At 63.1% G+C, this 226402-nt stretch carries 217 protein-coding genes, 2 tRNA genes and 11 pseudogenes (2 of these 230 only partly in view); 117 read left to right on the top strand and 113 right to left on the bottom strand.

Features of this window, described 5'->3' with window-relative positions; genetic code table 11:
- Both leuC and DEA8626_RS17260 read right to left on the bottom strand, forming a co-directional pair.
- Positions 1–412: the 5' end (the start) of a 3-isopropylmalate dehydratase large subunit gene (gene leuC / locus DEA8626_RS17270; protein ID WP_108854453.1), read on the bottom strand. The gene continues 992 nt to the left of window position 1, outside the view; only the first 412 of its 1404 coding nucleotides appear in the window; its start codon is at positions 410–412; the stop codon falls past the left edge of the window.
- 212 nt (positions 413–624) lie between these two features.
- Positions 625–1050, bottom strand: coding sequence for a lipocalin-like domain-containing protein (locus DEA8626_RS17260; RefSeq protein ID WP_108854451.1), 426 nt, complete (start codon positions 1048–1050; stop codon positions 625–627).
- A 146-nt stretch (positions 1051–1196) separates the two neighbouring features.
- Between DEA8626_RS17260 and DEA8626_RS17255 the strand changes: the two genes are divergently transcribed.
- From DEA8626_RS17255 to DEA8626_RS17220, 8 genes are all read left to right on the top strand, one after another.
- Positions 1197–2522 carry a mechanosensitive ion channel family protein gene (locus DEA8626_RS17255; RefSeq protein WP_108854450.1) on the top strand — a complete coding sequence of 442 codons (1326 nt, stop codon included), beginning with the start codon at positions 1197–1199 and terminating at the stop codon, positions 2520–2522.
- Between the two features lie 212 nt (positions 2523–2734).
- Positions 2735–3106 carry a ribosome silencing factor gene (rsfS, locus tag DEA8626_RS17250; protein ID WP_108854449.1) on the top strand — a complete coding sequence of 124 codons (372 nt, stop codon included), beginning with the start codon at positions 2735–2737 and terminating at the stop codon, positions 3104–3106.
- 9 nt (positions 3107–3115) lie between these two features.
- The gene (gene rlmH, locus DEA8626_RS17245) at positions 3116–3586 is read left to right on the top strand and encodes a 23S rRNA (pseudouridine(1915)-N(3))-methyltransferase RlmH (protein ID WP_108854448.1); all 471 of its coding nucleotides are present in this window, start codon (positions 3116–3118) and stop codon (positions 3584–3586) included.
- 23 nt (positions 3587–3609) lie between these two features.
- A complete protein-coding gene (locus tag DEA8626_RS17240; RefSeq protein ID WP_108854447.1) occupies positions 3610–3984 on the top strand; it encodes a GFA family protein in 375 nt (124 codons plus the stop codon).
- Between the two features lie 77 nt (positions 3985–4061).
- Positions 4062–5585, top strand: a complete 1524-nt coding sequence (gpmI, locus tag DEA8626_RS17235) for a 2,3-bisphosphoglycerate-independent phosphoglycerate mutase (protein WP_108854446.1) — start codon at positions 4062–4064, stop codon at positions 5583–5585.
- Complete coding sequence (locus DEA8626_RS17230; RefSeq protein ID WP_108854445.1) at positions 5582–6727, top strand: murein hydrolase activator EnvC family protein; 1146 nt, start codon at positions 5582–5584, stop codon at positions 6725–6727. The genes gpmI and DEA8626_RS17230 overlap by 4 nt, the downstream gene beginning before the upstream one ends.
- 3 nt (positions 6728–6730) lie before the next feature.
- Positions 6731–8071 carry a S41 family peptidase gene (locus tag DEA8626_RS17225; RefSeq protein WP_108854444.1) on the top strand — a complete coding sequence of 447 codons (1341 nt, stop codon included), beginning with the start codon at positions 6731–6733 and terminating at the stop codon, positions 8069–8071.
- Positions 8068–8571 (top strand): RNA pyrophosphohydrolase, encoded by a 504-nt coding sequence (locus tag DEA8626_RS17220; RefSeq protein WP_108854443.1) that lies wholly within the window; start codon positions 8068–8070, stop codon positions 8569–8571. The genes DEA8626_RS17225 and DEA8626_RS17220 overlap by 4 nt, the downstream gene beginning before the upstream one ends.
- A gap of 13 nt (positions 8572–8584) precedes the next feature.
- On the opposite strand, the gene DEA8626_RS17215 is transcribed toward DEA8626_RS17220, so the two are convergent.
- Positions 8585–9256: an SOS response-associated peptidase gene (locus tag DEA8626_RS17215; RefSeq protein ID WP_108854442.1), complete on the bottom strand. Its 672-nt coding sequence runs from the start codon at positions 9254–9256 to the stop codon at positions 8585–8587.
- A gap of 150 nt (positions 9257–9406) precedes the next feature.
- On the bottom strand, positions 9407–10201 hold the full coding sequence (locus DEA8626_RS17210) for a MurR/RpiR family transcriptional regulator (protein ID WP_245890900.1): 795 nt from the start codon (positions 10199–10201) through the stop codon (positions 9407–9409).
- A gap of 211 nt (positions 10202–10412) precedes the next feature.
- Here DEA8626_RS17210 and DEA8626_RS17205 point away from each other — a divergent pair, with 211 nt between their 5' ends.
- The 5 genes from DEA8626_RS17205 (at position 10413) to DEA8626_RS17185 (ending at position 16670) form a co-directional block, all read left to right on the top strand.
- On the top strand, positions 10413–11375 hold the full coding sequence (locus tag DEA8626_RS17205) for a TAXI family TRAP transporter solute-binding subunit (protein WP_108854440.1): 963 nt from the start codon (positions 10413–10415) through the stop codon (positions 11373–11375).
- A 115-nt stretch (positions 11376–11490) separates the two neighbouring features.
- Complete coding sequence (locus DEA8626_RS17200) at positions 11491–14124, top strand: TRAP transporter permease (protein ID WP_108854439.1); 2634 nt, start codon at positions 11491–11493, stop codon at positions 14122–14124.
- Between the two features lie 12 nt (positions 14125–14136).
- Positions 14137–14562 (top strand): universal stress protein, encoded by a 426-nt coding sequence (locus tag DEA8626_RS17195; protein ID WP_108854438.1) that lies wholly within the window; start codon positions 14137–14139, stop codon positions 14560–14562.
- Positions 14563–14565: 3 nt separating this feature from the next.
- The gene (locus DEA8626_RS17190) at positions 14566–15894 is read left to right on the top strand and encodes an aspartate aminotransferase family protein (RefSeq protein ID WP_108854437.1); all 1329 of its coding nucleotides are present in this window, start codon (positions 14566–14568) and stop codon (positions 15892–15894) included.
- Complete coding sequence (locus DEA8626_RS17185; RefSeq protein ID WP_108854436.1) at positions 15891–16670, top strand: beta-keto acid cleavage family enzyme; 780 nt, start codon at positions 15891–15893, stop codon at positions 16668–16670. The genes DEA8626_RS17190 and DEA8626_RS17185 overlap by 4 nt, the downstream gene beginning before the upstream one ends.
- A gap of 51 nt (positions 16671–16721) precedes the next feature.
- Here DEA8626_RS17185 and DEA8626_RS17180 read toward each other — a convergent pair whose 3' ends face one another.
- The 4 genes from DEA8626_RS17180 to DEA8626_RS17165 form a co-directional block, all read right to left on the bottom strand.
- On the bottom strand, positions 16722–16994 hold the full coding sequence (locus DEA8626_RS17180) for an NfeD family protein (RefSeq protein ID WP_108854435.1): 273 nt from the start codon (positions 16992–16994) through the stop codon (positions 16722–16724).
- Positions 16994–17887, bottom strand: coding sequence for an SPFH domain-containing protein (locus DEA8626_RS17175; protein WP_108854434.1), 894 nt, complete (start codon positions 17885–17887; stop codon positions 16994–16996). Before DEA8626_RS17175 ends, DEA8626_RS17180 begins: the two co-directional genes overlap by 1 nt.
- A 62-nt stretch (positions 17888–17949) precedes the next feature.
- Positions 17950–19584, bottom strand: a complete 1635-nt coding sequence (locus DEA8626_RS17170) for an ArnT family glycosyltransferase (RefSeq protein ID WP_108854433.1) — start codon at positions 19582–19584, stop codon at positions 17950–17952.
- A 31-nt stretch (positions 19585–19615) separates the two neighbouring features.
- On the bottom strand, positions 19616–20194 hold the full coding sequence (locus DEA8626_RS17165; RefSeq protein WP_108854432.1) for a phosphatase PAP2 family protein: 579 nt from the start codon (positions 20192–20194) through the stop codon (positions 19616–19618).
- 93 nt (positions 20195–20287) lie between these two features.
- On the opposite strand from DEA8626_RS17165, the gene DEA8626_RS17160 reads away from it, so the two are divergent.
- The 5 genes from DEA8626_RS17160 to DEA8626_RS17140 are packed head-to-tail and all read left to right on the top strand — an operon-like array spanning position 20288 to position 25481.
- Positions 20288–21541 (top strand): DNA polymerase IV, encoded by a 1254-nt coding sequence (locus DEA8626_RS17160; protein WP_108854431.1) that lies wholly within the window; start codon positions 20288–20290, stop codon positions 21539–21541.
- 56 nt (positions 21542–21597) lie between these two features.
- The gene (gene pcaD, locus DEA8626_RS17155; protein WP_108854430.1) at positions 21598–22386 is read left to right on the top strand and encodes a 3-oxoadipate enol-lactonase; all 789 of its coding nucleotides are present in this window, start codon (positions 21598–21600) and stop codon (positions 22384–22386) included.
- A 1-nt stretch (position 22387) separates the two neighbouring features.
- Positions 22388–23128, top strand: a complete 741-nt coding sequence (locus DEA8626_RS17150) for an alpha/beta fold hydrolase (RefSeq protein ID WP_108854429.1) — start codon at positions 22388–22390, stop codon at positions 23126–23128.
- A gap of 24 nt (positions 23129–23152) precedes the next feature.
- Positions 23153–24376: a TCR/Tet family MFS transporter gene (locus tag DEA8626_RS17145; protein ID WP_108854428.1), complete on the top strand. Its 1224-nt coding sequence runs from the start codon at positions 23153–23155 to the stop codon at positions 24374–24376.
- 19 nt (positions 24377–24395) lie between these two features.
- The gene (locus tag DEA8626_RS17140; protein ID WP_108854427.1) at positions 24396–25481 is read left to right on the top strand and encodes a Zn-dependent alcohol dehydrogenase; all 1086 of its coding nucleotides are present in this window, start codon (positions 24396–24398) and stop codon (positions 25479–25481) included.
- Here the strand turns inward: DEA8626_RS17140 and DEA8626_RS17135 are convergent.
- Positions 25478–25915 (bottom strand): GNAT family N-acetyltransferase, encoded by a 438-nt coding sequence (locus DEA8626_RS17135; protein ID WP_108854426.1) that lies wholly within the window; start codon positions 25913–25915, stop codon positions 25478–25480. The genes DEA8626_RS17140 and DEA8626_RS17135 overlap by 4 nt on opposite strands.
- Positions 25916–25974: 59 nt before the next feature.
- Between DEA8626_RS17135 and DEA8626_RS17130 the strand changes: the two genes are divergently transcribed.
- Positions 25975–27219: a mandelate racemase/muconate lactonizing enzyme family protein gene (locus tag DEA8626_RS17130; protein WP_108854425.1), complete on the top strand. Its 1245-nt coding sequence runs from the start codon at positions 25975–25977 to the stop codon at positions 27217–27219.
- 37 nt (positions 27220–27256) lie between these two features.
- Here the strand turns inward: DEA8626_RS17130 and DEA8626_RS21645 are convergent, their stop codons facing one another.
- Together DEA8626_RS21645 and DEA8626_RS17125 are read right to left on the bottom strand one after the other, a co-directional pair.
- Positions 27257–27385, bottom strand: a complete 129-nt coding sequence (locus DEA8626_RS21645; protein ID WP_281261504.1) for a hypothetical protein — start codon at positions 27383–27385, stop codon at positions 27257–27259.
- 210 nt (positions 27386–27595) lie between these two features.
- Positions 27596–28186 carry a TetR/AcrR family transcriptional regulator gene (locus DEA8626_RS17125; RefSeq protein WP_108854424.1) on the bottom strand — a complete coding sequence of 197 codons (591 nt, stop codon included), beginning with the start codon at positions 28184–28186 and terminating at the stop codon, positions 27596–27598.
- A gap of 114 nt (positions 28187–28300) precedes the next feature.
- On the opposite strand from DEA8626_RS17125, the gene DEA8626_RS17120 reads away from it, so the two are divergent.
- From DEA8626_RS17120 to DEA8626_RS17110, 3 genes are all read left to right on the top strand, one after another.
- On the top strand, positions 28301–28957 hold the full coding sequence (locus DEA8626_RS17120; RefSeq protein ID WP_108854423.1) for a glutathione S-transferase family protein: 657 nt from the start codon (positions 28301–28303) through the stop codon (positions 28955–28957).
- Between the two features lie 295 nt (positions 28958–29252).
- Positions 29253–29825 (top strand): exopolysaccharide biosynthesis protein, encoded by a 573-nt coding sequence (locus DEA8626_RS17115; RefSeq protein ID WP_181366504.1) that lies wholly within the window; start codon positions 29253–29255, stop codon positions 29823–29825.
- 467 nt (positions 29826–30292) lie between these two features.
- Positions 30293–31453, top strand: a complete 1161-nt coding sequence (locus DEA8626_RS17110) for a tyrosine-type recombinase/integrase (RefSeq protein WP_108854681.1) — start codon at positions 30293–30295, stop codon at positions 31451–31453.
- Between the two features lie 300 nt (positions 31454–31753).
- On the opposite strand, the gene DEA8626_RS17105 is transcribed toward DEA8626_RS17110, so the two are convergent.
- The gene (locus tag DEA8626_RS17105; protein WP_108854421.1) at positions 31754–32347 is read right to left on the bottom strand and encodes a helix-turn-helix domain-containing protein; all 594 of its coding nucleotides are present in this window, start codon (positions 32345–32347) and stop codon (positions 31754–31756) included.
- Between the two features lie 169 nt (positions 32348–32516).
- On the opposite strand from DEA8626_RS17105, the gene DEA8626_RS17100 reads away from it, so the two are divergent.
- The 4 genes from DEA8626_RS17100 to DEA8626_RS17085 all read left to right on the top strand — a co-directional run bounded on the left by DEA8626_RS17100 (position 32517) and on the right by DEA8626_RS17085 (position 35785).
- Complete coding sequence (locus DEA8626_RS17100; protein ID WP_108854420.1) at positions 32517–33011, top strand: fasciclin domain-containing protein; 495 nt, start codon at positions 32517–32519, stop codon at positions 33009–33011.
- 91 nt (positions 33012–33102) lie between these two features.
- Positions 33103–33363, top strand: coding sequence for a hypothetical protein (locus DEA8626_RS17095; protein WP_108854419.1), 261 nt, complete (start codon positions 33103–33105; stop codon positions 33361–33363).
- A gap of 230 nt (positions 33364–33593) precedes the next feature.
- Complete coding sequence (locus tag DEA8626_RS17090) at positions 33594–34259, top strand: SDR family NAD(P)-dependent oxidoreductase (RefSeq protein ID WP_108854679.1); 666 nt, start codon at positions 33594–33596, stop codon at positions 34257–34259.
- A complete protein-coding gene (locus DEA8626_RS17085) occupies positions 34256–35785 on the top strand; it encodes a cryptochrome/photolyase family protein (protein ID WP_108854680.1) in 1530 nt (509 codons plus the stop codon). Before DEA8626_RS17090 ends, DEA8626_RS17085 begins: the two co-directional genes overlap by 4 nt.
- A gap of 281 nt (positions 35786–36066) precedes the next feature.
- On the opposite strand, the gene DEA8626_RS17080 is transcribed toward DEA8626_RS17085, so the two are convergent.
- The 4 genes from DEA8626_RS17080 to DEA8626_RS17065 form a co-directional block, all read right to left on the bottom strand.
- Positions 36067–37101, bottom strand: a complete 1035-nt coding sequence (locus tag DEA8626_RS17080; protein ID WP_108854418.1) for a hypothetical protein — start codon at positions 37099–37101, stop codon at positions 36067–36069.
- A gap of 581 nt (positions 37102–37682) precedes the next feature.
- On the bottom strand, positions 37683–39863 hold the full coding sequence (locus tag DEA8626_RS17075) for an ATP-binding protein (protein WP_181366503.1): 2181 nt from the start codon (positions 39861–39863) through the stop codon (positions 37683–37685).
- Positions 39864–39901: 38 nt separating this feature from the next.
- Positions 39902–40651 (bottom strand): substrate-binding periplasmic protein, encoded by a 750-nt coding sequence (locus DEA8626_RS17070; protein ID WP_146188899.1) that lies wholly within the window; start codon positions 40649–40651, stop codon positions 39902–39904.
- On the bottom strand, positions 40652–41032 hold the full coding sequence (locus DEA8626_RS17065; RefSeq protein WP_108854415.1) for a response regulator: 381 nt from the start codon (positions 41030–41032) through the stop codon (positions 40652–40654). It abuts the gene before it with no gap.
- Between the two features lie 258 nt (positions 41033–41290).
- Between DEA8626_RS17065 and DEA8626_RS17060 the strand changes: the two are divergent.
- Both DEA8626_RS17060 and DEA8626_RS21775 read left to right on the top strand, forming a co-directional pair.
- Positions 41291–42480 (top strand): annotated as a pseudogene (locus DEA8626_RS17060) (IS3 family transposase).
- A 97-nt stretch (positions 42481–42577) separates the two neighbouring features.
- The gene (locus tag DEA8626_RS21775; protein ID WP_108854414.1) at positions 42578–43045 is read left to right on the top strand and encodes a MarR family transcriptional regulator; all 468 of its coding nucleotides are present in this window, start codon (positions 42578–42580) and stop codon (positions 43043–43045) included.
- A gap of 503 nt (positions 43046–43548) precedes the next feature.
- On the opposite strand, the gene DEA8626_RS20905 is transcribed toward DEA8626_RS21775, so the two are convergent.
- Positions 43549–43953 (bottom strand): hypothetical protein, encoded by a 405-nt coding sequence (locus tag DEA8626_RS20905; protein WP_146188898.1) that lies wholly within the window; start codon positions 43951–43953, stop codon positions 43549–43551.
- Between the two features lie 37 nt (positions 43954–43990).
- Positions 43991–44389: a response regulator gene (locus DEA8626_RS21770; RefSeq protein ID WP_108854413.1), complete on the bottom strand. Its 399-nt coding sequence runs from the start codon at positions 44387–44389 to the stop codon at positions 43991–43993.
- 701 nt (positions 44390–45090) lie between these two features.
- Here DEA8626_RS21770 and DEA8626_RS17045 point away from each other — a divergent pair.
- A complete protein-coding gene (locus DEA8626_RS17045) occupies positions 45091–45285 on the top strand; it encodes a hypothetical protein (protein WP_146188897.1) in 195 nt (64 codons plus the stop codon).
- 533 nt (positions 45286–45818) lie between these two features.
- On the opposite strand, the gene DEA8626_RS17040 is transcribed toward DEA8626_RS17045, so the two are convergent.
- From DEA8626_RS17040 to DEA8626_RS16985, 11 genes and pseudogenes are all read right to left on the bottom strand, one after another.
- Positions 45819–46930, bottom strand: a protein-coding gene (locus tag DEA8626_RS17040; protein ID WP_108854412.1) for an IS3 family transposase whose coding sequence is annotated in 2 segments (ribosomal slippage) — positions 45819–46675 and positions 46675–46930 — 1113 coding nt in all. Because the reading frame shifts where the segments join, the coding sequence is not laid out codon by codon here.
- 660 nt (positions 46931–47590) lie between these two features.
- A complete protein-coding gene (locus DEA8626_RS17035; protein ID WP_108854411.1) occupies positions 47591–48208 on the bottom strand; it encodes a tyrosine-type recombinase/integrase in 618 nt (205 codons plus the stop codon).
- Positions 48209–48508: 300 nt separating this feature from the next.
- Positions 48509–49492, bottom strand: coding sequence for a sulfotransferase family protein (locus tag DEA8626_RS17030; RefSeq protein WP_108854410.1), 984 nt, complete (start codon positions 49490–49492; stop codon positions 48509–48511).
- A 1051-nt stretch (positions 49493–50543) separates the two neighbouring features.
- Positions 50544–50813 (bottom strand): annotated as a pseudogene (locus DEA8626_RS17025) (integrase core domain-containing protein); the annotation flags it as partial.
- 39 nt (positions 50814–50852) lie between these two features.
- The gene (locus DEA8626_RS21145; protein WP_181366502.1) at positions 50853–51011 is read right to left on the bottom strand and encodes a hypothetical protein; all 159 of its coding nucleotides are present in this window, start codon (positions 51009–51011) and stop codon (positions 50853–50855) included.
- Between the two features lie 939 nt (positions 51012–51950).
- A complete protein-coding gene (locus DEA8626_RS17015) occupies positions 51951–52466 on the bottom strand; it encodes a helix-turn-helix domain-containing protein (RefSeq protein WP_181366501.1) in 516 nt (171 codons plus the stop codon).
- A 1-nt stretch (position 52467) separates the two neighbouring features.
- Positions 52468–52770: a winged helix domain-containing protein gene (locus DEA8626_RS21800; RefSeq protein WP_438502447.1), complete on the bottom strand. Its 303-nt coding sequence runs from the start codon at positions 52768–52770 to the stop codon at positions 52468–52470.
- A 368-nt stretch (positions 52771–53138) separates the two neighbouring features.
- Positions 53139–56081 carry a calcium-binding protein gene (locus tag DEA8626_RS17005; RefSeq protein ID WP_108854407.1) on the bottom strand — a complete coding sequence of 981 codons (2943 nt, stop codon included), beginning with the start codon at positions 56079–56081 and terminating at the stop codon, positions 53139–53141.
- A gap of 1283 nt (positions 56082–57364) precedes the next feature.
- Positions 57365–57586 (bottom strand): hypothetical protein, encoded by a 222-nt coding sequence (locus DEA8626_RS17000; protein WP_108854406.1) that lies wholly within the window; start codon positions 57584–57586, stop codon positions 57365–57367.
- A 193-nt stretch (positions 57587–57779) separates the two neighbouring features.
- Entirely contained in the window at positions 57780–58538 is a 759-nt protein-coding gene (locus DEA8626_RS16995; protein ID WP_108854405.1) for an IS5 family transposase, read from the bottom strand.
- 824 nt (positions 58539–59362) lie between these two features.
- The gene (locus tag DEA8626_RS16985) at positions 59363–60547 is read right to left on the bottom strand and encodes a Hint domain-containing protein (protein WP_108854403.1); all 1185 of its coding nucleotides are present in this window, start codon (positions 60545–60547) and stop codon (positions 59363–59365) included.
- Between the two features lie 701 nt (positions 60548–61248).
- Between DEA8626_RS16985 and DEA8626_RS16980 the strand changes: the two genes are divergently transcribed.
- From DEA8626_RS16980 to DEA8626_RS16970, 3 genes and pseudogenes are all read left to right on the top strand, one after another.
- The gene (locus DEA8626_RS16980; protein ID WP_146188897.1) at positions 61249–61443 is read left to right on the top strand and encodes a hypothetical protein; all 195 of its coding nucleotides are present in this window, start codon (positions 61249–61251) and stop codon (positions 61441–61443) included.
- A 625-nt stretch (positions 61444–62068) separates the two neighbouring features.
- A pseudogene (locus DEA8626_RS16975) lies at positions 62069–62207 on the top strand (IS5/IS1182 family transposase); the annotation flags it as partial.
- 3 nt (positions 62208–62210) lie between these two features.
- Positions 62211–62726 (top strand): annotated as a pseudogene (locus DEA8626_RS16970) (IS6 family transposase); the annotation flags it as partial.
- 250 nt (positions 62727–62976) lie between these two features.
- Here DEA8626_RS16970 and DEA8626_RS16965 read toward each other — a convergent pair.
- On the bottom strand, positions 62977–63984 hold the full coding sequence (locus tag DEA8626_RS16965; protein WP_108854401.1) for an IS110 family RNA-guided transposase: 1008 nt from the start codon (positions 63982–63984) through the stop codon (positions 62977–62979).
- 404 nt (positions 63985–64388) lie between these two features.
- On the opposite strand from DEA8626_RS16965, the gene DEA8626_RS16960 reads away from it, so the two are divergent.
- Genes DEA8626_RS16960 through DEA8626_RS16950 form a run of 3 tightly spaced genes read left to right on the top strand, consistent with a single transcriptional unit; the run spans position 64389 to position 66137 of the window.
- The gene (locus DEA8626_RS16960; protein ID WP_108854400.1) at positions 64389–64592 is read left to right on the top strand and encodes a helix-turn-helix domain-containing protein; all 204 of its coding nucleotides are present in this window, start codon (positions 64389–64391) and stop codon (positions 64590–64592) included.
- Positions 64592–65095 carry a helix-turn-helix domain-containing protein gene (locus DEA8626_RS16955; protein ID WP_108854399.1) on the top strand — a complete coding sequence of 168 codons (504 nt, stop codon included), beginning with the start codon at positions 64592–64594 and terminating at the stop codon, positions 65093–65095. Before DEA8626_RS16960 ends, DEA8626_RS16955 begins: the two co-directional genes overlap by 1 nt.
- A complete protein-coding gene (locus DEA8626_RS16950; RefSeq protein ID WP_108854398.1) occupies positions 65076–66137 on the top strand; it encodes a tyrosine-type recombinase/integrase in 1062 nt (353 codons plus the stop codon). Before DEA8626_RS16955 ends, DEA8626_RS16950 begins: the two co-directional genes overlap by 20 nt.
- 4 nt (positions 66138–66141) lie before the next feature.
- On the opposite strand, the gene DEA8626_RS16945 is transcribed toward DEA8626_RS16950, so the two are convergent.
- The 3 genes from DEA8626_RS16945 to DEA8626_RS16935 form a co-directional block, all read right to left on the bottom strand.
- Entirely contained in the window at positions 66142–68004 is a 1863-nt protein-coding gene (locus DEA8626_RS16945) for a 7-cyano-7-deazaguanine synthase (protein ID WP_108854397.1), read from the bottom strand.
- The gene (locus DEA8626_RS16940) at positions 67979–68758 is read right to left on the bottom strand and encodes a hypothetical protein (RefSeq protein ID WP_108854396.1); all 780 of its coding nucleotides are present in this window, start codon (positions 68756–68758) and stop codon (positions 67979–67981) included. Before DEA8626_RS16940 ends, DEA8626_RS16945 begins: the two co-directional genes overlap by 26 nt.
- Positions 68759–68894: 136 nt before the next feature.
- A tRNA-Arg gene (locus DEA8626_RS16935) sits at positions 68895–68971 on the bottom strand.
- A 124-nt stretch (positions 68972–69095) separates the two neighbouring features.
- Here DEA8626_RS16935 and DEA8626_RS16930 point away from each other — a divergent pair.
- Positions 69096–69764, top strand: coding sequence for a DNA-3-methyladenine glycosylase I (locus DEA8626_RS16930; protein ID WP_108854395.1), 669 nt, complete (start codon positions 69096–69098; stop codon positions 69762–69764).
- A gap of 6 nt (positions 69765–69770) precedes the next feature.
- Here the strand turns inward: DEA8626_RS16930 and DEA8626_RS16925 are convergent, their stop codons facing one another.
- From DEA8626_RS16925 to DEA8626_RS16915, 3 genes are read right to left on the bottom strand one after another with little or no spacing between them, the layout of a single operon-like run.
- On the bottom strand, positions 69771–70241 hold the full coding sequence (locus DEA8626_RS16925) for a GNAT family N-acetyltransferase (RefSeq protein ID WP_438502445.1): 471 nt from the start codon (positions 70239–70241) through the stop codon (positions 69771–69773).
- Positions 70238–71692 carry a hypothetical protein gene (locus tag DEA8626_RS21140; protein ID WP_181366500.1) on the bottom strand — a complete coding sequence of 485 codons (1455 nt, stop codon included), beginning with the start codon at positions 71690–71692 and terminating at the stop codon, positions 70238–70240. The genes DEA8626_RS16925 and DEA8626_RS21140 overlap by 4 nt, the downstream gene beginning before the upstream one ends.
- 48 nt (positions 71693–71740) lie before the next feature.
- Complete coding sequence (locus tag DEA8626_RS16915) at positions 71741–72052, bottom strand: ETC complex I subunit (RefSeq protein ID WP_108854394.1); 312 nt, start codon at positions 72050–72052, stop codon at positions 71741–71743.
- A gap of 254 nt (positions 72053–72306) precedes the next feature.
- Here DEA8626_RS16915 and DEA8626_RS16910 point away from each other — a divergent pair, with 254 nt between their 5' ends.
- From DEA8626_RS16910 to DEA8626_RS16895, 5 genes are all read left to right on the top strand, one after another.
- The gene (locus tag DEA8626_RS16910) at positions 72307–72654 is read left to right on the top strand and encodes a VOC family protein (protein ID WP_108854393.1); all 348 of its coding nucleotides are present in this window, start codon (positions 72307–72309) and stop codon (positions 72652–72654) included.
- 439 nt (positions 72655–73093) lie between these two features.
- On the top strand, positions 73094–75274 hold the full coding sequence (uvrB, locus tag DEA8626_RS16905) for an excinuclease ABC subunit UvrB (RefSeq protein ID WP_108854392.1): 2181 nt from the start codon (positions 73094–73096) through the stop codon (positions 75272–75274).
- Positions 75274–76251 (top strand): TIR domain-containing protein, encoded by a 978-nt coding sequence (locus DEA8626_RS20900; protein WP_146188896.1) that lies wholly within the window; start codon positions 75274–75276, stop codon positions 76249–76251. Before uvrB ends, DEA8626_RS20900 begins: the two co-directional genes overlap by 1 nt.
- Positions 76252–76354: 103 nt before the next feature.
- Entirely contained in the window at positions 76355–76591 is a 237-nt protein-coding gene (locus DEA8626_RS16900; protein ID WP_108854391.1) for an aspartate aminotransferase, read from the top strand.
- Between the two features lie 316 nt (positions 76592–76907).
- The gene (locus DEA8626_RS16895; RefSeq protein WP_108854390.1) at positions 76908–77210 is read left to right on the top strand and encodes a putative quinol monooxygenase; all 303 of its coding nucleotides are present in this window, start codon (positions 76908–76910) and stop codon (positions 77208–77210) included.
- A 296-nt stretch (positions 77211–77506) separates the two neighbouring features.
- Here DEA8626_RS16895 and DEA8626_RS20895 read toward each other — a convergent pair whose 3' ends face one another.
- A complete protein-coding gene (locus tag DEA8626_RS20895) occupies positions 77507–78067 on the bottom strand; it encodes a lysozyme (protein WP_146188895.1) in 561 nt (186 codons plus the stop codon).
- 96 nt (positions 78068–78163) lie between these two features.
- Positions 78164–78595: an excalibur calcium-binding domain-containing protein gene (locus DEA8626_RS16885; RefSeq protein ID WP_108854389.1), complete on the bottom strand. Its 432-nt coding sequence runs from the start codon at positions 78593–78595 to the stop codon at positions 78164–78166.
- Positions 78596–78880: 285 nt separating this feature from the next.
- On the opposite strand from DEA8626_RS16885, the gene DEA8626_RS16880 reads away from it, so the two are divergent.
- The 5 genes from DEA8626_RS16880 (at position 78881) to DEA8626_RS16860 (ending at position 81691) form a co-directional block, all read left to right on the top strand.
- Positions 78881–79138: a hypothetical protein gene (locus DEA8626_RS16880; RefSeq protein ID WP_108854388.1), complete on the top strand. Its 258-nt coding sequence runs from the start codon at positions 78881–78883 to the stop codon at positions 79136–79138.
- 222 nt (positions 79139–79360) lie between these two features.
- Positions 79361–79747, top strand: a complete 387-nt coding sequence (locus DEA8626_RS16875; protein ID WP_108854387.1) for an SPW repeat protein — start codon at positions 79361–79363, stop codon at positions 79745–79747.
- Between the two features lie 135 nt (positions 79748–79882).
- Positions 79883–80674 carry a DUF6782 family putative metallopeptidase gene (locus DEA8626_RS16870; protein WP_108854386.1) on the top strand — a complete coding sequence of 264 codons (792 nt, stop codon included), beginning with the start codon at positions 79883–79885 and terminating at the stop codon, positions 80672–80674.
- 106 nt (positions 80675–80780) lie between these two features.
- Positions 80781–81233 (top strand): formate/nitrite transporter family protein, encoded by a 453-nt coding sequence (locus DEA8626_RS16865; protein WP_108854385.1) that lies wholly within the window; start codon positions 80781–80783, stop codon positions 81231–81233.
- 116 nt (positions 81234–81349) lie between these two features.
- Positions 81350–81691: a hypothetical protein gene (locus DEA8626_RS16860; protein ID WP_108854384.1), complete on the top strand. Its 342-nt coding sequence runs from the start codon at positions 81350–81352 to the stop codon at positions 81689–81691.
- Positions 81692–81731: 40 nt separating this feature from the next.
- Here the strand turns inward: DEA8626_RS16860 and DEA8626_RS16855 are convergent, their stop codons facing one another.
- From DEA8626_RS16855 to DEA8626_RS16835, 5 genes are all read right to left on the bottom strand, one after another.
- Complete coding sequence (locus DEA8626_RS16855) at positions 81732–82040, bottom strand: TFIIB-type zinc ribbon-containing protein (RefSeq protein ID WP_108854383.1); 309 nt, start codon at positions 82038–82040, stop codon at positions 81732–81734.
- 146 nt (positions 82041–82186) lie between these two features.
- The gene (locus tag DEA8626_RS16850; RefSeq protein ID WP_108854382.1) at positions 82187–82504 is read right to left on the bottom strand and encodes an antibiotic biosynthesis monooxygenase family protein; all 318 of its coding nucleotides are present in this window, start codon (positions 82502–82504) and stop codon (positions 82187–82189) included.
- A gap of 94 nt (positions 82505–82598) precedes the next feature.
- On the bottom strand, positions 82599–83231 hold the full coding sequence (gene parA / locus DEA8626_RS16845; RefSeq protein WP_108854676.1) for a ParA family partition ATPase: 633 nt from the start codon (positions 83229–83231) through the stop codon (positions 82599–82601).
- 80 nt (positions 83232–83311) lie between these two features.
- Entirely contained in the window at positions 83312–84301 is a 990-nt protein-coding gene (locus tag DEA8626_RS16840) for an NAD(P)H-quinone oxidoreductase (protein WP_108854381.1), read from the bottom strand.
- Positions 84298–85002, bottom strand: coding sequence for a COQ9 family protein (locus tag DEA8626_RS16835; RefSeq protein ID WP_108854380.1), 705 nt, complete (start codon positions 85000–85002; stop codon positions 84298–84300). The genes DEA8626_RS16840 and DEA8626_RS16835 overlap by 4 nt, the downstream gene beginning before the upstream one ends.
- A 106-nt stretch (positions 85003–85108) precedes the next feature.
- On the opposite strand from DEA8626_RS16835, the gene rpsU reads away from it, so the two are divergent.
- Positions 85109–85315, top strand: coding sequence for a 30S ribosomal protein S21 (gene rpsU / locus DEA8626_RS16830; protein WP_108854379.1), 207 nt, complete (start codon positions 85109–85111; stop codon positions 85313–85315).
- Positions 85316–85399: 84 nt separating this feature from the next.
- On the opposite strand, the gene DEA8626_RS16825 is transcribed toward rpsU, so the two are convergent.
- Together DEA8626_RS16825 and DEA8626_RS16820 are read right to left on the bottom strand one after the other, a co-directional pair.
- On the bottom strand, positions 85400–86215 hold the full coding sequence (locus DEA8626_RS16825) for a DUF2182 domain-containing protein (RefSeq protein ID WP_108854378.1): 816 nt from the start codon (positions 86213–86215) through the stop codon (positions 85400–85402).
- 13 nt (positions 86216–86228) lie between these two features.
- Positions 86229–86876: a DUF1326 domain-containing protein gene (locus DEA8626_RS16820; protein WP_108854377.1), complete on the bottom strand. Its 648-nt coding sequence runs from the start codon at positions 86874–86876 to the stop codon at positions 86229–86231.
- Between the two features lie 158 nt (positions 86877–87034).
- On the opposite strand from DEA8626_RS16820, the gene DEA8626_RS16815 reads away from it, so the two are divergent.
- Positions 87035–87484, top strand: coding sequence for a lytic transglycosylase domain-containing protein (locus DEA8626_RS16815; protein WP_108854376.1), 450 nt, complete (start codon positions 87035–87037; stop codon positions 87482–87484).
- A gap of 4 nt (positions 87485–87488) precedes the next feature.
- Here the strand turns inward: DEA8626_RS16815 and DEA8626_RS16810 are convergent, their stop codons facing one another.
- Positions 87489–87947, bottom strand: a complete 459-nt coding sequence (locus DEA8626_RS16810; protein WP_108854375.1) for an Lrp/AsnC family transcriptional regulator — start codon at positions 87945–87947, stop codon at positions 87489–87491.
- A gap of 138 nt (positions 87948–88085) precedes the next feature.
- Here DEA8626_RS16810 and ald point away from each other — a divergent pair, with 138 nt between their 5' ends.
- Positions 88086–89204, top strand: a complete 1119-nt coding sequence (gene ald / locus DEA8626_RS16805) for an alanine dehydrogenase (protein WP_108854374.1) — start codon at positions 88086–88088, stop codon at positions 89202–89204.
- 69 nt (positions 89205–89273) lie between these two features.
- On the opposite strand, the gene mscL is transcribed toward ald, so the two are convergent.
- The gene (gene mscL / locus DEA8626_RS16800) at positions 89274–89666 is read right to left on the bottom strand and encodes a large-conductance mechanosensitive channel protein MscL (RefSeq protein WP_108854373.1); all 393 of its coding nucleotides are present in this window, start codon (positions 89664–89666) and stop codon (positions 89274–89276) included.
- Between the two features lie 151 nt (positions 89667–89817).
- Here mscL and DEA8626_RS16795 point away from each other — a divergent pair, with 151 nt between their 5' ends.
- Complete coding sequence (locus DEA8626_RS16795) at positions 89818–90516, top strand: glutathione S-transferase family protein (protein WP_108854372.1); 699 nt, start codon at positions 89818–89820, stop codon at positions 90514–90516.
- Between the two features lie 32 nt (positions 90517–90548).
- Here the strand turns inward: DEA8626_RS16795 and DEA8626_RS16790 are convergent, their stop codons facing one another.
- The 10 genes and pseudogenes from DEA8626_RS16790 to pyk form a co-directional block, all read right to left on the bottom strand.
- Positions 90549–91181 (bottom strand): phosphoribosyltransferase, encoded by a 633-nt coding sequence (locus tag DEA8626_RS16790; protein ID WP_108854371.1) that lies wholly within the window; start codon positions 91179–91181, stop codon positions 90549–90551.
- A gap of 69 nt (positions 91182–91250) precedes the next feature.
- Positions 91251–91700 (bottom strand): YtoQ family protein, encoded by a 450-nt coding sequence (locus DEA8626_RS21440; RefSeq protein WP_245890914.1) that lies wholly within the window; start codon positions 91698–91700, stop codon positions 91251–91253.
- A 57-nt stretch (positions 91701–91757) separates the two neighbouring features.
- Positions 91758–92162 (bottom strand): annotated as a pseudogene (locus DEA8626_RS21435) (GNAT family N-acetyltransferase); the annotation flags it as partial.
- Positions 92163–92165: 3 nt separating this feature from the next.
- Positions 92166–94583, bottom strand: a complete 2418-nt coding sequence (gene pheT, locus DEA8626_RS16780; RefSeq protein WP_108854369.1) for a phenylalanine--tRNA ligase subunit beta — start codon at positions 94581–94583, stop codon at positions 92166–92168.
- Positions 94580–95071 carry a hypothetical protein gene (locus DEA8626_RS16775; RefSeq protein ID WP_146188894.1) on the bottom strand — a complete coding sequence of 164 codons (492 nt, stop codon included), beginning with the start codon at positions 95069–95071 and terminating at the stop codon, positions 94580–94582. The genes pheT and DEA8626_RS16775 overlap by 4 nt, the downstream gene beginning before the upstream one ends.
- A gap of 38 nt (positions 95072–95109) precedes the next feature.
- Complete coding sequence (gene pheS / locus DEA8626_RS16770) at positions 95110–96183, bottom strand: phenylalanine--tRNA ligase subunit alpha (protein ID WP_438502446.1); 1074 nt, start codon at positions 96181–96183, stop codon at positions 95110–95112.
- A gap of 140 nt (positions 96184–96323) precedes the next feature.
- The gene (rplT, locus tag DEA8626_RS16765) at positions 96324–96686 is read right to left on the bottom strand and encodes a 50S ribosomal protein L20 (protein ID WP_108854366.1); all 363 of its coding nucleotides are present in this window, start codon (positions 96684–96686) and stop codon (positions 96324–96326) included.
- A 12-nt stretch (positions 96687–96698) separates the two neighbouring features.
- Entirely contained in the window at positions 96699–96899 is a 201-nt protein-coding gene (rpmI, locus tag DEA8626_RS16760) for a 50S ribosomal protein L35 (protein WP_108854365.1), read from the bottom strand.
- Positions 96900–97135: 236 nt separating this feature from the next.
- Entirely contained in the window at positions 97136–97360 is a 225-nt protein-coding gene (locus DEA8626_RS16755; RefSeq protein WP_108854364.1) for a hypothetical protein, read from the bottom strand.
- Positions 97361–97394: 34 nt separating this feature from the next.
- The gene (gene pyk / locus DEA8626_RS16750; RefSeq protein WP_108854363.1) at positions 97395–98843 is read right to left on the bottom strand and encodes a pyruvate kinase; all 1449 of its coding nucleotides are present in this window, start codon (positions 98841–98843) and stop codon (positions 97395–97397) included.
- Positions 98844–98976: 133 nt separating this feature from the next.
- Between pyk and DEA8626_RS16745 the strand changes: the two genes are divergently transcribed.
- The 4 genes from DEA8626_RS16745 to DEA8626_RS16730 all read left to right on the top strand — a co-directional run bounded on the left by DEA8626_RS16745 (position 98977) and on the right by DEA8626_RS16730 (position 101482).
- Entirely contained in the window at positions 98977–99720 is a 744-nt protein-coding gene (locus DEA8626_RS16745) for an N-formylglutamate amidohydrolase (protein ID WP_108854362.1), read from the top strand.
- Between the two features lie 16 nt (positions 99721–99736).
- Complete coding sequence (locus DEA8626_RS16740; RefSeq protein WP_108854361.1) at positions 99737–100057, top strand: DUF1244 domain-containing protein; 321 nt, start codon at positions 99737–99739, stop codon at positions 100055–100057.
- Between the two features lie 86 nt (positions 100058–100143).
- Complete coding sequence (locus DEA8626_RS16735) at positions 100144–100455, top strand: ArsR/SmtB family transcription factor (protein ID WP_108854360.1); 312 nt, start codon at positions 100144–100146, stop codon at positions 100453–100455.
- Positions 100448–101482: a permease gene (locus tag DEA8626_RS16730; RefSeq protein WP_108854359.1), complete on the top strand. Its 1035-nt coding sequence runs from the start codon at positions 100448–100450 to the stop codon at positions 101480–101482. The genes DEA8626_RS16735 and DEA8626_RS16730 overlap by 8 nt, the downstream gene beginning before the upstream one ends.
- Here DEA8626_RS16730 and DEA8626_RS16725 read toward each other — a convergent pair.
- A complete protein-coding gene (locus DEA8626_RS16725; protein WP_108854358.1) occupies positions 101453–102367 on the bottom strand; it encodes a LysR substrate-binding domain-containing protein in 915 nt (304 codons plus the stop codon). The genes DEA8626_RS16730 and DEA8626_RS16725 overlap by 30 nt on opposite strands.
- A 98-nt stretch (positions 102368–102465) precedes the next feature.
- Here DEA8626_RS16725 and DEA8626_RS16720 point away from each other — a divergent pair, with 98 nt between their 5' ends.
- Both DEA8626_RS16720 and trhA read left to right on the top strand, forming a co-directional pair.
- Positions 102466–103251 carry a HalD/BesD family halogenase gene (locus DEA8626_RS16720; RefSeq protein ID WP_108854357.1) on the top strand — a complete coding sequence of 262 codons (786 nt, stop codon included), beginning with the start codon at positions 102466–102468 and terminating at the stop codon, positions 103249–103251.
- Between the two features lie 224 nt (positions 103252–103475).
- Entirely contained in the window at positions 103476–104126 is a 651-nt protein-coding gene (trhA, locus tag DEA8626_RS16715) for a PAQR family membrane homeostasis protein TrhA (protein ID WP_108854356.1), read from the top strand.
- Positions 104127–104145: 19 nt separating this feature from the next.
- Here the strand turns inward: trhA and DEA8626_RS16710 are convergent, their stop codons facing one another.
- The 3 genes from DEA8626_RS16710 to DEA8626_RS16700 form a co-directional block, all read right to left on the bottom strand.
- Entirely contained in the window at positions 104146–105012 is an 867-nt protein-coding gene (locus tag DEA8626_RS16710) for a D-amino-acid transaminase (RefSeq protein ID WP_108854355.1), read from the bottom strand.
- A 65-nt stretch (positions 105013–105077) separates the two neighbouring features.
- Positions 105078–106043 (bottom strand): N-acetyl-D-Glu racemase DgcA, encoded by a 966-nt coding sequence (gene dgcA / locus DEA8626_RS16705; RefSeq protein WP_108854354.1) that lies wholly within the window; start codon positions 106041–106043, stop codon positions 105078–105080.
- Positions 106044–106086: 43 nt separating this feature from the next.
- Positions 106087–109542, bottom strand: coding sequence for a chromosome segregation SMC family protein (locus DEA8626_RS16700; RefSeq protein ID WP_108854353.1), 3456 nt, complete (start codon positions 109540–109542; stop codon positions 106087–106089).
- Between the two features lie 155 nt (positions 109543–109697).
- Here DEA8626_RS16700 and DEA8626_RS21725 point away from each other — a divergent pair, with 155 nt between their 5' ends.
- Positions 109698–110633: a GNAT family N-acetyltransferase gene (locus DEA8626_RS21725; protein WP_108854352.1), complete on the top strand. Its 936-nt coding sequence runs from the start codon at positions 109698–109700 to the stop codon at positions 110631–110633.
- A 104-nt stretch (positions 110634–110737) separates the two neighbouring features.
- Positions 110738–111295: an NADPH-dependent FMN reductase gene (locus tag DEA8626_RS16690; RefSeq protein ID WP_108854351.1), complete on the top strand. Its 558-nt coding sequence runs from the start codon at positions 110738–110740 to the stop codon at positions 111293–111295.
- Here DEA8626_RS16690 and DEA8626_RS16685 read toward each other — a convergent pair.
- Complete coding sequence (locus DEA8626_RS16685) at positions 111292–112335, bottom strand: NAD(P)/FAD-dependent oxidoreductase (protein WP_108854350.1); 1044 nt, start codon at positions 112333–112335, stop codon at positions 111292–111294. The genes DEA8626_RS16690 and DEA8626_RS16685 overlap by 4 nt on opposite strands.
- A gap of 45 nt (positions 112336–112380) precedes the next feature.
- Here DEA8626_RS16685 and mnmC2 point away from each other — a divergent pair, with 45 nt between their 5' ends.
- Together mnmC2 and DEA8626_RS16675 are read left to right on the top strand one after the other, a co-directional pair.
- The gene (gene mnmC2 / locus DEA8626_RS16680; RefSeq protein WP_108854349.1) at positions 112381–113067 is read left to right on the top strand and encodes a tRNA (5-methylaminomethyl-2-thiouridine)(34)-methyltransferase MnmC2; all 687 of its coding nucleotides are present in this window, start codon (positions 112381–112383) and stop codon (positions 113065–113067) included.
- The gene (locus DEA8626_RS16675) at positions 113064–113969 is read left to right on the top strand and encodes a DMT family transporter (protein WP_108854348.1); all 906 of its coding nucleotides are present in this window, start codon (positions 113064–113066) and stop codon (positions 113967–113969) included. Before mnmC2 ends, DEA8626_RS16675 begins: the two co-directional genes overlap by 4 nt.
- Here the strand turns inward: DEA8626_RS16675 and dapA are convergent.
- A complete protein-coding gene (gene dapA / locus DEA8626_RS16670; protein WP_108854347.1) occupies positions 113966–114841 on the bottom strand; it encodes a 4-hydroxy-tetrahydrodipicolinate synthase in 876 nt (291 codons plus the stop codon). The two genes, DEA8626_RS16675 and dapA, sit on opposite strands and share 4 nt — an antisense overlap.
- Positions 114842–114988: 147 nt before the next feature.
- Here dapA and DEA8626_RS16665 point away from each other — a divergent pair, with 147 nt between their 5' ends.
- Complete coding sequence (locus tag DEA8626_RS16665; protein ID WP_108854346.1) at positions 114989–116932, top strand: lytic transglycosylase domain-containing protein; 1944 nt, start codon at positions 114989–114991, stop codon at positions 116930–116932.
- Between the two features lie 13 nt (positions 116933–116945).
- On the opposite strand, the gene DEA8626_RS16660 is transcribed toward DEA8626_RS16665, so the two are convergent.
- The 5 genes from DEA8626_RS16660 to DEA8626_RS16640 form a co-directional block, all read right to left on the bottom strand.
- Positions 116946–117725, bottom strand: a complete 780-nt coding sequence (locus tag DEA8626_RS16660; protein WP_108854345.1) for a DUF2189 domain-containing protein — start codon at positions 117723–117725, stop codon at positions 116946–116948.
- A gap of 133 nt (positions 117726–117858) precedes the next feature.
- A complete protein-coding gene (prfB, locus tag DEA8626_RS16655) occupies positions 117859–118986 on the bottom strand; it encodes a peptide chain release factor 2 (protein WP_108854344.1) in 1128 nt (375 codons plus the stop codon).
- A gap of 124 nt (positions 118987–119110) precedes the next feature.
- On the bottom strand, positions 119111–121666 hold the full coding sequence (locus tag DEA8626_RS16650) for a penicillin-binding protein 1A (protein WP_108854343.1): 2556 nt from the start codon (positions 121664–121666) through the stop codon (positions 119111–119113).
- A 159-nt stretch (positions 121667–121825) separates the two neighbouring features.
- Positions 121826–122626, bottom strand: a complete 801-nt coding sequence (locus DEA8626_RS16645) for a leucine-rich repeat domain-containing protein (RefSeq protein WP_108854342.1) — start codon at positions 122624–122626, stop codon at positions 121826–121828.
- Positions 122627–122633: 7 nt separating this feature from the next.
- Positions 122634–124292: an NAD+ synthase gene (locus DEA8626_RS16640; RefSeq protein ID WP_108854341.1), complete on the bottom strand. Its 1659-nt coding sequence runs from the start codon at positions 124290–124292 to the stop codon at positions 122634–122636.
- A gap of 229 nt (positions 124293–124521) precedes the next feature.
- Here DEA8626_RS16640 and DEA8626_RS16635 point away from each other — a divergent pair, with 229 nt between their 5' ends.
- The 4 genes from DEA8626_RS16635 (at position 124522) to DEA8626_RS16620 (ending at position 127725) form a co-directional block, all read left to right on the top strand.
- Positions 124522–125982 (top strand): MORN repeat-containing protein, encoded by a 1461-nt coding sequence (locus tag DEA8626_RS16635; protein WP_438502444.1) that lies wholly within the window; start codon positions 124522–124524, stop codon positions 125980–125982.
- A gap of 90 nt (positions 125983–126072) precedes the next feature.
- Positions 126073–126417 (top strand): hypothetical protein, encoded by a 345-nt coding sequence (locus DEA8626_RS16630; protein ID WP_108854339.1) that lies wholly within the window; start codon positions 126073–126075, stop codon positions 126415–126417.
- Positions 126417–126719 carry a hypothetical protein gene (locus DEA8626_RS16625; protein ID WP_108854338.1) on the top strand — a complete coding sequence of 101 codons (303 nt, stop codon included), beginning with the start codon at positions 126417–126419 and terminating at the stop codon, positions 126717–126719. Before DEA8626_RS16630 ends, DEA8626_RS16625 begins: the two co-directional genes overlap by 1 nt.
- Before the next feature lie 4 nt (positions 126720–126723).
- Positions 126724–127725 (top strand): phage exclusion protein Lit family protein, encoded by a 1002-nt coding sequence (locus tag DEA8626_RS16620; RefSeq protein WP_108854337.1) that lies wholly within the window; start codon positions 126724–126726, stop codon positions 127723–127725.
- Between the two features lie 344 nt (positions 127726–128069).
- On the opposite strand, the gene DEA8626_RS16615 is transcribed toward DEA8626_RS16620, so the two are convergent.
- Entirely contained in the window at positions 128070–128714 is a 645-nt protein-coding gene (locus DEA8626_RS16615; protein ID WP_108854336.1) for an SDR family NAD(P)-dependent oxidoreductase, read from the bottom strand.
- 269 nt (positions 128715–128983) lie between these two features.
- Between DEA8626_RS16615 and DEA8626_RS16610 the strand changes: the two genes are divergently transcribed.
- The 7 genes from DEA8626_RS16610 (at position 128984) to DEA8626_RS16580 (ending at position 137261) form a co-directional block, all read left to right on the top strand.
- Positions 128984–130546 carry a 2-isopropylmalate synthase gene (locus DEA8626_RS16610; protein ID WP_108854335.1) on the top strand — a complete coding sequence of 521 codons (1563 nt, stop codon included), beginning with the start codon at positions 128984–128986 and terminating at the stop codon, positions 130544–130546.
- A gap of 181 nt (positions 130547–130727) precedes the next feature.
- A complete protein-coding gene (locus DEA8626_RS16605; protein ID WP_108854334.1) occupies positions 130728–131765 on the top strand; it encodes a rod shape-determining protein in 1038 nt (345 codons plus the stop codon).
- Positions 131766–131799: 34 nt separating this feature from the next.
- Positions 131800–132714, top strand: a complete 915-nt coding sequence (gene mreC / locus DEA8626_RS16600; RefSeq protein WP_108854333.1) for a rod shape-determining protein MreC — start codon at positions 131800–131802, stop codon at positions 132712–132714.
- Positions 132707–133246, top strand: coding sequence for a rod shape-determining protein MreD (locus DEA8626_RS16595; RefSeq protein WP_108854332.1), 540 nt, complete (start codon positions 132707–132709; stop codon positions 133244–133246). Before mreC ends, DEA8626_RS16595 begins: the two co-directional genes overlap by 8 nt.
- Entirely contained in the window at positions 133243–135186 is a 1944-nt protein-coding gene (gene mrdA / locus DEA8626_RS16590; protein ID WP_108854331.1) for a penicillin-binding protein 2, read from the top strand. Before DEA8626_RS16595 ends, mrdA begins: the two co-directional genes overlap by 4 nt.
- Entirely contained in the window at positions 135183–136322 is a 1140-nt protein-coding gene (gene rodA / locus DEA8626_RS16585; RefSeq protein WP_108854330.1) for a rod shape-determining protein RodA, read from the top strand. Before mrdA ends, rodA begins: the two co-directional genes overlap by 4 nt.
- Positions 136323–136325: 3 nt before the next feature.
- Positions 136326–137261 (top strand): 2-hydroxyacid dehydrogenase, encoded by a 936-nt coding sequence (locus tag DEA8626_RS16580; protein WP_108854675.1) that lies wholly within the window; start codon positions 136326–136328, stop codon positions 137259–137261.
- Between the two features lie 2 nt (positions 137262–137263).
- On the opposite strand, the gene DEA8626_RS16575 is transcribed toward DEA8626_RS16580, so the two are convergent.
- Positions 137264–138022 carry an SseB family protein gene (locus tag DEA8626_RS16575; protein WP_108854674.1) on the bottom strand — a complete coding sequence of 253 codons (759 nt, stop codon included), beginning with the start codon at positions 138020–138022 and terminating at the stop codon, positions 137264–137266.
- Between the two features lie 28 nt (positions 138023–138050).
- Positions 138051–138662, bottom strand: a complete 612-nt coding sequence (locus DEA8626_RS16570) for a uracil-DNA glycosylase family protein (RefSeq protein WP_108854329.1) — start codon at positions 138660–138662, stop codon at positions 138051–138053.
- A 116-nt stretch (positions 138663–138778) separates the two neighbouring features.
- Between DEA8626_RS16570 and DEA8626_RS16565 the strand changes: the two genes are divergently transcribed.
- The 5 genes from DEA8626_RS16565 to DEA8626_RS16545 all read left to right on the top strand — a co-directional run bounded on the left by DEA8626_RS16565 (position 138779) and on the right by DEA8626_RS16545 (position 143557).
- Positions 138779–140032 (top strand): Na+/H+ antiporter NhaA, encoded by a 1254-nt coding sequence (locus DEA8626_RS16565; protein WP_108854328.1) that lies wholly within the window; start codon positions 138779–138781, stop codon positions 140030–140032.
- Between the two features lie 155 nt (positions 140033–140187).
- Complete coding sequence (locus tag DEA8626_RS16560) at positions 140188–140847, top strand: ABC transporter ATP-binding protein (protein ID WP_108854327.1); 660 nt, start codon at positions 140188–140190, stop codon at positions 140845–140847.
- On the top strand, positions 140825–142417 hold the full coding sequence (locus tag DEA8626_RS16555; protein ID WP_108854326.1) for a KpsE/RkpR family capsule polysaccharide export protein: 1593 nt from the start codon (positions 140825–140827) through the stop codon (positions 142415–142417). Before DEA8626_RS16560 ends, DEA8626_RS16555 begins: the two co-directional genes overlap by 23 nt.
- A gap of 19 nt (positions 142418–142436) precedes the next feature.
- Entirely contained in the window at positions 142437–143270 is an 834-nt protein-coding gene (gene kdsA, locus DEA8626_RS16550) for a 3-deoxy-8-phosphooctulonate synthase (protein WP_108854673.1), read from the top strand.
- Positions 143271–143482: 212 nt separating this feature from the next.
- Positions 143483–143557 (top strand) — tRNA-Gln (locus tag DEA8626_RS16545).
- Between the two features lie 172 nt (positions 143558–143729).
- On the opposite strand, the gene DEA8626_RS16540 is transcribed toward DEA8626_RS16545, so the two are convergent.
- The gene (locus DEA8626_RS16540; protein WP_108854325.1) at positions 143730–145367 is read right to left on the bottom strand and encodes a recombinase family protein; all 1638 of its coding nucleotides are present in this window, start codon (positions 145365–145367) and stop codon (positions 143730–143732) included.
- Positions 145368–145642: 275 nt separating this feature from the next.
- A complete protein-coding gene (locus DEA8626_RS16535) occupies positions 145643–146344 on the bottom strand; it encodes a hypothetical protein (RefSeq protein WP_108854324.1) in 702 nt (233 codons plus the stop codon).
- Positions 146345–146510: 166 nt separating this feature from the next.
- Here DEA8626_RS16535 and DEA8626_RS21135 point away from each other — a divergent pair, with 166 nt between their 5' ends.
- The 14 genes from DEA8626_RS21135 to DEA8626_RS16470 are packed head-to-tail and all read left to right on the top strand — an operon-like array spanning position 146511 to position 158901.
- Positions 146511–147185 (top strand): carboxypeptidase-like regulatory domain-containing protein, encoded by a 675-nt coding sequence (locus DEA8626_RS21135; RefSeq protein ID WP_181366498.1) that lies wholly within the window; start codon positions 146511–146513, stop codon positions 147183–147185.
- 2 nt (positions 147186–147187) lie between these two features.
- Positions 147188–148333 (top strand): phage tail sheath family protein, encoded by a 1146-nt coding sequence (locus tag DEA8626_RS16525; protein WP_108854323.1) that lies wholly within the window; start codon positions 147188–147190, stop codon positions 148331–148333.
- A gap of 9 nt (positions 148334–148342) precedes the next feature.
- Positions 148343–148768, top strand: a complete 426-nt coding sequence (locus tag DEA8626_RS16520; RefSeq protein ID WP_108854322.1) for a phage tail protein — start codon at positions 148343–148345, stop codon at positions 148766–148768.
- Positions 148761–149564, top strand: a complete 804-nt coding sequence (locus tag DEA8626_RS16515; RefSeq protein ID WP_108854321.1) for a hypothetical protein — start codon at positions 148761–148763, stop codon at positions 149562–149564. Before DEA8626_RS16520 ends, DEA8626_RS16515 begins: the two co-directional genes overlap by 8 nt.
- Before the next feature lies 1 nt (position 149565).
- Positions 149566–150327 carry a CIS tube protein gene (locus DEA8626_RS16510; RefSeq protein WP_108854320.1) on the top strand — a complete coding sequence of 254 codons (762 nt, stop codon included), beginning with the start codon at positions 149566–149568 and terminating at the stop codon, positions 150325–150327.
- A complete protein-coding gene (locus tag DEA8626_RS16505) occupies positions 150324–151865 on the top strand; it encodes a contractile injection system protein, VgrG/Pvc8 family (protein WP_108854319.1) in 1542 nt (513 codons plus the stop codon). Before DEA8626_RS16510 ends, DEA8626_RS16505 begins: the two co-directional genes overlap by 4 nt.
- Positions 151862–152206 (top strand): hypothetical protein, encoded by a 345-nt coding sequence (locus DEA8626_RS16500; RefSeq protein WP_108854318.1) that lies wholly within the window; start codon positions 151862–151864, stop codon positions 152204–152206. Before DEA8626_RS16505 ends, DEA8626_RS16500 begins: the two co-directional genes overlap by 4 nt.
- Before the next feature lie 4 nt (positions 152207–152210).
- Complete coding sequence (locus DEA8626_RS16495; RefSeq protein WP_181366497.1) at positions 152211–152645, top strand: GPW/gp25 family protein; 435 nt, start codon at positions 152211–152213, stop codon at positions 152643–152645.
- Positions 152642–155227 (top strand): baseplate J/gp47 family protein, encoded by a 2586-nt coding sequence (locus tag DEA8626_RS21130; protein WP_181366496.1) that lies wholly within the window; start codon positions 152642–152644, stop codon positions 155225–155227. The genes DEA8626_RS16495 and DEA8626_RS21130 overlap by 4 nt, the downstream gene beginning before the upstream one ends.
- Positions 155214–155843 carry a phage tail protein gene (locus DEA8626_RS16490; protein ID WP_181366495.1) on the top strand — a complete coding sequence of 210 codons (630 nt, stop codon included), beginning with the start codon at positions 155214–155216 and terminating at the stop codon, positions 155841–155843. The genes DEA8626_RS21130 and DEA8626_RS16490 overlap by 14 nt, the downstream gene beginning before the upstream one ends.
- A 4-nt stretch (positions 155844–155847) precedes the next feature.
- The gene (locus tag DEA8626_RS16485) at positions 155848–156579 is read left to right on the top strand and encodes a hypothetical protein (RefSeq protein WP_146188893.1); all 732 of its coding nucleotides are present in this window, start codon (positions 155848–155850) and stop codon (positions 156577–156579) included.
- A 27-nt stretch (positions 156580–156606) separates the two neighbouring features.
- Entirely contained in the window at positions 156607–157389 is a 783-nt protein-coding gene (locus DEA8626_RS16480) for a hypothetical protein (RefSeq protein ID WP_108854315.1), read from the top strand.
- Positions 157382–158008, top strand: a complete 627-nt coding sequence (locus DEA8626_RS21125; RefSeq protein WP_181366494.1) for a hypothetical protein — start codon at positions 157382–157384, stop codon at positions 158006–158008. The genes DEA8626_RS16480 and DEA8626_RS21125 overlap by 8 nt, the downstream gene beginning before the upstream one ends.
- A complete protein-coding gene (locus DEA8626_RS16470) occupies positions 158005–158901 on the top strand; it encodes a mechanosensitive ion channel family protein (RefSeq protein WP_108854314.1) in 897 nt (298 codons plus the stop codon). Before DEA8626_RS21125 ends, DEA8626_RS16470 begins: the two co-directional genes overlap by 4 nt.
- Positions 158902–159451: 550 nt before the next feature.
- Here DEA8626_RS16470 and DEA8626_RS16465 read toward each other — a convergent pair.
- A pseudogene (locus DEA8626_RS16465) lies at positions 159452–160083 on the bottom strand (tyrosine-type recombinase/integrase).
- Positions 160084–160234: 151 nt separating this feature from the next.
- On the opposite strand from DEA8626_RS16465, the gene DEA8626_RS16460 reads away from it, so the two are divergent.
- Positions 160235–161197: an aminoglycoside phosphotransferase family protein gene (locus DEA8626_RS16460; RefSeq protein WP_108854313.1), complete on the top strand. Its 963-nt coding sequence runs from the start codon at positions 160235–160237 to the stop codon at positions 161195–161197.
- Positions 161198–161306: 109 nt separating this feature from the next.
- On the opposite strand, the gene DEA8626_RS16455 is transcribed toward DEA8626_RS16460, so the two are convergent.
- Positions 161307–161915 (bottom strand): TetR/AcrR family transcriptional regulator, encoded by a 609-nt coding sequence (locus tag DEA8626_RS16455; RefSeq protein WP_108854312.1) that lies wholly within the window; start codon positions 161913–161915, stop codon positions 161307–161309.
- Positions 161916–162161: 246 nt separating this feature from the next.
- Between DEA8626_RS16455 and DEA8626_RS16450 the strand changes: the two genes are divergently transcribed.
- Entirely contained in the window at positions 162162–162842 is a 681-nt protein-coding gene (locus DEA8626_RS16450) for a hypothetical protein (protein ID WP_181366493.1), read from the top strand.
- 286 nt (positions 162843–163128) lie between these two features.
- On the opposite strand, the gene DEA8626_RS16445 is transcribed toward DEA8626_RS16450, so the two are convergent.
- From DEA8626_RS16445 to DEA8626_RS16435, 5 genes and pseudogenes are all read right to left on the bottom strand, one after another.
- Positions 163129–163815 carry a DUF5681 domain-containing protein gene (locus tag DEA8626_RS16445; RefSeq protein WP_108854310.1) on the bottom strand — a complete coding sequence of 229 codons (687 nt, stop codon included), beginning with the start codon at positions 163813–163815 and terminating at the stop codon, positions 163129–163131.
- Positions 163816–163853: 38 nt separating this feature from the next.
- On the bottom strand, positions 163854–164153 hold the full coding sequence (locus DEA8626_RS21640) for a DNA methyltransferase (RefSeq protein ID WP_281261505.1): 300 nt from the start codon (positions 164151–164153) through the stop codon (positions 163854–163856).
- A 5-nt stretch (positions 164154–164158) separates the two neighbouring features.
- The gene (locus DEA8626_RS21635) at positions 164159–164896 is read right to left on the bottom strand and encodes a DNA methyltransferase (RefSeq protein WP_281261503.1); all 738 of its coding nucleotides are present in this window, start codon (positions 164894–164896) and stop codon (positions 164159–164161) included.
- 40 nt (positions 164897–164936) lie between these two features.
- Positions 164937–165173: pseudogene (locus DEA8626_RS21630) on the bottom strand (ParB/Srx family N-terminal domain-containing protein); the annotation flags it as partial.
- Between the two features lie 964 nt (positions 165174–166137).
- Entirely contained in the window at positions 166138–168399 is a 2262-nt protein-coding gene (locus DEA8626_RS16435; RefSeq protein ID WP_245890896.1) for a Hint domain-containing protein, read from the bottom strand.
- A 438-nt stretch (positions 168400–168837) separates the two neighbouring features.
- Here DEA8626_RS16435 and DEA8626_RS21410 point away from each other — a divergent pair.
- Positions 168838–169311: pseudogene (locus DEA8626_RS21410) on the top strand (transposase); the annotation flags it as partial.
- 123 nt (positions 169312–169434) lie between these two features.
- Here DEA8626_RS21410 and DEA8626_RS16430 read toward each other — a convergent pair.
- The 9 genes from DEA8626_RS16430 to DEA8626_RS16385 all read right to left on the bottom strand — a co-directional run bounded on the left by DEA8626_RS16430 (position 169435) and on the right by DEA8626_RS16385 (position 177827).
- The gene (locus DEA8626_RS16430) at positions 169435–170172 is read right to left on the bottom strand and encodes a proteasome-type protease (protein ID WP_181366492.1); all 738 of its coding nucleotides are present in this window, start codon (positions 170170–170172) and stop codon (positions 169435–169437) included.
- 10 nt (positions 170173–170182) lie between these two features.
- Positions 170183–170980: a transglutaminase family protein gene (locus tag DEA8626_RS16425; protein WP_108854308.1), complete on the bottom strand. Its 798-nt coding sequence runs from the start codon at positions 170978–170980 to the stop codon at positions 170183–170185.
- 3 nt (positions 170981–170983) lie between these two features.
- A complete protein-coding gene (locus DEA8626_RS16420) occupies positions 170984–171925 on the bottom strand; it encodes an alpha-E domain-containing protein (RefSeq protein WP_108854670.1) in 942 nt (313 codons plus the stop codon).
- 5 nt (positions 171926–171930) lie between these two features.
- Positions 171931–173355, bottom strand: a complete 1425-nt coding sequence (locus tag DEA8626_RS16415; RefSeq protein ID WP_108854307.1) for a circularly permuted type 2 ATP-grasp protein — start codon at positions 173353–173355, stop codon at positions 171931–171933.
- A gap of 371 nt (positions 173356–173726) precedes the next feature.
- The gene (locus DEA8626_RS16410; protein WP_108854306.1) at positions 173727–174452 is read right to left on the bottom strand and encodes an SDR family NAD(P)-dependent oxidoreductase; all 726 of its coding nucleotides are present in this window, start codon (positions 174450–174452) and stop codon (positions 173727–173729) included.
- Positions 174449–175774 (bottom strand): ANL family adenylate-forming protein, encoded by a 1326-nt coding sequence (locus DEA8626_RS16405; protein WP_108854305.1) that lies wholly within the window; start codon positions 175772–175774, stop codon positions 174449–174451. The genes DEA8626_RS16410 and DEA8626_RS16405 overlap by 4 nt, the downstream gene beginning before the upstream one ends.
- Positions 175771–176046, bottom strand: a complete 276-nt coding sequence (locus DEA8626_RS16400; RefSeq protein WP_219929215.1) for an acyl carrier protein — start codon at positions 176044–176046, stop codon at positions 175771–175773. The genes DEA8626_RS16405 and DEA8626_RS16400 overlap by 4 nt, the downstream gene beginning before the upstream one ends.
- Before the next feature lie 10 nt (positions 176047–176056).
- Complete coding sequence (locus DEA8626_RS16395) at positions 176057–176515, bottom strand: acyltransferase (RefSeq protein ID WP_108854304.1); 459 nt, start codon at positions 176513–176515, stop codon at positions 176057–176059.
- Between the two features lie 547 nt (positions 176516–177062).
- Complete coding sequence (locus DEA8626_RS16385; protein ID WP_181366491.1) at positions 177063–177827, bottom strand: sulfotransferase family 2 domain-containing protein; 765 nt, start codon at positions 177825–177827, stop codon at positions 177063–177065.
- A 201-nt stretch (positions 177828–178028) separates the two neighbouring features.
- Between DEA8626_RS16385 and DEA8626_RS16380 the strand changes: the two genes are divergently transcribed.
- The 6 genes and pseudogenes from DEA8626_RS16380 to DEA8626_RS21395 all read left to right on the top strand — a co-directional run bounded on the left by DEA8626_RS16380 (position 178029) and on the right by DEA8626_RS21395 (position 180089).
- Positions 178029–178736 (top strand): SGNH/GDSL hydrolase family protein, encoded by a 708-nt coding sequence (locus tag DEA8626_RS16380; RefSeq protein ID WP_108854301.1) that lies wholly within the window; start codon positions 178029–178031, stop codon positions 178734–178736.
- A 56-nt stretch (positions 178737–178792) separates the two neighbouring features.
- Positions 178793–178999: pseudogene (locus tag DEA8626_RS16375) on the top strand (5-deoxy-glucuronate isomerase); the annotation flags it as partial.
- Positions 178996–179128 (top strand): annotated as a pseudogene (locus DEA8626_RS21405) (class II fructose-bisphosphate aldolase); the annotation flags it as partial. The pseudogenes DEA8626_RS16375 and DEA8626_RS21405, both read left to right, overlap by 4 nt.
- A gap of 35 nt (positions 179129–179163) precedes the next feature.
- Positions 179164–179355: a hypothetical protein gene (locus DEA8626_RS16370; RefSeq protein WP_108854299.1), complete on the top strand. Its 192-nt coding sequence runs from the start codon at positions 179164–179166 to the stop codon at positions 179353–179355.
- 166 nt (positions 179356–179521) lie between these two features.
- The gene (locus DEA8626_RS21400) at positions 179522–179743 is read left to right on the top strand and encodes a hypothetical protein (RefSeq protein ID WP_245890895.1); all 222 of its coding nucleotides are present in this window, start codon (positions 179522–179524) and stop codon (positions 179741–179743) included.
- A gap of 85 nt (positions 179744–179828) precedes the next feature.
- On the top strand, positions 179829–180089 hold the full coding sequence (locus tag DEA8626_RS21395; RefSeq protein ID WP_245890894.1) for a hypothetical protein: 261 nt from the start codon (positions 179829–179831) through the stop codon (positions 180087–180089).
- 36 nt (positions 180090–180125) lie between these two features.
- Here DEA8626_RS21395 and xylB read toward each other — a convergent pair whose 3' ends face one another.
- The 10 genes and pseudogenes from xylB to DEA8626_RS16325 all read right to left on the bottom strand — a co-directional run bounded on the left by xylB (position 180126) and on the right by DEA8626_RS16325 (position 190691).
- Positions 180126–181634 (bottom strand): xylulokinase, encoded by a 1509-nt coding sequence (gene xylB / locus DEA8626_RS16360; RefSeq protein ID WP_181366490.1) that lies wholly within the window; start codon positions 181632–181634, stop codon positions 180126–180128.
- 151 nt (positions 181635–181785) lie between these two features.
- A pseudogene (locus tag DEA8626_RS21720) lies at positions 181786–182343 on the bottom strand (aminotransferase class III-fold pyridoxal phosphate-dependent enzyme).
- Positions 182344–182432: 89 nt separating this feature from the next.
- A complete protein-coding gene (locus DEA8626_RS21715) occupies positions 182433–182987 on the bottom strand; it encodes an aminotransferase class III-fold pyridoxal phosphate-dependent enzyme (RefSeq protein ID WP_306418116.1) in 555 nt (184 codons plus the stop codon).
- Entirely contained in the window at positions 182984–183157 is a 174-nt protein-coding gene (locus tag DEA8626_RS21710; protein ID WP_306418115.1) for a hypothetical protein, read from the bottom strand. The genes DEA8626_RS21715 and DEA8626_RS21710 overlap by 4 nt, the downstream gene beginning before the upstream one ends.
- Positions 183158–183164: 7 nt before the next feature.
- Complete coding sequence (locus tag DEA8626_RS16350; RefSeq protein WP_108854668.1) at positions 183165–184757, bottom strand: trimethylamine methyltransferase family protein; 1593 nt, start codon at positions 184755–184757, stop codon at positions 183165–183167.
- A gap of 15 nt (positions 184758–184772) precedes the next feature.
- Entirely contained in the window at positions 184773–186833 is a 2061-nt protein-coding gene (locus tag DEA8626_RS16345; RefSeq protein WP_108854297.1) for an FAD-dependent oxidoreductase, read from the bottom strand.
- A gap of 64 nt (positions 186834–186897) precedes the next feature.
- Positions 186898–187956: an ABC transporter substrate-binding protein gene (locus tag DEA8626_RS16340; protein WP_108854667.1), complete on the bottom strand. Its 1059-nt coding sequence runs from the start codon at positions 187954–187956 to the stop codon at positions 186898–186900.
- A 16-nt stretch (positions 187957–187972) separates the two neighbouring features.
- Positions 187973–189076: an ABC transporter ATP-binding protein gene (locus tag DEA8626_RS16335; protein WP_108854666.1), complete on the bottom strand. Its 1104-nt coding sequence runs from the start codon at positions 189074–189076 to the stop codon at positions 187973–187975.
- A 5-nt stretch (positions 189077–189081) separates the two neighbouring features.
- Entirely contained in the window at positions 189082–189867 is a 786-nt protein-coding gene (locus DEA8626_RS16330) for an ABC transporter permease (protein WP_108854296.1), read from the bottom strand.
- Positions 189864–190691: an ABC transporter permease gene (locus tag DEA8626_RS16325; protein ID WP_245890893.1), complete on the bottom strand. Its 828-nt coding sequence runs from the start codon at positions 190689–190691 to the stop codon at positions 189864–189866. The genes DEA8626_RS16330 and DEA8626_RS16325 overlap by 4 nt, the downstream gene beginning before the upstream one ends.
- Positions 190692–190866: 175 nt before the next feature.
- Here DEA8626_RS16325 and DEA8626_RS16320 point away from each other — a divergent pair, with 175 nt between their 5' ends.
- From DEA8626_RS16320 to DEA8626_RS16310, 3 genes are all read left to right on the top strand, one after another.
- Complete coding sequence (locus tag DEA8626_RS16320) at positions 190867–191511, top strand: TetR family transcriptional regulator C-terminal domain-containing protein (protein ID WP_108854294.1); 645 nt, start codon at positions 190867–190869, stop codon at positions 191509–191511.
- 426 nt (positions 191512–191937) lie between these two features.
- Positions 191938–193986: a coiled-coil domain-containing protein gene (locus tag DEA8626_RS16315; protein WP_108854293.1), complete on the top strand. Its 2049-nt coding sequence runs from the start codon at positions 191938–191940 to the stop codon at positions 193984–193986.
- A gap of 33 nt (positions 193987–194019) precedes the next feature.
- A complete protein-coding gene (locus DEA8626_RS16310; RefSeq protein WP_108854292.1) occupies positions 194020–195078 on the top strand; it encodes a TAXI family TRAP transporter solute-binding subunit in 1059 nt (352 codons plus the stop codon).
- A gap of 44 nt (positions 195079–195122) precedes the next feature.
- Here DEA8626_RS16310 and DEA8626_RS16305 read toward each other — a convergent pair whose 3' ends face one another.
- The 3 genes from DEA8626_RS16305 to DEA8626_RS16295 form a co-directional block, all read right to left on the bottom strand.
- Complete coding sequence (locus DEA8626_RS16305) at positions 195123–197141, bottom strand: AAA family ATPase (RefSeq protein WP_181366489.1); 2019 nt, start codon at positions 197139–197141, stop codon at positions 195123–195125.
- A 328-nt stretch (positions 197142–197469) separates the two neighbouring features.
- Positions 197470–197970 (bottom strand): hypothetical protein, encoded by a 501-nt coding sequence (locus DEA8626_RS16300; RefSeq protein ID WP_108854290.1) that lies wholly within the window; start codon positions 197968–197970, stop codon positions 197470–197472.
- Positions 197967–198638: a helix-turn-helix transcriptional regulator gene (locus tag DEA8626_RS16295; protein WP_181366488.1), complete on the bottom strand. Its 672-nt coding sequence runs from the start codon at positions 198636–198638 to the stop codon at positions 197967–197969. Before DEA8626_RS16295 ends, DEA8626_RS16300 begins: the two co-directional genes overlap by 4 nt.
- Positions 198639–199472: 834 nt before the next feature.
- Here DEA8626_RS16295 and DEA8626_RS16290 point away from each other — a divergent pair.
- The 4 genes from DEA8626_RS16290 to DEA8626_RS16275 all read left to right on the top strand — a co-directional run bounded on the left by DEA8626_RS16290 (position 199473) and on the right by DEA8626_RS16275 (position 207010).
- Positions 199473–201521, top strand: a complete 2049-nt coding sequence (locus DEA8626_RS16290; protein ID WP_108854288.1) for a hypothetical protein — start codon at positions 199473–199475, stop codon at positions 201519–201521.
- Between the two features lie 98 nt (positions 201522–201619).
- A complete protein-coding gene (locus DEA8626_RS16285; RefSeq protein WP_108854287.1) occupies positions 201620–203581 on the top strand; it encodes a hypothetical protein in 1962 nt (653 codons plus the stop codon).
- A 146-nt stretch (positions 203582–203727) separates the two neighbouring features.
- Positions 203728–205674 carry a type I secretion system permease/ATPase gene (locus DEA8626_RS16280; RefSeq protein ID WP_108854665.1) on the top strand — a complete coding sequence of 649 codons (1947 nt, stop codon included), beginning with the start codon at positions 203728–203730 and terminating at the stop codon, positions 205672–205674.
- A complete protein-coding gene (locus DEA8626_RS16275; protein ID WP_108854286.1) occupies positions 205667–207010 on the top strand; it encodes an HlyD family type I secretion periplasmic adaptor subunit in 1344 nt (447 codons plus the stop codon). Before DEA8626_RS16280 ends, DEA8626_RS16275 begins: the two co-directional genes overlap by 8 nt.
- 12 nt (positions 207011–207022) lie before the next feature.
- Here the strand turns inward: DEA8626_RS16275 and DEA8626_RS16270 are convergent, their stop codons facing one another.
- The 4 genes from DEA8626_RS16270 to DEA8626_RS16255 all read right to left on the bottom strand — a co-directional run bounded on the left by DEA8626_RS16270 (position 207023) and on the right by DEA8626_RS16255 (position 210778).
- Positions 207023–208405, bottom strand: a complete 1383-nt coding sequence (locus tag DEA8626_RS16270; protein WP_108854285.1) for an efflux transporter outer membrane subunit — start codon at positions 208403–208405, stop codon at positions 207023–207025.
- Positions 208406–208632: 227 nt separating this feature from the next.
- Positions 208633–209556 carry a flavin reductase family protein gene (locus DEA8626_RS16265; protein WP_108854284.1) on the bottom strand — a complete coding sequence of 308 codons (924 nt, stop codon included), beginning with the start codon at positions 209554–209556 and terminating at the stop codon, positions 208633–208635.
- Positions 209553–210386, bottom strand: a complete 834-nt coding sequence (locus tag DEA8626_RS16260; protein WP_108854283.1) for an alpha/beta fold hydrolase — start codon at positions 210384–210386, stop codon at positions 209553–209555. Before DEA8626_RS16260 ends, DEA8626_RS16265 begins: the two co-directional genes overlap by 4 nt.
- Complete coding sequence (locus DEA8626_RS16255; protein WP_108854282.1) at positions 210383–210778, bottom strand: RidA family protein; 396 nt, start codon at positions 210776–210778, stop codon at positions 210383–210385. The genes DEA8626_RS16260 and DEA8626_RS16255 overlap by 4 nt, the downstream gene beginning before the upstream one ends.
- Positions 210779–210915: 137 nt before the next feature.
- Between DEA8626_RS16255 and DEA8626_RS16250 the strand changes: the two genes are divergently transcribed.
- Entirely contained in the window at positions 210916–212397 is a 1482-nt protein-coding gene (locus tag DEA8626_RS16250; protein ID WP_108854281.1) for an aldehyde dehydrogenase, read from the top strand.
- Positions 212398–212528: 131 nt separating this feature from the next.
- On the top strand, positions 212529–213569 hold the full coding sequence (locus DEA8626_RS16245) for an LLM class flavin-dependent oxidoreductase (protein ID WP_108854280.1): 1041 nt from the start codon (positions 212529–212531) through the stop codon (positions 213567–213569).
- Positions 213570–213581: 12 nt separating this feature from the next.
- Here the strand turns inward: DEA8626_RS16245 and DEA8626_RS16240 are convergent, their stop codons facing one another.
- Together DEA8626_RS16240 and DEA8626_RS16235 are read right to left on the bottom strand one after the other, a co-directional pair.
- Positions 213582–214670, bottom strand: a complete 1089-nt coding sequence (locus tag DEA8626_RS16240; protein ID WP_245890892.1) for a GlxA family transcriptional regulator — start codon at positions 214668–214670, stop codon at positions 213582–213584.
- Between the two features lie 157 nt (positions 214671–214827).
- On the bottom strand, positions 214828–215487 hold the full coding sequence (locus DEA8626_RS16235; protein ID WP_108854278.1) for a GntR family transcriptional regulator: 660 nt from the start codon (positions 215485–215487) through the stop codon (positions 214828–214830).
- 144 nt (positions 215488–215631) lie between these two features.
- On the opposite strand from DEA8626_RS16235, the gene DEA8626_RS16230 reads away from it, so the two are divergent.
- The 6 genes from DEA8626_RS16230 (at position 215632) to DEA8626_RS16205 (ending at position 220536) form a co-directional block, all read left to right on the top strand.
- Positions 215632–215925: a ribbon-helix-helix domain-containing protein gene (locus tag DEA8626_RS16230; protein ID WP_108854277.1), complete on the top strand. Its 294-nt coding sequence runs from the start codon at positions 215632–215634 to the stop codon at positions 215923–215925.
- Positions 215926–216038: 113 nt separating this feature from the next.
- Positions 216039–216434: a VOC family protein gene (locus tag DEA8626_RS16225; protein WP_108854276.1), complete on the top strand. Its 396-nt coding sequence runs from the start codon at positions 216039–216041 to the stop codon at positions 216432–216434.
- A 60-nt stretch (positions 216435–216494) separates the two neighbouring features.
- On the top strand, positions 216495–217019 hold the full coding sequence (locus tag DEA8626_RS16220) for a Twin-arginine translocation pathway signal (RefSeq protein WP_108854275.1): 525 nt from the start codon (positions 216495–216497) through the stop codon (positions 217017–217019).
- Between the two features lie 22 nt (positions 217020–217041).
- Positions 217042–218613, top strand: a complete 1572-nt coding sequence (locus tag DEA8626_RS16215; RefSeq protein WP_108854274.1) for a GMC family oxidoreductase — start codon at positions 217042–217044, stop codon at positions 218611–218613.
- Positions 218614–218698: 85 nt separating this feature from the next.
- Positions 218699–219964 (top strand): PQQ-dependent sugar dehydrogenase, encoded by a 1266-nt coding sequence (locus DEA8626_RS16210; protein ID WP_108854273.1) that lies wholly within the window; start codon positions 218699–218701, stop codon positions 219962–219964.
- Positions 219961–220536 (top strand): c-type cytochrome, encoded by a 576-nt coding sequence (locus DEA8626_RS16205; RefSeq protein WP_108854272.1) that lies wholly within the window; start codon positions 219961–219963, stop codon positions 220534–220536. Before DEA8626_RS16210 ends, DEA8626_RS16205 begins: the two co-directional genes overlap by 4 nt.
- Positions 220537–220541: 5 nt before the next feature.
- Here the strand turns inward: DEA8626_RS16205 and DEA8626_RS16200 are convergent, their stop codons facing one another.
- Genes DEA8626_RS16200 through DEA8626_RS21120 form a run of 3 tightly spaced genes read right to left on the bottom strand, consistent with a single transcriptional unit; the run spans position 220542 to position 223061 of the window.
- Complete coding sequence (locus DEA8626_RS16200) at positions 220542–221891, bottom strand: sensor histidine kinase (RefSeq protein WP_108854271.1); 1350 nt, start codon at positions 221889–221891, stop codon at positions 220542–220544.
- Positions 221891–222550 carry a response regulator gene (locus tag DEA8626_RS16195; protein WP_108854270.1) on the bottom strand — a complete coding sequence of 220 codons (660 nt, stop codon included), beginning with the start codon at positions 222548–222550 and terminating at the stop codon, positions 221891–221893. Before DEA8626_RS16195 ends, DEA8626_RS16200 begins: the two co-directional genes overlap by 1 nt.
- A gap of 43 nt (positions 222551–222593) precedes the next feature.
- Positions 222594–223061 carry a PepSY domain-containing protein gene (locus DEA8626_RS21120; protein ID WP_181366487.1) on the bottom strand — a complete coding sequence of 156 codons (468 nt, stop codon included), beginning with the start codon at positions 223059–223061 and terminating at the stop codon, positions 222594–222596.
- Between the two features lie 241 nt (positions 223062–223302).
- On the opposite strand from DEA8626_RS21120, the gene DEA8626_RS16175 reads away from it, so the two are divergent.
- A complete protein-coding gene (locus DEA8626_RS16175; protein ID WP_181366486.1) occupies positions 223303–224310 on the top strand; it encodes a hypothetical protein in 1008 nt (335 codons plus the stop codon).
- 102 nt (positions 224311–224412) lie between these two features.
- Positions 224413–224682, top strand: a complete 270-nt coding sequence (locus tag DEA8626_RS16170; RefSeq protein ID WP_108854265.1) for a hypothetical protein — start codon at positions 224413–224415, stop codon at positions 224680–224682.
- Positions 224683–224874: 192 nt separating this feature from the next.
- Here the strand turns inward: DEA8626_RS16170 and DEA8626_RS16165 are convergent, their stop codons facing one another.
- Positions 224875–225633 carry a maleate cis-trans isomerase family protein gene (locus tag DEA8626_RS16165; protein ID WP_108854264.1) on the bottom strand — a complete coding sequence of 253 codons (759 nt, stop codon included), beginning with the start codon at positions 225631–225633 and terminating at the stop codon, positions 224875–224877.
- Between the two features lie 3 nt (positions 225634–225636).
- Positions 225637–226402 carry the 3' portion of a M24 family metallopeptidase gene (locus DEA8626_RS16160; protein WP_108854263.1) on the bottom strand. It continues 398 nt past the right edge of the window, so only the last 766 of its 1164 coding nucleotides appear in the window; its start codon lies off the right edge, out of view; the stop codon is at positions 225637–225639.

Below are 226402 nucleotides of genomic sequence, written 5' to 3'. Positions count from 1 at the left end.
CGCCGTGGGTCGCGGTGTGCGAGTCACCGCAAACGACTGTCATGCCTGGCAGCGTCCAGCCCTGTTCCGGTCCGACGATGTGGACGATGCCCTGCCGGATATCGTTAACCGGGTAGTAGTTGATGCCGAAATCCCTCGCGTTCTTGTCGAGCGCCTCGACTTGGATGCGGCTTTCCTCGTTCTCGATTCCCTTCTCGCGGTCGAGCGTCGTCGGCACGTTGTGGTCGGGCACCGCGATGGTCTTTTCCGGGGCGCGAACGCCGCGTCCAGCCATGCGCAGCCCTTCGAACGCCTGGGGCGACGTTACCTCGTGGACCAGGTGACGGTCGATATAGAGAAGGCAGGTCCCATCGTCCTGTTCGTCGACGACATGGGCGTCCCAGATCTTGTCATATAGGGTCTTGGGGGACATCGGTCCGCTCCCGTTGAGAATGGGTATGAAGCCAAAGACAGTCGCGCCACGCGCGGAATGTCAGGCGCGGGCGAGCACGCTGAGCGTCGCGCCGAAAAAACGCCAGGGCAGGCGCGCACGGTCATCCATGTCGAAAATGCGCTTCATCGGCTGTTGCAGATACACCGGCGCCCTGAGTCTCGCAAGTCCGTTCACGTGGCAAACGCACCAGTTCAGACCTTGCGGAACTCCATCCGGTAGACGACCTCCTCGCCGGTTGCGGGATCGGTGCCGGGCGCACCGCTGATCACCAGCCGGTCGCCGTCGAGCGTGAAGGGGCGCGACAGGTCGATCTCCCAGGCCGGATTCCACGCCGCCTCTACATGGTGCACCACACGGTCCGCCTCGAGCGTATAGGAGGCGACGTAGGCGAGCATGGTGTCGAAGAGCTCCGCTTTCTGCGGACCGCCCAAGCGTCCGTCGTCGACGCGGGGGCGCTTGCGCGCGAACACGGTCGCCATCATCCGGCCATCGGCGTGGTAGGCGATGTAGCCCACCGGGTCGGGACCGAGCGCGTCCGAGACCTCGCCGCTCGCGACGGAAGTTCGAGTCCACGATATCATGCGCCACGACCCAATCAGCGCGGTTTCGTCCGCCATTCCACTGCCCCCTTCTCCTCGCGTCCGGCGACGGCGCGCCCCGGCTCGGACGAGGCCGTCTGCAGAAAAGCATACCGGCCTCGCTGCGGCCTTGCCACTTAGCCAGCCTTGCTGGCACAAAGAGGCAGACGCGCGAACGAGGCTTCATGGAAAGCGAACTCCAGACCGTATTGAGTGCCCTGGAAGGGCTCTGGCGGACGATCCGGCTCAATCTCGGGCTCCTGACCCTGCCGGTTCAGCTCTACCAGGTCGCGGTCCTTCTCGGCTGCGCCGCGCTCGCCTGGCTGATCATGCGGTGGCTCGGCCCACGCTTCGAGGAGTGGATCAGGACGCTCTCCGGCCGGCCGAAATGGCAGCTCCGCTGGCTAGTCGTGCTGCGCAACCGCTTGTCGCTCGCCATCTTCGCGCTTCTCGCCTGGGCAGGGTCGGGCAGCTTCGCATATATGTTCACGTTTCCGTCCCGGCGCTACCTCCTGACGCTCGTCGCCACGATCGCGACCGCCTGGTTCTTCATCCGCCTCGCCGCGCAGCTCGTGAAGAACCGCTTCCTCAGGCGCATCGTGATCTGGGGCCTCACGATCTATGCGACGCTCTATTACATAGGCTATCTCGACGAGACGACGGCCTTCCTCGACGGCGTCGCGATAGAGTTCGGCGACTTCCGGCTGACGCTTCTGGCGATCCTCAAGGCGATCATCGTCACCGGGCTTCTCTTCTTCGGCGCGCGGCTGCTGTCGCAGACCGCGTCGCGCCGGATCAGCACGAACCAGGACATCAGCCCCTCGATGCGGGTGCTGACGGTCAAGTTCCTGCAGATCGTGCTTTATTCGGCTGCCTTCTTCATCGGGCTGAAGGCGGTGGGCTTCGACCTGACGGGGCTTGCGGTGCTCTCCGGCGCCATCGGCGTCGGCCTCGGCTTCGGCCTGCAGAAGGTCGTGTCGAACCTCGTCTCGGGAGTCATCATTCTCCTCGACAAGTCGATCAAGCCGGGCGACGTGATCTCGCTCGGCGATACGTTCGGCTGGATCGAGGCGCTGGGCGCCCGCTACGTCTCAGTCGTCACGCGGGACGGCAAGGAATATCTCATCCCGAACGAGGACCTGATCACCGGCCAGGTGGTGAACTGGTCGCACTCGAACGAATTCGTGCGGCTCGACATCTTCTTCGGCACCGCCTATGGCGACGATCCCCACAAGGTCAGGAAGATCGCGATCGAGGCGGCGCAGAGCGTCAACCGGGTCCTGAGCTTCAAGGCCCCGGTCTGCCACATCACCGGCTTCGGCGACAGTTCGGTCGACTACATCCTGCGCTTCTGGATCCGCGACCCGACCGAGGGGCTGACCAATATCCGCGGCAACGTCTATCTGGCGCTCTGGGACGCGTTCCAGGAACACGGGATCTCGATCCCCTTCCCGCAGCGCGAGGTCAAGATGCTTCCCGGCTCGGTTCTCGAGACGGCAAAGGGCGGGTAGGGCCGGGCGGCAAATCGCCGTGCCGGCCTCCCCGGCGGCAGGCGGAACGCCGCGAGCCGGCCCCATTTCCGCTACATTGAGATTTTACAATCGCGATGTTACCTTAAGGGTACGCCCGGCGCCGGGGTGAAGGTCGGCGCGCAACCCAGGAGGACAATGTCCTGTTTCACAACGCAAAGGCGGCCAATTCCCGGGCCGCAGGGCCGGTGCCGATGACGGCGAAGCCCGACCAGGTTTCCAGCGACGAGTTGCTCGCGCGGATCCTATCCTCTCTCGAAGACGACAAAGCCGAGGACGTGGTGGTTATTGACCTACGCGGGCGGTCGTCCGTCGCCGATCACATGGTGATCTGCTCGGGCCGCTCCTCACGCCAGGTCAGCGCGATCGCCGAAAAGCTGACCGAGCGGCTGAAGTCGGAGTTCGGGCGCATCTGCAAGATCGAGGGCAAGGACCAGGGCGACTGGGTCCTGATCGACGCCTCCGACGTGGTCGTCCATGTCTTCCGCCCGGAAGTGCGCGACTTCTACCAGCTCGAGAAGATGTGGCTGCCGTCGGGCGCGGGCGCGTCGGCCCGGACGGTCTGACACCCGCCGATGCGGGTGCATATCTGCGCGGTGGGCCGGCTGAGGGCCGGCCCGGAACGCGCGCTTATCGACGACTATCTCGCACGCTTCGACCGCACCGGCCGGGCCTTGGGGCTCGGCCCCGCAGCGGTGCACGAGGTCGAGGACAAGAAGGGTGGCGGCATTGAAGCGGAGGCCGCGCTTCTCACCCGCGCCCTGCCTTCGGGCGCGGTCACGCTCGCACTCGACGAACGCGGACGGATGATGTCCTCGCCGGACTTCGCCGCGCTGCTCGGTCGCTGGCGCGATGCCGGGCGGCAGGACGCGGCCTTCGTGATCGGTGGCGCGGACGGGCTCGCGCCCGCGCTTCGCGACGCGGCGGATCAGGCGGTCTCGCTCGGGCCGATGGTCTGGCCGCACATGCTCGTCCGTGTCATGCTCGCCGAGCAGCTCTACCGTGCTGCCTCGATCCTTGCCGGCGCGCCCTATCACCGGGCCTGACCGGCCCTCTGCGGGAGACCACGATGAGTGAACAGCACGAAGGTGGCTGCCTCTGCGGCGCGACACGCTATGTCTTCAGCGGCGCGCCGCGGTTCGCGATACGCTGCTATTGCCGCGACTGCCAGCGTGTCTCGGGCGGTGGGCATGCGCCGCAGATCGCGGTCGGGCGCGACGGGCTGACCGTGACGGGGGCGCTGAAGATCCATCGCCGGACGGCCGAATCCGGCAGCGACCTCGAATTCGGCTTCTGCGGCGAATGCGGCTCGCCCCTGACAAAATCCACCAGCCGCGCGCCCGAGATCGCCTTTCTCTATGTCGGCTCGCTCGACAACCCCGCGATCGTGGCCGAGTTCAAGCCGGTGTTCGAGGCCGCTCGCCAGCCATGGGACCAAGGGTAGATCCGCCTCCCCTGGCTTTGACTTTTCCTCGCCGGGAAGCTCGGCTACAAGCGCGCTGACCATTGCAAGGACTGAAGATGACCGCTCCCAAACCCGTCGTGCTGTGTATACTCGACGGCTGGGGCTTGCGCGCCGAAACCGAGGCGAACGCCGTCGCGCTAGCCGACACCCCGAACTTCGACCGGATCATGGCGACCTGCCCACATGCCCAGCTCGTCACGCACGGGCCGGATGTCGGGCTGCCCTCCGGCCAGATGGGCAATTCCGAGGTCGGGCACACCAATATCGGCGCGGGGCGCGTCGTGGCGATGGATCTCGGCCAGATCGACCTCGCGATTGAGGACAAGAGCTTCTTCTCGAACTGCGCGATCTCGGCCTTCATCCAGTCTCTGAAGGCGGACGGCGGAACCGCGCATCTGATGGGCGTGATCTCCGACGGTGGCGTGCATGGCCACATCGACCACGTGATCGCCGCCTGCGAGCTGATCGCGGGCGCGGGCGTGCCGGTCGCGCTGCACGCTGTAACGGACGGGCGCGACGTGCCGCCGAAATCGGCCGGCAGATTCATCGCGGACCTCGAAAAACGTCTGCCCGACGGCGCCCGCGTCGCCACTCTCAGCGGGCGTTACTTCGCAATGGATCGCGACAAGCGCTGGGACCGCGTGGAGCGTGCCTATGACGTGATCGTCGAGGCCAAGGGCGACAGCGCGGACAGCGCCTCCAACGCCATTGAAGCGGCCTACGAACGCGGCGAGACCGACGAGTTCATCCGGCCCACGGTGATCGGCGACTATTCGGGCGCTAAGGACGGCGACGGCTTCTTCTGCCTCAGCTTCCGCGCCGACCGCGCGCGGCAGATCCTGCTTGCGGTCGGCGAGGACGACTTCGACGGCTTCGACCGGGGCCAGCGCCCACACTGGGCTGCCCTTCTCGGCATGGTCGACTATTCCAAGACCCACGACGCCTTCATGGCGGCCGCGTATCCCAAACGCCCCGTCGTCAACACGCTGGGCGCCTGGGTCGCGGGCCACGGACTGAAGCAGTTCCGCCTCGCCGAGACGGAGAAATACCCCCATGTCACGTTCTTCCTGAATGGCGGTAAGGAGGTGCCGGCGGAAGGCGAGGACCGCCACATGGCCCCGTCACCCAAGGTCGCGACCTATGACCTTCAGCCGGAAATGTCGGCCCCCGAAGTGACCGACAAGCTCGTCGAAGCGATCGGCCGCGGCTACGACCTTATCGTTGTCAACTACGCCAATCCCGACATGGTCGGGCATACCGGCATCCTCGACGCCGCCATCGCGGCGGTCGAGGAAGTCGACCGCGGCCTCGGCCGGGCCGTGGCGGCGCTCGAAAAGGCCGGCGGCGCGATGATCGTGACCGCCGATCATGGCAACTGCGAAACCATGGTCGACCCTGAAACCGGCGGTCCGCACACGGCGCACACGACGAACCCCGTCCCGGTCGCGCTGGTGGGCGGGCCCAAGGGCGCGACTCTCAGGAACGGCCGCCTTGCCGATCTCGCGCCGACGCTGCTCGACCTCATGGGGCTCGACCTGCCGCCCGAGATGACGGGCCGCACGCTGATCGGGCAGGGATGAGACGGACCGCCCTTTGCCTCGCGCTTCTCTTCGCCCTTGCCGCCCCGGGGCGGACCCAGGACGCCGCCATCCCGGCAGCCGAGGACGCGGCGGCCGATCTGCGCGCGGCAATCGACGCGCTCAATGCCGCACGAGGGTCGCGCGACCGGGTGGCCGCGCTCACGCGCACAATCCAGGCTTACGAGGCGGGGCTCGCCGCGCTTCGCGACGCGCTCCGCCGCGCCTCGGTGCGCGAAAAGGAAATCCTTGCCACGCTCGAAGCGCGGCGCGGGCAGATCGGCCAGCTTCTCGCCGTCATGGCGGCGATGGAGCGCGACCCCGAGCCGCTTCTCCTCTTCCACCCCGACGGCGCGCTGGGCGCGGCGCGTTCGGGCATGATCCTCGGCTCGGTGACGCCTGCGCTTCAGGCCGAGGCCGCCGGGATCGGCGCGGCGCTGGAAGAGTTGCGACGGCTCCGCAAGCTTCAGACGGAAACCGCCGAGACGCTCGAAGCCGGGCTTGGCGCCGCGCAGGCGGCGCGCACCGCCTTGTCCCAGGCGATCCAGGACCGCACCGATCTGCCCCGGCGATTCCTCGAAGACCCCGAAGAGCTGACCCAGCTCGTGGCCAGCGCCGAAAGCCTCGACGCCTTCGCCGCCGGACTGTCGCGGATGGAGACCGACATCGGCGCACCGATGGATGATTTCGAGGGCGCGAAGGGCACGCTTCCGCTGCCGGTCCGCGGCACCGCCCTCAGGCGCGCGGGCGAAGCCGATGCCGCCGGCATCCGCCGACCCGGCATTATTCTGGCAACGCAGCCGGGCGCCTTGGTCACCGCACCCTGGCCTGCGACGATCCGCTACAGGGGTCCGCTTCTCGACTACGGAAATGTGATGATCGTAGAGCCTGCTTCGGGCTATCTTCTGGTCCTGGCGGGTCTTGGCACCGTGTTCGGCGAAACCGGCGACGTGCTCGAGGCCGGGGCGCCCGTCGGATTGATGGGTGGTGCGACCGAGGCAAAGGCCGCCTCGGCTGAGCCGATCGTCGCCGGCGCGGAGGAAACGGGTGTCGCAGGACGCACCGAAACACTCTATATGGAACTCAGACAGGGCAAGACGCCGGTCGATCCCGGCCCCTGGTTCGCAACGACAAAGGAAGACTGAGCGATGAGGAAATTCGTGATGGCGGCCATCGGCGGGTCGCTCGCGGGGCTGGTTCTGACGACACAGGTGGCGGGCCCGCTCGTCGCGCAGGAAACCGGCTCCAACAGCACCGTCTACGAGCAGCTCGATCTCTTCGGCGATATCTTCGAGCGCATCCGCGCGCAATATGTAGAGGAAGTCGATGAGGGCGAACTGATCGAGGCGGCCATCAACGGCATGTTGACTTCGCTCGATCCGCATTCGAGCTACCTCAGTCCCGAGGACTTCTCGGACATGCGCGTCCAGACGCGGGGCGAATTCGGCGGTCTCGGCATCGAGGTCACGCAGGAGGAAGGCTTCATCAAGGTCGTCTCGCCGATCGACGGCACGCCGGCCTTCGACGCGGGGATCCAGGCGGGCGACTTCATCACCCATGTGGACGGCGAAAGCGTCCTCGGCCTCACACTCGACGAGGCGGTAGACAAGATGCGCGGGCCGGTGGGCTCCGAGATCATCATCACCGTCGCGCGCGAAGGCGCCGATGAACCCTTCGACGTCTCGATCATCCGCGACACGATCAAGCTGACCGCCGCACGCGTCCGTCTCGAAGGCAATACCGTCGTGCTGCGCGTCACCACTTTCAACGACCAGACCTTCGACAACCTCGAAGACGGCCTGAACCAGACCGTCGAAGAGGCAGGTGGCATTGACAAGATAAACGGCTTCGTCCTTGACCTGAGGAACAATCCCGGCGGCCTCCTGACCCAGGCGATCGCCGTGTCGGACGCCTTCCTAGATAAGGGAGAGATCGTCTCGACCCGTGGCCGCAACCCGCAGGACAGCGAGCGCTTCAACGCCGCGCCCGGCGACCTGACCGAAGGCAAGCCCATCGTCGTGCTGATCAACGGCGGCTCGGCCTCGGCCTCCGAAATCGTCACCGGGGCGCTTCAGGACCACCGCCGCGCGATCGTGGTTGGCACGAAGAGCTTCGGCAAGGGTTCGGTCCAGACCGTAATCCCGCTCAGGGGCGAAGGCGCGATGCGACTCACGACGGCGCGCTACTACACGCCGTCCGGCCGCTCGATCCAGGCGTTGGGCATCGCGCCCGACATCGTGGTCGAGCAGCCGCAGCGCGCCGCCGCCGCCGAGGCGGAAGAGGAAGGCTCGATCACCGACCGCTCGCGCTCCGAGGCGGACCTGCGCGGCGCGATCTCGAACGACTCGATGACCGAGGACGAGATCCGCGTGTTCGAGGACGAGCAGAAGCGCGCCGAGGACGCCGCGAAGCTGCGCGAGGAAGACTACCAGCTCGCCTACGCGATTGACATCCTGAAGGGCCTTTCGGCCATCGCCGCCGCCGAATGACGAAGGCGAAGGAGGCCGCGAAGCCGAAGCCTGAGGATCTGCCCTACCGGCCCTGCGTCGGCGTCATGCTGATCGACGCGCAGGGCCGGATCTTCGCGGGCCGGCGCAACGACACCGAGGCACCGGCCTGGCAGATGCCGCAGGGCGGGATCGACAAGGGCGAGAAGCCGCGCCAGGCCGCCCTGCGGGAACTTCACGAGGAATCCGGCGTGACGGAGGACCTTGTTGAATTCGTCGCGAAATCGCCGGACTGGGTGACCTACGACCTGCCGCCCGAGCTTCTGGGCAAGGTTTGGGGCGGCAAGTATCGCGGCCAGAAGCAGCGCTGGTTCCTCTACCGCTTCCTCGGCCGCGACGACCATATCGACATCGCGACCGAGCACCCGGAATTCTCCGAATGGCGCTGGATCACCGCCGACGAGATGCTTCACGCTATCGTGCCCTTCAAGCGCGCGGTGTACGAGCAGGTCGTGGCCGCGTTCCGCCGCTACCTCGCCTGATGCGGCGAAGACGCTAGCCGACTGGTTCGATCAGTTGGGGGCCGTCATTCCTGACGGCGCCCACGTCCGGGCCGACTTCGTGCCAGGCAAGGCGCGTTTCCGGCAGTCGCACCACCTGCGCGATGTCGGCGCCGTCCAGCCAGTCAGCGATCGCATCCGGGTCGAGCATTACCGGCGCACGTGAGTGAATGTCGCGCAGCTTCCCGGCCGATTCCTCGGTGAGAATCGTGCAGGTCAGTCCCTCGTAGTCCGGCAGCTTCACCGAGGTCCAGAGACCGGCGAACACAAGCGCGGGCGCGTTGCCGCCGGCATGGATGAAATGCGGACGCTTGCCGTGGTCGCCCACCTGCCATTCGTAGTAGCCGGCGGCGGGCACGACACATCGGTTGCGCCGGTAGGCGTCGCGGAACGCCGGCACCTTCGCGACGGTTTCCGAGCGCGCGTTGAATGTGGCCGCCTTCAGCTCCTTGAGGCCTCCCCGGTGCCAATGCGGCACGAGCCACCAGCGCGCCATGTCCATGCGCAACTCGCCGTCGATGCGGCGGACGATCGGAATCATCGATGTCGGCGGCACGTTCCAGCTCTGCGGAATGTCGGGCTCGTATCCCTCGGGCTTGATCCCGTGTTCCAGCCAGTCGAACAGCTGCTGGCTCGTCAGCCCCGCATGGCTCATCCGTCCGCACATCGGCCCCTCGCCCCCCGTTACGGAAAGCCTATGCCATGAAGACGCGCCGAATCCAGCCCGCCGTGGAGGTTGGGCGAAAGCGGTGAGGCGTCGCGGTCGTGTCCGAATCGGCCCTCAGGCGCCGGACCTCCGCCTTGCTGCGACCGGCCTTCAGACCGGGACGTATCCGCCGAATCGCTGGATCCGTTCCTCGAAGCTCCTGACGTTGCTGACGGCGCGGTCGGACCGTGCGGCCATGCCGGCCAGAAGCATTTCGACCACGACGAAGGCCGAATTCAGCGAGGGAATGAATTGCGGGCCCGCCATGGGCAGCGGAACGACGTGCCACGCGCCCAGTGCGATGGGCGACCGGTGGCTGTCGGTCAGCGCCAGCACCCGGCCGCCGCAATCGCGCGCGATCTGGCAGGCGCGGACAACCTCGGTCGCGTAGTGCTCGAACGTGATCGCCACGACGATGTCGTCGGGCCCGGCGCGTGACAGCTGGTCCATGATCGCGCCCGGCTGGGCAGGGACGGTCACGAAATTGTCGAACGCCATACTGCCCACGTAGGACAGGTAATGCGCGACCGAATAGCAGCTGCGCACACCGATCGAATAGACGCGCCGAGCGGTCAGCAACGGCTCGATCAGCGATTCCAGAAGCCCCTGCATCTCGGGCGAAAAGACCGCCTCCGCGTTGGCGCGGTTCGCCGCGATGATCTCGCCGAACAGGTCGCTGCCGGCGCGATTGTGCAACGCCTCGGCGCGCGCCGCGTAGCCTATCGTCCGGTGACGGAACGCGGCCTGGATGTCGGCGCGGAAGGCGTCGTAGCCCTCATAGCCCAGTTCCTTGGCCAGCCGGATCACGGTGTTGGAGTTTACACCCGCCTTTTCGGCCAATCCGCGAATCGACGAGAACGCCACTTCGGCATAATGATCGAGCACCCACGACGCGAATCTCGCCACGACGGGCGTACCTTTCGCGGCGACCCTCGTCAGATTCGGTTTGAGTTTATCCAATGATTCTGATGACATATTCCAATGCCGACACGAGTTCCGCGGCACTCTAACATGACCCGCACCGGCATGATAAATCAATTGCTTTCTGATGTTGACATTTGTAATGCAAATGCATCATTCGTAAGATCAAACAAAATCAACAGGAGAGGAGATCACGATGAAACATGCTGCCTTCGGGGCATTTCTCGCCCTAGGACTGGCTGCGGCCCCCGCTATCGCCCAGGAAAGCTTCATCTCGATCGGCACCGGCGGCGTGACCGGCGTCTACTATCCGACCGGCGGCGCGATCTGCCGCATGATGTCGAAGACACGGTCGGAGCACGGCGTCCGCTGCGGCGTCGAATCGACCGGCGGCTCGGTCTACAACATCAACGCGATCCGCTCGGGCGAGCTCCAGTTCGGCGTCGCCCAGTCCGACTGGCAGTATCACGCCTTCAACGGCACTTCTGAATTCGAGGCAACCGGCGCGTTCGAGGACTTGCGCGCTGTCTTCTCGATCCATCCCGAACCCTTCACTGTCGTGGCCCGCGCCGATGCCGGCATCTCGAGCTTCGACGATCTGAAGGGCAAGCGGGTGAACGTGGGCAATCCCGGTTCGGGCCAGCGCGGCACGATGGAAGTGCTGATGGAGGCCAAGGGTTGGACCATGGACGACTTCGCGCTCGCCTCCGAGCTTCAGGCGGCCGAACAGTCCCAGGCGCTCTGCGACAACAACATCGACGCGATGATCTACACCGTCGGTCACCCGTCGGGGTCGATCCAGGAAGCCACGACGGCCTGCGACTCGGTGCTGGTGAACGTGACCGGCCCGGAAGTCGATCAACTCGTCGCCGACAATCCCTTCTACCGGGTCGCGACGATCCCGGGCGGCATGTACCGGGGCACGGACGAGGACGTTACGACCTTCGGCGTCGGAGCCACGCTCGTGACCTCCGCGCAGGTGCCCGATGACACGGTTTACGCGCTCGTCAAGGCAGTGTTCTCGGATATCGACCAGTTCCGCGGCCTGCACCCGGCCTTCGCCAATCTCGATCCGAAGGAAATGGCCAGCGACGGCCTCTCCGCGCCGCTCCATCCGGGCGCCGAGAAGTACTTCAAGGAAGCCGGCCTGATCGAATGATCGGCGGCGCCTGATCGCGACCGCGTTCACGGTCAGCGTAATCCGGGGCGCCGCATATCATGCGGCGCCCCTTTTTTGGCTGAAGCGAATGCTATCGGACGGATAGGGGGACGAAATGAGCGAGCAAGCCAACGACAAGACCGAAGGGCTCAGCGACGAGGACCTCCAGGATCTGGTCGCCTCGTCCGATACCGGGGGACGCGTTCCGACAAACCGCTCGGTGGCGCTTCTGATTTCCGGCATCGCGCTCGCCTGGTCGCTCTTCCAGCTCTGGATCGCGCAGCCGCAGCTCTGGTTCGGCCAGTACCTGCCCGTGATGAACTCCTCGCAGACCCGGCCAATGCACCTCGCCTTCGCGGTCGTCCTGGCCTATCTCGCCTATCCGGCATTCAAGAATTCCCCGCGCGACAGGATCCCGCTCGCTGATTGGGCGCTCGCGCTCATCGGCTTCCTTTGCGCCTTCTACGTCTTCGCCTTCTCGCGCGAACTCGCGTTGACCGCGCGGTCGGGCCTTCCGACGCAGTTCCAGGTCATCGTCGGCGCGGTCGGCATCGTCGTGCTTCTGGAGGCATCGCGCCGCGCGCTCGGCCCGGCGCTGACAATCGTCGGCTCTCTCTTCCTTCTCTACGCCTACATGGGCCAGGGCTGGCTGATCCCTGACATCATCGAACATAACGGGCTGTCGTTCACCGCCATCGTGAACGCCCAGTGGCTGGACACGACCGGCGTCTTCGGCATCCCCTTGGGCGTCTCGACCGCGTTCGTCTTCCTCTTCGTGCTCTTCGGCGCGATCCTCGACAAGGCGGGCGCCGGCAATTACTTCATCCAGCTCGCCTTCGCGGGCCTCGGCCACCTCCGCGGCGGCCCGGCCAAGGCGGCCGTCGTCGGCTCCGCCATGACAGGCCTCATCTCCGGCTCCTCCATCGCGAACGTTGTCACCACGGGCACATTCACCATCCCGCTGATGAAGCGCGTGGGCTTCTCGTCCGAAAAGGCCGGCGCGGTCGAGGTCGCCTCGTCCGTCAACGGCCAGATCATGCCGCCCGTGATGGGCGCCGCGGCCTTCCTCATGGTCGAGTTCGTCGGCATCTCCTACGTCGAGGTCATCAAGCACGCCTTCATTCCTGCGGTGATCTCCTACATCGCGCTCGTCTACATCGTGCATCTCGAGGCCTTGAAGAAGGACATGCCCGCGCTCGGCGAGGCAAAAAGCCTCGCGCAGATGTTCCTCAAGATCTTCATCGGCTTCGTCGTGGCCGGAGTCGGCTTTACCGCGCTCATTTACGGTATCCAGGGCCTGCGTGCTGCGGCCCCCGGCATCGCCGACTGGGTCGTGCTGGCCGCCATCGGTGCCGTCTACGTGCTGGCGCTTCGTGTCGCTGCCGGGCGCGAAGATCTCGCGCTCGACGATCCCAATGCCAAGGAGTTCCACCTGCCGACCGTCGCGCAGGTCTTCCCGACCGGGATTCATTTCCTCCTGCCGATCCTCGTCCTCATCTGGTTCCTGATGGTCGAGATGCAGTCACCCGCGAAATCCGCCTTCTACGCGGTCGCAGTGATGCTCCTGATCATCGTCACCCAGCGCCCGCTGAAGGCGATGTTCCGGAGCGAGAACTTGGGCTCAGCGACCCGCGCCGGCTTCGATGATCTGATCGAGGGACTGATCGCCGGCGCCCGCAACATGATCGGCATCGGCGTCGCCACCGCCGCCGCCGGCATCATCGTCGCGACCGTGACCAAGACGCCGATCGGCACCGAGCTTGCCGGGCTCGTCGAGGTTCTGTCGGGCGGCAACCTCTTCATCATGCTCCTCTTGATCGGGGTCTTCTCGCTGATCCTCGGCATGGGCCTGCCCACGACGGCGAACTACATCGTCGTGTCGTCACTGATGGCCTCGGTCGTCGTCACGCTCGGCGCGCAGGAAGGGCTGATCGTGCCCCTGATCGCGGCCCACCTCTTCGTCTTCTACTTCGGCATCATGGCCGACGTGACCCCGCCGGTGGGGCTGGCGAGCTTCGCCGCCGCCGCCGTGTCGGGCGGCGATCCGATCCGCACCGGCTTCACCGCCTTCTTCTACTCGATGCGGACCGTCGCCTTGCCGTTCCTCTTCATCTTCAACCCCGCGCTCATCCTCTACGGGATCGACCTCGGGACATGGGCGGGCATCCTGCAGGCGGCCTTCGTCTTCGTCACAGCCACCTTCGCGATGCTTCTCTTCGCCGCCGCGACGCAGGGCTATTTCCTTGCGCCCTCGCGGATGTGGGAAAGCGCCGCACTGCTGCTTGTCGCCTTAACGCTCTTCGTGCCGGGCTTCTGGTTGAACCGCGTGCAGCCGCCGTTCAACGAAAGCCCACCGACCGAGCTTGCGGCCTCCATGGACGCGGCCGCTCCTGGCGACCGGATACGCTTCGTCGTGTCCGGCCCCTCCTTCACCGATGGCGGCGTGACCCAGACCACGCTCGTCCACACCGTCGCCGAAGAAGACCCCGCAACGGGTCGCGCCGACGCGGCCGGTCTTTTCCTCCTGCCTGAGGGGGAAAAGCTCTACATGGACGAGCCGATGTTCGGCACGCCCTACCAGGAAAAGCTCTCGAGCTTCGACTTCTACGCCGAAGACCGGGTTGAGGTCGTGAGCGTCCTGTCGCCGGCCGAACGAATGCCGAAGCAGGTATTCTACATCCCCGCGCTTCTGCTTCTTGGGCTGGTGATCCTGCTCCAGCGCCGTCGCCAAACCAAACCGGCCTTCTGAGGAGGAACGATCATGGCAAGGAAAATCCTGCTCGCGGTCGACATCAACAACGAGGAAGCGAACAAGGCGCCTCTGGCTGCCGCGCTCGACCTCGCCCATGACGGTGGCGTCCTTCACGTTGTCTCGGTGCTGCCGGACTTCGGGTTCGCGCAAGTCTCGCAGTACTTCCCCGAGGGCTATGAACACAAGATGATCGACGAGTTCACGCATTCGCTCGCCGCCTGGGTGAAGTCCCATGTGCCCGAGGGGGTCGAGGCCCATCCCCATGTCGCGCACGGCACGATCTACGACGAGGTCGTGAAGGCCGGCGACAAGCTTGGCGTCGACGTGATCGTCATCGGCTCGCACCGGCATGCGCTCAGGGACTACCTCGTCGGCCCGAATGCGGAACGCGTCGTCCGCCACTCGAACCGCTCGGTCTACGTCGCCAGGAGTTGACACATGCCCAACCACATCTTCGGCCGCTCCACCAAGGGAACCCTGCCCACGGCCGTGAGAGGTGACGGCTGCTATCTGATCGATGCCGGCGGCAAGAAGTACCTCGACGGATCGGGCGGCGCGGCGGTCTCATGCCTCGGCCATTCCGACGAAAAGGTCCGCGCCGCGCTCCACGACCAGCTTGATCGGCTCGCCTTCGCCCATACCGGGTTCCTCACCTCGGAACCGGCCGAGGCGCTCGCCGACCGGCTGATCGCCGAGGCACCCAAGGGGATCGACCGCGTCTACCTCGTCTCCGGCGGGTCCGAAGCCGTCGAGGCCGCCTTGAAGCTCGCGCGACAGTACTTCCTCGAAGTGGGGCAGCCGAAGCGCCACCGTGTCATCGCGCGGCGGCAAAGCTATCACGGCAACACGCTCGGCGCGCTCGCCACCGGCGGCAATGAATGGCGCCGCGCCCAGTTCCGGCCCTTGCTGGTCGAGACCACGCATATCTCGCCCTGCTACGAATACCGGGGCCGCGAGGACGGCGAGAGCGTCGAGGATTACGGCCAGCGCGTCGCCGAAGAGCTTGAGACCGAGATCCAGCGCCTCGGGCCAGAGTCCGTGATGGCGTTTGTCGCCGAACCCGTCGTTGGCGCAACCGCCGGCGCGGTCCCGGCCGTGCCCGGCTATCTCAAACGGGTGCGCGAGATCTGCGACCGCCACGGCATCCTCCTGATCCTCGACGAAGTGATGTGCGGCATGGGCCGCACCGGCCATCTCTTCGCCTGCCTCGAGGACGAGGTCGCGCCAGACATGATCACAATCGCCAAGGGGCTTGGCGCGGGCTACCAGCCGATCGGGGCGCTCCTCTGCACCGGGGCGATCTACGACGCGATCGCGAAGGGCTCGGGCTTCTTCCAGCACGGCCACACCTATATGGGCCACGCGATGGCCGCCGCGGCGGCGAACGCCGTCCTCGGCCGCATCCTCGACGACGGCCTCCTGCCGCGCGTCCGCGAACAGGGCGCGAAGCTCGACGCGGCGCTGCGCGAGACGTTCGGCCAGCATCCCCATATCGGCGACATCCGTGGCCGGGGCCTCTTTCGCGGCCTTGAACTCGTCAAGGATCGCGAGACGAAAGAGCCGTTCGATCCTGCCCAGAAACTGCACGCGAAGATCAAGGCCAACGCCTTCGCCGAGGGTCTCATCTGCTATCCGATGGGCGGCACGATCGACGGCCAGACGGGCGACCACATCCTACTCGCCCCGCCCTTCATCATCGAGGATGCGCAGATCGACGAGCTGACGACGAAGCTTTCGACCGCCATCGACAGGGCGCTCGCCGCATGACACTGCCCCGCCTGATGGTCGCCCCCACGGGCGCCCGTCCGACGAAGAAGGACCACCCTGCCCTGCCCGTGACGATCCCAGAGATCGTCGAAGCCGCCGTCGGCTGCCAGAAGGCCGGGGCAGGCGGGCTCCACGCCCATATCCGCGACGCCGACGGTACGCATACGCTCGATGCCGGGCTTTATGCCGAACTGCTGGCCGAACTGGCGCGCGAAGCGCCCGGCCTCTACGTCCAGATCACGTCCGAGGCTGCGGGCCGCTTCACCCCCGCCGAACAGCGGGCGCTTATCGAAACACTCCGCCCTGCCGCCGTTTCGATCGCGCTGCGCGAGATCACCGCCGAGGAGAACGCCAGCGTGACGGCCCGGTTCTTCGCCTTTTGCCACGAGGCCGGGATCGAGGTGCAGCACATCCTCTACGACGCCGCCGACATGAGCCGCCTCGCCCATCTCGTCGCCGAGGGCACGATTCCGCGCGACAACCTCGCCGTCCTGCACGTCCTCGGCCGCTACACGACCGGCCAAACCTCGGACCCGGCCGACCTCGACGCGCCGCTGTCGGTGCAGTTCGCCTCCGGCCTTTCGCCCGACTGGGCCGTTTGTGCCTTCGGCCCGGCCGAGATCGCCTGCCTTCTCGCCGCGCTGAAAGCCGGCGGCAAAGCGCGCGTCGGCTTCGAGAACAATCGGCAGAACCGGGACGGCACCATCGCCGCCTCGAACGCCGAGCGCATCCGCGATCTGATCGCCGCCGCGACGGATGCGGGCCTCACGCTCTGACTGCCGTCACAGGCACCCGCTCGCCAAGTCTCCGCGCCGACGAAGGCGGGCTCAGTTGTCGTTGATATCCCGGTCCCAGAGCTTCACCTGCCCGCGCCTAACGCCCACGAGCTTTCTGAGCGCCAGCCACGCCGCGAGCGACGCCACCGCGAAGACCAGAATCAGGACCGCGAGCGACCCACCGAGTACCCCAAGCCACAGCAATAGCCCCACGATCCCGGCTCCGATGGCGAAGCCGAGAAGGATGAAGCCGGGAATGACGACCTCCAGGATGGCCAGGACCGCGCCCGCGATCATCCAGACCCACCACGCCGACCACAGCATCAGACCCGCCCCTTCAGCATCTTGAACGCGTCGCCGAAGGCTTCTAGCGCGTTCGCCGGCACGATAACAGTCTGCTTGCCGGCCCCCTGCCCGACGGCGGTCAGCGCCTCGACCTGCTTCAGCGCGACCTGGTACTGTGCCGCCTCGATCCCGTTTTCCTTGATCGCCTTGGCGACCACCTCGGTCGCATAGGCCTCGGCCTCGGCCGAGATACGTCGAGCCTTGGCCTCCTGCTCGGCGGCGTAAAGTTCCGCGTCGGCGGAAAGCTCGACCGCCCGCTTCTTGCCTTCGGCCTCTGTCACCTGCGCGCGCCGCGCACGCTCGGCGTTCAGCTGCTGCAGCATCGCAGCCCGCGTCGCCTCGTCGAGGTTCACGTCGAGGATCTCGGCCCGCGTGACCTCGATCCCCCAGTCATCGACCATCGCCGCGACCTGTTCGCGCACCTTATCGATCAGCTGCGCGCGGTTCGACTGGACGTGGTCCAGTTCCATCTTGCCGATCTCCGACCGCACGATCCCCGCCACGGTCGTCGCGATGGCGGCGTCGACGTCCCGGATGCGATAGACGGTCTTCTCCGGCTCCGTGATCCGGTAGAAGACCGAGGTTTCCACCTTCACAAGCACGTTGTCCGCGGTGATCGCATCCTGAAGCGCGTTCGGAAGCTGACGCTCGAGGACTGAGATCTTGTGCGCCACCCGGTCGAGGAACGGCACGATGAAGTTGATGCCGGGTCCGAGCACGGCGCGCAGCCGGCCGAAGCGTTCGACAACATGCTTTTCGGACTGCGGCACGATCCGCACGCCAAGAAAGACGCAAACGATGATGAAGACGGCGATGGCGAGGAGTACCCCGTTACCACCGAGCACCTCGCCGATGACCTGCCCGAAATCCATAACTCTCTCCTCACTGGCCCCCGGGGCGGACTATGCCCACACGCCCGCCAAGTGAAAAGCCCCTACTGGCCGGTCCCGCGCGTATAGAGCGTAAGATGCACTGGCTTGCCGCCGCCGATAGCCAACCCGTCGATCTCGGCCAACACATGCAAGGTCACACCGGCCGCCTCCGTCGCGGCGAGGAAGGCTTCGCGCAGCGGCGCTGCGATGACGGCGGCCGGGCATCCGGGCCGCGTGAACTCCTGCGCCGCCTCGCCCGCATCCGCGAAGGTGACCGGCCACGGCAGTTCGAAGACTAGAGAGGGTTCAGTGTACCCGGTTGCCAGGATGCGGTCGGGAATGCAGCCTGAATGGGCCAATGCGGTGCGCACTGCCTGCGAGGGCCAGAGGTAGCTCACGTTGCTCAACGTCCCGAGGGCACCGGCATAGACGGCGGCCGCCATCAAGACCAGCGCTGCAATGCCCGTCAGCCGCAGGTCGTTTCCCAGACTGAGGGCGAATACAAGCGCCAGAATCAGAGATGCGGCAAGGCTGAGAACAGCCAAGAGCGGCGGGGACACCCCGTGGCTCCACGCGAACCATATCGCCAGCGCGAGAAGTGCAGGCCCAATCAGCGAGAGCCCGACTGCCACTGCGCGCCAGCCGGCGCCGAGCGGCCCCGCGCGCCGGTCCCATACGACTGCGACGAGAAGTGCCAGAGCCGGGAACATGGGCAGCGGATAATGCAGGAGCTTTGTCGGAATCAGTTCGAACACGATCCAGCCTGGCAGGAGCCAGGCCAGCGCGAACTGCACCGCCGGGTCGCGGCGCATGTGCCAGGTCGCCGCCAACGCCGGCGCCAGAAGCGCCGCGCCCGGCCAGAAGATGACCCAGACAGCGATGAAATAAGCTCCCGGCGGCGCGCCGTGGCCTTCCTGCCCGCCCTGCGCCTTCGACAGGAGGTCGCCGAGCAAAGCGGCGTTCCAGAAGTCCATTCCTGACTGCAGGCTGATCGCGACATACCACGGCAGTACGATCGCCAGAAAGACCGCGCCGCCGCGCCATGATGCCAAAGGACGCAGCCACCGGACCCTGCGCGCGATCAGCGCGAGACCCGCCGCCGTCAAACCGACAATCATCGGCCCGATGGGTCCCTTGACCAGGGCCGATGCGCCAAGCATCGCCCAGAAGACCGGTGCGACCCATCGCGGCACGGCCGAACCGCGCCCTCGCCAAAGCATCGCCAGCGCCGAATGTGCGCCGACGACCGTCGCAAGTAGGACCGCGTCCGTCTTGGCGATCCGCGCCTCTGCAGCGAGAACCAGGGCCGCGGCCAGAACCGCGCCCGCCGAGAAGGCGGCGCGGGCGCCAATCAGCCCGCGTCCCATGGCGAAGGTCAGGAGAACCGCCAACGTAGCCCCGGCGACGGACGGCAGCCGGTACGACCAGATCGATCCGGCCGCGCCCTCGGGCAGCAAGGAGACGGCTGCGGCCTGAATCCAGTAGATTCCGACCGGCTTCTTGTAGCGCGGCGCGTCCTGGAACCGAATGTCGATGAGATCACCGCTCTCGGCCATCTGCCGGCTCGCCTGCGCGAACCGCGCCTCGTCGCGGTCGGTGACCGGGAGGCTTGTCAGCGCCGGCAGGAACAGCAGCCACGCGAGCGCCACCAGCGCCGCGACGGCCGGGAAGGGCCGCTCAGGGAGCGCCGCGAGCAATACCTCGCATCTGCGCAGGAACGTCAATCTCTCACGACGCCAGTCTCAGGCGCGGACAGTGCGCGCGCACTAGGCGACGAAACACCCGAAAGCTCATGCGCTGGGCCGCCCAGCCGAGCAGCGCGCCGGCCAATACCTGCCAGAGAGTATGGTTGCCGTTCTCGATGCGCGAACCGCCAACGAACCCCGCCGCCAGGATCATACTCCCGCGCGCCACCGGGTTGTTCGCGATGCATCGGTCCGTCAGATAGGCCGCGCCGAACACCGCCGCTGCCGTGTGGCCGGATGGCATGCCGGCCTCGCCGCCGTTCGGCCTGAGGTTGGCCTTGGCGTCGCCGAGCAACGATTTTGGCACGTGGATACCCGCCTCCAACAGGACGAACCGTCCGAGAAACGCGGCCGCGCGACCGTTCAGCATTTCGCAGCCGAACGCCGCCAGCGGCAGAACGATCTGCACAGTATCGCCGATCCGGCGCGTCGAAGGATATGCCAAAACCACAGACAGGATCAGAATCGCGATGAGAATCCGGGCGCGCAGCTTCGCTTCCGCCGTAATCCGGCCGACAACCGGGCGGACATGACGAACGACAGCCTGAACACGGTTTCTCATGGCCCGAGCGGTAGACCGGATTCATGACGCTCGTATATCGGACACTTGTCAGACAACTATGGAGAAGCCCTATCGTGAGCGTATAATCGCCCCATGCCCGCCCTCTGCCGCGACTGTCTCCATCAATTCGAAACCGGCAGCCGTTGCCCGGCCTGCCGCTCGCCCCGCATCCTCGCCCACCCCGAACTCTTTGCCCTTTCTATCGCCCACATGGACTGCGACGCCTTCTATGCGAGCGTCGAGAAGCGCGACGACCCCTCAATCCGCGACAAGCCCGTCATTGTCGGCGGCGCCAAGAGGGGCGTCGTCTCCACCTGCTGCTACCTCGCCCGCATTAAGGGCGTGCGCTCCGCCATGCCGATGTTCCAGGCCCTGAAGCTCTGCCCCGAAGCCGTCGTCGTGAAACCGAGGGGCAGCCACTACGCCACCGTCTCGAAGCAGATCCGGGCCATGATGGACGAGTTGACCCCGGTCATCGAACCCCTCTCGCTCGACGAGGCGTTCCTCGATCTCACCGGCACCGAGCGGCTTCACAAGGCACCGCCTGCCGTCCTCCTCTGCGGGCTCCTGAAGCGGATGGAGGATGAACTCGGCCTGACCGGCTCAGTCGGCCTTTCCCACAACAAGTTCCTCGCCAAGATCGCTTCCGACCTCGACAAGCCGCGCGGATTTTCCATCATCGGAGAAGCCGACACGGCGGCGTTCCTGAAGGGCAAGCCCGTCCGCTTGATCTGGGGCGTCGGCGCGGCGGGTCAAGAGCATCTCGCCGCCGCCGGCATCCGCACATTCGACGACCTCGCCCGCTGGGACCGCAAGGACCTCCACCACCGCTTCGGCCAGATCGGCGACCGGCTCTGGCACCTCGCGCGCGGCGAGGACTACCGCCGGGTCAATCCGCACGAACCGATGCGCTCGATCTCGGCCGAGACGACGTTCAACGAGGACATCGCCGAGCGCGACCTGCTCGAAGGGCATCTCTGGCGGCTTTCCGAACGCGTGGCCGACCGGGCGAAGGCCAAGGACCTCGCGGGCCGCACCGTGACGCTGAAGCTGAAGAGCGCGGATTTCAAAACGATCAGCCGTCGGCACACGCTGCGCGAGCCGACCCAGATCGCCGACCGGCTCTACCGCGAGGCGGCCGACCTGCTGGTTCACGTCAAGGAAGAGGGCCCGTTCCGGCTGATCGGCGTCGGTCTGTCCGACATCGTGCCCGCACGCGAGGCGGACCTGACGGCCGATCTCCTCGATCCACAGGCGGCCCGGCGCGCAGAGGCCGAGCGCGCCACCGACGCGATCCGCGCGCGCTTCGGGCCGGACGCCATCGTGAAGGGCCGCGCGCTCCGCTGATCCGGCTTGCACCCCGCCTGCGGCATCCCCAGTATGGCCGCCGAAGGACGGTGCGCATGAACATACTCGATACGGGCGACATCCACATTCACTGGCGCGAGGACGGCGACCCGGCGGGCGCTCCGGTCGTGTTCGCCAACTCGCTCGGCACCGATCTCCGCATGTGGGACATGCTGATCCCGCTCCTGCCGCAGTCGCTGCGGCTGATCCGCTACGACAAGCGCGGCCACGGGCTCACGTCCTGCCCGCCTGGCCCCTATTCGATGGGCGCGCTTATCCGTGATGCAGAGAAGCTGATCGAGGCGCTCGGCGTGAAGGACTGCGTCTTCGTCGGCCTGTCGATCGGCGGGCTGATCGCGCAGGGCCTCGCCGTCAAGCGGCTCGACCTCGTCCGCGCGATGGTGCTGTCGAACACGGCCGCCAAGATCGGCACGCGGCAGATGTGGGAGGACAGGATCGGCGCGATTCGGGCCAACGGGATCGAGGCCATCGCCGACGGCATCATGGAGCGCTGGTTCGCCAGGCCCTTCCGCGCGACGCCAGAGATGCAAGGCTATCGCAACATGCTGACGCGCCAGCCGGTCGAGGGCTATACCGGCTGCGCCGCCGCCATCGCGGGTACCGATTTCATCACGCCGACCTCGGGACTGACGCTGCCGACGCTTGCTATCGCCGGGTCCGAGGACGGCGCGACGCCGCCCGATCTCGTGCGCGAGACCGCCGATCTCGTGAAGGGCGCGCGCTTTCACCTGATCCGGGGGGCAGGCCACTTGCCCCCGATCGAGAAGCCGGAGGAATATGCGAAGGTCCTGACGGAGTTCCTGGCCTCCATCGGCCACGGCTGACGTGGCGCGGTTCCTCCTGGTCCACGGCTCGTGCCACGGTGCCTGGTGCTGGCGCGACCTTGTCCCGGCGCTTCAGGCGCTCGGCCACGAGGCCCGCGCCATCGACCTGCCGGCGCATGGAGAGGACCGGACCCCGGCGACCGAAGTGACGCTCGACGCCTATGCCGGCGCGATCCTCGCGGCGATCGAGGAGCCGGTGACGCTCGTCGGCCATTCCGCCGCCGGATACCCGATCACGCTTGCCGCCGCCCGCGCGCCCGAAAAGATTGCCCGCCTCGTCTATCTTTGCGCCTATGTCCCCGCGCCGGGCCTATCGATGATCGAGATGCGCCGCGCGGGGCCTCGCCAGCCGCTGAAGGGCGCGGTGAGCGCCGATCCGGACGGTGTCACCTACCTCGTCGATCCCGACCGAGCGCCCGTAGCGTTCTACAACGACTGCCCCGAGGAGGCCGTGGCCTATGCCGTGCCGCGCCTCTGCCCCGAACCGATCCTGCCGCAAGCGACGCCGCTGCCGCCGAAGACTCGTCCAGAGGTCGAAAGCCACTACATCGTCTGCGCCAACGACCGCACCATACCGCCCGACTACCAGCGACAGATGAGCGCCGCCTTCCCGCCCGGCCATGTCACTGAACTCGCGAGCGGCCATTCGCCCTTCTTTTCCATACCTGACGAGCTTGCCGGTCGGCTCTCGGACATCGCGGGCGGGATTTCCGGGCTTTCGGGCGCGGCGCGGGCGGGCTAGCGTGACCCGGCCGGACCGGGAGCCATGCAGAACCGCCTCGCCTATATCTTCGTCCTCGCGACTGTGGTGATCGACGCCATCGGCATCGGAATCATTTTTCCCGTGATGCCGGAGCTTCTGGAGGAGGTGACCGGGGGCACGCTCTCGCAGGCGGCGCTCTGGGGCGGGGTGCTGGCCACCTCCTTCGCGGTCATGCAATTCGTCTTCGGCCCGATCGTCGGCAACCTCTCGGACCATTTCGGGCGGCGGCCGGTCATGCTGACCGCGCTTGCTGTGATGGCGGTGGACTACGCGATCATGGCCGTCGCGGGCACGATCTGGATTCTGCTTATCGGCCGCATCGTCGCTGGGATCACGGCGGCGACCCACACGACCGCGACGGCCTACATGGCCGACATCTCCGAAAAATCCCAACGCGCTCGGAATTTCGGCCTGATCGGTGCGGCCTTCGGCATCGGCTTCATCGCCGGCCCGTTTCTCGGAAGCCTGCTGTCTACTCTCGGCGTCCGCGCGCCCTTTTGGGGCGCGGCGGCCCTGTCGGCCGCCAATCTCGCCTTCGGCTACTTCGTTCTGCCCGAATCCGTGACCGACCGCATCCGTCGCCCCTTCTCCTGGACGCGCGCCAATCCCCTGGCCTCGTTCCGCGCCATCGGCCGACTGCCGGGGGTCGGGCGGCTCCTCACGCTCTATCTCGTATACAACGTCGCACTCCATGTCTACGAGGCGGTCTGGGCCTTCTACGGCAAGGCGCGGTTCGACTGGGACCCATTCATGATCGGCGTCTCGCTCGCCGTCTACGGGCTCTTTTTCGCGCTCGTCCAGGCCTTCGCGGTTGGTCCCATGACACGCGTCTTCGGCGAACATCGCGCAGCCTTCTGCGGTCTACTGATCGAATTCGTGGCCTGCGTAATCTTCGGCTTCCTCACCTCCGGCATGCTGGCGCTCGCATTCACCGCCTTCGCCGCCCTCGGCAGCGTGGCCGGACCCGCGATGCAGGGGCTCATGTCGAACGCCACGCCCGACGACCAGCAGGGCGAGCTTCAGGGCGTCGTCGCCTCGCTCATGGCGGTCGGCATGATCCTGTCGCCGATGGTCATGACCGGTACGTTTTCCTGGTTCACTCGGCCCGGCGCCGCTATCTACGCACCCGGCGCGCCCTTCCTATTAGCTGCTGCCCTGCTGGTCGTTTGCGTCATAATCCTTGTCGCGCCTTCGCGCGAATCTGCGCCATCCGAACCACTAGCCTGATCGCGAAAGGAATACCGCGATGACCAAGATCCGCGCCGCCATCTGCCACGAGTTCGGCCAGCCGCTGACGGTCGAAACGGTGGAGCTGCGCGCGCCCGGCCCCGGCGAGGTCGAGGTCACGCTCGACGCCTGCGCGATCTGCCAGTCCGACATCTCCTATATCGACGGCGGCTGGGGTGGCGAACTGCCCGCGGTCTACGGCCACGAGGCGGCGGGGAGGGTCAGCGCGCTCGGCCCCGGCGTCACGGGCTACGCGCCGGGCCAGAAGGTGCTCGTCACGCTCATCCGCGCCTGCGGCCGCTGCCCGCCATGCGCGGGCGGACGCGCCGTTCTCTGTGCCGATCCAGCGATGCCCGGCAGCCCGCTAACGCTGCTGGACGGGCGGGCCTTGGAACAGGGCCTGAAGACCGGAGCCTTCGCCGAAAAGGTCGTCGTCGACCGAAGCCAGCTTGCCCCTTTGCCGGACGGCATCCCGATGGAGGCGGCATCGCTTCTCTCCTGCGGCGCGATCACCGGGATCGGCGCTGCGGTCAACACCGCCCGGATCCGGCCCGGAGAGGTCGTCGTCGTAATCGGCGCGGGCGGGGTCGGCCTCAACGCCATCCAGGGCGCGCGGCTCGCCGGCGCCGCGCGCATCATCGCCGTCGACATGGTGCCCGAGAAACTCGATGCCGCGAGGGAGTTCGGCGCGACGGATGGCGTGCTCGCGAGCGAGGAGAAACCCTGGTCCGCCGCAAAGCGCCTCGCCGGGCGCGGCGCCGACGCCGTCCTCGTCACCGTCGGCGCGATCCCCGCCTATGACACCGCCACGCGCTATCTTGGCCCCGGCGGGCGCATGGTCGCGGTCGGAATGCCGCATTCCGGGGCGTCGTCGTCCTATGAACCGGTGATCCTCGCGGCCACCGGCCAGATCATGGAGGGTTCACTCATGGGCGACACCGTGCTCGCCCGCGACATCCCGTGGATGACCGATCTCTACCTCCAGGGCCGTCTCAAGCTCGACGAATTGATCTCGGGACGCTGGAGCCTCGATCAGATCAACGAGGCCATTGCCGACACCCGCACCGGCGCAGCCCGCCGCAATGTCATCGCCTTCGGAGACTAGAGATCGAACGCCCGGTCCCAGCCGAAGCCGACCAGGTGCTGCTCGTCGCCGCCGAGCGCCCGGTAAAGCGCCAGGGCCGGCGCGTTCGCCGGCTCGGTGCTGAGCCAGACGCCCTTACAGCCCCGTTCCCGCGCGGCCTCGGTCAGCCGCTCCGTCATCGCCCGCCCGATCCCGCGCCGCCGCCAGCCCCCGCGCACACCCACCTCATTGATGAAGAAGGCGGGCTCCTTGTCGGGATGCAGCAGCACCGTGCCCGAGGCGAGGCCGACCGCCATCTTCCCCGCCAGCGCCAGCACGATCATGTGGCCCGGATCGTCAAGAAAGGCCGCCGCTTGCTCACGCTTGACCGGGTGATCGAAAAGCCCCTCCGCCACCCCCGTGAGAAGCGACAGATCATCCGGCCCGAGCAACCGGTACTCGATCTTCTCCGTCATGGCGCCCCCTTTCGCGACGAGCCCTGTACGGCTTCGAACTCCGCACAGATGAGGACAGAATGAAACTCAAGGACCTCGAGATTTTCACCATATCACCGCCCGCCCCCGGCTGGGGCGGGCGCTACTGGATCATCGTCAAAGTGACGACCGATGACGGGATCATCGGCTATGGCGAATGCTATGCCTCCTCGGTCGGGCCCAAGGCGATGGAAGCCGTCATCACCGACGTCTTCAGCCGCCACATGGCCGGCGAGAGCCCCGAGAACTTCGAACTGATGTTCCGCCGCGCCTATTCTTCGGGCTTTACCCAGCGCCCGGACCTCACCGTCATGGGTGCCTGGTCGGGTCTCGAGATCGCCTGCTGGGACATCCTCGGCAAAGCGAGGGGTCGCCCCGTTTGGGCGCTCCTCGGCGGCAAGATCAACGAACGGCTCAGGAGCTACACCTATCTCTACCCCGAACCCGGCAAGGAAACCGCCGACTTCTGGGTCAGCCCCGACATGGCCGCCGAGGCCGCGAGCCGTTTCGTCGGCATGGGCTTCACCGCAGTCAAGTTCGACCCCGCCGGCCCCTACACGGTCCGCGGCGGGCACGACCCGTCGCAGAGCGACATCACGCGCTCCGCCGCCTTCTGCCGCGCGATCCGCGATGCGGTGGGCGACCGCGCCGACCTCCTCTTCGGCACCCACGGCCAGTTCAACGTCGCGGGCGCGGTGCGGCTCGCGCAAGCCATCGAGCCCTACGGGCCACTTTGGTATGAGGAGCCGATTCCGCCTGACAACCTTCTCGATTTCGCCGAAGTGCAGAAGGCGGTCCGCATCCCGGTCGCCACCGGCGAACGGTTTTCGACAAAGGCCGAATTCGCCACTGTCCTCCGCACTGGCGGCGCCCGCATACTGCAACCCGCGCTCGGCCGCTCGGGCGGCATCTGGGAAACGAAGAAGATCGCCGCGATCGCCGAGGTCTTCACTGCCCAGATGGCGCCGCATCTCTACGCGGGGCCCGTCGAATGGGCGGCAAACATCCAGCTTGGCGCCTCGATCCCGAACCTTCTCATGGTCGAGACGATCGAGACCGGCGGCGCCTTCCACCTAGCGCTCGTCAAGAACTCGATCAGGTGGGAAGACGGCTATGTCATCGTCCCCGACGCACCGGGTCTCGGGATCGAGTTCGACGAGGATCTCGCCCGCGCCCATCCCTACGACGGCACCCGTCTGCATCTGGAGATGCAGGAGGCACCCTGCGACTATTCTAAGCCCAATTGGTTCGAGGGCGGTGCCCCGGTGACGAAAAAGCCCGGCTGACTCCAGCCGGGCCCGGTGAGGCGGTCAGACGGTTCGCCTATTTCGGGTAGCACGACAACTGCGCGCGGACCATTTTGGGATGCGGCGTGGCGTGCACCGGTGCGACGACCTCCGCCGTTTGATGATACTGACTGCTCAGGAAAGCCTGCGGCTGAACTTCGTTCATGGCGATATCGTCTCCTATGTGGCTCGACGCCGGGCATCCGGCGGCCGGTCTCTGCTCCGTCCCGGCACATGGCCGGGGACCGGTCCCATTGCGGGCAGGACCGAGCTATGCCTGCCAATGCCCGGCTACAAGACCTGACGTAGCTGCGAGCGGAGCCTTGCCGGCTCACAGGGACGCCGTCTGACCGGCCGCCCTTTCTCAGTTCGGATCTCAGCCGAGGCCCGCGGCCTTCAGCGCCATGTCGCGGGCCGCGTTCCTCACCTCGTCCGCCAACTGCGCATCGTCGAGCGTCCGCGACAGCACCATCCCGCCCACGCACAGCGCCGACAGCGCCAGCGCGGTCCCATGCGGCCCGGCCTTTCCAGGTGGCATGTTGTGCTCAAAGAGCCCGGTCATCGCCTGCAACAGCTTCTGAAACGCATCGCGCGTCCTGGCCGTGGACCGGGCCACGTCGGAAGGCAGCGCGATCATCGGGCACTGCCCATCGAGATCGCCGAGATGCTTCGAGGAAAGGTAGCTGTCGATCATCGCCCTGACCGTCTCCGGCCCGCCATTCGCCGGATCGATCCCCGCCTCGTCGCGCCATTTCTTCCCGCGTCCGTTGAGGAAGCTCTCGACGGCTTCGGCGTAAAGCTCCTCCTTATTGCGGAAGTGGTTGTAGAAACCGCCGCGCGTCAGTCCGGCCTCCGCCATGATTTCGTCGATGGAAACCTCAGAAAACCCACGCCGATTGAAGAGGATGCGGGCGTGTTCGACGATGCGCGCACGCACCTTGGCCTTGTGTTCGGGCGTATAGGGCATGGCGGTCCTCGCAGGCTGGTTTCCGGCGAACCTACCATAGCTCAAAATATGTTCTTGAACATATTTAGATTGCTGCGACGCTTGTACCCACGCCCAACCGCAGAGGAGCGTGTCATGAAGCTCTACTATTTCGAATCCCCGAACCCCCGCAAACCCTGTGCCGTCGCCAGATACCTGGAACTACCGATGGACTTCGTTCGCATCGACCTGGCGAGGGGCGAACACCAATCGCCCGAGTTTCTCGCAGTCAACCCGAACGGCAAGGTTCCGGCGATGCAGGATGGCGAAGTGAAGCTATGGGAAAGCCATGCGATCATGGCCTATCTCGCCAGGATGGCCGGCTCCGATCTCTGGCCCGAGGACGACTTCAAGAAGATCGACGTCACCAAGTGGCTCACTTGGGACATGGCTCATTTCTCGCGCCATGCCGGGGCGCTGATCTTCCAGAACGTCATCAAGCCCGACCTGTTCGGAGAGCAGCCCGACTCCGCCGCAGTGGAGGAATCCACCGGCTTTTTCCACAAGTTCGCCAAGGTGCTGGATGATTATCTCGCAGGTCGCGACAACCTCGTCGGCGACTCGATCACCATCGCCGATTTCGGCGTCGCCGCATCCCTGCCGATGGCCGAGCAGGCAATGCTTCCGGTCGCGGGCTACGGCAACATCCTGCGCTGGCACGATCGGCTGAACGAATTGGAGGCATGGCGAAGCCCGTTCCCAGAGATGCCGCTGGCCAACGTACAGCCGGTCGACATGGCGAAGGCAAGCTAGGGGAAGTGCCGGCGGTCCCGAACAGCCTCTGTTCCTCCGGCCGCTCGCCGTAACCGGCCAACCCCGTCCGGTCAAATCCCATTGTCCCTGCCTGCCCCCCTGGGCGATACCGCAGCGGCCGCGCGAGATTCTGCGCGCGGCCGCCTTTTCCCCTTGCGGTTCGCGGCCGGTATCTCCACTTCTTGCGCACGCGGCCACGGCCGCCGAGGAACAAGCCATGTCGCGACTGAAATCCCTGCCCTCTTTCGCCGCACGCCGTCGCCGCCTCGGCTCGCATCCGCCGCGGAGGCTCTCGATGCTGCTGCGCGACGCGGTCGCGGGCGAGGCGCAGCGCATCACCGTGGGCGAACTCGTGGAGGCGCTGGCCTCGCGCGGGCTCGCGCCGGTCCTGATGCTCATGGGTTTCATCAACATCTTCACGATCATCCCCGGTTCCTCGACGGTACTCGGCGCACCGCTCGTCATCCTTGGCGGCGCGATTGCCCTCGGCGCGCGCGGCATATGGCTGCCCCGCAAACTCCGCGAACGCAGTCTCGACCGTGCGCTACTCGCGCGGGGCGTTGGCCGGGCGCTGCCCTATCTCAAGCGGCTCGAGCGGCTGGCCCGACCGCGCGGCTGGATCTGGGGCACTGCGCTCGACCGGGCCTACGGCGCGGTCGTGGTGGTGCTGGGCCTCCTCGTCACGCTGCCGGTGCCGTTCGGCAATACGCCGCCGGCTATATCGATCGTGCTCCTGTCGCTCGGCTTCGCCACGCGCGACGCCTTCTGGGCGGCGGCGGGTCTCGTCTCGACGCTCATCGCATTCGCCATCGTGGCCGGCGTCGCAGGGCTCATCGGCACTGCGGGCATGTCGATCCTCGGTCCCTGACCGGCCCCGCCGTAACTACTCGGAATTTCGCGACGCAGATGAGGAGCACTCCCTCATCGTCGCGGGTGACATCCCCAAGCTCATCGAGCAGCGGAACGTGACATGTCTGCGAGGTGCCCTTCGCATGATTGCCACATTGCTGATCAACAACACGAGGGTCTGCGGCAATCCGTGTCAAAATTTGTTCGGGCAGCGGCCGTACGAAGCTTCGTTCGAACGGCCATACGTGCAAGCCATTGATTCCACAAAATACAAATTGGCGATCCCGGAAGGACTCGAACCCTCAACCTGCTGATTAGAAGTCTTATGGGGGGCAGTTCGATCCGGCTCGGTCTAGCGCGCTATTCTTACATAAGCCTATTGTTTTAAAGCAAATTAGAAGTCGTTTGGAGTGCAGGCACTTCGACGCACCTCTTGCGATCTCGTCGAATCTTGCTTACCTGATGCTTACCGCCAGAGGCCAGATAATGCCAACGATCAAATTGACAAAGTCTCAGGTCGACCTCCTTGGTTCCAACGGAGGGCCGGACGCGATCCATTGGGATGCCTCGCTCCCAGGCTTCGGAGTGCGCGTGAAGGCGAGCGGCGTAAAAAGCTTTGTCGTGCAGTACCGCAACCGGAATACTGGAAGATCACGCCGTCAAACAATCGGTCAGTATGGGCCGCTTCTATCCTTCGTGGAGGCCAAGGAAGCAGCAAGGAGCATTCTAGCTGACGCGGCTCGTGGCGCCGACCCCGTCGAAGACGTCCGCGCACGCCGGGCCGCGCCGACCGTCAGGGAACTCTCTATCCGATATCTAGAGGAGCATGCAATCCCCAAGAAGCGGCCTAGCAGCGTGCGGAACGACCGATCGATGCTCGACCTATACATTCTGCCACGGCTTGGTCGCCGTAAGGTGTTTGAGATTGGCCCTGAAGACATACAGACCCTCCATAACGGGCTGCGGGCAACGCCCTACCAAGCGAACCGCACCTTGGCACTCCTCTCCAAGATGCTGTCGTTGGCGGTTCGCTGGAGGCTCCGTCCGGACAACCCTGCTGTCGGCATCGAGAAATATGTCGAGGAAAAGCGGTATCGCTGGCTGTCGGACGCCGAGCTTGGGCGGTTGACCAAAGCGCTCGACGCACATCCAAACCAGATTGCGGCCGACGCTATTCGCCTCCAACTTCTGACTGGCGCCCGGATCGGCGAAGTGCTGAGCGCGCAGTGGGGCGATTTCGACCTCGACCGCGGCGTCTGGACCAAGCCGTCGCACCACACCAAGCAGAAGCGCACCGAGCATCTTCCTTTATCGCGCGCCACCGTCGCTCTTGTTTCGGGGATGAAGGCACAGCGAGGGGAAACATCGAGCTTCCTTTGCCCGGGCCGAAATACTTCTGTGCCGATCTCGGACTTGAAAGCCTTCTGGCGGTCGGTCACTTCCGCGGCGAACTTGGAGGACTACCGGATTCACGACAACCGGCATACCCACGCATCGCATCTCGTCTCGAGCGGCATGAGCTTACCCATCGTCGGCCGCCTGCTGGGTCACACGAACCCCTCCACAACGCAGCGCTATGCCCACTTGTCAGACGATCCACTCAGAGCGGCAGCTGAGATCATGGGTGCCAAACTCGGCAAGAACTAGAGGCCGTCACTTTGCGACGGTTGCATCAGAAATCTACAGTATGGGCGGAAAGCGGTCTTTCGCTGCACCATAGGGATGGAGATCGGGACTTCAGGAAACCTGACGTTCGCGCCGCTCTCCAACTTGTGCATCCAGGCATTCGGGTTTCAGCACTTGCACGGAAATTAGCGCAATCTGCTAGTTTTACCTCGAGATGCGGCAGCTCGAACGCCAATCACGTCTTGGCTTTGCAATTCCGTTCCAGTGCCAGCGACAAAGGCAAACTCCGCCGCGGAATCGGCAAACTACGTATTCCTGATCTCAGCGGATCAAATCGGCACCAACAACAACGATTGCCTCACAGGGCTCGTTACCGAGGCAGGTATAGCTGTGTTCAAAATCGGATTCGAAATACATCGAATCCCCGGCCTCCAATCTATGCGTCTTGCCGTGGATATTCAGGCCAAGCGTGCCCGACATCACATAGATGACCTCGACGCCGGAATGGCAATGCGGAGCCGGGATGGGTGCGCTTGCGAGGAACTGGGCCAGATAGGCCTCGATCCGGCGCTCGGTCACCGGAAAGTCGAGGCTTTCAAAGAAGAAACTCGGTGATCCGTCCGGCACGTTCGGCAGGCGCAGCCGGTCCTTTCGGCGCACGATCTCGACGATCGGCACATCCTCGCCCTCGGCGAAGAAATGCTCCAACCCGACGCCGAAGACCATCGCGATGCGCATCAGCGTGGGCAGCGTCGGGAAATGCTGCCCGCGCTCGATCTTCGACAGCATCCCGGCCGACAGGCCCGAATGCTCCCCGAGCTGTATCAGGCCGAGGCCCTTCGTCGTCCGCAGATCGCGAATCTTCTGGCCGATTCGGTAGGCTGACAGCCGGTCGTTCAGAGTTTCCGAAACCATTTTTGCCGATCCCTTTTCGCCTGACGAAAGCAGGCCGCTGGAATTATCGTATCACGAACAAATTATGCGTGTCACGAAAAAATGCGTGTAAATAAAAAGATTTTCGTGTAGTTCAACTCAGACTACCGGTCGGGATGGTCCTGACACGGACGCATAGAAAGGAACACTCATGAAGCTGCGTAGCTCGTTCAAAGCTCTTGCCATCGCTTCCACGGTCGCCTTTGCCGGCGCCCCCGCCCTTGCCGACGGTCATGTCAAGGACATCGTCGACACGGCGGTTGCCGCTGGGGAATTCAACACGCTCGCCGCCGCTCTGACCGCGGCCGAACTTGTCGACACGCTGAAAGGGGAAGGCCCCTTCACCGTCTTCGCCCCGACCGACGCCGCATTCGCCGCTTTGCCCGAAGGCACGGTCGAAGACCTCCTGAAGCCCGAGAACAAGGACAAGCTGACGGCAGTCCTGACCTATCACGTCGTTCCGGGCGCGGTGATGTCTTCGGATCTGAGCAATGGCATGACCGCAGCCACCGTCAATGGCGCGGAGGTGACGATCATGACCGAGGGTGGTGTAAAGGTGAACGATGCCTCTGTCACCGCTGCTGATATCGCGGCCTCCAATGGCGTCATCCATGTGATCGATCAGGTGATCCTGCCGCCGATGTGAATCGACGCTCGGCGGGGCATGTCCCCGCCGCAACTCCAGATACCCGTCTGTGAACCAGTGACCGAAACCAGCCACGCAAAAGGAGAATGACATGGACTCGAAGCAACTCGTGCGCACGGCGTGGGATGCCGTAATGGATGAAACCAAGAACCCGCTGCGGCGCTTTCCACTGGTGACGGCGCATTTGCTGATGCAGGTGCTGGCCTGGATGTGGAGCGCGATCTTCTCCGTCGCAATCGGAAGCTATTTTGCCTTTGGCGTGACGGCGGTCGGCCATTCGCTGATCATTGCGGGGGTCATCGTGACTATTGCGGTCTTCCGGCGGGCGGAAGGGGCGTCGGAGGCAGGGTGACGTTGGGCGGTCACCACGTCGCGCAACACCCCTCGGGACTGGCGACGTGACCGGACCGGGAACATGGGTGCGGCATCCTCCAGGTCGCACCCATGCGGTTCGGAAACCATGCGACCCGTTCACCCATTTCGAGGAGCGTCTCAAATGATACCGGGAAATCGAAGCCACGTTTCGGGACCACCTGCGCCATGGTCAGGGCTCAGCCCCGGATCACGCAAGGTGCCGACGAAATGACGAACCGTGCTTTGGTCATCGGCGCATCGGGCGGGATCGGCGCAGCCCTTGCAGAGGCGCTGATCGCGCGGGGGGCAGAGGTGACGCGCCTGTCGCGCTCCGGCGGCGCGTTCGACATAACCGACCCCGAGACCGTTGCCTCAGCTCTGTGCGGGCTCGATGGACCGTTTGACATGATACTTGTGGCGAGCGGCATGCTTGCGCCCGAGGGTGGCCGGCCGGAAAAAGCGCTCGCAGAGATCGACGCCGTCGCCATGGCCCGGGTTTTTGCGGTCAATGCGATCGGTCCTGCGCTTGTCTTGCGGCATGTGCCACGGCTCCTGCCGCGTGGTCGCCGTGCGATTGTCGGCGTCCTCTCTGCCCGCGTCGGATCGATCGGCGACAACAGGCTCGGCGGCTGGTACAGCTACCGTGCTTCAAAGGCTGCGGTGAACCAGATCGTCCACACCGCCGCCATCGAGATCGCCCGTCAACGGCCCGAGGTGATGCTGGCGGCTCTGCATCCCGGCACGGTCGAGACCGCCTTTACTGAAGCCTATCGGGCGCACCACAAGGTCGCGCCGGATGTGGCCGCGGCCAATCTGCTGGCTGTTCTGGACCGGCTGACCCCGGCCGACAGCGGCGGCTTCTATGACTGGGCCGGAAAACCGGTGCCGTGGTGAAGCCCCGTCTGATCCTCATTCTGGGCGATCAGTTGAGCGCCGATATCGCCGCTTTGCGCCACGCCGACAAGGCACGCGACATCGTGGTCATGGCCGAGGTTGCGGATGAGGCAAGCTATGTCCGGCACCACCCGAAAAAGATCGCACTGGTCCTTACCGCGATGCGCAAGTTTGCCGCCCGGCTTGAACAGGCTGGCTGGCATGTGGCCTATACGCGGCTCGACGATGACGGCAATACAGGCTCGATACCGGGTGAACTCATCCGCCATGCGTCTCAGCACGGAGCCGAAGAGGTGGTGGCAACCCTCCCCGGCGAATGGCGGCTGATAAACGCCCTGAATGACCTGCCCCTTCCCGTTCGCCAGCTTGCCGATGACCGGTTTCTGATCTCGCCAGCCGACTTCGCCGACTGGGCAAGGGGGCGCAAGGAATTGCGGATGGAATGGTTCTACCGGGAGATGAGGCGCAAGACCGGTCTGCTGATGGACGGCGATGCGCCGGCAGGGCGCGCATGGAACTACGACCACCAGAACCGGAAAGCGCCGCCAAAGCATGACCACGGACCCAAGCGTATGGTATTCGAGCCCGACACGGTGGTGTCCGAGGTGCTCGATCTGGTCGAGGCACGATTTGCGGAAAATTTCGGCACCCTGCGCCCTTTCGGCTTCGCCACGGACCGGGATCAGGCGCTTGCGGTTCTGGACCATTTCATCGCCCACGGGCTTCCAAGGTTCGGTGACTATCAGGACGCGATGATCGCTGGCGCACCCTGGCTGTGGCATGCTGTGATTTCACCCTATCTCAACCTCGGTCTGCTCGACCCGATGGAGGTCTGCCGCCGTGCGGAGGAGGCCTGGAAGGCCGGCGCGGCCCCCCTCAACGCGGTCGAGGGATTCATTCGCCAGATCATCGGCTGGCGTGAATTCGTGCGCGGCGTCTATTTCCTTGAAGGTCCGGACTACACATCGCGCAATGTGCTGGGCCATGACCGCGGGTTGCCTGCCTTGTACTGGGGGGCCAGGACAGACATGCGGTGCCTTCAGGATGTGGTGCGCCAGGTGCGGGACCATGCCTATGCCCACCACATCCAGAGATTGATGATCACAGGCAACTTCGCCTTGCTTGCCGGGGTAGATCCCCACGAAGTGCACGAATGGTACCTAGCGGTCTTCGCCGATGCGTTCGAATGGGTCGAAGCGCCCAACACCATTGGAATGAGCCAGTTCGCAGATGGCGGTTTGGTAGCGTCCAAGCCTTACGTGTCATCAGGAAACTACATTTCGAAAATGTCGAACTACTGCAGAGACTGCGCCTATGACGTGAAAGCCAAAACCGGCGAGAAGGCCTGCCCGTTCAATCTGCTCTATTGGCAGTTCGTCGATCGCCACCGCGACCGCTTTGAAAGCAATCCGCGGATGGCGGTGATGTACCGCAACTGGGACGCGCGCGATCCGGATGAGCGCGGTCGGATACTTCAAGAGGCCGAGGCATTGCTTCGCGGGCTGGAAGAGGGAGATTCAATTTAGGTTGTGCTGACTAGTTCGACGCATAAGCGATCGGCATTTGGCCGAGCAGGTGGTCTCGTCTGGCATGTTTCACGAACCGTTAGCCAACAGCCGCCTCGTGCCATTGCTGCACTATGTACGAACGGCCAATTTGGGGACGCTGCGCAGCAACGTTGGTTGCTTTCGCCAAGGTCTGGTCAGGGCCGACCCTGCCAACGCACGGGTGTTGGCCGCCAGGAGCTAACGCCCCATCGTATGTTGAGCCAAGAGACCCTCGAAAGTGGCGGGAGCTGTGTCGGCCGCTAAAGGAAAAGCGTCGGTGCGCCGTGGGGCCAGTGATCCTCGATCCGGATTTTTGGTCGATCGTTGAAGGCCAGACCCACGACATGGGCATTTGCGAACTCCTCGCGCATGGCGTGGATCAACCCTGCCGGTTTCACCGCGTCAGGAACCGCCATCGCCCTTTCGACATGGGGTTCGGCCGCCGTTTCGCCCAACTTGATCGCCGGTCCGACCAGCGCGAACGCGGGGTTGATCAACAGGGCTGCTATCGCGCCAAAAAACTCCGCGATGCCCGCGCCCCATTTCAACCTGACGGGTATTTTCGAGGCCGCGACGGCTTTTGCGTAGGCCTCGACCAGCGCCTCCATACGCTCGCGCGCCTCCTCGGTGGTAGTTCCCCTTAGGGCCTCGACCGAGGTCCAGGCGCGTAGGGCGAGGCGGTGGGCCTGCACCTCGGGCATCGTGCAAAGGTCGAGCGCCGCTTTGATCTGGTCTTGGTGCGACCGCTGCTTGCCCTCGGTAGTCTCGTGATGAGGGATCAGGAACTCCCAACCGAACGCACGCAGCAATCGTTCCTGCTTCGGGGCGTCGTCGAGGAACGCCTGTGGGCCGTCATAGGCCGGGATCACCGCAACCTCGGTGCGCGGTACTCCCTTGATCAGCGCCCGGTTCCGCTCCGCATCCACGAAGTCCTGGAGAACGCGGCGGGTGAGGTGAAACGCTGGTGCATCGAAGTCCTCATTCCTCTGTGCCTCTTCGAATCCGGGCTGTTGTTGAAGGTCGGCAACGTCCATTTCGGCGTCTGCTGCGATCTTTCGTTTTTCCCACTCCATGTGCTGCTTGTCGTCCCAGGAAACTTCCATCAGACGGTCACGGGGAATCCAACTCAGCACCTCGTCCTGGTGCGCCGGATCCCATTCCTCGGGCCAGGTCGCCCCAAGCGGAGGTCGCGGAATCACCAGCGCCTCAAAAAGAACCAACTCGGCGACAAAGGCGCGCGGCCGAAGGTGGTCGCGCACGGAGACCGTGCCCCAAATCTGCGCCGGGTTGTTCATAAGAGTTCCCCCGCTGTCGGGCCGCTTCCAAAGACTATCATCATCGAGCTCAAGCGTGTGGAATTTACTCGGGCATGTCGTGAAGAACGCGGATTGAACGCACGCATTAGGATTTGGAACCGCAATCCTCGCTGCGAAACGGATGAGCGTCTACAGTCCCGCGCCCTGCCGTCTCACTCAACGCAGGAAATTCTGCACCATGTCGTGAACGGCCGGTTTGGGGAAGCTGCGCCGCGGAAGGATGACCCCTCGCAAGAGTCTGCTTTGGGCCGGACGCTACCCAGCCCCCAGCCCTCCCTCAAGTCGGTATGCCTTGACAGTGCCAAAGAAGGCGCAAAAAGTCGATCTGTAAGGGAGAAGACCTCGCAGAGCACCGACGAGACCAACAGCCGAGCCGTTGCCAGCCTAACGGATCAAGTTCATCAGACAACACCCTGGCGATGTATTCGGCCAGCTTCCGGTCAGCTCGCCGGTAGACACGCCGAATTCGTAGCAGTGCTGTCAGATTGGCAAATGACGACGCTATCGAGACTCTAGCCTATTTCAAAACAAGTTTCTCCGAAACGTCCCGCCCAAGAGATTCAAGATTGTGGCGTCATGCCATTCACAAGGGCTCGCTTGAGATTTTCGACTGAGAATGGTTTGCGCAGCAGCGTCATCTTTTTGCCAAGTTCAACGCCGGCCAAGACAGACTCCTCAGCGTATCCGGTCATAAATACTACCGTGAGACCCGGAAACATACATCCAAGCTCTTCGGCGGCTATTGGCCCGGTCGCCGAACCTGAAAGCACTACGTCGCAGAGCAGTAGGTCTATTTGAGGTAGCTTGCCCGCAATATGTATCGCCGATCCAGCATCAGACGCAGAACTGACCATGCAGCCCAGAGATCGCAATTGTGTAGTCAAAGTCAGACGAAGAGCTTCATCGTCTTCGAGCACAAGCACATGCTTACTCCTCAGACTATCACTAGGTACAGCATTAGCGGGAACGGGCGTCTCTTCCAAAACAGCCCGTTCTCGCGGTAAATATAGCTTGATTGAAGTGCCGCGACCAAGTTCCGAGTTAATTGTTAGATGTCCACCAGACTGCTTGGCGAACCCATATGCCATCGAGAGGCCCAGGCCGGTACCTTGGCCGACCGCCTTAGTAGTAAAGAATGGCTCGACTGCTCTTTCAGAAACTTCTTGCGACATGCCCTCACCGGAATCTGAAATCGAAACGCACACATACTCCCCACCTCCGTGTCGGTTGCTATCCGCAACTTGACCTTCCTCGTACACCGTGTTTTGCACCTCTATGATCAGTTCTCCGCCGTCGCGCATGGAGTCTCGGGCGTTAATCACTAGGTTCAAGATCGAAGCCTCCAACTGAGTGCGGTCAACTTTCACAATCCAGCAGTCAACTTCCGTTCGAATAATCAAATTAATATTTGGCTTAACTGCAGTTTTAATTAAATCTTTTGCCTCGTTAATCAATTTTGACACGTTTAAGTACGTTGGCGTCAAATTTTGCCTCCGAGCGAACGCCAACAACCGCTGAGTAAATCTTGCACCACGCTCGACCGCAGAGGTCGCAATATTCAAATAACCTATCAATGAATCTTTATTCGTTCCATCTCGGAGCAGTTCAAGGTTCCCTGAAATGATGGCAAGAATGTTGTTAAAATCATGCGCTACACCTCCGGTCAGTTTGCCTACAGCCTCCATTTTCTGCGACTGAGCGAGTTTACGTTTCATATCATTGTAATCTGTGATATCCTCGGCGACGATATCAACAGCGTCAAAGCAGCTGTCAGTCGCGTCATTAGGAAAAAAGAGCACTTTGAGGTACCGAATCCCACCGTCTCTCATGTTTACGCGCTTGGTCGCAACAATACCTTCACCGCGCAGAAAGGCGCCGTCAGCCAAGAATAGATCTTGCATGCGATGCTGTCCACTCGCGTCCTCGAAGATGTCACTCTCAACAGAGAGATTGAGCATCTCAATAACACCCCTGCCGTGCATCTCAGCGTAACGTTCATCGCATTCTAGTAGCCGATTGTGTTTTTTACTGACCGTTGCGTAACCTAGCCTGGCAAGATGTGCCGCCTTCGCCAGCCGTCGCTGGCTGTGAGCGCTTTCTCCTTGCCACGAAAGAATATTATCCCGCATATCATGTATTGAGCCTACGAGCTCTTCCAACTCTTGGGAGCGGAATGTCTCGCTCAGGTCAATATAGAATTCCGTCCAATCTTTTGGCCTCTGGCTCAGTTTGTCTACAATTTTATTAATAGGCAACAATACCACAATGGTTAGCAGTCGATGAATTAGGAAAATAGAAAAAAGAGCTGTCGCTGTGGCAATTAAAATCAAAATCAAGATCCACGATTTAGCTATAGTCCAGGCCTGATTACGGTCAACTTCAAGTGTCATCTGTCCAATTTCAATCGTGCCGCTACTGTCGGAATGTACTAATGCACGGGTCAGGCTAAATGTGTGCTCACCTTCCGACAATGTTCCGGCCTGGACAACTGTCCCCGTTTTATCGACAATAATCCCTCCGGTAATGTGTCCAAACTCGATGTACGCATCCAGTTTGGATTGAAGAAAATTTGTATCTAGTTGCCAAAGACTAGTACCAATCTGATGCAGATCGTCCGCAACAGTGTTCTGAACTCGCCTTTCCAACCGTGCGTTTTCCAATTCATAGGTGACAAAGCCGATTGCTACGCAGGCAATCGACAGTACTAACAACATTGGCAGAGCGATCGAAGCGGCTGCCATTGCCCCGAGGCCTAAGCGATACTTAAAAGACATCAACGTCAATTTTCGGACAACTTATATTTAAGCATGATACCGTCATGGGTACCGTCTGACTTCATAGACAGAAGTGCACTATTTAACGTCGCAATTTTTTCTTCATGTTTTTTGTTGAGAAAAAGAAACAAGTCTGAGCGCTTTCTGATGGAAGTCGCCAAAGGTCGCTTCATACCCTTCTGCGCCGCCAAGTATCTTGCTGGTGCTATCGTCAGCATAGCAATGTCAATTCGATCAAGTTCCAACATTTTCAACAGAGCTTCGGCATCGTCGAGAACGTTCTTATTTTTGTGATTTTGGAATTTTTCCTCAAAAAAATCCCAACCGCGAAGGTAGCCTATTCGGTAGTCGTCAAATCCCTCCCAAGATTGAATGTCAATGTTTGGGTCTAGATGGAGGCCCGCGAAAACGACATGAAAAACTGGTTCAGGCACTCTGACAAGGTCTTCATATTCATTTTCTATCGCCATTGTTCGTGCTGCATCTCCATCAATTACACCAAGATTTGCATCTACAAGTCCGCGAGCGGGCGGTGATTTTATCAAAACGTAGCGAAGTTTGGCGCGAGTGAACATTTCAGTTAATATCCTATCAAGGTAGCCATCCTTTGCCTCTGTTGTAACTGGAGGAAGAGTTGCGTTAGATAGGCGCAATGGGTTATTTACAGATTGCCCATACAAAAGAGTCGGAATTTGTGCAGTGGTCAGCACAATTCCTACAATAAATGGCGCGCAAATTCGGAGAATGAAATTCAACTAACTAACATCAGAATTTAAATGACGAGCTAAAGCGGCTTGCAATTCGCCTCGCCCAAATGGCTTATAAAGCACATCACAAAATCCCTCAAGGTCCGCAAGTGCCGTAACTTTCTCAAGAGAAGTGTCCGAATTTCCGCCCGAAATCATTATGGACGGAATTCCCGCAAGTATATCCGAATTGTTCGTGATCACTTCCAGCGCGGTTGTGGTTCCAAGCCACATATCCAAGATAATTGCATCAGGAGCAACTTCTTCGGTAGCGGAAATGAAGGAGCCACAATCAAAAAAAGCCCTGCAGCTATGACCGAGAGATTTCACAAGATTTGCCACAGTTTGGCACATTGCTGGGTCGTCCTCAAGCACATAGACTAGAGCCATGAAGCCTTTGCCACCTCCTATTGGTTACTACTTCTATGTTAGCAGACTTGCTCTGCTGAATCTTCCGAGCACGCGTAATGTATCGTCCCTGTGGTCTGCTGCAAAGAGGCTCAGTTGCGAGTGCCCGGAGATGGCCGTCAAGCTGTTGCTTTCTCATTAGTGCAAATCAATCCCTTTTGCAGCGATGCAATGATTTTGACCAGCCACGGGCTTTTTCCTCTACCGCCGATTAGAGTCCGCCCCAACTTGAGGACGACAATGAAGCGAACGGGATTCACGGACGAGCAGATCATCGGGATCGTGGCCGAGAATGAGGCGGGTGCGAAGTGCACGGACCTGTGCCGCACGCGCGGCATGTCGCAGGGCACTTTCTATAACTGGAATGCCAAGTTGGGCGGGATGACGGTGTCCGTGGCCACGCGGCTGAAGGCGCTGGAAGACGAGAATGCCAAGCTAAAGAAGCTGCTGGCTGATCAGATGCTGGACATGGCGGCGATGAAGGAACTGCTGTCAAAAAAAAATGGTGACGCCCGACCTGAAGCGCGAGGCTGTCGAGTATCTGCAGGTGCAGTTGGGTCTGTCGGAACGGCAGGCGTGCGAGATTGCCGGGGCGGACCGGAAGATGGTGCGCTACCGGTCGCAGCGCTACTCGGATACGGCGCTGCGGGGCCGGTTGCGGGATCTGGCCAACGAGGACGCAGGTTCGGCTACCGTCGGCTTTTCGTCCTTCTGAGGGCGAGGCGGAGCCCTCGGAGATCAACCGCATCTACCGGCTCTACCGCGAGTAGGGGCTGACCGTCCGCAAACTCAAGGCGCGTCGCAAGGCTATCGGCACAAGGGCCCCGATCCTTATCGAGGCATGGGTCGATGCGCGCTGGTCGCTGGATTTCGTGAATGATCAGTTCGCCTGCGGACGACGTGTTCGGGTTATGAACGTGGTGGACGACGTCACGCGCGAATATCTGGCGGCGATCTTGGACACTTCGATCTCGAGCCGCCGCGTAGCGCGGGAACTGACGGTGCGGCTCGAACGGCGCGGCAAGCCCAGGATGATCATCAGTGACAACGGGACGGAACTGACGTCGAACGCGATCCTGAAGTGGTGCGCCGAACACCAGGTCGAATGACACTACATCGCGCACGGAAAGCACATGCAGAACGGCTTTGTCAAAAGCTTCAACGGCAGGATGCGGGACGAGTTCTTGAACGAGACGCTGTGTCGCAACCTGGCCCATGCCCGCGAACTGATCGCCGTTTGGGTCTCCGACTACAACACCCAGCGCTCCCACTCGGCATTGGGCTATCAGACCCCCGCCGGGTATGCGCGCAACCTGACCAACGCAATCGCTCGCCCCGCTGCGCAAGATGAGAGCTCCGCGCGTCAGGCGACTGCTCAACCCGCGCCAATCGGCGTAAACACCAACTGGGCTCCAGTCGCGGCTGGATGAAAGACCAGCGGCAGGTCAATTTCGTAATCGGCTCATGTTGACGTGCTGGTAAGGAACGGCGAGGATACTTGCTTCCAGCAAGGACAAGGGGGGCTGCATGATTTCTAGCAAACGGCGGTCGCTGGGTCTGGCATCGCTATTCGAGCAGATTGTGCGGGCAACCTACGACAAACGAGGTCCGTTGAACTTGCAGCCCGCTCAATGGTCTGCGTTGCGCTACTTTGATCGGGCCGGCGTCAGAGCAAGGACGGTTTCTGGCTTAGCTAAGTACATGGGCGTTACTATGGGACCAGCAAGCAGAGCCGCGCGGGCGCTCGAAAGACGGCGCCTGTTGATATCCGAAAAGAACACGGAGGACGCCCGGAGTATCGTCTACACTCTTACCTCCCTTGGTCAAGAGCTCATGGAGACCGATCCTCTCAACCGTCTAGCCGCTGCCTTCGATTGCTTGCAAGCAGCTGATTTGGAAGTTATATCGCGTTCACTTGTTAACATAGCAGAGAGCCTGAGCTCCAAGAATGTATTCGCACTCGACGCCACCGATCGCCGGCAAGAGGGCGGCTGACTATAATAGGTCCGCACACTCTGATCCCCAACAATTACCCGGTCTCTATTGCAGTCTGAGTGCAATTTCTAACGAGACTGATCGTTAGATCCTGCCGCCGTGACGCGATCGACCTGACGTATCGCTTCGCATCATATCGGGCTGTTTTCAGAGAGCTTAGTGCAACGGATAAACATCAGTAGGGCAGGTGGCTCGAAAACTAGGTGGATAATGTCGGCCAATCGTTCCGGCAACGAGAGCGGGCGATGCAGGACCCTCGGCGCATGCGAAGCCATTGAAATTTCGCTGCTACCCGCTCCTTCGTCTACAACCGCATCTGCCAGAAGCGACCGCCGTCCATCCCAAACCGCCGCAAGTAGGCTCGAACTACCGCTATTGACGGTGGTGCGAACTCGACGCAGCACAACGGAGAGTGTTAAAGACCCGGCGGAGAATGGTTCGCATTCCTCTAACAGTCCCCGCACAGCGCTCTTCGCAGCTAGATCGCGCAGTACTTGCGCGACTCAAGCGAGATCATCGGCAATTTTTCCGCGCGCAGCGCGGAGGATTTGTTCTGCCTCCGCATATCCATTTAGAGCCGTAAACTGCACTAAATCGTCCAGAACGTCCAAGATCCAATCTGGGCTTAGGTTGCGGCAATATTGAGTATCAGAAGACGAGCTTATGGTATCGTGCATATGTAACTCTTTTTCCCATTTTAGATTTCTTGTAAACTCTCTCTCAATATTGGCGAATCGATCAAATTCTCTCCGTGCCAAATGTTTGCGAATAGATACCGCGCCGTCGTTCTCAGATTTATCTTCAAGCAGTATTGTTTCAGCTGCATGGTAGAGAGCTTCAATCATGTCGAAAAGTTCTTCGACACATCTTGGAGTTATCTTTTTATTTTTGGTCTCAGGCGTTGACATCAGGCGTGTCCAATTTGTTATTCCAAGTTTTTCTTTATTATATTGGGTAGCGCAATTTTTCTATACGCGAGCATGAGGCCTTTGTGATGCAGGCTAGCAACGTGGAGGGTTTTACGGGTTTCTCAAGGAGAAGATCGACTTCCGAGCCCAATAAGTTATCTTCTATCTGTATTTGATCTTTGTTCACTAGAACAATTATTGGTGTAAGTTGCTTTCTGATTTGGCCAAGTAGGTCTAGTATCGAATGATCTAGCACGACGACATCAAAGCAATGTAAGGCGCACAAGGCGATTGCAGCTTTACTAGTACTGGCTTGCAGAACCTCCCAGCCAACCTTTTCCAGGCAGCGCGCAACCTCTAGCCGAAACGAATGAATCTCGGCTGCAATTAGAATCAGCGGTTTCGTCCGACGACTATCTGTTGGGAGTTGTCCCATCTAGACGGCCCTGCACTACAATTGCTACTAGCAAGCATGGGTAGAGCATTTGATTGCTGATAGCAACCAAGTTTCCGCGAGATTCCGAGGGCGGCAAATTTTTCCTAACTAATTGAATATTATATAAAAACCAAGAGATGGCGCATTTTCAGCTTCTGGCCTGCCCAGGTGGGGTGGTGCGGGTTGAGTCATAGTGCATGACGGGTTTTGAGCTGTTAACGCCCTTTGGACCACCCGACTGAAAGTCTTCCAAGCGAGGATGACGCAGGACGGCGGTGATGTGCCCGAGCCATTCATCAGCATTAGCGACGGGTTGATCCCGATGGCGCTGTGTGCACGGACCTGTTGTAGTGCCTACACAACTGCTCCATCGTTGACCGTGCTTCGTCAAGGCACGTGCGGCAAATCATCTTCGTGCTTAGCGACGTCGGGACCAGCACATATGACATCGCCGAAAGACGGAAGATCTCAGGCCTCGTCCTAAAGCGGCCAAGGGGCTCAGTTTGATCATGCCCAATCACTAGGCAAGCACCTACCCGGCTCAAGCGTGCTTACTCTGATACCGCTCCCGAGAGTATGATTCCTTTCGAAAAGGGGACCGTCGGGTCTAGCCGCTGAGAACGTAGAGCCGACACTTGTCGGAGATGCGATCTCGCGTGGCGGCATGATTGTCGACCTGAGCCAGCGCCAAGGACATCGATGTGAACTCGCCAATGATCGAGCCGGGTCTGTTGCCGCATCTGCTAGCGTACCAGCTTGACGAGCACTTCCTTGCCTTGCGCCTCTGGTATCTCCTTCATTGCAGCGATTGCCGCTTCCGAAACCAGTCGCTGAAGATTGTCGAGCCCATTACGTTCCGCATACGCTGCTACGCTGCAGAGTATGTGCGCGATTGACTGCGTTGTTTCCATTGTCTGAACCCTAACCCATTCGCGGCTGTTTGCGCCGCTTACAATACAACTCGGACACGAAAGAGTTACGCAATCGTTAACCCCATTGCCGGGTGGCCGGTCAGGGAACGCAACGGGCTCCCACGCTTGTCAGATTTGCGGCTCTGCGGGAGCGAGCGGGGGCTTTGTCGCGACCATCTCCAACTCCCGCTGAACCTGCGCCATGGCCTGCGCAGTTGCCGTGAAACCAAGCCGGCGAGTAAGGTGGATGGTAGCGCTCAACTCGGCAGCGAGCTCCTGCAGATCCTTCCTTGTCTCACACATGTCGACAGCCTTTCCAATCATGCATCTCGGCGCGGTTCATGAATAAGCCATGATCCTTAACACGTGGTTAAAGTTTCCAATCAAATGCCTCCACATTTCACCGCTGACACCGACCATGGGAGCCACGGTGTATCCCAGCACAGTATGTAGAGCCGGTCTATCGCAGGATTTTCCCAATTGTTGACGAATTGACCTGCTCCCCATTGTGTCCACGTTTATAGGTTAGCTCTGTTCAGGGCTTGGTCCACTCTCGTCCGTTGGTGATACTCCCGCGGGGTCAGGCCGTCGAGGCTCGAATGGGGGCGGTGGTGGTTGTAATCGTCGCGCCATGCCGCGATCAGATGGCGGGCATGGCGCAGGGTCGGGAACAGGTGCTCGTTGAGACACTCGTCTCGCAGGCGGCCGTTAAAGCTTTCCACGAGGCCGTTCTGCATGGGCTGGCCCGGCGCGATGTAGTGCCATTCCACCTGGCGGTCCTCATGCCATTTGAGCATGGCGTTGGATATCAGCTCCGTCCCGTTGTCGCTGACCACCATGCAGGGATAGCCCCGAATCTCGGCAATCCGATCTAGTTCGCGCGCCACCCGGATACCCGAGATCGACGTATCCACGACCGTTGCCAGGCATTCCCGGCTGAAGTCGTCGATCACAAAAAGGATGCGGAACCGTCGACCATTGGCCAGCGCATCCGCCGCGAAGTCGAGCGACCATCGCTGGTTTGGTCCCTGCGGGATCGCCATAGGCGCCCGGGTCCCGATCGCCCGCTTGCGTCCGCCCCGTTTACGGACGGTTAAACCTTCTTCGCGGTAGAGCCGGTAGAGCTTCTTCCAGTTCATCTCCCAGCCCTCGCGCTTCAACAGGATGTGCAACCGCCGATATCCGAACCGACGGCGCTCGGACGCCAACTCCTTCATCCTCGCACGCAGCTCTGTGTCTGCTGGGCCCTTCGACGTCCGCCGATAGACACGCGGATCGACCCCGGCGAGCGCACAAGCCCGTCGCTGCGAGTAACTCTTTTCCTTCATGGCCCAGTCTACGGCTTTCCTCCTCGAACCAGGCCTCAGAAGTTTTTTCCGAGCATCTCTTTCAGCGTGGCGACGCCCATCATCTGCTCCGCCAGCATCTTCTTGAGTGTCGCGTTCTCGGCCTCGAGCGCCTTCAGCCGCTTTGCATCGGCGACCTCCATGCCGCCGTACTTGCGGCGCCAGTTATAGAAGGTCGTGTCGCTGATCCCATGCTTTCGGCCAAGATCAGGCGCGCTCATGCCCGCCTGATGTTCCTTTAAGATCCCAATGATCTGCGCTTCGCTGAACCGGCTTCTCTTCATCGTCTGTCTCCTCGTTCGGAGAACAGGCTAACCTCAAAGCGAGGACATTTCAGGGGAGCAGGTCAGAGCCTCCAGAGCGAAAATCTTCCCCTTACTTGTTGCGTCGATAACCATGCGGTCTCGCTGCTAGCTTTCTCTAGGAGCCAAAGCCGTTCGCACATTGAATGCAAACAGGGCCTTTCGCGCGGGTCTGTTCTACTGTGTTCGGCACTGCCGCCGTTAACCATTTGTTAGCGGGCTTGTTGCCACAGTTAACCGAACCCTAATTTTCAAGAGATTGACAATGGCTTTAGTGTTCTTGCTTCCTGGATCGATTGCCGGGCTACTGGTTGCTGTTGGCGCGATCTGCGCGGAATGGTCGCTGTTTAGTGCGCTCGGGCTCTATGCACTTGTGAGCACCATGGTCGTTGCCGGAATGATGTGCATATTCGACCATGCGACTCGAGAGTAACTGCAGCACGGTCAGCGTGAATGACACCACCGAGGAGAGCACATCGTTGCCACCGCCGCCATGGATCGTGTCGTTGCAGGTAATACCGCCGCAGTTGATCCGGTCACGGCACCGCCCGCTTGCGATCCAGTCTTCACTGTCTTGGCCGCTCGGCGTGTAAGTGACAACGACTGCCTCTATTGGTCTTGAGCCTGCTGCTACTAGTCGGACTAGCGCCGCAATATTCGGAGAAGGTCACCCTGTGCCAAGGTGAAATTGCTCGCGGGCCACGAAGGGCCGGGCGCGTCTGGTGCGTGCTCGGCCTGCAATGAACTTCGCAGCGGTGCGATGCGTTCAGTTTCAGTAGGAACGCCGGGGTAGAGAGGTGCGAAGCGACGCGCCAACTCTTCTTCGATGCTGCTACACGAAAGGTGACCGTAGGTCCGGCTTACGGTGTCTGTGTTCGAGTGGCCGAGTTGACGCGCGACCATCACAAGTGGCATTCCGGCCTGCACCAGTTGGCTCGCATAGGTGTGCCGGAGCCCGTGAAACACGAACGCCTCCGGCAGCCCTGCTTCGAGAATGGCTGCCTTGAACAGATGCTTGTGGCCGCCGCGCCACCGGTAGCCGTTACGCATAAGAAAAACTCGGTCGTCGGGCGCTTTGCTGCCACAGAGGTGGAGGAAGGTCACGCCTTCCTTCGGCAGGAAAACGCACCGCGCCTTTCCGTTGTTGGCGGGAGTGACATACATGCCAAACACGTCCCTGCCTACATCAGCGTTGCGGAGGTTTAAGAGTTCCAACACTCGGCAGCCGGTATAAAGTGCCCCGCAAGCGAAGTCTGCCAAGTCGTTTCGGCAGGCCCCAAGGAGAGCCCGGTGAGCCTACCCATCTGAATTGGTCCTCCGTGTCCTAAAAATAACGGTGGACCAATTCAGATGGGGAGGCTCAGGATCACCACCTGGCCGACGACACTGCGTTTAGGCGATCGTTCCGGAGCTGGATTAATAACGGCAGAGACGGATGCGGAACGATGTGGAGACATACTCGATACTTGAGGAGAGGGCGCTTGAGGTATCCTGTTTCTATGAGGCTCGAGAGTCGTAGTAGAGAAACGATCAGATGAATACTTCTCCCTACTAAGCCGGCTAGTCAAACAGCTGCACCCGTCGGCCAATTCGCCGCCCGAGATGCTCGTTTTCAGGCGCACCATTTGTGGCATTATGATTGAAACTGGTGTAACAGCCTGCGATTTCAGCGAGCTTCCGGTTGCTCGCGTCGAAGCGGCCCTTGAAGGTCTGTTCCACGTGCCGCGAAACCGGGCGCAGATCCTTCATCAGCCATGCGAAGGGCGGTCGCCGCAGGATGTAGCCGAAGATCCGGTACAATCCCTTCGGCGTCTCGCCGATACCGATTATCGGCGCCGGCGTGAGAACGCTCTTCTGGAACTTGTTGATCCGCCGGAGGATCGGCACAGCGTATTCGGGATAGCTCGGCGCATAGCCCGCCCTGCGGGTCGGTAAAACACTGTCGAATTCCGCGTTGCCGGCGAATCTGGCCAGACGCCGGGCCGCGCCGTCCATGTCGGAGACGAGACTCTCCTGAGTGATCATGTGAACGTTCTCCGCCCCGAACAGCTGCTGATAAAGTCCGATCAGGCGGTGATACTCGAAATGCTCGGGCCGGAACCCATGAAAGCCGAGTTCTGGATCGCCCGCGAAGAATAGCTGCGGGCTCATCGTGCCGCCACGCAGCAGGTACTGCATGTAGACCGAGGTCAGAATGCTTTGCTGCGAACGTACCGATATCAGAATGCGGGCGTCGGGCGCGATCGCCTTCAGGCGGCGGGCGTAGTCGTCGCTCGCCATGCCGCCGAAGAACGGGTGGCCGGACAGGATCTCGGACGAGATCACGGGCACCTTGCCTTCGGGAACCGCCGCCATGCCGTCGCGGATAACTTCCTGCATTCCCGCGGGATCGAAGAGCAGACCGTGCGGCGCAACCACATGGCGCCAAACCTCCGGATGGTGCGCGATCTGTACGTATCCGTGTTCGGGCACGAATAGATGTTGCTGCATCCACGACGTCGCAGTCTTGTGATATCCGATATGCAGCAATAGCCGCTCAGCCATGCTGAAACCCTTCCCAACTCATACTATCTCCGAGTCTAGGCAATTTCTGTCGCGGATTTTGGTTCGCATCACATTGCAGACCCCGTACCGACCCCTTTCGTCGGTAGCACGCCCGACTTAGTTCCCTTTTCAGACAGAAGAGCGCGGCCACCACGGCATCCACGCCTTACCGTGCTCTTTTCTTCTCCACGTAGGTGAGAATTGTTAACGAATGGTTAACAACCTCCCAAAACCAAAATTGAACACTTGTGTAGCCACGTGGCTGTTGACCCAGCGCCAGAAGGCAGAGCATGCGCTTTGTTTAGCGACTTGCCCTCCAAGTCCAACTATGGCGTGCGGCCGCAGATGATTTTATCGCTATTGCGAAAATTTCAACTCCGTCATCCGCGCCGCGAGCAGCTCATCGTTTCTGGGCGCCAGCGGATACAGTTCTGTTCCGGCCGAACAGGTCCTACGGTTCAGAATACGTCTCCATCTCTGATGTCAAAAGCGGATTATGAACACTTTGCAAGATGGGTCGTGACAACGTGAAAGCCCACGGCTCACTCCTCCGCCGGGTCCACCAGCGATTTTCCAGGCGATTTTTCATCGCGGACTTGTCGAGCGTCTGATCCGCGCCGGCTTCCTGGACTGATTGGATTCTGACATCTTCTCGCGAGAAAACATCTCGCGTCATCGGCGAGGTGTAACGCTCGATTTCTTGCCGCCGGAAAGCTCGGTCTGATACGATGGCAACTTCCTGCGAGAAAGTTCGCGAAAGCAAATTTGAAGGCGCGGCATGCTACAATCCAGAAGAATATCAAAGGAACCTTGTTGCCATTTTTGCGTACAAGTCTTAATTCCAGCGGAACTTGCTCCTCGCCGGAAGCAAATAGTAGACTGAATTAGCGATTGAGGAAATATAGAATCTCGTGCGTTTTGCTATCGGATTGCTCACGTAACACATTACAATCAGATTAACCTATTAACGCTCCACCGAAGGACGTGCTCTTCGACGCGACATGGCCGGCGTCAGAGTGAGCGTCCCGATTTGACTGGTACAACTTGATTGTTAGTGCATGCTGGGCCTTTGGGCTACCGGGATGATGGTTTCTGGCGCTGGCGATCTGTATCCGAGGGTTCTGTGAGGCCGCCTGGTGTTGTAGTGCCGCCGCCAGATTTCGATGATGATCTGGGTATCCCGGAGCGAGTAGAAGATCTCGCCACTCAGCAGCTCGTCTCGCATGCGTCCGTTGAAGCTTTCGCAGTAGCCGTTTTCCCAAGGTGATCCCGGCTCGAAATAGGCTGTCCTGGCACCGACGGCCGCGGCCCAGTCCCGGACTTTCTAAACGTAGGTGGAGTGAAGCGCATGGTGGAGGAATCAGGGCAGGACCGATCGAGCGAACTGCTCGAAATACGAAGAAGCCTCGCGGACATTCGGACCCGAATGGAGTGGCCGACGAGCGGCGTCGCGGTGGAGTACGTCGCTGAGCACGAGTTCGAGCGTGTAACCTGTCAGCTTTGGGATGTAGAGCGGCATGTTATGTCACTCGCTGATCAGGCCAGCAGCCATGCCAGACACGATTTTGAGAGCGCTGCCGCAAAGCGCCCGGCGTGGCAGCGTTGGCTGGATGCCAAGAACCGCTTGTGTCATGCCGAGCTGCGGACAAACGTGTCAATGCGGCGGGACGCCAAGTCTGACGGAGGGAAGGATGACGAAGGTACCAATGCTCAATTCTTTCGGCGGTCTGCTGGGGGTCGGTCCAGCGGTATCCGGCAACTTGGCCTGGATGCCCGGGGTCACAGACTATGACCACAGCGGGGGGTGCCGAAAGGATTCGCCAAAAGGGCAATGCTGCCAGGCCGGTTCCAAGCCCTGCCACTGCCACTAGCCGTCAGGGATTCCCAAGAATGCGAATTGCGCTCTTCGCGCGCCTCCATTTGAGCGGAGACACGTTCGGTTACAGATAGTTAACCACATTCTGTCTATCGTGGGCCATCGAGCCAATAAACCAATCAACTCAAAACTCCTCAAACGATAAAGCCCTGCCGCGAGCAGGGCTTTTCGTTTTTGGGTTAACCCTTTGTTAGCATGCGGGCGTTTATGGTTAACTGAACCCTAACTCTTGCGTGAGAGGAGGTTTGGCTTTGGCACTGCTGTTCATACTACCCGGATCGGTTGCAGGTCTCTTATTCGCAATCAGCGCTGCTTGGGCGGAGTCGTCGGTCTTGGGAGTGATCGGGACCTATTTCCTTGTGAGCACGATTGTTGCGGTGGGAATGATCTGTGCGCATGAATTCGCGGCACATTCGCGGTCAAACCAAGAGTAGGGATCAAGCGCGCTTGCGGTCTCCAACGAGAAAGCCGAAATCAGCGCCAGCGCGGTGCGCGCCATCCAGCAGCCACAGCCTGAGCCTCGTCGTAGAGGCGATCAGAATTTGGTGCTCAGTTTGGCGCCGCTCGTGGGAGTGGTAAGTATTAGTGTTCCATTCCAGAACCGAAGCCGTTCACAGGTTTGCCGCTGACGGGTTCCGGTTTGGAACCAATGCCGTTGCCTGGGTTTCGAGACGGAACCATTTGCGAGAGTGACGGGTCCGATTCAGAACCGCGTTTTGTTTTTGCCGGCTGCCAAGACCGCCAGTCATTTATAGCGACCTGCTTCCCCACCACAGTATGCATGGGCTTCGTCGTAAGCCGCCAGTCGTGCGCTTTGCGGTGATACCAGCTTCCAGAAGCGGTCAGAGCAATAAAGCCCTTCTCCTGCAATTCCACGAATGCCCGCTGGACGGTTGCCTTGCCCAAGCCCAGCACGTCGGCGGCTTCGTTCATCGACATATGAATTTTGCCGTTGTTGCCGCCATTGAAGCGCGTATGCAGCTCCAGAAACACCTTGATGGCGGCCCCGGAGAGGGACCGCCAGGCAGGCGACTTGAGCAGGGAATAGGGCAAGGGCACATACTGTCCCTCTTCCGGTCGCTTCCCCTTTCTAGCCATGTCAGCCCTCTCCAAACGCGAGAGACGCCACCAGGCGCGCGCTGGGCTCGGGAAGGCCGTGCGCCACAATGCAGCGAACGGGCGCTGGGAGGAGCTCTGAGCGCCGCTGGGAGGGCCTCTGCGTCAGTTGCTGCCCTCCGAAACTAATTGCAGTCACAGTCGCGTTACAGGCATGCCGGTAGCGCGCGTGGAAGCCCTTGTAGGTGCCGTCATGCCTCTCAAACTCAGTATCGATTGGAATGCCCTTGCCGCGAAGCTGGTGGACGTAGGAAGCCAGCGCAATGTCGGGTATGCGAGGCCGCATCAGCCTGGCCGGCAATGCCATCACCAGAGCGGCAATCTTCACCGCGCCTCATGTGATACTTCTTCTCGCTAGAGATTCTTCTAGTTCACCTCCCGGCCCTCGCGTTTCAGCAGTAGGTGCAGGCGGCGGTCCCCGTTTCAGATTGACGACGAACTGAGTAGCCGGCGCGCTCATCGTCGTCTTGTCCTTTATCGCAGGCAACGCGACTTTGCCTTGAAGACTGGGCTGTGGTTCCTTGCAGCCGTCTTGCCGTCCGCGCTTCTTCTTCCCGGCAATGCTGTTAGATCCAGATCTGAATCTTACCTAACTCACCTTCTCTGACTCCCGAGCAACAGCGACTCACCAGAGGAGCGTTTGGGCCCAGTCACTTAGACTATCAAAATGTCATCGACGAGCAGGCCTGGAGACGCGATGCCCTGTAACGTGATCGTGTCGCCGCCACCGAAGTCAAGGACCAGGTTTTCCCCGATAACCGAAGCGTAGATCGAGATCACCTGCGCTTCGGTCAGCCCGCCGCCCCAGAGCGAGTGATCCAGAACAAGCTCATCAAGGCCGTATGCGAAATCCGTAATCAGATCAGCGCCGTAGGTTTTGTGAAACACGAAGTGATCCGCGCCGACTCCGCCGGTCAAAGTATCGCCCCCCGAGCCACCATCGAGATAGTCGTTGCCCGCCCGACCATCAAGCCGGTCGTTGCCGCCATAGCCGCGCAGGACATTGGCCCCGTTCGAGCCCTTGAGAACATCGTTGCCCGAGTTGGAGCCGTACGCCCGCTCGAAGCCGGAGATCGTGTCGTCGGCCGCCCAGCCGCCCGAGACGGCGTTGGTGAGCAGGTCGATGGTCACGCCGCCCGACGAATAGTAGTAGTTCACGGTATCGATACCGCTGCCGCCGATCAGCGTGTCCGCGCCGTTGCCGACGATCACGGCATCGTTGCCATCGCCGAGATCGACGTAGTCATCGCCGCCCCGGTCGTAGACGATGTCGTTGCCGCCATAGCCGCGCAGGACATTGGCCCCGTTCGAGCCCTTGAGAACATCGTTGCCCGAGTTGGAGCCGTACGCCCGCTCGAAGCCGGAGATCGTGTCGTCGGCCGCCCAGCCGCCCGAGACGGCGTTGGTGAGCAGGTCGATGGTCACGCCGCCCGACGAATAGTAGTAGTTCACGGTATCGATACCGCTGCCGCCGATCAGCGTGTCCGCGCCGTTGCCGACGATCACGGCATCGTTGCCATCGCCGAGATCGACGTAGTCATCGCCGCCCCGGTCGTAGACGATGTCGTTGCCGCCATAGCCGCGCAGGACATTGGCCCCGTTCGAGCCCTTGAGAACATCGTTGCCCGAGTTGGAGCCGTACGCCCGCTCGAAGCCGGAGATCGTGTCGTCGGCCGCCCAGCCGCCCGAGACGGCGTTGGTGAGCAGGTCGATGGTCACGCCGCCCGACGAATAGTAGTAGTTCACGGTATCGATACCGCTGCCGCCGATCAGCGTGTCCGCGCCCGCGCCTCCTTCAATTGTATCGTTACCGGAGTCACCGGTAATCCAATCGTCGCCAGCGCCGCCATTGAGTTCATCATGGCCGCCCCCGCCGGCCAAATGGTCACGGCCGTCATCTCCAGCTAAAGTGTCGTTGCCATCGAAGCCAAGTAGCGTGTCATCGCCAGAACTTCCGAAGGCGACGTCGTATCCCGCGCCTCCGCTCCAAGTGTCGTTGCCGGATGCTCCCGAAAACTGCCTAGCCGCATCTAGCACAAACTCTAGCCTCATCACCTCGTACGGATCGAGAACGAAAGAAACATTCGCCGCTGTTCCGAGTTCATCTTCTGAATACTGGCTAAGCTGAGCTTGCACGTCACTCTCATTGAAGTATTCCACTTGGGATATGCCGCTTGGAGTCCAATGCCGTCCATCAGACGTCGAAAGATCAACCCCTATCTTTACGCCAGAAACGCTCACATATGATGAGACAAGATCGCCGAAGTCGATTTCGATAGATTGTTGTGTATCAGAACGTGAAGACACAAAGAATACAAATTTCTCACTCGCAGAATAAGCGTTAACTTCCAGTTCACCGCCACTTATATTACTATCCAGTCTGCGGGTGCCTACCAGACTTTCCGCCGCCAACTTGAAAGCGGCACCCAACGGTGTGAGGCTGGTGTCGTCACCTGGTGACCCCGCGAGATCATTGCGAGTATTATGTTGATAGGGCCATACAAAAGCTGAGTCTACTCCAAGCCTTACTAAATTTTCCACCTGTTCCAATATAACGCCGGCCCCTTTAAGGCCGAGTTGATTGAGATTTGCCGTCTTCACATTCCACTCTGTTATGTGAAGATCCAATTCCCTCCCAAAATTAGACGACCAAATCGCATAATCTCTATCAATATAGTTTATCGAACCTGATGTATAACTTAACGCATTATCAGTGTTGTGATAGTAATAATGATCAACGACACCATCAACAGAGTTGCGTGAATCCTCAGAGATACCTCTTATTATATCCAAATTCACCAGATTTATTTTAGATAGCCATTTCAATGATCCATCGTTCAAGAAATCAGAATCAGTTAAGCCATATTGATCAAGGATATACTGAGGTGAGTCCGCAGTTATTCCGTAGTATGCCCCCCCCGACTGAAATTCAACACCCCACGGACTTCCCATTTGCACCAGAACATCCGGCGCCTCCTGAGAAGAAATTCCTAACTCCTCAAACACGCCTTCTATGACTGCAATTACTGCATCAACAACCGCACCGTATTCGGCGGCGGTCATACTTCCCAAACTCCAGTATTCATTACCGATTTCAAGCGCCGCTATATCTGCGTTTTGCATTGCATTGCCGTTCGAGTCGACATCAGATAGGAGATCCAAAAGAAATTTTTTAAGGTCTTCAATTGCTTCAATATTGATCGCACGCGGCAGCGTACCTTGTTGAGTCGACTGGTCGACTAAATTGCGTGTTGGCAACACAACAGTGGCTGACTTTCCAGTGGACTCTACCCAGTCGAGAAAACTAGTCAGAGGAACAAATTCGCCTGGAAGGAGTGGAGTTGGCGCAGTATCTTGATCATTATCGTAGTGTAAGCTATTATCGTTGACCGCGATATCGGGGTTTCTATAGTCAAAGTTAAATTCGGTTACGGAGCCTCCCGGGTAACGGATATTACTGACATTCAAGTTGTCTAAGGTTGGACTCGAATTATTGTCGAGAATGTTTTTTGTAAATATCATGTTAGCGCCGAACAAACTCGACTCAATTTCTTCGCCGGCGGCTTGAGAGAAATCGAATTTTATGGCCGTGGACATAGTGTGGGCTCTTTCTAATGGACGTGTCTAGGTGGCGGCGCGGTGCAGCACGACCCTTACTATTTCATTCTCGCTAAGGATTCGTTGCGATGCCTCTCTTCAAGCTTCAGGGTATCGGTCGAACACGAGCCGAGCGGCCAACTCTCTGCGTTGTGGAGACAGAGCAAGACTCACTAAACTGAGAACCTGCTGATCAACGGCATCGATCTTACAATCGAAGGTGGAGGCGAATAGCGTGTCCGCAAGCATGGCGGTTCCAAACGCCTTGTTTGCCCAAGTTCCATCTTCGCTTCGGCGAGCTAACACGGGAGGTTCGGCCGACGAGATCACGGGGAGCAGTTACGACGATGCGTCGGTGCTGCCGGACATGCTTAGAAAAATTTCAGTCTGCAAGGAGATTGGGAGAGTAATCGCCGATCGCCCACCACAACTGCAAGTGCAACGATGACATTACCAACCGCAGACCAATGCGATCGTCCCGCCGCGCGAGTAGGTGCAGCCGTGGAACGCTGTCACCGCCGGTACCGCCGTGCACAATGGAGTCTCTGCACGTTCGAAGTAGCTCGGGCACGCTCGGGCGAAGATGGAGCGACCATCACCGTCGAAGCCGCGTCAAATCAAGATACTCTACGTGGAATTGCTGAGTCAGCGCCTGAGGGCACGAGACTCCGAACGCCAGGTCGCCGAACTAAAGGTCAGTATCGCCGTACTCAATGGCTACGCCGCGCGGGAATGCCAATTGCCAAGGCCTTAGGGAGTGACTGTCCCGGGAAAGAGGGGGCCCGGCAACAGGACCGTTTGCGCAGAAAATCTCTGTCGTGAAGCACTTTTGGAAAACGGAGGCGAGCAAGGCAAGCACGATGGCAGCGACAGCGAGTGGGCACTGATCGCGCCTTTTCTTCCAAACAGCCGCGCGGAGGGGCGCGAGAGGACGACCGGCGGGTGATCAGCGGAATCTTCTACGTCTGGAGGATCGGGTCATCCAAGCTGGTTGTGGCTCGAGCGTCACGATGGATAACCTATAGGCTTCTTGAACCGGCCCAATCCATCAACACCGTGAGTTCTAAAGAATTCCCAAAGACTTCGTCCCACATATTCCCGAGCAATTGGAGTTCGCCTTGCCGGTTCAAAAAAACAGGCACTCGAAGCGACGGACCGTAACGATGTCACCATTTCCGCCAGATTGCCGTAATGTCTCGAGGCAAATGCTTGCTCGTTGTCTTGCTCATACTGTCCCATCGTCCCTAGGAGTTGGCGCCTCCAGCGCACGCGGCGCGGTTCAGCTAAATTGAAGTTGCTGGATTGAGCTTCTTGCCACTCCGCTTCCGAGGCAAAATGATATCGGTGGTAGCTGCACCGTCCGCCTGGTCCGGGGCCTCATGCATTAGTTGGTTGGCTGTCACCATAATGTTGCAGAGTTGCGCATTAAGTGTGTGAAGATCGTTTTTTTCCGCATACGCCGCCATATCCATCAGTACTTCGGCTATCCACCAGTGCTTACCCATTTCAGAGCTCCATACCTGTCAAATTCACCCGTTTCCGCGCCTTCGTGTTCGTTCCCCTCTAGACTGAATCAACCACTGCGGGAAGCGAGCGCCAAGAATAATGGTATTTGGCGAATGGTTAGCGCAATATTAATGTGATGTGCGGAGGTAGTGAAAAGTCGCAATGAAGCCGTGTGTCGCCTAGGGTCTGGACTCATAACCAATAGATGACGGTTGCGGCCAAGGCGATTGCCGAGAGAAAGACGTTGGGGCAGCGATCGTATCGAGTGGCAACGCGTCGCCAGTCTTTGAGCCTTCCGAACATGATCTCGATCCGGTTTCGGCGTTTGTATCTGCGTTTGTCGTATCGCACGGCCTTCGCACGGGACGACCGACCTGGGATGCAGGCACGTATCCCTTTGTTTTTCAACGCTTCTCTGAACCAGTCCGCATCGTAGCCGCGATCCCCGAGCAGCCATTCGACATTCGGCAGGCTGCTGAGCAGTGCTCGCGCTCCGATGTAGTCGCTGACCTGTCCGGCGGTGACGAATAAATTGAGCGGTTGGCTCTGGCTATCGCAAGCGGCGTGTAGCTTGGTGTTCATGCCGCCCTTGGTCCGGCCGATCAGGCGTCCACGCCCCCCCTTTTTGACGCCCATGTTGGTCGCGGTACGATGGGCTTTCAGGTAGGTCGCATCGACCATCACGGTCTTCTCTTCACCGTGCGCGGCGGCCAGACCCGCCATGATCTGCGCGAAGATCCCCTTCTCGCTCCACCGCTTCCACCGGTTGTACAGCGTCTTGTGCGGACCATACTCCTTCGGCGCATCCCGCCACCGCAAACCATTGCGGTTGATAAAGATAATCCCGCTCAGCACGCGGCGGTCATCGACCCGAGGCTTGCCATGCGACTTGGGGAAGTAGGGCTCCAGACGCGCCATGTGCGCATCGCTTAGCCAGAAAAGTTCGCTCATATCACCGCTCGATTTTCGACCGGTGAATCACGCCGCCCGGCTGAAATCAATGGGTCCTGACCCTAGCAACTCAGCGCGAATTTGTTAAAATTTTGCTAAATTTCGAACGTTGTCATCTACAGTTTTGGCCAGATGTTCCGCCCTGTTCTGGAAGGCACGTGCGGCCAATACGACATCGCCCAGTCACAGCCTCGGCTAATTGCGCGTAATAGAACAGTTCCATGGCATAGTCATGCCCTTCAATTAGCCTCCGGCATATCCGCGCGATTCGGCTCGTCAAAGGCGCCAGCGTCAACACGATGCCGGCTAAGATAACGGAACATGATCTGGCACATCCGCTGCCGCGGCCAGACGGAGCCGGGCGGCAAAGCCTATGCCCATATTATCCCTCGGCATTATGTGCGATTCGTCAACAATTGGGAAAATCCTGCGATAGACCGGCTCTACATACTGTGCTGGGATACACCGTGGCTCCCATGGTCGGTGTCAGCGGTGAAATGTGGAGGCATTTGATTGGAAACTTTAACCACGTGTTAAGGATCATGGCTTATTCATGAACCGCGCCGAGATGCATGATTGGAAAGGCTGTCGACATGTGTGAGACAAGGAAGGATCTGCAGGAGCTCGCTGCCGAGTTGAGCGCTACCATCCACCTTACTCGCCGGCTTGGTTTCACGGCAACTGCGCAGGCCATGGCGCAGGTTCAGCGGGAGTTGGAGATGGTCGCGACAAAGCCCCCGCTCGCTCCCGCAGAGCCGCAAATCTGACAAGCGTGGGAGCGCGATTCCGATCCTATCCGAGCCAATGATTCTATGCGGAAGCTTCTATTCAAAACCGAGAGCGTTTCTGGGGATAACATCATCGCACATGAGGATCGCCGCGTAGCGTTCAGCAGACAGATCCGCATCCCACATCTTGATTGCCTCTGACCGGCGCCTCGTCCGCTCATTTCGACTTTTCTTGAGCTGCCGGCGTACTGTACCTGCTGTGAGGTATCGCTGAGCCGGTGGACCGTTCAGCGCCTCATTCGGGATTGAGGAACTGCCGAAAATCTTGGCAACCGTTCGCCGTTCAGTTCCTGTCAGACCCTCGATTCCCATTTGCCCAAAAAGAAGCGATTCCGACAAACAACCATTTGCCACGATGATTTCATGTGCGCGGCATGCGAAGTGAAGCCACGTTATCTGTCTCTTACCCGGCATCGGCCTGATCCCAGGCAAGGATGTCAGCGACTTGGCAGGGGCAGACGCATCGAATTCGAACCTGTTGTAGAACTGTTCGCAGCCACCTACGAGAATCCTGTGCTGAGGCGGCACGATCAAGTCCTTCGCGGGAAGCCCGGGACCGAGAAAGACAGCTGCGTTTAGCACCGATTTTGCGTCCCGCTCTGCCGATCCCAGCGGCTCATCGCTCCGGTGAATCCATAGAATTTCCTGGGGGCCATTATGCAGTGTGGTTACCAAGTCACCAGCCTGCAGTGTTTCAACGGCACGAGACCCATCCGGCGTATCGGCTAGCGCGCCTATCGAGTAGCAGACAGGCTGACTCTGAAGAGTAGTATATGAAGCGGAACCGATACTATTGCCACCTGTCTTTACATACTGAGTGCCTTCGACAGGAGGCGAGTCGCTGCGAAAGCCCCAGATGTTTTGGGTAACGTTGTCTCTAGTAACAACGGTGACGGATATAGTTGGGCCAATTGGATTTCCCATTTCATCCAGCACGCGGATGAATATGAGTGAGTCCGCTTTAACTCCGGTCCCGTTGGCCACCAATCCAGAGCCGTCCGTAATCCTATCGTTGGCATAGTCATCATCTTCAAACAAATTCGGGTCCCAACTTGTGTCTTCAATTGTTACCGTTACAGTAGAGCCCTCTGAAAAATCGGGAATAGCTCCGTTTGGCGTATCAGAATTGTTGATTATCGAGTTACCCGGTGCAATTAAAGGCGAGCTGGTCGAAATGTTTAAGAGGTTATCATCGTAAAGTTCTATCGTCCTGGCGACCATATGCACGCTCACCGATTGCTGACCCTTGTTCGACTGAAAGCTCCAGCAAGATGGTTAATATTCAGTTGAGAGATCATGTGCTCGTGCGACCTTGACGAACTTCCAAGATTTGGGACCGCACGGCGCAAGAAATCAATCGGCGTTGACGGCAAGGTCTACGCCAATCGTATAAACCAGGACTGGTTCTTGTCGGTCGAGGATGCCCGGATAAAATGCGAGGCGTGCCGACACTAGTACACCAACGAAAATTCACATCGCTCGGTCGAACAAAAAAACCTTTTAAGAGTGCATGAAATCCATCTGGGCGACCTGCCAACCGATAGCTCAAGAATGACCTGCTGACTGCGCGCTAGACCGATCTGTGTTGGAATTTTCCACTCATGATCCCGTGCGCAGAACGAGGAGACTCCTATGAACAGGTCGAAATTCACGTAGGCACAATTCGTGTTTGCGCTGAAGCAGGCCGAGGTGACCCTACCCCCTTGAACTGCTCTTGGCATCGAAACATCGACGATCTGGCCGGTAAAAACCGACTATGATCGTCGAGCAGGTTCAACACGCAGAACCGCCGGTGATCCACGAGTTTGTCGCTGACGAAATCGGGCGATCGCTGTTACCTCGGCCGTGCAGAGGCAGTCGGTGTGATGCGATCTCGCGTGGCGGCATGATTGTCGACCTGAGCCGGCGCCAAGGACATCGATGTGAACTCGCCAATGATCGAGCCGGGTCTGTTGCCGCATCTGCTAGCGTACCAGCTTGACGAGCACTTCCTTGCCTTGCGTCTCTGGTATCTCCTTCATTGCAGCGATTGCCGCTTCCGAAACCAGTCGCTGAAGATTGTCGAGCCCATTACGTTCCGCATACGCTGCTACGCTGCAGAGTATGTGCGCGATTGACTGCGTTGTTTCCATTGTCTGAACCCTAACCCATTCGCGGCTGTTTGCGCCGCTTACAATACAACTCGGACACGAAAGAGTTACGCAATCGTTAACCCCATTGCCGGGTGGCCGGTCAGGGAACGCAACGGGCTCCCACGCTTGTCAGATTTGCGGCTCTGCGGGAGCGAGCGGGGGCTTTGTCGCGACCATCTCCAACTCCCGCTGAACCTGCGCCATGGCCTGCGCAGTTGCCGTGAAACCAAGCCGGCGAGTAAGGTGGATGGTAGCGCTCAACTCGGCAGCGAGCTCCTGCAGATCCTTCCTTGTCTCACACATGTCGACAGCCTTTCCAATCATGCATCTCGGCGCGGTTCATGAATAAGCCATGATCCTTAACACGTGGTTAAAGTTTCCAATCAAATGCCTCCACATTTCACCGCTGACACCGACCATGGGAGCCACGGTGTATCCCAGCACAGTATGTAGAGCCGGTCTATCGCAGGATTTTCCCAATTGTTGACGGATCGCCCGCAATACCAAGGGATCACATGGGGTTAAGTCTCAGGAACAATTGATCGGTTTGCGGCTGTTGAGGCGGCGTGATTCATAACCCCGAACTGAAGGAGGCATGATAAGCGACTTCCCAGGACGGAAAACGCGAGGAGAGACCGTCCGCTATGACAAGCGCTGCTACAAGGCGCAACCGCATCGAGATCATGTTTGGTCGTCTGAAGGACAGGCGACGGATCACCAACCGCTGCGACAGGTATCCGGAGTTTTAAGGATCATCTGAGATCCACAAGCGTAGGATCGAGGGAATGCGAATCAGCCGGTGGCGTTGGCATCTCGATGAGATTTTCGTGAGGATAAACGGAGAGTGGCACTACCTTTGGCGTGCCATCGATCACGAGGGCGAGGTCCTGGAAAGCTTCGTCACGAAGACCCGTGACAAGAAGGCTGCATTGAAATTTCTAAGGAAAGCAATGCGGAAGCATGGTTGGCCCGATACTCTTGCCACGCACAAGCTTCGATCCTATGGCGCCGTGCTGAAGGAACTTGGCGCCGGCGACCGGCAGGAAACTGGCCGCTGGCTCAACAATCGAGCTGAGAACTCACACCTGCCACTTCGACGACGGGAGCGAGCGATGCTCCGATTCCGACGAATGTGAAGTCTTCAGAAATTCGCCGCCGTCCACGCTTCTCTCCAGAATCACTTCAGCCAGGAACGCAGCCTCTCTAGCCGGAACCTCTTCATGTTGAACCGCGCCGCCGCACTCGCCGAGTGGCGCGGGCTTTGCGCGTGTGTGGATGGCTCCTGCATTGCAAGAGTTTTTTCGGTGATATTGCGACGGACGTCAGTACAGTCGTGTGTCCGGCCTGTTTGTGCGACGGCGCTGCCTCCGCTGGCCTTGATGAATTCCGCGAGCGACGTTCCAAATCGGCTTAACGACCTTAAGGGGCCGCTGACATTCCCGGAGTTTCCTGGCTCTTGGTTGACTTAGTCTGCATCATCACTTCAAGCGTCTTGCATCTCGTGGCAAATCGACCGTCTCAGACCGCCGGTTGCCGATATTCTCGTTTCTTCGTCAGCATTGCCCAGATGATCCGGGCCGCTTTGTTTGCCATGGCGGTCGTGGCCAGCCGGAACGGCTTCTCGGCGATGATATTGGCGGTCCAGATGTCCACTCGTTCGGGGTGCTTCTTGGCAAGCAGGGCGCGAGAGCTCATTCCCACGACCAGCAACTTCCGGATATATCTGTCGCCTTTCTTCGTGATCCGGCCGAGTTTGTCCTTCCCGCCGCTGGACTTGTTGAGCGGCGTCAGGCCCAGCCAGGCCGCGAAGTCGCGACCGCTACCAAACTGCTTGGCGTCGCCGATGGCAGAGGCCGTGATCGGTCCGATCCCCGGCATACGCATGAGCCGGCGGGCGCTTGCGCTGAGCAGGGCGTGCTGTTCGATCATCTTTGTGTAGCCGTCGATCCGTTCGTTGAGAGCAAGAAAGTGATAGCACTGTGTTCCGAGAACACCGTTGGCCAGGTCGGGCATATCGGGACGATCACCCGCGAGGTGACGTTTTGCGAATGCGGTCACGGCCTCGATCCCCGTCGGCAGAACATGACCGAACTCGCGCAGAAGGCTGCGGATCAGATTTGCAACCTGGGTCCGCTGCCGCACCACTAGGTCGCGGGTGCGGTGGATTGACAGGATCGCCTGCTGTTCTTCCGTCTTTATCTCGACAAAGCGCATGGTCGGGCGGCGAACGGCCTCGCAGATCGCCTCGGCATCCACCGCGTCGGTCTTGCCGCGCTTAACATAGGGCTTCACGTAGAACGCCGGCATGAGCTTCACGTCATGCCCGATCTTGCGCAACTCCCGGCCCCAATGGTGCGCGGACCCGCAAGCCTCCATGCCGACGGTGCAGGGCGGCAGCGCCTCGAAGAACGCCAGCAGCTTCGCCCGCTTGATCGCCTTGTTGAAGATCACGCGCCCATTCTCGGAAATACCGTGGACCTGAAAAACATCCTTGGCCAAATCCAGACCGACCGTCTTTACTGTCATCGGGTGGCTCCTTTCCTCGCAGTCCATGACAACTGCACTATGGCGCATTGGACGCCGGTGGAGCAGGAGCCATCCACCTCATCCGCTCAGGGCCGTTTTCGACCGTACCTGTGCGTGCAGAATAGCGTGCTTGCGAGCCCTACGCGGCTGCGGAGCGGTTTTCTCGGCAGCATTTTGAATATGCATTGGGATCTGGTGTTTCATGCCCGAGATTTCGATTGCCCCAAAGATGGAACAAGATGTCCCGTTCTTAGGAATAGGGCCGTTATATTTCAGTGTGTTACGGGCCGTACAGGTCCCGCCTTCCTAAGTCTTGTCCACATACTTCAGACCCTTCGAACCCGATCCTTGTCTCACGAAGCGACCCGAACCCGATCGGGCCGCACAGAAGCAAGGAAACGGTCATGTCCAAGATGACTCAGGAGCAGTTGGCGGCGCGGTGGCAGATCTCGCCCCGGACGTTGGAACAGTGGCGCTGGCTCGGCAAAGGACCACGCTTTCTCAAGATTGGCGCCCGTGTTCTCTATGACGAGGCGGAGATAGAGACGTTCGAGGCGGGACAGGTCTGCCGCAACACCTCCGGTCCCATTCCCAAGGAGCGGTTGTGATGGCACGGCGCGCGAACGGATCATCTATCAAGCGCCACCGGATCTATACCGTCTGGGAGGCCGCGGAGGCGCTGGGCGTCCACCGCCAGACCGTGATCCGCTGGATCAAGGACAAGGGGCTCGTGGCGGATCAATCGAAACGGCCCTGGCTCATCCGCGGCGATGACCTGAAGAACTTCCTTGGTGTAAGACGAGCGCGAACGCGCCAGCGTCTGGCCCTGCACCACCTCTACTGCCTCGGCTGTAAACAGCCGCGGGAGCCGGCTGGGCGGATGGCGGACTACACCCAGCAAACGACGGCCACCGGCATGCTGATAGCGCTCTGCCCCACTTGCGGATCGCTGATGCACAAGGTGGTCCGGCGCGCAGATCTCGAGGCGATCCGCGCCAAACTGGAGGTCACAGTTCAACAGGCGAACCCGAGATTAGTGTCCCAGACCGATCCCCGCTCAAATGTCACCTTCGAAAGGGAGGCTCAAACCCATGTCAAAGCGCATCTCTGAGAACCTGCGCATCAAGCGCAAGTACCTCGTCTGGCTGCAGGATGCGAAGGGCCTGTCGCCAGCCTCCATTGACAAGGCGGCCGCTGCGATCTCCGCCTACGAGGACTATCTCGGCAAGGCCGACTTCCGCGCCTTTCATTCCGAGCGCGCCCGAGGTTTCAAACGACATCTGGCCTCACAGCGCCATGCCCGCACCGGGGCGAAGCTCTCTTCGGCGACGGTTGGCAGCATCCTGCGCGACGTGAAGGCATTCTTTCACTGGCTCGCCGATCAGCCTGGCTATCGCTCGAAGATCAGCCATGCCGACGCGGAGTTCCTGACTCCGGAGCGCAAGTCCGAAGTGGCGCGCCGCTTAGGCCTTTGGAAGCCGCATCCGTCTCCGGCCGACGCGCGCCATGTCGTGTCCGGCATGCCCGCCGACACGGTCATTCAGCGCCGCGATCGTGCACTCGTCGCCTTCCTGTTCCTGACCGCCTCGCGCGAGAGTGCGGCCATTTCTCTTCGGCTCGGACATGTCGATTTGCGGAACGCCTGCGTCCAGTTCGATGGTCGCGACGTCGACACGAAGTTCGGCAAGAGTTTCACAACGGGGTTCTTTCCGATCGGCACCGAGATCGAAGAGATCGTCCGCGACTGGATTAGTGAACTGAAGGCCGTTCATCGGTTTGGCGACTCCGACCCGCTATTCCCCAAAACCCTTGTCCGTGTCGGACCCTCAGGGCAGTTCGAGGTGCTCGGCATCACACGAGAGCGCTGGGCGGGCCCATCCTCGGCAGCGCAGATCTTCAAGCGTGCTTTCGCTGCGGCAAGTCTGCCACCCTACTCGCCACATCGCGTCCGAGACACGATCGTCGAACTTGCGAACGAGCACTGCCGCACGCCGGAACAGATCAAGGCCTGGTCTCAGAATATGGCCCATGACGACGTGCTGACGACGTTGCGCTCCTACGGAACGGTGTCATCCGGTCGGCAACTGGAACTCCTGGCACGTTTCCGTCAACCCGATAATGACGAGGGTTGCGATCTTATAGAGCGAGACTAGTCCGTCAGCCCATGTCCAGCGACCCGAGGCGCACGGCCACAAGCTGTGGATCGAGCCGGTATCCGCGCCAAGGATTGTTCTCGATGACACCTCGCCCGAGCTCTGGGTCCAGCTGCGCCGAAGCGAAACGTTTCGCCAGAAGGGTTCTGGCCCGCATGACAGACTTGCGGACATGCTCATCAGAGGCAACGGCGAGTTTGTGGGCCAGCTTCTGTGCTGCGATCATTGGATAGTCGAACGGGTCGAGTCCTTTGCCTGCCGCCGCCAGGTGATACTCCGCGAGCGCGCGAAGCAGGCGGTAGGTCGCGCCCGATCCAATGTCGATCCGATCCTCGATACTAAGTCGCTTCCGCTCGTCGTCGAAGACAAGGGTGACGAACCGCGGCTGCGCGGCTTCTGTGCTACGGTCAGCGCCGAGTGGTGGATACGCACTCATTTGCGCGCGTCGGATGTCGCCGAAGAGGTTGGGAAGGCTGTCCGCCGGGAAGTCCGACGGCGGGCGCCGGTCTGTCGCGCTCTGGATCACATCCGCAACCGCCCGGCCATGACGATTGAGCAGTGCCACGATCCTGTCCAGCGCCGGAGCAGTCGGCTCGCCGACATGGGTGATCGCCGCGACGATCTCCGGATGGCTCGCGAGGAGTGAAATAGGCGTCGTAAACTCTGCCTCGATCGCGTTGCGCAGGTAGGAGAGCGCCATCTCTCGGTCCTGTACGGCATTCCGTTCCCCGGTCAACAGGTCGATGCGATAGGCCTCGGCCGGGTCGAACCGTTCCAGGCCCGCGGCAAGAACGGCGAACCTGCGGTCGATGCACTGGGAGCAGCGCCCGCAATGCACGTGTTGAATCGTCTGGTTGTGAACGTCGGCGCAGCTGCGCGTGTGCGCGATCTGGTCCGCCATCTTCAGCCGGCTGATCGTCAAGAGAACGTCGGTCTTGGTCTTCCAGAAGAACGGGTTGTCGATCCGCATGCCTGTCCCGACCAATTGGCCGAAGAACGAGGTGAACCGGTCCAGCGCCTGCGGATGCGTCGTCCGGGAGGCACGGGTGCCGAGGACGTTGGCGACAGGTGCGAGGTTGAGACTGACGATGCCGTTCTCGTGGAAGGAAACGCGGTCGCGGTTGAACGCAAGGGCAACAACGGTGCCAAGCGCGGCGAAGAGGAACGAACGCGTGCGGTGCGTGCCCTCCAGGTTTGTTCCCTTGCCGAGCTGGATCTGCACGGGAAAGTGCCGTGCCATGTTCTTTCCGAGGCCATCTTTCAATGCGGCAACAAGGTCACGCTGGATCGGCGCGATCTTGGTCGACGAAAAGTGACTGATGAGGGCGACCCGGTTGCCGTGATCCACGATCTCCTCGAGAGCGCCCGCGAAGGAATCTAGGCCGCCCGAGAACATCAACACACGGTCTGGTCTCCAGCCTTCGTCCGGGCCGAATCTGAAGAAGGGCGAAGCGGTCTGCACCAGGTCTTCCGTCGCGCGGAATGCAAACTCGAAGCGGTCGCCGGACAGGAAGAGGAGCATCTCTTCGAGTTCACGCTTCAAGTCGAAATCACTCCAGGCAGCGAGGTCGCGCACCGGCATTTCGATCAGGAAGCGGCGATACCACTTCGCGCCCATGCGCTGATCCGCAGTTCCACCACGACGGACCGCCGCGTCGACCGCGTAGACGAGGGTCGCGAGGTCGAGGAGGTCGAGGGTCTTTGCGGGCAGGCTGGCAGCCAGTTCCTTCGTCAGTTGCCCGATGCGAAGGGTGGCATGGCGGGTCTCACCGTCGATCTCGAACGTGAGTCGCTCGCCCCGCCGCGGCCCCGCGACATGCCCCAGACACCGGACCCGGTGCTCAGGCGGCGGCGCGGCGGCGCCCAAGCTCGGATCTCATCTTGCTGAAGGCATACCGCGTGAAGCGGTTGATTTCCTCCTGGTTGAGCTTCTGGTCCCTCCAGACGGTCTTGCCATACCAGCCCGCGGCGAAGGCCTCCACGATCCGCGACGCCTCGAACACGTGCGTAGCAAGCGCCCGTTGGAATGCCGTACGGTCGGCATCTGTGGAAAAGCGGCGTCCTGGCCCGGTGTGGTTCGCGAGTTCTCGGCTGAGATAATAGTCGAGCGACCGGTAGGTCAGCCGGGCGAAGAAGTCCCGGGCAAGACTGGCAAACGCCTGTCCACCGGCGAACGCGGCGAGGGCGCGACGGATCTCCGTGGGCTCCGGCGCGAAGAGGGAAGGCAGCCGGTCGGTGAGATGGGCGGAGAGCGTTTCGACCAATGCGAGCCGCGCCAATTCTCCGGGATCCGAGGATCGGCCGGCCTCGAACGTGTTCTGCTCGATGATCCGGTTCAGTCCGACAAGCAGGTCGGGTATGGACTGCAGCGCATTTGGTCCCGCCCCGAGGTCTTCCAGCGCAGAGGGAAACCCTGGAGCGCGCGCCAGGAGCGGCAATTGGACCATGAGGCGCGCGATGAACTGGAACCGCGGGTCATCGGAGGCCCGGTCGAGATCCAATTCCGACGCGCGCGCCGCCGCTTCGGCCACCGCGAGAACATCCGCGCCCGATTCCAGGATATCGATGACGTCCCGCCACTTCTTTGAGCGCGGCAACGTCCCGAGCCGAATATGGCCCATGAACTCCTCCCTGTTGCCCCGAACGCTCGGACAGCCGGAACGGGAAATCAACGGGAAAATCGACGCAGTTGCTTACCCTGCGCTTACCTAGAAAATAAGCGCGACAGCGCTCGACTATGTAAGTAATTGAAAGTTTTGGCGATCCCGGAAGGACTCGAACCCTCAACCTGCTGATTAGAAGTCAGCTGCTCTATCCAGTTGAGCTACGGGACCGCTTCCTTCCCTTTACCGGCTGAGAGGTCACCCACGCAAGGCTCGCGCGTCTGGATATACTGGCCTGTCAGGATATACTTCGCTTCGGCCCAGGCATCGCCCTCAAGGACCCCGGAGAATGCCAATGCGTAGCTTCACGGAAATCTACGCCATCGCCGCAAAGCGAAAAGGCGCGGCGGCAGTGGAAGCGCGGCTGACCAAGCCACTCGCGCCCGAAGAGATTGTGCAGACCACCGACGACCGCTGGCTGTCCACGATGGCGAAAAGCATCTTTCAGGCCGGGTTCAACTGGAAAGTGATAGAGGCGAAATGGGACGGGTTCGAGTCCGCCTTCGAGGGTTTCGAGCCCTCCCGCGTGGCGCTTTACGGCGATGCCGAGCTTGACCGGCTGCTCGCCGACAAGGGCGTCGTCCGAAACGGCGCAAAACTTTCCGCCGTCATCTCCAACGCGGTCTTCCTCACGGATCTCGCGCGCGAATACGGCACGGCCGCGCGGTTCTTCGCGGACTGGCCGGACAAGGATTATGTCGGCCTGCTCGACCTTTTGTCGAAACGCGGGTCCCGGCTGGGCGGAGCGACGGGCCAGCGGGTCCTGCGCGTCATGGGCAAGCCGGCATTCGTCCTGTCGAAGGACGTCACCGCGCGCCTCATCGCAGAGGGCGTCGTCGACAAGGCGCCCACGTCGAAGCGCGATCTCGCCGCCGTACAGAGCGCCTTCAACGCGTGGAACCGGCAATCCGGCCGTAGTCTGACCGAGATCAGCCAGGTGCTTGCCATGAGCATCGGCGACTGAGCAGCCTCAGCCCAATTCCCGCGTCATGAAGACCGAATGCGGGTCCGGCTTGTAGCCCTCGAACGGCGGGCATTCCTTGAACCCCGCCCGCGTGTAAAGCTCTCGCGCCGCGAGAAATACGGCCTGCGCCCCGGTCTCGAGGCTCAAGCGCTGGTAGCCTGCCATCCGCGCCTCGGCGATCAGGTGGTCGAGCATCGCGCGCGCCAGACCCCGGCCCCGGAGTTCTGCCAGCACGTGCATGGACTTGATCTCGGCGTGGCGCGCGTCGATCCGTTTCAGCGCCCCCATGCCGATCGGCCGATCCCCTTCGCGCATGACGAAGAAGTCGATCCCCGGCCCGGCCAGCGCGCCCGCGTCCAGCATATGCATGCTCTCGGGCGGCGCGTCGGCCGAATGCATGTCGGCGCTGTGCCGCCCCATCAGCAGCGCGAGATCGGCCGACAGCGGGCTTTCGGGCCGGATGATCACGCCGCTCACTGCCCCTTGGACAGCGCGGTCAGGTCGATGCCGTTGACCAGAACCTTCTTCTCGCCCGCAAATTCGACGTCCCAGCTGTAGCGACCGCCCTCCTCGGGCTTGGCGATGCCGCGCATCATCATGATTGCGGGCACCGCCCCCTGGCGAACGTCGTCCGGCGCATCGTTCAGCGCCTCGAGCACCGCTTCGATTCCGCCTGCCGAGATGAAGGCGGACCCCGCAGGCTCGTCCGCGGGGCCGGCGACGATCTCGGCCTCGATATCAACATCGTAGATATCCGACGCTGCGCCCGCCGGCCCGAAGGTCACGTGGAGCTTGCCGTCAGGGAGAAGCGCCCGCAGAATTTCGGCCTGCCTTGCGTCGTCGGGTTCCTTGTTTTCGGCCATCGCCTCGAGAAGCATGGCGGCCGGCGCGGCGAGGTCGAAACCGGATACCGCGAAATCCAGCGTCACCTCATCGGGCAGAAGTTGCGGCACCCAGTCCGGCATGAGTTCCTCGGGCAGCCTGAGACCCTGCAACGCGACCATCTCGCGCAGGCGCCCCTCGCCGACGACGCCGTTCAGGTCGATGTCGAAGCGGCCGGCATCCGCACCGCCCGCGCCGAAGGGTGTCACGACGTCGAGATTGTCGAACGTGCCGGAAAGGTGCAGCGCCTCGAAGATCGGCAGCGCCGCTGCGATGGCGTCCGAAGTCCCCGCGAGATCGGCCTCGATTTCCTCTTCCGACGGATGGGCGACAAACCATGACAGCAGCGCGTAAAGACCTTGCGTCCTCATCCCCTTCACCTCGCCCGCCGCGTCGTAGCTGTCGATGGTGAAGGTCGCGCTGACCGGGATCGGCATGTCGGGATTGGGTGCCGAGGAGATCGTCTCGACGATCCCCGAGACCTTGTAGTCCATCGTCGCGTCGACGCCGCCACCCATGGCGGCCGTCGCGCGCGAGACGTAGCTCATTTCGTCGATTGCATAGGTGATCGACATCTTGGGCCCGCCGGGCTCGGCGAAGGTTTCCTCCAAACGCATGCCCGAGATTTCCGCCTCCGCCTGCTCGAAGGCGATCAGCGCCTCGTCGAAAACGCCGCTCCAGCGCGACTGAGCGATCCTGAGGTCAAGACTGAACACGTCGGGCACGTCGATGGTCAAGGCGAAGGGTTCGTCCTGCTCGACGCCCCATTTGCCGCCGCCCTGGTCGGTCAAGGTCAGCGTCATCGGCGTCACGGTCCCCGTCAGCCCCGCCTCCGCACCCAGCGCGAAGAAGGGGTTGGGATCGACGACCGCGCGGTAGTTCTCTCCGCCCGGGGTGACGGTGATCACGTCAGGCGTGTTGCCGAGATAGGTCTGAAACAGCTCTTTCAGACGCGTCGCGCCCTCGGGCGTGGCCGGCTCCGAAAAGGCCGGCCCGGACGCGATGAACAGGGAAAGCGCCGTCCCGGCGCGAAATGCAAGGGACATGGGAAATCCTCTTGTCTCCAATGCGCAAGCGCCCGACGCGACGGGCGGTCAGTGCGTCCAGGGGCTGCGGCGGTCGGTCGCGAAGTTCTCGCCGTAGCCGCGCGGGCGGATGTTGAGCCGGCGCTGTTGGGGTTCGGCCAGCACGTAGTCGATGCCGTGCGTGCGGGCATAGTCCTCGGCCGCCGCGCGGCTGTCGAATCTCAGCCGGACCTGCGCCTGCGTGTCGCCCGAACCGGTCCAGCCCATGAGCGGATCGACCTCGCGCGCCTCGGCCGGCGCGAAATCCAGTATCCACTGACGGGTCTTCGCGGTTCCCGACTGCATGGCATTGCGGGACGGCTGATAGATGCGCGCGCGCATGGACGTACTCCGTCTGGCTTCGGCCCCTTATCCCGAAACGCGCTGGCCTTCGCAAGGGCCTTGGCGGCGTCGGGCGGGATTGTCGGCGACGGCTCAGCGCCTTGGAGCCCACTAAGCCTGATCCTGCCAGATGAACGAATATCCGCTTACAAGAGACGAGCAACGCGCCCGTTCTCCACTATGAAGCATGGAACCCTTCGTTGGCCACGCTGGTTCTTCCACTGCCAGCGGCCCGAGAGCGGAGGCTTGGAACCATGAATATCAATCATGTTTTCCTAAGTATCAACGCGGCCGATTTCGCCGCCCAATCCAACTGGTGGGCGAAGCTGATTGGCCGACGCTGGGACCGCGAGCCGATGCCGTCTTGCCACGAATGGGTTCTCACGGATGACGTTTTGTTTCAGGTTCTCGATAGTTCCGAGGAACAAAGTCGCACAACCGTGACGCTGCACGTCCCGGACCTCGACGCTCAGATTGAACGCCTGTCAGACGCGGGAATCGAGTTGCCCGAGCCGGTTAAGGTCGAAGGTTTCGACACCTTGCGCTATTTGGAGTTCTCTGACCCCGAGGGCAACACAGTCGGTCTACTTGACGGAAATTAACGGCTTCTTCGTGCCACAGGGGAAGCTCCACAAGTCTCTCTCAATTGGATGCTTACCTGAAGTACGGTCATCGACGGCAACGGCTTCAAAGTCTGCAAAGCCCCGCTGAGCGGACGGGAACGGCTTGGCGGCTGGATCAGGGAAGTCCTGGACATGCAAGGCTGACTGCCGGTCGGTGCTCTGGGAGCAAGGGTGGGTGGTGGCTGGGTGGGTGCCGCGACCGGCAGTCAGTTGCTGCTTGCCGGATCAGACTAGAGCTTCGACAACACAAATACAACTCAAAGTTGTCCAAATTCGCGCGCCGGATGCACTTTTTCCATGCGCCCGACAAAGCGACGCCCCGAATCCGTTCGTTTCCGCCGGCGAAACGGTTCTCGGGCGCATTCGCCTTGAACCGGAACAAAAACAGATCAAATCTCAAGGGCCAGAAGGAATCACCATGCCCCACAACAACACCAACATGCCGATGCACCGGCCCGAGGTGCTGACGCGGCCCAAGCTCGAAGGCGGCCGCCGATTCGTCATGAAGACCGACTTCGCGCCGGCCGGCGACCAGCCCACCGCGATCGCGGAGCTGAGCCAGGGCGTGAACGCGGGCGAGCGCGACCAGGTCCTGCTGGGCGCGACCGGCACCGGCAAGACCTACACCATGGCCAAGGTGATCGAGGAAACCCAGCGCCCGGCCATCATCCTCGCGCCCAACAAGACCCTCGCCGCCCAGCTCTACGGCGAGTTCAAGTCGTTCTTCCCGGAAAACTCCGTCGAGTACTTCGTCAGCTACTACGACTACTACCAGCCCGAGGCCTATGTCCCGCGCTCGGACACCTATATCGAGAAGGAATCCCAGATCAACGAGCAGATCGACCGGATGCGCCACTCAGCCACCCGCGCCCTTCTCGAACGCGACGACGTGATCATCGTCGCCTCGGTCTCCTGCATCTACGGCATCGGCTCGGTCGAGACCTATTCGGCCATGACGCAGGACATGGCGGTGGGCAAGCTTTACGAACAGCGGAAGTTCCTCGCCGATCTCGTCGCCCAACAATACCGCCGTCAGGACGCCGCCTTCCAGCGCGGCAGCTTCCGCGTGAAGGGCGACACCGTCGACCTCTGGCCCGCCCACCTCGAGGACCGCGCCTGGCGGTTTTCGTTCTTCGGCGAGGAACTGGAAGGCATCACCGAATTCGACCCCCTGACCGGAGCCAAGACCGACACGTTCGACAAGATCCGCATCTACGCGAATTCCCACTACGTCACCCCGCGCCCGACGCTGCAGCAAGCCATCCACGGCATCCGCAAGGAACTGGCGCTCCGCCTCAAGCAGCTCCACGACGAAGGCAAGCTCCTCGAAGCCCAGCGGCTTGAGCAGCGCTGCAACTTCGATCTTGAGATGCTGGAGGCCACCGGCTCCTGCGCGGGGATCGAGAACTATTCCCGCTACCTCACCGGCCGCGCGCCCGGCGAACCGCCGCCCACGCTCTTCGAGTTCATTCCCGACCACGCCATCGTCTTCGCCGACGAAAGCCACGTCTCCGTCCCCCAGATCGGCGGCATGTACAAGGGCGACTACCGGCGCAAGTTCACGCTGGCCGAACACGGCTTCCGGCTCCCCTCCTGCATGGACAACCGGCCCCTGAAATTCGAGGAATGGGACGCGATGCGCCCGCAATCCGTCTTCGTCTCCGCCACCCCGCAGTCGTGGGAACTGGAGCAGACCGGCGGCGTCTTCACCGAACAGGTCATCCGCCCTACGGGCCTTCTCGACCCCCAGGTCGAGATCCGCCCCGTCGAGATGCAGGTCGACGACCTCTTGGACGAAGTCCGCCAGGTCGCCGCCAAGGGCTTCCGCACCCTCGTCACCACGCTCACCAAGCGCATGGCCGAGGACCTCACCGAATACATGCACGAACAGGGCATCCGCGTGCGCTACATGCATTCCGACATCGACACGATCGAACGGATCGAGATCCTGCGCGATCTTCGATTGGGAGCCTTCGACGTCCTCGTCGGCATCAACCTCCTGCGCGAGGGGCTCGACATCCCCGAATGCGGGCTGGTGGCCATCCTCGACGCCGACAAGGAGGGCTTCCTGCGGTCGGAAACCTCGCTCATCCAGACCATCGGCCGCGCCGCGCGGAACGCCGAAGGCCGCGTCATCATGTACGCCGACCGCGTAACCGGCTCGATGGAGCGCGCGCTGGCCGAGACCAACCGGCGGCGCGAAAAGCAGGTCGCTTATAACGAGGCGCACGGCATCACCCCCGCGACGATCAAGAAGAACGTCGAGGACATCCTCTCCGGCCTCTACAAGGGCGACGTGGACATGAACCGCGTGACCGCGAAGGTCGAGAAACCCATGGTCGGCGCGAACCTCCAGGCCCATCTCGACGGGCTCCGCACCCATATGCGGAAAGCGGCGGAGAACCTGGAATTCGAGGAGGCCGCGCGCATCCGCGACGAGATCAAGCGGCTGGAGGCCGTGGAGCTCGCCGTCGCCGACGATCCCCTCGCCCGGCAATCGGCGGTCGAGGAGGCGGTGGAGGCGTCCGGCGTCAAGGCCGGGCGGTCGACGGCGGGGAGAGCCGGGCAGCGGGGTGGGAAGCGGCGGAGGGGGCTATAATGTCGGTTGACGCGTGCCCACTTTGGGGAACAAGGCTGCTTGATGTCGAGTATCTAGCAGATTCCAAAATCGTAAACTCTCCTCGCGCCGGTGGCGAGTATTGGATTAGCGGAACCTCAGAAACGAGCGTGCATAGCTGGCCAGATGAGGCAAAGGTTGCACTTACCGACTGGCTCGTGGAACAACGACGCTTGGGGGTCAGTGTTCCCAAAATAGACAGCAGCACGCTCAAGGAAATAAAGACAAAAACGAGAGCGAAATCGGTCTCGGAGCGAGCGGATAATCTTTTGCGATATCTCCGCAGAAAATCTGGGAAAGTTGGTGAATACGTGAGGCTAGATACGGAGCATACTATTCGCGATGAATTCCTTGCATGGACGGGCTCAGCGGATGCATCGGAGGTCCAATTCCTCTCCGAATATTGCCATTCCAACGAATGGACAGAGTTCAAGAGCAAGCCCGCTTCAGGTGTAGGAAGCTTCTCCCAAGGCATCCGTTTATCACCAAAAGGACATTTACGTCTCGATAAACTAGAGGGTGAAAATCGTGAATCGCATCGCGCGTTTGTTGCGATGTGGTTTTCTCCCGAAATGAAAGATACCTTCACTATGGGTATTAAGCCTGCTATCGAACGATGTGGCTATCAAGCTATCCGAATCGACGATGTTGAGCATGTAGGAAAGATCGATGACCGAATAATTGCGGAAATTAGGAGATCTAGGTTTGTCGTAGCGGATTTTACGTCTGAACCCAACAAGCCACGAGGTGGTGTATATTTTGAAGCCGGATTCGCGTACGGTCTCAGCATTCCAGTGATATGGACTTGCAGAGAAGATTTAATTAGTCAGGTGCACTTTGATACTCGTCAATACAACCACATAACGTGGGCAACGCCTGAAGAACTCGCACAGAAACTGGAGAACCGAATACTGGCGGTAATCGGGGAGGGGCCACTGCAAGTAAGCAAGCAAGCGTAGGGTAGGTCGTTCCGCGCCTCGGCGCGGTTTCACCCACCGTGCCCCGGCGGCTTGAACGCCTGTCTTAAACTACCTTTAACCAACCCGCACCAATCCTCCGCCCATGCGGAACCGGAACTCCCCTCTCTCGCCCGAGGTCTGGCTGAAGGACCTCTTCGCCTCGAAAGCGGTGCAGGAGGGCGCCGTGATCCGCCGCAAAGCGCGCGACATCGAACGCTTCGTCGGCATGGAGCGCTTCATGGCCGAGATTCACCGCCGCGGCTTCCAGGCGGCGGAAAACTCCGGCCAAATCATCATCTTCTGCAACCGAGCCCCCGTCCGCGGGCTGACCCGCCCATGACGTGGAGTCACCGCTTTCTTGAAAAGAAAGCGGCCCCGAAATCCTTGCAGGATTTCGGCTCCCCCGTCTCACCGGCATCCAGAACGCATGACAAGAGCAGAATGGCCGGTTTCACGCGAAGGTGCGGGATCACCCACCAACCACCGCGTTGAGACTGCGAAATTCCCCCAAAATATCCTTAGCGAAAAATCCGAACGCACACATTTTCAGAGCCTTACACGTTCTTTCAGGCGTGAAATCGCGCGGGTTTCACACCCCTTGCCTCCTGCCCCTTTCCGGTTCCTAATCGTCCCATGCCACCCGAAAGGACCCGACCATGAGCCTTCTCGTCCGCTACACCCTCGCCTCCGCCGACAGCCACGACGCCCAGAAAGCCGCGATGCGGGCGCTTGTTGCGGGGCTCAGATCCGAAGGTATCGACGGCCTCCACTACAGCTGCTTCGCCACCGCCGAGCCCACGGAGTTCGTCGGCATCCTCGAATTCCCCGACGACGCGCGGAAACAGGCCTTCCTGAACTCCGCCGCCTTCGCGACCTACCGCGACACCGTCGGCCCGACCTTCGCCAGCCCGCCCGCGACGACGGAGATCACCGCCATCGCCTCGACGCGGGGGCAGTAGGGCGAGCGCGAACCGCCCCCCGTCCTCAATCGAATTCGAAGATCCCGTTCAGCGAAGTGTAGGATGCGTGCTCGCACGCACCATCTCCTGCCAATAGGCGCGTGAAATCACGCACGCTACGGCCCTCTTTGCATCGAAAGCGGTGCAAGAGGCACCGTGATCCGCCGCAAGGCGCGCGACATCGAACGCTTCGCAGGCATGGACCGCTTCATGGCCAAACTCCACCGCCGCGGCTTTCAGGCGGCGGAAAATTCCGGCCAGATCGTGATCTGCCTCGCAACCGCGCGCCCGTGCGCCTATGGGCCGAACAGCTCGTCCAGGGTCTCCTTGATCTGCACCCGCCGGGCGCTCGACCAGTCGGGCGTGTAGGCCGGTTTCCTCACGCCGTATTCCGTTCCGAACCCGTCATTCGACCAGACACCGTTGAAGAACAGCGCCTGTTCCTTCCTGCGGCGCGGAATGATCTCCGGCGGGCGGCTCCAGTTCATGATCGCCTGCCGCGCTCCGGCGACGTCGCCTTCCTTCCACTTCTTGACCCAGGACGCACGCTCGATCCCGCCGGTGTTGTAGTGAAAGGACAGCGCCGCACCGAGCTGCGCCTCCGAAAGTATGTGTCCGGCGAAGGCCCGCTTCACGGGCGGCAGATACTTGTTCCGCACCAGCCATTCGAAGACCTCGAAGCATCTCTTCAGGGTCTGAGGATTGTCGACGTAGCGGGGCCAGACCTTGTGGCCGGACGCAGACGTGACCCCCACGCTCCACGTCCAGACGCCGACGGAATCCTTGTAGGCTTCCCGGACGATGCCTTCGTGGGCGATGAGTTCGGCGGCGATATTGGGAGTGATCTTCCAGGACATGGCAGCCTCCAGTGAGCAATCACTCTCCCGAGCATAGCACAACTGCCGCGCACCTCTGATGCTGCCTCGGGGGATCCCCTCGCCGGGACGGCTCCGCTACCCGCCCCCGGCGGGTTTCGGGCGCACGAACTTCGCCCCGCCGACCTGCCGCGTGCTGTCCCGGACCGTCGCCCCCGGCAGAGGATCGCCCCGCGCCGCGCCGCAGGCGACGCCGTCGCCGTCGGGATCGTTGCGGGCGTGATAGCCGGGCTCGCCCTCGCGCGCCTCGGGAATGCCGATCGCCGCCGCCGCCGGGCAGCCAGCCATCGCGACGAGATGGATCAGCGCCTCGGTCGGCCGATAGGGGCTCGTGCGGATGTAAAGCGACACCGAGACGCTGGCAGCGACAATCGGGATCGCGCAGAGCTTGACGATCGCGGAGGCGAGAAACCCCGCCATGCTCCGGCGCCTGCGCGTGCCGGACCGCGCGGTCTCGCGCCCTTCGATATCCCGCCGGATCGCCATGCGCACGCAGTAGCCGGACAACATGGCCCCTTCATGGCAGAAAACCGGTGGCGCTCTGGCAGACCATTCCCTTCGCCGGACCCACTCTTCGGACCGATGGCGGTACCGGGGACCCACCCCTCCATCTCACAGTTTTCGGGCCATCCTTCACCGGTCCATTGCGTGCCGGTCCTCTCCCACCCGCACTGACCGATCGGCGCGGTGCCGCCGGGGGTCGGATCTTCACCACGAAGGCCACTTGCGGTCGCCCCGGCGCCGCCCTATTTCCGTTCGGTCCGCACTCCGCGGTCGCGCTCAGGAACCATGGCCATGCGTCTTCCCCTCCTCGCCCTCGCCCTTGCAACCTTCGCCGCGCCGGCCATCGCCGACGAGACCTCCGGCACGATCATCGCCTATGACCGGGTCGACAGGATCATCGTCCTCGACGACAAGACCATCTGGACCTTCGGCGAAAAGACGGAGCTTTCGCCCGATCTCTCCGCCGGGGACGCGGTCAAGATCATTTATACCGGCGCGGCCGACAGCGGCATCGGCCCAATCGCGTCGATCCTGCGGGTGAACGAGTAGGCTCCGCGCGCTGTTTCACCCACCGTCCGCGGCATCGGCGCGGGCGGGGCCAGCCCGGAGCGTTTGGCGCCATGCGGCCCGGCCACATCGCCGCAATCCCTTGAAATCCTGGGTCCCTTGCCTAGATTCCTTCTTGCGCTGGCATCCTCAAACGAGGTTGCCAGCGGGGTCTCGCCTCGGCGGGCCACCGTCGACGCGGACCGCTCATAGGAGGGGTATGCAATGACAAACTTCTTCAAGAAAGCAACCGAGAGCTGGCAGGATGGCCTCTGCCTTGTGCTCGGCGTCTGGCTGTTCCTCTCGCCCTGGCTTCTCGGCTTCGCCGTGCTGCCGGCGGCGTTCTGGAACGCGGTTCTGTTCGGCGTGATCATCGCCGGGATGGCCATCATGGCGATCGTCGAATTCCGCGATTGGGAGGAATGGGCCGACATGGCCATCGGCGTGTGGCTCGTGATCTCGCCGTGGGTCCTGGGCTTCGCCGCCCTGTCGGCGGTCGCGGATGCCAGCGCCTTCGCCGCGACGTGGAACTTCGTCGCGACCGGCATCCTGACGCTCGCGCTTTCGGCCTGGTCTCTACGTAGCCACCACGACGGCACGCGGGCAGCCTGACCCGGCGTGACGACCTCGGGTGCGTGTCCGTACGCACCCGTCCTTCCTGCCCGCCAGAAGCGGGCCCCTACCACGACGGGACGGGGGGATTCGTCCCCCTTCCCCCCGCGCGCCTTTCCGCACTACTCTCCCGGCATGCTCCGCGCTGCCGTGCTCGTCCTCGTCTCCGCCCTGCCCGCCCGGGCGGAGCCGCCGATCCATTGGAACTCCCGCGCCGCCGATCTCTGCCTTCTGCCGCCCTATACGGACGCCGCGACCCCGGCCCAAACCTCGGCCCGCGACCTCATCTCGGCGATCGCGGCGCTCGAACCGGCGCCCGACCCGCTGCTCAACGTATTGAAAGCCAGCCGAACCGCGATCTGCGAGGAGGACCGGCCAAGCCCCGCGCGGGGCTCCCTCGAGGTCGAGGCGAACCTGATCGCGCTCCGCTCCGATCTCGATTTCGGCCAGCGGCTCTTGATCCTCATTCACGAGCTGAGGCATCTCGTGCAATACGATCTCGGCTACTGCCCCACCATCGACTACGACCTGGGCGCGATGGAACTTTTCACCTACATGGTCGAAGCCGACGCGCAGGCCATCGCCACCTACTATGCCTGGCGACTCGCCAAAGCGGGACGGCCCGAGGCCTGGGACGCCGTCCGCGTGATGCCCGAATATGCCGATGTCGCCGCAACCTTCGAACGCGCGATCGCCAGCGGCACGCGCCCCGAAGATGCCGTGGCAGAGGCGTTCGCCCGCTGGTTTGACTCGCCCTGGCGGGTCGAGACCTACCGGATCGCCGCCTGCTCGGCCTATCTCGACCGGCTTGACAAGACGAAGAAGCTCAGAAGCTACGAACCGCTCCCCGAAGGGTACTTCGACGCGCTCTGCCGTCTCTCCGACGGCACGCCCTATCGCTGCGAAGCGCCAGGCGCGGCGGAATAGCCCACCTCTGCCCGCTTCCCCCTGCCGCCACATCCGTTACCCTTCGGCACATGACCGAGCTGCCCGCCCTCGGCGACGCCTATGACCGGCCGAGATCGCCCGGCTCATGGAAACCGTGGGCGCGCTGGCCGTGGCCTTCGGCCTCGTGGGACTCTTTGACGGCTCGATGGGCGCCACGGCGGCGGCGATCGCCTCGGCCAATGCTTCGCTGCCAGCCTTTAGGGGGTTCATTCGCGCCGCTCTCTGCAACGCTCTCGTCTGCCTAACCATCTGGCTGACCTTCGCGGCGCGCACCACGGCGGGCAAGATCCTCGCCATCCTCCGGCCGATCACCGGGCTCGTCCTCCTTGACCTCGAACACTCCGTCGCCAACACGTATTTCTTCCCGCGGGGCTGGGCGGCCGGTGCCGAGTTGGACGTCCCAGGCGCGGCGGCGAACCCTCTCTGGGTCACGCGCGGCAACATTCTCGGCGGCGCGGGCGGTGACGGGCGCGCCTACCGCTTCGCCTATCTCGGCCCCGCACCGCGCAGACGCGGGCCCCCGCATTCCCCGAATTAAAGTCACGAATACCCGACTTGCCGCATCCCCGCCCGGGTCGGCAGACTGACGCATCGCCCGGCGATTTCCGGGCAGCCAGCCGATTGATTGAAGCTTTTCAAGCCCGGAGCAGCGCCATGCTCAGCATGTTTTACGGCTATGCCTTCGCATTCTTGACCGCGCTCATCGTCATCGCGGGGGACGTTTCCCTGAAACACGCCGCCGACACTGGCCTGCCGCTCAACTCGCGCCCGGCGGTCCTCGGCGCGCTCCTGTACGCGCTGTCCGGCGTGCTTTGGTACTTCGCAATGCGCCATGTGACACTGGCACAGGGCGGCGTGGCCTATTCGATGTTCACGCTTCTTGCGATCTGCCTGATCGGCGCGACCCATTTCGGCGAGCAGATCCGCGCCCGCGAAGTTGCCGGCATCGGCTGCGCGTTGTTGTCGATGGTGCTCCTGATCCGCGTTCAGGGCTGAAGCCGCGCCAGCTCCCACGACAGACACGCCCGCGACCCGTTCAGTCGAAGTCGAAGATCTCGCTCAGGAAGCTCTTGCGCTTCCTGTAGGGCTTGCCGTGACGATACCGGTCCCGCTCGTCGTCGTCCCGATCCTCGTGCCGGCGCCCTTCGTCGCGCATCTCCTTCAATTCGCGGCGCAGGCTCTCCCGTCCCGGCTCCTCCAGCGCCACAGCGGGCGTCGAGCGGTCGATGATCTTGTCGAGCTCGCCACGATCGAGCCACACTCCCCGGCATTGCGGGCAGTAGTCGATCTCGACCCCCTGCCGCTCGGTCATCTGAAGCGTGGTTCCGTCCACCGGACATAGCATCGGGTTCTCTCCATCTATCTCGCGTCGGACCCGATATGGGGTCGGACCGCGCCGGGATCAAACCCGGCGGCCGAACCCTGCCGGGCCGGATGTCGGGACGGATGCCATACGCGTGCCATACGCACCGCCGACAATTTGCAGGCGCCTCAGAATGCGGCCGAGACCTCGTACATGACCGGCTCGAACCGCGAACAGAGCGCCGCCATCTGTCGGTTCCTCTCGCGCATCTCCTCGGTCCGCAGCATCGCCTTGAAGTCCTCCCGATCGCGCCATTGCGAATAGTTCGCGATCCGGGTCTGGGCGTCGTTCATATGGAGCCCGGCGCCGATGAAGCCCGGCTGGTGACGGATGAACTTCTCGTAGGCGTCCTTCAGCGCGTCCATCAGATCCTGCGCGGTGCCGGGCGTCATCTCGAAGGTGGTGATCACGGTCTGGCCGCTGAAATCGCTGGAAATATTCGGCATGGCTCTCCTCCGGGCGCGCGCGTTCCACCTCGACTATCGCGCCGCCACGGGGGCTTTGTAAACCGCCGATCCGGGCCGGCAGCCTCCGGACGGGTCAGTCGGCAAGCAGCCCCAGAACCTCGTCCGTGAAGGCATCGACCTCGACCCGCACGGCCTTCTGCCCCGCCTCCGCCGCGCCGAGCCCCTGGCCCAGCGTCTCGGCATAGACGACGCGGTTGGCGAGTCGCGCGGCGGCCACGCCCGCCGTCAGCTCTGCCGCCGCCCGCGCCACATCCTCGCCCACACGCGTTCCCGCCCGGGTCCGGTTGAGAACGAGCCAGGCCTGCCGCCCCTCGCGCGCGGCGAGGTCGAGCACACCTTCGGTCGCCCAGAGATCGACATGGCTTGACGCAACCGGCACCAGCACGAGGTCGGACTCGCGCAGCGCGGGTCGCAGGTCGGCATCGACCTTGGGCGGCGTGTCGACGATCACCAGATCGACTTCGCGCTTCAGCTTCTCGCATTCGTAGGACACGCCCCAGGCCGAGGAGGTTGTAAAGTCCATCCCCGCCTCGCCCAAACGCTCGCGCCGCGTCATGAACCAGCGCCCGAGCGACCCCTGCGGGTCGGTGTCGAGCAGCGCGACCGACATGCCGCGCCGCGCGCAGGTGACGGCGAGATTGACGGCCAGCGTGGTCTTGCCTGACCCGCCCTTCTGCTGCACGACGGAGACGACCTTACCGGACATGTGACCCCCAGCATTGATGCTGCGGCGCAGCATAGAGTGATTCCGAACGCTGTGCACGGGCGAAATGCCACAGGCGCGGCTCAGCGCACTTTCAGCACGATCTTGCCGATATGGCCCGAACTCTCGATCCGCCGGTGCGCCTCGGCGGCCTCGGCCAGCGGGAACTCGGAATCCATCACCGGGGCCAGCCTCCCGGCGTCGATCAGCGGCCAGACATGGACGCGCAGTTCCTCGGCGATGCGCGCCTTGGCCAAGTCGCTTTGCGGCCGGAGCGTCGAACCGGTGATCGTCTGGCGCTTCACCATCATCGGAGCGAAGTTCACCGTGAGCTCGGGGCCACCGAGAAAGGCGATCTGCACCAGCCGCCCATCCTCGGCGAGCGCCTTCAGGTTGCGCGGGATGTAGTCGCCGCCCACCATGTCGAGGATCACGTCGGCCCCACCCTCGCGCTTCAGGACGGCGACGAAATCCTCCTCGCGGTAGTTGATCGCGCGTTCGGCGCCAAGATCCTCGCACACCTTGCACTTCTCGGCCGAGCCCGCGGTCGTGAAGACCCGCGTGCCAAGCGCCCGCGCGATCTGGATCGCGGTCGTGCCGATGCCGGAGGACCCGCCGTGGACGAGGAAGATCTCGCCCGCCTTCAGCTGCCCTCGCATGAAGACGTTGGACCAGACGGTGTAGCAGGTCTCGGGCAGGCAGGCGGCTTCGCGCAGGTCCAAGCCCTCTGGCACCGGCAGCGCATGGGCGGCGGGTGTCACGGCATATTCCGCGTAGCCGCCGCCGGGCAGAAGCGCCGTCACCGCGTCGCCTATTGCCCAGCCCGACACGTCCGGCCCAAGCGCGGCGATCCGGCCCGCCGCCTCAAGCCCCGGCAGCGGCGAGGCCGAGGGCGGCGGCGCATAGGACCCCGCGCGCTGCAGCGCATCGGGCCGGTTGACGCCCGCCCAGGCGACCTCGATCAGGATCTGTCCCGGCCCCGGCTCGGGCACCGCGACATCGCCGATCTGCAGGACCTCGGGGCCGCCTGGCTTCGTGATGCCGACGGCGCGCATCGCCTTGGGCAGTGTCATGCCTTTTCCTCGTCCGTTACCCGTCCCGGCAGGTCATCGGGCGCACCTGACGGCGCCCTGATCCGCCCGAGCACCCTCAGCGGCCCTTCGAGGACCCGGCCGAGGACCGGGGCGTCCCGCATCTGCGCCTTGAACTTCTCGATCCGCATCACGTCCTCGATCCGCCGGTCGAGGAACTCCCAGGTCGCGGCATTCCCCTCGCTCTCGTCGCCGAGCCAGAAGAGCACGACGGCGGAATAGACCGCCGAAAGCGTCGCGCGTTTCGAATACCAGTTGATGTCGTCCGACGTGTCGCCGAGCGCGGTCCAGATCGCATCCGCCGTGCCCCAGACGAGCGACGCGCCCGCAGGCGCGTTCTGCGGCAGGGCGAACAAGGCCGCGCCCCGCCGCACGATCTCGCGGTCGCCGGCCTCCAGCCTCAGCCGCACCGCCCGCGCGACCCTGTCGCGAAAGCGCTGCCCCGCGAGATCGGCCTCCTTCAGCCGGTCGCGCATCGCCGCGTCGCCCCACATGTGATAGCCGACCGCGAGGTCGAGCGCGCCGCGCGGGCAGATCAGGCGGGCAAGCTCCGGCGCGACGCCCGCCTCCTCCGCCGCGGCGCGGAACGTGGTTTCCGACCAGCCGTCGAATGTGACGTGGCCGAGCGCCGCATCCAGCAGCCGCTCCTTGGCGTGAGCGATGTCCAAACCCTTGTTTTCCATGGCCTTGCCTCCAAATTACCCTTGTAGACAAGTGCGTCCCGCTTTGATATAGGGGCGCTTCCTGCAACTGATTGCAACTCTAACTTAGGAAGGTGGTGACAACCACATGCAGGTCAGCGTTCGCGACAACAATGTCGAACAGGCGCTTCGGGCTCTGAAGAAGAAACTTCAGCGCGAAGGGGTGTTCCGCGAAATGAAGCTTCGGCAGCATTTCGAGAAGCCCTCCGTCAAGCGTGCCCGCGAAAAGGCCGAGGCCATCCGCCGCGCCCGCAAACTGGCGCGCAAGAAGGCCCAGCGCGAAGGCGCGCTCTGAGGCGACCGGAACTGCTGGCGGGGCGTGCCCCGCGAAGACGTTGAACCCCCGAAGCCTGGCTTCCGGGGGTTTTTCGTTGGCCGGTCACACAACGAGCGTGGCGCCCGCCCAGGTCAGCAGCAGGACGCCGCCAATCCGCCCGAGCAGGGCGCCGGACGGCGCAAGTTTCTCGACCAGAACAATTGCGGCCAGGGCGGCGATCCACAGCAGGTTCATCACTCCGCCCACGAACAGGAGCAGCATCAGCGCCCAGCAGCATCCGGTGCAGAACGCCCCGTGCCTCAGCCCCATGACGAAGGCTCCGCCGGCCCCGTTCCGCCAGTGCCGCGCAAGGAACTCCGCCGGGGCGCGGCATTCGGCGAGGCAGCGATGCTTCAACGCCGAGAACTGGTAGACCGCCGCGAGCGCCAGCAGCGCCGCGCTTAGCCAGCGGCTGTTCGACCACAGCATCATCCCCGAGATGAACCGCCCCTGGACCAGCCCGAACTGCAGAAGCGCCGCCACCAGCGAAAATCCGAGCCACACCGTCAGATATCCCGCCGCGAAGCAGCCCGGCGCGGCCTGCATCGGGTGCCCGCGCGACGCGCCCCTCACCGAAACTCGGGCATGGAGCAAGATCATCGGCAGCGCGCTCGGCAGCATCATCCCGATCATCATGGCCCACCACATGAGCGTCGCCAGCCCGAGATGACCCAGGCTCCAGCCGGGCATCGCCAGACCGGCATCGACCTCGCCCCCGAGACTATGCGGAAACAGCGCCATGCGGGTCATGTCCCAGGTGTCCATGCCCATTCCCGCGCCGCCTATCACCCACGCGAGCGCGGCCGCGAAGATTGCCGCGAGCGAGAGCAGCAGCACCGGCTGCCGGTTCCGTGCCAGCCCCTCAATGCCTTCGATCATCGGCCCCAGCCCGTCACGCCGCGTCGCGGATGATCCCATGCGGCCCGTAGGCGCCGTAAAACAGCGCGCCGTAGCATTTCTCGTGGCCGAATTCCGCGATTCCTTCGATCCTGACGCGCAGATCTGCGCTGCCCATCTCGGCCTCGCTGAATTCGAACCCCTCGGGCAGCACGATCCTCGCCCGGTGCGGCTTGCCGGTCACCGGGTTGCGGATCGGATCGATGTCGAGCCGCAACAGATCGCCGATACGGAATGATCCGGTGCGTGCGGCCATGTCACACTTGAAGTCGATCTCCTCGAATATCGGATCGTGCTCCTTCTCGATCGTCGAGCCGTAGATGTTGAACAGCGTCGTCGGCTCCTGCTCCTCCCCGCCGAGAATCTTGCTCAGCGCCTCGACCTGCTCCGAGTTCGCACGCTTGTCGATGAAGCCTTGCGCCTCGCCCTTGCCCTCGTGCACCGCGCCGGGCCAGCGGTACCACGCCGCCACGACGAGCCCGTCGAGCGGGACGTCGTCGAAATGGCCCTTCTCGATGAGATGCGCTTCGAGCCCCTGGCAGAAGCCCTGGCTTGGACGGCCATTGAATTCGCAGGGGCAGCCGTAGTCACAGCTGCATCCCCCGATCTTCGGGCCGCGGATTTCCCAGTCAACGTAAGACATGCCTAACCCCCGTTTTATCGGCGCCTCCGCGCCGAGCACCTCAGGGCACGAATGATATACCAAACGCCCGTTTTCGCCTATCGGAGCGCGGAAGCCGCCTCCGCCTCTTTTCGGCACTCTCGGCGTCGGTTATCCAGAGGCCGTCCAAGGAGGGGCCCATGACACAACTGACCCGCCGCAGCGCACTCTTTCTCCTCGCCGCCCTTCCCGCCGCCTGTGCACGGCGCGAACCGGCGCGCGCCCGTGCCGGCGGCCCGGCAGAAATGAACCGGCTCATCACCCGGCACGCCCGGTTCTACGACGTGCCCGAGGACCTCGTGCACCGCGTCGTCCAGCGCGAAAGCATGTACAACCCGGCGGCGCGGAACGGGCCCTACTACGGGCTGATGCAGATCCATCCTCAGACCGCCCGCACGATGGGCTATCGCGGATCGCCCTCCGGCCTGCTCGATGCCGACACCAATCTGCGTTACGCCGTCAAGTACCTTCGCGGCGCCTGGCTTGTGGCGCGCGGCAACCGCGACCGGGCGGTGATGTGGTACGCCAAGGGCTATTACTACGAGGCCAAGCGCATGGGTCTGCTGGAAGAAACAGGGCTCCGCGGCTGACCGATCAGACCGGGATCGCCGTCGTCTGCCGGACCGTTCTCAGCGCGAAGGACGAGTGCATCTGTGCCACACCCGGCAGGCGCGCTAAGAACTGGCGGTGGATGCGGGCGAAGTCCTCGGTATCCTCGGCCACGACCTTCAACAGATAGTCGGCCGATCCCGCCATCAGGTGGCATTCGAGGATATCGGGCACCAGCTTCACCGCCCTCTCGAACGCCTCCAGCACCTCGTCTGCCTGGCCCGAGAGCGTAATCTCGACGAAGACCGTCGTCGGACGCTTCAGCTTGCGCGCGTTCAGAAGCGCCACGAAGCCGTCGATGAAGCCCTCCTCCTCGAGCCTCTGGACCCGCCGGTGACAGGCCGAAGGCGAGAGGTTCACACGCTCCGACAATTCGGCGTTAGTGACGCGGCCCTGCTTCTGCAGGACGGTGAGGATGCGGCGGTCTGTAGCGTCCAAATCCAATATCGTGCAACTTTCTTCGAATAACTGGTGGATATGCCGAATACATCGCGCAACTTAGCCACTTTGGCCAGCCAAATCTCAAAGCAATTTCATGCGGCCTCGCGCATCCTATGGGATGGAATGTTGCGGGAGGACACTATGAAGATCGGATGCCCCAAGGAAATCAAGCCGCAAGAGTTTCGCGTCGGCGTGACGCCGAACGCGGCCGGCGAGGCCGTCGCGCATGGCCATGAGGTCGTGATCGAGACCGCCGCCGGCCTCGGCGCGGGCTTCTCCGACGACGACTATCTCGCGGTCGGCGCAAAGATCCTGCCGTCGGCCGACGAGGTCTTCGCTCAGGCCGACATGGTCGTGAAGGTGAAGGAACCTCAGGCGGTGGAGCGCAAGAAGCTGCGCAAGGATCAGATCCTGTTCACCTATCTCCACCTCGCGCCGGACCCGGAACAGACGAAGGACCTTCTGGCAAGCGGCGTCACCGCCATCGCCTATGAAACGGTGACCGACCGCGCGGGCGGCCTGCCGCTTCTCGCGCCGATGTCCGAGGTCGCGGGCCGGCTCGCGCCACAGGTCGGCGCGTGGACTCTGCAAAAGGCCAATGGCGGCCGCGGTGTCCTGATGGGTGGCGTGCCGGGCGTCGGGCCCGCCCGCGTCATCGTCATCGGCGGCGGCGTCGTCGGCACCCACGCGGCCAAGATCGCCGCAGGCATGGGCGCGGATGTCACCGTGCTCGACCGGTCGCTGACGCGTCTGCGCTACCTCGACGACGTCTTCGGCGGCCAGTTCAAGACCGGCTATTCCTCCGCCGGCCTCCTGGCCGAATTGCTGCCGCTCGCCGACATGGTGATCGGCGCGGTCCTGATCCCCGGCGCGGCGGCACCCAAGCTCGTGACGCGCAGGCAGCTCTCGATCATGAAGCCGGGCGCGGCGCTTGTCGACGTTGCGATCGACCAGGGTGGCTGCTTCGAGACCTCCAAGGCGACGACGCATCAGGACCCTATCTACGAAGTCGACGGGATCATGCACTATTGCGTGGCCAACATGCCGGGCGCCGTTGCCCGCACCTCGACCATCGCGCTCGGCAACGCGACGATGCCGTTCATGCTCGACCTCGCCGACAAGGGCTGGAAGCAGGCCTGCGCCGATGACCCGCATCTCTTGAACGGACTCAACGTCCATGCCGGCAAGCTGACCTATGCCGCCGTCGGCGAGGCGCTCGGCATCGAAACGATCGCCGCCGAACAGGCGCTGGCGGCCTAACCAGGACCCGCGCCGCAACAAAAAAAAGGCCCGCCGCATCGGCGGGCCTTTTCGTTTGTCCTGCGCGCGTCACTTCTTCAGGGCGTCGCGGATCTCGACCAGCAGGTCCTTCTCGGACGGGCCGGTATCCACTTCGGGCGCGACGTCGTCCGGCTTCTCTGCGGCGGCCTTCACGCGGTTCACCATTTTCACCAGCATGAAAACGACCCAGGCGATGATCAGGAAGTTGATGATCGCCATGATGAAGTTGCCATAGGCGAACACCGCACCCTCTTCGCCTTCGCTCAGCCGGAAGCCGAGACCGGAAAAGTCGATGCCGCCAGTGAACAGCGAAATGATCGGGTTGATCAGATCGTCGACGAGCGACGTGACGATCGCGGTAAAGGCCGCACCGATGATGATACCGACGGCCATGTCCATGACATTGCCCTTGGCGATGAAATCCTTGAACTCGTTGAGCATCTCTGTCCTCGTTCTCCTGTTCGCATGACTTTGGTTTGTGGGGCCTGATAAGGGCCGCACACCCCCTATCACACGCAAGCACAGTCCCGACACCTTTTTCCGGGGGAAAAACCGCTTAGGTTTCCCTTCAATCATCAATCGCGGAGATCACATGCTGGATTTTGCCGAGTTTCCCGTGGCGCGGCGCTGGCCGCCCCGGACCAAGGGGGCCATTCAACTCTATTCACTGACCACGCCGAATGGGGTGAAGGTCTCCATCGCGCTCGAGGAGATGGGCCTGCCCTACGACGCCCATCGTATCTCCTTCGACGCAGAGGAACAGTTCAGCCCGGAGTTCCTCTCGCTCAATCCGAACAACAAGATCCCCGCGATCATCGACCCCGACGGTCCGGGCGGCAAGCCGCTCACGCTCTTCGAAAGCGGCGCCATCCTGCTCTATCTCGCCGAGAAGACCGGCAAGCTGCTGCCCGACGGCCCGTCCCGGTGGGAGGTCATCAAGTGGCTGATGTTCCAGATGGGCGGCGTCGGGCCGATGTTCGGCCAGGTCGGCTACTTCCACCGCTTCGCGGGCAAGGACATCGCGGACCCCCGCCCGCGCCAGCGCTACTATGACGAGACGCGCCGCCTGCTTCGCGTGCTGGACGGCCAGCTGGAGGGGCGCGACTGGATCGCGGGCGACTATTCCATCGCCGACATCGCAATCTGTCCTTGGCTGAGGACGCTGCGAGATTACTACGCGGCGGGCGACAAGGTCGGCTGGGACGATCTGAAGAACGTGCCCGCCTGGCTCGATCGCTTCCTTGCGCGCCCGGCGGTGCAGCGCGGCCTGAAAATCCCCGCCCGCCTCTGAGGGTCGCGGCGCCGAGGGCATGTTTCCCGCCGTCAGTCCGAACCGGGCCTCAGCGTCGCGGCCACCTCGTCGTCACTCACCTGCCTGAAATCCCGGTAGTGCGCGCCGACCGCGTAGAACGGGCGCGGCACCTGAAGGCAGACGGTCTCGTCAACCATCGGCGAGACTTCGGCAAGCGCGTCGGCGGGGGCCACCGGCACCGCGAGGATCACCCGTGCGGCACCTGCCGCCCGCGCCGCTCCAAGCGCGGCCCGCATCGTGGCGCCCGTCGCGATGCCGTCATCGACGACGATCGCCGTCTTGCCTTCCAGCGCTACCTGTTCTCGGCCGCCCAGATACATTCGGCGCCGCTCGGCGATCTCGGCGCGCTTGGCGGCGACCGCCTCGGCGAAGTCCTCCGCCCGGCTGCGGATGCTTCGCAGGACATCGGGGTTGAAGACCGGCTCTGCCCCTTCGGCGATGGCACCAGCAGCAAGTTCCTCATGGCCCGGCACGCCGATCTTGCGCACCATCAGAAGATCGAGGGGCGCGCCGAGACGCTCCGCAATCGGCGCGGCCACCGGCACGCCGCCGCGCGGCAGAGCCAGCACCACCGGATCTTCCGGCGCCATCCGTTCCAGTTCATCGGCCAGCTTGCGCCCGGCCTCGGCGCGGTCGGCGAACATCCGTTCCCTCCGCTCACTGATGAGCGCCCTAGCTTGCCAGAAGCAGCCCCCCCGGCCAAGCCTGCGGCCTTAGCCGGGCAACTTGCCCGTCAGCACATAGCGTAGGATATCGACGACCTGGCGCGGCTCCTCGGCCACGGCGAGAGCCGCTGCATCGACTTCTTTCAGCGCATGGGCATGGCTGGACCCGTGGAGCACGACCAGCGATTTTCCAAGTGCGGCGGCATAGCCCGCATCGAAGGCCGCGTTCCACTGCTTGTACTGATCGCCGAACCGCACCACCACGACATCCGCCTCCGCGATCGCCTTCCGTGTCCGGATCGCATTTACCTTGGCGCCCTTGTGGTCGTGCCAGAACTTCTGGTCCTCCGCCCCGAGGATCGCCACCCCGCAATCGTCCGAGGCCGCGTGATCCGTCACCGGCGACGAAAACTCCACATCGAGCCCCTTCGCCCCCGCGACAATCTGCTCGCGCCAGTCGGTGTGGATTTCGCCCGAGAGATAGACCTTCAGTGTCATGCAACCCTCCTTCCAATCTGCCGCCAACGCCTTCCGCATGAAGACGCGGTTTCCTTCCGATCCGCTCACTTCCCAGCCAAGCCGCCGGTAGAGGGTGACATTCTCGGGCAGATCAACATGGGTCGCCAGCCGAAACTCCGCCACGCCGTCGCGGCCAACCGCTTCCTCCGCCGCAGCGATCAGCGCCCGCGCAATGCCCCTGCCTTGCAGCCGCGGATCGACGGCGAGGTTGGCGAGGTGCGCGTACCGAGGGTGCGGCACGACGACGATCCCGCCCACGATCCGGCCGCCGGCCTCGGCGATCCAGACGAGATTGCGCTCAATATCCGCATCGAGGCCCTCCGCGACATCCGGCAGGTCGATACCGCGCCGCAGGATCGGCGCATAGGCCGCCTTGACGCAGGCGGTCAGGCCGGACCCGTCCTCGGGCCGCGCAGGGCGTATGGTCCAGCCCGCCGCCATCGCCTAGCTGCGCAGCACCCCGCCTGTCGCCTTCGCGACCTTCTCGACTATCTTCGCCGAAACCGCCTCGATCTCCTCGTCGGTCAGCGTCTTGTCGCGCGGCTGCAAGCGCACGGTGATGGCGAGCGATTTCTTCCCCGCCCCCATCTGCGCCTCGGCCTTCGCGCCCGAGAACTCGTCGAAGACGGACACGCCTTCGATCAGCGCCTTGTCCGCGCCCTGCGCCGCGTTCACCAGCGTCAGCGCCTCGACGCCCCTGTCCACGACGAAGGCGAAATCGCGCTCCACCGCCTGCAGGTCGGAGATCGCCAGCGCCGGGCGCGTCGCGGATTTCGCCTTCGGGAAGGGCACCGCCTCGACATGGACGGTGAAGGCCACCGCCGGCCCCTTCACGTCCATCGCGCGCAGCACCTTCGGATGGACCTCGCCGAACGCGCAGAGCGCATTCGGCCCCAGCGCCATCACGCCCGACCGTCCGGGATGCCACCAGCCCTCGACCTTGCGGTTGATCTGCATCCTCGCGGGCGCGCCCAAAGCCGCCAGCACCGCCTCGGCATCCGCCTTCGCATCGTAAAGATCGACCGCCCGGCGCGATCCGTAGGGATCGCGCGCCGCCGAGGCGCCGACCAAGAGCCCCGTCGCCACCAGCGCCTGCTCGCCCGGCTCGCCACCGGCAAAGACCGGGCCGACCTCGAAAAGCGCCACGTCGGTGAAGCCCCGCGCCTGGTTCCTGGCCGCCGCCTGCAGGAGCCCCGGCAGAAGGTCAGGCCTCATATGCGTCATCTCCGAAGAGATCGGGTTTTCCAGCCGCGTCGCCTCGGCGCCGCCACCGAACATCGCAGCACTGCCCGCGTCGATGAACGAATAGGTCACGCATTCGTTGTAGCCCAAGGCCGCCAGCACCCGTCGCGCCGCCTTCTCGCGCATCTGCATCGGCGTCAGGATCGGCTTCGGCACGCCCGGCTTGGCGCGCCGCATCGGCTTGCCCTCAAGCTTCGTCAGGGACGCGATCCGCGCCACCTCCTCGACCAGATCGGCCTCGCCCTGCACGTCCGGCCGCCAGGACGGCGGCGCGGCCATGTCGCCCTTGAGCGTGAAGCCCAAGGCCTCCAGCGTCCCCCGCTGCTCGCCCTCGGGAATGTCCATGCCGACGAGGCGCACCACCTTCTTCGCATCGAACCGGTAGGCGCGCGCGTCATCCGGCACCGCGCCGTCCACCACGACCTCCGACGCCTCGCCGCCGCAAATCTCCAGGATCATCCGCGTCGCCTGTTCCAGCCCCGGCAGGGTGAAGTCCGGGTCCACCCCGCGCTCGAACCGGTAGCGCGCGTCGGAGTGGATCTTCAGCGCGCGGCCCGTCGCGGCGATCACGATCGGCGTCCAGTAGGCCGACTCGAGGAAGACGTTCACCGTCTCCTCGGTGCAGCCCGACGGCTCGCCGCCCATCACGCCGGCGATGCTCTCGGGTCCCTTGTCGTCGCCGATCACCATCATCCCCGGCTCGAACCGGTAGGTCTTCTCGTCGAGCGCCAGAAGCTCCTCGCCGCCCTCCGCCGGATAGATGCGCAGATCGCCCGCCACCTTGTCCGCGTCGAAGACGTGCAAGGGCCGGTTCTGGTCATAGGTGAAGAAGTTCGTGATATCGACGAGCGCCGAGATCGGCCTGAGCCCGATCGCCTTCAGCCGCCGCTGCAACCAGGCGGGCGACGGCCCGTTCTTCACCCCCCGGATCACCCGACCTGTGAAGAGGGGACAGCCGTTCTCCTTCAGGCTCGCGTCGATCACCACGCCGATCGGGCTCTTGAACGCGCCGTGCACCGGCTCGATCGCCTGCGGCTTCAGCACCCCGAGCCCCCGCGCCGCGAGGTCGCGGGCGATCCCCCGGACGCCCAAAGCATCGGGCCGGTTCGGCGTGATCGCGATGTCGATCGTCGGGTCGTTGAGCCCGCGATAATCGATGAACCGCTCGCCGAGGGGCGCATCCTCCGGCAGGTCGATGATCCCCTCGTGATCGTCCGAGATCATCATCTCCCGCTCGGAACAGAGCATCCCGTTACTCTCGACCCCCCGGATCACGCCGGGCTTCAGGTCCACCCCCGTCCCCGGAATATGCGTGCCCACGGGCGCGAAGACCCCGACCATCCCCGTCCGCGCATTCGGCGCGCCGCAGACGACCTGCACCTCCTCCATCCGGCCCCCCGGCCCGTCCGGATAGGTCGCGACCCGACAGAGCCTGAGGCGATCCGCATCGGGATGCTGCTTCGCCTCGATCACACGGGCTATGCGGAACGCGCCGAGCGTGTCGGCGGGGTTCTCGACCCCCTCGACCTCGAGCCCGAGATCGGTGAGCGCGTATGTGATCTCGTCGAGCGAGGCCTCGGTTTCGAGATGGTCTTTCAGCCAAAAGAGGGTGAATTTCATATGCTCTGCCCCCGCGATTTTGCGTTATTGCAGTCGTCACGCATCATGCTGGCGAGTGTCTCTAGTTTATTTCGAAGGTCGAGAACTTCCTGCGGGCTGCTTTGATCCTGAAACTCTGGGTCAGTGTATCGAACAACCTGCATTAAATATGGCTTAGCCGCCGCGATTATCTCGTCAGTGCCGTAGATCATCAAAGACTGATACGCTTCGCGGTATCGCGCGGTTTCGGCATCCTTCGTGGGGTCATCAGCGTCGCTGCAGTGAACAGCTAGAAGTTGTTCAGCCGCTGCGATGAACTCACGGTATACTTTGCGACACTCCAGTAAGACGGCTTCGCTACGATCCACCTTCCTTTGCCAACCGTAGGCAAAGAAACCGATGATCGCTGCCAGGATGGCCGCGAACAGTGTTACCGTCTCTCGTGTTAGCCCTTTCGCGACGGCGAGCCCGACGACAAAACCCAAAAGCAGCAGAATTGCCGAGCGCATCTTCGGCTCATTCCACACAGCCTTAAATTCTGAGAAGTTCACCTACTCAACCCCCCGGCCACCGTCGGCATATCCAGCGCCGCGAAGCCGTAATGCCTGAGCCACCGAAGATCGCTCTCGAAGAACGCCCTGAGATCCGGAATCCCGTATTTCAGCATCGCCAGCCGGTCGATGCCGAGCCCGAACGCAAAGCCCTGCCATTCGTCGGGGTCCACCCCCGCCGCTGCCAGCACCTTCGGATGGACCATGCCGGAGCCCAAAATTTCCATCCAGTCGTCCCCCTCACCGATCTTCAAGGACCCGCCGGCCCACGAACAGCGGATATCGACCTCGGCCGACGGCTCGGTGAACGGGAAATGCGAGGCGCGGAAGCGCAGCTCCACCCCCTCCACCTCGAAGAACGCGCGGCAGAACTCCTCCAGGACCCATTTCAGGTTCGCCATCGAGATGTCGCGGTCGATCGCCAGCCCCTCGACCTGGTGGAACATCGGCGTGTGCGTCTGGTCCATGTCCATCCGGTAGACCCGCCCCGGCGCGATGATGCGGATCGGCGCGCCATGCGTCTGCATCGACCGGATCTGCACCGGCGAGGTATGGGTCCGAAGCACATGCGGCGGCCGGTTGTCGCCCTCCGCGCGCGCCATGTAGAACGTGTCCATCTCCTGCCGCGAGGGGTGCTCGGGCGGGATGTTGAGCGCGTCGAAATTGTACCAGTCCGACTCGATCTGCGGCCCCTCGGCCACCGCGAAGCCCATATCCGCGAAGATCGCCGTCACCTCCTCGGTGACCTGGCTGATCGGATGCACCGTGCCCTGCCGCCGCGGCCGCCCCGGCAGCGTGACGTCGAGCCACTCGGCCTTCAGCCGCTCGTCGAGCGCCGCATCGCCCAGCGCCGCCTTCTTCGCCCGCAAGGCCGCGTCGATCTCGTCCTTCAGCCGGTTCAGCGCCTGCCCCGCCGCCTGCCGCACGGCCGGGTCCATCTGCCCCAGCTCGCGCATCTTCAAGGATATCTCGCCCTTCTTGCCGAGCGCCGCGACGCGCAGCTCCTCGAGCGCCGCCTCGTCGCCCGCCTCGGCGATGCCGCCCAGATACCGCTCCTTCAGCGCGTCCAATCCGTCCATCTCATCCTCCGGACCATCCGGCCTTCTGCTACCCACGGCGCCCCGCCATTGCAAGGCGCCAAAGAAAAACCCCGCGAAGGCCCTTCAAGGCCACTCGCGGGGTTCTGACTGTCCCTCTTGCGGAGAGAGTGTTACGCGAGCGCGGCCTTCGCCTTTCCGACGATGGCCTCAAACGCCGCGGGTTCGTGCACGGCGAGATCGGCGAGGACCTTGCGGTCGACCTCGATCCCGGCGCGGCCGAGCGCGTTGACGAAACGCGAATAGGTCATGTCGGCGTCGATCGCCCGGACCGCCGCGTTGATCCGCTGGATCCAGAGCGCGCGGAAGTTGCGCTTGCGGGTCTTACGGTCGCGGGTGGCGTACTGGTTCGCCTTGTCCACCGCCTGGGTGGCAACACGGAAATTCGTGCCCCGGGCGGCGTAATAGCCCTTGGCCTTCTTGATGATCTTGCGGTGACGGGCGTGGGTGACGACGCCGGATTTAACGCGAGCCATGTGTCTGTCTCCTCAGCGGTCGTAGGGCATGTATTTCTTGACGATCTTCGTATCCGCGTCGCTCAGCACCATGGTGCCCGTCGCCTTGCGGATGAAGTCCGTCGAGCGCTTGATCATGCCGTGACGCTTGCCGGCGACACCGGACTTGACCTTGCCAGTCGCGGTCATCTTGAACCGCTTCTTGGCGGCCGATTTGGTCTTCATCTTGGGCATTTCCATCTCCGTATCAGACGTTAACGCGCGACTCGGCAATGCCACTTGGCCGGCCCCGCTGGATATGAGAGGCGCCCTATAGCCGGGCGGGAGGGGTTTGGCAAGGGCCGGGCGCGGCTGCGGGCCGCGGGGCGATCGCGTCCCGACACCTGTCGGGACGGATGCCATACGCTTGCCGGACGGGGGCGGTACGCGAACCCGACGCCTCGAAGCCGCGCCCGAACGGCCCCGGCCGCTCAGCGGACGATATCGGCGATCACCCGCATGACGACGTCGGGGATATCATCCGGCCGGTAGCCTACCGGATTGGTCACGTAGGCGGCCACGATCATCGCGCCCCCCATCGCGGCCAAAGCCACCGCCCCCCTCATGGGCCGGTCGCTCGAAAATGCCGAAATCACGACAGGCACTGCGAGCAGCATCATGAATATCCCGAAGACCAGCAGAAGATCGCTGTCCATGCGCGACGCTCCAGTTCACCTGTTACGAGCGCGATTATTCGGGATCGGTGCGGAAAATCAACCTTTCGTCGCAGGGGGCGACGCGAAGGATATTGGTTGTGCCCGTGACGTTGAAGGGCACGCCCGCAGTGACAACGATCTGGTCGTTCTCGGTGGCGAAGCCGTATTGCCGAGCCGCGCGGGCGGCGTTCACGACCGCCATCTTGAAGCGGTCGATGATATCGTCGCTCAGGACGCAGTGGACGCCCCAGGTAAGGCAGAGCCGGCGCGCCGTCGCCGCGACGGGGGTGAGCGCGATGATCGGCACGTTCGGACGCTCGCGCGCGACAAGGCTCGCAGTCGTGCCGGACTGCGTGAAGCAGCAGATGGCGTGGATGTTGGTTGCCTCGGCAATCTCGCGCGCCGCAGCGACGATGCCGTCGGCCACGGTCTCGCGTCTCACCCGCCGGCTGGCCTCGATGACTTCGCGGTAGATCGGATCAGCCTCGACGGACTTGGCGACGCTGTCCATCGTCGTCACCGCCTCGACCGGATACTGGCCCGCCGCGCTCTCGGCCGACAGCATCACTGCGTCGGCGCCCTCGTAGATCGCGGTGGCGACGTCCGAGACCTCCGCCCGCGTGGGCATCGGGCTTTCGATCATCGATTCCAGCATCTGGGTCGCGACGATCACGGGTTTGGCCGCGGCGCGCGCGCCGCGGACAAGCTGCTTCTGGATCGGCGGCACCGAATGCACCGGCAGTTCAACGCCAAGATCCCCGCGCGCGACCATGATCCCGTCGGAGGCCTGCAGGATCGCGGGGTAGGCCTTGACCGCGGCGGGTTTCTCGATCTTCGACATGATCGCGGCACGGCCCTTGACCAGTGCGCGCGCCTCCTCGACATCCGCCGGGCGCTGAACAAATGACAGGGCGAGCCAGTCGACCCCAAGCGAGCAGGCGAATTCGAGATCTGCCTTGTCGCGGTCCGACAGTGCTGCGAGCGGGAGGACGACATCGGGCACGTTCACGCCCTTGCGGTTGGAGATCGTGCCGCCCGTGGTCACCGTGCAACTGGCGAAATCGGCCCCGCATTCGTCGACCTTCAGCCGTATCTTTCCGTCGTTGACCAGAAGCCTCGTGCCCGCCTCGAGCGCGGCGAAAATCTCCTCGTGCGGCAGACAGACACGGTTTGCATCGCCTTCGGCGGGATCGAGATCGAAGCGGAACTTCTGCCCTTCAGCAAGCTCCTCCTCGCCGTTCGCGAATGTGCCGACGCGCAGCTTCGGGCCTTGCAGGTCGGCGAGGATCGCTATCGGGCGGCCGGTATCGGCCTCGACCTTGCGGATGTTCGCATGGCGGGCGGCCTGCTCTTCGTGGCTGCCGTGGCTCATGTTCAGCCGGAACACGTCTGCGCCTGCCTCGAACAGCGCGCGGATCGTGTCGTAGTCGCTCGACGAGGGTCCCAGGGTCGCGACGATCTTGACGTTACGCAGCCGCCTCATGCTCGAAATCCCCCGTTCTGTTTGCGCTATCAGATTGCCCGGGCGTGTATGACCGAAAACGCCTGCCTCGGCAACTGGCGCTTTCCGTCCGCCTCGGCTAAGTGAGGTTCGATTAGCGAATGATGACAGGCGCATGACGCACAAGCCCTACGAGATCGTCGGTAAGGACCGCCCTGCACGCTGGCTCGTGACCTGCGATCACGCCACGAACCGCGTGCCCGACTGTATCGGGGGTGGCGCGCTCGGGATCGCGCCCGCGGACATGGACCGCCACATCGCGTACGATATTGGCGCCGCGGGCGTCACGCACCGGCTGGCCGAGCGCCTGAACGCGCCCGCGATCCTCTCGAAGTTCTCGCGCCTAGTCATCGACCCAAACCGGGGCGAGGATGACCCGACGCTGGTCATGAAGCTTTACGACAGCACGGTGATCCCCGAGAACCGCGCAGTGGACGCGGCCGAGACGAAACGACGGCTCGACGCCTTCTACCGGCCCTATCACGACGCGCTCGAATATCTCGCTGCCCGCCGCACCGACACTGTGATCTGCGCCGTCCACAGCTTCACGCCGCGGCTGTTCGGCCGCTCTGACCGTCCCTGGCAGATCGGTATCCTCTACTCCCATGTCGATCCACGTCTCGCGCTGGCGCTTCTCGACCGGCTCAGGGCTGAACCCGGTCTCGTGGTCGGAGAGAACGAACCCTATGGCGGCCATCTCGATGGTGACTCGATCGATCGGCACGCGCTCAGACCCGGCCGCCCGAATGTGCTGATCGAGATTCGCCATGATCTGATCCGGACCGAGGACGGCCAGATCGCCTGGGCCGACCGGCTGGCCCCCATTCTTGAAGAGGTCCTCTCGGCCACCAATCTCTGACCCTAAGGAGGATTGCATGGACGACCAAACCCGCACCGAGATCGAGGCAGCCGCCTTTCGCACGCTGCGCCGACACCTGATGGAGAAGCGCGCCGACGTGCAGAACATCGATCTGATGAATCTCGCCGGATTCTGCCGCAACTGCCTGGCGCGCTGGTATCAGGAAGCGGCGAACGAACGCGGCATCGTGATGTCGAAGGAAGAGGCGCGCAAGATCTACTACGGCATGCCCTATGAAGAATGGAAGGCGCAGAACCATGCCGAGGCGGATTCAGACAAGAAAGCCGCCTTTGATGTCGCGTTCCGAGAAAATGTCGGCGAGCAAAAGAAGGGCTGAGGCGACGCCGGGTGGCAGTTCCTTGAGGGCTTGACGACACGTTTGTATCTATTATTCTAGAAATATGGATATAATCGAGACTCTCGATGAGAGCTGATACGGCCGCCGCGGGATTTGCGGCAATGGGGTCCGAAGCGCGCCTTAGTGTTCTCCGAACGCTCGTTCGCGCGGGCGAAGAGGGCCTTATCGTGGGTCATATCCAGGCACGCACGGGTATCGCGCCGTCCACGCTTAATCATCATTTGAGAAGCCTCTCCGAGGCAGGGCTCATTATCCAGGAACGCGACGGACGCTCGGTCATCAACAGGGCGAACTATGTCCAGCTCGAGGCGCTGGCGGGATTTATCCTCAGCGAATGCTGCGCGGACGCGGAAAGCAAGGCGGTGACGCATGGCTGACGTGGCAGGCGGCGGGGCGCCGCAATCCGGGATCGGCCACAGATGGCTTCTTACGCCGTGGACGATCGTCGTCCTCGCGCCCCTTCTCGTCGCGGCTTTCGACCCTGCACGATTTGGTACGGTCACAAGTTTCGCAGCCCGCGCTTTCGCGGGCACCCTGCCCTACATAGCCTTCGCAGTCGTCCTGATCTCCGCGCTGAAGGCCGCGGGCGCCGAACGCATGATCGCTGATGCGTTCAAGGGTCGCGAGGTCCGCATGATCGTACTCGCCGCTCTTTTCGGCGGGCTCGCGCCATTCTGCTCGTGCGAGGTGATCCCATTCGTCGCCGGACTTCTTGCGCTTGGCGCACCGCTCTCCGCCGTCATGGCCTTCTGGCTCTCATCGCCGCTCATCGACCCGCCGACCCTTCTTATCACCGCGGCCGCGCTCGGCTGGCCCTTCGCGATCGCCAAAGCGGTTTCGGCAGTGGCGCTCGGCCTGTTCGGCGGATTCGTGACCCGCGCGCTGATTGGGGCGGGGATGTTCGGCGACGCGATCAGGCCCTTTTCCCAGGGCGGCTGCGGCTGCGGCCCCTCTCCGCTATCCGGTCGGCCTGCCTGGCGCTTCTGGACCGATCCCGCGCGCAGGCATGTCTTCGGACGGGAATTCGGCCACAACGCGCTCTTTCTCGTCAAATGGCTCGCGCTAGCCTACGTACTTGAAGCGCTGCTCGTCACCTACGTTCCCGCCGATCTCATCGCCAGCGCGGTGGGCGGCGAAGGGCTCGGATCCATCGCCGTCGCCGCTCTCGTCGGGATGCCTGCCTATCTCAACAGCTATGTCGCTCCGCCGCTTCTCGCCGGTCTTACGGAACAGGGGATGAGCGCGGGAGCTGCCCTCGCCTTCATGGTCGCGGGTGCTGTCAGCTCGATCCCGGCGATGGCGGCGGTATGGTCGCTGGTGCACAAGCCGGTCTTCGCGGCCTATATCGGGCTCGGCCTTACGGGCGCCATCCTGTCAGGCGCGATCTTCCAAGCCATCATCTGATCCCTCCACTGCCCTCGCTTTCAGATGCGCGATGAGCGCCCTGAGCGAGGGCTTGCGCTGAAGCGCATGTGGCCAGACGAGCACGTAGTCCCAGGACATCGTGAGCGCGCCCGGATTGGCCAGAACAAGGCACCCCGACCCAATCTCGCCGCCCGCGATGCGTTCGGGAACAAGCGCGACCCCCAGCCCCGCCCGGGCCGCAGCGACGGCGAAGCTGGTCGTTCCGACATTGAGCCCCGCGCGAAGTTCGGGGCGGCGCGACAGCCCTTTCGATGCGAACCATGCGGCCCAAGAGGGCTGCGTGGCATAGGCCGGGCCCCAATTGGTATGGATAAAGGCGCCGTCGGGCAGGTGCTTGAGCCCGCATTCGGGCGCCGCGAAACCCGGTGCCGCGACGGGTACCAGCCGGTCACGAAACAGCGTCTCCGCGTGGTGGTCAGGATAGGCATGCGCACCATAGGTGATGCGTAAATCGACCCCGTCGCGGGCGAAGATCACAGGGTCCTCTTCAATCCGGACCTCGACTCCGCCAAGGCCGTCGAAACCCCTGAGCGCTGGTGCGAGAAAGAGCTCGGCGACCGAAGGCAGCACCGAAACGATGAGCCGAGCGCGGTCGCGACCGGACATGAGTTCGGCGGTGACCGCCGCAAGCTCGCCAAGGGCCGCCTCGATCCGGGGATAGATCGCGCGGCCAGCATCGGTCAGCGCGATGCGGTTGCCCTGCCTCAGAAACAGCCGCTTGCCGAGATGCACCTCAAGCGCCTTGACCTGCTGGCTAACGGCGGCAGAGGTGACACCCAACTCCGCGCCGGCCTGCACAAAACTGCCGGATCTTGCCGCGACCTCGAAGGCGCGAATCGCATTGAGGGGCGGGGGAGCTGACATGACTTTCCGAAAGTTTTTCTTATGCTCCGCGAAAATTCCTCCCGTTGCAATAGAGGCCGCGGCGCGCCACGCTTGTCCGGCTATCTGGGGACCGCATCATGCAGGACATTCTCGACCTCGACCGCTATCCGCTCGACAGGCCCGGCTCGGCCCGCTGGGACGCTCTCGTCGCACGCGCCCGCACAGATCTGGCGCGTGACGGCATGTTCAACCTCGAAGGTTTCCTCCGGTCGGGGGCGCGGGACGCCGCCGTGGCCGAGCTCGCGCCCCGGTTCGAGAGCGACAGTTTCACCCATGCCCGCCGACACAATATCTACTTCCAGAAATCGGTTCCGGGACTTGCGCCCGATCATCCAGCACTGCGCATGTTCGAGACCCGGAACCGCACGCTCTGCGGCGACCAGATCGGCCCGGTCGTCACCCGGCTATACGAATGGCCGGGCTTCGCCCGCTTCCTCGCCGCGGCCATGGGCAAGGACGCGCTTTACACGATGGACGATCCGCTCGCCCGCGTGAACGCGATGGCCTACGGCGAGGGCGAGGCGTTGAACTGGCATTTCGACCGGTCGGAATTCACGACCACGCTTCTCTTGCAGGCGTCTGACGCGGGCGGCGCGTTCGAGTATCGGTCCGATCTGCGGAGCGATACTGAGCCGAACTACGACGGTGTCGCGCGACTTCTCGCGGGCCAGGACCCGGATTGCCGGTCGCTCGCCCTCGCGCCCGGGACGCTCAATGTCTTCAGGGGGAGAAACACGGCGCATCGCGTGACGCCCGTAAGAGGCGAGCAGTCGCGCATCATCGCTGTCTTTTCGCTCTACGAACGCCCCGGCGTGCAGTTCACCGAAGAAGAACGGATCGGGTTTTACGGGCGCGCCGCCTGACCTGCCAAGGCCTGGGCGGTGCGGACCGGTCCTCGGTCTGGCAGAGCGCAGGGTCGCCGCGCGCAGGCAATTTACCGCTTCCGACCGATGTGTATTGCAATGGAGAAGTTCCGTTTGTCGCGTGCGTTCTACCGGGATGTCGCAATCGGTTCGCGATCGGACACGGTGAATTGACATTCGCACTTTGGAATGGCCGGCACCCTGATGGTACACTCGGTCCCAAGATGCCGCTGCTTGACCAAAGGTCCGACTATTCCCGCGCCGAGCGTGTCTCAGACGCGGTGATCCATGCGTCGGGCCTGGCGGTAGTGCTGATCGCGGTTCCGATCCTGATCGCGGTCACGGCCGTCCTGCGCGGCGATTTCACCGCGATGTTTGCAATATCGGTCTATGGCACGGCGCTTTTCGCGATGATCCTCTTCTCCGCGTTGTACAACCTGATCCCACATCCGGGCTGGGCGGGGCTTCTGAAGCGGCTCGACCATTCGGCCATCTACGTGAAGATCGCGGGCACCTACACGCCCTTCACGCTTCTGTCGGGCCAGGGCGGCTGGCTCTTGGCGGGCGTCTGGGGTGCTGCGCTCGCTGGGGTCGGGATCAAGATCGTCGCGCCAGATCGTTTCCGCATGGCTAGCCTGGCGCTCTATCTCGGCATAGGCTGGGCCGGTGTCATGGCTGGGGGCGCGTTCTTCGCAACGCTCTCCACACCGGTGATCGCGCTGATTGCGGTGGGTGGCCTTCTTTATACTGCCGGCGTCGCCTTCTACCTGTTCGAGAGGTTGCCGTTCCACTACACGATCTGGCACGTCTGCGTGCTTGCGGCGAGCCTCGTCTTTTACGCAGCGGTCACCGTGCAGGTTGTCCAAAGCGCGTGAACACCGCCGGCCCATCGCCTCATATCGCGGCCTTTCGGCTTTCCTCGAGATAGATTTCCCGCATCCGCTTCGCGACCGGCCCCGGCTTCCCTTGTCCGAGCATCGCGCCGTCGATTTCCACGACCGGCATCACAAAGGCCGAAGCGGAGGTCACGAAGGCTTCGTCCGCGCACTTTGCCTCCTCGACCGTGAAGGCGCGTTCCTCGACCGCCATCTGCGCCTCCTTGGCGATGCGCAGCACGGCGGCGCGCGTGATGCCGTGAAGGATGTCCTCCGACAGGTGCCGGGTGATGATCTTGCTGCCCTTCACGATGTAGGCGTTGTTGGACGTGCCTTCGGTCACTACGCCATCTTCCTCGACGAACCAGGCATCATCGCAGCCCGCCTTCTTGGCCATCATCTTGCCCATCGAGGGGTAGAGAAGCTGCACCGTTTTGATGTCACGCCGCCCCCAGCGGATGTCCGGAATGGAGATCACCTTCATTCCAACCTGCGCTGCCGGATTGTCGGCCAGACCCGGCTTCGATTGGGTGAAAAGGACGATGCCCGGCCTCACCTTTTCCGGATCGGGGAACACGAAGTCCCGATCGCCCGGATTGCCGCGCGTGACCTGAAGATAGATGAGCCCATCCTCGATCCCGTTCCGCGCGACCATTTCGCGATGGATCGCCAGCAACTCCTCGTGGCTCACCGGGCTAGCCATGTCCAGTTCAGCGAGCGACCGCGCCAGCCGCGCCGCATGCCCGTCGAAGTCGATGAGTTTGCCGTCGAGCACGCTCGTCACCTCATAGACCGCGTCAGCCATGAGAAATCCGCGGTCAAAGACGGAGATCTTCGCCTCCTCTTCGGAGACGTATTCTCCGTTCACGTAGACGATGCGGCTCATGGCGGTATCTCCCGATGCGGTCGCGGACTCATCCTGCGTTGCGCGGGCGAGGTCAAGTCTCGAGCTCAACCCCAAAGCGCCGCCTCGGGCGGGTGGAGAAGCGAATCGTCGTAACGCAGCGCATTGGCCCGGTCGCGCGCCAGGAGGAGCGGGCCGTCGAGGTCGACGACCTCGGCCCCCTGAGCGACCAGCACCGCCGGCGCCATCGCGAGTGACGAGCCGACCATGCAGCCGACCATCACGCCGAATCCCTCCGCCCGCGCTGCATCGCGAAGCGCCAGAGCTTCGGTCAGCCCGCCCGTCTTGTCGAGCTTGATGTTGACGAGGTCGTATTTGCCGCGGAGGCCTGCAAGCGAGGCGCAGTCGTGACAGCTTTCGTCGGCGCAAACGGGCACGGGGCGCGGGATGTCCCCCAACGCGTCGTCCGCGCCCGCCGGAAGCGGCTGTTCGACCAGCGCGACGCCAAGCGCTGTAAGATGCGGCGCAAGCTCGGCATAGGCTTCCGCCGTCCAGCCTTCGTTCGCATCAACGATGATGCGCGACGCTGGCGCGCCCTGTCGCACGGCCTCGAGCCGCGCCATGTCGCCGTCGGCCCCAAGCTTGATCTTCAGGATCGGGCGGTGCGCCTGACGCCCTGCCGCCGCACGCATGCGCTCGGGCGTGTCGAGCGAAAGCGTGAACGCGGTCGTCAGGGGAACTGGCACGGGCAAACCGGCGATATCCCAGACGCGGCGACCCAGCTTCTTCGCCTCGATATCCCAAAGCGCGCAATCGACCGCGTTGCGCGCTGCGCCGGCAGGCAGCAGGTCTTGGAGCCGTTCGCGGGTAACGTCGGCGGGAAGTCCGGCGATCAGAACGGCCACGCTCTCGGTGCTTTCACCATAGCGCGCATAGGGGACGCATTCGCCCCGTCCGACAACGCCGTCCTGCCGCACCGTGACGGTGAGCACGCGCGCCTTTGTGCGCGAGCCGCGGGCAATCGTGAAGGGTTCGGCGAGTGGAAAATCGTCCGTCGCGACTTCGATTGTCATGTCACGTCTCGCAGTCAGGCGAGGCGCCCGGTTTTATTGCCGTTCAGGCGACCAGCGCCTCGGCCTTCTTCAGATCGACGCTGACAAGCTGGCTCACGCCCTGTTCGGCCATCGTAACCCCGAACAGCCGGTCCATGCGCGCCATCGTCACCGCGTGGTGGGTGATAATCAGGAAGCGAGTGTCTGTGCGCCGCGTCATCTCGTCCAGCAAGTCGCAGAAGCGGGTGACGTTGGCATCGTCCAAGGGCGCGTCGACCTCGTCGAGCACGCAGATCGGCGCGGGATTCGCAAGGAAGACCGCGAAGATCAGCGCGAGCGCCGTCAGGGTCTGCTCCCCGCCCGACAGGAGCGAGAGTGTCGAGAGCTTCTTGCCCGGCGGCTGGCACATGATCTCAAGGCCGGCCTCAAGCGGGTCGTCGCTTTCCACCAGAACGAGGTTTGCTTCGCCGCCGCCGAAGAGGTGGGTGAAAAGCAGCCGGAAGTTGCTGTTCACCTGCTCGAACGCGGTCAGCAGGCGTTCGCGCCCCTCGCGGTTCAACCCGGCGATGCCTGAACGAAGCTTCTTGATCGCCTCTTCGAGGTCAGCCATCTCGACGACAAGATTGTCGTGCTCCTCCTGTACCTCCTTGGCGTCCTCCTCGGCGCGCAGGTTCACCGCGCCCAAGGCGTCGCGCTGCCGGCGCAGGCGCTGGACGTCGTTGTCGAGCGCTTCGGCGGTGGGCATCTTCTCGGGATCGGCGTCAAGGCTTTGCAGCAGAGCTGCCGGCTCCCGCTCCGTCTCGTCGCGGATGCGTTCGGCGGCGGCTGCTACGCTTTCGCGCGCCGCATCGGCACGGGCCTCGGCCCGGGCGCGCGCCTCGCGCGCCTCTGAGGCGGCACGTTCGGCCTCGCGTTCGGTGTCAGTGGCCTTGCGGAGCGCCGTCTCTGCCTCTGCGAGCCGGTCTGCGGCGGCGCGGCGGCGCATTTCCGCCTTGTCGATCGCCTCAGCGAGTTCCTCCCGCTTGACCGCGATCTCTGCGGGCGCGGCGGACGCCTCCTCCAATTCCGCCTCGCTCGCCTCCTTGCGCTCTGCAAGCTCGGCGCTGCGCTTCTCGGCTGTCTCGAGGCGATGCCGCCAGCCCGAGACTTCCTTGGCTATCTCCTGGCGCCGCCTGGTCCGCGCCTCGCCTTCGCGTCGGACCTCGTCATGGGCAGAGCGCTTGGCAAGCATGGTCATCCGCGCCGCCTCGACGGTCAGCTTAACGTCTTCGACCTCGCCGCGCGCGGTGTCGAGATCGGGCAGCGCGTTGACCGCAGCCTCCGCCTCCTTGAGCTGGCCACGGGCGGACAGGGCCTCTTCCTCATGCCGCGCCACGGCGAGACGTGCGCTTTCCAGCTTGCCGGCGGCGATCGAGCGATCCGCTTCGGCCTTGGACAGCGCGCGCGACGCTTCCGCCATGCGCCTGTCCGCCTCGCGGCGGGCCTCGCGCGCGGCGCGGTCGGCCTCCGTTGACTCGGCCAAGAGTCTGGTCAGATGCTCATGCGCCTGTTTCGCACCATCCGCTCGCGCTTGGACCTGTTCGAGGTCGTCCTTGAGCTCGACCAGACGGTTGAGCTGCTGAAGGCGTAGGGCCGCTGCAGTCGGCGCGTCCTCCGCGCCTGCCCGGAAGCCGTCCCAGCGCCAGAGATCGCCTTCCTGCGACACGAGCCGCTGACCCGGTTTCAGCAGCGGCTGCAGCTGCGCGCCATCGGTCCTGTCCACGAGCCCGATCTGGCCGATCCGGCGGGCGAGGACTTCGGGCACGGTGACATGGTTCGACAGTGCCGAAACGCCGTCGGGCAGGGTCTGGCCCTGCGGATAGCCGGGCAGGACAGCCCAGCCCGAGACGGCCCCGGGGCCGACCTCGGGCGCGCGCAAGTCGTCGGCGAGCGCGGCGCCGAGCGCCTTCTCGTAGCCTTTCTTCACCTCGACTCGGTCAAGAATCTGGCTGCCGGACGCCGCCTCACGCTCCACCAGCTTCATAAGTGCGCCCGCCTCGGCCTTGAGCGCGCCCGCCTCGCCCTCGGTCTCCGAGCGCGCCGCCCGCGCCTCGGCTTCCCTTGACTGCGCGTCGGTCCGCGCCTCGTCGGCGGCTGCGAGCGCGGCTTCCGCCTCTTCGGCGGCCTTCTGCGCCCCGGTCTGTGCGGCCTGCGCGGCAGAGAGATCGTCGGACGCCTTGGTCAGCGCCGCCTCCGCCTCGGTCGCAGCCATATTGGCGCGCCCGGCCTCGGTCTCGTTCTTGTCCAGCGTGGCGCGGCTGTCTGTGAGCAACCGGTGCGCGGACTGGTGCCGGGCGGAAAGGCGCGCAACGTCCTCGGTCAGTTCGGACAGCGCAGCCTCGCGGTCGGAGAGGATGCGCGCGGCCTCCTGCGCGGCGTCCAGAGCATCGGCGAGGCGCGATTCATGGCCTTCCGCCGCCTTCGCGATCTCGGCTTGCTCCCAATCGAGCCGCTCGATGGTTTCGCCAGCGTCGCGGTTCAGCCCCGCTTCGCGCTCCATGTCGCGGGAAAGCTGCTCGATCCGGCCCTTCAGCGTCTCGATGGTCTGGAGCGCGCGGGCTTCCTGATCATTGAGAGTGTCACGGCTGACCTGAAGCCGCTGGAGAACCGCCGCCGCCACGGCCTCTTCCTCGCGGAGGGGCGGCAGGGCTTCCTCGCGCGCGCCCCGCGTCTTGGCCGCCGACCGGGCCGCGGTCTCGGCCTGGGCGGCAAGCTTGGTCCGCTCGGTCAGGTCGGCTTCGGCGGTGGCGCGCGCCTGATCTGCCTCGCGCCAGCGGCGGTAGAGCAGCATCCCCTCGGCCCGCCGCAGTTCCTCGCCGATCTCGCGGTAGCGCGCGGCCTGCCGCGCCTGCCGGGCGAGTTGAGTGAGCTGGCTCGCGAGCTGCTCCACGACATCCTCGACCCGCGCGAGGTTCAGCTCGGTCGCGTTCAGCTTCAGCTCCGCCTCATGACGGCGCTGGTAGAGTCCTGAAATGCCGGCCGCCTCTTCGAGGATGCGGCGACGGTTCTTCGGCTTCGCATTGATCAGTTCCGCGATCTGGCCCTGCCGCACAAGCGCGGGCGAATGCGAGCCAGTCGAGGCGTCGGCGAACAGCATCTGCACGTCGCGCGCCCGCACATCCTTGGTGTTGGCCTTGTAGGCCGATCCCGCGTCGCGCGTGATCCGGCGCACAATTTCGAGTTGATCCTGATCATTGAACCCCGACGGCGCGAGGCGTTCTGTATTGTCGATCGTGATCGACACTTCGGCGAAGTTTCGCGCGGGGCGGGTGGCGGCGCCCGCGAAGATCACGTCCTCCATGCCGCCACCGCGCATCGCGGTCGGGCGATTTTCGCCCATCACCCAGCGCAGGGCCTCAAGAAGGTTCGACTTGCCGCACCCGTTCGGACCCACGACTCCCGTCAGCCCGTCGTGGATCAATAGATCCGTCGGGTCCACGAAGCTTTTGAAGCCGTTCAGTCTGAGCCGCGTGAAACGCACGTCGGGGGCCTTCCAATGATTCCTCCGGGTTTGCAATCCTTGGGCGGAAGGAGCCTTGAGTCAATGCTTCCACCCCGCATATCGCGCCCATAGCGGAGTTTTCCACAAGATATCGGACAAAATATCCGGAATCTCCGCACTACCAACGTTCTTGAATGACATCCGCCGCTGCGGAGTTGAACTTGACCGCGTCACGGCGCACACGCCAGACTGCGGGTATTCCGGCATGCGGGAGACAGGCTTTGGACGGCGGATCGGGGCGGTGCCTCTGCGGTGCGGTGCGCTACGCTTTTCAGGGTGCGCCCAACTGGCAGTCCCACTGCCATTGTGAAAGCTGCCGTCGCGCGACCGCCTCGCCCTTCACGAGCTTTCTCGGTGTCAGCCTCACGTCCTTCCGCTGGACCGGCGCTCTGCCCGCCAAATACGAATCCTCGCCCGGAACCCAGCGCTACTTTTGTGCCGTATGTGGAACACCCATGGCATATCAGAGCCCTGAGCGCAGCGCAGAAATCGACCTCTACGCGGCAACGCTCGACGATCCTGCCGCCTACCAGCCGACGCAGCACGTTCACTGGAACGAACGCCTTCCCTGGCTGCAGATCGCCGACGGATTGCCGGTCCGGCGCACGCCTCGGCGGATGAGCGAGACGGACGACCCGGCGCCAGTTCTGGCTTTGGTGCGTGAGGCTTTCGCCTATATGGACGGCGTCATCGATCCGCCCTCATCCGTGCACCAACTGACGGCGGAGGCTATGGCGCGGCAGCTCCGCGAAGGGGAAGTCTGGACGCTCGCCGAGGCGGGAGATCCGGTCGCCTGTATCTTTCTAGTGCCCGAGGCTAAGCGGCTGTATATCGGCAAGCTCGCGGTGGCGGAGGGGTATCGCGGTCAGGGGCTCTGTCGGCAATTGATCAGGCTTGCCGAACAGCGCGCGGCCGAACTCGGTGTCGACCGGCTGGAGTTGCAGGGCCGGGTGGAGCTTGTCGCAAACCACGCCGCCTTCGCAGCGATGGGGTTCAAAAGGACCGGCGAACGCGCGCATCCGGGTTTTGACCGGCCAACATCCTTAACATTCACGAAAATCCTGCGTTGAGGCACAAACCTTCTGCGCGCCGGTGAAGGTTGCGCCGCCCGGAAGAGCTTACTAGGTCTTACATTGCACGCAACCGCAGGCATCGCCCCAAAATCGGAGGTTCCATGTCCCGACCCGTATTGTTCGGCATCGCCGGCGCACTCCGCGCCGGATCGACGAACCGCAAGCTGATCCGCGAAGCCGCGCGGCTCTTCGGACCGGCCGAGTTCCGTGAAGCGAACCTGCGCCTGCCGCTCTACGACGGGGATATGGAAGATGCCGAGGGGATTCCCGCGCCAGTCGCAAAGCTTGCCGCCGGCGTCGCCGCGTCCGATGCAATCGTGATCTCGACACCCGAATACAACAGCATGCTTTCGGGGGTTCTGAAGAACGCGCTCGACTGGGTAAGCCGGACCGAGGGCAGGCCGTTCGAGGGCAAGCCTGTCGCGATCATCTCCGCCGCGGCTGGCCGGGCAGGCGGCGCGCGGTCGCAGTTTTCGCTGCGGCTGGCGCTGACGGGGTTCCGGCCGCGGATTCTGACCGGGCCGGAGGTGATGATCGCCAATTCGCGAAAGGCGTTCGACGAGAACGGACACCTGACGGACGAGCGGTCGATCTCGAAGCTGAAGTCGCTGATGGAGGCGTTGAGGGTGGAGGTCGAGCGCTTGGCCGAGCCGGTCTAGAGGCTGTCCTCCACCCGGAATCCTTTGGGGATATTGTCGCGGCCTTCCAGCACCAGATCGGCCATGACCTCCGCGACTTTCGGCGCCATTCCAAAGCCGATCTTGAAGCCGCCGTTGGCAACGTAATGTCCCGCCCGGTCGGGCCACGCCCCGAGCATCGGCGCGCGACTTTTCGCACGCGGCCGGACGCCAGCCCAGCGCTCGACGACCGGTGCATCACGGAGCACAGGGCAGATGGCGCGGGCCTTCTTGATCAACTCCTCTAGCTGATCGTCCACAGAGGTTCCCGCGGCGAAGTCACGCTCTGAGGTCGAGCCGACCGCGACTGTCCCATCGCCGTGCGGAACGATGTGAAGCCCTTCGGCGAAGATCTGGGGCCGATTTCGCGCGTTGCAGGCAAGAAGCGCGGCCTGTCCCTTCACACCGCTCCCGACGGGTCGCCCCAGATCGGCCGATAGATCGGCGAGTCCCTGAACACCCGTCGCCCAGATGACAGGCCCCAAACCGGAATTAGATTGCCCGATTTCCACCTTGCCCCCTTTTTTACGCATCGCAGCGGCAAGGGCCTCGCCCGCGCGGCGCGGATGAAGGCGCGCTGTGAGGTTGTCTTCGACGATCCAGCCCGTGAAGCTATTGAGTGCCCAGCCGTCATCAGTCGCGCGGACTACGCGCCACTCTGCCAGACCTTGCCAGAGCTGAGCTGCCTCCCCCGCCCGGGCGCGCGCCCGCTGCAACGCCTCGGCATCCGCAAGCGGCTGCCAGCGCCCCAGTCGGGCGTAACCCGGATCAATGCCGGATGCCGCAGCGATTTCGCCCCAGAACCCTTCCGCCAAAAGCAGGCTCTCTAGTTGGAACGCCTTTTTCGGATTCCAGCTCTCAGGCACGTGCGGTGCAAGCGCTCCGACGATGCCACCCGAGGAACCCGCGCCGATTCGATCACTCTCAACTAGGCGCACCGATGCGCCGCGACGGGTTAGCTCCCAAGCGATCGAGAGGCCGAAGATGCCGCCCCCCATCACTGTCACATCCGCGATTGCCATTAGCCTCGACCTTCGCCTATCTCGCGACCTATAGGGTTAGGACACATGCACACGAAGGACCAGATCGAACGGGTGACGTGGCGGGACGGCGCTGTGCCCGTCTCGACTCTATTCGAAGACACGTATTTTTCGCTCACTGACGGGCTGGCCGAGACGCGGCACGTCTTTCTGGAGGGGAATGCGCTGCCTGCGCGGTTCCGCGACGGGTTTCGTATTGCCGAGCTTGGTTTCGGCACCGGCCTGAACCTCATCGCAACGCTCATCGCGTGGCAGACCCACGGCGCGGCGGGCCGGCTCAGCTACACAAGCTTCGAAGCCTTCCCGATGCCCGCCGACGACATGGCGCGTGCGCTCGCGGCGTTTCCGGAGATTCACCCAGAGGCCGCGCCCCTTCTCGCGGTATGGACGACGGGCGCGCGACGCTTTGTGCTCGGCCCCGTGGATGTCGAGATCATCGAAGGCGACGCCCGCGACGCGCTGCCGGACTGGCAGGGACGTGCCGATGCCTGGTTCCTCGACGGCTTTTCGCCCGCGAAGAACCCCGAACTCTGGTCCGAGGTCGTCATGGCCGAGGTTGCCCGCCATACCACGCCAGGCGGAACATTGGCGACCTACACGGCGGCGGGATTTGTCCGGCGGGGCTTGCAGGCGGCAGGCTTTCAGATAGAGCGGGCGAAGGGCTACGGCCACAAGCGCCACATGACCCGCGGCATCCTCGGCGAGGCGACATGACCGACCACAACTTCCGCCTTGGCGCTATCCTGATGATCGCCACGAGCTTCGTTTTCGCGATGCAGGACGGCATCTCGCGGCATCTTGCGGGGGAATACAACGTCTACATGGTCGTGATGATCCGCTACTGGTTCTTCGCCGCCTTCGTGATCGCGGTGGCGTCGCGCAGGGCGGGCGGAATCACGAATGCCGCGCGGACACATTTCCCGATGGTCCAGATCTTTCGCGGCGTCCTGCTTGCCGCCGAGATCTGTGTCATGGTCACGGCCTTCACGATCCTCGGCCTAGTCGAAAGCCATGCCGTGTTCGCGTGCTACCCGCTTCTCGTGGCCGCGCTGTCCGGGCCGGTCCTTGGCGAAAAGGTTGGCTGGCGGCGCTGGACAGCGATCGGGATCGGGTTCGTCGGCGTGCTGGTGATCTTGCGACCCGGCTACACCGTCTTCTCGCCCGCAGCACTCATTCCCCTCATCGCGGCCTCGATGTTCGCGCTTTACGGTCTGCTGACGCGCTACGTTGCGCGCGGCGACCGATCTGCCGTCAGCTTCTTCTGGACGGGCGTTACCGGCGCGGTGGTGATGACCGCCGTCGGCCTTTTCTATTGGGAACCGATGCGTGCCACGGACTGGGTCTGGATGATGGTGCTGTGCTGCACGGCGGTGACCGGCCACTGGCTGATGATCCGCGCGCTTGAAGTTGCTGAGGCGAGTGCCATCCAACCCTTCGCCTATCTCCAACTCGTCTTCGCGTCGGCCCTGGGATTGACGGTGTTCGGCGAAACGCTGCAGACCAACGTCGTGATCGGCGCGGCGATCGTAGTGGCGTCGGGGCTCTTCACTCTCTGGCGTTCGCGTCAGAAAGACAGCCTGCCCCGCGCCGCCACGCCGCGTTCCGGACCATCCTAGTTCACAAGCCCAGCGTGACGCATCGCGGCATCGATGCGGGCCTTCGTCTCAGGCAGGAGAGTGGTCAACGGCATCCGCACCTCGTCAGAGCACATGCCGAGCTTCGCGAGCCCGTATTTCGCACCCGCAAGGCCCGGCTCGATGAAGATTGCCTCGTGCAAGGGCATCAGCCGGTCCTGGTAGTCGAGCGCCTTGGCGTAGTCGCCGGCCAGTGTCGCCTCCTGAAACTCGGCGCACAGCCGGGGCGCCACGTTCGCGGTGACGCTGATGCAGCCCACGCCGCCATGAGCGTTGAAGCCGAGCGCGCTCGCGTCCTCACCCGAAAGCTGGATGAAGTCGCGGCCGCAAGCGGCGCGCTGCTGGCTCACCCGCTCGATCTTGCCGGTCGCGTCCTTGACGCCGACGATGCGGGGAAGCTTCGCAAGTTCTCCCATTGTCTCCGGCGACATGTCCACGACCGAACGGCCGGGAATGTTGTAGATGATGATTGGCAGGTTGCTGGCGTCGTGCATCGCCTTGAAATGCGCGTAGAGCCCGCGCTGAGTCGGCTTGTTGTAATAGGGCGTCACGACCAGGGCGGCGTCCGCGCCGACGGCCTCGGCCTGGCGGATGAGGTAGATGCCCTCTTCCGTGCTGTTCGAGCCCGCGCCCGCGATCACCGGCACACGGCCGGCGGCGGCCTTGACCACCTCCTCGATCACCCGGACATGCTCTTCGTGCGAGAGCGTCGGGCTTTCGCCGGTGGTGCCGACGGGAACGAGACCGTGCGAACCCTCGGCGATATGCCACTCGACGAGCTTCTTGAGCGTGTCCAGATCCAGCTCGCCGTTTTTGAACGGTGTGACGAGGGCTGGGAAGGACCCTTTGAACATGACACGCTCCTTAGGTGGCTGGGGCGGAAACGCCCGTTGGAATCGCGCGGAACGTATAGGCAAGTGCCGTCATTGCCAAGTTTCCCTGTTGCGGGCGCCGGGCGCGACGCTATCCTGCGCGCAAACCATCGAAGCAGACTTGGACCAATGATCCGCGCCTTTGCCCTCGCCGCGCCTATCGCGCTGGCCACGATCCTGCCCCCGACCCCGGTGCGCGCCGACGATTCGGACGCGCTCCGCGCCGCAATCACGTTTGCCGATGCCAGGGATTGGCCCGCCGCTGTAGCGCGGGCCCAGACATCGGGCCCGCTTGCCTCAGCAATCATCGACTGGCGGCGGCTCCGCGACGGCAAGGGCAGCTTCTCCGAGTACCGCGATTTTCTCGCCCGCCATCCTGATTGGCCAGGCCTGCCGTATCTGGCCGAACGTGGCAATGCGGTGATCGCCCCGGACGCCGATCCGGGTGCCGTCATTGCCTATTTCGTAGATCGAAAGCCCCGGAGCGGCACTGGAAGCCTCGCACTGATCGCCGCGCTGCAGGCTGCGGGCCAAGCGGATGCTGCGGCCGAGGAGGCCACGCGCGCTTGGCGCACTCTTTCGATGAGCAAGGCGCAACACGCGCTCTTCATCGCCCGCCACAGCGAATTGCTGAAGGGCCATCACGACGGACGCACGGCTGCGATGCTCAGGGCCGGCAACGTCGCCGATGTGCGGAGGATGCTGCCGTTGAACAGCCCTTACACCCGCGCATTGGCCGAGGCGCGCGTGGCGCTTCAGACCAGCGAGCCGGGTGTCGACGTTCTGATCAAGGCGCTACCCGAAAAGGCGCTGTCGTCGGGCGGGCTTGCCTACGACCGATTCCGCTGGCGCATCCGCAAGAACTTCTACGACAGCGCGAGCGAACTGATGCTCGAACGCTCGGTCAGCGCCGAAGCGCTGGGCGATCCCGACCAGTGGGCCGACTGGCGCCGCCGCCTCGCCCGCCGAGAGATGCGGGTGGGCGATGCGCGAAAGGCCTACCGGATGGCGGCGGACCACTACCTGAGCGCAGGCAGCGACTATGCCGATCTCGAATGGCTTTCGGGTTACATCGCGCTGAGGAAACTCAACGACGCAGAAACGGCGCTGAAGCATTTCACCCGTTTCGAGAACGCCGTCGGTGGGCCGATCAGCCTGGCGCGTGCCGGCTATTGGAAAGGCCGCGCCCTCGATGCACTTGACCGGTCGGACGAGGCACGGGCTGCCTATGCAGAAGGCGCGCGCTACCAGACCGCCTTTTACGGGCTTCTCGCGGCAGAGAAGGTCGGCCTGCCACTCTCGCCGGCTCTGAAGGGGGGCGAGCGCTTCCCCGACTGGCGGACTGCGCGCTTCGCGGACTCCGAGGTCTTCCGCGCGGCGCAACTCCTAGAGGCGGCAGGCGACCGGAGGCTCGCGGCGCGCTTCCTTCTGCACCTGTCAGAAAGCCTCTCGGGCGAGGAGATCGGCGCGCTCGCGGGTATGACGCTTGAATGGGGTGACGCCAACACCGCGCTTCTGCTGGCCAAGGCGTCAGCCGAGAAGGGCGTGATCTGGCCGTCGGCCTATTTCCCGATGAACGGGATGGAGGCGCTCGACCTGCCGGTCAAGCGTGAGCTGGCGCTGGCCATTGCCCGGCGCGAAAGCGAGTTCAACCCCTCAGCCATTTCTCATGCTGGCGCGCGCGGCCTCATGCAGGTCATGCCGGGCACCGCGAAGATGATGGCCGCCCGGATCGGCGTCAGCTACGACGGCGGCAAGCTGACCACGGACTGGCAATACAACGCCCGACTGGGCGCTGCATATCTTGACGAACTTATCGAGACGTTCGGGCCGGTCCCGGTTCTCGTGGCGGCCGGCTACAATGCCGGTCCGGGGAGGCCGCGGGCCTGGATGTCAGAATTTGGCGACCCGCGCACCGACGGGACCGACGTAATTGACTGGATCGAGCACATCCCGTTCCGCGAAACGCAGAACTACATCATGCGCGTAACGGAAAGCCTGCCCGTCTACCGCGCCCGCCTGGGCCGCGAAACCGGACCACTTCGCTTCAGCGAGGAGCTGAAAGGGCGCTGAACGCCCATCGTCTTCAGTCTGGCCCCATTAGACGGCGATACATGTGCCAGGTCGCGTGACCGAGAATGGGCAGCACCACGAACAGTCCCAGAAACATCGGCAGCATGCCCAGAAAGAGAAGGCCCGCGATCACGATCCCCCAAAGTGCCATGACGCGCAGGTTGTCCAGAACGGCGCGGGTCGAGTGGATCATCGCGGTCACGAAGTCGATCTCTTTTTCCAACAGCAGAGGAAGACCGCAGACCGTGACCGCGAACAATACCGACGCGAAGCAGGCCCCGATCACACTGCCCACGAGAAGCAGGATCGGCCCGTTGCCAGACAGAAAGAGGCTCGTGAAGTCGAGCCCCGAAGTGAAGGCCCTGAGCCCGATGAAGAGCGCAAAGAGCGCGTGGGCGATGAAGACCCAAAACAGAAAGATCACGATGACGACCGCGGCCATCGCCGGGATCTGGCGATCCCTTTGCGCGAAGACGACGCTCAGCACGTCGCCCCATCCCAGCGGCTCACCCGTTTCGATCCGGCGGCTGACCTCGTAAAGGCCCACGGCCGCGAAGGGCGCGATCAGCGGGAATCCTAGGACCACCGGCGCGAGCCACCATTGCTGACCTGCGGCCGTGTAGACCTTAAAGAGAACGATGCCGCCCGCCACGTAAACGGCGCTGAAGAATATCCCGAACCAGGGCGCGCGCAGGAAATCGCGCAGTCCGCGCCTGAAGACCGCTCCGATATCCGAGAATTCGACGCGCCGGATGTCAGGAAGCGGGTCGGGACCCCGAACCGAGTCCACCATAGCTCCTCCTTCCTCGCGCGCAGGGAAAGGCTAGGGCATGAGGGACCCTTGTGACAAGACGATTTGCCGGGCGTCCGCCCAAAACAAATATTGTTGAACCGCTCGGCCGACAACGATGATCCGCGCTAGCGCGTCAGTCTTCGCCTTGCGCCTCTGCGCGGCTCTTGCCGGCAACGTCCATTGCCAGCGTCGCCGCCATGAAGGTGTCGAGATTGCCGTCGAGCACGCCCTGCGTGTCCGACGTCTCGTGCCCAGTGCGCAGGTCCTTCACCATCTGGTAGGGCTGAAGCACGTAGGACCGTATCTGGTTACCCCAGCCGGCATCGCCCTTGGCGTCGTGCTGGGCGTTGATCTCGGCGTTCCGCTTGTCGAGTTCAAGCTGGTAGAGCCGCGACTTCAGAGCTGCCATCGCGTTCGCGCGGTTCTGATGCTGTGACTTCTCGGACGAGGTCACGACGATACCGCTCGGAATGTGCGTGATCCGCACGGCCGAGTCTGTCGTATTGACGTGCTGGCCGCCCGCGCCTGAGGAGCGGTAAGTGTCGATGCGGATCTCGTTGTCGGGGATAACAATCTCGATATTCTCATCAACGACCGGGTAGACCCAGACCGAAGAAAAGGAGGTGTGCCGCCGCGCCGCCGAGTCGTAGGGCGAGATTCGCACCAGCCGGTGGACGCCCGATTCCGATTTCAGCCAGCCATAGGCGTTGTGGCCGGATATCTTGTAGGCGGCCGACCGGATGCCCGCCTCTTCGCCCGAGCTTTCGCTGATCAGTTCGACCTTGTAGCCTTTTTTTTCGGCCCAGCGGACATACATGCGGGCGAGCATCGCCGCCCAGTCGCAGCTTTCCGTGCCGCCGGCGCCTGCGTTGATTTCGAGGAACGTGTCGTTCGCGTCCGCCTCGCCGTCGAGAAGCGCCTCGAGTTCTTTCGCGGCGGCGACCTCCTTCAGCGCCCTCAGCGATGCCTCGGCGTCGGCCACGATGTCCTTGTCGTCCTCGATCTCGCCAAGCTCAATCAGCTCGACGTTGTCCTTCAGTTCGCGCTCGATCCGCTGATAGGTCTCGACCGCGTCCATCAGCGCCTGACGGTCGCGCATCAGCTTCTGCGCGCGATCCGGATCGGACCAAAGATCGCTGTCCTCGATCATCGCGTTGAACTCTTCGAGCCGGTGCGGCGCCGTTTCCCAGTCCATCCGCTGGCCGAGAAGCTTCAGCGACTTGCCGATCGCCTCGACGATGTTTTCGGTCTCGGCGCGCATTGCCGTCGTCCTTCCGCTTTCCGTGCTGCGTGATAGCCGAGCGCTCAGCCCCCGGCAAGGGAGCCGCTGAGTTCGGCTTGTGCTGCTTGTTCCAAGGCCCTGGGCGGTGCCCCGGAGGTCGGCATCAGTATAAGCCGCCCGAGCTCAAAGTACCGAAATCGGCCTTCTTCGGGATGACCTTCTTCTTGCCGGTTGACGTCGTGATCGAGGTGCCGCCCTCGTCCCCGCCGACTTCGCCGTAGGCGAACAACGGCAGGTTCTGGCCCATCGCGAAGCCACCGTCGACCATCGCGCCGATGCCGAAGATCGGGATTTCGCCGTCGCGGAAGAATTCGGCCTGCACGTAGTCGCCCGAAGCGTCATCGGGCAGCCGCTCGCCGGTGAAGCGGTTTATCTTGATGAAGTGGCCACCGTCGGGAACCTTGAATTCGCGGCCGCCATACTTCTTCACCGCCTCCCCCATGAACGCATTGAAAACCGGAACGCAGAGCGTGCCGCCATAGGCCCCGCGCCCCAGCGTCCGGGGCTGGTCATAGCCCATGTAGCAGCCAGCAACGATGTTCGAGGTGAACCCGATGAACCACACATCCTTGGCGTCGTTCGTGGTGCCGGTCTTGCCGCCGGTGGGTACCGGCAGGTTGACACCCGATCCCGAACCGCGCTGCACGACGCCCTGAAGCATGGAGGTGAGCTGGTAGGCGGTAACCCCGTCCATCACCCGCTCCCGGTTCGACGTGATCTTCGGTGCCGCGCCCTGATCGAGGCTCGCCACGCGGCAATCGGAGCAGTCGCGCTGATCGTGGCGGTAGATGGTACGGCCCCAGCGGTCCTGCACCCGGTCGACGAGCGTCGGCTCCACTCGCTCGCCGCCATTGGCAAACATCGCGTAGGCCGCGACCATCTTGAAGAGCGTGGTCTCCTGAGATCCGAGCGCATTTGCGAGGTAAGGCGACAAACGGTCGTAGACACCGAAGCGTTCCGCGTAGCCCGCGACGGTCTGCATCGTGATTTCCTGCGCGACCCGCACCGTCATCAGGTTCCGCGACTGTTCGATCCCTGTCCGCAGGGGCGTCGGGCCGTAGAACTTGTTGGACGCGTTCTTCGGCCGCCAAAGACCCTGCGGCGTGTCCACCTCGATCGGCGCGTCAACGACGATGGTGGCCGGGGAGAAGCCCGAATCCAGCGCGGCCGCATAGACAAAGGGTTTGAAGGCCGAGCCCGGCTGGCGCATTGCCTGCGTGGCGCGGTTGAAGACCGACGACTGGTAGGAAAACCCGCCCTGCATCGCGATGACGCGGCCAGTATTGACGTCCATCGCCATGAAGCCGCCCTGCACTTCCGGAACCTGCCTCAGCGACCAGCGCTTGAACGAACCATCGTCGTTGGCAAGCGCCACCACGAGCACGACATCACCTACCGAGACGAGATCGCCGGCGGCCTGCGCCTTCTTGCCCAGCCGTCCGTCAGCCTGACGCTTGCGCGCCCATGTGACGTCCTCGGCCGGAATCCAGTGACCATCCTCATCGTTCTCGACGCCCTCGACCCCGATCCGCGCGGCGTTCTCGCCGACTTCGAGCACTACGGCGGGTAGCCAGCCGTCGACGTCGCGCGGCACCTCGACCTGCGCCAGCGCTGCGCGCCACGTCTCCTCCGATCCTAGCTGTTCAGGATCCAGCGACTTGCGCGTGCCACGCCAGATGCCCAGACCGCGGTCGTAGCTTTCGAGCGCCTCCTGAAGTGCTTCGGCGGCCTGGTGCTGCATCTCCGGATCGACGGTCGCGCGGATCGTCAGGCCGCCGCCGAAGAATTCGGCCTCGCCGAAGCTGCGTGAGAGCTGGCGGCGGATCTCGTCCGTGAAGTAGTCGCGCGGCGGTAAGGAACCCTTGAACGACGGGTAATCGCCGTTCTGCACGGTCTTCAAAGGCGCTGCCTGCGCGGCTTCCATCGTCTCGCGGTCGATATAGCCGTTCTGGAACATCTCGCGCAGCACATAGTTGCGCCGATCGATCGCGGGTTCGGTGTTGCGTACCGGGTGATAGCTGTAGGGTGCCTTCGGAAGCGCGGCGAGATAGGCTGCCTCTTCCGGTGCAAGTTGGACAAGCGTCTTGTTGAAATAGGTCTGCGCGGCCGAGGCCACGCCGAAGGACAGGAATCCGAGGTCGATCTCGTTGAGATATAGCTCCAGGATCTTGTCCTTTGAAAGCGTCTCGACCAGGCGGGTGGACAGGATCAGTTCCTTGATCTTACGCTCGGCCGTCCGGTCACCACCCAGAAGGAAGTTCTTCGCGACCTGCTGAGGGATCGTCGAGGCCCCGCGCAGCGTCTTGCCGCGCGTGCGGATCGCGTCCCAGAGCGCGCCCGCCATGCCACGCGCGTCATAGCCGCCGTGGGCGTAGAAATTCTTGTCTTCGGCCGAGATGAAGGCCCATTTGACGATATCCGGAATCTCCTCGATCGGCGCGTAGATCCGCCGTTCGGTCGCGAACTCGTCCATAAGGCGCCCTTCGCCCGAGTAGATCCGGCTGATCGTCTTGGGCGTGTACTGCGCGAGATATTCGTGATCGGGCAGGTCGCGGCTGTAGATCCAGAAAATGCCACCCACCGTCAGCGCGGCAAAGAGCGCGCCGGTGACAAGCCAACTGAAGAAACCGCCAAAGATCGAAGCGATAAACCGGAACACGAGATACTCCTGAGCGCGACGGGCCGTCTATACAGCGCCGGGATCGGTCGGTCAAAATTTACACACCGTCCATTGCACGATCGGCGAAGCCCCGCCCGCACCCTGCGCACGCACATCTTAGCGCGATTCCTCGAAGCATTCGAGGCGCAGTTCGATACGTCAGCGCCCCGCCCGCGCCTCGGCCCTAAGCAGCTCGAACGCCTCGACATAACGGGCCAGGCGCGCCGCGTCCCGTTTCGCGTTCAGAAAAGGCTTGCGCAGACCTGTCACCATCACGTCGGAATCGCCGATCTTGCATTCGAGATCGGTGTAGGGCCGGAACAGAGCGCATTCCGTGTCGGGCAGCATTACGGAGAGATAGGCGTAATCCGCCGTTTCGAACTGGTTCGATACGTCGAGACAGGCCAAGGACTCGCACCCAGCCAAGGGGCGAAGTCCGCCATCGGTGACGCGCAGGTTAAGAAGACGCAGCATCTCGAGCCGCTTCAATGCACCGATTGGCGCAAGTGAATCCGCTCTCGCCACCGCGCTGATTCCTCCTGAAAACTCAAACGCCGTCAGGTTTTCAAGCGCGGCAATCGGGCTAATATCGGTAAGTTTTCCCGGTTCGTAGAAAACGAGTGTTTCGAGATGCTTGAGCCCGCGCAGACACGATATGTCGGTCAGCCGCGTGACGTAGCGGATGTCGAGCCTCCGGAGACCGGACAGCCGTGCGAGGCCAGAGAAGTCTTCCGCTCGGCTGTCGCAGATGCCGAGCGTATCGACCGTGACCCGTGCGAGAAGGTCGTGTAAATTCTTGCCATGCGCCCCGAGGATCAGCGCACGCTCACCCTCAATCGGGCCTTTGCACGCCGCCAAGTCGAGTTCATGCCCGTCGAGGAAGACCTTCGGGAAACGACCATCCCGCCAGCGACCGTCGGTCATGACTGCGTACTGAAGATCGTCGAGCGGATTTCCCATCCTTCGCTCACACTCCGTCGCGCCAGCGGTTCACGATCGGATAGCGCCGGTCCAGCCAGAATGCCTTGAGCGACAATCGCGGGCCCGGCGCCGATTGAAAGCGTTTGTATTCGCTGATGTAAAGTAGGTGCTCCACCTTCTTGACGGTGTCGCGATCGAAACCTTCGGCCACGATCTCGGAAACCGACAAGTCCCGGTCGACCAACCGTTCAAGAATCGGGTCTAGGATCTCGTAGGGCGGCAGGCTGTCGGAATCCTTCTGGTCTTCCCGAAGCTCTGCCGAAGGCGGCTTGGAGATCACGCGTTCGGGAATTATCTCACCGGCGGGCCCTCGCATCCAGTTGCGATTGTTCGCATTTCGCCATCGGCATATCTCAAAGACCCGGGTCTTGTAGAGATCCTTCAAAGGGTTGTAGCCCCCGGCCATGTCCCCGTAGATGGTCGCGTATCCGACCGCGACCTCGGACTTGTTACCGGTTGTCAGAAGCATCTCGTCGAACTTGTTCGACAGCGCCATCAGCATGAGTCCGCGTAGACGGGACTGGATGTTTTCCTCGGCAACACCAGACTTCGTCCCCTCGAAGAGCGGCGCAAGCGCCGCCGTCACCGCCGCGCGTGGCCCCGCTATCGGCAGCGTGTCGAGCCGGCAGCCCAAAGACTTCGCGACCGAGGTCGCGTCCTCCAAGGAATGGGCCGAGGTATATTCCGAGGGAAGCATGACGCAGCGCACGTTCTCGGGCCCGATGGCGTCGGCGGCGATCGCGGCAACGAGCGCGGAATCAACTCCGCCAGACAGGCCGAGCAGAACCTTGCCGAATCCCGTCTTGCCGAGGTAGTCGCGCAATGCCTCGACCATTGCGCGATAGTCCTGTTCCCACTCGTCCGGTACGGCATCGAGCTCTGTCCGCTGCGCTCTCCAGCCCCTTTCGCCCAACTCGAAATCGACATGGCGGATGCACTCGTCGAACACAGGCATCTGGAGCGCGAGTTCGGCGGAAGGATTGAGCACGAACGTGCCGCCATCGAAGATCTGGTCGTCCTGCCCACCCACCATGTTTAGATAGACAAGCGGCAACCCTGTCTCGATCACACGGCTGACCATGACCGTCACACGCTGGTCGTACTTGTTTCGGTAGTAGGGTGATCCGTTCGGGATGAGCAGGATCTCGGCGCCGGTTTCCGCCAGTGTTTCGGCCACGTCGTCGAACCAGGCGTCCTCGCAGATCGGCGTTCCGATCCGGACCGGTCCGATCTTGTAGGGACCGCTCACGGGGCCAGAATCGAATAGCCGCTCCTCGTCAAAAACCGTGGCGTTCGGCAGATGATGCTTCAAAACGCGGGCGACGACTTTGCCACGCTCAAGCACCCAGTAGGCGTTGTAGAGCCCGCTCTCATCGCGGTACGGCCCCCCAATGCCCAGGGCGGGCCCGTCGGCGCAATCACCCGCGAGCGTCACGATCTCGGCCATCGCAGCATCGGTGAAGGCAAGCTTCGACACCAGATCCTGGGTCTGGTAACCGGTCACGAACATTTCGGTCAGCGCGACCATGTGGGCGCCGGCGTCCTTGCCCGCCTGCCACGCCTCTCGCGCCTTGCGGGCGTTGCCGGTAATGTCGCCAACGGTCGGGTTCAGCTGTGCCAGTGTCAGGCGGAATGTCTCGGCCATGCGCGTTTCCCGTCTTGCCCGCCTCGTCTTATCAGACTGACCGCCAAGGAAAAGCCGTTCCCGACCGCCGGCGAAGCCACGCCGCATGCTTGTCCGAAATCCTTGTCACCCGGCACGGGCGGATTTAGGGTTCTGCCGGGTGGCGGCCGGAAAGGCGCGGCTGGCCGAGTACCTGAATCATCAGGCCGGTCCGCCGGAAACAGGACGAGAGCGAGAGGCGTAAAGAACCATGACGGAGCGTGGCGGTGCTGGAATGCGGGCGGTCTTGGCGGCCGTGCTGCTGCTGATCGGGGGCGTAGCGTTCGCTCAGGAGGTCATCACCAAGGAATACGATGACGGCGGCATCTACGAGGGCACGTTCAAGGACGGCAAACAGCACGGCCAGGGCACCTACCGGCTGCCCAACGGCTATGAGTATTCGGGCGACTGGGTCGAGGGCGAAATACTCGGCCAAGGCACGGCGCGTTATCCCAACGGCTCCGTCTACGAAGGCGCCTTCGTGAAGGGCAAACCGCATGGCAAGGGCAAGATCACCTTCGCCGATGGCGGCACCTATGAAGGCGACTGGGTCGAGGGCGAGATTGAGGGCGAGGGCGTGGCCAGCTACGCCAACGGCGTGACCTATACGGGCGGCTTCCGCAAGGCGCTTCATCACGGCAAGGGCGAGATGGAAAGCCCCGGCGGCTACACGTATGAGGGCGACTGGATCGACGGCGTCAAGGAAGGCAAGGGCAAGATCATCTATCCCGATGGCGCGGTCTATGAGGGCGACATGCTGCGCGGCCAGCGCGCCGGGCAAGGCAAGCTCACGCTAGCGGACGGGCTCGTCTATGAAGGCGCATGGGCGGACGGCCAGATGAATGGCCAGGGAAAGCTGATTCAGCCCAACGGAGACATCTACGAAGGCGAACTCGTGAACGGCAAGCGTCAGGGGCAGGGCAAGGTCACCTATGCCAACGGTGACGCGTACGATGGCGGCTTCGTCGCCGACCAACGCCAAGGCGTCGGCACGTTCCAGGGCGCGGACGGCTATCTTTATGAGGGCCACTGGGTCGAGGGCCGGATCGAAGGCACGGGCAAGGTGACCTATCCCGATGGATCGGTCTATGAGGGGGAGTTCCGCAGTGACCTCGCCAACGGTCAGGGCAAGATCACCTATCCGGACGGCGCGACCTATGAGGGCCAATGGCGGGACGGCGTGATCGAGGGCGAAGGCATTGCGCGCTACGCCAACGGGCTCGTCTACGAAGGCAGCTTCAAGGGTGGGAAGAACCACGGCCAGGGCAAGATGACTTATCCCGACGGCTATTCCTATGTGGGCGAGTGGACGGACGGACAGCGCGAAGGCCAAGGCGTGGCCACCTATGCCGACGGCACGGTCTATACTGGCCAGTTCTTGGCCGGCCAGCGCGAAGGCCAGGGCGAGATCGTCATGCCCGACGGTTTCCGATATACGGGCGGCTGGAAGTCTGGCGAGATCGACGGCGAAGGGGTGGCTACGTACCCCAACGGCGACGTCTACGAAGGCAGCTTCTCTGCCGGCAAGCGTCAGGGTCAGGGTGTTATGCGCTACGCCTCGGGCGAAACGGCGGCCGGTACATGGACCGACGGCGCACTGACCGAATCGGCTCCGGACGAGGAGACGACCGACGGCGCCGCCGAGCCTGACGAGGGCGACACGTCGAACTAAGCGAGTTGCCTGACCACCTTTCCACCCGGACGGCTGGCCCGATCGCGGCAATCGCGGTATAATCAATCCATTGCGCAATGGAGGCGGGCCATGTCCTCGCCGAATGATCTCGCGTTCTGGGCCGTAACCGCGGTCGCCTGCTACAAGCTCGTGAGCCTACTGACCGGCCTGGGCTTCGCGTACATGGGGTATCGGCTGTTCATCGCCGGGATCGAGAAGCCGGCAGCGACGCTCGAAGCCTCATCCGGCGCCCACGCCTTGAAACTAAGCCGCACGGCACCAGGAACCTTCTTCGCGCTGTTCGGAACGGCGGTTGTCTGCGTGACGCTTTATCAGGGCTTCGACATCAAGCTGCCCAGCGACGCCGAGCGCGTCCTGTCGAATCTACCCGCCCTCCCCGCCGATCTGGCGAGCGGTTCGGAAGGGGGATCGTGATGGATTGGTGGGCGGCTTCCCTCCTTGCAGGTATCCTGCTTGTTTTTCCGGGCTTGGCCGCCGCGAACGAGGACTATGCAGCCGCCATCGAAGCACAGCAGGCGGGCGACTGTCCCGGCATGGTCGGCCACCTCGAACGCTTCTTGGCTGGCCATCCGGAGATCGCCGACAGTCACCGCGATTTCTACCTTCAGGTCAGGATCGTAATGGATCAGTGCGCGGGCGAACTGCACGTGAGCGGCGCCGACGAGGATTCGGTTGCCATCGATCCGCTGCCGACGCTACCGACTGACGGAGGCTAGCGCGATGCCCGGCCCGGAGCGATATCGCATCGCGATGGGCGGCTGGATCGCCGCCGCGTGGTGCCTTGGTGTCAGTCCGGTGGCGGCGCAGCTATATGATGATGCCGCTTTGCAGGCCGATGCCGCGCGCTACGAAGAGCGGTTCAATTTCCTGCTGGAGCGCGGGCTGCGCGACTTCCTGACCGCCGAGGAACGCGGCGCGGTCGAAGGGGTGACGGTCATCCATCCTCTGCGCGGTGCCGGACCCCTGGCGTTCAAGTTCGCACCGGTCGCCGGGGAAGCGCCCACCATCGTCGCGCCTGCAGCCACGCTGAAATTCGTCGAAGACTTGAGCGTGGTCTATGCCTGGCGATATCTGCAGCGCCAATCGCTTGAACCGATCGACGAGTATCTGGCGATGCTCAAGCATCGGGCGGACAAGTTCGGCGCCGCAACGTCCGATCCCCTTTCGGCGCTCGGCGTGCCGTCCCGCGTCTGGGAAAGCAACAAGGCGGTGGACGACCTGTCGCTGCGCTTCCGAAATTCCGCCTGGGCGTTCCTCCTGGCGCACGAACTCGGCCATCTCAGGCTGGGCCACCTTGAAAAGCCACGCTCCGCCCACGAAAGCCAGCAGCGGGAGGCCGAGGCCGATGCTTTCGCCGTCGACGTCCTGGCGCGGTCCGGCACAATCCCCATGGGCGCCGTATTGTGGCTTCAGGCGAGCGCCGGCTACATGCGGAACCGTTCGGATTTCGACAGCGACGCCGCCTACGAGGCGTGGCTGCGCGACGATGCTTCGCATCCCGTGAATGGTACACGGATGCGCCACCTCGCCAGCGCCATGCGCGATCAGGCGCGGCAGGCGGCGGATGCAAACAGCGCCGAAACGCTCGAATTCATCGCCGTGCGGCTGGAAGCGATCGGCGAGATCGTGGAGGACCCCGAGATTCAGGCCTATCTTCGTCACTGCGCCGATGTGAGAAGAGCCGAAGAGCTTTCGCGAGCGGACGACCGGCCCTGTAAGTAGCGCTCAAGCGCCCCATGCTTCTTCGCCCGCCTCCGGCTTATCCAGAAGCGCCTAAGCGTCGGCTGGCACGCGATTCCGTTGTGCCTGCTCACTACGGTCGCAGTCCCCGTAGATGACCTTCATCCGCAGGCTATGCTCGAACCGTTCGCGGTGCCGCTCGAGGAAATGCAAGAAAGAGTCGGTAGAAGGGGAAAGCGTCGGGACCCGCGCGCTCTTTCACACTGTAGGTGCAGCCCGCGCAGTGGTCGGACATGCGGTCGACATAGGCACCCGCCGACACATCGGGCTTTGACGCGGACGATTGGAGATAGGCGACTTGGCAGACACGCGGACCAGGCCTGGCTTCACCACGGGATCGGATTTCCGGCATAGTCGAAGAAGCCACCCGACTGCGACGGCGACAAACTTTCCAGGACGCGGATGAGATCCCGCGCGGCTTCGCTTGGCGTGACTTTGTTGTTAGCCGGGTAGTCTTGAGTGAATGACGTCGCGACCGTGCCGGGATGGAGAAGGGCGACGATCGCCTCGGGATGGGTCCGCGCGATTTCGACACTCGCGCCGTGCAACATCTGGTTCAGCGCCGCCTTCGAGGCCCGGTAGGCGTACCAGCCGCCCAGCCGGTTGTCGCCGATGGAGCCGACACGCGCCGACAAGGCCGCGAAGACCGACCGACGGCCGCGCGGCAGAAGCCGCACTGCGTGTTTCAGCACAAGCGCAGGTCCGATGGTGTTGACCGCGAACTGAGCGGCCAACTCATCGCTGCTGAGCGCGCGCAGGGACTTTTCCGGCGTTCCGAGCGCGCCCGTGGCCACGAAGACCAAATCGAAACTGCCGTCGAGCCGATCAAGCGCCGCGGCGACAGAGTCTTCCTCAGTCACATCCACCCCGTCTACCGAGCGCGACAGAGTTACGACTTCGCCGTGCTGAGCAAGTTCGCGCGCCAAGGCGGCGCCGATGCCGCCTGACGCTCCTATCACCAGTGATCGCATTTCAGACGGCATGACGGCCCAAAGGATACAGACGGGGGTCGGGTATACCGGGGTCGTAGAGAAAAAGCACTTTTCCTTTGTCGGATTCCGCCTATAGTCGCGCCCCATGACACGAAGCCAGCATATCCAGGCCGCAATCGGTGCCGCGCACGCGCGGTCGCTTCGTGCCCTTCTCCTCCTTAGCCGCCTCTGAGCGTGCCGTTCGGCGCGACCGCTCAGAGGTGATCAGCGCCAGGCAAAGCTAAGGAACACAAAGCGAGATCAGGACAATGACCGACAAGACCAAGCAAGACCGCGTGGTGATATTCGACACCACATTGCGCGACGGCGAACAATCGCCCGGCGCTACGATGACGCACGAGGAAAAGCTCGAAATCGCGGAAATGCTCGATGAGATGGGCGTCGACATCATCGAGGCGGGCTTTCCGATCGCGTCGGAAGGCGATTTCGAGGCTGTGACCGCGATCGCGGAGCAGGCGCAGAACGCGGTGATCTGCGGCCTCGCGCGGGCGCAAATCAAGGATATCGACCGCTGCTGGGAGGCGGTGAAACACGCGAAGCGGCCGCGCATCCACACCTTCATCGGAACCTCGCCGCTCCACCGCGCCATCCCGAACCTGAACATGGATGAAATGGCCGAGCGCATCCACGACACCGTGACACACGCGCGCAATCTCTGCGATAACGTCCAGTGGTCGCCGATGGACGCGACGCGCACGGAGCATGACTACCTCTGCCGCGTCGTCGAGATCGCCATCAAGGCGGGCGCCACAACGATCAACATCCCTGACACAGTGGGCTATACCGCGCCGCGTGAATCCGCCGACCTGATCCGAATGCTGGTCGAAAAAGTGCCGGGAGCAGACGAGGTGACCTTCGCGACCCATTGCCACAACGATCTCGGCATGGCGACGGCGAACGCGCTGGCGGCGGTCGAGGCGGGAGCGCGCCAGATCGAGTGCACTATCAACGGGCTCGGCGAACGCGCGGGCAACACGGCGCTCGAAGAGGTCGTGATGGCGCTCAAGGTCCGCAACGACATCATGCCCTACCGCACCGGCATCGACACGACCAAGATCATGAACATCTCGCGCCGCGTCGCCGCCGTGTCGGGCTTCCCGGTGCAGTTCAACAAGGCCATCGTCGGCAAGAACGCGTTCGCGCATGAAAGCGGCATCCACCAGGACGGCATGTTGAAGAACGCAGAAACGTTCGAAATCATGCGGCCAGAGGATATCGGCCTCGCCGCAACGAACCTCGTGATGGGCAAGCACTCAGGCCGCGCGGCGCTGCGCGCTAAGCTGAAAGATTTGGGCTACGATCTGGCCGACAACCAGCTGAACGACGTCTTCGTCCGGTTCAAGGCGCTCGCCGACCGCAAGAAGGAAGTCTATGATGACGACCTGATCGCGCTGATGACCGACAGCGCGTCCGAGGCGGCCGGGGACCAGCTTCAGGTGAAGTTCCTGCGGGTCATTTGCGGCACCGAGGCACCTCAGTCCGCCGACCTGATTCTCACGATCGACGGCGTGGACCACCAAGTCACCGCCCAGGGGGATGGCCCGGTGGACGCGACTTTCAATGCGATAAAGAAGCTTTTCCCGCACGATGCCCGGCTTGCGCTGTTTCAGGTTCATGCGGTGACGGAAGGAACCGACGCGCAAGCAACGGTATCGGTGCGTCTGGAAGAGGACGGCAAGATCGTGACGGGCCAGTCTTCGGACACTGACACGGTGGTGGCGAGCGCCAAGGCCTATGTCAGTGCGCTCAACAATCTTATCTGGCGGCGCGCCAAGACGAAGCCTGAGGATGAGCTTAAATCGGTTTCGTGATATTTTCTTCCATTTTTGTCAGAGACTCTGGCTTAATATGTTCGATTATGTAAAGTCAGCAGAAACCCGCCCGGGCCGGTGGTGATAACCCTTTCGTCGCCGGGCGGAGACGCCTATAAGAAGCACCGGCCTGCGACATGCGAGTCGCGGGCCGGACTCTGTTGGGTAACGGGATTACGATATGGCAAGCTGGGGTGGGCTTTTTTCGTCCGACATGGCGATCGACCTCGGGACGGCGAACACGCTCGTCTACGTGAAGGGCAAGGGCATCATCCTCAATGAACCCTCGGTCGTGGCCTACCACGTCAAGGACGGCAAGAAGCAGGTTCTCGCCGTCGGCGAAGACGCGAAGCTGATGCTCGGCCGCACGCCGGGTTCGATCGAGGCAATCCGGCCGATGCGCGAGGGCGTGATCGCCGACTTCGATGTTGCGGAAGAGATGATCAAGCACTTCATTCGCAAGGTCCACAAGCGCACCACGTTCTCAAAGCCGAAAATCATCGTTTGCGTGCCGCACGGTGCGACCCCGGTCGAGAAGCGCGCAATCCGGCAATCCGTCCTTTCCGCTGGCGCCCGGCGCGCCGGGCTGATCGCCGAACCCATCGCGGCGGCCATTGGGGCCGGCATGCCGATCACCGACCCGACCGGTTCCATGGTTGTCGATATCGGCGGCGGCACAACCGAGGTCGCGGTGCTGTCGCTTGGTGACATCGTCTATGCGCGTTCGGTGCGCGTCGGCGGCGACCGGATGGACGAGGCGATCATCAGCCACCTGCGGCGTCAGCAAAACCTGCTGATCGGGGAATCGACCGCGGAACGGATCAAGACCTCGATCGGCACCGCGCGGATGCCCGACGACGGGCGTGGCGCGTCGATGCAGATCCGTGGCCGTGATCTTCTGAACGGCGTGCCGAAGGAAACCGAGATCAATCAGGCCCAAGTCGCCGAGGCGCTTGCAGAACCCGTCCAACAGATCTGCGAGGCGGTGATGATTGCGCTTGAAGCGACCCCGCCAGATCTCGCGGCCGATATCGTAGACCGGGGCGTGATGCTCACCGGCGGCGGCGCGCTTCTGGGCGAACTGGACTTGGCGCTGCGGGAGCAGACAGGGTTGTCGATTTCCATCGCGGACCAGTCGATGAGTTGCGTGGCTCTCGGCACGGGAAAGGCGCTGGAGTACGAAAAACAGCTCCGTCATGTGATAGATTACGAAAGCTGAGCCTTAAGCCCAGCGCCCCGACCGCGAGGCCGCCGTGGCACGAGACCGTAAAGCCGACGTCGACTTCAAGAGCCCGGTGCGCCGCATATTGATTGCGGTGCTCATCGTCTGCCTGACCACGATCTTCCTGATCTGGCGTATCGATAGTCCGCGCGTGGAGCGTTTCCGTGCGGCCTTCATCGACAGCGTCGTGCCAAACATGGACTGGGCGATGGTCCCAGTGACCAAGCTTGTAGACATGGTCAAAGGCTTTCAGTCCTACGCGAGCCTCTACGAACAAAACCAGGAACTGCGTCGCGAACTGCAGCAGATGAAAGCTTGGAAAGAAGCTGCCGTCCAACTCGAACAGCAGAACGCAAAGCTCCTGGCGCAGAACCAGGTTCGGCTCGACCCGAAGCTGACCTCGGTTTCGGGCGTGGTTCTGGCCGACAGCGGCTCGCCCTTCCGACAATCGGTCCTTCTAAACGTCGGTGCGCGCGACGGCATCGTCGATGGCTGGGCGACGATGGACGGGCTCGGCCTAGTCGGACGAATTTCGGGCGTCGGACAGACCACTGCGCGCGTCATCCTGTTGACAGACAGTTCCAGCCGCATTCCGGTCACGATCCAGCCCTCGGGCCAGAAAGCGATGCTTGTCGGCGACAACAGCCCCGCCCCGCCGGTCGAATTCGTAGAATCGCCGGAGTTGGTGCGACCGGGCGACCGCGTGATCTCGTCCGGCGACGGCGGCGTTTTCCCCGCGGGACTTCTGGTCGGGCAGGTTGAGCTTGGCACCGATCAGCGCCTCAGGGTTCGCCTCTCGGCCGACTACGAGCGGTTGAGCTTCCTGCGCGTATTGCGCAGCCACGCAGTGGAACAGATCTCTGAAGCCGGCGACCTGATCCCGCCGCCCGATCCGCCGCGTATCGAGCCTGAGTTCCCACCGGCGCGAGGCGGCGGCGATGGTTGACCCGATTGCCGCGTCACGCGTTGCGCACCGCGCCTTGTTCGTGGCTCTTGCGCTCGCGATATTGTTCCTCCGGCTTCTGCCTCTCGACATGGTCCCGTCGCGGATTCCGGGGCCCGACCTCATTCTCTGTCTGACCTTCGTCTGGATCCGCCGGCGGCCTGACTACGTACCTGCCGCGCTGATCGTTTGTGTCTTCCTTCTTGAGGACTTCCTGACGATGCGGCCACCCGGCCCATGGCCCCTGATCGTCCTTATGGGGACCGAGTTCCTTCGATCTCGCGAGGTGACGCTGCGCGATTTGCCCTTCGCGCTCGACTGGGCGATGATCGGCGGGCTGGTTATGGCCATGACGTTGATCCATTGGGTTATGCTCGCGATTTTCATTGTGCCACAGGCAGAATTCGGTCCCACGATCCTTCGCGCGCTGGCAACGATCGCCGCCTATCCGATGGTGGTTCTGTTCACACTGTTCGTCATCGGTCTTCGCCGCGCGGCCAAGGGCGAGGTCGATGCCTTGGGACATCGACTATGAAGCGCGCTCCCCGGGACACACAGGAAAGCTATCGTCGTATTAGTCGGCGGGGGCTTCTAATGGCCTCCGTCCAGGGCGTGTTTGTTGGAACCCTGGTGTTTCGCATGCGCTATCTGCAGCTCGATCAGGCTGACGAATTCCGCCTTCTGGCCGAAGAGAACAGCATCAAGATCCGGCTTCTTCCACCGGCGCGCGGGCTGATCCACGACCGCAAAGGCGCAGTGATCGCCGGAAACGAGCAGAACTACCGCATCACGATCACACGCGAGGATGCGGGCGACACCGACGAAGTCCTCTCGCGGCTTTCGCAGCTCGTGCCTTTGTCGGACGAGGATCTGGATCGCGCGAAGAAGGAAATCGCGCGCCGAAGCCCGACTCTGCCGATCACTGTGGCCGACCGGCTGAGTTGGGAAGAGTTCAGCCGAGTCGCGGTCAATGCCCCCGCGCTTCCCGGCGTGACGACAGAGGTCGGGCTTTCACGCTACTATCCGCTCGGCGCCGATTTCGCCCATATGCTGGGCTATGTCGGCCCGGTCAGCGACTATGACCTGTCCAAGCTCGACGACCCAGACCCGCTCTTGCAAATCCCGCGATTCCAGATCGGCAAGATCGGAGTTGAGGCGAAGCTGGAATCAGAGCTTCGTGGCACCGCCGGCACAAGGCGGATCGAGGTTAGCTCGACCGGCCGCGTCATGCGCGAACTGGGCCGCAAGGAAGGCGATCCTGGCGCCGATGTCCAGTTGACAGTGGACCGGCATCTTCAGAACTACATTCAGGCCCGGCTTGGAGAGGACAGCGCCGCTGCGGTCGTGATGGACGTGCGAAACGGCGACATCCTCGCAATCAACTCGGCGCCCAGTTTCGATCCGAACCTCTTCGTTCGCGGCATTACCGCGGTCGATTACCGTGCGCTGACGGAAAACATCCGCCGTCCGCTGGCCGATAAGTCGGTGCAGGGCGCCTATCCGCCGGGATCGACCTTCAAGATGGTCGTGGCGCTCGCTGCGCTCGAGGCGGGCGTGATCGGCACCCAGGATACCTTCTATTGCCGCGGATTCGTCAAGCTCGGCACGCGCCGCTTCCATTGTTGGAAGCGCGCCGGTCACGGACACGTCGACCTGAATGAAAGCCTCCAACAGTCCTGCGATGTGTTTTACTACGAGGTGGCTCAGCGGGTGGGAATCGACGCCATCGCCGCGATGGCGCGCCGACTCGGAATTGGCGCCCGATTCGATCTGCCGATGTCGGCCGTGAGCGAGGGGCTGGCGCCCGACAAGGACTGGAAGCTCAGGAAGTACGGCGAGGACTGGAGGGTCGGCGACACGCTGAATTCCGGAATCGGCCAGGGCTATGTCCTCGCCTCCCCGCTTCAGCTCGCCGTAATGAGCGCGCGAATCGCGTCGGGGCTTGCGGTAACTCCGCGTCTCGTGCGGGCCATCGACGGACAGGATGTGCCCTTACCCGAAGCACTGCCACTTGGGTTGAACAACGCCCATCTCGCGGCGGTGCGGCGGGGGATGTTCGACGTCTCGAACTCGCGCCGCGGCACCGCCTACGGCTCTCGGATCGTAGACGACGCGATGCGCATGGCGGGCAAGACCGGCACCAGCCAGGTTCGCAACATCACCGCCGCCGAACGGGCGCGCGGCGTAACACGCAACGAGGATTTGCCATGGGAGCGGCGGGACCACGCGCTTTTCGTCTGCTATGCGCCGGTCGACGCGCCCCAGGTCGCGGTCTCAGTTGTCGTGGAACATGGCGGTGGCGGCTCGGCCGCTGCGGCGCCGATCGCGCGCGACATCGTTCTCCAGGCGCTTCACGGAGGGCTGCCGCCGCTCACCGCCTATCCCGAGAGCCAGCGGGTTCGGATCGAGTCAGAGCGCGAGCGGCTTAATCTGATCGCACCTGACGCGCCCAAGGGAGGCAGGTCGCGCGCATGAGTTACCTTGAGTATCACGTCAAGACCGTTCCCACCGGGCTTAAGAAGATCTTCTACGTGAACTGGCCGCTCGTGCTGCTGCTGGCCGCCGTCGCCTCGGTCGGGTTCCTGATGCTCTACTCCGTCGCCGGCGGGCGGCCCGAGATCTGGGCGGAACCGCAGATGAAGCGTTTCGCAGTCGGCCTCGTCGCAATGCTTCTGATCGGGTTCGTCCCGATCTGGTTCTGGCGAAACGTCTCGGCGCTCGCCTATCTCAGCGCGATCCTCCTGCTCGTTGCGGTCGAGTTCTTCGGCTCCATCGGGATGGGCGCGCAACGCTGGATCGAGTTCGGACCCTTGCGCCTGCAGCCGTCAGAACTGATGAAGGTGGCGCTGGTGATGATGCTTGCCGCCTACTACGACTGGCTAGATATCAAGAAAGTCTCGCACCCGCTCTGGGTGCTGATCCCGATCGTCCTGATCCTCGTTCCGACCTTTCTGGTGCTGAAGCAGCCCGATCTTGGCACGGCCGTCCTGCTGCTGGCGGGCGGCGGGCTGGTGATGTTTCTGGCCGGCGTGAGCCTGTGGTATTTCGGAACCGTGGTCGCGCTGTCTGTAGCACTGATTTACGGGGTCTTCGAAAGCCGCGGCACATCCTGGCAGTTGATCGAGGACTACCAGTTCCGACGGATCGATACCTTCCTCGACCCCAGCACCGATCCGCTCGGCGCCGGCTACAATATCACGCAAGCTCAGATCGCGCTCGGTTCGGGGGGCTGGGCCGGCAAGGGCTTCATGCAAGGCTCCCAATCGCGGCTGAACTTTCTGCCCGAAAAGCACACCGATTTTATCTTTACGACTCTGGCGGAGGAGTTCGGATTTATTGGCGCGTTCTCACTCCTAGCCCTTTACGTACTGATTCTGCTGTTCTGTATCATGTCGGCGCTGTCAAACCGTGACCGCTTTTCGGCGCTCCTGACCTTCGGAATCGCAGGTACGTTCTTTCTGTTCTTCATGGTTAACATGTCGATGGTCACCGGCCTTATTCCGGTCGTGGGCGTGCCGCTTCCACTAGTCTCCTACGGCGGGACGGCGATGATAATCCTTCTCGGCGCCTTCGGCCTTGTGCAAAGCGCCCACATCCACAGGCCGAGGTAAATGATGTCCGTGACCGTATTCTTCGCAGCGGGCGAGGACCGCTGGCCGGACTACCGCGACCACCTTTCCGCAGCGATCGCCGAGGCCGGGGTGAATGCCCGCGTCGTACTGGACGCGACGCCTGAAGAGGCCGACTACATCGTCTTCGCCCCCGGCGGACCGATCGAGGACTTTCGACCATACAGGAACGCAAAGGCGGTTTTGAACCTTTGGGCGGGGGTCGAAAACATTGTCGGCAATGCCACGCTGACCCAGCCTCTTTGCCGTATGGTTGACCCCGCCCTGACGGCCGGAATGGTGGAGTGGGTGACAGGACATGTGCTGCGCCACCATCTTGGCATGGACGTCCATATTCTCGGCCAGAATGGCATCTGGCGGGGAGGTATCGCGCCACCGATCGCCAGCGAGAGACCGGTGGCAATCCTTGGGCTGGGCGAGCTCGGCCGGGCATGCGGGCGAGCGCTGGCAGGGCTCGGCTTCCCTGTCATGGGGTGGAGCCGCACCGCGAAGGCCGTGCCGGGTTTAGACTGCCACGCCAAAGAGGAGGGGCTGCGCCACGTTCTTTCGCGGGCTGAAATTGCGGTCCTGCTGTTGCCGCTGACCGCCGAGACCGACACCATCCTGAACGCCGATCGGATAGCTTCGATGCCAAGGGGCGCCATTATCATCAATCCCGGCCGTGGGGCGCTGATCGACGACGATGCGCTGCTCGCCGCACTCGATGCGGGGCAAATCGGCCATGCGACTCTCGATGTCTTTCGCGAAGAACCGTTGCCGCCGTCCCACCCGTTCTGGCAACATCCCAAGATCACCGTGACGCCGCATATCGCGTCCGAGACACGCGGATCCAGCGCGTCGCGTGTGATCGCCGAGAACATTCGGCGCGGAGAAGCCGGCGAATCATTTCTCTATCTGGTCGATCGCAGGCAGGGCTACTGAGATCAACGCAGCCGCGGCGGGTGCGCGGGGTCCATTCCGGGCGCGTTCACCGTTGCCGAGCGCGTTGGCAGTGCCGGAATTTCGGGAAGTTCGAAGCAGACCGCGACCGCGGCAATCTGCGCCAGCGCGGGATCGTCGGTCGAGAGGAACGTAACATCCAAACAACTTGACTCGAGGCCGGAAAACGTCACCGCCTCTGCTATCGCCTTCGCGAGCACCGGCTCCTCACTTGCGCGGGCGCCTTCGAATGCCAGCAGGTGGCTAACTGTGCCATCCAATCCCGCAGTGCCAACGAGAAAGGCCCGCGTTGCGATTCCCGCCAGCCGAGACAGTCGACGGTCGATTGCGGAAAAAAGGGCCCTTGGCAGATCGCGCGGCGCGAAAAATTCGGTAGGCAGGACTTCGGCCGCCTCCGGAATGTGGTCGAGTGCCCCGGCCAGCCATGCCAGCGCCTCGGCGGGCAGCAGTTGGGCGCAGGCCGCATCACCGAGATTTAGGGCGAGACCGACGTCTTGCCCTGCCAGCGCACGCGCCGCCGCGCGGCCGGGCAAAGCCGCGTAAGGGACGGGCATACCGACGAAGTCCGCAAGTCTTTCCTCGAGATCGAAAGCAAGCGCGAAGTCGCCATCCTCCAATGCGAAGATGCGTGGCGAGACCATGTCGCCCTCCGGCTCGGCAGCGAGGAGGAGGAACAGCTCCGTATCCGCGAGCCTTTCATAATAGCGCAGTCGCGCCGCAGGGTCTTCGGGCGCGGCGGTCATCGAACGATGGGCCGCGTCAAGCTCCGTTTCAGTCACTTTCCAACACCTCCGCCAATCGCGCTCGAGCTACTGGCAGAAGCTCGGCCTCGAACCATGGGTTGCGTTTCAACCATCCGGTATTGCGCCACGACGGGTGCGGCAAGGGAAATACCGAAGGCGCATGGTCGCACCAGCGGGCGACGGTCGCGGTGACGCCTCCCTTCACGGCGGCGGCGCCTAGATGCCAGCGATGCGCATGAGCCCCGACGAGAAAGGTGATCCGCACCCGCGCCAGGTTCTGCATCACGCGCGCGCGCCAATGATCGGCGCAGCGGCGGGGAGGCGGCAGATCCGAGCCGCGATCATCATAGCCGGGAAAACAGAAGGCCATCGGCACAATCGCCACAGACGCGCGATCGTAGAAGCCATCTTCGTCGAGCCCGAGCCAGACGCGCAGCCGGTCGCCGGACGGATCCGTAAATGGTCGGCCGGAATGGTGGACCCTCGCGCCGGGGGCTTGGCCTGCGATGAGAACGCGCGCCGAGGGGTTGAACCATACAACCGGGCGCGGCTCATGTCTTGTGGCGGTCGCGGCAAAATCAGTCGCGCAAAGCTGACAACGCCCGATTTCCGCGCCAAGCTCATCTAACTGGTCTTGCATCCGGCAACTCTAAAGCTGCGCCCGTCCTTCGGCAATCGCTCCCGCAGACCCATCCGGGTTGCCCCCGATTGGGCTTTCAACTATCCAAACAAAGACGATTTGCCGGGGGGAGCCGAATGTATCGCGTCTGGAACTACGTCACCAATTATTCGCTCCTCCTCATCGCCGGCGCTCTCATCGCGCTCGTCTGGGCGAACATCGACGCGGGTAGCTATCACCACTTCGTGGATTTCGTGATCGTCGACCACTTCTTCATCGGCCACGCGCACGAGGAAGGCGGCCATATCACACGCACGCTGACGCTGCACTACCTCGTCAACGACGTCTTCATGGCCTTCTTCTTCGCCATCGCTGCGAAGGAGGTGTGGGAGGCGATCATCCTAGAGAACGGAAGTCTGAGAGGGCGCAAGGCGATGACGCCGCTGATCGCCACGGCGGGCGGAATGTTCGGCCCTATAGCCGTCTATCTCGGCCTCGCCGCCGTGCTCGGTGTCTATGAAACCGTGAGCCGCGGCTGGGCGATCCCGACAGCGACCGACATCGCGTTTTCCTACCTCATTGGCCGCCTGGTCTTTGGCGCGGGTCACCCGGCGATCCGGTTCCTGCTACTTCTGGCCATCGCCGATGACGCGGCAGGACTGATCATCCTCGCCGTCTTCTACCCTTCCGGAGAGCTTGCGCCGGAATGGCTGATTCTGTCCTTCGGCGCCGCCTTCGTAGTCTTCCTGCTCTTCAACTGGCTGCCCCGGCGGCTCGACCGCGGCAACCAGCTCCGACCAAATTCGACCTGGGTGCGGCAGAAACTGGCGTTTTGGCCCTACCTCGTCGCCGGATGTCTTAGCTGGTACGGCTTTCAGGAATCGGGTATCCACCCGGCGCTCGGCCTGCTGCCGATCGTGCCGACGATCCCCCATGCCGACCGCGCCTTCGGCATCTTCGCGGAGGCGGAGCAGTATCTCACAGACCTCTTGAACTGGATCGAGCACCACCTGAAACATCCGGTTGAGATTGTCCTCTTCTTCTTCGGGCTGCTGAACGCGGGCGTCGAGTTCAGCGCGATCTCGGAGCCGACCTGGCTTGTGCTTCTCGGCCTGATTGTCGGAAAGCCAGTGGGCATCTTCCTCTTCGGGTGGTTCGCTGCATACCCAATGCGGTTGGGCTTGCCACAGGGCATGCGATCCATCGATCTCGTGGTGATTGGTTTCGTCGCCGCCATCGGCTTCACCGTCGCGCTATTCGTGGCCTCCGTCGCCTTCCCGAGCGGACCTGTTCAGGATGCCGCGAAGATGGGCGCGCTTTTCTCCTTCGGAGCAGCACTCCTCTCGATCATCGCAGGCAAGCTCTGCCGGGTCGAAAAGGTGCCTGCCTGACCTGCGGGGACGACCTGGCTGTGAAAGCCGCCGTCCAAGGTGTGAATTCCTGCACTGCTCCGCCATAATGCGGGCAAGATGTGATTGTAGCGTATATGTTAACGATGGTCCGCTAAGGGCATGAGAGGCAGCAAGGGCAGCGCCAGGGCAAAGGGATGCTCGAATTCGACAATGTGAGCAAGTCCTTCTGGACAGGCAAGCAGCGCAAGGTGATCCTTGACCGCGCTTCCTTCCGTATCGAGCTTGGCAATTCGCTGGGAATCCTTGCCCCGAACGGGACAGGCAAGACGACAATTGTCAACATGATGGCCGGGCTCGAGAAGCCCGACGAAGGCAGCATCCGCAAGACGTGCCGCGTGTCCTTTCCCCTCGGATTCATGGGCGGCGTCGTCCAGAAGCATTCCGGCCGCGAGAACGCGCGCTTCATCGCACGGCTCTACGGGCTCGACCCCGACTATGTAGAGGCATTCAGCCGCTGGCTCTGTGGGATCGAGGAATATTTCGACATGCCGGTCGGAACCTACAGTGCCGGCATGAAGTCGCGGTTTACCTTTTCGCTCCTGCTCGCGATGGAGTTCGACATCTACCTGATCGACGAAGGCATGCCATCCACCACGGATGTGGAGTTCAACCGCAAGGCTGGGTCCATTCTACGCGATCGGCTGAAGACGTCGACCGTTGTCGTTGTCTCACACCAGGCTGCAACGCTCGAAAAGTTCTGTCGTTCGGCCGCAGTTCTTCACAACGGCCAGCTGCGCATGTTCAACACCCTCGAAGAAGCGAAACGGATGTATGACTACGCCACCCAAAGCTAGCAAATTCCGCATCCGCAAGGCGCCCGGCGCCGCCGCAGCGCCGCAGGCAGAGGGCGAAGATCTTGTCGCGTCCGACCAGTCCGAGGACGGCTTCGGCGACACGCGCTATCCAACCGCGGCCCCGACTTCGACTGACCAGGCCGAGAGAGCGATCGACAATGAGGTTGCGGCCGTCAAGGCTGAGGGTCTCAGCGGCCGACAGCTGCGCACCGCCAGGCGCGTCGCCCAGAAGAACGGTGTCGACGCGTCGTCCGATCACGAGGCCGTCGTTCTGCTCAGACGCGAGGGAATCGACCCCTTCCAGCCCTCCGCCGTTTTGAAGCTGATCGAGAACAGGCGCGGCGCTGATGTCGACTCGAAAGCCCAGCTGCCCCAAACGGTGGTGAATAGGCCGAAACTACCCGCAGTGCCGCCCAACGAAGCCCAGCGCGCGCAGGAGATCATCCAGATCCAGCGTGATATCGTGCGACGTCGGCGACTCGCATTCTTCCTGCTTCTCTCGCGGCTCGCAGTTTTCGTGATCTTCCCGACGGCTCTCGCGGGCTGGTACTTCTTCAGGTTGGCGACGCCACTCTATGCGACGACGTCCGAGTTTGTCATTCAGCAGGCCGAGAGCGCGTCGAGCGGGATCGGCTCGATGTTCCGCGGCACCCAATTCGCGACGTCACAGGATTCGATCGCGGTGCAAGGCTATCTGCAGTCGCGCGATGCGATGCTCAGGCTCGATCATGACTTGGGCTTCAAGCAGCATTTCTCGCAGGGTTTCATCGATCCGCTGCAGCGGCTCGAACCCGAAGCAACGAACGAGACGGCCTACAAGCTTTACAAGCGCAACGTCCGGATCGGCTACGACCCGACTGAAGGCCTGATCAAGATGGAGGTCATTGCCGCCGATCCTGCGGTCAGCCAGAATTTCTCCGAGGCGCTGCTCGGCTATGCCGAACAACAGGTTGACCAGTTGTCGCAAAGGCTGCGCGAGGACCAGATGCAGGGGGCTCGAGCAAGCTACGAGGACGCCGAAGTCAAGGTTCTGGAAGCTCAGCAGCATGTGCTGGCGCTCCAGGAAGAACTTGGGATCTTGGACCCGCTGACCGAGCAAAGTTCTGTCATGAGCCAAGTCGGAACGTTCGAGGTTGAACTTCAGAAGAAGCGCCTAGAGTTACGCCAGCTTCTCGACAATACCCGGCCGAACCAGGCCCGCGTGGATGCAACACGGGGCGATATCCGGCGGCTTGAGGCGCTGATCGCAGAGCTCAGGTCGCAGCTCACGAACAGCATGAACGGAGAGGCGTCGCTGGCGCAGATCACCGGGCGGCTGAGAATTGCAGAGGCCGATCTGGAAACCCGCCAATTGATGCTGAGCCAGGCCCTCCAGCAGCTTGAAACTGCGCGGATAGAGGCCAACAGGCAGGTGCGCTACTTGGAAACGAGCGTAAGCCCAGTGGCCCCGGACGAACCGACATATCCGCGCGCATTCGAAAACACGCTCTTGGCCTTCCTCATCTTCGGTGGCATTTACCTCATGCTGTCGCTGACCGCGTCCATCCTGCGCGAACAGGCGACGTCCTGAGGACGAAACGATGATCGCAATGAAGGACGTGACGATCGGCGGGCTGACTGTCGGCAACGACCGGCCACTGACCTTGATCGCTGGCCCGTGCCAGCTTGAAAGCGCCGATCATGCGCAGATGATCGCGGGGACCATGGCGGAAGCATGCGCCGCGGCGGGCGCGCAATACATCTTCAAGGCCAGCTACGACAAGGCAAACCGGACATCCCTGTCTGGCAGGCGTGGCCTCGGGATCGAGGCGGGACTGAAGATGCTTGGGGACTTGCGCGACGCGACGGGCATCCCGGTCCTGACAGACATCCATGACCCGGAGCAGGCGCGCATCGCGGGCGCAGTGGTCGACGTGATCCAGATTCCGGCCTTTCTGTGCCGCCAGACCGACCTGCTTCTGGCTGCGGGTGAGACGGGCTGCGCCGTAAACATCAAGAAGGGCCAGTTTCTTGCGCCCTGGGACATGGCCAATGTCGCCGGCAAGGTCGAAAGCACGGGTAACACCCGCATTCTCCTGACGGAGCGCGGCGTTTCCTTCGGATACAATACGCTCGTCGCCGACATGCGCGCCCTGCCGACCATGGCGAAGTCGGGCTATCCGGTGATCATGGATGCAACCCATTCCGTGCAGCAGCCCGGCGGACTTGGCGAGGCGTCGGGAGGTCAACGGGAATTCGCACCGGTAATGGCGCGGGCCGCCGCGAGCCTCGGGATCGCTGGGGTTTTCGTCGAGACGCACGAGGATCCCGAAAGGGCACCGTCCGACGGACCCAACATGATCCCGCTTGACGAAATGCCGCACCTGCTCGAAGTGCTCATGGCGCTCGACCGGATCGCCAAGGCTGACCCGGTTCGCATCTGACGGCATGCCCCGAGACTGCGCGAGCATCCGTCCCGCAGACGCGCAAGTTTGGCGCGGCCGCGTGGACGAGGCGGCACCAATGGCACCGAACGAGTGGCCGCGGCGGCGAAGATCGAGCTGAGCACATCCAAATCGACCTGTATCGCAACGGGCGCCCAATCGGCCGATTTTCACTTGCGGCACGCCGCGGCCTTGGGTATCACGCCCTCCGTTGGGGCGTAGCCAAGTGGTAAGGCACCGGTTTTTGGTACCGCGCACCGTAGGTTCGAATCCTACCGCCCCAGCCACCCACTCCGCCCGATCGAGACGGTGCGAAGTTCACCTCGGATAGTGACGCGTTTTCCGTGGCTTGCGCGGAGGGGTCGTATGCGCAGACCACGATGGAACCGCAAATTCGGTCGCAGATTGGCAGAAGTCTGCGTTTGGCTATTTCGCGGTGCGAGGTGTGGAGAGGGTCGATCAGAGTGTCGCAACCACGCGGCGCTGGGCGTCCCAATCCGAGGGAAGCGGATGGTTCTTGCACCAATCGGAGGTAAACCCGAGCGGCTGTTTGCCGTCGAGAACATCCCGGACGATGTCCGGCGCGAGAAAGGCGAGATTGATCATCTGCTGGACGCGCCGTTTGGAAGTGCCTTCCGCCTCGGCGATCTCGTCAAAGCTGCGCCCCGCTTTCACCTGGTCGAACCAGTTGTGTGCCTGCGCAATGTTGCGGATCAGCGTATCAGCGCACCCGGCGGGTGCATCGGCCAGCACCAGCTTCGTCTCCACCCCGCGCTTGCGCAGCCGGAACGGGACGGATGTCCTGAGCGCATCGGCATCGACGCGATCCGCGCCTATCGGCAGACGTTGGGCGATCGCATCCGCATCGAGCGCAAGTCTCAGATTGCCGGGCGCGATGTCGACGCGCTCGACCAGTTCCAGGAGCTCGGCTTTGCTTGTGTTCCGCTTCAAGCCATCCAGCGCGACCCGCAGGCGCACAATCTCATCCGCGTCTGGGGCACTGACCAGGCGCCCGGCCAGTGTTGCATCGGTAAGCAGGCCTCGGACGATCGCCTCGATCCGCTTCTCCAGCTCCTCCGCAGGCAGACGCCATCCGGTTACGCCGGCCTCACCGCTCCGCGTGACCAGCCGGTGAGAGATGTAGTACCGCAACCTTGTCCCCGCCCGGGTCTTCGAATGCGAGGGCGTGAGCCTGTCGCCGGTCTCGAAGAGTTTTCCGCAGAGCGGTGACCTGGTGTCTGCCGCCTTCCGCGTGCGGAGCTTGCGTGCCTCTGCGGTCAGCTGCATTTGGACCGCCTCCCAGAGATCGGGCTCGATGATCGCCGAGTGCTGGCCGTCATGGATCTGACGCTTGTGGCGGATGCGTCCGGCATAGAGCGGGTTCGCGAGGATGTGATGGATATGGCCGCGGCCGAAAGACTGACCGCCCTGCATCCGCCCGTCCGCCGCGGTTCTGAGTTTCGACCGAAGCCCCAGACGTTTCACTTCCTCCTTCAGCGCCCGGATCGTGCCGTGTTCGCGGTAGAGATCGTAAAGCGCCCGGAATGTCTTTGCCTCATCGACGTTGATCCGAAGCGTGCGCCCGTCCGCGTCGTAGCCCAAGGGGACGTAGCCTCCCATCCAGAGGCCCTTGCGCTTCGAAGCCGCGATCTTGTCGCGGATGCGCTCTGCCGTGACTTCGCGCTCGAACTGGGCGAAGGAGAGAAGCATGTTGAGCGTCAGCCGCCCCATGCTGGTCGCGGTGTTGAAGCTCGGGGTGACCGAGACGAAGGAGGCGCCTGCCGCATCCAGCCGCTCGACGATCTTGGCGAAGTCGGCAAGCGACCCGGTCAGCCGGTCGATCTTGCAGACCACAACCCGGTCCACCGCTCCCGCATCGACATCCGCGAGAAGCTGCTGCATCGCGGGGCGGTCGAGTGTACCGCCCGAGATTCCGCCATCATCGTACTGCGTTGGCATCAGCACCCAGCCTTCGGCCTTCTGGCTGGCGATACACGCCGCGCATGCCTCCCGCTGCGCATGGAGCGAGTTGAACTCCTGTTCGAGCCCATCCTCCAAACTCTTGCGGGTATAGATCGCACAGCGGATCTTCTTCATGGCTTGCCCCCTGTCCGATCGGTCAGGCCAAAGAAGTTCGGCCACACTGTGTCTTGTTTCTGGCCCCGACGATGCAGTGGCATCTGGAAGCGGAAATCTCCGGCAAGAACATGGCACCCGCAATCCGAAGTTGGATATCAATCACCCAGCTCCGGAAACAGCCCTGATCACGAAGTACCCTACTCTACAGCTCATAGTCTATTTAGCGGCGGCTTCCCCTTAAGCTTAAAAAACCAACTAATGTCCCTGGCCCAACGCACGCGCGTCAGATTGCATCAGTTCAGCGGCGCGTTGACGCTGTCGTAGTCAAGCTGGGGCACCTGGCCGTACAACTGGGCCGGCGCCGGCGGGATGGCATAATCCGCGTCGATCGCCGGCGGGCCGCTTCCGTAGACCGCCTGCGGCGCCTGTTCCGACGAACTGGACGCCGCCTGTTTCGCTCGCTCCTCCGCCTCGGCCTTGGCCCGGCGACGTGCGGCCTCAAGGGAGTCGCGCAGGCGCGGCAGGAACGTGTCGGTGCGCGCATTGATCTCCGCCATCGTGGGATAGCGGAGCTTGCCGTTGTCCTGCAGGTAGATTTTCTTGAGAAATGCCTTCGCCGCGCTCGCATCCTTGTCGTTATCCATGAACTTGCGGATAGCTTCTTCAAGCTCCTTGTCCGTGGTGATGTTGAGCCCCACGAGGTTGTTCTTCAGCGTGTCGAGGTATTGGGCGATCTTCATCAGGCCCTTGTAGACCTCGGGCATCACGGCCTTCGCCAGATCCTGCTTGGTCCAGTTGTTGTCGTCGCCCCTTCTCTGCTCGAACACCATGTCGGCGTCGCCGTGCATGCAGACCGCGCTGTTCAGGGCCTCTGCCACCCGGTCGTGGATCGCAGGCTTCTCGTTGGCCTTCCCGGCCTTGCGGTGCGCCGCCAGGTCCCTCAGCACGACCGCGAAAGTCTTGGTGACCTTGTTCAGGACAAAGTGCACTTTCATTTCCAACCTCCCGAATAAAAGCAATCGAATTCAATGATCCCGTGGGTAATCTTTCCCACCGACTCGCCTTTCCGGAATCGAACGTAGAACAATATTCTTGATCGGCCAAATAGTTGACGCTAGCGTCAGCGGAACGCATTTCTCGTAGGGCATTTGGGTCTGCACGATGATCGACGCAGCGACCGAACGGCTTGAGGGCTGGCTGAGGCAGGTCGGTGTCGAGGCGGATATCGTGATCGGCCCGCCGGTCGCCGAGGCCGGGAAGGCGACCATCTTCCTGCATCTGATGGACCTTCTGCCGACGCATCCGAGGTCGCACGCGGCGACCGCCCGCGCGGCGCTGACGGCGCGCTATCTCGTGACGACGGCCGCTCCCGATTCCGCGGCCGGGCACCGGGCGCTGGGGCAGGTGACCGAGGCCGCGCTGGCCGATGCCGGGATCGACGCCGAGTTCGCGGCGATCGACGTTGCGGTCTGGCGGGCCTTCGGCGTCGCGCCCCGCGCCGGCCTGTTCCTGAACGTCCCGATCGAGCCGCAGCTGCCTGCGCGCGCCGGCGTGCCGGTCACCCAGCCGACCGAGATCGAGCTCGCGCCCTTCGGCCGGCTCGCCGGGCAGGTGATCGGCCCGGGCCCGGCCGGGCTCGCCCGCGCCAAGGTGACGCTGCCCGAGCTTCGCCGTTCGACCCGCACCGATGATCGCGGCCTCTTCGCGTTCGAGGGCATCGCCGTGCGGCCCGGTCGGAGCACGCTCCTGATCGAGGCGCGGGGCCGCAGCCAGACCCTTCAGATCGACCTCTCCGAATCGCCCGTCAAAGTCGAATTCAGCCCGAAAGAAGCGTGATCATGTCCAATTATCAGACTCCCGGCGTCTATGTCGAAGAAGTGTCGACCGGCGCGAAGCCGATCGGAATGGTGGGGACGAGCACGGCGGCCTTTCTCGGCGCCGCGCCCCGGGCGGGGGCGCATGTCGGCAAGCCGCGGCCCTGCCACAACTGGTCCCAGTTCGTCGCCGACTATGCCGAGGCCGACAGCACGTCGAACGACCTCGCCGTGGCGGTCCAGGGCTTCTTCCTCAACGGGGGCGGCCGCTGCTTCATCGTGAACACTGGCACCGAAGCCGATCTGGCCGGCGGGCTCGAGGCGCTCGAGGCCTTCGACGAGATCGCGATCGTCTGCGCCCCGGGGCAGGGCGATGCGGCGGCCTATGAGGCGGTCCTGATCCATTGCGAAAAGCTCGGTGACCGGGTCGCCATCCTCGATTTTCCGGCCGATGCCGAGGATCTGGAGGCGCTGAAGAAGGTCGCCAGCGCCTCGGGCGGCGGTTCGGGGTTCCGCCCGCGGTCGTCGGAAGATGGCTACGGCGCGGTCTACTTTCCGCACTTGATCGTGCGCGATCCGTTCGACCCGTCCCGGACGCTTGACGCCGCGCCCTCGGGCCACATCGCCGGGATCTACGCCCGAACGGACGCCAAGCGCGGCGTCCACAAGCCGCCCGCGAACGAGACGGTGCGCGGTGCGCTCGGCCTCAAGAAGCTCGTGTCGCGGGCCGAGCAGGGCGAACTGAACAAGGCGGGCGTGAACGTTATCCGCTTCTTCCCGACCTCCGGCATCCGCGTCTGGGGCGCCCGGACGCTCGCCGATGAGGCCAGCGAGTGGCGCTACATCAACGTCCGCCGGCTGGTCAACATGATCAAGGAATCGATCGAGGAGGGCACGCGCTGGACGGTCTTCGAGCCGAACGACATGACCCTCTGGAAAAGCGTCGAGCGGAACGTGCGCGCCTTCCTCACGCTCCTGTGGCGGCAGGGCGCGCTTCTGGGCGAGACGCCCGAACAGGCGTTCTTCGTGCGCTGCGACGACGAGACCAACACACCTGAATCGATCGACGCCGGACGGCTCATCACCGAGATCGGCATCGCGCCCGTGAAGCCGGCGGAATTCATCGTCTTTCGTCTGGGCATGATCCGCCCGGATGAGGACCAGGGATAGGGGCGCACCATGCCGGACCGTGAGATCTATCGCGCGTACAACTTCATTCTCGATCTGGGGGAGGGGCCGGTCGGCTACTTCACCGAAGTGACAGGTCTCAGTGTCGAGGTCGAGGCGATCGACTACCGCGAGGGCGGCGGTGGGCCCGCTGTGCGCAAGCTCGCCGGTCGCGCGAAATACGGCAACATCACGCTGAAATGGGGCCTGTCGGAATCGCGCGACCTGTGGGACTGGATGCAGACTGCCGCCTCCGGCAGCGTCGAACGGCGGCACATCTCGATCATCCTGACGCGGCCCGGCGGTCAGGAACAGGCCCGCTGGAACCTGACCGATGCTTGGCCGACCGCGTGGCGCGGCGCCGAGTTCGACGCGCTCAGCAACGCCTCGGCCATCGAAACGCTGACCCTCGTCTGCGAGGGGATCGAGCGTGCGTGACCGGCGCAGCAGCGCAGGTCCCGGCTCCGTCGCGGGCCCCTTTGCGCGGCTTCTGAGGTCGGCGGCCGGCGCGCTTTCGCGGCTCGCCGACCGTCTCGGGACCGCTGCGGCGGACCTGCCCGCCGGACGACACGGGGGCAGGCCGCCGGAGCACTGGCTGCAGCTGGTCAGGAAACACGCGCCGCAACTCCTGGACGACGCGGACGCCGAGGGTTCCGAGACGGCCGCCCTGGCCACAGGGCGGCAGGAGGAGCGTGCGCCGGGCCTTACGAGCGGCCGGAAACACGATGCGGCGGCGGAGATTCCGGCCCGCGACACCGATGCGCCACGCAGGCGACCGTCACCGGCCTCCGACGCGCGCGGGTCCGCGCGCGAGGAAGGTCGGGCCAGACAGCAAACCGGCGCCGGCCGGCTCCTGCTGCCGTCCCGCGAGGCGAGGGACCGCCCGCCGCCAACCGTCGCCGAACGTCCCGCCGCCCCGCCTCCCGCGCAGTTTCCGCGCCCGACCCTCGCATGGTCCGACCTGCCGCCCGCGCCGCGCCCCGCGCCAAGCCAGGCCGAACCTTCCGAAGACGGCGCGCCCGCTGCCCCGCCGGGGCTGCCGCCGTCGGATCGCCGCTCCGCCGCGTCGACGCCCCTTCGCCCGACCGGCCCCGCGCCCGACCGGCCCGGCGCCGACTGGGGCTCCGACCGCTGGCCCGACCTTCCCGCCGGTATCGTCCGGAGGGCGACGCCCGAGGCCGTCGCGGACCAGCGCGACCGCCTCGCCGCGCTGATCAGGGAGCAGAGAAGCTGAGATGGAGCGCGTGGCATTCCTGGTCGAACGGACGAACACGCGGCTCAGCTGCATGCTAAACCCCGAAAGCCTCGTTTTTCGCCGCCTCGCCGGGATCGACCTCGAAACCTTCTCGACCGGCTCGGTCGGCGACCGGGGGACGCGGCGCGGCTCGGCGCTTTTCACCGGTGGCGGCTATTCGGAACTTGACCTCGACCTTGTCTTCGACGTCTCGCTGAGGCTCGGCTCCACCGTCGTGTCGGGTGATGTCCGCGACCATACGCGGCCGATTTGGGAGCTTTCGGAAAACACCGACGCGCCGCCGGGTGGTGTGCGCCGGCCGCCCTATATCCGCTTCGTCTGGGGCAAGACATGGAACGTCCGGGCCGTGGTCCGCAGCGTCGCCGAGCGGCTCGAGGCGTTCGATGCCTCGGGCGTGCCGCGCCGGTCCTGGCTGCGGCTGCGGCTGCTCGTGGTGCCGGGCGAAGAAGACGCCCAGGCCCGGCCCGGCGCGGCGGCGCGGCGCCAGCCGCTCAGGATCGCCGAGGCGAAGGGCGCTGAGGCGGGCGGGGCGGCGCCCAAGATCCACACAACCGCGCCGCCGGCGGGCGACGATGCGGCGCGGTCGGCCGACCGGCTCGACCTGCTGGCGGAGCGTTACTACGGGGATGCGGGGCTGTGGCGGGTCATCGCGGACGCGAACGACATCCGCAGTCCGGACATGCTCGCGCCCGGGATCGCGCTGAAGATCCCCGTACGCAAGGAACTTCGGGCCGAGTCATGACCATCATTCGCGACATACCCGCCCTTGCGGTCCGCTGCGGATCGGGCCTGGCGCGGTCGGATCTGTCGGGGCTGGTATCGGACATGCGGGTTCGCCGCGAGCTCTCCGCGCCGGCGCTCTGCGAGATCACCCTGCGGCTCGAGCCGGACCGCCCGCGCATCCTGGCCGACGCCCCGCTGACGGTCACTGTCGGACAGGGACGGTGCGCAATCTTCGACGGGACGGTAACGGCGCTCGCGGTCGAAAAGCCGCTCGCCGGGGCCCCAGTGATGCGTCTGCGCGCCCATGACGCGCTCCACCGGCTGCGCGGCGCACAGACCATGACCATGTTCTCCGACATGACGGCCGGCGAGATCATCGCGGATATCGCCGGCCGGCACGGTCTTGCCACCGATGTCAGGGACGACGGTCCGGTCCTGCCCCGGACGGCCCAGACGCGGCAGAGCGACCTCGACTTCCTGCGCGACATCGCCGCGCGGGCGGGCCTGTGGTTCTTCCTGGACGGCAACCGGCTGGTCGTGACGCGCGCACAGCGGCGCGGCCGGGCCACTCCGCTCGACCCGGCGGACAATCTCCTTGCGTTCCGGTTCGAGGACAACCTGCTCGCGGTGCCGGGCGGGATGGAGGCGCGACAATGGGACCCGACGACCATCGCCCACCACAGCGCCGCCGCGCCCGCGCCGACGCAGAGGCCGGGCCTTCTCGGCGGTAGGGGCGGCGCCGGCCGCGTCCTTGCGTCGCGCACCGGGCGAAGCCGGCGCGAGGCGGGGGCCGAGGCGCAGGCGGCGATGGACCGCGCCGAGGCCGACCGGCTGACGCTCGAAGGCACCGTCACCGGCGATGCCCGTCTCGGCCCCGGCGTGGCCGTCCGGCTCGTCGGCGCGGGGATGGCGGGCGACCATTCCTTCGTGCTCAGCTCCGTCCTGCACACCGTCGACGGCGAGCGCGGCTTCCTCACGGAGGTCTCGACGCGCCTGCCCGACGCCGCGCCGCAGGCTCCGGCGGGCGAGATCACGCCCGCCCGCGTCGTCGACGTCGCCGATCCGTCAGGGCTCGGCCGCGTGCGCGTCGCGCTTCCCGTCTTCGCCGATATCGAAACGGACTGGCTTCAGGTGCTCCTGCCCGCCGCGGGCCGTGACAAGGGCGTGATCGCGCTGCCGGATTTTGGCGACACGGTTCTGGTGGCGCTCGTCAACGGCGATCCGGCGCAGGGCGTCGTGCTCGGCGGCGTCTTCGGCAGCGAGGCACCCGACGATACCGGCGTGTCGGGCGGCCGGCGCTGCAAGCTCCTGATGCGGTCGGGCGGTGGCCACGAGGTCGTCCTTGACGACGCCAAGGACCGGATCGTCGCGCGCGCGAAGGGCGGCGCGACGCTGTCGCTGGCGCGCGACGAAACGCGGGTCGAGGCGGCGAACGGCAGCTATGTCGAGATGACCTCCGGCGGCATGGTCCTGCACGCCGAGACCGACCTGCAGATCCGCGCGCCGGGCCGGGAGGTCCGAATCGGCGCCGCCAAGGTGGATTTCGAGAAGCTATGAAACTCCTGCTTACAGAAAGCGCGGTCGTCACCTGCGACCACGTCGTGGGGGTCGCGCCGATGAAGGCCTCGCGCGGCTTCGTAACGATCGAGGGCAGCCCGGTCCTGCGCCGCCCCGACCCAGCCGGGCGGCCGATTGCGGGCTGCCCGAATGTCGGGCCGACGCTGAAGCCCTGCACCTCGACCCTGCCGATGGCGACCGGCGCGAGCGACTTCGTCACGATCGCGGGGGCGCCCGTCTGTCTCGAGGACACGTCTGGCCTGACCGATGGCACGCCGCCCGGCATGGTCAAGTACAAGGTGCGCGACGCCGGTCAGGCGCTCGTCAGGGCGGGGGAGTAACCGGATGGCGCCCGTTTCGGCTCCAGACGCCGCGCTGCGTTTCGTCCATCCCGATCTCGACCGGGGCCCCGAGGCGGGCCTCGTCGTGGCGGGCGACGGGCGCCTGGCGCTCGCGACCGGCATGCTCGCCATCCGCCAGTCGATCCTCATGCTCCTGTCCACGACACCGGGCGAGCGCGTGCGCCGCCCCGACTACGGCTGCGACCTGCACCGGCTGGTTTTCGCGCCCAACGACGAGACGACGCACGGGCTCGCCATGCACTATGTCGAGCAGGCCGTCGCGACGTGGGAGCCGCGCGTCCAGGTGATCCATATCGACGCGCACCGCGACCCGCACGCGGAGCATGTCATGCAGACCGAGCTGCACTACCGTGTCCGCCGGACCGGCATCGAGGATAGCGCGTCGTTCGGCTTTGATCTGTCCGGAGGGGGGGGTTGACCATGGTACTGCCGATGCCGGAGGTGGACGACAGGACCTTTGACGAACTCGTCGACGAGGCGCTGCAGGTCGTGCGAGAGCATAGCGACGGCTGGACCGACCTCTCTACGAGCGATCCGGGCGTCGTCCTCGTCGAAGCCTTCGCGCATCTGACCGAGATGATGATCTACCGGATGAACCGGTTGCCCGAGAAGGCCTATGTCGCCTTCCTGGAGCTTCTGAACGTCCGCCCCTTCCCACCCTCGGCCGCGCAGGCGGTGCTGAAGTTGAACCTAGCCGCGCCGCGCGGCGCCGATCTGGAGCTGCCCGCCGGCCTGCGGGTCACGACGCCGCGCGGCGGCGATGGCGGTCGGCCTCCCGTCTTCGAGACACTGGTGCCGGCGACGCTGCCTGCGGGCGAGACCGAGGTCCTTGTGCCGGCGGCGCATTTCGTGTCGGTCGCGGGCGAGCTCGCGGGCCGCGGCGACGGCCAGCCGGGCCAGTCCGTTACCGTGCGCCACGGCCCGCTCATCGCTGACAACCTGCCCGGGCAAAACATGATCGTGGCCGTCGAGGCCGAGGCGTCCGAGCTTACCGCCGCCGACACGACCGTCGAACACGCGGGCAGGGCCTATTCAGTTTGGCAGGAGGTCAGCCGGTTCTCTGAGCAGACCCGTGGCCGGAACGTCTATACCGTCAACCGCTACACCGGAGAGATCGCCTTCGCGCCCGCGCTCAGGATCGGCGAGGGCGCGGGGCGGGTGAGCGACCGCCCGATTGTTCTCGGCAACGTGCCTGCGCGCGGCCAGGAAATCCGCGTCTGGTACCGTCACGAAGGCGAGGGCGGTGGCGGCATTCCCGCGGGAAAGCTGTCGGTTCTCGTCTCCCCGCTCGACGGCGTTTCGGTGACCAATCCTGAAGCCGCCACGGCGGGCCGACCGACCGAGGCACTCGAGAACGCGCTGGCGCGCGGCCCTATGGAGTTGCACTCCCTCGAACGCGCAATCACCGCGCGCGACTTCGAGACACTTGCCTGCCGCGCGGCGGCGGGCGTCAACCGGGCGCGCGCCATCGCGAACGCCTCGCTCTGGGCCCATGGCGCGCGCGGTGCCGTCAACGTCTCGCTGGTGCCCCAACCGCACGACACGACCGGGCTTGTGACGGTGCAGTCGCTGCGCGAGGCGCAGCAGGCGCAGGTCCTCGAACAGGTGCAGGGTGTCCTCGACGTGCGGCGCGCGCTCGGAACCGCCTGCCTGATCAACTGGGCGCGCTACAAGAGCGTCTTCGCCCGGGCGAACGTGACCGTCTATCCCGGCCAGGACAGCGCCGCCGCCGAGGCCCGCATCAGCGAACGGCTGCAGAACCTCGTCAACCCGCTCGATCGCGGCCCGGGCAAGCCGGGCTGGGGCTTCGGCCGGCCGCTTCTTGCCTGGGACGTCCTGCGCGCGATCGGCGACCTGCCCGGCGTCGCGGGTGTCGCCAATATCCGCCTCGTCGTCGACCATGCGCCCCATGCCGAGGTCAAGACGCTCGCCCGCGACCCCTACCAGGCCGACACCTGGTACACCGCGAGCGGGTCGGAATTCTACCGCTCCGGCAACAACGGCGACAGCTGGGAAGCGCTCTCGCGCTTCGACGGCCAGACGGTGATGCACGTCGCCGCCTACGCGCCCGAGGCGGGCGACGATCCCGCCCGGGCCGGGCTCGTCTCGGCGGTGACGAAAGAGGACGACCAGTGGCGGCTCCACGTCTCGCGCGACTGCGGCGAAAGCTTCGAGCTCGTCAGCCTGTTCGAGTTCGAGGTCTCCAGCGTCGCCTGGATCTTCCGCGACCGGGTGCCGTCGCTTTTCCTCGCCTCGCCCTCCGGTCTCTTCGAGGTCCTGCTGCAACCCGGCGCCGCGCCGCGCCAGGTCCTCGTCGACGCCGACGACCCCGAGATGGGAGCGACCTCGGTCGCCGTCTCGCGCGACCTCCAAGGCCGCACGATCGTGGCGGTCGCCGGCAGCGCCGAACAGGGCGTCTACCTGTCGGCCGAGGCGGGTGAGGCCGGCAGCTACCGCCATGTCGGCCTGAAGGGCGAACTGGTGCGCGTCCTGATGATCCAGGAGACCGCCACGCACCGCTATCTCTGGGCGGGCGTCTCGGCGGTCGGCAAGGACGAGGGCAACGGCTGCTACCGCGCCCAGCTCGAGGGAAAGGGCATCGACCAGGACGACTGGACCCATTTCGGCGAGGGCTGGTCGGCGGGCGGCTGCCGTGCACTCGCGCATGACGGGCACACGATTTATGCCGGCTCGCTCAGGCGGGGCGTCTTGTGCCTGAACCCCGACGAGGCCGAGATCGCCTGGCGCACGCCCGATGTCAGCTGCGGCCTGCCGCTGCGCGATGTCAGCCGCCTCAGCCCCGTCGACGCGATCGCCGCCACCGAGGGCTTCGTGCTCGCGGCCGGGCCGAGCGGCGTCTTCCGCTCGACCGATCTCGGCATCAGCTATCAGTGCTGTTCCGAGACCGAGTTCGAGAACGAGGTCAAGCTGCCCGCGAACTGGGTCCTGTGCTCGGGCCGCCACGAGATCAGGGTGTCGCAGGTCGATGAAACGCTCTGATATCGAGGATCTTCTGCCCGAGATTTACCGGCGCACGCTGACCGGGCGGTCGCCGCTCGACGCGCTGATCGCCGCGATGGAGGCGCTGCTCTCGCCCGTCGAACGGGCGGTCGAGCGGCTGCCCGACAACCTCTCGGTGGATCGCGCCGAGGACCGGTTCGTCTATCTGCTGGCGCGCTGCGTCGATCTCGAACGGTTCTTCGACCGCAACAAATATTCCGGCGCGCCAGCCGGCCGGGGCCCCCGCTTCGCGCCGGGCACGGCGCAGCTGCGGAAGCTCATCCGCGCCGCGCCCGAGCTGTCGCGCCTGCGCGGCACCTCCGAGGGGTTGCGGAAGTTCCTCGAACAGGCCACGGGCATCGAGGGGTTCAGTGTCGACGAACATGTCGCCGATGCTCGCGGACAGCCCGTCCCCTTCCACATCCGCGTCCTCGCCCCGGGGGCCGCGCTGGGCTTCGCGAGGCTCATCGAGCGCATCATCGCCGAGGAAAAACCGGCCTATGTGACGCACGAGCTTGTTTTCAGCGGCCTGATGGCGCCAACTGTGGAGGAACCGGACAAGGAGGCCAGGGCGCCACGCAAGCGCAGGGGCGACGAGAGCAAGAAGGCGGGATAGACAGTTGAGCAGCATCGTAAGCTTTTCCGACACTCTGACACCCATGACCTGCGAGGCGGGGACGCGGGTCACGTCCTCCTACACCGCCCGGTGCGTCGCCGACGAGGGCCTCGAGGTCGGCGTCCGCGTCGTTACCGAGGGCGATCTGCCGGAGGCGTGGCTCTCGGTTGATATCGGCAACAGCAAACGCCTTCGCCCCGGCGAGGACCTCGCCGTCGACGTGCATCTCGACGCGCCGAAAAGCGCGCCGCCGGGCAGCTTCGCGTTCAGCCTTCTGGTCTTCGACCTCAAGGAACCGGGCGAACGCTTCGACGAAAGCGGGGCCATTCCGGTCACGGTCACGCCCCCGCCCGAAGCGCCGGTCGTCCAGCCGCCCAAGCCGCGCAGGAGCTGGCTGGTGACGCTGATCGGCGGGGCGGTCACATTCGTCCTCGCCTTCGTCGTTGGCGCCGTGCTGGGGACGGTCCTCGACGAAATACTCGGGCGCGACAACGTGAAAGCCGGCGGTCAGGCAGCGGTGCTCTGGATCGGATCGAGCCTGTTCTGCGCCATCATGGTCGGGATCGCCATCCGCCGCCATTTCACGAAGCTGCACTGCTTTCTCAGCTTCTGGGCCCCGCTCCTTCTCGCGGCGGTCTTCTTCATCAAGCTGCCGGTCGCGGATTACTTCACCGGCATCATGACGGCGGTCCTCGCGTTCCTCTTCTGGCAGAAACTCCGTGAAACGGCGAACTGATCCGATGACGCCCGGCGCGATCCTCCCATGGGCCACAAGGTAGAGATCACGCCGCTCGTACGCGCGCTTTCCTGCGACGGGTCGGGGAAGGCGCGGCTCTTGTTCACCATCACCAACACCCTGACCGAGCCCGTCGAGGTGCGGCTCTCGGTAACCGGCGAAGGCGACGTCGCGCCCGGCTGGTTCACGGTAGAGGACGGCCCCCTGCGCCAGCTCGGCCCCCGCGCCACGGCGCGCATCGTCGTCGCGGCCGAGGTGCCCGCCGGCATCTCCGCCGGGGCCCGCAAGCTCCGGCTGATCACCCATGCCGCCGGCGACGAGCACCCGGCCGCCAGCCCCTCGGTGACGCTCGATGTCGTGCCCCGCGCGCCTGCGCCCACCGAGGCGGGCGGCGGTGCCGGGGCCGATCCCGGCAAGCGGCCGGGCCGCGGCTTCCGCTTCCCGTGGCAGGCCATTGCCTGGCCCTTCCGGGCGCTCTTCGGCTTCGGCGCGCGCTGGCTTCTCGGGACGCAGCCCGGCGGACCGTCCGGCGCCGTCATCGTCAACAGGCGCATCGTCTGGAAGGCGCTGATCGTCCTCGTCGCCGTCTATGCGCTCAGCACCCTCTCCGGCGCCGCCCTCGGTGGCATCGGGACCAATCCCGAATGCGACCCGGTTCCAAAGGACGAAGCGGGCCAGAAGGCTTGCCTCAGCTCCTATGCGCTCTACAGGATGCTGTTCAGCGAGGGGAAGGAGCGCGACGGCTACAAAGGCCCGACCTGTCTCTGCGTCCTGCCCGAGGGCCTCGAAGGGTTGCTGCGCGATGGCTGAGACGCGCAAGGTTCCCTTCGTCGCGGCGGTCGCACTGATCGTCCTGGCCGTCGTGCTCGAACTCGCCGGGGCCTGCGTCGGCAACGGGATCGGGGCGCTCGCCGTCTTCGACCTCCTCGTCGTGATGACCGTCCTCCTGATCGCCGCGCCGATGGTCGTCACGAACGCCGTCGCGGGCCGGACGCAGGGGATGGTGACCTTCGTCCTTGCCTGCGTCATCCTCGTCCTGGCGGCGATTGCGCTCCTCGCGGCCATCGCGCTTCTCTTTGTGATGATCTCGTCGCTCTTCTTCCCGCCGGCCTACTTCTTCGCGTTCGGCTTGTTCCCGGTCAAATCGGCGGCGGGTTTTCTCGGGACGATCATGCTCTGCAAGATCGGCTTCGCGCTGGCGCTGATCGCGGCGCATCAGCGGTTCCTCGAAAATCTCGGGCTGGTCGTCATCGTAGCGATGTCGCTCGCGTTCACCGCCATGGTCAGCGTCCTGTACGGCTTCCCCGCGATCTTCGTCAGCATCACCGACATTGTCGGCGCGATCGTCATCCTCGCCGTGACCTGCTTCAGGGCCTTCGGTTTTGCAGTGTTTTCCCTTCCCGCGATCAAGAAGGCGACCGGACTATGAGATTTCTCCCCAACCCCGCGCGACTTGCGCCGGCGGCCCTTTTCGTCCCCGGCCCGGCATGTGCGCAGGTCTTCAACATCCATGACGAGAACTACACGCTCGGCCACCTGCTGAACGATCTTCTGTGGACCGTCGCGCTGCTGGTCGCGGCGGTGGCGGCCATCTACTACGCCAACCGCACGCTCCACCGGCTGTTTGGAACGCATCGTGACCGGCTGGTCACGCGCTACGCGATGATGAGCGCCGTCGTCCTCGCCGTGCTGTTCCTCCTGATCATCCTCCTGCCCTTCACGCCCGAGAACCGCTCCTCGGTCCTCACTCTCTTCGGCATATCGCTCAGCGCGCTCATCGCCCTGTCCTCGACCAGCATCACCGGAAACGCGCTCGCGGGGATGCTCCTGCGGCCGATCTGGAACCTGAAGGAAGGCCAGTACCTGACGATCGACGGCGTCTTCGGGCGGATCGAGCGGATCGAGCTTCTGCGCGTCGAGATGAGGACGGAACTCGGCGAACGCATCTCCTTCCCCTCCACGCATGTCCTGATGCACCATGTGAAGCAGATGCCGGCCGAGACCGCGGTCATCTCGACCTCGGTGTCGCTCGGCTTCGACGTCGATCCTTCCGTCGTGAAGCCCCTGCTGGAACAGGCCGCCACCGCCGCCGGCGTGACCGGCGCCTCGGTCTGGGTCCAAGAGATCGAGGACTACTCCGTCGTTTATCAGATACACGGACGCCCCGCGACGCCGGACCGGCTGAACGAGAGCCGGTCCCGGCTGAACTGGGCAGTGCTGGAAAAGCTGCACGGAGCCGGGATCGAGATCGCTTCGCCCGACCTTGTCTCGGCCCGCATGTTCGGCAAATCCCACGTTTTCATGCCGACAGTGAAGAACTGAAGCCGGCGCGCTGGCGCAGGGCCTCTCTCACTGACGATGCAGTGCGAGTTTCCAGCGTTCAGGACCTCGCACGAATTTTGCAGTCTCTACTCAAATAGGGGACACTGCTGCCCGACCTTCTTCAAAAACACCCTCCTTCTTCACGGGAGACTATCAGCGGCGCCTCGCAGACTTGTCCAGCGCCGCACTTGGGCTCAGTTTCGTCGCTCGAGGTACGATTGCCCATGATAGGGTTTCTTAGACGAAGCCATGTTGAGGCGCGGCTTGGTTAGGCTTTCTGTCGCGACCAAACTGCCGAGTGTGCCGGCGGCGAGCACCGGCCGCGAACGGTCTCTATCGCGGCATTGCGGAAACCAGTATCGCTAAGCTCCAGCGGCAGACATTGAAGCTGCAGCGGCGAAGGTTGGGTTTGTTCCGCGCAACGCACGTATTGGCGGTTACAATTGCTGCGAACTTGACGGATGGCCGCTTCGGTGGAGCGGTACTGCAGCGTCAAATGGGGCACGCGGATGGCCGCAATGGGCCGTCCGCGTCGGGGCGGCCCAACAGTTCAGATTTTTACGGCTTCGGCTATCGCTAACGCGTCCTCAAGTTCTACGCCAGGTATCGCACCGTGCTGTCCATCTTGGTGTGGCCCAGCAGGAGCTGGACCGCGCGCAGGTTGCCCGTCTTACGATAGATCTGGGCGACCTTGGTGCGGCGCATCGAATGCGTGCCATATGCGCTCGGCTCAAGCCCAATTGATGAGACCCTATCTCGCACGCGCCGTTCATGCTGGCGAGTGGGAATGCGTAACCGTTCATGGAAGCGGCCGGGCCAAAGATACTCGGAGCCGACCATCATAGGATCGTGCAGCCACGCTGCGAGCGACTTGCGCGTCCCTTCGGTGATTTCGAAGCGGACGGGTTTTCGCGTCTTGCTCTGGATTATCGATGCTCGCTCCTTGATCTGGCCGGCAGCATAGACATCGGCGACAATGAGCTTCACGAGGTCGCAGCCGCGAAGCTTGCTGTCGATCGCGAGATTGAACAGTGCAGCGTCTCGGATGTTTTCCGAGATCTCGAGCCGGACTCGGATCGCCCAGACATGCTTTGGCAGCAGCGGGCGCTTCCGACCCACGATGCGGCCCTTGTTCCAGGCTGGCCGGCAGGCGCGAATAGCGGGCAAATGTGCAATCTTCATGACGGTTCCTCCGCTCCGCCGCATGCCACCTCATCGCCGACCCGATGCCGGTATCAGGCCCTACCATGCCGCGCTGCCGCAGGTCCGGCGGGAGCCCAACTTACCCCTGTTGGCGACCTCGTGTTATGTATGAGCGAGGACACGATCATCCGTGGAAGGGACGGTTTTTTTGCACGCGCACGAGTTGCGATCTTTCGTTACTGGTTTACTTTCTGAGATTGGTGAAAGCCTGAGCCAAATCGACTCCTGCGTTCAGGGGGCGACCTGTTCCGTCTGGAAGGTTCATTCGGATCGCCAAACCTATGCACTACGCATCATTGAGGACGGCGATCGGGTCCTGGCTAGCGAATTGGATGCTCTTATCAGGGCAGAAATTTTTCGAATGGGCGGGCGGGTTGTCGAGACACTATCGAGCTCGCATGAAATGAACTTGCTGCTTGATGGGAGGCGCTGGAGCCTCGATGTCTTTGTCCACGGATCACACCCAAGACGGGGTTCATTGTCCGTAGGTGTATGCCGAGACATTGGCGAGACACTTGCTGCTCTACATCGCTTGCCAACAAAACTATTCGGCAAGCCAATCATGTTGAGAGAGGCGACATTGATCGGCCAGAAAACAACCCCCGTAGAGGGGGTTATGCAACGCTTCGAGAATCCTCTGCCCGAAACTTGGGAACACGGGTTCATTCATCCTGTTTTTTCCGCGGCACCCGACATTGCACCTGAAATCATTGCTCATCTGCGACAGGTTTCCACCGTCGTAAAGGAAGGGAATAGCGTGCTTTGCCATTCCGACATTCATGAAAGGCAGTTGATTTGCGATAGTGACGGGCTGACCGCATTGATAGACTTTGGGGACGCGACCATTCTGGATATGAATTGGGACTTGGGATCGATCTATTACTTTCATGGTGAGCAGAACGCGGCTCGCGTTTTTGAACCTTACCGGAGCATTCCGGGGGGGTGTTTCCACGACCATGGACACAGTTGCATCATTTTCGATCGCGGTTGCAATGCACCACGGATCAAGGTCACGGATACCTGCGAAGAGACATCGCTTAGATCGCGCGGTCAGTCACATCCGGCAAGTCCTTTCGCAGTGATTGGCGACTGATCGTTACTGCCACGCGCAACCTGCAAACGGCGGCTTCGTCCTGTTTGCTTGGGCCAGGCAATTGAAAAAAAAGCAATGCCATATCGGTGGCGCAACAGTTTCTGGCGTTTCAATTCGTACGTGCCTCGGGTGTTGGGCTGAACTGAGTATTTGCCCGTTTACGCACTGTATTCCGTAACTCGTCCGCCAAACTCTCGTCTTCGACCGCGCGCGCCAGAACCATGCCTCCAACGCATAATGCCACCATGCAAATGGCCCGCTCGCGTGTCGGGACTTTGTCATGCGGCATTCCGGCTTCGAAGACGCCCACCATCATTTCTAGGACTTGTTGAAACGCGGATTTCAGCTTGCTCCCGCCCCGTGCCACGTCGCTGGGCAGACCAACCATCGGGCAGGAACCGTCGCGGTCGTCGAGATGCTCGCGCGAAAGATAGGCGTCGACAATCAGCCGCGCCAAACGCTCGCCTTCTGCGGTGCCGTCAAAGCCAAGCGTCTGCCAGTGTTCTGGCGGATCATTGCGCCCGAACTGCATGATCGCTTCGGCGTAAAGCTCTTCCTTTGACCGGAAGTGATTATAGAATCCACCGTGGGTCAGGCCCGACTCCTTCATTACCTCGCCGACCGTCACTGCCACGAAGCCTTTCCGATTGAACAAGTGCCGCGCGCTGCGAAGGATACGTTCTCGGGTCTCATTCTTGTGCTCTGAAGAATACGGCATGGGCGTCCTTTCCGTTTGATTCCCCAAAACTAGCAGGGCTGAGTATATGTTCTTGATCATATTTTCATGCCCCTTAGCGTGCCCCCTATTCGAGAAACGACCGAGGGCATCGCCATGGACCGATTCGACAAAACGACGTTCTCCCGACGACAAGTCACAGCGTCCGGCCTCGCCTGGCTGCCGATCGTAGCACTGAGCGGCACCGCACAGTCTCAAGCAAACTCTTCCCAACACAGGAACATTCCGATGACCAAAATTGACGACATTTTTCTGCTGACTATTCGTGGCGCTTTGAAGCCTCCGACGTGGGAGGACAGTCGCACGACACATAATATGACCGCCGGCAACCCCGATGGCGTCGCTGCAGCACGCGCATTGGGCGACCTTAGCCACAACGTCTATGTGCCGATCGGCGACACCGATGGCGACGCAACCGAACTCTTGATCATGGACTTGTGGAACTCGCGCGAAGGCTTTGACAAGTTCTTTTCCGGTGCAGAGGTGCAGGCTGGCGGCGGGATGATCTTTGATGGTCAGCCGCAGCGGGATCTTTGGGGCAAGGCGGCGGACTTCGCCGCATATAATCTGCCTGTTCCTGCCGGACGCGAGCCTTGCTGCGTCGGTCTGCTGCGCGGCATGGCCAAGTCGCGCGAAGCGGCGCTGGCAGGCTTCAACCAGATGGCCAACGACACGATTAATGCCGCGCGTCTGGAGGGGATGATATCGCACGAAATCTACATGGCATTGCCTCAACTCGGCCAGCCGCCGTCGATGGAGATACTCGGCGTAGACGTCTGGATGGACGCCGAGGGAATGGCACGATTCCATTCCAACCCAGACCATATGGCGCCTCTGAGCGATGTCTTTACAGAGGCGCCGGCGACATCCGCATGGACACGTCCCTCGGGTGAATGGATCGTCTGGTAATTGAGAGACTCAGCTAAATGGACCGGGCGTTTCTGCCGTCCGGCTCAACAACCCAGCTCATGACAACTTGCTCGGTAGAGCCGTGAACAGGCTCATTTTAGCGATTGGAATGCTTTTTCGCGCTGCCGTTATGAAATCTGTGAAATCCTGCGCAGTTCACGAACGGCAGCAATGCGAAAGCTGCGTCGCAGCGAAAGGTGAACCGGTCAATGTCTCCGAGTGACGGCAAGATGGAGCCAAGTCGACGGCGACCGCTACACCGCCGCTTGGCGGCTACGAGCCCACCCTAACCCCTCACCGGCTTGCCGCTAAGCGCGCCGTCGATGATGCCGATGATCTTCTCGGCGTGCGCGATGTCGTCGGAGAGGATCCGGCGCATGTTGGGCTTGGTCTCCGCCTTGAGCATCTTCGTCAACTCGTTGACCTCTTCTCTGAAGTCGGCTCTCCGCGCAACGAACCGGTCCCCTTTGGCCTTTTCTTCCTTCGTCGAGGGCCCGACGATCCGTGCGGTGCCCATTGCCATGTCGATGAGGCCATGGTCGGGATGCGGCAGCGGCTCGGGCAGGTCGGTGATGCCGAGCCGGGTCCGGCGCTCGAGTTCGACCTCCCATTCGACCTTGTAGCTGATGGCCGTCTCAAGCCAATCGTCGTGCACGGCGCGGTTGGCGTTCTCGGTCGACAAGAGGAGTTCCGCGAAGAGCCGCTGGGCCCGGTGCTGGCCCTTCGCGGCATTGACGGCAAGCGACCGGATGACGGCCCGCGCCATCGGGACGGTAACGTTGCGGTCGCCATCCCGGACCGTGATCGTCCGATACGCCTCGTCGAGGATGATCGCCTTCATCCGTTCCTCGTGCAGCGCCGGCCTCCGGTTCTTCGCGCCCTTCGGCCTGCCCCGGGGATTGCCGGGCTGGCCCGGCTTGAAGCGCGCCCCCTCAGGCGGCTTGCCGTAGCCCACATCGTAGCCCGGACGCATGGTGAGCGCCCGGGATGGCCTGCCCTTCCCCTGCCCGCTCAGTCCGCCGCCTCCAACCGGTCGAGTGGTTGCGGCCAGCCGCAGACTAGGCGCTCGGCCTCATCCTTCGCATAAGCCTCCCAGCGCGTGAGGATCCGGTCGCAGTAGATCGGGTCGAGCTCGGTGAGGTATCCTCGCCGCCCGGTCTTCTCGGCCGCGATCAGGGTCGAGCCGGAGCCTCCGAAGAGATCGAGCACGATCTCGCCGCGCCCCGAGACGTCGCGGATCGCGTCGGCGATTATCTGCACCGGCTTCACGGTCGGGTGCAGCGCCAGTTCCTCCATCCGGCCCGCCGGCATCGTGTTCACGCCCCGGTATTGCCAGACATTAGTGCGGTAGCGGCCATGCTGACCAAGTTCGAAGGTGTTGACGTGGGGGCCTCGCCCTTCTTGAATGCAAAGATCAGCTCGTGGCGTGAGCGATAGAAGGTGCCCATGCCCCCATTGTCCTTGGCCCTGACGAACAGGTTCTTCAACTCGCCGTAGACCGCCTGCCCCGCGTCCAGCATCTCGCCCATGTGGCGCCAGTCCATGCAGAGGAAGTGGATCGAGCCGTCCATACTGTGCTCGGCCATGTTGCGTAACGCGCGCGTGAGAAATCCGGTGAACTCGCCAACCGTCATTTCACCCGAGGCCATGGCGAACTCGCGGTGCCTGATCTTCCCCGACCCGCCGACATGGCCGTCGATCTTCACGTTGTAGGGCGGGTCCGAGAAGACCATTCGCGCCTGCTCCTCCGTCATCAGCGTCGCCACCACACCCGGATCGAGCGCATCGCCGCAGACCAGCCGATGCCGCCCGAGCTGCCAGACATCGCCCGGATGAACCCGACGCGGGGCTGCGGCCGGCAGGACATCATCCTCCGGATCGCCCGGCTCCTCGATAGAGAGCCCGGTGATCACCGTGTCGATCTCGCCGAGCTCGAAGCCCGTCATCCCGATGCCGAAGCCGAGATCTTCGATGCCCATCAGCGCCTGCAACTCCTCGGCCAGCAACTCCTCGTCCCAGCCGGGATTCAGCGAGCTTGTTGTCGGCGAGCACATAGGCCCGCTTCTGACCCGGTGTCATGTGCTCGAGCCGGACGCAAGGAACATGGCTCATGCCGATGAGCTTCGCCGCCGCGACCCGGCCGTGACCGGCGAGGATCGTGTTCGTCGCGTCGGTCAGCACCGGGTTGGTGAGGCCGAACGTCCGGATGCTCTCGCCGATCTGGCGGAGCTGCTTCTTCGAATGGGTCCGGGCGTTCTTCGACCAAGGTGTCAGATCGCCCACCGCGATCTCTTTGATGGTGTAAGACATTGCTGTCTTCCTTTTTTCGATGTCCAGACCGTGTTCCGACCGGACAAATCTCTGGATGCCCGTGAAGGGCGCTCACTGTGGAATTCGTGCCGCAACCTTGTGACAGGGGGCGGACCGGGTGGGATCCCATCGGGATGGTCAGTCCTCGTCGGAGTGACCTTGTCCGCCCGGGTCGTCCCGAGGTGATTACCGGTTCCGGGGGCGGCTTACTCTGCGGCGCCTTGCGCGGGGGAGTTCACCAGATCGTCTGCATCAGCTTAGAATTGATCCGTTAAGAACGGAACAAGAGCTCACGCCACCAGTCATCATATCTAGTATCCATCCCGGGGATGACCGCGACCGGTGGTAGGTGCACGGCCACGTGGTTCCCTGTTTTGCCTGTTCTGTTCCCTGTTCTTCCCTGAAAATTTCCCTGATCTGGCAATTTCAGTTCCCTGTTATGGCGCGCAGGGAAAGGCCTCGCAACGCATTGCAACAGCGTGACTAATCAGCGCGGAAATCGTCGCGCAGGTCCGAAAAACGCGCCCATTTCCCTGTAATTTCCCTGCAAACAGGCTTTTTGGGCTGTGACCGGATAGCCCGGGACTGCCAGCACAGCCAGCTTTTCCAGCAGTTCATGCGAAACCACTGGCTGAACCTCGCCCGGAACGCGTCAAGTTCCACCGCATTCAGGAAGTGTGGCGCAGCGTGCACTGACTGGCGTCGCGCGCTATGCCCGCATCCGCCGCGGGTCACGCTGAACCGGCAATGTCGAAGCGTCAGCCGTCAATGCCGCAATCGAGTTCGGCCATTGCCGTCTATACCGATGTTTGCACCAATCCAACGAGAAATAGTGCGCACGCGCCCAGACGCGCAGTTGCAGGATCTGCGAGCTCCGGGAGTTGAAGAGCTTTTGCAATCCGGCGTGTCAATCAAGGGAAGCGCAAGCACGACTCTAGAAATCGCGTTAATTCGCGGCCGTATGCTTGGGGGCCGAAGATTCGCATCACGCGGCAGCTGTGGCCTGCAAACGAGTTGCGCGCCGCGGACGCGTGCGATTGTTGTCCCGAAGCAGCGCCTCGGCCTCGTAGCGCTTCAGGCACCGGCGCGCGGTGGCACCGTGAAGGCTGATGTCGCCGCGCAGATGCGGAAAGACGTCGAACATCTCCTCGCGTGCCTGATCGCTGAGCGCCGCGAGGCCCGCATCCGCTACGTGGAAGCTCTCGGTGGCCGCACCCTCGGCGTAAATAATCTCGTGCTGATCGAACATTATATGGATGTACGTGACGAGCGGACACGGCCTCCTGCTGACATACACGCCGTCTACCATGTGGGCCGCAGACACAAGCACTTCGGGGTCGTCAAACATCAATTCGGCACGAAGGTCCTGAATGAGGATTCGGTGCTGCGGCGACACCAGAAGCGGTCGTTTCGCATCGCTAAGTACGTTGGTGTCGATCGCGATCGGAGCGAACTTGCCCGTGCCAGGCACGAGGGAGCTTCCGATCCACCGGATTGGCTGCAAACCATTGTCGCGGGTCACGACCATATCGCCCTGACGCAGGAACTGAATCGGGAGCTCTCCACGCTCGGTCAGGATCCGCGTGCCGGGAGTGAAGCAGATAATGTTCTCGATATTGGAGAAACTGACCAGCGTGCCGTCGTACATTTGGACGGTGCCGCTAAGACCGCCAGCCGCATCGTTGGAGTTCGTGATCGTCAACGTAGACAGGTCAACGAGCCCATTGAAGTCGAGCGTATCGCCGTTGGTTTCGCCACCTTCGCCGCCGACAATGGTAATGCCGGCCATCCCGGCTTCGCCAAGTTCCGCCAAGGTGAAGACGTCGTCGCCGTCACCCCCCGTCGCCACATCGCCCTGGGCGACGGTCAGGTTGTCGTTACCGGCGCCGCCGGAAAGCATGTCGGCCCCGACCCCGCCGATCAGCGTGTCATCGCCGCCTTCACCGTCGATGAAATCGTCGCCAGCGCCTCCGTCGATCACGTCGTCGCCGTCGGTCGGCACGATCGTGTCGAAATGGATGTCCGAGACCCATATGGCATGGGTGCCGGTATAGGAACCGGTCAGCGTGTCCTCGGCATTGCTGTAGATAATCTCGATCGAGGCCACCGGTCCCGCGATCTCGATCAGGGCCGAGCCGGCCAGCTGGTTCGGGGAATCGAGCGTGTTGCCGGCCGTGATCGTGTTGCCCGACAGGCTGTCATTGCTGCCTGGCGTGATAGTGACGGTGACCGGATTACCGTTCGCGTCGTAGGCGTTCACGGTCACGACATCGAGATGGTTGCCATCGAACGCGTCGATATCACTGATCCGGAAGACGACGTTCTGGACCTCGTCGCTCATGTTGCTGCCGGGGGCGGCTGCGAAGTTGATCGTCGTCGTGGACGTGGCCCCCAGCCCGTTGCCGTAAAGATAGGTGCTGGACGAGGAGCTCATTGGCTCGCCGCTGCCGACATAGATCGAGTCGGTGCTCTCGACCTGATAGAGCGGGTTGTTGTCTCCGTCGCTGGCGAATGAGACCGAAACGTTCATCTCGCCCGTGTTCTGGGTGAACCCGGCCGCGAGGCTGGATTCGTCGGCGCCGCTTCCCGCCCAGTTCAGATTTTCCGAAGTGGACGTGGCGCCATTGCTGTCGCCATAGATGACGTCGTTCCCGGCGCCGCCGGTGATCGAGTCGTTTCCCGACCCGCCTGTCACGGTGTCGTCGCCCGCGCCCGAAACCACGGTGTCGTCCCCGGTACCCGCATCAACGATATCTGCGTTGCCCGAAGGCCCGGCGCCCGCGCCACTGTCGATCATGTCGCCGTGCGGGTCGCCAGCGTAGGAGGAATCGATGACGTCATCGCCGCTTGTTCCGGAAATGACGTGGGGGAGAGACACGAAATCCGCATAGGTGAAGGCGATATCGCCCGCATCGGCGTTCGAGTTGGTGTCGTAGGCGACAACCTCGTAGACGCGGTTCACGATCAGCGGCTGTTCGGACAGCGTGTAGAAACCCGCCGCCGCGCCGTTTTCCACCTGGAACTGAGCGACCTGGAAGGTCGCGCCGGTGACCGTGTCCCTTACCGTCCAGACGAGTTCCGCGTCGGCTGTAGACCCAGTAGACGTGTTCCCGCCGATTGTCGCGGTCGCGGTCGCGGTTTCGCCACCGGCACTGTCGTCGTCAAGCGTCTGCCCCCCGATGCCGGTTTCGTTATCGGTGATCGTGGCACTTCCGTCAGCCGTCGCAGGTCCCGTCCACGTGAACATGCTTCCGACAGAAGTCGTGAAGATGTTCGCCGGATTGGCATTGTAAAATTCAACCTGGTGGTTAGGCATTGCCGTTCACGCTCGCTCAAATCTGCGTCGGCAACAGGCCCGGCTCCTGGTTTCGGCAGCAAGTCACCTGCTTGAACGCATATGTTCAGCAGCCGACCTATTCTGGCAGTCGGGCAAGAGTTTGGACTAAATGAGATAATTTTCGATTGGCTTGCCTCATTGTGGCGCGATTCTTGTAGCTTGGCGCGCATTCGAAGAGGTGCAAGCAATCGCCGGTACGACTGAAACATGATGGGTTTGGCTGGATTCGGATCATTCTCAAGGCGCGCAATTCATCCTTTCGAACCTGGCAATCTCCTATGGCGTAGGGTCAGGACCCATTGATTTTGGGCTTTCAGCATGTAGCAGGCTCCGCTTGGATACCTCATGATGATTGATCCTTGCCGGCTGACGGACGCGCAGATGACCTGTCTTCAGCGCTTCTTCCCTAAAAGCCATGGCAAGCTGCGTGTTGATGACCGGCACGTGCTAAGTGGTTTCATCTTCATCAATCGCAGCTGAATAGGGTGGCGGGAGGCCCCGAAGGAGCATGGCCCACCGACGTCTCTCTACGTCCGCTGGAAGCGATGGGGGGGCATAAACACCACGCTGCACGCGGTCACCGAAACCATCGAGCGCCCCATCAGGTTCTACATGACTTAACGTCAACTCTGCGATTACACCGGAGCGGCAGCTTTTCTGAACCGCTGGCCATCGCTTCAATGACTGCTGGTTGACCGGGCTTATTGCGCGACCTGGCTCCGTGAAGTCCTGAAAAAACGGATTAATCCCTGTATCTTCGGGCGGACGTCTCGTGGAAAGCCTGTCAAATACGACAAGCGCCGCTACGAACGCCATTTCAGACAATAGATCATGCTCTTCCAACACCACTTGACCAGGACGGCCCCATTGCCGAAGTCATGACCATAGGTCTTTTTCGAGGCGGCCGTTTGGCGCCTTCCAAACGGGCCATCTTCGATCGGTCGGCTAGGCATCGAAACGAAACGCCGGGATGCTGTCGAGAGCTGACCGCAATGCATCTCCCCAGCCCTTCGAAACGCTCTGAAAATAGGGATCCTCCAATTCGATCCTGCCAGTGCGGCCAATTTCAAATCGATCGGTTTCGTAGATATGAAAATCGAAGGGCGCGCCAACCGTCAGATTCGCCTTCAGCGTGGAATCGAAACTGACGAGCAGAAGCTTCATCGCGTCTTCGAAGCTCATGCCCGGGTCGTAGGCGCGTACGAGGATGGGGCGACCGTACTTCATCTCTCCGATCTGGAAGAAGGGTGTATCCGGCCCCGCCTCGATGAAGTTGCCCTCGGGATAGATCATGAACAACCGGGAAGGTCCCGGTTTGATCTGACCTCCAAGAATGAGGGTCGCGGCGAACGGGCCCTCGGACTGCGGACCCTGGTTTCCGCGCTCGTCAATCACCTCGTGCAAAGTGTTCGCGACCACGCGCGCGGCCTGAAACATGGATTCGGCCTTTAGCAGGGTAGGCTCGCGCCGGTCCTGCGCCTTCGAGCGCTCGTCGAGAAGGCTGACGACCGCCTGCGTGGTCGCGAGGTTCCCCGATGTGAGGAGCGTCAGGGCGCTGCTGCCCGGCAGGCTCCACGTGTGAAGCTTGCAGAAGGTGGAGATGTTGTCGATCCCTGCGTTCGACCGCGTGTCGGACATGAACACGATCCCACGATTGAGTAGCATTCCGACGCAGTAGGTCATGAAAGTCCAGTCATTGCTGGGCGACTTGGATCTCGACGGAGAGCGTTTCCGAATTTCCCCCGACATGCATGCCCGTTACCGGGGCAGCATCCTTGTAGTCCAGCCCGGTCGCAACCCGAACGTAGCGTGCATCCGGGGAAATTCCGTTCGATATGTCGAAGCCAACCCAGCCCAAACCGTCGACATGGGCTTCGGCCCAGGCATGCATGGCTTCCTGATCAACGCGGTCGTTCAGCATCAGATATCCAGATACGTAGCGCGCCGAAAACCCCATCATTCGGGCGCAGCTAAGGAAGACCTGCGTGTGATCCTGGCAAACGCCGCGTCCGTGCGAAATGGCATCCTCGGCAGTCCAGTCTGCCAGCGATACGCCCGGCTGATATTCGATCGCCTCACGCACGACCCGGCTCAGCCCATGTAGGCGCTCAAGATTCGGGCCGTCTTCCACTTCCTGAACGAGAGAGCGGCTGCCGCGCCCGAATTTCGTCGCCGGACTTTCGCGCAGGTACAGCCACAGCGGCGACGGCCCGAAACTGGGGCCGACAACGCCGTCGGTCTGATCGACGGCGACTTCTCCGAAGCTTGTGATTACGATTTCATTCGCCGATCCATCGAAGCTCACCAGATCTACGGTGTTGTGATGGTGGTCTTCGAATGACAGCTCCTTTCGGCCGCCGACCACTTCTGTGCTCCAAGAAACGACGGTCTGACCACGGCCGGACTTCGGCGTCTTTCGCAACTGTTGCAACCCGTAGTTAGGCGGGCTCTCGAACCGATAACTGGTGATGTGCCTGATGAGGAGTGTCATGATCTAGTTGTAAAACCTGAAGTCGCGTTCGATCTGCTTGCCCAGAGCGGACAGCCTGAAAAGAGTGGTCTGAAGATATTCATGGAGCCCAGTGTGAAAGATCTCCTCAATGCTTGTCGAGGCGCAAGCATCCGACAGCCCTCGCGCCAGCTCAAGTGATGGGGGCTGAATGCCGTAGTCGATGGATAGATACTCAAGATTGTCACGTATCTTGCCCGTGCTGAACGCAATGCTGCGCGGCATCCGGCCGTCGAGGATCAGGTAGCAGGCGACGTCGCGAGCCTGTGGCATGCTGCCGTAGGTCATCCGAAAGCCGCCCCTCCCGGAAACCGATCGCAGAATGGTTTCCCACTGGACGTTATCGATGGAAGATCCAACCGCCGAAAGGGAGGGCAGAAGCACATAGTATTTGACGTCCAGGATCCGGGCAGTGTTGTCCGCACGTTCCAGAAACGTGCCGATCCGCGAGAAATCGTAGATGTCGTTTCGCAGCATCGTACCATGCGTCATCCCACGTACCAGCGCCGTGCTGTGCCGCAGCGCCTTCAGAAGATCGGGCAGGTCGCGCTCCGGCACCTTGCGTGAGAGGCGCCTCGACGTGGTCATGTAGGCGGCGTTCATCGCCTCCCACAGTTCCGATGTCAAAGCGGTGCGCACGCTTCGGGCGTTCTGCCGAGCCGCCGTGATCGCTGACATGACCGAAGACGTGTTTTCCTTCGACCGAAGCATCCAGTCGATGGCCGAATCCTTCGTCACTTCGTCGTGCGTCAAATCGTATCCGTCGCAGACAGCCGCCGTCTGCATGACCGAACGCCATTCTTCGTCTGACGTCCGAAGTCGCGTGAGGGCAATCCTCTGACCGGTTTCGATAAGCCGTGACGTGTTTTCCGCCCGCTCAAGGTAGCGGTACATCCAAAATAGCCCGTTTGCGGTTCGACCTAACACGCCGGTCAATCCTCCAGAACCCAAGTGTCCTTCGTTCCACCGCCTTGCGACGAGTTCACCACGAGAGAGCCTTTCTTCAATGCCACGCGCGTCAAACCTCCTGGCGTGATGTCCACTCTGTCCGGGCGGACGAGGATGAACGGTCTCAGGTCGACGTGCCGAGGTGCAAGGCCGGCGCGCGTGAAGGTCGGAACCGTGGACAGGCTCAGTGTAGGTTGCGCGATATAGTTGCCCGGCCGCGCCTCCAGCTTATTCCTGAACTCGCGAAGCTCCTTCTTCGTCGCGGTCGGCCCGATGATCATGCCATAACCGCCCGATCCGTGAACTTCCTTGACCACCAGTTCCTGGAGGTTGTCGAGCACGTAGGCAAGGCCCTCGCTTTCCGAACAGCGCCAAGTCGGAACATTCTGCAGAATCGGCGCTTCGCCCGTATAAAACTCGATGATGTCATGCATGTAGCTGTAGATCGCCTTGTCGTCGGCGATGCCGGTTCCCGGCGCATTGGCTATTGTGATGCCACCCGCACGATAAACATCGAGAAGTCCTGGAACACCCAGTTGACTATCGGGACGCAGGTTGAGCGGGTCGAGGAAATCATCGTCCACACGCCGATAAAGAACATCGATCGGCTTGTAGCCTGCCGTCGTACGCATCGCGATTCTGCCATCGACGACCCTGAGATCATGGCCCTCGACTAGCTCCACTCCCATCTCGTTCGCGAGAAACGCGTGCTCGAAATAGGCAGAGTTGTAGATGCCAGGCGTCAGAACAGCGATTGTTGGGGCATCGGTCGTACCGGCAGGCGCGCAGGCGGCCAGACTGCTTCGGAGCTTCGCCGGGTAGTGCTGCACAGGCGCAACCCGGTTTTGAGAAAAGAGTTCAGGAAACATGTGCAGCATCGTTTCGCGGTTCTCGAGCATGTAGCTCACGCCGCTTGGCGTGCGCGCGTTGTCTTCCAGAACGAAGAACTCCTGCTCGGAGGTGCGAACAAGGTCGATGCCGAGAATGTGCGTGTAAACACCGCCCGGCGGCGCCACGCCGCACATATGCGGCAGGAACGCCTCGTTGCGGCTGATCATCTCCTCGGGCAGACGGCCGGCTCGCACGATCTCCTGGCGGTGATAGATATCGTATAGGAAGCCATTGATCGCGCTGACGCGCTGTTCCAGGCCGCGTTTCAGCTTGCGCCATTCGTCGGCCGTGATGATACGCGGCACAATATCGAAGGGAATGAGCCTTTCCTCTGCTTCCTCCCGGCCGTAGACGTTGAAGGTGATGCCCGTCAGGCGAAAAAGATCCTCCGCCTCCCGCTGTTTCGCCCGAAGTCGCGCGGGATCCTCACGATCGAACCAGTCCTTGAAGTGACAATATGCCGGACGGCAACCACCATCTGAAATCAGCATTTCGTCGAAAGCTTCCCGCATGTTCATCTTGTAAGGAACTCACGTTATTGACTGATTAGCACCGTCTTCAGCACTCTAAGAGTTTGGGCCGAGGTCCACGCCATAGTCCATTGTTTCGAGGTCAGACGCCAATCGAATTGTCACATCGACAAAGAATTAGGCGATCCACTGGCGCCAGGGCGTTCGTCGGATGACGCTTAGGCCCACGGTTCAGCGTTGGGGCAAGTCCGTAACCGCTGGATTATCTTACTTCGGGTGGCTTAAGCCGTCGCAGTCACTCAACCATCAGAACGCACGCGCTCCAGGGCAAGGGGCCAACGGGAGCAAATCAGGAGCTCACGCGCATTGTAGCTAATCGATCAAATGACCAGTACAGATTGTTTCTTCGCCTTTGTAGCCTACGCCGTGCTTCCGCCATCCACAGTGATGACCGTTCCGGTTAATCTGCCCGCTTCCGGCCCGAGAAGATAAGCCACTGCTCCTGCGGCATCTTCCGGCTCTGCAAGCCCAAGCGGTGCGCGACGCCGGATCGAAGCCATCTTGTGCACATCCAGCCCCTTTGTCATTTCCGTCTCCATGTAGCCCGGCGCGACACAGTTTACTGTGATGTTGCGCTTGCCGAGTTCGCGCGAAAGCGAGCGTGTCATTCCTTCGAGACCGGCCTTTGACGCCGCATAGGCTGCCAGCCCATGAAACCCCGTCGATGCAATAATCGATGAGACGCTCACGATGCGGCCTTGTCGTTTCGCGAGCATGCCACGCGATGCATACTTCACCAGCACGAGCGGCGCCATCAGGTTCACTGTCAGAACGTTTTGGATATCGGTCTGGTGCATGGTCGCGAGGACGCCGTCGGTACCGATAGCGGCGTTGTTCACCAATCCCCAGAGCGGTCCGTGCCGATCGACGACGCCACCGATCAAAGCCGGAATGCTGTCGATATCACCGAGATCGCTCTTGAGGAACTCAACACGGCCTTCGTTTTCTTCGACGAGTTCGCCGTAAGCATCGCTGAGTGTGCGGCTTGTCCCAACCACCCGGTAATTCTCCGGGTCGGCGAGCAGGCGCCGCGCCGTAGCAAGTCCCAAGCCGCGCGAAACGCCGGTGATCAGCACTGTCTTCATTCCGGCGTGCCTCCATTGCGTACAAGCTTGCCTGCGGAATTGGTTTCAAATCCTTGGACGAAACGCACGATAGCCGGCACCGCCTCCCGTACGAGTTTGGCTCGACAGGACTCAAGGATCGCCTGTTTGACGCAGGCCGGGTCGGCGCTCGCCTCCAGCAACACTTCGGCAACAACGAGCGTGCCCGTAATGGGGCTCTTCTTCGCAGTCACTTGCGCCAATGCAACCCCCGGGATGTCCTTCACCACGTTCTCGACCGTTTCGGGATAGACCTTCACGCCGCCAACATTAATGAGGCCGTTTTCTCGGCCGAGAAACAGCAGCCGGTCCGTCTCCGCGGCGATCAAGTCGCCCGATCGCACGAATCCATCCGCGTCGACTTCTATTCCCGGACTGTTCGGCGGCGGGGTGTGCGGTGGCCTGAGCCAGAGTATGTTGTCGACTATCTTTAACTTCATTCCACCCGGCGCAACTCGAAGATAAGCTGCTGGGAACCCAGCCTTTCCGTCATTCACCGAAAATCCGACACCTGCTTCTGTGGACGCATAGATGTGCGTGACTCTCGCGTCAGGAAACGCAGCGCGAAGCGCATCGAGGGTTGCCTGGTCGGCGATTTCACCGCCAAGCGTCACCTGCTTCAGCTGCAGTTTTCTGTGGTCTGGCACCATCAGGATCCTACGCCAGAGCGTGGGCGTGGCGGACAGATGCGTGCAGCCGTGGTTGATGAGCTCCTGGATCTGTTCTGCGAGAGGTTTGTGCGTGTTCGCGATCACCAGTCGCCCGCCGCCGATCAGGGCCTGCAGAGTAACCTGCAGGCCGGCAAACCGGGTCGGGTCGTACAGCAGGCCCCATGTCGGCGCATCGGCAGGTGCGAAACGATAGACGCTTCGCGCCAGGGATTGGAGCGTATGCGGAATGACTTTGGGCAGCCCGGTCGTCCCTGACGTTGTCATCAGCCATTTCGTCGTCCGCCCAGCCGCGCCGCGGCCTTCGGCAATGGCCAAATCGAAGCCCAGGGCGTTGTCGAACCCGTTCAATTCACTCCTATCCGTAAGGAGCATGTCGCAACCGACTTGTGCCATCAGCTTCACGGTCGATTCCCGGTCGAGCACGCCAGATAGAAGAAGCATCGCTTCGACTTGGCCGTCGAGGGCAGCCAAAGCGCGGACCAGGAGCAGCGGATCGTTGAAGCTCAAGGCAACGCAGGCCGTCTCGGCGACCCTTCGGCTCGCGGTGTACGCCTGAAGAGCATCCCGTGTGACGAGCTTGTGCCCGGCTCCCACAATCTCTGGGGCTGCTATCTGATCCACCAGTGCGGTCATGCTCTCGGCTGGTACTTCTCGTAGAAGGCCACGAACTCGGCAAATGTCTGAGGATAGTACGAGTCCTCGGAGATTGTGAACGGATCGAAGCCAAGCTCCTCGTCCAGCATCGAGACGAAGATGGCAAAGCCCAGGCTATCAAGACCCGTCTCCAAAAGCACCGTGTCAGGCGACAACTCCGGTTGCTTGGACTCCTTCTCTTGCGCCCAGATCTCCGCGAATACCTTGCGTATGCTAGTTTCGAGTTCGCTCATCACAATTCCCTTATGCATTACAAGCACCTTACCGCTTAATAGGTTGTGCATTTCCCTTGTCGAGACGGATACCCCAAGGGCCCGTGACGATGTTGTTTTCGACGACACGGGCGGGATTACCCATCACGACGCAGTTGGAGGGGACATCCCGCCCGACAACTGAGTTTCCAGTGACTATGACCGAGTCACCGATCCGTACACCCGGCAGGACGATTGCTCCATACCCAATGAAGCAGTTGCGACCGATGTATACTTCCCGGTGTTCGCGGTTGACGAAATCGTGCGTCAGTATGGCCGCCCCTGAAGTGATCGCCGTACAGTCGCCGATGTGGATACCCCTCGGATGGGTCTTGTCCAGCCGCGCCCCCAGTGAAATCCTGACGTCTTCACCGAGGTCCATCCCGTAAAGGCGTCGGTAGTAGAAGGTGACGCCTGGCAGGACGATTTTTCTGTGCACCATCGTGCGTAGCGCTGATAGCAGTGACATCGTGAGCGTTAGTCCTCGACCGTGGGGTTTGCGCGCTTTGTACGCACGAAGGCCTAGCGCAAACAAACGCAAAGTGCGCGTTCAGTTCCAGACACCGGCGCAACAGTTGCGCGTTTGGCAACAAATCCGCTGCATGACTTAGTGCTGATCCCTGAACCTAACCGGTTCTGACGGCAAGTATCCGGTCACGTTTCCGCAGGACGAGCGGCGCCTAGGTGTCAAAGATGCGGAAAGGTTTGCGGCTTTGCTCTCACTCGTCCGCGCTTGTTTGCACTTGAGGTCCTGCGCGCTGCAGCATCGAGCGGATCAGGCTAACCGAGGGCGATCGATCATGGAGGCGAGAGCGTGACAGGACAGGACGACCGCCACGCGCATCCGGTCGAAGATTTCGGCGAAGGCGATCCTGGACGGCGCAGTTGGCGCCTCAAGGAGCGCCACCGCGTAATCCAGGTCCGACCGTAAGAGTGACGGCACGAGCGGTTGCGGGTCCAAGTCCGCGCGCTGCGACGCGAGCCTCAGTTGGCCTCACGACACCCACGCAGCCACGTCAAGATTGCTCGGTCGCGCCACGCTCCGGCGCATTGGCGAAGCCGGTTTCTCGCAGGAAGCCGAATACCTCAAAATCGTCGGCGTAAATCTCTTCAATCAGCCGGGCCGTGTCCGGCGTATAGAAGGTGCGGTAGTCGTCGCGTTTGACCGCCCGGACGCGCTGGTTCACAAGGCTGAACCCGGCGCGGCGATTCACTTCTTCGAGATCCTCGGCGAACCGTTCCTGCCGCCCGACGAAATCGACGATGACACGATTCTTTCGATCGCAAAGGAAGTATGTCTGCGGCAAGAAATGCAGCCAACCGAGTACGGGCCGGCGCCGCGCGGGCTCCAGCATCGCCTCGGCGAAGTCTCCAAAGCCCTTGTAGCGCCCGAGAAACTGCAGCCCCCAGGCAGCATCTCGCCGCGACGTCTTGTCGGAGCGCAGATAGTGGAACGCTGAGACAAAGCGATCGTAGGGGTTGCGTACGAAGCCGAACGTGAAGCAGGCATCAAACAACGCAGGGTCTTTCCAGCGAAGGAACTCTGCAGACCGGTGGCCGTGCGCAATCGGGAGTTGGGTGGTGATCGCCGTACCGGCACATTTCGGCACATGAACGAAGATCGCGCGGTGGTTCCGGTTCTCGGTCAGATCCACGCGGTCAATAAGACGGGCGCGTGCGAACTCGCGCATGTCGAAATATGCACGCTGCAGTCCCATCGCACGGGCAATGCCCTGCAGACGGGAATCGAGTGTAGTGAGACTGCTGGCGAATTCGGTCATGTGCTCCATTTGAGTCAGGCGCGGTTGCGGCGACTATGACACTGCGCGAATGACAGAGGCAACCTCTGGCGGACGGTCGCCAAGCGCGGCTGCCCGGCGCCATTGATCCTCCTGTGGGTATAGGGCAATCTCGGCGAATACCTCCGAAATCGCTGTGCGAGCCCTCGTGTCATGGCGACGTCCTAAGGTCGAGCAGGCCACATGAAGTCGCTTCTCCTCGTTGTTGCAGTCGCCTCTCCGTTGCTTGTGGTGGCAACGTTGGCTTTTTATGGTTTGGACTTCTCGGTCTTCGAAGATGAGCGCCGGACGTCAGCGCCGCGGCGGCCCGCGTCGGACAAAGCCGCAAACTCGGTGCTTCTGGTTGGGGCGAGCCTGATCTCGCGAGGCGGTTGGGTCGAGGAATTGGAGCGACAGCTGCGCGCTTGCAATCCCGATGCTTCGGTCATGCGGCTGGCGAAGGCTGGCGCGAACAGCGCCTGGGGCCTTTCCTCGCTGCGCGAGCACTTCCGACAGGCCCGGCCGGATATAGTCGTCGTCGCGTTTGCAGGCAACGACGCTTCCCTTTGGCGCGGCTTCCCGGTTTTTGTGAGTCGCAGTTACCACTCCAAGATCATCGCACTTTCGCAGCACCACGGCGCCCAGGTCATCCTCGCCACAATGAATCCCGCATTGGGTCGCGAGGCGTGGGAAAGGCCCGGCCAGCGAGCCTACCGCAATATCTATCGGGACCTCGCCGATGAACTTGGCCTTTCGGTGGTCGACGCCACGGCCGCTTGGCTTGCTCTGGATGAAGAGACGCGTGCCGCGTGGCTGCCCGACCATCTGCATCCGACTGAGGAAGCAATGAGGCACATTGCCGTTCCGGCATTTGCTGAACTTCTGCAACCCATCCTATGTCCCGGAAACTAGGCTAAGGTCGGCCGGCCGATTTTCGACTGGGGTAGCGCGAAGAGGCGATACGACGCGATGCCGATCACATCTTTGACGGTTCCACCGTCTGCGTCAATCGTGGCCACTGTCCTTGCTGCGTTCTGCCGGGCTATGAAAGGTACTACTTCACTAACCTCGGCGCGCTCAGCCAACGTCCGCTTGTGCAGTGTTTTCAGCCGACCCATGCTTACCAAATCGAAACGATCCCGGGCATCAAGGACATGATCGCGAAATTCAAATGACACTGGCCACGCTCTGCGGAGTCCTCGAGCTTGCCCTACGGGAGGGCTATGCTGTGGCTGGGCTGGTCACGCTGGGATCGGAGGATACGCGTGGCTGCGGCCAAGGCTAAATCTGTGCCGGCGATCCGGTAGGCGGGACCCGCCTGCCGGGTCAGGCGCGCACGATGTTCATGCGGCACGGAATTGCGCTGGTCTTCGGGGCGGCCCTGCGGGAAACAATGGCGAGACACCCCACACTGTTCGACTGGCTGCAGATCCTCAGCAAGACACGTGATCCGTTGGTCGCCGCAATGCGCCGGGTGCTTCGCGATTTGAAAACGACGGATCGCGAGGAAGCTGCTTCGTCGTTGCCGTGATGGTCTTTGTCGGTCTTTCCCGTATGTTCGCTTTTGAGTGCGCCAGCAAATCCGGCCGTTCGTGCAGTTGAAGCGCCGCATGCGCTTGGCGAGGTGCTGGAAGCAGGCTGAGGGCCATCTAGGTCCGAGGCCTCGTGCCGCCACGGAGAAGCCGTAAGACGAGCACATGTCCGAGCGTCACCAGAAGCCTGAATTCCATCTCGGCCTCATCGGCGACAATGTCAGCCGATCGCGCTCGCCTCTCCTGCACCGACTTGCGGGGCGGCAGCATGGGCTGACCGTCGTCTACGACAGTCTTATCCCGCACGACCTTTCCAAGGATTTCGACGCGGTCTTCGCCGACTGCGCCACGGGCGACTACCGCGGGATCAACGTCACTTATCCCTAAAAGGAAGTCGCGGCGGCGAAGGTGCGGATCGATGACCCGCTTGTGCGGGCCGTCGATGCGATCAACACAGTGATACTCGAAGAGGATGGGCCGCGGGGTTGCCTTCGGCCTTGTCGCGCTCAAGGCCACCAGGATCCGACTGTTCGAACTCGATCCGGCCAAGGCCGAGGTACTGGCGGCCGATTTGCGCATGGCCGCGCCAGAGATCGGCGTCGCGACCACTGCGGTGGAGGCGGCTTCGGGCGCGACGGGTCTCGTGAACTGCACGCCCGTCGGCATGGCCGTAAATGAGGGCACGCCGCTCGATGAAGCCGCGCTTCGCAATGCCCTTCCGACATCGAGCTGACGCTATGAATCCGCGCGCTCAGCGCGGAGATGCAGATTACGTCCGCCGCGCTGCTGGCATCGTAGGCTTAGCGCGCGAGGCGGACGCAGCAGCGGAGGAAGCCGGCATCTGCTTGAGGCAGCGATAAAGCTCGCGATACCGATCGAGACGCTCGAAAATCTCGGGGGACGGGTCTGACGGCTCGAACCATGTCTCGACATCCGGCGAGCGCGCGAGATCGGTTAGCTCTATCGCCCCTGCCCCAGCCGCCGCAAGCAGCGCAGCGCCGACCGACGGCCCCGCCTCTGCGCTCTTGCCCCTGCCAAGCGTGCGTCGCGTCACATCCGCGATCAGCTGAAGCAGTGCGTCGCTGCGAGTGCCGCCGCCGATGGCGAGCAAATGCGGCGCGTCATCCAGGCTGTCGCCGAAGCTTTCCGTGGCATCGGCCATGGAAAAGGCGACGGCTTCGAGAACGGCATAGGCCAACTCGGCGCGCCCGGCGGTATCTTCGAGCCCATAGAAGGCGCCGCGAATATCTGGGTCTCCGTGAGGGCTGCGCTCGCCAGTGAGGTAGGGCAAGCAAAGCGGGGCGCGTGCTGGCGACGCCCGGACAGCCTCTTCCACGAGGTCCTTGACCGAGCATCCAAGGATGCCAGCGAGCCAGGCGAGCGGACGCGCGCCGTTGAGCATAGCCGCCATCTGGTAGAAACCGTCCGGCAGCGTGTGGGCGAAAGCGTGAACGTATTTGTCCGGATTCGGCCGGTGCTGGTCTGTGCACAAAAAGAGCTGCCCAGACGTCCCCAGCGAGATGAACCCGCGCCCCGGCTGCGTCGCTCCAACCGACACCGCGCCCGTCGCCGCGTCGCCGCCGCCCGCGAAGACGGGAATGCCGGCGGGCAGGCCGGTTTGCTCCGCGGCGGTGGATCTCACAGCGCCGACCTCTTCGGTTCCGGCATGGACCGGCGGCAGCCAGGCGATGTCGCAGTCGCTCGCGCTGCAAAGGCCTACGTCCCACGCGCCCGCTTCTTGGTCGAGCCACAGGGTTCCAGCGGCGTCGGAGCGGTCGGTCTCCAGCCCGCCATGCAGCCAGAGCCCGACGTAGTCCTTGGGCAGAAGGATATGGCGGAGCGCAGCGTAGACTTCCGGTTCGTGCCGCTTGAGCCACATGATCTTCGGCGCGGTGAAGCCCGGCAGCGGCGGGATGCCGGCGGTCTGGGCGATCGACGGCGCGCGGCGCGAGAGTTCCGCGCATTCGGCGGCGGAGCGGCTGTCGTTCCAGAGGATGCAGTTGCGGAGCGGTTTCCGGTCGGCGCCCAGGAACACCGCGCCATGCATCTGCCCGGAAAGGCCGATGCCGAGAATATCGGAAGCGGCCGAGCCAAGATGCGCGCAGAGTTCGCGCAGGACCTCGCGGCAGGCGGCGATCCACGCCGCCGGGTCCTGTTCGGACCATCCCGGCTTGGGCGACACCACCTCGAGCGCGGCGGTGGCGGAGGCTACGACGGCGTGATCGCGAAAAGCCACGGCCTTGACCGCCGAGGTGCCGAGATCCAGTCCGATGAACATGCCCGAAGGCTCCTTCGCAATCGCGCCGCACATGCGAAGGCAGGATGTGTCCCGCTTGCCGATGCTTCCGCCTCTCGAATGGACCCGGAAATCGCGCGGCTTTCAAGCGCCCTCGGCGCGGGGTGAGGCGCGGGAGTGGCCCTGAAGGGCGTCAGCCCTCCACGACGAGACCCTCGCGGGCAAGATCGTCCGCCGAAATCCGGATTACCTTCGCGAGAATGTCGAACATCCGTACGATCTCGCTTTCTGAAGTGTCGAGTGGCGGCGAGAAGACGCACATGTTCACGATGGACCGGACGATCAGCCCCAACTCCCGGCAGCGGGCGCCGATCGCGAAGTCAGTCTCGAGCGTCTCGATGCCCGGCGGCCCCGCCACGCATTCGACGCAGCCCATGCGCCCCATGCCCCTCGTATCTCCGACCAGCGGCAGGTCGCGAAGCGCGTGCAGACGCTCGACGAAGAGAGGGCTGATCCGTCGGACGTGGTCGAGGATGCCCTCACCTTCGATGGCCTCGATGTTCTTCCGCGCTGCCGCCGCGCCAACTGGATGGCCGGAATAGGTTTAGCCGTTCGAGAAAGTCGCCCCCTTAGCGCCGTCGCCCGAGATATCCTCGATTGGCTGGTCGGAAATGATCGCCGCACCCATAGGCAGATAGCCCGAAATCATACCCTTGGCGCAGTTGACGATGTCGGAAACGATGTCAAACACGGGCTCGGAAGCGAACCAGTGGCCTAGCCGGCCGAAGCCCGTGACAACCTCTTCCGAGATTCAAAGGACCTCGTGGCGGCAGCAAATCTCTAGACAACGACGGTGGTAGTCTTCGGGCGCCGCAACACCCCGCCCGAGGCGAGGACCGGCTCGGCGACGAAGGCCGCGACCCGATCGGGGCCGATCTCGCGGATCGCGCGGTCGGGCTCGGCCACACGTGCGTCGAGGAACTCGGCCACGCTGGTGCCCGCGGGGCGGCGGTAGGGGTTTAGATCCGACAGGAAATGGACGAGCCCCTCGGCCTTGTCCAGCAAACGCTTGTCACGCTCCTTGCCGCTGACGCTGGCGGCCAGGCAGGTGCTGCCGTGGCAGTCCTTCAGGCGCGAGATCACGACCTTTTTCTCAGGCCAGCCGAGGAGGTCGCTGCGGAACTGGACGAAGCGCAGGGCCGTGTCGACGACCGTCGATCCGCCGGTCGTGAAGAAGACGTATTCAGGTCGCCCTGCGTCCGGGCGGCGATTTCTCGGTCGAGACGGGCGCTCACGGAATTCGTATTTCCGAAGGGCGAGGAACAGGCGAGCTGCCGGGCCTGTTCGGCGATGGCCTCGGCCATCTCGGCGCGGCCGTATCCGATCTGCACTCACCACATGCCGCCCGGGCCGTCGATGAGCCTGCGGCCCTCCTCGTTGACGACGTGGATGCCCTCGCCGGCCTCGACGAAGGTGCGCTCGTTCCGGCCGAGATCGCCCATGCCTTCCCACGGATGCAGGAAATGTGCGTTGTCCCACCGCTTCGAGCGGTCGATATCGCTCACCCTTATGTCAGGCTGCCCCCTCTTTCGGTTGCGGGCGCGGCGCCCGGCGTTTCATCTCCTCGGCGCCGAGGATGATCGGGAACTCCTCGCGCACGTACGCGTCCGCCGCCCCGAAATGATTCGGAAAGTGGCTGTCCAGAATCGTGTCTGCCTTAGCGCGGGCGCGGTCGAAGAGATCGGTGCGGCCTTCGCGTTCCCATGTGTCGGTCCGTTCGCGGTCCATCAGTTCGGGAAAGACGAACTCGCTCGTCATGTGGTCGAGCGTATGGGTATTGCCGAGGAAATGCCCCGGCTCGATCGCGCAGGAATGGATGACGTCCACGGCGAGCGTCTCGTCGGAGACCTCGATGCCGCGCAGCGTCCTCAGGATCATGCCCCCCGCCTCGTCGTCGATCACCATGCTTTCGAAGCTGCACCCCATGAGGCTGCCGAGCATGCCGCCGAACTCGCAGAGCCGGTTGGCACCGGCATGGGCGGCAAGCGTAAAGGTCAGCGCCTTCTCCAGCCCGTACTGCGCGTCGGGCAGCTTGGCGTCGGTCATGCCGCAGCCGACCGAGGTCGGCATGTTGTAGAAGTTGCCCATCTGGATCGCGGCGGCGGAGATCAGCGCCTGTTCACCGCTGCCGCCGGTGAATGAGCCGGTGCGCAAATCGGTGATGAATGGCCAGGCGGCGAAGACGATCGGGCAGCCCGGCGTGATGAGGTTGACGATCGCGACGCAGGCGAGCGTCTCGGCGACCGACTGCGCGAGCGTGCCGGCGAGCGTCGCGGGCGAGGTCGCGCCCGCCTGGGGCGGCACCGCGAGGTCGACTGTCAGGCCGAGCTTCGCGGTGTCGATCATGATTTCGAGATTCTCCTTGCCGAACCTGAGCGGCGAGACGACCGGACAGCCGCCGAAGATGACGGAAGGTTTCTTCAGGAAGCTGCCCTCGCCACCCGAGGCGTGATCGAAAAGGCGGATCGCATGCGGAATGTGCTCGCGCGCGCGGAAGGTCAGGCAGGCGGGCTTCTGGCTGCCGGCTAGCATCGCGTAGACCATGTTCATGTCGTGCGCGTAGTCGTCGGTCACATCCGTCGCGAGCACCGTGTCGCCCAGCATGTGGATGTTCTCCAGCCGGTCGACGAGGCGGGTGAAGTCGTAGATGTCGCGCAGTGTCGATGGCCGGAAGCTTTTCGTATTGGCATCAAAGGTAGTGACTGCCGTTCCGGAATTGGCGAAGTAGACGTTCTGGGCAGTGCAGTGCATGTCGTCCTTGCCCGCGCGGTCGCCGCGCGCATGGACGTAGAACTCGCTTGCGACCCCGTCCAGCAGGTCCTCCATCAGCGCACGCGGGAAGCAGAGGCGGCCGTGCTCATTGAGCCGGGCACCCTTCGGCAGGACGATGTCCAGAAGTTCCGGAATCGGGTCCTTGAGACCGGTCCGCTCCAGCACCGTGAGCGCGGCGCCATGAACCTGCGCCATGTCCGCATCGGTCAGCGGCCGATAGCGCCCGCCCGGCAAGCCGGCATGGATCGCCTCGTTGCCGGTCGCCTGGGCGCGTGCGGCCTGGCGGGCGGCGCGGCCGCCGCGTTGGGGTCTGCGTGATACGAGTTCGCTCATGGCCATATCCTTCGTTCAGGGTTCGAGCGCGACCATCTCGCGGCGGAACCAGTCCCGGTCGATCTCGCCGGGATCGCGTTCGAAATTGCGCGCGGCGAGATGGCCGGAATAGACCGCGTCCGCGATGAGCCCGGGAGAGGCCGCGTCGCCGATAAGTTCCAGCGTCCGGAAGCCGCCCCGGTCGCGGAGCGCGTCGTAGAGCGCGGTGTCGCGGTGCCGTTCCGTGACGAGCACGGCGGAGGCGCAGGGAATGTCCTCCTCGCGGCCGGAATAGATGCAGGCGGTCCGCATACGGTCCGGCCCGAGCGCGAGCATCTGGCGGGTGCAGCGGATCTCGACGCCGAGCTTGATCAGACGCGCCTGGACCCGCGCCTGTTCGAGCGTGAGGTCGGTCCAGGGCGAGACGACGCTCGCCGGCGTGACGAAGGCGACGTGGTGGCCGGCTTCCGCCAGCCTTTCGGCGAGAACGCCTGCGAGATAGGCCTGGTCGTCGTCGTAGATCGCGACCGGCCCGTCGGGCGGCGTCCGTCCGTCCATGATGTCGTCGGGCGTGAGGACCCGCGCGGCCGGGTCGATCACCGGCGGGCGGCGCTGGCCCGTGCGGCCGATCCCGTCGCGCCGCCAGGTGGCGCCGGTCGCGACGAAGACGTTCGGGATGCCGAGTTCGAGGACCGCGTCGGCGTCGAGCCGGCTTTCGGTGAAGAGCCGCACATTGGCGCGCTGCGCGAGGTCGTTCAGTCGGTAGTCGGCCACGCGTTTCCATGCGGCGAGGCCCGGCAGAGCGCTTTCGCGCAGGACCCGGCCGCCCGCCTCCGCCCGCGCCTCGGCCAGCGTCACCTCGTAGCCGCGCCGGGCGAGCTGCATCGCGCATTCGAGCCCGGCAGGCCCCGCGCCGATGACGAGCGCCGCCTCTTCCCGGCCCTTGGGCGCGATCTTCTCGGGATGCCAGCCGCGCCGCCATTCCTCGCCCATCGTCGGGTTCTGGGTGCAGCGGATCGGCACGCCCTGCGTGTCCGCGCTGACGCAGATGTTGCAGCCGATGCATTCGCGGATCTCGTCGATCCGGCCCTCTTCGATCTTCCTCGGCAGGAACGGGTCGGCGATCGAAGGCCGCGCGGCGCCGATGAGGTCGACGATCCCCTTGCGGATCATCGAAACCATCTGGTCGGGCGAGGTCAGCCGGCCGACACCGACGACGGGTTTCGACGTCACCGCTTTCACGAAGGCGATGTAGTCGTTCTGATAGCCGTCCTGGGGCTGGAACCGCGTGGTCACGGAATCGTTCGGCCAGTCGCAGACATTGACGTCCCAGAGATCGGGCAGCTCTGCCAGAAGCTCCACCACCGCGCGGCCTTCCTCGGCGGCCTGCATGCCGTCTGCCCCCAGCATCTCGTCAACCGCGAAGCGGAAGGCGACGGCGCAGGTGTCGCCGACGGCCTCGCGCGTGTCCTCCAGAAGCTCGCGCGTCAGACGGACGCGGTTCTCGAGCGAGCCGCCATACTCGTCGCCGCGCTGGTTCATGTGCGGCAGAAGGAAGTGCTGTGCGAGCGTCATGCGATGTCCGGCATAGACGTAGATCACGTCGAACCCGGCGTCCCGGGCGCGCAGCGCCGCGTCGCGGTGCCAGCGGCGGAAGGCGCGAATGTCGGCCTTGTCCATCGCGCGAGCCTGTTTCGGGATGGCGTAGTCGAGCGACATGTCGGAGGGCGCGAAGACGGGCGCGCGGGAAAAGAGGTTCTGCGCGTGGTTGCCGTTATGGGCGAGCTCGATCGCGGCAAGCGCGCCATGCGCGTGCACCGCCTCGGTCATCAGCCGCAGCGCCGGAATGTCGCGTTCGTCCCAGAGCCGGTTCTCGGCGAAAGGCGAGAGGTCCGAAGTCGGGTGGATCTCGGTCTCCTGGGTCGAGACGACGGCCCATCCGCCCTCGGCCTTCATGCCGCGGTTGGCCGCCTCGGCGCGCGGCCGGACATGCCCCATACCGTTGCAATGGGGCACCTGGTAGAACCGGTTGCGGGCGGTCACGGGGCCGATCCGCACCGGTTCGAAGAGCACAGCGTATGTGTTCGCGTCCGTCATCAGCGCGCCTTGTCTCGGAAGTCGGAGGGCCGGGGCGGAGAGCGCCGCCCCGGCGGTCAACGTGTCAGAAGCCGGCCTTGATGCGCTCGAACTCCTTCAGCATCTTCGCCTCAAGCTCGGGCTGGACGGCGTCGAAGAACAGGCTGCCTTCGAAGAAGCTCGAGACGTCGTCGAAGCCGTAGGTCTTGATCAGCTCCTGGTCGGAGATGCCGAACGCTTCGGCGTTGGCGTGCGGATAGCCCCAGCTCTCGATGATGTACTTGCCGCTTTCCTTGTCCGAGAGCGCATTCAGGAGGTCATAGATCTGTTCCTCAGGCGTGGTCGATGACTTCAAGTGGACATAGCCGCAGACCCATGTCGCGATGCCCTTGTCGACGTCGCGCATCATCTTGGCCGGGACCTCGTTCCAGATCAGGTTCAGCTCGGACTGGTTCCATGCCCAGCCCAGCTCCAGCTCGCCCGAGGCCATCGCCTGGTCGAGCTGGCCGGCATCGGCCCAATAGAACCTTATGTTGGGATGAACCGAGCGCAGCCAGTCGGAGGCGGCCTGGAACTGTTCGTCCGTGAGGTCGGTGTAGGTGTCCTTGTTGCCGGTCGCGAGCGAGGCCAGCGCATAGGCGCTCGAGGCCGCATCGGGGATCGCGACCTTGCCCTGATAGGCCGGATCGGCCATCAGCTGGAGCGAGATCTGGTCGTCGCTGATCTTGTCGGTGCGGTAGATGAGCCCGGTGTTGCCCCATTCGAACGGCATCATGTAGACCTCGCCGTCGATGACGATGCCGTCCACCTCCTTGATCTCGGGCAGGAGCGCATCCCAGTTGGTCAGCTTCGACGGATCGAGCGGCTGGATGAGGTCGGCGGCCACCCATTTGCGCACGGCGTCCGAACAGGGATGCGCGAGATCGGCGGTGAAGCCGGACTGGAGCTTGGTGAAGGCCTCCTCCTGGCTGCCGAAGAAGGTGTAGGACGGCGCCTCGCCGTGCTTTTCCATGTAGGCGCCGAAGAATCCCTGGTCCTCGTAGCCCGACCAGTCGAAGACCGACAGATCCGCGCCGGCCGCGAAGGCGGTGCCCGGCGCGACCAGCGTCGCGAGGGCGAGCGCCCCGAGATTCGTGTGTTTCATCATTTTCCTCCCTTTTTCATTTCTTGTCCTCCGCGCCGAGGTCGATCACCGACGCGCCCTGGACGCCGAGCCAAACCCGGTCGCCGGGCTTGTGATCGACGGTATGGAAATAATTCGGGACCGAGGCCGCGACCGGCGCATCGATGCCGGGAATGCGCACGCGGTAATGCACGCTTTCGCCGTAGAAGGCGACGTCGCTGACCTCGCCTCGGACCGTCGCGTCGTAGTCGGCGGGCCTCTCGGCTGCGATTTCGAGCTGTTCGGGCCGGATGCCGACAACGATCCGCTTCGCGCGGCTCGCCACCTTGGGGTTCTCGGCAATGCCGAGCGTCCCGAAGCCGGGCGTCTCGACTGTCAGCGTGCCGCCTTCATCGGCGCGGACCTCGGCCGGCAGGAGGTTCATGCCGCCGATGAAGGTCGCGACCTCGCGGCTGCCGGGGCGGGCGTAGAGCTCGGCCGGTTGGTCGACCTGCACGAGCCTGCCATTGAACATGACCCCGATCCGGTCGGACATCGTCATCGCCTCGTACTGGTCGTGCGTCACCATGACGAAGGTGATGCCGAGGTTCTGCTGCAGATGGCGCATCTCGAACTGCATCTGCTCGCGCAGCTTCTTGTCGAGCGCCGAGAGCGGTTCGTCGAGCAGGAGCACCTTCGGCCGCATGACGAGCGCCCGGGCGAGCGCCACGCGCTGGCGCTGGCCGCCCGACAGCTCGGTCGCGCGGCGCGCCTGGAGGCCGCCCAGCTCGACCATCCCCAAGGCCTCGTCCACGCGGGCGGCGATCTCCGCCTTCGGGACGCCGCGATGGCGCAGCCCGTAGGCGACGTTGTCGCCGACGTTCAGGTGGGGAAAGATCGCGTAGCTCTGGAACACCATGTTGGTCGGGCGCTTGTTGGCCGGTATGCCCGCCATGTCCTGGCCGTCGATCACGACCTTGCCCGCGGTCGGCTCCTGAAACCCCGCGATCATCCGGAGCGCGGTCGTCTTGCCACAGCCGGACGGGCCGAGCAGCGAGAAGAACTCGCCCGCCCTGAGGCTGAGCGTCATGTCGGAGACCGCGACGAACCGGCCGAACCGTTTCTCGACGCCCTGAAGTTCGATGATCGATGTCTCTGTCATGTCTGTCACACGGGCGAGGACGAGGAGCGGCGGCGGAACATCTCGGCGACCACCAGAAGAAGGACCGAGGCGAAAAGCAGGAGCGAACCGAGCGCGAGCGTGTTGGGCAGCTTGGCCGGGAAGCGGATCTGGCTCCAGATATAGACCGGCAGCGTCGGCTGGTTGCCCGAGAGGAAGAAGGCCAGCACGAATTCGTCGAAGCTGACGGTGAAGGTGACGAGCAGGCTCGACACGATGCCGGGGAAGACGATGGGCAGCGTCACCCGCCGGAAGGTCTCTGTCACCGTCGACCCGAGGTCGAAAGCCGCCTCCTCAAGCGAGACGTCAAAATCGTCGAAGGCGGACTTCATGATCGAGACCGAGAACGGCAGCGCGAGGAAGGTGTGGCCGAGGATCACGGCGGTGAGCGACGGCTTCAGCCCGATCGAGATGAAGAGGATCAGCATCGACGACGCGACGATGATGCCAGGGATGACGAGGGGCAGCATCACGAGCCCCTCGGACGCCTCCTTGCCGGGGAAGCGGTAGCGGACATAGGCCCGCGCCGCGAAGAGCCCCATCGAGGTCGCGAAAAGCGCCGTCACCGCGCCGACGATCAGGCTGTTGCCGAGCGCCTGCAGGAGCGTCTCCTGCCCGCCGAGTTGGCGGTACCATTCAAGCGTCCACCCCTTGATCGGGAAGGCCACGATCGTGCCGTCGTTGAAGGAAAAGAGCGGCAGGAACAGCACCGGCAGATAGAGGAACGCCAGATAGAGGATGATATAGAAGAGAAGGCCGTTCGCGCGCGTCATCGGATGCGCCTCCCGAGCCCCGTGGCGCCGATCACGAAGACGATGGCGACGAAGCCGACCGACAGCATCGCCAGTAGCGAGAGCGTCGCGCCAAGCGGCCAGTTGTTGGCCGCGCCGAACTGCACCTGGATCAGGTTGGCGATCATCTTGCCGTCCGACCCGCCGACGAGCGACGGCGTGACATAATCGCCGACCGTCGGAATGAAGATGATGAGGCAGGCCGCGATGATGCCGGGGATAGTCAGGGGCAGCGTCACGCGCAGGAAGGTTTCGACCGGGCCGTTGCCGAGGTCGGTCGACGCCTCGAGCAGGCTCGGGTCGATCTTCTGGAGCGAGACGTAGATCGGGAGGATCGCGAAGGGCGCCCAGGCATGGGCGAGGGTCAGGACGACCGCGAATTCGTTGTAGAGGAGGAAGGTCAGCGGCTCGTCGATAATCCCGAGCGCGAGGAGCGCGGAGTTCATCACGCCGTTGAAGCCGAGGATCAGCTTCCAGGCGAAGACGCGTAGGAGGTAGCTCGACCAGAACGGGATCGTGATCAGAAGCAGCCAGAGCGTTTTTTTGCGCGCCCGGAAGGCGATGAAATAGGCGATAGGATAGGCCAGCGCCACCGTCACGACCGTGACCGCCCCCGCGATCAGGATCGAGCGGAGCATGAGGTGCCGCACGAGCGGGTCGCCGAACGCCTCGCGGTAGCTCGCGAGCGTCGGCGTCCGGTCGATCGTCACGTAGGTCTGCGTCCAGAGCGAGTAGGCGACGAGGATCACGAGCGGCGCCGCGACCAGCAGCCCGACATAGAGCGTGGCCGGCGCGCTGAGCGCCATACCTCTGGACGACTCGCTTCTCATATCGAGCAAGAAACACCCCCAGCTGGCCGTCCGACGCCGCCACCCTTGTTAATGGACGATCGTCCATTTAAGATTGCGCAAGTTCGACACCCCTGTCAATCGCGGTGATATCGCTGACTTAAGACGCGGGCGAAAAGCAGACGGATTGACGATGCGACACAATGAACAAGGGTCCGCCGAGAAGTCACCGAAGGCCGTTCGACACCCCGAACGCAACCGGCAAGTCCTTATCGCGGCAGCACTCGATTCCATCGCAGAGCACGGGATCACGGACACAACGGTCAGCCGCATCATCGAGAGGGCGGGACTGTCGCGCGGCATGATCCACCTGCATTTCGGCGGCAAGGACAATCTTCTTGTCGCCGCCGCAGAGGCGTTCAGCCGCGAGTATTACGACGAGATGGAGCGCCAGCTCGCCGGAAAGGAAGGCGATCCAGCGGCCCTGATCATGGCGGTAGTCCGGGCGGATCTCAGCGAAGAAATTTTGAACGGACGCTCCGCGGCGATCTGGCATGCCTTCCGTGGCCGGGCCAACGCGCATGAGGGTATCGCACGCTACAGCGACACTCGCGACCGGCGGCTGCGCGGCATGATCCGAGAAGCCTTCGTGGCGCTTGCCGAGGCCAACGGAATTACAGATGGCGTCACGGTCGCGCGGGAAACGACATACGGGACGCTCGCACTGCTCGAAGGCATGTGGACTGACTATTTATCTCATCCAAAGGCGTTTTCGCGAAAGGATGCCGAGCGCATCATCGCTCGTTTCCTTGCTGGAATCTTTCCGAGGCACTTCTGACGACTGAAGTCGCTCTGTGCACTGATTGCCCATGATTTCGCAACATTAAAGCCTCCGCGCCCAAGCGGTTTTCCCGGAGGCCGTCGTCAGCGGCCAGCAAAGGGACGACCGATTGCGATTTCACTTTTACATTAATATTCAATATCTTACTTCTCCAGCGTGGAGCATTGCATGCTTGACGTTTCGATCGGTGCATTCAGCTGGGCGCCAGTATGTCATCCCGACAGATTCGACTTTTAGAAGGTTTTGTGAGACCGTTGCGAAGCAGCTCCAGTTTTGGGGGTTCGGGGGGGAATGGTGTTTTTTGGGCGTTTTGCCCGCTCTGTTGCGATTCTAGGTTTGATCTTTACGGCATCCGCCGGATGGTCGCAGCAAGCGGCGACAGACATTACAGTCGAAGAGCAGCCGTCAGAGACGGCAGCTTCGTTGCGCAAAGTGCTTGCGCTTCTCGAAGATGAAATCGCCAGGGCGCGGTCCGACCGGGATGGTCTGTCCGCACAGATCTCCAGTGCCAAAGAGGAACTGGCGGTGATTTCCGACGAAATCACGAAAATGGGCCGACAGCGCAGCGCTGACACGGCGCGGCTTGCGGAACTGGCTGAAGTGCGGCGCGATCTGGAGGCGCAGATCGAGAGCCATGAACGGCAGCTCGCCGAGCGTACAACAGCGCTTGAGGACATCGAGACCCGGCTTCAGGCCGGCAGCGAGGAGATGACAGAGCTCGACACCCGGCTGGCGGGTGCCGCCCTGGAGATGGAGCGCTACGAGACGACAAAAGATGAGGCCGAGGCGCTTGAGGCAACGCTTGCAAGCGGGCAGGTGCGATTCGCCGAACTCGAAGCCGAGATCGCGGCACTGGCCGAGAAGAAAGTCGAGACAGACGAAGAGCTTCACATATCTGAACAGGCGCTGGTGGCCGCCGAGGCGGAACTTGAGCGGCTATCATCTGAAGCGGAGGCCAAGGTGGCTAGCCTCAGCTCTGTCGGTACCGAAATGGAAACGCACCGAGCCGATCTGGCCTCCGCGCAGGAGGAACTTGTGCGATCACGCGAGGAAATGGCCGCGATCGCAAAAGTGCGCGAAAGCGCGAAGGCGGAACTCGACGCCATGCTGGCTCAGCAAACCGCGGCCGAGGCAGCGGCCGCGACGGCCAAGGCCGAGGAACAGGATATCGGCTCGCGTCTGCAGGGGATGCGCGGGGAGATGACAAGTGTTCAAGCGAGCATTTCCGTGGCACGTGAGAGGCTCGCTCAATCGACCGCCCAAGTGGAGGAGATAGAGGCCACGAAGCGGGCGGCGGAGGCGGAGTTGGGAAGCGCGCGCGGAAAACTTGCCGAACTTCAGGCCGAGTTGGCATCGGCCCAGCAGCTGAAGCAGGAGATTGCCACGTCGGTTGAAACGCTCGAAGAGGAGCGCGCCCGGCTCACCGCCGAAGAGGACGGCATGCGCGAGCGGCGAGAGCGTGTGGCGACGGAACTTGACGAACTCGCGGTGACCAAGGCGGACGCGGAGAACGAGACCGAGGCCGCGATTGCAGGGCGCGAGCGGTTGGTGGCGGAACTCGACGAACTCGCGGCGGCCAGGGCCAGCGCGGAAAGCGCAGTCGAAGCCGCGATCGCACAGCGGGAGCAGATCCTGTCGTCCGTCGCTGAAGCCGAACAGAACGTGACGAAGACCCAGTCACTGCTCGATACTCTCAAGGCAGAGGCTGATGGCTACCGAGCCGAGATAACGGAACTCGCTGCCGTTGCCGAAGACAGATCGCAACATGCCGCCGCCGCTTCTGCGGCGGCTGAGGAGCTAGAGACGCTCGAGACCCGCAAAGCCGAACTCGAGACAGTGCTGCTTGAGTTGGAGGATACGATCGCCGCCGGCCACGATGAAATCGAACGGGTCAAGGAAGAAGTCGCGTCACTCAGCAATGAACGCGACAGCGTTGCGGCCGAAGTCATCGATCTGGAGGCCAGACGCGCCGAAGCCGCTGCGGCGGCGCTGGCGGCTGCGGAGGCCCTAACACCGAATGCCGCGACAGGCGCGACGACTGCGGGCGTTTCGACGACCGGCACTGCCACTGCGCCCGGAGGGGTGTCGGCTTATCGGGCCGAAATGTCAGAGCTGGCCAGCGAGCTCGAATTGCTCAGGCAACAGGCCGACGAGGCCACAGCGCGGCTCGGCTTGATTACCGAACAGCTCGAAGAAGGCGGCGCCACGCGCGAGGCGGTTCCTGAACAGGCCGCGGCCGTGGCGCTCAGCGTAGAACCTGCCGCCCCAAGGCTTGCGACACGCCCGATCACCGACGTGCACGCCATGCTGCGCAGGGCGCCGGGGCTGGGGGAAGCCGATCCGGCGAAGGTCGATCAATTGGCGATCGAAATAGCGAACGGGATGTGCCCGACAGATGCGCTCAGGGCGTCATTCGGCTCGATAAATCGTCAGACACTCGTTTTTTTAATGAAGTCCGTGGGCGCGTGTTGAACTGCGGTCCTTTGATTTGAGAAGGAGGGAAAGGTGACAACTCTCAAAGAGAAAGCGGTCGCATGCGTCGGCCTGCTTGCACTGGCTCTATTGCTCGTCCGCCCGGTGGCGGCACAGGAGGTCGAGCGCAATATCCTCACAGGGGGACCGACTGGGACCTATATCCAGATCGGCCAAGACATGAGCCGGCTGGCCGCGGAATGCGGCCTTCGGTACAACGTGCACGAAAGCGCGGGCTCGCTCGAGAATTTCCTTGGCGTGCGAAAACGCCCACAAACGCAGTTCGGCATCGTTCAGAGCGACGTGCTGGAATATCTCAAGACCTACTCCGCCGACGATCCGGCAATCGCGCGGGCCATTTTCGGCGTTCGGATCGCGTTCCCGCTCTACAACGAAGAGGTGCATATTCTCGCCAAGCGCGAAATCGGATCGCTTGCCGACTTGAACGGTCGGCGCGTTGCGGTTGGCGTCGAGGACAGCGGCACTTTCCTGACCGCGTCACTGGTGCTCGACCTTGCGGACGTGCAACCGGCCGAACGGCTAAAGATCGACGCCGACACATCGCTCGCCCGGCTCATCGATGGCAGCATCGACGCCTTCTTTTACGTCGCGGGCGCACCGACCAAGATCTTTCAGTCACCTTCGATTGACGGCACGAAGCTGCATCTGCTGCCAATTGCGGATCCCACGCTCGCCCAGGTCTATGTGCCTTCGAAGATCGAGCCGGGAACCTACCCGTTCCAGACCGAAGCAATCGACGTGGTCGCGGTGAAGGCCGTGCTGATGACCTACGAATACGTGCCCAATCGCAATTCGTATCATCGGGCGAGTTGTCAGTCGGTATCGGATCTGGCGAACCTCGTATTCACCAACTTCGGGAAGCTCAGGGAAACCGGGCATCCGAAATGGCAGAACGTCGATCTGAACGACATTCCGCCAGGTTGGGACATTGCGGGCTGCGTTAACATGGGATTGAGCGACTCCTATCAGTTGCAGTGCGCCCAGGCGCCCGCGGTGGCGGCTGCGCCCAGCGCTGAAAGCCAGGCGAACGAGGCCTATCGCCAGCGCATCTGCGCCGAAATCGGCTGCTAACAGAATCCGCCGGGTGCGGGGGCGAACCCGAACCCGGCACCGCTTCAGTGCTCGCCAATCGGCAGCCAAGGCGACGTAGCCTCTGCCGCCGGATCGTCGCTTACAGCGACCACTCGCCAGCGTAGCACGCCTTCCGGGACCGTAAGCCGAAGCGCCGAGATCGTGAGCGGCTGTGCGGACATCGCTGTCCTTCCCTGTGCGTCAGCAAGTTCGACCCGGTAGTACGTCGGGTCACGTCCTTCCCCGCTTGTCCAGATCAACTCTACCGAACCGCTCGGCTCCTGCCCGCCGTAAAGCTGTATAGGCGCCGACAGGGCACCCTGTATCTCCGGCGGAGGAAGCGCGCCCAACAGCTTGACCGCACCGCTGAAGTCAGAGCCCGCCTGCTTGTACCAGGCACGCGCCAAGGATCTGTCCACAGGGACCCCTTCGCCTGTCTCGAAGATCTGGCCCAGGTAATAGGCGGCGCGATCGTGGCCGACCAGCGCGGCCCGGGCGTAGCTGACAACCGCGATTTCGGCGTCCTCGCCTGCCGCCTCGATTGCCTGACGAAACCGCGCACCCGCGTCGTCCGGTACGCCCGCGACTGCCGCCCGAATTCGGGCGATGCGGTCGAGTACCGCCGGAGGCGCCCTCTCCGGGACGGCTGACAGCGCCGACTGAGCACGCATTTCGGACGCGCCGCCGAATAGAGACACGGTTTGAAGCTTCACGGTTTCAAGCCCGTTCCGCAGCGAACCGTCCGGTGCCGACCACAGAGCGGCCCCCACAGCGACCAGCAAAACCGCCGACGCCGATCCCGCCAGGATGGAACGGCGGCGCCCGCGCGGACTGGGCGCGGCGTGTCGTTCACGAGAGACCGTCGCGGATTCGGGGCGCATCGGCGCGGACCGGTCCGGTTCCGACGACATCTTCCGGCGAAGGCGCTCGAGACTGCTCTCGCCCGGGGCGGGTCGCGCGAGCGCCGAAAGCGCGCCGATACGCGAACGGACGCGCGGCTCGACGGTAGAAGAAGCGCCGGGCGTCTTCTTGAATGCCTTCAGCGCGTTCGCGAGTGACGCGCCGTGCTGTCGTTGTGCTGTGGGCTCCTTTGGCGCGACGCCTGCCTCGGCGGGCTCGCGCGGTATCGCCGGTGTTGGCTGAGACTCGGGAACAAGCGGAACGCCGGCCGTTGTCGACAACGGCGCAGAGGCGTCGAAATCCGGCATCTCGTCGGGCACCTCGAAGCGGGGTTCCGCTTCGCGTTCGATTTCCAGTTGATGGATCAGCCCACGCGTGCCATGCGTGATCACCACTCTGCGCACTAGACCCCGGCCGATCTCGGCGACCCCCTCTTCGCAAGCCTGATTGAGGCAACCTTCGCACACCGCGTTAATCTTCACCGGGACGCCGCCCGTGCGCCGATGGATCTCGGACAGTGCCTCGGCATCGAACAATCCCGGCTTCATGCCGGCAGACTTCAAGATGTGGCCGACATAACCCGCGGTGTCCTCCTTGGACATCGCGGTCAGCTCAAATGTCGGGCCGACAAGAAGCTGTGAGCGGCGGTAGAGCCACTCGAAGAGTTCAGGCGGTCCGGCCAGGATCAGTTTGATTTCGGGCCGCTCTCCGGAACCGCCTTCGATCAGCCGACAAACCGCCCGAAGCGTTTCGTCCGACAGTCGGTCCGCGTCGTCGATGAGAAGAACCGGAGTCGAACCGACCTCGGCGGAGGCGTCGAGAAGCCGTGAGAGTTCTTCCCGATGATACTCCTCCGGCGCAGGCGGCTGAGGCTCGCCAAAAGTCCTCAGGACGGCGGCGCTGGGCGCCCCGGCAAGCTCATCGGGATCAGACAGCATTCCGATGAGCATATCTTCCTTGTTGCGCTCCACGAGTTCACGCAGCAGCGTCGTCCGCCCAGTCCCGTCCACTCCGGTGAATACGGTCAGTGGCGCGCGGCTCTTGATCGCGAAACCCAGACGGTCGAAGGCAAGCACATGGGCTTGGCTCCAGTATATTCCGGCACCGTCACCGGTCGCGGAAAACGGGCCGTCCTGAACACCGACCGCGGAATTTGTTCCCAATAACCCTCTCCCCCTCAAATTCGCCGTGGGGGCTCCGTCCTTCGCCAAAATCGGCGAAATCACGCGACCGGCTTATCCAGTCCCGCACCGGATACGGACGAAGACCCGTTACCTGTCTTCAGCCGCACTTTGCATGTGACGTCGCCCGACCACCCTGCCGGACACCGCCAACACCCACAGCTGCCACCCTTCGTCAGTCTGCCGAAAAGCGGCATAAAAATCTAGCCGCAGAAGGCTTGCGCGAGTCTTGCCCCGCCGAGACAACCATGCATGGCTATCGCCCTTCTCGCGGCAACGCCGCGGCCGCCGCGGTGCATCGGCCAGGCAATCAAGCCGGATACCCGAAATCGCTGATGATCGACCAGAGCTCTCGGTTGAGCTTGCCAAGGTCCGCGATCACTGACCTGATCTCATCCAATGCGGAGTCGTCGAGATCCGTGCTCTTGCCCATCTTGATCTCGTCCTTGCGGTCGGCAATCCGCATGAGGATTGTCCGCACGCCGCCCGTTTCGGGATCGAAGGCATAAAGCGAATGGTTGTAGCGGTTTCGTGCGACCGAAAGCGTCACGAGTTTGCGTGTGGCCGTCAGAACGCGGTCGCGCTCGGGTGGTGAGATGCGGTCGAGCTTGGCGAGGCGCTCGACGAGATCGACGCGGGCACGCATGGTATTGAGGGTTAGAAAGATGATGACGGCCGTTTCCTTGTCAGTCCGCGCTAGGCCGGCAATGGCGTGGACGAGCAGGCTTTCAGTGTTTGTCCACGTGTAGTTCAGCCGTCCGATCAAAAGCAGCGCATCGTCGAACGGCGTGGTTTGACCGCGCGCGTTCATGACTCGGGACGCGGTGTCCTGTCGGTCCGGCTTTGCGCAAGATACCAGTTCGCGGCCGCCGTCCGGTTCTGCACGCCGATCTTCGAGATGATGTGGTGAATGTGAAGCTTCACCGTGTGTTCCGACACCCCAAGATCGTCGGCGATGATCTTGTTCCGGTGTCCCAACGCGACGCGGTCCAGCACCTCTAGCTCGCGCTGAGTAAGTGAGGCTTCAACTGCTGAGGCGGGGGCGTTTTGCATCAGCGTGGCTTGGGCGCCGCCTGCTGCGGGTGCAACGAGGTCACCAGGCACAACAAAATCGCCGGCAAGCAGGAGCCGCAGCATCGAGACCCAGCCCGCCACCGGCGCGTTCATCGGGATGAAGCGCAATCCTGACAGCCGTCCCTGGCTTTGCTGCGCCGAAAAGAGCCGGCGCGCGACATTGGCGTCACGATACGCAAGCGCGATTTGAGCCCCCGCGAAGCGCTGCCGGATTTCGTCGTATCGTTCTTCGACCGTCCTGGCGAACCGATCGTCGATGACCACGAGCCTGAGCATCGCCGCCTCGGGCAGCGTAGTCTCCTGATCGAGACCGTCGAGCCTCAAGACATCGACGCCTTCGAATTCGACGCGCACGAGGCGCAACATCACATCGGGAAAAACGCAGGAACTGCCTATAAAAAGCATGTGCTCTACGTCAATTTTCGTCGGGTCGGAAAGACCCGAGCCATTCACAACAAACATCTATAGGTTCCCTTCACCCAATAAATTTGTCTGGATAGGGCTTTTGCAAATTCTCCGCTGAAAGAACTCCTTCCGGACAGTAGCATAGCGCGATTCGCATATAATCCGAACAGATTTCGTTACTAACCGTTTGGAGAGGCAAAGGCTGGAGAGCGCAGCCAAAGCAGCAGCGAGACTGAGGAAGCTCTCTTACCGCTCAGTGAGTTAGCTCCATGCTGATCGTTCGACGGCGACCGGCTGTGCTGCCGTACTCCACCTTCTCTCGGCATCGCCGGAGACCTAGCCATTCGGTTAGGTCCGCTGCGATCTTGGGGCATTTGGCGCCTCCTAACGAGGAAGCAGTGCCGTGGCGCAAAACGAAAAAAGGCGTTTGTGTGTCAACTAGTTGTCCCAACTGTGCCGATCCTGGAGCGGACTAATTCTCGCCCCGTTAACACTTTGTCCAGCTTTCCGCATCGACCCCGCGATGCAATCATCTGGGTCTGGGTTCGTTTGAGAGCCCGTGTTCTGACCAAGTATTTTGCCGGACGTTTATGCACCGAAGTTTTCTGTAGCGATTTTTCAGTGGTGGGGGCGTGGCGTTGATTCACCGGCAGTTGTTCTGGGTAAGTCATTGAAGAGGGGGGAACAGTAACAGACAGACCGCGACGGCCGGCGGTTCATCGATGCGATGCGTCGTTTCCTGTGGCCGAAATCCAAACCGAAACCGCACCCATCAAGTGCCGCCTATGAAATGAGTGGCGGCGAGACAGGGTGCCATTGCTAAGGAAGACACTCATGTCTAGCCGTAGAGGAAGCAACCAGCAGAACCAGTTCGCGTTTGATGACACCGACGTCGACGTCAACGTCGAAACCGGCATCAACATCCGCGAGCACGAAATCGACATCAACAACGCGGACGCCGACGCGAGCGCCGAGGCCGGTGCCGAAGCGAACGCGGCAGCTGACGCGTCTGCGAATTCGAATTCTGAATCCAACGCGACCAACACCAACACCAGCACTACCTCGACCCGGACCGAACAGGGCCAGGAGCAGGGTCAACACCAGGGCCAAGGCCAGCTTCAAGGTCAAAGCTCCAACAACGCCAACACCAATGGTGGTGACGACAGCAACACCAACACCAACAGCATCAATATCGACTTCGGTGGCGGTGAGTGGATCCCGCGCGATGACGATATCATCGACATCGACAACTCCGCGGTTGGCATGGCCATCGGCGCCGGACGTGATCTCGACATCGACTACAATCCCGGCAACGACCTCGAGATCGAGAACGTGCTGAACAACCTGAACTCCGGCGGCGGCTCGCTCGCGGCTACGTTCAACGCCCAATCGGCCAACCTCGAGGACAATGACAACCTCGAGAACCCGCAAGTCCACAACAATGGCTCGTTCAACAACTCCGGCGACGCCAATGGCGGCTGGGCCTATGCCGAGGAAGGCATTGACGCGGAAGCAGATGGCGGGAGCGGCGGCAGCTATGCCCAGGCTGACGGTGGCCATGCGGCCGGTGCCGGCGGTGACGGCGGCGACGCCCATTCCGGTTCGGCGGCGTTCAACCACGTCAGCGGCGAAGCCGAGACGGACAGCGACTCCGAGGGCGGCGACGGCGGTGACGCCGGTGCGCTGAACGTCTCGGCCAACCACAGCAGCAACGATTCCGCGACCCAAGGTGCTGGCGGCGCTGGCGGTAACGGCACGTCGCTTGGTCTCGGCGTCGGGCTCGCAGGTGCGGACTCCGATGCTTCGACTGGTGACGCCACGGGCGGCGACGGCGCCGGTCTTGGCGTTGGCCTCGGTGAGGGGTCGGAAGGCACGTCGCAGGCGGCGTCTGACGCAGATGGCGGCGACTCGGCTGGCATCGGTGCGGGCCTCGGCGGCGGCCTCGGCGCGAGCGGCGCGCAAGGCAATGGCGGTGACGGCGGCGACGCCAACGCGGCTGGCCTCGGCGGCGGTCTTGGTGCGGCTGACAGCGACGCCAACGGCACGGGCGGCATGGGCGGCTCGGCCGGCGCGATCGCAGCGGCGGGTCTCGGCCTGATCAACGCAGCGCTCGCCAATGCTGAAGCCGGCGATGGCGGCGACGGCACCGCTGACAGCGACGCTGACGGCACTGGCGTTGGCATCGGCGTCGGCGACGCGGATGCGGGCGACGGCGGCGACGGCACCGCAACGTCCGGCGACGGCACTGGTGTCGGCGTGGGTGTCGGCGCGGGTCTGTCGGAAGGCGGCGACGGCGGCGACAACGCGGCAACCAACGACGTTGCCGGCGACGGCACCGGTCTCGGGCTTGGCGTTGGCCAGGGCGGCGACGGATCCAACGATGCCGATTCCGACGCGGCTGCGCTTGGCGCTGGCGTCGGTGACTCCGAAGCCGCTGGCGGTGACGGCGGCTGGTCGGCAGTGTTCGCCGATCACGACGTGAACGGCTCGGCCGACGGCATGGCTGACGCGATCGCCGGCTACGGCGGCGCCGCCAGCTCGGACGACGACGCGGCCAACACGTCGAGCGGCGCGAGCACGTCCGCTTCGTCGATCGGCGCTACGGGCGCCGGCGGAAGCGCCAATACCTGGGGCGGCAATGGTGGCACGGCCACCAATGGCGACGGCGGTGCTGGCGGTAGCGCTGGCAGCTGGGGCTCCGGCAATGGCGACGACGGCTACGTGAACGGCGAATCGTTCGCGGATGCTTCGGCGACCCTCGACATCACGGCGTTCAACCAGAACATCGTGATGGGTGCCAACATCCTCGGCAACTCGGTCGACATGACCGTGGTTGGCGGCGACCTGAATTCCTCGGTCGTCGGCGACGACGATCTTGGCTAAGGCAAGCTAATGGACGGGGCCGGCTGGCCGGCCCCGTCCTCATCTGATTTTCAGATCACCCGGTGTTTACCGGGATTCCGCAACGGAGGGCGAGGTTCATGCCCCTTGATCGCACCACCGAAGCAATTGCTCATTTCATAGGCTTTTTTCATCTCGATACCGAAGCTGCGCGGATGCGCGCCGAATACGACGCATTTCGTGGCAGGCTCGAAGATGCACCGGAACCCGGCGATCTTCCCGAGTTCAATATCTCGGTCCGGGCACCTTATGATCTCAATGGCTTCGACCCAGGCCTGAAGGGCTTGCCGTCGATGCCCCCAGCCGCCGAACCGTCCGCGGCGCCGGTGCTCGCGTTAGCCGAGTCCGGTAGCGGCGGTGGCGCATATTCCAGCTCCGTATCAGCCGAAGTCTCGCTTCCTGAAGCTGCGGCGGCCCGAGCGGGACCCGCCGAACTGGAATTGCACTGGTACATCCCGCCGCCGAACTCCATTGTGACGGTGACCGTTCAATCGCTGACAATGTCGGACAACGATCTTCTGACATTCGGCCACGGATACGAGTTCATTGATCCATCCGTATTTACCGCCGAGCTCATGGAACTGGCGGAAGTGGCACAGGAACTCAGCCTCGGCATTTCCGAGATCATGGAACCCGGCCACGTGCCCTCGGTGAACGACGTCCTGGACGTCTTCGCCGAGGCCATGAACCTTGACGGATCAGCCGTCGAAGGCGCGAAGGTCACTGTCGTCTACGGTGAGGATGCGAACGGCATCTACGTGAACGGCGAGCGCGTCGAGGAGATGCCTGATTTCCGCGAGAACCTGCCAAAGTCGATGCGGGAGGATGAAGACGAAGCCTCCGAGGACGACGCCGAGGACAACCCTTTCGCGGTTGAACCCGGCCATCACGTCTCGACCGGCGAAAACCTTTCGACCAACGAGGCCTATATCGGGATCAGTTGGGTCGATGCCGACGTCATCGCGGTGGCGGGCGACGTCGTGCGGCTCGACTTGATCAGCCAGGTCAACGTACTCATCAACAACGACAGCGGCTATTATGGCGGCTCTCCGTCGCATGCGATCAACGCTGCTCAGATCCAGTTGATGTCATCTCAGCCGGCAGACGCTGCGACGCCAGCCGCGGCGGACGATCCGGTCTTTCCGCGTCACTGGCAGGTCGAGCGCATCGACGGCGACGTCGTCCTGCTCAACTGGTTGCAGCAACACATCTTCGCGACCGATAACGACCGCGCCGAGATCGAATTCTCGGGCAGCAACACGTCGATCGGGCTCGGCGGCAACACGTTGGGCAACTTCGCTTCGCTTGTCGAACTCGGGTTCTATTACGACCTGATCATCGTCGGCGGCAACATGATCACGTTTAACTTCATCGAGCAGATCAACGTGCTGCTTGATAGCGACGCGATCGAAGGCGCCGAATGGGCGACGGGCGGCGTCGAGTCCGGCGACAACTATCTGCAGAACAGCGCGACGATTTCGACCACCGGCATCGATACGGTCACGGCCATGACCGATCTGTTCCGCGCCGAGGTCGAGGCGCTAGCCAACGGGGCAGGCTCAATCTCGGCCACGCTCGCGGGCGACGCGCTTTTCGAGGGCAAGGACACGCTCTCGGTGCTCTACATCTCCGGCGACCTGATCAAGGTGAATGCGCTCCAGCAGCTCAACTATGTCGGCGACGCGGATCAGGTGAATCTCGCGCTCGAGGACTTCGTCGCGGCCAACGGCGATGTGACGGTCAATACCGGCTCTAACGCGCTTCTCAACGACGCCTACATTGAGGATGCGGGGATCGACTCGGTCGTTCTGGCGGGCGGCGACGTCTACAGCGATGCGCTGATCTACCAGGCGGAGCTGATCGACACTAATGCCGTACCGGACGGCGTGGCATTGGCCGCGCTTACGAACGAGGCGGTCGCCGCGTTTTTGGCGAGCGACATGATCGATCCCGATACGTCGCTTGCGGACGATGGCGCGGGCGCGCAGCCGATGTCGTCCGATTCCGGCAGCCTCGACGTGATGCAGTCGGTCCTGGCCTGACCTGAACGAGATTACCCAGGAGCTATTCTTTGAAGGATATTAGCGACCCAAGCGACTTCCCCGAAAACGGGCAAGGTCCGATTTTCTCGACCAAGCGCAAGGCGCACGAAAAAGTGAAACATGATCATTTTATTCTCAAGCCCGAAATGCGGGTGAACCAGCCCCCCGCGAGGGGACGCGTGTCCGACAAAGGGCGCTCCGGCGTGATTGGAACGACGATCGAGGGCTCGACGGGCCCCGTCCTTCGTCGGCAAGATACGCCAGTGGGTCCGCCGGGTGGTGGTGGCGGCGGCGGCAAGGGCACCGCATTTCACAAACGCATCGGACCAGAGGATTTCGGCGCAAGCCTGAAGAACGGCATCTCTGCCGTCCGGCGCAACTTGGGCTTCGTATTCGTGCTGACCTGCGCGACAAACCTCTTGATCCTGTCAATCCCGATTTACCTGTTTCAGATATCGGACAGGGTCCTGACCAGCCGGTCTGTCGATACGCTCATCATGCTCACGGTCGTTATCGTGGGTGCGGTTGTGCTCCAGGCCATACTCGACGCGGTCAGGCGCTTCATGCTGATGCGGACGGCGGTCGAAGTCGCCGCGCAGCTCGGCGCGCCAATCCTGAGCGCTGCCGCACACGCCTCACTGAACGGCAACGGCAAGGAATACCAGACGCTCGGCGACCTGCAGCAGCTCCGGGGCTTTCTCGTTTCCGGGACGCTGATCTCGTTCCTCGATATCCCGTTCGCGCCGCTCTTCATGCTGGCGATCTATCTTGTTCATCCCGAGCTCGGGATGATCGTGATGAGCACGGCTCTGGCGCTTTTCGTGATCGCGATCATCAACCAGCGGATCACATCCGGACATTTTGCCAAGGCCACGGTGGCCCAGTCAAAGGCCAACCTGCACCTCGACTCCATGTCGCGCAACAGCCAGGTGATCAACGCGATGTCGATGATCCCGGAAGCGGTGCGCATCTGGGGCCGCGACACTGCGTCGTCGCTGACCTCGCAGGTTCACGCGCAGGACCGCAACATCGTGTCTGCCGCGATCTCGCGGGCGATTCGGCTTTTGACCCAGGTGGGCATGCTTGGCTGGGGCGCCTATCTCGCGATTCAAGGAGAGATCACGGGCGGCATGGTCATCGCCGCGTCGATCATCGCCGGTCGGGCGTTGGCTCCCGTCGAAGGCGCGATCGAGGGGTGGCACGCATTCCTTCTGACGCGCGCGGCTTACGACCGGATTGCGCGGCTCCTCAACACATCGCGCTACCAGTTCGAGCGGCTGCGCCTGCCCCGCCCGGAGGGTCGGCTTGACGTAGAACGCCTGCTTTACGTGCCGGGCGGCACCAAGCAGGTGATCCTGAACGGGCTGAGCTTCTCGCTCAATCCCGGCGAGGCACTGGCGGTGATCGGCAATTCGGGTGCGGGCAAGACGACGCTCGGCAAGATGCTCGTCGGCTCGATCCTTCCGACGTCGGGCAATGTCCGGCTCGACCTCATGGATCTCAGGAACTGGGACCCGCGCCAGATGGGCGAGAACATCGGCTACTTGCCGCAGGACGTGCAGTTGTTCCCCGGCACGATCAAGGACAATATCGGCCGGATGCGTGACGACGCGACAGACGAGCAGATTCATCGCGCCGCCGTGCTCGCGGACGTGCACGACATGATCGCCCAGCTTCCCCAAGGCTACGAGACGATGGTCGCGGCCGACGGCTCGCCGCTCTCGGGCGGCCAGAAGCAGCGCATCGCGCTTGCCCGCGCCTTCTTCGGCGACCCGCGCTTCCTTGTCCTGGACGAGCCGAACTCGAACCTCGACGTGGCGGGCGACAAGGCTCTTGCCAAAGCTATCGAACATGCGAGGGCCAATGGCATCACCTCGGTCATCATCACACAGAAGCCGGCGCTCCTGAACGTGGTCGACAAGATCATGCTGCTTGCCAACGGGAGCGTCGCGCTCTTCGGTCAGCGCGACGAGGTGTTGGCCAAACTGCACGGGGGCGACCGGCAGTCGGCCGCGAACCGGGTGGCGTCGCAGACACAAACCGGCGCGCGCCAGGTACCGCAATCGGGCGAAGAGGGGGACCAAGATGACTGACCTTGTCCAGGTTCCCAGCGCTACGGAATGGTATTCCGAGGTTCCACGTTCGATCTCACGCCATGCGATTTTCGGACTATCGCTGATGGTGATTGCATTCGGAGGCTTCGGGCTCTGGGCGTTCCGCGCGCCGTTGGCCGCCGCAGTCATCTCTCAAGGCAGCTTTGTCGCCACCGGCCAGAACAAGATCATTCAGCACCTCGAGGGCGGGATCATAGAAGATATCCTCGTGGCTGAAGGCGAGACCGTAAAGGCGGGACAGCCGATTCTCAGGCTCGACGAGACACTCGCAAAGGCGAACGAGCGCGAACTCCACCTGCGCCAGGTGCGCCTCGAGGCGACAGAGCAGCGGCTTCTGACTCAACATCTTGGCAAAGACACCCTGACTTTGCCCCCTGCGCTCCTGGACGAAAGCGCCGATCCTGAGGTCGCCACCATTCTCGACAGCCAGCGGCTGGCGTTCACCGTGGCGCGCTCGGGGCTGGCGAACGACGTCATGCTGATCGAGCGCAACATGGACGCGATCGACGCGCGCCATCGTGGCTATGCCCGGCAACACGAAGCTTTGGTCGGGCAACTCGCGCTTCTCGACGAAGAGCTTGAATCGAAGGATGAACTGCTACAGTCCGGCCTCGCGCGGAAGGCGGATGTCACGGCGCTGCGCCGGGCGCGGCTCGATGCGATCGGCCAGATTGGCAGGATCGAAGCCGAACTTGACGAAATCGGCGAGATGCGCGCCAAGTTCCAGACCCAGATCGAGAAGACTCACGATGAGTACAGCCGCGCCGCACTGACCGAGATTCAGGCGATCCAGGCTGAGTTGGAAAGCGTCCGCGAACAGATGCGCAAGGCCGACAATGTTCTCTTGCGCACGGAAGTGCTCGCGCCCGTCTCGGGAACGGTCGTGCGACTCTACTACCATACCTCAGGCGGCGTCATCGAAACTGGCCGCGCCATCGCCGAGATCCTGCCCGACGATGCGCCGCTAATCATCGAGACGCTTGTGCCACGCAGTGATATCGACAGTGTCAAGCTTGGGCAGATTTCGACCGTTCGGCTCGTCGGGTTGAACCAACGCACGACACCGATCCTGAACGGCACGGTCGAGTATGTCTCGGCCGACGCGGTCGCGCAGGCCGCCGAACAGCCCAACGCGCGCGAGGTTTATGTCGTCCGCGTCTCGCTGTCGAAGGAAGAGATTGCCCGCGTTCCACGTTTCGCACCGAAACCCGGCATGCCAGTCGAGATCATGATCAAGACTGAAGAGCGGACCTTCGCACAATACATCGCCAAGCCTGTTGTCGACAGCATGGCGCGCGCATTCCGCGAGCAATAGAAGTAGGACCGATCACTCGGCGACAGCCACCATCGCGTCATCCGGCGGCGGCTGATCTGACCAACCGCGTCCTGTTGCCACTTGAAGCCTAATCCAGCTTGTCGCGAGGTCACGCAGCCCGCCGGCCAGCGCGATCTGGCTGTCGAGCGAGCGCCGCTCGGCGTCCAGCACGTCAGTCAGCACGGTCTCGGCAGCCTCGTAGCTCTTCTTGGTCAGGTCGCGCACCTCGTTGTTCGCCTGGGCGGCAGAACGCTGGGCGCCCACTTGGCGGCGCCAGTAACGGGTGGAGGAATCGGCTTCCTGCACCTCCTCAACCGCGCGCAACACCGTCGAGCGCCAGTTGAGATCAGCTTCCGCCGCGCGCGCCTTGGCCGCGTCACGGTTCGCGCGAAGGACGCCCTGGTTCAGGACCGGGACTCGCAGGACGGGACCGAAGGCCCACGTTTCGTCGTCGCCCGAACTGATAAAGCCCGACAGCGTGAGCGAGGGATAAAGCTGAGCCTCGGCGACACCGATCGCGGCCGTCGACGCGGCGAATTCACGCTCAGCCGCGCGGATGTCGGGCCGATTGCGCAACAGATCCGCGGGCGTACCGCTCTTTGACAAGCGCTGCGGCACCGGCTGGCCCGATCCTTGCGTCATGCGCTGCATGATCGGCCCGGCGGGTTCTGCCAGAAGGGTCGCAATTCGGAACACGTTTCCCTCGAAATTCGCCTGAAGCGAGGGAAGTGCCGCCTCGGCGCTGCGGAGAAGCGCACGGGCCTGCGCCTCGTCCAGCATCGTCGCTTCGCCCGCTGCGGCCTGTCGCGACACGAGATCGAACGCCGCGCGCCGCGACTGGATCGCCTGTCGCGTGATCCATGCGGCATTCTGGAAGTAGCGTGCGTTGACGTAGGCGTCCGCGATATCCGCGAGATAAGCGAGTCGAACCGTGCCCCGGTCGTAATGGGCCGCTTCGAGGCTCGCGCGCGCCGACTCGGTGCTGCGCCGGACCCCGCCGAACAAATCGAAGACATACGCAGCGTCTGCCGAGATTGAATTCGCATCGTCGATATTGCCGGCCGAGTCGCGTTCGCGACCGGCGCGACCAGAGATATCACCGCTCAGCTGCGAGGCAATGCCCGTACGGGCCAGCGCGGCCTCCGCCTGCCGGATCCGGGTCCAGGCCGTACGGATGTCAAGGTTCTGTGACAGACCACGATCGACGAGTGAGTTCAAAAGCGGATCGTTCAGACCTGTCCACCACCGCTCGACCGCCGCATCCCGCAGCGCGGACGACCCACCATTCACGAAAAGCGCAGACATGGACATCTGCGGACGCACATAGTCCGGTCCCACCGCTGCGCATGACGCAACGAGCGTTACCGGGACCACCAAGCCCATGGTCCGTTTCATCAACCTGCCTCATTTCAATTGTCTTTGCGTCAACTTAGCAGAGTTCTATTTTGCACCACCGAGAATTGAATAGGTGGCACAGATTGGCGACAAAATTGATGCGAAGCTGCAACAGGCAGGTTTCGTCCGCCACGACGCCGATGGGGTCTTAATCCACGCCAATATGTCGAGAACATCCACAGCATCGGCTCGGACGTTGCGCAGTCCCGGCTACATACCGCGCGCCCTCAGCGGCTTATCCGACGAACCTGCCCCGTTGCTTCGTTACCCTGATAAATTCCGAAGGTCCCGTGGCGAAACTCCTCGGCATAGCGTCGCAGCATCGATCGTTCGGCAGCGTCGGCGACCCTGTCCAGAGGCAACGTGTCGAGCGGCTGCAGCACCATTCCCGTGGGCGCTTCGCCCGAAACAAGGCCGTGGTAGAAGATCCCGTGCACCCCCGTTTCGCGATTCTCGTAGACCGCATAGAGGAAATCGACTTCGGGCTTCATGCCCCGGCTGAGCATCATCGCCCGCAAGCCGTCGAGGCTGGGTTCCGCTTCCGGCGCCACCGGCACTGACAGCGCTCCGCCAGCTTGCTCTTCAAGAAGAATTCTATTGTCCATCGTCAGCACCGCGCCAATCCTTGTCGCGCCTTTCGCGACAAACGCGGAGACCAGGCGATCCTCAAGACCGATCGAGAAATAGTTTCCGCGGAAATAGCCTAGCGGGTTGCCGTCCCGCACCGAGGCCTCGATCACGCGCCCGATCAGCACGACGTGGTCGCCCGCATCCACCAGCTGCTCTCGTTCGCAGGCGAACTGCGCAAGCGACCCGTCGACCAGAGGAACGTCCGCCGCCCCTGCCTTCCAGGAGCACTGGCCGAACTTGTCCGCTACCTGGCTTGCAAAAAGGCCCGAGACCGCCTTCTGATCCTCGGCCAGGACGTTCACGGCAAAGTGGGCGGCCTGCATGAAGCTTTCGCAGCTATGGGCGGTCTTGGCGAGGCAGACGAGCAGAAGCGGCGGATCGAGCGACACCGACGTGAACGAGTTCGCGGTGAAGCCGCGCGGAGTGCCGTCTGGCTGCCGTGTCGTCACGATCGTGACGCCGGTCGCGAAGGCACCGAAGGCGTTGCGAAGGGTCCGAGAGTCGATGCCTCCGACTGTCATGCTCCCGAACCTGCTCTCCGAGCGCCGAAAGTTCCTGCGGCAAGATGACGGTCCAGAAATGCAATCAGCGGTGCATTGACCGCTGGCGGATCCTCGACAAGCGCCATGTGCCGGAGACCTGGCAAAATCTGCGTTTCGGCGTTCGCTATCTCGGCAGCGATGGCATGCGTCATCTCGGGGCCGTTGCCAAAATCCTCATCAGCGGTGATGACGAGCGCCGGGCAGGCAATCGGCGGGTTGGGTGCAACAATCTCTTCCACTCCTTCCGCGAGAATACGGTAGAGGTCGGGATAAACGTCCGGGTCGTTTGCGAGGACCCAGGAGCGGACGAGTTGCATCACGCCCGAATTCGCCGTGCGGTAGTCGTCCGTAAACCACCGGACGAGCGCCGCCTCGACGGTCACGCGCGGCCCCTCCGCGCGGGCCTGTTCGACGCGCGCGCGGATAGCGGCCTGAGCCTCCTTCGTTCGCCGGTGGGGCGAATGCAGGACGCCGAGCGCTGCAACCCGGCCGGGATGGTCCTGCGCAAAGCGTCGCGCAACCATGCCGCCAAGCGAAAAACCGACGGCCGAAACCTTGTCGATGCCAAGATGATCGAGCAGCCCGGTGAGCTGGTCCGAGAGCGATTTCAACGTCGGATCGGGCTGTGGCGGCGAGCTTTCGCCATGGCCGAGAAGGTCGTAGGCGAGCACGCGGTAACGATCTACGATATGTGGCGCGAGCCACTGCCAGAGCGCGCGGTTGAGCCCGAGACCGTGGATCAGCGCGACAACCGGCGCGCTTTCGGGGCCGGTCATGTCAAAAGCGGTGCCTGTCGGTGAGCGCGTCATGCGCGCGCCAGAGGCTTGTAGGCAACGACCTCGACTTCGACCCTCACGTCGACCAGAAGGTCCGTGACCACCGCCGAGCGCGCCGGGGGATCGTTCGGGAAGTATTCCCCATAGACCAAGTCGAAGCCGGGAAAATCGGAACGATCTGTCAGCCACACCATTGCCTTGACGACGTCGTCCCGCGTGCAGCCGGCCACAGCCAGCGTCGCGGTGATGTCGTCGAGCACGACGCGCGTCTGGTCCTCGATTGCACCCTTGGTCATGACCGCGCCGTCCTGCATTGGGACCTGGCCCGTTAGATAGACGAAATCCCCCGCCCGAACGGCGCGGCTTAGTGACAGCCTGCGCCCGTCGATCACAAGCGGCTCGCCGATGACCTGCTTTTCCGACATGCGCGTCTCCCTTTCCTCATGCGTGCCACTGGTCCGGCGAATGGGATACACAATTTTCGCCAGCACCTGTCGAAAATCCGACGAGACCCGGCGCGATCCTTCCAGTATGAGAAATAGTCAAAGGGAGGAGGCACGCGATGGGCGAGATCAGACCATACAGCATGCTGATCGACGGAGAATGGGCCGGGGCTTCCGACGGTGGCATGTTCGACAGCGTTAACCCAGCTACCGGGGAGGTCTGGTGTCGCGTGCCCGAGGCGACGGCTGAAGACGTGGACCGCGCCGTTCGCGCCGCCGACCGCTCCTTCATGTCGGGCCCGTGGGCCGGGATGGTTCCCTCTCAGCGCGGCAAGTGCCTTCGAAGGCTGGGCGATCTCCTGGCCGACCGGTCAGAGGCGCTTGGGCGTACGGAAAGCATCGACACCGGGAAGATGCTTAAGGAAACCCGATGGCAGGCGAAATACATCGCCGAGTTTTTCCATTTCTACGCAGGCTGCGCTGACAAGATCTCAGGCGAGACGTTGCCCATCGACAAACCCGACCTCTTCGTTTTCACCCGGCGCGAGCCACTGGGCGTCGTGGCCGCTGTCGTGCCCTGGAATTCGCAGCTTTTCCTCGTCGCGGTGAAAATCGGCCCGGCTCTGGCGGCAGGCAATACCGTCGTCATCAAGGCGTCCGAGCACGCCTCGGCTGCATTGCTGGAATTCGGTGAATTGATCGAAGAGGCTGGCTTTCCGCCCGGTGTCGTCAATATCGTCACCGGCCACGGCGACCCCTGCGGCAAGGCGCTGACCTCCCACCCTCTTGTCGCCCGCATTTCCTTCACCGGCGGACCGCGGGCGGCGCGTCATGTGCTCTACAACTCGGCGGAGAATTTCGCCGAGGTCACGTTGGAGCTTGGCGGCAAGTCGCCCTTCATCGTCTTCGAGGACGCCGACATCGAGAGCGCGGTGAACGGTGCAATCGCCGGGATCTTCGGGGCGACGGGGCAAAGCTGCGTCGCCGGGTCGCGGCTCTATCTGCACGAGGACATCGCAAGCAAGTTTCTTTCGAAGATGACGGAGCGCGCGCGCGACATACGGATTGGCGATCCTCTGGCAGAAGAGACCCAGATGGGTCCGCTTTGCACGACCGGTCAACTCGAATCCATCGAGCGTGAGGTCGCTTTGGCCATCGGCGAAGGCGCAAAGGTCTTGTGTGGAGGCAAGCGCCCCGAAGGCCTCTCCGGCACCTTCTACGAACCCACCATCCTCGATTGCCCGCGTCAAGATCTGCGCATTGTCGACACCGAGCTCTTCGGACCCGTGCTGGCGGTCCAGAGGTTCCGAACCGAGGACGAAGTCGTCTTGCTCGCCAACGACAGTAGACATGGTTTGGCGGCGGGGATCTTCACGCGAAGCGGCGCCCGGCAGATGCGGATGTCGAAAGCGATCCGCGCCGGCATCGTCTGGATCAATACGTACCGTGCCATCTCTCCAATCGCGGAGTTTGGCGGCGTCAAGGGGTCAGGCTACGGCCGGGAGAGCGGGTTTCAGGCGATGTACGACTACACGCGCCCGAAAACGGTATGGGTGAACACCTCTGACGAGCCGATGGCGAATCCCTTCGTGATGCGCTGAGCGGCTCTAGACAATGGCGGCACTGCTTTCCACGGTGTGTCGAAAATTTGTCGCCAATGACGAATTTCCGACAACGCATGCCGCCGAAGGCGTGAAAATTGGCCGCGAAAGATAATCCGGGAGAGACGGCGATGAGATTCCAGCTGGCGATCAACATGGAGCGCATGGACGCGAGCCGCGACATGAACGAGGTGGCGCGCCACACGCTCGAGATGGTGCAGATGGCCGACCGGGGCGGGTTCAGCACCGTCTGGGCGGCCGAGCATCACGCGCTAGAAATGACGATCGCGCCCAACCCGTTCTCGATCCTCGCTTGGTGGGCCGCGCATACCGACCGCATCCGGCTCGGCACCGCGGTCGCCGTCGCGGCCTACTGGAACCCCATCAAGCTCGCCGGTGAAGCCGGATTCGTCGACCTCATCTCGGGCGGGCGGCTGGAATTCGGCATCGGCTCGGGCGCCTATCAGCGCGAATTCGACCGCATGGCGCCGGGGCTGAAGCAGTCCGACGCCTGGCGCTACATGCAGGAGATGCTGCCGGCCGTCCGGGCGCTCTGGAAGGGCGACTACGAGCATGACGGCGAATTCTGGTCATTCCCGACCTCGACGGCCGTGCCGAAACCGGTTCAGTCGGAGGTCCCGGTCTGGGTCGCCGCGCGTGCACCGATCACCTACGACTACGCGGTCCGCGAAGGCTGCAACATCATGTCCTGGCCGCTCACGCGCGGGATGGACGAGGCAGAGACCTACATGCAACGGCTCGAGGACGCGATGGCGGCCCATCCCGGCGCGAAACTTCCGACCATGGCGATGATGCGCCACACCGCGCTCTACGACCGGAAGGAGGACTGGATGGTGCCCGTCCGCGCCGCCCAGCGCCAGCTCGGCCAGTTCGAGAACCTGTTCAAGAATCTCGGCGACGTGAAGGACGGCTTCCCGAAGCAAACCCCCTTCGACCAACTTGGGAACCGCGCGGAATACGACCCCAGGATGCTGCACGACAACCTGATGTTCGGGACGCCGGACGAGGTGATCGGGAAGCTGAGGCGTTACGAGGAGATCGGCGTGGACGAGTTCATCTACTACGCGAGCCTCGGCCTCGGCCTCGCCGAACAAAGGCGCTCGCTCGAACTCTTCATCGATGAGGTCGTCCCTGTGTTTTCGTCGGGCTGAGGCAGGGTGGGGCTACGCCCCTGACTTGCGCAGGACTTGAAAAGGCTTCGCCGTTCCTTGGTTCTCGAGCGCTTCGAGAAACTTTGCCAGCGTACCAGGCCAACTCGGTGCGGCGTCCTTTTCTGGCCAGGCCTGCCGGTAATCCGAAGGACGTCGCCCAAAGCGCCTCCCGAAAGAGTAAGCGAAATGCGACAGCGTGTTGAAGCCCGAAGCCGTCGCGATCTCGCGCACGGAAAGCTCGGTTGCGATCAGCAGCACACGAGCGTGCTGCAGGCGCAGGAGCAGTCCGAACTGCACCACCGTACAGCCCACTCTGGCCTTGAACTGCCGCTCGAGTTGGCGTTGCGACACGCCGAGCCGGTCTGCGACCTCTGGCACCGGCATAGGCTCGGCGATGTGTTGCTCGATCAGGGCGATGGCGTCACGCACGATCGGTGAAAGCGTCTCCTGGCCGCGGCCGATTGGCCGCCGCTGCGGCGCCTCCGCGAGGCGGATCGGGTGATACAGCATCTGGTCAGCGACCTCTTGGGCAAGACGCTCGCCATGCGCGTCGCCGACGAGCTTCAGCACGAGGTCGACCCCGGCGAGCCCGCCCGCGCAGGTCATCATTTGGCCGTCGATGGTAAACAGCTGCTCTACGACCGAAACGTCGTCGAACTGCTCCTGAAATCCGGACATCCAGGACCAATGCGTCGTTGCAAGGTTGCCCGAAAGGAGCCCCGCTCGCGCCACCAGGTAGCAGCCAAGTTCCACTGCGCAGACGCGCATGCCGGTCCGTGCGTGACGCCGAAGCCAGTTCAGCGTTCTCGCGTTACTGTAGGCCTCGGCATTCCAGCTCGCCAGCACGAAAACGGTTTCGCCACGGCGATTGCGGTCGTCGGGGGGCCGCGCCGCAAGCGACAACCCGTTCGATGACGGAACGTCGGCTCCATCAAATGACACAATCTCCCACGAATAGAGCGGCGCGGGCGAAAGGTAGTTCGCAACCCGCATGACCTCGATCATCGTGATCAGGGTCGACATGTTGAAGCGCGGGACGACGAGGAACGACATCCTTTCAGGCGCAGAGTCTGGGGCTTCGGTGGTGCGGCCTTTCGACATGGGCGGATCCTATCAGCCGAAAAACCGACAAGACACGCGATTTGTGGTCAACAGGTCTCCACGTCGTTCATCGCGTTCAGGCTGCCCGACAGTCGGGCGGATTCCATCCATTCGGCCCCGCGCGATATCCACCGGCTCCAGCAAGCTACGAAGCCGATCAAGCTTCAGCGGATGTTGCTGCAACGATCTGTCTGTAGGCCCCTTCAATATGCCGCTTCATAAGTGCCGCCGCATCTTTGGTACGACCTGCGAGCAGCGCCTCGACGATTGCCTCGTGTTCGTCCCAGACCGGTGCCGCGGCGTCCGGATCGCGCAGTACCTGAGCCATCGAACGCCGGATGTGATGCCAGTTGACCTGCATCGAGTTCTCGATGACGGGATTGCCGCTCCATCGGTAGATCATGCTGTGAAACTCGACATCCGCGCGCAGGAGGCCAAGCGCGTCGCGCCTGCTCGCCGCCTGCCTGCCCCGGCCGATCGAAAGCTCGGCCTCCATCCGCGCGTTTTCTGTCAGCCGAGCGCCGGCCAGCGTGACGGCAAAGGGCTCGATCACGGAGCGAAATTCATAGATCGACCGGAACAGGTTCGTGTCGACCTGAGAAACGATGACGCCGCGCCGGCCCGTGTCTTCGACAAAGCGGTTGGCCTTCAGGATTGAAATGGCGCTGTTCACTGGCTGCCGCGACACGTTCAGTTTCGCCGCGATCTGGTCCTGAGCAAGGCGCTCGCCGGGTGCGAGTTCGCCGGTGCAAATCGCATCGAGCAGGATTTCATAGGTCTGCTCGACCAGCGTTTTGGGCGTTTTGATCGATTCCATGTGCGTCCATCATACCTGCGGTTCCGTCCCGGGCGTAGCCGGGTTATGGACAGAATGTCAAATTTCGTATACGAAATACATTGTGCAGGTTTTGCCTCGTTTTCTGAGTTGCCGGTCAGCGCTTCAGCTTGGGGAGGAGCACCGATGTGCCATGTCTTTGCCGGGCAGGACCCCCGGCTCTACGCAAGTGAAACACGCCGTCTTCGTCTAAATGGCCAGAGCACCAGCATCCGGCTGGAAAGATCCTTCTGGGCAATCCTCGATGAAATCGCCGAATCCGAAGGCGTCACGACACCAACTTTCGTCTCGAGGCTTCATGCCGAAGTTCTGGAGCTTCGTGGCGAGCCGTCGAACTTTACGTCGCTATTGCGCTGTGCCTGTCTGACGTTCATCGAGTCTGCCCCGATCACACGGCCAACGGTGATGGCGGCCGAGTAGTTTCGACGGTACCGGAGAATAAATCCCGCTGGTAGTAAGCCCATACTACCTACAACCTGTCGATACGGAGTTACGCTTTCCCCGTTTGGAAACAAGCGCGCCGGGAGAGCGTTGTGCCAAAGACAATCCATACCATGATTCGCGTCCTGGACGAGCACACGTCGGTCGCGTTCTACGAAAAAGCATTTGGTCTGAAAGTGGCCGACCGGCTGGATTTCCCCGACTTCACGCTCGTCTACATGCGCAATCCGGAGAGCGAGTTCGAGCTTGAACTAACGATCAACAAGGGCCGGACCGAATCTTACGATCTGGGCGACGGCTACGGCCATCTCGCGGTGTCCGTCGAGGATCTCGACGCCGAACATGCACGGTTCGAAGCCGAGGGCCTGAGCCCGCGCAAACTCGTGGAATTCGCGCCGGCCGGCAAGCGCATCGCCCGCTTCTTCTTCGTCGCGGACCCCGATGGATACCAGGTCGAGGTTCTCGAACGCGGCGGGCGCTTCAAGTGACACATATTGCAGATATCGCCGGCTGAACGGGCCGCGATGGGTGGCAAAGGAGGAGAACTCATGACCAACGCAACCAGCCCCCGCGGCCTGAGCAGGCGACAGCTTCTGTCTCGCGCCAGCGCCGCAGGCGCATCCTTCGTGATCGGGACCGGCTTCATGGCCGCGAAGGACGCCGCCTGGGCGACCGAGCTTTCGGCACTCAAGCCCGAAACATTCGCGACTCTGGTCCAGATGGCGCGCGACATCTACCCGCACGACCGGGCGGGCGACAAATTTTATGTCGTCGCGGTGAAGGGCTACGACACGGCCGAAGCCGCGCCGGGGATCGAGGCAGGAATCGAGGGGCTGAACGCCGCCGCGCGCGGCAAGGGCTTCGACAGCTATCTCGGCATGGGCTGGGAACGCGACCGGGTCGACATCCTCCGCTCGATGGAGGACAGCCCGTTCTTCCAGCAGATCCGCGGCGGTCTTGTGACCGGCCTCTACAACCAGAAAGAGGTCTGGCCGATCTTCGGCTACGAGGGCGAAAGCTTCAGCGAGGGCGGCTACATCGACCGCGGCTTCGACGACATTAACTGGCTATGAGCCATAGGGGAGGAACAGGACTATGGCTGCACCTTTTGACCTGAACGACGACAACGTGGTCGTCGTCATCGGCACCGGCGCGGGCGGCGGCGTTCTGGCGAACGAACTTGCCCAGAAGGGCGTGAGCGTCGTGGCCCTCGAGGCCGGCGGGCGCTACCTGCCCGAGGATTACATCAACGACGAATGGGAAAGCTTCGGCCAGCTCGCATGGGTCGATCCGCGAACGACGTCGGGCGACTGGCGGGTTGCGAAGGATTTTTCGGGCCTGCCTGCCTGGATCGTCAAGGCGGTGGGTGGCACCACGACCCATTGGGCCGGCGCCTCGATCCGCTTCCAGCCGCACGAGTGGAAGGCGAAGACCACCTATGGCGAGGTGCCGGGCGCGAACCTTCTCGACTGGCCGATCGACGGCGACGAGATGGCGCCCTGGTATGAGAAGGCCGAGGCCAAGCTCGGCGTCACGCGCACCGGGGAATTCCCCGGCTTGCCCGGCAACAACAACTACAAGGTGTTCGAGAAGGGCGCGACGGCGCTCGGCTACCAGGAGGTCCATACCGGCCGGATGGCGATCAACTCCATCGACAACGATGAACGTCCCGCCTGCCAGCAGACCGGCTTTTGCTTCCAGGGCTGCAAGTGGGGTGCCAAGTGGTCGGCCGCCTACACCGACATTCCGAAGGGCGAGGCGACGGGCAATCTTGAAGTGCGCGACCACGCCCATGCCGCGCGCATCCTGCACGACGACAGCGGCAAGGTCACCGGCGTCGAGTATTTCGACAAGGACGGCAACCTGCAGATGCAGAGGGCGCGGATCGTCTGCGTCGCCGGCAACTCGTTCGAAAGCCCGCGGCTTCTGCTGAACTCCGCTTCGGCGATGTTCCCCGACGGGCTCGCCAATTCCTCGGGACAGGTCGGGCGCAACTACATGCGGCACACGACCGGCTCGGTCTATGCCGTGTTCGACAAGCCCGTGCGGATGTGGCGCGGCACGACCATGGCCGGCATCATCCAGGACGAAGCGCGGCACGATCCGAGCCGCGGTTTCGTCGGCGGCTACGAACTCGAGACCCTGTCGCTCGGCCTGCCGTTCATGGCCGCGTTCCTCGATCCTGGCGCCTGGGGGCGGGAATTCACGACCGCGCTCGACGCCTACGACCGCATGGCAGGCATGTGGATCGTGGGCGAGGACATGCCGCAAGAGACGAACCGCGTCACGCTCAATCACGACGTCAAGGACCAGTGGGGACTGCCCGTCGCGAACGTCAACTTCTCGGACCACCCGAACGACATCGCGATGCGCAACCACGCATATGGCCAGGGCATCAAGATCTACGAGGCGGTCGGCGCGACGAGGACATTTCCGACGCCGCCCTATCCGTCGACGCACAATCTGGGCACCAACCGGATGAGCGATAACCCGCGCGACGGCGTCGTGAACAAGTGGGGCCAGACCCACGACATCGCGAACCTCTTCGTTTCGGATGGGTCACAATTCACGACCGGCGCAGCCGAAAACCCGACTCTCACGATTGTCGCACTTGCCATTCGGCAGGCGGACCATATCGCAAGTGAGATATCGGCGCGCGCGATCTGAGCCGCATGGCTGATGTAAATGGCCCGGGCGGCTGGGCCCGCCCGACATACGTTTCGGAGGACAGTAAAACCCAAGGGAGGATCAGATGACACGACTTCTATCAACAATTGCCGCAGCAGCGCTCGTTGCTGGCGCGGCTGAAGCACAGACGGCAAATGTTCCTGACAACCTGGACAAACTCTCGAACTTCCAGAAGACCGGAGTGACGGAATTCACCTTTGTCGAGCAAGGCGGCGACTATGCCGACGGCATCCGCGCGAACCTCGAACGCGTCGAGATGCCGCCAGGCTTCAAAATCGAGCTCTACGCCGTCGCCCCCGACGCCCGCCACATGGCAGTTGGGCCGCAAGGCGTCGTCACGTTCGTCGGCACCCGCAAGGACAAGGTCTGGGCAGTGACCGACCGCAACAAGGACCGCGTGGCGGACGAGGTGAAGGACTTCGCCCCCTCGCTGACTTTCTCGATCCCGAACGGCCCGTGCTTCTCGAAGGACGGATTTCTCTACATCGCCGAACAGAACCGCGTCCTTCTATTCCCCGCGGCCGAGTTCTTCTATGAAAGCCCCGACGTGGCGGCCTTCAACCTGATCAAGAAGGGCGAGTTGATCCCACCCGAGGAGGAGTCGTTCAACCACACTGCCCGGGTCTGCAAGATCGGGCCGGACAACAAGATCTACATCTCGCTCGGCCAGCCTTTCAACGTTGCCCCACCCGAGAAGCTCGAACTCTACGGGCAGGTGGGCATCGGCGGCATGATCCGGCTGAATCTCGATGGCACGGGGCGTGAGGTCTACACCTACGGCATCCGCAACTCGGTCGGCCACGACTTTCACCCGGTCACGGGCGAACTTTGGTTCACCGACAACCAGGTCGACGGCATGGGCGACGACATCCCTCCGGGCGAGATTAACCGTCAGACCGCCGTTGGCCAGCACTTCGGCCACCCGTGGTACGGCGGCGGCGACGTACGCACCAACGAATACAAAGACGAGGAAGTGACGGTCGACGCCGTGATGCCCGCGGTGGAAACTGTGGCCCATGCCGCCGATTTAGGCATGGACTTCTACACCGGCTCGATGTTCCCCGCCGACTACAAGAACGCGATCTTTTCCGCCCAGCACGGGTCCTGGAACCGGACGACTCCGGTCGGTGCCCGCGTGATGGTCACGAAGATCGACGATGAGGGCAATGCCACCACCGAGCCCTTCGCCGAAGGCTGGCTCGACGCGGCCACGGGCGAATATCTGGGTCGCCCGGTCGACGTGGCTGAGTTGCCAGACGGCTCTATCCTGGTCTCCGACGACCTGGCCGGTGCGCTCTACCGCATCAGTTACGAGGCGCCCGCGCAATGAGGGCAGTGAGCGCTATGGTTCTCGGCGGGGCCGTCCTCGCCGGGGCCGCCTTGTCCCAGGGGGCGGGAGATCCCGCGTCGGGCAAAGTGCTAGCAGGCCAGTGTCGGACCTGCCACGGGATCGACGGCTTCGCTAAGATCCCGATCGCGCCGCATATCGGCGGCGAGCCTGCCTCATACATCGCCGCCCAGCTTACCGCTTTCCGCGACGGCGCGCGGGCGCATGAAATGATGTCTGTCGTGGCCAAATCACTGAGCGACGAGCAAATCGCTGACCTCGCCGCCTGGTACGCGTCGCACACGGTGACCGCAACGCTCTCCGCCGATCCCGCCGACGCGCCGGAGATTTGCGTGGACTGTCACGGCGCAGACGGAATTGGCGTGACGGAGGACGTGCCAAACCTCGCCGCCGAAACGAATATCTACACCGATACCCAACTCAAGGCGTTCCGCTCGGGCAAGCGGGTACATGAAGTGATGACGCCTATCGCCCAGAATCTCACGGACGACGAGATTCGTGCGGCAGCCGACTGGTATTCGTCCGTTTCGCTGTCGATCGAGGCCAGCCAATAATTCGATCAGCCAGATATCCCCAGCCCTTGCGCCGAGGGTATGGAGATCAGGACGCTTAGCCCACCGAGTGTGTCGGAGGCGTCAAGCGCGATAGCGCCGCCATAGGCCTGCGCGAGATCGGCAACGATGGCGAGCCCGATCCCAGTTCCGGGCGCGGACGTGTCGAGGCGCCCGCCCGATCTGAGCGCTTCGCGGCGGTCGACTTCCGGAATGCCCGGGCCATCGTCCTCGATCCTGATCCAGACCTCCTGCTCGGTGCGCCCGGCCGTCAGCTGCACCGTCGCCTTCGCCCAATGGAAGGCGTTTTCAAGAATGTTCCCGAGGATCTCTTCGATGTCCTGCATGTCCATCGGCACCCGCAAATCTGGCGCGAACTCAAAGCGGAGTGTCTTCGCGGCACGATCGTGCATCGAGCGGAAAAGCCGGGCGAGCCGCTCGACCGAGGTGCGAAGCTCGGTCTGGCGCTGCGCCGAAGCCCCGCTATTGGCCGCGCGTGTCCGTGCCAGCGAACGCTGCAGCTGGGCATCGACCCGGTCGAGCGCGCTCCGAGCGTTATTCACGTCGACGTTACATTCGGCAAGCGCGTTGAGTTCGTTGCGCAAAATCGCTGAAGGCGTCTTTAGCGCGTGCGCTAGATCGGCCGCCTGCCGACGCCCGCGCTCGACGATCTCGCGATTACGTTCGAGCAGCGTGTTTATGTCGGTGACGAGAGGCGCGACCTCTTCGGGGTAATCTCTGGGCTCTAGAAATTCGTCGCGGTCCCAGCGATGCGCTACATCTTCTCTAAGCTTGTTCAGCGGCCTCAGAATGGCGGACGTCTGAAGAATCGTTCCCGCGACGCCGAGCGCCCCTATCAAGGCGAAGGTCGTGAGCAGGCTTTGCCGGATCCTCTGCCGCTCGAGTTCGAGCGCGGAGAGCGACTCCGCCACGTTCACGACCCAATCCGCGCCGTCTTCCAGACTGACAAGCCCGTAGGCGCCGCGAACCAAGCTTTGCGGCCCGGTGCCCGTCCAGAACTGAACCTCCGCGGAAGCGTCCGAGTGGTCGGGCAGCAATGAATCGAACAGCGATCGCGACGCGACAGCGGTGTCATCGGCCCCGGTGATCTGCCAGTAGCGGCCCGAATAAGGGCGCTGATAAGCCGGGTCGTTCAGAAAACTTTCGACAAGCTCCGGCTCGCCGCCGCTGTTGCCCAGCGCGGAGACAACCTGAATGTAGCGATCCAGGAGCGCCTCATCAAAGCGCCGTTGCGTCAGAGTGTCGAAGAAGTAGAAAAGAGCAACACCGCCGATGGCGATCGCGATTCCGGCCCAGATCAGGCCGCCGAGGATCGCGCGTTGACGTAGTGACCACATCAGTCGCTGTCGATCCGGTAGCCGAGGCCGCGCACCGTTTCGATCAACTCGGCGCCGAGCTTCTTGCGCAGCCGGGTCACGAACACCGCGATCGTGTTCGAATCCCGGTCACCGTCGTATTCGTAGATATGGTCCGACAGCTCCGTGCGCGACACCAGCCTACCGATATTGTGCACAAGGTAGGACAGGACGGCGACCTCCTGGGAAGTCAGTTCCACAGGGAACCCACCCATCAACACGCGTTTCGTGCGCGTGTCGAATTCGATGCTTCCCTTCTTGAAGACTGGATTGGAGATGCCCGACTTTCGGCGCAGGAGCGCACGAACGCGCGCTGAAAGCTCGGGCATGTAGAAAGGCTTCGACATGTAGTCGTCCGCGCCCGCATCGAGGCCATCGACCCGGTCGGCCCAGCCGTCCCGCGCCGTCAGGATCAGGACAGGCGTCTCGACACTTTGGCTGCGCCATTCCTTGAGAATGGAGATGCCGTCCTTCTTGGGCAGCCCGAGGTCCAGGATGATCATGTCGTATGGCTCGGTTGCGCCGAGATGGGCCGCTTCCTCGCCGTCATGCGCCGTGTCGAGAGCGTAGCCTTCCGACGTCAGGACACGCTTGATCTGCTCACACAGAACGGTCTCGTCTTCGGCGATCAGAATGCGCATTGTTGATCAGTGCCCGCATGGTGGGGGTTTCGGCATTCATAGTCTATTTCTTGCCGCCGCCGCCACCACCATTGCCACCGCCGTTGCCGCCGCCGTTGCCACCACCATTGCCACCGCCGTTGCCACCGCCGTTGCCACCGCTGTTACCGTTGTTGCCCGCTTTGTCGGAGTTACCCTTGCTGCCAGACTTGCCCTTCGTCTTGCTGGCGCTCTGTCCGACCTTCTTTCCATTGTTGCCAGAGCTTGTGCGGGCAGCCTCGCGCACGGCCTTTGCCTGGGCGGAATTTCCCGACACCATCTGACCAGTTGCAGCATCCACGACGACGCTGGCGAGCTTGCCGTTCGGCCGCATGACCAGAACATGGTAGTAGATCCTGCCCGCATCAAAGGCCCGGACATCGACCGGCTCCCCGGATACCGTCTTGGGAATGGCTGCGAGAATCCTTTGAAGGCTCAGGCTCTGGCCCGCCTTCACACTCTGACGCAACTCCTGCTGACCGAGTTCTCTCACAGCGCCCTCAGCCGGAAGAACGGCGAGGGCCTGCGCTAGGCAAACGGCAAGGAGAGTGCGCCTGTACATGCGGTAAACCTATCAAAATCAAAATGAACCGAACATTAACGAAGCGTTGTCGTTCGGTTCAACAGGGCTGTGGTTACTTCGAGACAACACGAAGTCCGACTCGCGGTCCAATCTCCGCAATAGGCGGCCGCGACGACTGACGGAAGAATGAAAGGTTGAACTGGTAGATCCTATGAGCACACCTCCGAAACTGCTGATTAAGGCCACCTGTTTCGCGATTGCCGCGCTCGGCGCCACTGCGTTCGCAGCATCCGTCGCGCTCCCGGACGCCGCCTATGCGAAGAACGGCAACGGTGGCGGGAATGGCGGTGGCAACGGTGGCGGCAACGGCGGTGGCAACGGTGGCGGCAACGGCGGTGGCAACGGTGGCGGCAACGGCGGTGGAAAGAGCGGCGGCGCCAAAGAGGACCGCGGTGGAGGCAAGAAAGGCGGGCAGGGTAATGGCAAGTCCAGCAAGGGCGGCAAATCTGCCAAAGGCGTGAAGTCGAAGACGGCCAAGGCCAAGCGCACTGGCCAATTGAGCCCGACCATCGTCGTGACGAAGCCGAAGAAGAAATCCGTAGCCTATTCGGTCGAGACTGAGACTCACGCCGCACTGCACCCGAGCGAGAAGGGCAAGTGGAACGCGGCAAACGCCAGCCAGAAGGCGCTCGACGCCCATGTCCGAAATCAGAATTTCAACGGGACGATCGGCGCGCTCGCCCAGTTCCAGCTCGCTGCGAAAGCTGCCTCTGGCGAAGAGCTGAGCGAAGTGGAAGAGGCGGCGCTGGATACTTTCGTCGACGGCGACATGATCGAAGTGACCGACGAGGACCTGGCAGATCTGCTCAACGAAGGCGCGATCGACGGCGATCCGGTTTTCAGCGTCGAGGATGGCATCGTCGACTGCACCGACAACTGTGATGGCGTCGATCTCGACCTGGTTCAGGAAGACCTGGATTTCGAGGCGGAACGCCTTGCCGAGGAAGGCGAACAGGAAGCGCTCGACGGGTTCCTCGCCGACTCGGAAAGCCGCATCGTCAGGGAATCGAACAAGCCGCTGTCGCCGGAACGCACCGAAGACCTGCTTGATGAGCTCGCCGATCAACTCGGCGTTTCACGAGAAATACCCGAGGAGGACATGGTCGAAGAAATCGACCTCCTCGACGATGACACCGCCATCGTCCTCGAAGGCGGCTAAACAATCCAGAAGCCCTCTGGCCCTTGTAGGGAGGGCCAAGAGGGACAGACACGTTGAGGAACGGCAGCAAAAGGAGTTGCTTGGAACTGAGGGGAAAGTGACATGTCGTACTACAAGATCATTGATCGGTTCGCGCTTGTTCTTGCCGTGACCGCGTCTGCAGCTGTCCTGACGATGCATGAGCCGGTCGCGGCGATCGCCATGCTGTCGATATGGCCGATCACCCGGGCGACCGCTTCGGTACTCGACGTTTTCTACACATTTTTTACCAACCGCCCTCTCATCACGGCGCTCACGTCTCCCGGGCAGCACCACACGCCGGTAACGGACGGGCAGACGGGGCTATCGGGCGGCCGGCGGTCCGGTCACTGACGCAAATCCGGTTGGCCTGAGTCCCCCCAACCAGCCCATTCCGACAAGGATTGACGGGTTTGCCATCGGACCGCCGGATCGACCCGCAAAAGCAACGGCAGCCCAACCAATGCAAAGAGGGCCGACGCCAGCTTCACCTGATGCCCTTCGCACGTGTCGATCAATCGCCTCACTCACGGACGACATGAACGATCACTCCGCCCGGCCGCGCCGAAACAGCGCGCCGGGCGCGGTGGGCATCGCGATTCCGCCGGCCAGGCGGGCCATCTGCCATGCGAGCACTTGGTTGCTGCTGAGAACGGGCTTGCCGAGCGTCGCTTCCAGATCCTGAACGATGTCGAGCGTGCGCAGATTCGTGCAGGACAGGAACACCGCATCGACATCCGGCGTCTGTCCGATCGACAGCGCTGCGTCGCGGATCGAGGCCGGGTCGATCCGGGCGACGCGCGCCTCGACCTCTTCTCCGAAGGAGACAGATGCAGGCACGCGCAGTCCGTGCCGCTGAAACGCCGCTCGGATCGGCTCGGAGACCGAGTCGATGTATGGCGAGACGATCGCGACTTGCCTCGTGCCGAGCATCTCCATCGCGGCGAGGGATGCGGTCAGCGGATCGCAGACGTGACGTGTCTCCGCGCCTTTGCGAACGAGCGCGGCAACGCGCTCGGCCCCGATGAGGGTCGTTCCCGAGGTGCAGCCATAGCCGATCACGTCGAACCGTGCGGCCGGCGGCAGAAGGTGCGCCGCTTCCGGCAGCGCGATTTCCATTGTCGCGATCGTATCGGGGTTCAGTTCCGCCCCGCTCGGGACGCGGCTGACATGAAGCGCGATATCGGCCGACGGGAACAGACGGCGGAAGTCGTGCTCGATGGTCTCATCGACCTGAAGAACGATCAGTCCCAGCGTCGCGCGGCTGCCGATGGGGCCGGCCAGTGCGTAGGGAAACGAAGCCATGGCTTACTCCAGGACCTGCAATTCGGCCGGCGCGCGGTAAGACAATAGCTCCGCGCCGGTATTTCGCAGCACAATGTTTTCCTCGTGGACCATGATCCGGCCGGGCGCGATCTTCACGCCGGGCTCGATCGTCAAAACCATGCCTTCGCGCAACTCGGTCCGGTCGAGCGGCGTGAGCGAGGGCCATTCGGTCAGCGTCAGCCCAAGACCGTGGCCAAGCCGGCCACCACCTGGCGTGGCGCCTTCGGCGCGGAGCGCATCGACGATGACGCGATGCAGATCCGCGGCGCGCATTCCTGGGCGAATGGTCGAAATCGCCGCGTCGGTCGCGACGTGGAGCGCAGCATAGGCGCGGCGCGCGGCGTCGTCGGCCTTCCCGATCGCGAAATTGCGGTCGAAGTCGCAGAAATAGCCGTCGCGCACCGCGCCGGTATCCAGCATCAGGACATCGCCGGACTGCAGGGGACGGGCATCGGCGGGCGAAATGACGTCGCCGTAGCCGCCCGACCCCGCACCACCCGCGACATAGCTGACCCAATCGGCGCCTTCCTGCAGCAGCGCGACCTGGAAGTCGCGAAAGACCCCGTCCAGGGGCGCTCCTGTGCGGGCGAATTCGGGAACGCGCGCAAAGGCGGCATCGGCGACGCGACAAGCTGCCCGGATCTTCTCTATCTCCGCCTCGGATTTGATCTCGCGCACACGTTGGATGACTGCGGTGGCGTCGGAGACTCGCCGCGGCGCGCTCAACTCCGCAACGCGGGCGTAATCG

The sequence above is a fragment of the Defluviimonas aquaemixtae genome (assembly GCF_900302475.1).
Classification (GTDB): domain Bacteria; phylum Pseudomonadota; class Alphaproteobacteria; order Rhodobacterales; family Rhodobacteraceae; genus Albidovulum; species Albidovulum aquaemixtae.
Note: the sequence above shows the minus strand (reverse complement) of the source record. Positions and strands in the feature narration are given on the sequence as shown.

Excerpts from the sequence above, each read along its gene's own strand:
- DEA8626_RS16200 (WP_108854271.1), bottom strand. The coding sequence starts at position 221,891 with ATGTGGTCACTACGTCAACGCGCGATCCTCGGCGGCCTGATCTGGGCC.
- DEA8626_RS16625 (WP_108854338.1), top strand. The coding sequence starts at position 126,417 with ATGGATTGGTGGGCGGCTTCCCTCCTTGCAGGTATCCTGCTTGTTTTT.
- DEA8626_RS21400 (WP_245890895.1), top strand. The coding sequence starts at position 179,522 with ATGTCCGAGCGTCACCAGAAGCCTGAATTCCATCTCGGCCTCATCGGC.
- DEA8626_RS16860 (WP_108854384.1), top strand. The coding sequence starts at position 81,350 with ATGCTCAGCATGTTTTACGGCTATGCCTTCGCATTCTTGACCGCGCTC.
- DEA8626_RS16480 (WP_108854315.1), top strand. The coding sequence starts at position 156,607 with ATGGGCCACAAGGTAGAGATCACGCCGCTCGTACGCGCGCTTTCCTGC.
- DEA8626_RS17195 (WP_108854438.1), top strand. The coding sequence starts at position 14,137 with ATGGCAAGGAAAATCCTGCTCGCGGTCGACATCAACAACGAGGAAGCG.
- DEA8626_RS17105 (WP_108854421.1), bottom strand. The coding sequence starts at position 32,347 with ATGGTTTCGGAAACTCTGAACGACCGGCTGTCAGCCTACCGAATCGGC.
- dgcA (WP_108854354.1), bottom strand. The coding sequence starts at position 106,043 with ATGACAATCGAAGTCGCGACGGACGATTTTCCACTCGCCGAACCCTTC.
- DEA8626_RS16610 (WP_108854335.1), top strand. The coding sequence starts at position 128,984 with ATGACCGACAAGACCAAGCAAGACCGCGTGGTGATATTCGACACCACA.
- DEA8626_RS16345 (WP_108854297.1), bottom strand. The coding sequence starts at position 186,833 with ATGACGGACGCGAACACATACGCTGTGCTCTTCGAACCGGTGCGGATC.
- DEA8626_RS16580 (WP_108854675.1), top strand. The coding sequence starts at position 136,326 with ATGTCCGTGACCGTATTCTTCGCAGCGGGCGAGGACCGCTGGCCGGAC.
- DEA8626_RS16555 (WP_108854326.1), top strand. The coding sequence starts at position 140,825 with ATGACTACGCCACCCAAAGCTAGCAAATTCCGCATCCGCAAGGCGCCC.
- ald (WP_108854374.1), top strand. The coding sequence starts at position 88,086 with ATGAAGATCGGATGCCCCAAGGAAATCAAGCCGCAAGAGTTTCGCGTC.
- DEA8626_RS16495 (WP_181366497.1), top strand. The coding sequence starts at position 152,211 with ATGGCGCCCGTTTCGGCTCCAGACGCCGCGCTGCGTTTCGTCCATCCC.
- DEA8626_RS16215 (WP_108854274.1), top strand. The coding sequence starts at position 217,042 with ATGGCTGCACCTTTTGACCTGAACGACGACAACGTGGTCGTCGTCATC.
- DEA8626_RS17110 (WP_108854681.1), top strand. The coding sequence starts at position 30,293 with ATGCCAACGATCAAATTGACAAAGTCTCAGGTCGACCTCCTTGGTTCC.
- DEA8626_RS16820 (WP_108854377.1), bottom strand. The coding sequence starts at position 86,876 with ATGTCTTACGTTGACTGGGAAATCCGCGGCCCGAAGATCGGGGGATGC.
- DEA8626_RS16415 (WP_108854307.1), bottom strand. The coding sequence starts at position 173,355 with ATGAACATGCGGGAAGCTTTCGACGAAATGCTGATTTCAGATGGTGGT.
- DEA8626_RS16910 (WP_108854393.1), top strand. The coding sequence starts at position 72,307 with ATGAATATCAATCATGTTTTCCTAAGTATCAACGCGGCCGATTTCGCC.
- DEA8626_RS17030 (WP_108854410.1), bottom strand. The coding sequence starts at position 49,492 with ATGGCTGAGCGGCTATTGCTGCATATCGGATATCACAAGACTGCGACG.
- pcaD (WP_108854430.1), top strand. The coding sequence starts at position 21,598 with ATGAACATACTCGATACGGGCGACATCCACATTCACTGGCGCGAGGAC.
- DEA8626_RS17075 (WP_181366503.1), bottom strand. The coding sequence starts at position 39,863 with ATGGCAGCCGCTTCGATCGCTCTGCCAATGTTGTTAGTACTGTCGATT.
- DEA8626_RS16665 (WP_108854346.1), top strand. The coding sequence starts at position 114,989 with ATGATCCGCGCCTTTGCCCTCGCCGCGCCTATCGCGCTGGCCACGATC.
- DEA8626_RS16885 (WP_108854389.1), bottom strand. The coding sequence starts at position 78,595 with ATGTTGTCCGGCTACTGCGTGCGCATGGCGATCCGGCGGGATATCGAA.
- DEA8626_RS17065 (WP_108854415.1), bottom strand. The coding sequence starts at position 41,032 with ATGGCTCTAGTCTATGTGCTTGAGGACGACCCAGCAATGTGCCAAACT.
- DEA8626_RS16560 (WP_108854327.1), top strand. The coding sequence starts at position 140,188 with ATGCTCGAATTCGACAATGTGAGCAAGTCCTTCTGGACAGGCAAGCAG.
- rodA (WP_108854330.1), top strand. The coding sequence starts at position 135,183 with ATGAGTTACCTTGAGTATCACGTCAAGACCGTTCCCACCGGGCTTAAG.
- DEA8626_RS16425 (WP_108854308.1), bottom strand. The coding sequence starts at position 170,980 with ATGACACTCCTCATCAGGCACATCACCAGTTATCGGTTCGAGAGCCCG.
- DEA8626_RS16270 (WP_108854285.1), bottom strand. The coding sequence starts at position 208,405 with ATGAAACGGACCATGGGCTTGGTGGTCCCGGTAACGCTCGTTGCGTCA.
- DEA8626_RS16445 (WP_108854310.1), bottom strand. The coding sequence starts at position 163,815 with ATGCGTCCGGGCTACGATGTGGGCTACGGCAAGCCGCCTGAGGGGGCG.
- DEA8626_RS17215 (WP_108854442.1), bottom strand. The coding sequence starts at position 9,256 with ATGTGCGGACGGATGAGCCATGCGGGGCTGACGAGCCAGCAGCTGTTC.
- DEA8626_RS16725 (WP_108854358.1), bottom strand. The coding sequence starts at position 102,367 with ATGTCAGCTCCCCCGCCCCTCAATGCGATTCGCGCCTTCGAGGTCGCG.
- DEA8626_RS16825 (WP_108854378.1), bottom strand. The coding sequence starts at position 86,215 with ATGATCGAAGGCATTGAGGGGCTGGCACGGAACCGGCAGCCGGTGCTG.
- DEA8626_RS16455 (WP_108854312.1), bottom strand. The coding sequence starts at position 161,915 with ATGCCGTATTCTTCAGAGCACAAGAATGAGACCCGAGAACGTATCCTT.
- DEA8626_RS16930 (WP_108854395.1), top strand. The coding sequence starts at position 69,096 with ATGCGTAGCTTCACGGAAATCTACGCCATCGCCGCAAAGCGAAAAGGC.
- DEA8626_RS21645 (WP_281261504.1), bottom strand. The coding sequence starts at position 27,385 with ATGAACGAAGTTCAGCCGCAGGCTTTCCTGAGCAGTCAGTATCATCAA.
- DEA8626_RS16960 (WP_108854400.1), top strand. The coding sequence starts at position 64,389 with ATGTCCAAGATGACTCAGGAGCAGTTGGCGGCGCGGTGGCAGATCTCG.
- DEA8626_RS17135 (WP_108854426.1), bottom strand. The coding sequence starts at position 25,915 with ATGACGGAGAAGATCGAGTACCGGTTGCTCGGGCCGGATGATCTGTCG.
- DEA8626_RS17205 (WP_108854440.1), top strand. The coding sequence starts at position 10,413 with ATGAAACATGCTGCCTTCGGGGCATTTCTCGCCCTAGGACTGGCTGCG.
- DEA8626_RS16790 (WP_108854371.1), bottom strand. The coding sequence starts at position 91,181 with ATGTTCGCCGACCGCGCCGAGGCCGGGCGCAAGCTGGCCGATGAACTG.
- DEA8626_RS21145 (WP_181366502.1), bottom strand. The coding sequence starts at position 51,011 with ATGCCGCTCTACATCCCAAAGCTGACAGGTTACACGCTCGAACTCGTG.
- DEA8626_RS16645 (WP_108854342.1), bottom strand. The coding sequence starts at position 122,626 with ATGGGAAATCCGCTCGACGATCTTCAGTACGCAGTCATGACCGACGGT.
- DEA8626_RS21800 (WP_438502447.1), bottom strand. The coding sequence starts at position 52,770 with ATGCGGCCTCGCATACCCGACATTGCGCTGGCTTCCTACGTCCACCAG.
- DEA8626_RS20900 (WP_146188896.1), top strand. The coding sequence starts at position 75,274 with ATGTCGGTTGACGCGTGCCCACTTTGGGGAACAAGGCTGCTTGATGTC.
- DEA8626_RS16295 (WP_181366488.1), bottom strand. The coding sequence starts at position 198,638 with ATGCTTTTTATAGGCAGTTCCTGCGTTTTTCCCGATGTGATGTTGCGC.
- DEA8626_RS16730 (WP_108854359.1), top strand. The coding sequence starts at position 100,448 with ATGGCTGACGTGGCAGGCGGCGGGGCGCCGCAATCCGGGATCGGCCAC.
- DEA8626_RS16195 (WP_108854270.1), bottom strand. The coding sequence starts at position 222,550 with ATGCGCATTCTGATCGCCGAAGACGAGACCGTTCTGTGTGAGCAGATC.
- DEA8626_RS21770 (WP_108854413.1), bottom strand. The coding sequence starts at position 44,389 with ATGGGACAACTCCCAACAGATAGTCGTCGGACGAAACCGCTGATTCTA.
- DEA8626_RS16535 (WP_108854324.1), bottom strand. The coding sequence starts at position 146,344 with ATGAAAGTGCACTTTGTCCTGAACAAGGTCACCAAGACTTTCGCGGTC.
- DEA8626_RS16520 (WP_108854322.1), top strand. The coding sequence starts at position 148,343 with ATGCCGGACCGTGAGATCTATCGCGCGTACAACTTCATTCTCGATCTG.
- DEA8626_RS21775 (WP_108854414.1), top strand. The coding sequence starts at position 42,578 with ATGATTTCTAGCAAACGGCGGTCGCTGGGTCTGGCATCGCTATTCGAG.
- kdsA (WP_108854673.1), top strand. The coding sequence starts at position 142,437 with ATGAAGGACGTGACGATCGGCGGGCTGACTGTCGGCAACGACCGGCCA.
- DEA8626_RS17005 (WP_108854407.1), bottom strand. The coding sequence starts at position 56,081 with ATGTCCACGGCCATAAAATTCGATTTCTCTCAAGCCGCCGGCGAAGAA.
- pyk (WP_108854363.1), bottom strand. The coding sequence starts at position 98,843 with ATGAGGCGGCTGCGTAACGTCAAGATCGTCGCGACCCTGGGACCCTCG.
- DEA8626_RS17165 (WP_108854432.1), bottom strand. The coding sequence starts at position 20,194 with ATGAGAAACCGTGTTCAGGCTGTCGTTCGTCATGTCCGCCCGGTTGTC.
- DEA8626_RS16620 (WP_108854337.1), top strand. The coding sequence starts at position 126,724 with ATGCCCGGCCCGGAGCGATATCGCATCGCGATGGGCGGCTGGATCGCC.
- mnmC2 (WP_108854349.1), top strand. The coding sequence starts at position 112,381 with ATGCACACGAAGGACCAGATCGAACGGGTGACGTGGCGGGACGGCGCT.
- xylB (WP_181366490.1), bottom strand. The coding sequence starts at position 181,634 with ATGTTCATCGGACTGGATCTCGGCACCTCGGCGGTCAAGGCCGTGGCT.
- DEA8626_RS16775 (WP_146188894.1), bottom strand. The coding sequence starts at position 95,071 with ATGCGCTCGGCAATTCTGCTGCTTTTGGGTTTTGTCGTCGGGCTCGCC.
- DEA8626_RS16900 (WP_108854391.1), top strand. The coding sequence starts at position 76,355 with ATGCGGAACCGGAACTCCCCTCTCTCGCCCGAGGTCTGGCTGAAGGAC.
- DEA8626_RS16710 (WP_108854355.1), bottom strand. The coding sequence starts at position 105,012 with ATGAGCCGCATCGTCTACGTGAACGGAGAATACGTCTCCGAAGAGGAG.
- DEA8626_RS16660 (WP_108854345.1), bottom strand. The coding sequence starts at position 117,725 with ATGGTGGACTCGGTTCGGGGTCCCGACCCGCTTCCTGACATCCGGCGC.
- trhA (WP_108854356.1), top strand. The coding sequence starts at position 103,476 with ATGCCGCTGCTTGACCAAAGGTCCGACTATTCCCGCGCCGAGCGTGTC.
- DEA8626_RS16605 (WP_108854334.1), top strand. The coding sequence starts at position 130,728 with ATGGCAAGCTGGGGTGGGCTTTTTTCGTCCGACATGGCGATCGACCTC.
- DEA8626_RS16735 (WP_108854360.1), top strand. The coding sequence starts at position 100,144 with ATGAGAGCTGATACGGCCGCCGCGGGATTTGCGGCAATGGGGTCCGAA.
- DEA8626_RS16965 (WP_108854401.1), bottom strand. The coding sequence starts at position 63,984 with ATGACAGTAAAGACGGTCGGTCTGGATTTGGCCAAGGATGTTTTTCAG.
- DEA8626_RS16405 (WP_108854305.1), bottom strand. The coding sequence starts at position 175,774 with ATGACCGCACTGGTGGATCAGATAGCAGCCCCAGAGATTGTGGGAGCC.
- mscL (WP_108854373.1), bottom strand. The coding sequence starts at position 89,666 with ATGCTCAACGAGTTCAAGGATTTCATCGCCAAGGGCAATGTCATGGAC.
- DEA8626_RS17225 (WP_108854444.1), top strand. The coding sequence starts at position 6,731 with ATGAGGAAATTCGTGATGGCGGCCATCGGCGGGTCGCTCGCGGGGCTG.
- DEA8626_RS16850 (WP_108854382.1), bottom strand. The coding sequence starts at position 82,504 with ATGCCGAATATTTCCAGCGATTTCAGCGGCCAGACCGTGATCACCACC.
- DEA8626_RS17220 (WP_108854443.1), top strand. The coding sequence starts at position 8,068 with ATGACGAAGGCGAAGGAGGCCGCGAAGCCGAAGCCTGAGGATCTGCCC.
- DEA8626_RS16955 (WP_108854399.1), top strand. The coding sequence starts at position 64,592 with ATGGCACGGCGCGCGAACGGATCATCTATCAAGCGCCACCGGATCTAT.
- DEA8626_RS21635 (WP_281261503.1), bottom strand. The coding sequence starts at position 164,896 with ATGTGCTCGCCGACAACAAGCTCGCTGAATCCCGGCTGGGACGAGGAG.
- DEA8626_RS16815 (WP_108854376.1), top strand. The coding sequence starts at position 87,035 with ATGACACAACTGACCCGCCGCAGCGCACTCTTTCTCCTCGCCGCCCTT.
- DEA8626_RS16505 (WP_108854319.1), top strand. The coding sequence starts at position 150,324 with ATGACCATCATTCGCGACATACCCGCCCTTGCGGTCCGCTGCGGATCG.
- DEA8626_RS17115 (WP_181366504.1), top strand. The coding sequence starts at position 29,253 with ATGCTGCTGCGCGACGCGGTCGCGGGCGAGGCGCAGCGCATCACCGTG.
- DEA8626_RS17095 (WP_108854419.1), top strand. The coding sequence starts at position 33,103 with ATGGACTCGAAGCAACTCGTGCGCACGGCGTGGGATGCCGTAATGGAT.
- DEA8626_RS16275 (WP_108854286.1), top strand. The coding sequence starts at position 205,667 with ATGACTGACCTTGTCCAGGTTCCCAGCGCTACGGAATGGTATTCCGAG.
- DEA8626_RS16875 (WP_108854387.1), top strand. The coding sequence starts at position 79,361 with ATGACAAACTTCTTCAAGAAAGCAACCGAGAGCTGGCAGGATGGCCTC.
- DEA8626_RS16575 (WP_108854674.1), bottom strand. The coding sequence starts at position 138,022 with ATGACCGCCGCGCCCGAAGACCCTGCGGCGCGACTGCGCTATTATGAA.
- DEA8626_RS16205 (WP_108854272.1), top strand. The coding sequence starts at position 219,961 with ATGAGGGCAGTGAGCGCTATGGTTCTCGGCGGGGCCGTCCTCGCCGGG.
- DEA8626_RS17130 (WP_108854425.1), top strand. The coding sequence starts at position 25,975 with ATGAAACTCAAGGACCTCGAGATTTTCACCATATCACCGCCCGCCCCC.
- DEA8626_RS17190 (WP_108854437.1), top strand. The coding sequence starts at position 14,566 with ATGCCCAACCACATCTTCGGCCGCTCCACCAAGGGAACCCTGCCCACG.
- DEA8626_RS16400 (WP_219929215.1), bottom strand. The coding sequence starts at position 176,046 with ATGCATAAGGGAATTGTGATGAGCGAACTCGAAACTAGCATACGCAAG.
- DEA8626_RS16745 (WP_108854362.1), top strand. The coding sequence starts at position 98,977 with ATGACGCACAAGCCCTACGAGATCGTCGGTAAGGACCGCCCTGCACGC.
- DEA8626_RS17180 (WP_108854435.1), bottom strand. The coding sequence starts at position 16,994 with ATGCTGTGGTCGGCGTGGTGGGTCTGGATGATCGCGGGCGCGGTCCTG.
- DEA8626_RS16265 (WP_108854284.1), bottom strand. The coding sequence starts at position 209,556 with ATGACAGTCGGAGGCATCGACTCTCGGACCCTTCGCAACGCCTTCGGT.
- pheT (WP_108854369.1), bottom strand. The coding sequence starts at position 94,583 with ATGAAATTCACCCTCTTTTGGCTGAAAGACCATCTCGAAACCGAGGCC.
- DEA8626_RS16720 (WP_108854357.1), top strand. The coding sequence starts at position 102,466 with ATGCAGGACATTCTCGACCTCGACCGCTATCCGCTCGACAGGCCCGGC.
- DEA8626_RS17240 (WP_108854447.1), top strand. The coding sequence starts at position 3,610 with ATGAGTGAACAGCACGAAGGTGGCTGCCTCTGCGGCGCGACACGCTAT.
- DEA8626_RS16540 (WP_108854325.1), bottom strand. The coding sequence starts at position 145,367 with ATGAAGAAGATCCGCTGTGCGATCTATACCCGCAAGAGTTTGGAGGAT.
- DEA8626_RS16210 (WP_108854273.1), top strand. The coding sequence starts at position 218,699 with ATGACACGACTTCTATCAACAATTGCCGCAGCAGCGCTCGTTGCTGGC.
- DEA8626_RS17090 (WP_108854679.1), top strand. The coding sequence starts at position 33,594 with ATGACGAACCGTGCTTTGGTCATCGGCGCATCGGGCGGGATCGGCGCA.
- uvrB (WP_108854392.1), top strand. The coding sequence starts at position 73,094 with ATGCCCCACAACAACACCAACATGCCGATGCACCGGCCCGAGGTGCTG.
- DEA8626_RS16430 (WP_181366492.1), bottom strand. The coding sequence starts at position 170,172 with ATGACCTACTGCGTCGGAATGCTACTCAATCGTGGGATCGTGTTCATG.
- DEA8626_RS16470 (WP_108854314.1), top strand. The coding sequence starts at position 158,005 with ATGAGATTTCTCCCCAACCCCGCGCGACTTGCGCCGGCGGCCCTTTTC.
- DEA8626_RS16615 (WP_108854336.1), bottom strand. The coding sequence starts at position 128,714 with ATGCGATCACTGGTGATAGGAGCGTCAGGCGGCATCGGCGCCGCCTTG.
- DEA8626_RS16635 (WP_438502444.1), top strand. The coding sequence starts at position 124,522 with ATGACGGAGCGTGGCGGTGCTGGAATGCGGGCGGTCTTGGCGGCCGTG.
- DEA8626_RS21440 (WP_245890914.1), bottom strand. The coding sequence starts at position 91,700 with ATGACACTGAAGGTCTATCTCTCGGGCGAAATCCACACCGACTGGCGC.
- DEA8626_RS16675 (WP_108854348.1), top strand. The coding sequence starts at position 113,064 with ATGACCGACCACAACTTCCGCCTTGGCGCTATCCTGATGATCGCCACG.
- DEA8626_RS16245 (WP_108854280.1), top strand. The coding sequence starts at position 212,529 with ATGAGATTCCAGCTGGCGATCAACATGGAGCGCATGGACGCGAGCCGC.
- DEA8626_RS16285 (WP_108854287.1), top strand. The coding sequence starts at position 201,620 with ATGCCCCTTGATCGCACCACCGAAGCAATTGCTCATTTCATAGGCTTT.
- DEA8626_RS16385 (WP_181366491.1), bottom strand. The coding sequence starts at position 177,827 with ATGACCGAATTCGCCAGCAGTCTCACTACACTCGATTCCCGTCTGCAG.
- DEA8626_RS16170 (WP_108854265.1), top strand. The coding sequence starts at position 224,413 with ATGTCGTACTACAAGATCATTGATCGGTTCGCGCTTGTTCTTGCCGTG.
- DEA8626_RS16435 (WP_245890896.1), bottom strand. The coding sequence starts at position 168,399 with ATGTTCACGTGGACGGGACCTGCGACGGCTGACGGAAGTGCCACGATC.
- DEA8626_RS16840 (WP_108854381.1), bottom strand. The coding sequence starts at position 84,301 with ATGACACTGCCCAAGGCGATGCGCGCCGTCGGCATCACGAAGCCAGGC.
- DEA8626_RS16525 (WP_108854323.1), top strand. The coding sequence starts at position 147,188 with ATGTCCAATTATCAGACTCCCGGCGTCTATGTCGAAGAAGTGTCGACC.
- DEA8626_RS16325 (WP_245890893.1), bottom strand. The coding sequence starts at position 190,691 with ATGGCGCTCAGCGCGCCGGCCACGCTCTATGTCGGGCTGCTGGTCGCG.
- DEA8626_RS17185 (WP_108854436.1), top strand. The coding sequence starts at position 15,891 with ATGACACTGCCCCGCCTGATGGTCGCCCCCACGGGCGCCCGTCCGACG.
- DEA8626_RS16995 (WP_108854405.1), bottom strand. The coding sequence starts at position 58,538 with ATGAGCGAACTTTTCTGGCTAAGCGATGCGCACATGGCGCGTCTGGAG.
- DEA8626_RS16165 (WP_108854264.1), bottom strand. The coding sequence starts at position 225,633 with ATGGCTTCGTTTCCCTACGCACTGGCCGGCCCCATCGGCAGCCGCGCG.
- DEA8626_RS21395 (WP_245890894.1), top strand. The coding sequence starts at position 179,829 with ATGGGCCGCGGGGTTGCCTTCGGCCTTGTCGCGCTCAAGGCCACCAGG.
- DEA8626_RS16870 (WP_108854386.1), top strand. The coding sequence starts at position 79,883 with ATGCTCCGCGCTGCCGTGCTCGTCCTCGTCTCCGCCCTGCCCGCCCGG.
- DEA8626_RS20905 (WP_146188898.1), bottom strand. The coding sequence starts at position 43,953 with ATGTCAACGCCTGAGACCAAAAATAAAAAGATAACTCCAAGATGTGTC.
- DEA8626_RS16340 (WP_108854667.1), bottom strand. The coding sequence starts at position 187,956 with ATGAAACACACGAATCTCGGGGCGCTCGCCCTCGCGACGCTGGTCGCG.
- DEA8626_RS17255 (WP_108854450.1), top strand. The coding sequence starts at position 1,197 with ATGGAAAGCGAACTCCAGACCGTATTGAGTGCCCTGGAAGGGCTCTGG.
- DEA8626_RS17145 (WP_108854428.1), top strand. The coding sequence starts at position 23,153 with ATGCAGAACCGCCTCGCCTATATCTTCGTCCTCGCGACTGTGGTGATC.
- DEA8626_RS16985 (WP_108854403.1), bottom strand. The coding sequence starts at position 60,547 with ATGGTCGCCAGGACGATAGAACTTTACGATGATAACCTCTTAAACATT.
- DEA8626_RS17260 (WP_108854451.1), bottom strand. The coding sequence starts at position 1,050 with ATGGCGGACGAAACCGCGCTGATTGGGTCGTGGCGCATGATATCGTGG.
- DEA8626_RS16565 (WP_108854328.1), top strand. The coding sequence starts at position 138,779 with ATGTATCGCGTCTGGAACTACGTCACCAATTATTCGCTCCTCCTCATC.
- DEA8626_RS17175 (WP_108854434.1), bottom strand. The coding sequence starts at position 17,887 with ATGGATTTCGGGCAGGTCATCGGCGAGGTGCTCGGTGGTAACGGGGTA.
- DEA8626_RS16640 (WP_108854341.1), bottom strand. The coding sequence starts at position 124,292 with ATGGCCGAGACATTCCGCCTGACACTGGCACAGCTGAACCCGACCGTT.
- DEA8626_RS16260 (WP_108854283.1), bottom strand. The coding sequence starts at position 210,386 with ATGACGCGCTCACCGACAGGCACCGCTTTTGACATGACCGGCCCCGAA.
- DEA8626_RS16175 (WP_181366486.1), top strand. The coding sequence starts at position 223,303 with ATGAGCACACCTCCGAAACTGCTGATTAAGGCCACCTGTTTCGCGATT.
- DEA8626_RS16410 (WP_108854306.1), bottom strand. The coding sequence starts at position 174,452 with ATGAAGACAGTGCTGATCACCGGCGTTTCGCGCGGCTTGGGACTTGCT.
- rsfS (WP_108854449.1), top strand. The coding sequence starts at position 2,735 with ATGACGGCGAAGCCCGACCAGGTTTCCAGCGACGAGTTGCTCGCGCGG.
- DEA8626_RS17125 (WP_108854424.1), bottom strand. The coding sequence starts at position 28,186 with ATGCCCTATACGCCCGAACACAAGGCCAAGGTGCGTGCGCGCATCGTC.
- rlmH (WP_108854448.1), top strand. The coding sequence starts at position 3,116 with ATGCGGGTGCATATCTGCGCGGTGGGCCGGCTGAGGGCCGGCCCGGAA.
- DEA8626_RS21135 (WP_181366498.1), top strand. The coding sequence starts at position 146,511 with ATGATCGACGCAGCGACCGAACGGCTTGAGGGCTGGCTGAGGCAGGTC.
- dapA (WP_108854347.1), bottom strand. The coding sequence starts at position 114,841 with ATGTTCAAAGGGTCCTTCCCAGCCCTCGTCACACCGTTCAAAAACGGC.
- DEA8626_RS16335 (WP_108854666.1), bottom strand. The coding sequence starts at position 189,076 with ATGACAGAGACATCGATCATCGAACTTCAGGGCGTCGAGAAACGGTTC.
- mrdA (WP_108854331.1), top strand. The coding sequence starts at position 133,243 with ATGAAGCGCGCTCCCCGGGACACACAGGAAAGCTATCGTCGTATTAGT.
- DEA8626_RS21725 (WP_108854352.1), top strand. The coding sequence starts at position 109,698 with ATGACATCCGCCGCTGCGGAGTTGAACTTGACCGCGTCACGGCGCACA.
- DEA8626_RS17015 (WP_181366501.1), bottom strand. The coding sequence starts at position 52,466 with ATGGCTAGAAAGGGGAAGCGACCGGAAGAGGGACAGTATGTGCCCTTG.
- DEA8626_RS21125 (WP_181366494.1), top strand. The coding sequence starts at position 157,382 with ATGGCTGAGACGCGCAAGGTTCCCTTCGTCGCGGCGGTCGCACTGATC.
- prfB (WP_108854344.1), bottom strand. The coding sequence starts at position 118,986 with ATGCGCGCCGAGACCGAAAACATCGTCGAGGCGATCGGCAAGTCGCTG.
- DEA8626_RS16690 (WP_108854351.1), top strand. The coding sequence starts at position 110,738 with ATGTCCCGACCCGTATTGTTCGGCATCGCCGGCGCACTCCGCGCCGGA.
- DEA8626_RS16490 (WP_181366495.1), top strand. The coding sequence starts at position 155,214 with ATGAAACGCTCTGATATCGAGGATCTTCTGCCCGAGATTTACCGGCGC.
- DEA8626_RS21140 (WP_181366500.1), bottom strand. The coding sequence starts at position 71,692 with ATGTCCCTTGCATTTCGCGCCGGGACGGCGCTTTCCCTGTTCATCGCG.
- DEA8626_RS17230 (WP_108854445.1), top strand. The coding sequence starts at position 5,582 with ATGAGACGGACCGCCCTTTGCCTCGCGCTTCTCTTCGCCCTTGCCGCC.
- DEA8626_RS16235 (WP_108854278.1), bottom strand. The coding sequence starts at position 215,487 with ATGGAATCGATCAAAACGCCCAAAACGCTGGTCGAGCAGACCTATGAA.
- gpmI (WP_108854446.1), top strand. The coding sequence starts at position 4,062 with ATGACCGCTCCCAAACCCGTCGTGCTGTGTATACTCGACGGCTGGGGC.
- DEA8626_RS17200 (WP_108854439.1), top strand. The coding sequence starts at position 11,491 with ATGAGCGAGCAAGCCAACGACAAGACCGAAGGGCTCAGCGACGAGGAC.
- DEA8626_RS16915 (WP_108854394.1), bottom strand. The coding sequence starts at position 72,052 with ATGCGCGCGCGCATCTATCAGCCGTCCCGCAATGCCATGCAGTCGGGA.
- DEA8626_RS16370 (WP_108854299.1), top strand. The coding sequence starts at position 179,164 with ATGTTCATGCGGCACGGAATTGCGCTGGTCTTCGGGGCGGCCCTGCGG.
- DEA8626_RS16290 (WP_108854288.1), top strand. The coding sequence starts at position 199,473 with ATGTCTAGCCGTAGAGGAAGCAACCAGCAGAACCAGTTCGCGTTTGAT.
- DEA8626_RS16450 (WP_181366493.1), top strand. The coding sequence starts at position 162,162 with ATGACCAAAATTGACGACATTTTTCTGCTGACTATTCGTGGCGCTTTG.
- DEA8626_RS21640 (WP_281261505.1), bottom strand. The coding sequence starts at position 164,153 with ATGCCGGCGGGCCGGATGGAGGAACTGGCGCTGCACCCGACCGTGAAG.
- DEA8626_RS16250 (WP_108854281.1), top strand. The coding sequence starts at position 210,916 with ATGGGCGAGATCAGACCATACAGCATGCTGATCGACGGAGAATGGGCC.
- DEA8626_RS16395 (WP_108854304.1), bottom strand. The coding sequence starts at position 176,515 with ATGTCACTGCTATCAGCGCTACGCACGATGGTGCACAGAAAAATCGTC.
- DEA8626_RS16740 (WP_108854361.1), top strand. The coding sequence starts at position 99,737 with ATGGACGACCAAACCCGCACCGAGATCGAGGCAGCCGCCTTTCGCACG.
- DEA8626_RS16865 (WP_108854385.1), top strand. The coding sequence starts at position 80,781 with ATGGAAACCGTGGGCGCGCTGGCCGTGGCCTTCGGCCTCGTGGGACTC.
- DEA8626_RS16240 (WP_245890892.1), bottom strand. The coding sequence starts at position 214,670 with ATGTCGAAAGGCCGCACCACCGAAGCCCCAGACTCTGCGCCTGAAAGG.
- DEA8626_RS17140 (WP_108854427.1), top strand. The coding sequence starts at position 24,396 with ATGACCAAGATCCGCGCCGCCATCTGCCACGAGTTCGGCCAGCCGCTG.
- DEA8626_RS16685 (WP_108854350.1), bottom strand. The coding sequence starts at position 112,335 with ATGGCAATCGCGGATGTGACAGTGATGGGGGGCGGCATCTTCGGCCTC.
- DEA8626_RS16630 (WP_108854339.1), top strand. The coding sequence starts at position 126,073 with ATGTCCTCGCCGAATGATCTCGCGTTCTGGGCCGTAACCGCGGTCGCC.
- rpsU (WP_108854379.1), top strand. The coding sequence starts at position 85,109 with ATGCAGGTCAGCGTTCGCGACAACAATGTCGAACAGGCGCTTCGGGCT.
- DEA8626_RS20895 (WP_146188895.1), bottom strand. The coding sequence starts at position 78,067 with ATGTCCTGGAAGATCACTCCCAATATCGCCGCCGAACTCATCGCCCAC.
- rpmI (WP_108854365.1), bottom strand. The coding sequence starts at position 96,899 with ATGCCCAAGATGAAGACCAAATCGGCCGCCAAGAAGCGGTTCAAGATG.
- DEA8626_RS16855 (WP_108854383.1), bottom strand. The coding sequence starts at position 82,040 with ATGCTATGTCCGGTGGACGGAACCACGCTTCAGATGACCGAGCGGCAG.
- DEA8626_RS16220 (WP_108854275.1), top strand. The coding sequence starts at position 216,495 with ATGACCAACGCAACCAGCCCCCGCGGCCTGAGCAGGCGACAGCTTCTG.
- DEA8626_RS16380 (WP_108854301.1), top strand. The coding sequence starts at position 178,029 with ATGAAGTCGCTTCTCCTCGTTGTTGCAGTCGCCTCTCCGTTGCTTGTG.
- DEA8626_RS17160 (WP_108854431.1), top strand. The coding sequence starts at position 20,288 with ATGCCCGCCCTCTGCCGCGACTGTCTCCATCAATTCGAAACCGGCAGC.
- DEA8626_RS17000 (WP_108854406.1), bottom strand. The coding sequence starts at position 57,586 with ATGGGTAAGCACTGGTGGATAGCCGAAGTACTGATGGATATGGCGGCG.
- DEA8626_RS16880 (WP_108854388.1), top strand. The coding sequence starts at position 78,881 with ATGCGTCTTCCCCTCCTCGCCCTCGCCCTTGCAACCTTCGCCGCGCCG.
- parA (WP_108854676.1), bottom strand. The coding sequence starts at position 83,231 with ATGTCCGGTAAGGTCGTCTCCGTCGTGCAGCAGAAGGGCGGGTCAGGC.
- DEA8626_RS16330 (WP_108854296.1), bottom strand. The coding sequence starts at position 189,867 with ATGACGCGCGCGAACGGCCTTCTCTTCTATATCATCCTCTATCTGGCG.
- DEA8626_RS17100 (WP_108854420.1), top strand. The coding sequence starts at position 32,517 with ATGAAGCTGCGTAGCTCGTTCAAAGCTCTTGCCATCGCTTCCACGGTC.
- DEA8626_RS16595 (WP_108854332.1), top strand. The coding sequence starts at position 132,707 with ATGGTTGACCCGATTGCCGCGTCACGCGTTGCGCACCGCGCCTTGTTC.
- DEA8626_RS16835 (WP_108854380.1), bottom strand. The coding sequence starts at position 85,002 with ATGGAAAACAAGGGTTTGGACATCGCTCACGCCAAGGAGCGGCTGCTG.
- DEA8626_RS16500 (WP_108854318.1), top strand. The coding sequence starts at position 151,862 with ATGAAACTCCTGCTTACAGAAAGCGCGGTCGTCACCTGCGACCACGTC.
- DEA8626_RS16350 (WP_108854668.1), bottom strand. The coding sequence starts at position 184,757 with ATGAGCGAACTCGTATCACGCAGACCCCAACGCGGCGGCCGCGCCGCC.
- DEA8626_RS17080 (WP_108854418.1), bottom strand. The coding sequence starts at position 37,101 with ATGAACAACCCGGCGCAGATTTGGGGCACGGTCTCCGTGCGCGACCAC.
- DEA8626_RS16230 (WP_108854277.1), top strand. The coding sequence starts at position 215,632 with ATGTGCCATGTCTTTGCCGGGCAGGACCCCCGGCTCTACGCAAGTGAA.
- DEA8626_RS16570 (WP_108854329.1), bottom strand. The coding sequence starts at position 138,662 with ATGCAAGACCAGTTAGATGAGCTTGGCGCGGAAATCGGGCGTTGTCAG.
- DEA8626_RS16510 (WP_108854320.1), top strand. The coding sequence starts at position 149,566 with ATGGAGCGCGTGGCATTCCTGGTCGAACGGACGAACACGCGGCTCAGC.
- rplT (WP_108854366.1), bottom strand. The coding sequence starts at position 96,686 with ATGGCTCGCGTTAAATCCGGCGTCGTCACCCACGCCCGTCACCGCAAG.
- DEA8626_RS17120 (WP_108854423.1), top strand. The coding sequence starts at position 28,301 with ATGAAGCTCTACTATTTCGAATCCCCGAACCCCCGCAAACCCTGTGCC.
- DEA8626_RS16940 (WP_108854396.1), bottom strand. The coding sequence starts at position 68,758 with ATGGGCCATATTCGGCTCGGGACGTTGCCGCGCTCAAAGAAGTGGCGG.
- DEA8626_RS16320 (WP_108854294.1), top strand. The coding sequence starts at position 190,867 with ATGCGACACAATGAACAAGGGTCCGCCGAGAAGTCACCGAAGGCCGTT.
- DEA8626_RS16300 (WP_108854290.1), bottom strand. The coding sequence starts at position 197,970 with ATGAACGCGCGCGGTCAAACCACGCCGTTCGACGATGCGCTGCTTTTG.
- DEA8626_RS16755 (WP_108854364.1), bottom strand. The coding sequence starts at position 97,360 with ATGGACAGCGATCTTCTGCTGGTCTTCGGGATATTCATGATGCTGCTC.
- DEA8626_RS16895 (WP_108854390.1), top strand. The coding sequence starts at position 76,908 with ATGAGCCTTCTCGTCCGCTACACCCTCGCCTCCGCCGACAGCCACGAC.
- DEA8626_RS16280 (WP_108854665.1), top strand. The coding sequence starts at position 203,728 with ATGCGGGTGAACCAGCCCCCCGCGAGGGGACGCGTGTCCGACAAAGGG.
- DEA8626_RS16795 (WP_108854372.1), top strand. The coding sequence starts at position 89,818 with ATGCTGGATTTTGCCGAGTTTCCCGTGGCGCGGCGCTGGCCGCCCCGG.
- DEA8626_RS16255 (WP_108854282.1), bottom strand. The coding sequence starts at position 210,778 with ATGTCGGAAAAGCAGGTCATCGGCGAGCCGCTTGTGATCGACGGGCGC.
- DEA8626_RS16950 (WP_108854398.1), top strand. The coding sequence starts at position 65,076 with ATGTCAAAGCGCATCTCTGAGAACCTGCGCATCAAGCGCAAGTACCTC.